This window comes from Polaromonas sp. C04 (genome assembly GCF_002002705.1).
Lineage (GTDB): Bacteria > Pseudomonadota > Gammaproteobacteria > Burkholderiales > Burkholderiaceae_C > Rhodoferax_A.
Genome location: NZ_MUNS01000041.1, coordinates 167,861 through 396,539 on the forward strand (window position 1 = coordinate 167,861; position 228,679 = coordinate 396,539).

Genomic DNA, 228,679 nt, shown 5'->3' on the forward strand with positions numbered 1-228,679 from the left:
CCTTGCCAAAGGGTGAGTCGTGGTAGACCAGGGCAATCTTCTTGCCCTTGAGCTTGTCGAAGCCGCCCTCGCGCTTGGCGATGGCCTGGATGATGATGTCGGCGCCGGTCCAGTAGCTGCCCATCAGCGGGAAGTTCCACTTGAACGCCATGCCGTCCTGCGCCACGGACAGGCCGTAGCCGAGCGTGATCAGCGGGATCTTGTCGGTCGTGACTTTCTCGGTGAGTGCAAAGGTGATGCCGGTGGCCTGCGGATCGAACAGGGCTACACCCGGATGGCTCTTGAGCCGCTCGTAGCATTCCACGCCGCGGTCGGTGGCGTAGCCGGTTTCGCACTCCTCGTAGGTCAACTTGACACCGTTGATGCCGCCGTCGCGCGCGTTGATCATCTTGAGGTAATCCTGCTTGCCGTTGGCCCAGGGCGTGCCGTTGGGCGCGTAGGGGCCGGTGCGGTACGAGAGCAGCGGGAAGAACTGCTCCTTGGCCTGGGCCATCGCCGACGGCGCAGACACGGCGGCGGCGGCGAGCGCCAGCGCCCCGGCGATGAGTTGAATTCGAAGTTTCATGGCATGGTCTCCTGGGTTGAAATGAACGGACACGGGAACAAACTCAATGCGGGAACGGCCAAAGGCGAAGCTTCTGCTTGCCAATCGACCAGAGCCTGGCCAGGCCATGCGGCTCGACGATCAGGAACCAGACGATCAGGCCGCCAAACACCATCAGCTCGGCGTGCGAGATGCCCGCCGTCGAGATGCTGACGCCGAGCAGCCGGGCCAGCACGGGCAGGGACAGGCTCAGGGCAATCGGCAGGATCACGATGAAGCCGGCGCCGAAGAAGCTGCCCATGATGGAGCCCATGCCGCCGATGATCACCATGAACAGCAGGCGGAACGACTGGTCCACCGAGAACGCGGCGGGCTCCCAGGTTCCAAGATAAACAAAGGCCCAGAGCGCCCCGGCCACGCCGATGATGAAAGAGCTCACGGCAAAGGCGCTGAGCTTGGCGTAGACCGGGCGAATGCCGATCACGGCGGCGGCCACGTCCATGTCGCGAATCGCCATCCACTCGCGGCCTACTGAGCCGCGCACCAGGTTTTTGGCGAGCAGTGCAATCACGACCAGCAGCGACAGGCAAAAGAAGTATTTGCCCAGCGAGCTGTCCAGGGGCAGCCCGAACACCTGCAGGTTCGAGACCGAGACCGAACCTGAGGCCGAGTCGTTGGTCAGCCAGCTGATGCGCAGGAACATCCAGTCGCTGAAAAACTGCGCGGCCAGCGTGGTCACGGCCAGGTACAGCCCTTTCACGCGCAGGCTGGGCAGGCCGAACAGGATGCCGAACAGCGTGGCGCACAGCCCCCCCAGAATCAGCGCGAGCAGCAGCGGCATGCCGGGCACGCGCACCATGAAGTTGTAGGCGCCATAGGCGCCCACCGCCATGAAGGCGCCCGAGCCCAGCGAAATCTGGCCGCAGTAGCCCACCAGAATGTTCACGCCGACCGCGGCGAGTGAAAAAATCAGGAACGGAATCAGGATGGCGTTGAAAAAGTAATCGGTGGCGAGCCAGGGCACGGCGGCGAACGCCACCACCAGCAGCGCGCCAATGAACAGGCGGTCCTGGGTGACCGGGAAGATCTGCTGATCGGCCCGGTAGGTGGTTTTGAATTGACCGTTTTCGCGGTAAAGCATGAGGGTGTTCCGGTTCTTCTTGTGAGGTCAGACGCGGTCGATGATCTTCTCGCCGAACAGGCCTTGCGGACGAAACAGCAGGAACACCAGCGCCAGCACGTACGCAAACCAGATCTCGATGCCACCGCCAACGAACGGGCCCAGATAGACCTCGGACAGCTTCTCGCCCACGCCGATGATCAATCCGCCGACGATGGCGCCGGGCACGGACGTCAGGCCCCCCAGAATCACCACCGGCAGGGCGCGCAGCGCGACCGTGGACAGCGAGAACTGCACGCCCAGCTTGCTGCCCCAGATCATGCCGGCCACCAGCGCCACCACACCGGCCACGCACCAGACGATGACCCAGATGCGGTTCAGCGGAATACCGATGGACTGCGCTGCCTGGTGGTCATCGGCGACCGCGCGCAGCGCGCGGCCGGTCGTGGTTTTCTGGAAGAACAGGCTGAGCAGCGCGACCAGCGTCGCCGCGATAGCCGCGGCGATCAGGTCTTCCTTGTTCACCAGCAGGCCGCCCGGAAACACCTTGTCGAGGATGAATACCGGATCCTTGGGCATGCCGATATCGATCTTGTAGATGCTGTCGCCAAAAATGCTCTGGCCCAGGCCCTCCATGAAGTACGCAATGCCCAGCGTGGCCATCAGCAGCGTCGTGGCCTCCTGATTGACCAGATGGCGCAGTGCGAGCCGCTCGATCAGCCAGGCGACGACAAACATGATCAAGGCGGCCACGATGAAGGCCAGCAGGTCGGTCAGCGGTTTGTAGGGCAGTCCGGTCCAGGCCGGAATCCACTCGGAGAACCGCGCCATGGCCAGGGCCGCAAACAGCACCATGGCGCCTTGCGCAAAGTTGAACACGCCCGAGGCCTTGAAGATCAGCACAAAGCCGAGCGCGACCAGCGAATACAGCATGCCGGCCATCAGGCCGCCCAGCAATGTTTCAAAGAAGAATGCCATCTTGTGAGTTCCTTGCGGTCAGTGGCTGGTGCCCAGATAGGCGCTGATCACGTCTTCGTTGCGGCGCACTTCATCCGGCGTGCCGTCGCCGATCTTTTTGCCGTAATCGAGCACCACGACGCGATCGGAAATGTCCATCACCACACTCATGTCGTGTTCGATCAGCACCACCGTGGTGCCGAACTCGTCGTTCACGTCGAGCACGAAGCGGCACATGTCCTGCTTTTCCTCCACGTTCATGCCGGCCATGGGCTCGTCGAGCAGGAGCACCTGCGGCTCCATGGCCAGCGCGCGTCCCAGGTCCACGCGCTTTTGCAGGCCATAGGGCAGCTGGCCCACGGGGGTTTTGCGCCAGGCCTGGATTTCGAGGAAGTCGATGATGCGCTCCACCGCTTCGCGGTGCTGGATCTCTTCGCGCTCGGCCGGGCCCAGGCGCAGCGCCTGCCACAGCAGGTTGCTTTTGATCTTGAGGTTGCGCCCGGTCATGATGTTGTCGAGCACGCTCATGCCCTTGAACAGCGCCAGGTTCTGGAAGGTGCGCGCCACGCCCATTTCGGCCACTTCGCGCGAGTTCATGTGCGCGAAGGTCTTGCCCCGAAAGCTGATGGTGCCCTGCTGCGGCGTGTAGACGCCGTTGATGCAGTTCAGCATCGAGCTCTTGCCGGCGCCGTTGGGACCGATGATGGCGCGGATCTCGTGCTCTTTGACGTTGAACGAGATGTCGGTCAGCGCCTTCACGCCGCCGAAGCTCAAACTGATGTTGTGCACGTCGAGAATGACGTCGCCTATTTTCTTGTTCATGCGGCTGCCTTCACGGGCGCGAAGGTTTTGGCGTCGCTGATCTTCAGGGTCGCGCTGACGCTGCCGCTGCGCCCGTCCTCGAACTTCACCACGGTTTCAATGAACTGCTCGGCCCGCCCGCCGTACAGCGCGTCCACCAGCGGCTGGTATTTTTCCGCGATGAAGCCGCGTCGCACCTTGTTGGTGCGCGTCAGCTCGCCGTCATCGGCATCGAGTTCCTTGTGCAGCACCAGAAAACGGCTGACCTGCGAGCCCGCCAGCAGGGTGTCGGCGCTGAGGTCGGCGTTGACCTTTTCCACGCATTCCTTGATGAGCTGGTACACCTCGGGCTTTTGCGCCAGGTCGGTGTAGCCGGCATAGGGCAGGTTGCGCCGCTCGGCCCAGTTGCCCACGGCGTCGAAGTCGATGTTGACCATCACGCAGACCTTGTCGCGGCCGTCGCCATAGGCCACCACTTCCTTGATGTGCGGGAAGAACTTGAGCTTGTTCTCCACATATTTGGGCGCGAACATCGCGCCGTCGAAGGCGCCGCCCTTCAGGCGCCCCACGTCCTTCACGCGGTCGATGATCTTGAGGTGCCCGCTGGCGTCCAGAAAGCCGGCGTCGCTGGTGTGGTACCAGCCGTCGGCGCTCAAGACCTCGGCCGTGGCGCTGGGGTTTTTGTAGTATTCCTTGAGCAGGCCGGCCGACTTGACCAGCAGCTCGCCGTTCTCCGCCACCCTGATCTGCACGCCCTGGATGGGCACGCCCACCGTATCGGCGCGCGCCTGGTTGTCGGGCTGCAGGCACACGAACACGGCCGTCTCGGTGGAGCCGTACAGCTGCTTGAGGTTGATGCCGATCGAGCGGTAAAAGGTGAACAGGTCGGGGCCAATGGCCTCGCCGGCCGTGTAGGCCACGCGCACGCGGGAAAAGCCCAGGTTGTTGCGCAGCGGGCCGTACACCAGGACGTTGCCCAGCTTGTAGAGCAGCGCGTCCACGAAACCCACCGGTTTGCCGTCCATCAGCGCGGGGCCGACGCGCCGGGCCACGCCCATGAAGCTGTGGAACATCGCGCGCTTGAGGCGGCTGGCGTCTTCCATGCGGATCATCACGCCGGTCAGCAGGCCCTCGAAGATGCGCGGCGGCGCAAAGTAATAGGTGGGGCCGACTTCCTTGAGGTCGATCGTGACGGTGCTGGCGCTTTCGGGGCAGTTGACCACGTAGCCGCAGCACAGCCACTGCGCGTAGCTGAAGATGTTCTGCCCAATCCAGGCCGGCGGCAGGTAGGCCAGCACTTCTTCCTTGTTGGTGAGGTGGTCGAATTCGGCGCCGGCCCGCGCGCGATCCAGCAGCGAGTGGTGCGTGTGCACCACGCCCTTGGGGTTGCCCGTGGTGCCCGAGGTGTAGAACATGCCCGCCACATCGTCCGGGCCGATCTGCTCCACCGCGGATTTGAAGAACCCCGGGTTGGCGGCGGCGAAGGCCTTGCCGGATTCGATCAAGGCGTCCAGCGCCAGCAGGCCTGGCTCGGCGTAATGGCGCAGGCCGCGCGGGTCCTCGTAAAAGATGTTCGAGAGTTGCAGGCACCTGCCTCGAATTTCCAGCAGCTTGTCGACCTGCTCCTGGTCCTCGGCAAAAGCGAAGCGCACCTCGGCGTTGGTGATGGGGAACACGCATTCAGCCGCCACCGCGTCCTGGTACAGCGGCACCGGAATGGCGCCGAGTGACTGGATCGCCAGCATCGTGGCGTACAGCTGCGGGCGGTTCGAGCCGATCACCACCATGTGCTCGCCGCGCTGCAGTCCCATCTCGTGCAGGCCGCAGGCCAACTGCTCGACAAGCAGGGCCATGTCGGCCCAGCTGCGGGCCTGCCAGATGCCGTATTCCTTCTCGCGCATGGCGGGCGCAGCGGGCCGCTCGGCGGCGTGTTTCAGCAGCAGTCGGGGAAACGTGGTCGGCATGGCGGTGTCTTGTCTCCAGAATGTCGAGATCTCACGCAGCCCAGGCAGGACGCAAGATCGTTGTCATGGCCGGATACTAGGGTCGAGTTTGACGTTTTGTTGTCGTTCCGACGACAATTTAAGGGTGAACACTCCCCGGACTTTCCCGCACTATGGTTGTGGCGCGCCATGTCGACCGACCTGACCCTGCACCAGCGCCGGCGCATGCCCGCTGTTGCCGAACTGGAGGGCGTTCCCTGGCTGCGTGCGCTGGCGCCGGCCGAGCGTGAGCGGGCACTGGCCGAACTCCAGGTGGGCGACGCCCGCGTCGGCGACTACGTATGCCGTGTGGGGCGGCCGGTGACCTACTGGTTCGGCGTGGTCGAGGGCCTGCTCAAGATGAGCAGCGACAACGCGCAGGGCCAGACCATGACCTTCACCGGCATCCCGCCCGGCGGCTGGTTCGGCGAGGGCACGGCGCTCAAGCGCGAGCCCTACCGCTACAACATTCAGGCCTTGCGCAAGAGCGTGGTGGCCGGCCTGCCGGTGGACACCTTCCACTGGCTGCTGGACCACTCCATCGGCTTCAACCGCTTTGTCATGAACCAGCTCAACGAGCGGCTCGGCCAGTTCATCGCGGCGCGCGAGATCGACCGCATGACCAATGCCGACCTGCGCGTGGCGCGCAACCTGGCCGCGCTGTTCAACCCGACGCTGTTTCCCGGCGTGGGCGAGGTGCTGCGCATCACGCAGCAGGAACTGGCGTACCTGGTGGGCCTGTCGCGCCAGCGCGTCAACGAGGCGCTGACCGCGCTGCAGGCGCAGGGCATGATCCGGGTCGAATACGGCGGGCTGCGCGTGCTGGATCTGCAGGCACTGCGTTCCAGTATGGTTTGAATGAAATCGGGCTCTAGCCCTTTATCCACATGAACTTATAGCTATTAAATTAATAGTCGTGCGGGTCTCTGCGTGACCGATCAGCAACGCGCCGGCGGGGCCGCGCGCCACGGGTTTTTTACGCATTTTTGACAAAGCCCCTCGAAGTTTCATCCCTGTTTTTACGCACCAAAACATAGGCTTACCCCATCGTTTTGATCGGGAGAAGTCGCGTGGACATTGTCTTTGTGGTTGCCGTCGCCGTGTTTTGGGGCGCGCTGGCGGGGCTGGTGTGGGGCTTTCAGAAGCTCGAAACCGGCACGGGAGGCCGGCCATGATCGGCCTGGGTGCTCTGTACGTGCTGGGCGGCCTGTGCGCCGTCGCGTTGCTGGCCTACCTGGTCTATGCGCTGATCCGCGCGGAGGAGTTCTGATGAGCGCCTTAGCCTGGGGCCAGCTGGCCCTTTATCTGATCGTGCTGCTGGTGCTGGCCTGGCCCGTGGGGCGCTGGCTGGCGGCGCTGTGCGCGGGCCGGTTGCCCGGCTGGATGCTGCGCTTGGAGGCGCCGCTGTACCGGCTCGCCGGCACCTCGGCGCAGCGCTCCATGAACTGGGTGCAGTACGCGCTGGCGCTGCTGGCCTTCAATGCCCTGGGCGCGCTGGTCGTCTATGCGCTGCAGCGCCTGCAACTGTGGCTGCCGCTGAATCCGCAGCACATGGCGGCCGTCACGCCCGACTCGTCGTTCAACACCGCCGTGGCGTTCGCGACCAACACCGACTGGCAGGGCTATGCCGGCGAAGCCACCATGAGCTACCTGACGCAAATGCTGGCGCTCGCGGTGCAGAACTTCTTCTCGGCCGCTACCGGCATCGCCGTGGTGTTCGCGCTGATCCGTGGGTTCGCCGCGCGCTCCAGCGGCGTGCTCGGCAACTTCTGGGTCGATGTGACGCGCGTCACGACCTGGCTGCTGCTGCCGCTGGCGCTGGTGTTTGCCGTGTTCCTGGTGAGTCAGGGCGCGATCCAGAATTTCGACGCCTACAAGGACGTGACCCTGCTGGAGACCACCAGCTACCAGCAGCCTAAAAACGGCCCCGACGGCCAGCCTTTGAAGGACGCCAAGGGCAACCCGGTGATGGAAGACGCGAAGACTTCCACGCAGACGCTGGCCATGGGGCCGGTGGCGTCGCAGGAGGCCATCAAGATGCTGGGCACCAATGGCGGCGGCTTCTTCAACGCCAATTCGGCGCATCCGTATGAGAACCCGACCGCGCTGGCCAACTTCTTCCAGATGCTGTCCATCTTCCTGATTCCGGCCGCGCTGTGCTTTGCCTTCGGCCGCGAGGTCGGCGACCTGCGCCAGGGCTGGGCGGTGCTGGCGGCCATGACCATTTTGTTCGTCGTTGCCGTGATCGCCATCACACCGGCCGAGCAGGCCGGCAACCCGCTGCTCACACCGCTGGGGGTGGACCAGGGGATGAGCGCGCTGCAATCCGGTGGCAACATGGAGGGCAAGGAAGTGCGCTTCGGCATCAACGCCTCCAGCCTGTTCGCGGTGATTACCACCTCGGCCTCGTGCGGCGCCGTGAACGCCATGCACGACTCGTTCACGCCACTGGGCGGCATGGTGCCGATGGTGATGATGCATCTGGGCGAAGTGGTGTTCGGCGGTGTCGGCTCCGGCTTGTACGGCATGCTGGTGTTCGCCATCCTCGCGGTCTTCATCGCCGGACTGATGATCGGCCGCACCCCGGAATACCTGGGCAAGAAGATCGAGTCCTACGAGATGAAGATGACCTCGATCGCGATCCTGGTGACGCCGATCCTGGTGCTCGCGGGCACCGCGGTGGCGGTGCTGGCCGGCGCCGGCAAGGCGGGCATCGCCAATCCGGGCGCGCATGGCTTCTCGGAGATTCTGTACGCCTTCACGTCGGCTGCCAACAACAACGGCAGCGCCTTTGCCGGCCTGTCGGCCAACACGCCGTTCTACAACGTCCTGCTGGCGGTGGCGATGTGGTTCGGCCGCTTCGGCGTCGTGGTGCCGGTGCTGGCCATTGCCGGCGGCCTGGCACGCAAGAAACGTCTCGCGGTGACGGCCGGCACCATGCCGACGCACGGGCCGCTGTTCGTCACGCTGCTGATCGGCACGGTGCTGCTGGTGGGCCTGCTGAACTACGTGCCGGCGCTGGCGCTCGGGCCCGTGGTTGAACACTACATGCTGTGGGGGGCTCACTGAGAATCATCATGACCCAACAAAAATCCTTTTCACTGTTTGACCCGGAGCTGCTCAGGCCCGCGATCACCCAGTCCTTTGCCAAGCTGAACCCGCGCGTGCAGTGGCACAACCCGGTGATGTTTGTCGTGTATATCGGCAGCATCCTGACCACGCTGCTGGGCATCCAGGCGCTGCAGGGCCACGGCGAGGCGCCGGCCGGTTTCATCTTCGCCGTGGCCGTGTGGCTGTGGTTCACCGTGCTGTTCGCCAATTTCGCGGAAGCCATGGCCGAAGGCCGCGCCCAGGCGCAGGCGTCCTCGCTGCGCGGCATCAAGAAGGCGGCCTGGGCCAAGAAGTTCGGCGAGCCGCGGGACGGCGTGTTCCACGGCACTACCTGGATTCCCGAGCAGGCCGAGAACCTGCGCCGCGGCGACGCGGTGCTGGTGGAGGCGCACGACATGATCCCGCTCGACGGCGAGGTCATCGAAGGCGTGGCCTCGGTGGACGAATCGGCCATCACCGGTGAATCGGCGCCCGTGATCCGGGAGTCGGGCGGCGACTTTTCGGCGGTGACCGGCGGCACCCGCGTGCTGTCGGACTGGCTGGTGGTGCGCATCACGGTGAATCCCGGCGAGAGCTTCATCGACCGCATGATCAGCATGGTGGAGGGTGCCCGCCGCCAGAAGACCCCCAATGAGATCGCGCTGACGATTCTGCTGGTGGCGCTGACCATCGTGTTCCTGGTGGTCACCGTGACGCTGCTGCCGTACTCGGTGTTCAGCGTGGAGGTCACCCAGGCCGGCACCGCCGTGACGATCACGGCGCTCATCGCGCTGCTGGTGTGCCTGATTCCCACCACCATCGGCGGCCTGCTGTCGGCCATCGGCGTGGCCGGCATGAGCCGCATGATGCAGGCCAATGTAATCGCCACTTCCGGGCGCGCGGTGGAGGCCGCCGGCGACGTGGACGTGCTGCTGCTCGACAAGACCGGCACCATCACGCACGGCAACCGCCAGGCGTCGGCGTTCCTGCCGGCCCCCGGCGTCACGGAACTCGCGCTGGCCCGAGCCGCCATGCAGGCCTCGCTGGCGGATGAAACCCCCGAGGGCCGCAGCATCGTGGCGCTGGCCCAGCGCCTGAGCGGCGCCACGGCACTGTCCACCAGCGTGGGCGCCATGAGCGCCGTGCAGTCGCAGGCAGAGACTGGCGAAGCGACAAGCGTGGGGGCGGTTCCAGTGCCTTTTACCGCGCAGACCCGCATGAGTGGCGTCGACGTGCAGCGGGGGGGCGGTGGTGTGCGCATGCTGCGCAAGGGCGCGGTGGATGCAATTCGCCGGCATGTCGAGGCGCATGGCGGAAGCCTGCCGGCCGAGGTGCTGCGCGCCGCCGACGACGTGGCGCGCCGCGGCAGCACGCCACTGGCGGTGGCCGACGGCAACGCTGTGCTGGGCGTGGTGGAACTCAAGGACATCGTCAAGGCCGGCATCAAGGAGCGTTTCGGCGAGCTGCGCCGCATGGGCATCAAGACCGTGATGATCACCGGTGACAACAAGCTCACCGCCGCGGCGATTGCGGCCGAGGCCGGTGTGGACGACTTCCTGGCCGAGGCCACGCCCGAGGCCAAGCTCCGGCTGATCCGCGAATACCAGGCCGAGGGCCGCCTGGTGGCCATGACCGGCGACGGCACCAACGACGCCCCGGCGCTGGCCCAGGCCGACGTGGCGGTCGCGATGAACAGCGGCACCCAGGCCGCCAAGGAGGCCGGCAACATGGTGGACCTGGACTCGAATCCAACCAAGCTGCTGGAGGTGGTGGAAACCGGCAAGGCGCTCTTGATGACGCGCGGCTCGCTCACCACGTTCTCGATTGCCAACGACGTGGCCAAGTACTTCGCCATCATTCCGGCGATTTTTGTGACCACCTATCCGCAGCTCGCGGTGCTCAATGTGATGCGGCTCGGCAGCCCGTCGTCGGCCATCCTGTCGGCGGTGATCTTCAACGCGCTCATCATCGTTTTCCTGATCCCGCTGGCGCTCAAGGGCGTGAAGTACCGCGCGGTCGGCGCCGCCGTGCTGTTGCGCCGCAATCTGCTGATCTACGGGCTCGGCGGGCTGATCGTGCCCTTCATCGGCATCAAGCTCATCGACCTGCTGGTGACCGCGTTCCACCTTGTCTGAAGAGGCCACCGTGAAAAACCTTCTCATACCTTTACGCCCGCTGCTGGTTCTGTTCGTGGCCCTGAGCCTGCTCACCGGCCTGGCGTACCCGCTGGTGGTCACCGGCCTGGCCCGCTCGCTGTTTCCCTGGCAGGCCGGCGGCAGCCTGATCCTGCAGGGCGGCAAGCCGGTGGGCTCGGCACTGATCGGCCAGAACTTTGCCGACCCCGGGCATTTCTGGGGCCGCCTGTCGGCCACCACGCCGATGCCCTACAACGCCACGTCCTCTGGCGGTTCGAATTTGGGGCCGCTGAACCCGGCGCTGCTTGATGCGGTCAAGGCCAGGGTCGAGGCGCTGCACGCGGCCGACCCCGGCAACCCGTTGCCGGTGCCGGTGGACCTGGTCACGGCCTCGGGCAGCGGGCTCGATCCGGACATCAGTCCGGCCGCTGCCGACTACCAGGTGGCGCGGGTGGCGCGGGCACGCGGGCTCGACGCGGGCCGCGTGCAGGCGCTGGTGGCCGCGAACACCCAGGGCGCCCTGTGGGGCTTCATCGGCGAGCCGCGCGTCAATGTGCTGCGCCTGAACCTGGCGCTGGACGCCCAGAAATAGATGCAAACCATGGGCAAATGGCGACGATGAAGTAACCTAGGCTCCATGGTGGAATCACCGAACCAGCGCCCCGACCCCGACGAACTGCTGCAGCGCCTGCAGCAGCAGGAGGCGCAGAGCCAGCGCGGCAAGCTGCGCATCTACTTCGGCGCCAGCGCGGGCGTGGGCAAGACCTACGCCATGCTGAGCGCGGCCCAGCGCGAGCGCCAGGCGGGGCGCGACGTGCTGGTCGGCGTGATCGAAACCCATGGCCGCAGCGAAACCGCGGAGCTGCTGGCGGGGCTGGAGCAACTGCCCCTGCGCGAGGTGGCGTACCGCGGCCGCACGCTGCGCGAGTTCGACCTCGACGCGGCCCTGCGCGCCGGCGCGTCGCGCAAGCCGCTGCTATTGCTCGTGGACGAATTGGCGCACACCAACGTGGAGGGCTCGCGTCACCCCAAACGCTGGCAGGACGTGCAGGAGCTGCTGGAGGCGGGCATCGATGTCTGGAGTGCGCTCAATGTGCAGCACCTCGAGAGCCTGAACGGCACGGTGGGCGCCATCACCGGCATCCGCGTGCACGAAACCGTGCCCGACACCGTGCTCGATGGCGCCGACGAAGTCATCCTGGTCGATATCACGCCCGACGAACTGATGACCCGCCTGAAGGCCGGCAAGGTGTACCTGCCGCAGCAGGCCGAACGCGCGGCGCAAAACTTCTTTCGCAAGGGCAATCTGATCGCGCTGCGCGAGATCGCGCTGCGGCGCACGGCCGAGCATGTCGAAGACGACGTGCGCAGCTACCGGGTGGCGCAATCCATTGCGCCGGTCTGGAACACGGAGGGCTCGATCCTGGTGTGCATCGGCCCGCACCCCGGCGCCGAACAGACGGTGCGCAGTGCCGCGCGGCTGGCCGGGCAGCTTGGCGTGCGCTGGCATGCGGCCTATGTGGAGACGCCGGCGCTGCAGCGCCAGGGCGCGGCCGAGCGCGACCGCATTCTGGCGGTGCTCAAGCTGGCGCAGGAACTGGGTGCCGAAACGGCGGTGCTGGCCGGCAGCGACGCGGTGGCCGAGCTCGTGCGCCAGGCCCAGACCCTGAACTGCGCGACGCTGGTGGTGGGGCGGCCCCGCGTGCCGGCCTGGCAGGCGAGGTGGCGCCTCGGCCCGCCGACCATGACGCGCCGCCTGGCGATGCTGGCGCCCACGCTCGACATCATCGAAGTCGCCCAGGCCGACAGCGCGCGCAGGCTGGCCCGGGCCGTGCACCGCACGCATGACGAGGAAGAGGCCGCGCCCTGGCGCGAAGCCTGGCCGCGCTATGCCTGGGCCGTCGCCACCTGCCTGCTGACCACCGCGCTGTCCTTGCCGCTGCTGCGCTTGCTGGACCTCGCCAACATCGTCATGCTGTTCCTGCTCGGCGTGGTGCTGGTGGCGGTGCGCTGGGGCCGCGGCCCGGCTGCGCTGGCCGCAGTGTTAAACGTTGCCGCATTCGATTTCTTTTTTGTCCCGCCGCGCCTGTCCATGGCCATCAGCGACGCCCAGTACCTGGTGACCTTTGCGGTCATGCTGGGGGTGGGACTGCTGACCGGGCAGCTCACCGCGAACCTGCGTTTTTCCGCGCGCATCGCCGCGGGCCGCGAGCGGCGCGCCCAGGCGCTGTTCGAGCTGACGCGCGATTTGTCGGGCGCCTTGCTGACCCGCCAGGTCGCCGAACTGGGCGAGGCCGCGGTGCAGCGCACCTTTGGCGGCCAGGCCCGCGTGCTGGTCACCGATGCCGCCGACCGGCTGGTGGTGGACGGCTCGGCGCCGGACGGGCTCGATGCCAGCATCGCCGACTGGGCCTTTCACAACGAGCAGCCGGCCGGACTCGCAACCTCCACGCTGCCGTCCCATGCCTGGCACTACGTGCCGCTGAAGGCGCCGATGCGGGTGCGCGGCGTGCTCGCGTTGCAGCCCGCGCAGCCGCGCTGGCTCCTGATTCCCGAGCAGGTGCAGCAGCTGGAGACGCTGGCGCGCCAGATCGCGATTGCGCTCGAGCGCGTGCACTACGTGGACGTGGCGCAGGAGGCCCTGGTGCAAATGGAATCCGAGCGGCTGCGCAACGCCTTGCTGTCCGCCATCTCGCACGACGTGCGCACGCCGCTCACGGCACTCATCGGGCTGGCCGAGTCGCTGCAGCAGTCGCTATCAAAGTCCGCATCGGCGCTCGGCCCGCAGCAGGCCGAGACGGCGCAGGCGATCACCGGGCAGGCGCGTCAACTCAATGCGCTGGTGAACAACCTGCTCGACATGGCGCGCCTGCAAAGCGGTGCGGTGAACCTGCGCAGCGAGTGGCAGTCGGTCGAGGAGGTGGTCGGGTCCGCCATCCGCGCGGCGGCGCACGCGCTGGGCGGGCAGGCCGTGCAGACCGAGATCCCGGCGGATCTGCCGCTGGTGGAGTTCGACGCGGCGCTGATCGAGCGCGTGCTGGTGAACCTGCTGGAAAACGCCGCCAAATATGGGCGGCCACCGATCGTGATCAAGGCCGGCGTGACGCCGCAGGCGCTGGTCTTGAGCGTGCGCGACCATGGGCCGGGGCTGCCCGCCGCGCTCAAGGGGCGCGAGTCCGAACTGTTCGAGAAATTCACGCGCGGCGCCGCGGAGTCGGCTCAGCCGGGGGTCGGTCTGGGGCTGGCAATCTGCAAGGCGGTGGTGGACGCGCACCGCGGGCAGATCGTGGCCGCCAATGCCTTGGGCGGTGGCGCAGAATTCACCCTCACGCTGCCGCGCCGTCCACCGCCCGAACCTGTCGAGTAAACCGCCCCATCATGCCCCCTCCGATCGCCGTCGTCATTGAAGACGAGCCGCAAATTCGCCGCTTCGTGCGGGCCGCGCTCGAGGCCGAGGGCTGGCAGGTGCATGAGGCCGGGACGGCCCGGCGCGGCTTGAGCGAGGCCGGCACGCGCAAGCCCGACCTGCTGGTGCTCGACCTGGGCCTGCCCGACGGCGACGGGCTGGACGTGATCCGCGACGTGCGTGGCTGGTCGGGCGTGCCCATCATCGTGCTGTCGGCACGGCAGGGCGAGGCCGACAAGGTGGCCGCGCTCGATGCCGGTGCCGACGACTACCTGAGCAAGCCGTTTGGCGTCGGCGAGCTGATGGCGCGGGTGCGTGCCAACCTGCGCCGCCCGCGTGCATCCGGCGCGGACGGCGCCGTGGAGAGTGATCCGCAGTTCCGCTTTGGCGACGTGGTGGTGGACCGGCAGGCCCGCGTGGTGACGCGCGCCGGGGTGGAGGTACACCTCACGCCGATCGAATACCGCCTGCTGCTGGTGCTGGTGGCCAACGTGGGCCGCGTGCTGACGCACCGCCAGCTCCTGCGCGAAGTCTGGGGTCCGTCGCATGCCGAACAGAGCCACTACCTGCGCATTTACATGGGGCATTTGCGGCAAAAGCTGGAGCTTGACCCGGCGCAGCCCCGGCACCTGCTGACGGAAACGGCGGTGGGCTACCGGCTGGTTGCGGGGGATGCCTGAGAATTTGAGAGAAAATGGCGTATAGCCCATGCCGCTATTGCGCAAGTAGCTACAAAATATATAGCACATGACCGATTCCAGACCCACTCCCGCGTTCCGCCGGGCGCCGCCCCCCGACAACAAGCCGCGGCCGAGTGGCCCGCCGCCCGCGCTGAAGGCTACCGGCCCGGGCGTGCGGGTGGCGGCGTCGGGCGCCCCCACGACCCGGCTGAACAAGCGCATGGCCGAGCTCGGCCTGTGTTCGCGCCGCGAGGCCGACGACTGGATCGACAAGGGCTGGGTCAAGGTCAACGGCGAAGTCGCGCCCATGGGCCTGCAGGTCAAGCACAGCGACCGCATCGAGATCGACAAAAAGGCCCAGGGCCAGCAGGCCACCCAGGTCACCATCCTGCTCAACAAGCCCATGGGCTATGTGAGCGGCCAGGCCGAAGACGGGCATCAGCCGGCCGTGACCCTGGTGACCGCGCAGAACCGCTGGCCGGACGACAATGCGCGCTTTTTCTTCCATCCCTCGCAGTTGCGCGGCCTGGCGCCGGCCGGGCGGCTCGACATCGACTCGATCGGCCTACTGGTGCTGACGCAGGACGGCCGCGTGGCGCGCCAGCTGATCGGCGAGGACTCGCAGATGGACAAGGAATATCTGGTGCGCGTCAGCCTGGGCGAGACCGTCACCAACGTGCAGGCCGCGTTCCCGGCCGAACAGCTGGCGCGCCTGCGCCACGGCCTCGCCCTGGACGGCCAGCCGCTGAAGCCCGCGCAGGTCGAGTGGCAGAACCCCGAGCAGCTGCGCTTTGTGCTGACCGAGGGCAAAAAGCGCCAGATCCGGCGCATGTGCGAACAGGTCGGGCTCAAGGTGGTGGGCCTCAAGCGCATCCGCATCGGGCGCGTGGTGCTCGGCCATCTGCCGGTCGGGCAGTGGCGTTACCTGGCACCGCACGAGCGGTTCTGACGGCTCAGCGTGCTCATTCAGAACTAAGTCTGCATTGCCAGACTCCAATTGGTCAGTTGCGTTCGCTGGAATTACGGGAGTCGAGGGGTCGCAATGCGCGTGCTGCTGGTAGAAGACGACGACATGATCAGGCACAGCCTGCAGGCTGCGCTGGAGGCTGCGGGCTGGTCGGTCGATGGCGTGCGCGACGGCGAGCTGGCGCAAAGTGCGCTGGCCGATGGCGACTATGCCTGCATGCTGCTCGACCTCGGGCTGCCCAAGCGGGACGGTACCGAGGTGCTGCGCCGTGCGCGCGAGCGCGGCGATACCACGCCGGTGCTGGTGCTGACGGCGCGCGACGCGCTGGACGATCGCGTGTACAGCCTGGACCTCGGCGCCGACGACTACCTGCTCAAGCCGTTCCAGTTCCCCGAGCTGCTGGCGCGCATGCGCGCGGTGATCCGGCGCCGCTCGGGGAGCGCGCATTCGCGCATTGGCACGGCCGCGCTGCAGCTCGACCTGACCACGCGCGAGGTGTGGGTCAACGGCACGAGCGAGGCCCTGACGGCGCGCGAATTCGCACTCCTGCATGCCCTGCTGGAACGCCCGGGCGCGATTCTTTCGCGCGAACAGCTGGAGAGCCGCATCTACGGCTGGGGCGAGGAAGTGACCAGCAATGCCGTGGATGTGCTGATCCACGGCATGCGGCGCAAGCTGGGTGCACAGGCCATCCGCAACGTGCGCGGCCTGGGCTGGCGGGTGGCTGCGCCGTGAGCGCCGCGGCCAGGCCATGGTATCGCCCGCGCTCGCTGCGCGCGCAGTTGCTCTTGTGGCTGGTGACGCTGCACGTCGTGGCGGCGGGCGCGACGGCCTGGTTTTCGTATGGCGCCTATGGGCGCCTGGTGAATACCTTCATGGACGAGCAGATGCGCCTGGTGGCCGAGTCGCATCCCGCCCATCATGGGGTGCCGGCGTTGTCGCCGCTGGCCAATGAGAAGGCACTGGCCCTGGGCGCCGTTGCGGTACAGGTATGGAGCGCCGACGGCGGCCAGCTGCTGGCCACGTCGTGGAGCCCGCTGGCGGTGCCGCTGCAGCCCGTGCCCGGCTTCAATGACGTGCGCACCGGCCCCGCGGCCGCCGACCTCTGGCGCGTCTACACCGCCGCGCCCGGCCCGCATGCCGGCCAGCCCCGGGTCCAGGTGCTGCAAAGCGAGGCATTTCGCCACCGGCGCATCGTGCGTCGTACCCTGCTCGAAGGGTTGCCGATCGCGCTGATGCTGCCCGCTGTCCTGCTGAGTCTGTGGCTGATCGTCTCGGCGGCGCTGCGTCCCATGCGCGCGGCGGCGCGCGAGGTGGCCGCACAGGACGAGCGCAGCATCGCCGAAATCTCGCTCGCACGGGTTCCCGACGAAATCGCGCCATTGGTGGCCGCCTTCAACAACCTGCTGGGCCGCCTGAACGATGCCTTCGCGGCACAGCGCCAGTTCGTGCAGGACGCCGCGCACGAGCTGCGCACGCCGATGGCGGCCATCGGCCTGCAGATCGAGAACCTGCGCAGCCATGTGCCGCCAGGGGAGGCGGCCGAGCGTTTTGCCTTGCTCGAGGCTGGCGTGACGCGCGCGCAGCACCTGCTGGAGCAGCTGTTGAACCTGTCGCGCCAGAGCGCGCCCAGGCCAGGGCCCATTGATGTTGTGGATGTGGCGGCGCTGCTGCGCGAGAGCATCAGCCAGCTGATGGTGCTGGCCGACCAGCGCCGCATCGATGTGGGCTACGAGGGGCAGTGCGCGGCGCGGGTTGCTGCGCCGGCGGCCGAGCTGCACAGCGTGTTCGACAACCTGATCGACAACGCGCTGCGCTACAGCCCCGAGGGCGGCGTGGTCGACGTGCGGCTGCACGAGTTTGAAGGGCATCCGGTGGTCGACGTGGTGGACAACGGTCCGGGTATTGCGCCGCAGTGGAGCGGGCGGGTGTTCGACCGGTTTTTCCGGGTGCCCGGTTCCGTGGCCGGCGGCAGCGGGCTCGGCCTGGCGATTGCGCAGGCTGCGGCGCAGCGTTTTGGCGCGCGCATCGAGCTGCGCAACCGCAGCGCCGGGGATGGCGGCGGCGGACTGCTGGCGCGTGTGCACCTGCCCGCACAGTGACGTTCGTGCATCCGCGCTAATTCCAGGCTCATTTTTTGCTCATCGCCGGCTCACACAAGCGGCCTAGAGTCCGTTACAGGCTGCGCCGCTGGCATGTCGCTGGTGGCGCGAGACCCGAAACCCAATCACCCACGGAGGTTTTCATGCGTACATCCACAAAAATCCTGAGCGCCATGGCCGTCCTGGCCGCCTTTGGCTCGACCGCGAGCTTTGCCCAGAAGGAGGCCCCCGGTCAATCGACGTCCATGCCGATCATGTCCACGATGTCCCGGGCTGACGTTCAGGCGGCGGTGCTCCGGGGGGGCAGCGGGGCGGGTCAGGAAGCACCGGGTCAGTCGGAGGCGGTGCCAGTCCAGTCCACGCTGTCTAACGACGATGCGCATCAACAGGCGATGACGGCAAGCCATGGCGGCGCCGGCAAGGAGGCGCCGGGGCAATCCACCGCCATGCCGAACCATAGCTGAGTACGGCCCGGCTTTGCGAATTGCGCGGCACTCCCGTGCCGCGCAGCGAGATGCGGCGCATCCGCGCCTGCTGTGGCGGGCGCTGACATGCGCTGATGCGGTCTTGCTCTTGACCCGGCATGCCGGCAGGCTTGAATCCGGGAAGTTCACCCATAATTGAAGTTTGCCCGTTGCGCGCCTGTTTCCGGCGCCCGGGTGTCTGTCGTCAAAAACTTCAATGTCCGTATGAGCAAACAAACCCTTTCCTTCCAGGCCGAAGTGGCCCAGTTGCTGCACCTTGTCACGCATTCGCTGTACTCCAACAAGGAAATCTTCCTGCGCGAGCTGATCTCCAACGCCTCCGACGCCTGCGACAAGCTGCGCTACGAGGCGCTGAACAACCCGGCCCTGCTGGAGGACGCACCCAACCTGGAAGTGCGCGTGAGCGTGGACAAGGCGGCCCGCACGCTGACCATCACCGACAACGGCATCGGCCTGTCGCAGCAGGAGGCCATCGACAACCTTGGCACCATCGCCAAGAGCGGCACGCGTGACTTTGTCAGCAAGCTCAGCGGCGACCAGAAGGCCCAGGCGGACGAGCAGGGCCAGCTGATCGGCCAGTTCGGCGTGGGCTTTTACTCGGGCTTCATCGTGGCCGACAAGATCACGGTGGAATCGCGCCGCGCCGGCCTGCCGGCGGAGCAGGGCGTGCGCTGGGTCAGCGACGGCGGCGCCAGCGGCGGCGGCGCCTTCGAGGTGGAAAACATCACGCGCGCGCCGCGCGGCACCAGCGTGACCCTGCACCTGCGCGAGGACGCGCAGGATTACCTCGGCGCCTGGAAGCTCAAGGGCATCATCAACAAGTACTCCGATCACATCAGCCTGCCCATCCTCATGCAGAAGGAGGAGTGGAAGGAAGGCGAAGAAGGCAAGGGCGGCGAGATGGTCACCACCGACGAGTGGGAAACCGTGAACCAGGCCAGTGCACTATGGACGCGCCCCAAGAAGGACATCACGCCCGAGCACTATGCCGAGTTCTACAAACAGATCAGTCACGACCACGAGGCGCCGCTCGCCTACACGCACAACCGCGTCGAGGGCAGCACCGAATACACGCAGCTGCTGTACATCCCGTCCAAGGCGCCGCTGGACCTGTTCAACCGCGACAAGGCCGCCGGCATCAAGCTCTATGTCAAGCGCGTGTTCATCATGGACGACGCCGAGGCGCTGATGCCGGTGTACCTGCGCTTCGTCAAGGGCGTGGTCGATTCCAGCGACCTGCCGCTCAACGTGAGCCGCGAACTGCTGCAGGAAAGCCGCGACGTGCGGGCCATCCGCGAGGGCAACACCCGGCGCGTCCTGTCGATGCTGGAAGACCTGGCGAAAAACAACCGGCCGGCGGACGATGCCAGCGAGGAAGACAAGGCCGGCGCCGGCAAGTACGACAAGTTCTACGCCGAGTTCGGCGCCGTGCTCAAGGAAGGCCTGGGCGAGGACTTTGCCAACCGCGAGCGCCTGGCCAAGCTGCTGCGCTACGCCTCCACCAGTTCCGACACGGCCAGCGTGAGCCTGCTTGAGTACAAGGCGCGCATGAAGGAGGGCCAGGAGGCGATCTACTACATCACCGCCGACACCCTGGCCGGCGCCAGGAACAGCCCGCAGCTCGAAGTGTTCAAGAAAAAGGGCATCGAGGTGCTCTTGATGACGGATCGCGTGGACGAGTGGGCGCTGAGCCACCTGCACGAGTTCGACGGCACGCCACTGCAGTCCGTGGCGCGGGGGGCGGTCGATCTGGGCAAGCTGCAGGACGACGCCGAGAAGAAGGCGGCAGATGTTGCTGCCGAGACCTTCAAGCCGGTGCTGGCCAAGCTGAAAGAGGCACTCAAGGACAAGGCCGAGGACGTACGCGTGACCAGCCGCCTGGTCGATAGCCCGGCTTGCCTGGTGGTGCAGGAACACGGCATGAGCACCCAGCTCGCGCGCATGCTCAAGCAGGCCGGCCAGACGATGCCCGACGTCAAGCCCGTGCTCGAAGTCAACCCCGAGCACCCGCTGGTGAAGAAGCTGGCGGCCGGCGACGACGCCTCGGTGCACTTCCACGACCTGGCAAACATCCTGTTCGACCAGGCGCTGCTGGCCGAAGGCGGCCTGCCCGACGATCCGGCGGCTTATGTGAAGCGGGTCAACGCGCTGCTGGTTTGAGCGTTTTTACGCACAGTGCGTCGCGGACCGCCGCGCGAACGTCGGAGGCTTGAAAGCCATAGACCCCGAGCGGCACGAAAAAGTGGGGTTTAATGAAAACTGGGGACCGTGCCCAGACCCGCTTGCCGCCGCCCTGGCCGTGCGGCTCTGACGCATGCGCTTGAACAGCCACGAGGAATCGCCATGCTTCATGACCACCATTCACGCTCAATCGGGTCGGCGCAAAGCGCCCTTGCCGTTCAAGGGTACAGCCCGGTGGCGAAATGGCTGCACTGGCTGGTCGTGCTTTTGGTATTGACGCAATTCCTGACAGCGATCCTGATGCCAGAGATCGGGCCCGACACCGTGCCAGCAACGCTGATCAGCCTGCACTTTTCGTTCGGAGTTCTGATCCTCGTCGTGATGGCGATCCGCTTCATTTACCGACGGCTCTATCCGGTGCCGCTGGACATGCCCGGTTCGCCCGCGTGGGAGCGCCGGGCTGCCCGTGCAACCCATCTGGCTTTTTATTTCATTTTGCTGGTCGGGCCGTTCCTGGGCTGGGCCTCGGCATCCGCCCACAAGCTTGCCGTGAATGTGTTCGGCATCATTTCCCTGCCCGCCATCGCGGCCCCCAAGGCACGCTGGGCACTGACCGCGGGCGATATCCATGCCTCCATGATGTGGGTGTTGCTGGCGCTGATCGCGCTGCACGCGGCGGCGGCGTTTTATCACTACCTGTTCGTGCACGATGGCGTGCTGCAGCGCATGCTGCCCGCTCCCCGGGAGTGAATTCCGAAGCGTCCGCGCCCGGGCTGGCCGGATGAGGGCGATATTCATCGGGAGGACGCTGAGCGGCACCGTTCTGCACTTCAAGGCGCGCGGGTGGCCTGATCCGGCCAACCCAGCCGCATCATGGCGATTTCTCGCAGGTAATCGTCGCGTTCTCGCGAGACAGGCCTCCGACGGGCGCGTACGATTCAGGGGCCGTTTTCCCTCCCATCCGCAGAACCCAGAGCACCGCCCATGAGCAACAGTATCGCGACCCGCGCCGCACCGCCGGGCACGAAGGCCCCCACCCGCTTTCGGGTGCTGGGGGCGATCAGCTTTTCGCACTTCCTCAACGACATGATCCAGTCGCTGATCCTGGCGATCTATCCCCTGCTCAAGGGCGAGTTCAGCCTGAGCTTCACGCAGATCGGCCTGATCACGCTGACCTACCAGATCACCGCCTCGCTGTTGCAGCCGGTGGTGGGCCTGTATACCGACAAGCATCCCAAGCCCTATTCCCTGGCGTTCGGCATGGGCGCCACGCTGATCGGCCTGCTGCTGCTGTCCGTCGCGCCGAACTTTGGCATGGTGCTGCTGGCGGCCGCGCTGGTGGGGACGGGCTCCTCCATCTTCCACCCCGAATCCTCGCGCATCGCGCGCATGGCGTCGGGCGGCCAGCATGGCCTGGCGCAATCGATCTTCCAGGTCGGCGGCAACATGGGCAGCGCCGTCGGCCCGCTGCTGGCGGCGGTGATCATCATTCCGCGCGGTCAGTACGCGGTGGCGTGGTTCGGGCTGGCCGCGCTGATGGCGATCATCGTGCTGTGGAAAATCGGGGGCTGGTACAGGCAGCAGCAATTGGCGGGCGTGGGGCGCAAGAAGAAGGCCGCCGTGGCCGTGCACGATCCGCTGCCGCGGCGCACCGTGGCGTGGGCCTTCCTGGTCCTGATGGTGCTGGTCTTCTCCAAGTATTTCTACCTGACCAGCATCACCAGCTACTACATTTTCTATTTGATGAGCAAATTCCACTTGTCCGTGCAGTCGGCGCAAGTGCATCTGTTCGTGTTCCTGTTTGCGGTGGCGGCCGGCACCATGCTCGGCGGCCCGATCGGCGACCGCATCGGCCGCAAGCTGGTGATCTGGGTGTCCATTCTCGGCGTGGCGCCGTTCACGCTGCTGCTGCCCCACGTCAACCTGATGTGGACGGGCGTGCTGACCTTCGTGATCGGCCTGATCCTGGCCTCCGCCTTCTCGGCGATCCTGGTGTTTGCGCAGGAACTGGTGCCCGGCAAGGTCGGCGCCGTCTCGGGCATGTTCTTCGGCTTTGCGTTCGGCATGGGCGGCATCGGTGCCGCCGTGCTCGGCAGTCTGGCGGACACGCACGGCATCGAATATGTCTATCGCCTGTGCGCGTATTTGCCGCTGCTGGGCATGATGGCAGTGTTTCTGCCCAACGTCGAACGCCACCGCGTCAAGTAATCATCTGCCGCGCCGCCGCCACAGATGCTGCGCCAGCAGGCCGACGACGAAGACGTTGCCGGCCAGCACGCCCGCGCTGATGATCGACGGCTGGTGCAGCAGATGGCGCAGTTCCAGCGGGATATACAAGCCGCCCGACAACGCGCCCAGCCATTCGGCCCAGACCCGGTCATTCCATAGCCCATAGGCTTCGGCGAAGCGCAGCGCGACGTAGGCCACGGCCAGCATCACGAGCAGGTGCAGGTTGGCGCCGGGCAACAGCCCTGCGTAGTGCAGAAGAATCGATGGATAGTGCTCGTCCGGCTGCAACCCGAAGCGGCCGATCAAGTCAATCACCAAGTGCTTCACATCGCGATGCTCCAGGTTGATCACACCGATCATCGCAATCAGCGCGGCGAAGCCCTTGAGGGCCTCGAACAGGGCGACCGCGCGCAGCGCGCGACGTTGCGCGATGAGGTGTTTCGGAGCGGTGCGGGCGACGGGCAACGGCTGGCTCATCAGGAATTTTTTGCCGGCACTACGGCAGGATCCCCAGCACGGTATCCGGCGGGCGGCACAGCCGCGCGCCGCGCGGCGTGACCACGATCGGCCGGTTCATCAGGATCGGGTGCGCCACCATGGCGTCGATCAGCGCGTCGTCGGGCAGTGCGGGGTTGTCGAGCCCGAGTTCAACGCACAAGGCCTCCTTGCTGCGCAGCACCTCGCGCACCGGCAGCTTCAACTGCGCGATGAGTTCGACCAGCTTCTCGCGGCCGGGCGGGTGCTTCAGGTAGTCGATGACCTCGGGCTCGATGCCGTGCTCGCGAATCAGGCCCAGCACGGTGCGCGAGGTGCCGCACTTCGGGTTGTGGTAGATCGTGACGGGGTTCATGGGCATTCTCCGGAAGAAATGAAACAGGGGGCGGGATGATTCTTCAGACCACCAGCGGCGGCTCCTGCATGGCCTCGATCTGTTCGTGCAGCATGTCGACCTGGCCCTTCCAGTAGTCGCTCGAGCCGAACCACGGGAAGTTGATCGGAAAGATCGGATCGGCCCAGCGCCGCGCGAGCCAGGCGCTGTAGTGGATCAGGCGCAGCGTGCGCAGCGGCTCGATCAGGGCCAGCTCGCGCCGGTCGAACGCGCGGAACTGTTCGTAGCCGTCGAGCAGCCCGCTGAGCTGCGCCGTGCGCTGGCGTCGGTCGCCGCTGAGCAACATCCACAGGTCCTGCACTGCCGGCCCGCTGCGCGCGTCGTCCAGGTCGACGAAGTGCGGGCCGCCGCCGGGCCGCTCGGTCGGCGTCCACAGGATGTTGCCGGGGTGGCAGTCGCCGTGCAGCCGGATGAATTGCAGCGGTTCGGTGTCAAATGAGCCGGTAGCCCTTGTCTCCATTGCGCTGGCAGCTATTAAATCAAGAGCATCGGTGCAAGCCGCCTGCCACGTGCCCTGCACGTCGAGCGGGATCTTGTCATGCGCCAGCAGCCAGTCGCGCGAGGCGGTGCCAAAGCTTTGCAGGTCCAGCGCCGGGCGGTGTACGAACGGCCGCGCCGCGCCCACGGTGTGGATGCGCGCCAGGAAACGCCCGATCCACTCCAGCACCTCGAAGTCGTCGAGCTCGGGCGCTCGCCCGCCGCGGCTCGGGCTCACGCTGAAGGCGAAGCCGGCGAACGCGTGCAGCGTACGATCGGCCAGCACCAGCGGCCCAACGACCGGGATTTCCGCCGCCATCAGCTCGGCCGCGAAGGCGTGTTCTTCGAGTATTTGCGCCTCGCTCCAGCGCCCGGGCCGGTAGAACTTGGCGACCACGGCGCTGCCGTCTTCGAGGTGGATCTGGTAGACGCGGTTCTCGTACGAACTCAGCGCCATCAGGCGGCCGTCGCCGTACAGGCCGACGCTGGCCAGGGCATCCATCACCACGTCGGGCGTCAGCGCCTCGTAGGGATGGGACGGAGAAGTCGCGGTGGAGGAAGGGGGCATGCCTTGATTGTCGCTCGTGGCCTGCGGCCCCCATCCCAGCCTTCCCCCAGAGGGGGAAGGGGCAAGACGAAGCAGCGCTTGAGGGAAGGTCGGGTTCGACTCCCTCCCCTTTCGGGGGAGGGTGGGGGTGGGACCAGCGGCGCGACACAACCCCAAGGCCGCCTCCGCTTTTCATATCATTGAATGCAAAGTCGCATATCAGTCGGCTCCCGCGTGCATCGACAGCATGTGCCCGACGCGCGGGTCGCCGCGCCCGGCCAGCAGCTGCGCGTAGGCGGCCTGCACCGCTGCGGGGCCGCGGTGCTGCGCCACCGTGAGCCAGGGCGCGGCCGGGTTGCTGACCTGGCGGATAAAGCCCTGCCAGGCCTGCAGCAGCCGCTGGCCCAGGCCCTCGGCGCCCGAGTCCGCCTGCCGCTTCTTGATTTGCGCGGGGGCAAAGAACAGCGTGGCGCGCGGCCCCGGCAAATCCTTGGCACCGCCGAGTTGCTCGACGTGCGTGCCGCCGATCGAGCTGCTGAACTTGAGGTGGGCGAAGCGTGTGTGGACAGCGCGGCGCAACTCCGCGCTGCCGGCAAAGTCGATATAGACACAGGGCGTCTCGGCGGCGATCTGGTCGAGCTGCTCGTACGTCAGCACCCGGCTATAGCAGCCCAGGCTCTCGCAAAACGCCTGGTTGGAGGCCGAGGTCAGGCCCACCACCTCGATGCCCGTCCTCTGCCTGAGCTGGAATGCCGTGCCGTAGGCGGTTTTGCTCGACGCGCTGGACAGCAGCATCACGTGGGCCTGGAAAAAATCGTTATCGGCCAGAAAATCATCGATCAGCCACGAGGTGATGAACAGCGGCCGCAGCAGCGCCTGCAGGTCTTCGGTATCGAGGCTATAGAACGGGTCGGCGGCGCAGCGCATGACCTGGTTGTAGACCGCATGCAGCGGCGCACGGTGCACAGCGCCGTCCACAAAACTGCCTGGTGAGAGCCGGGTGGGCGACAGCACCGCGCTGCTCGCCATCGGCCAGTAGCCGTACAGCCGCTCGCACACCGCGACGCCGGCGTGCAGCGACTGCGCCACCGTGCCGAAGCCCCACACCGGCACGATGCCCCAGCCGTCTTTGCCCGTGGGATAGAACTGCCAATAACTCATGGCGTCACCGAACGCGGCGTAGGTGATGTTGTTGGAGGTCAGCGCGAACTTGTCTACCTGCACGCGAATCTGGTCGGGTGCGAGCGCGATATCCGGCGCGCTGGTCAACCGCGTGGTGCCGAGCTGATTTTTCTGGACGAGCAGGGTGGTGTTCATGGGGCATCCTAACGCAGCGAAGGGTCGCCCCGAGCAAGTTCGGCCCCCTCGGGGGGCAGCGCAGTACGCGCAGCGACAAGCGTGGGGGCCAGTGAGCGAAACGGCCCGCCGGTTCAACACCGGCGGGCCGCCTGGGTGACAGCGGATGCGCTTAGACGACCGTGATGGTCACGTCGATGTTGCCGCGCGTGGCATTCGAATACGGGCAGACCTGGTGCGCAGCGTCCACCAGCGCCTGGGCGGCGGCGCGCTCCATGCCGGGCAGGCTGACCTTCAGGCGCGCGGCGATGCCGTAGGCGTTCGGGATCGGGCCGAGATCCACCTCGGCATCCACCGCCACGTCGGCCGGCACGGTGACTTTCATCTTGCCGGCCACCGCCTTGATGGCGCCGATGAAGCAGGCCGAGTAGCCGGCCGCGAACATCTGCTCGGGGTTGGTACCGGTGCCGGACGTGCCCGGGGAGGACAGCTTGACGTCCAGGCGGCCATCGTCTGAGCGCGCGGCGCCATTGTCGCGCCCGCCGGTGGTGTGGGTGTGGGCGGTATACAGGACTTTTTCGAGTTTCGTAGGCATGGTGACTCCTTCGGGAAGTAGTGCTTCGGGCATGAAGCGGGTTGAGAAATCGTCAGGCGACCAGCTTCTTGCGCAGGGCTTGCACCTGCTGGGTGAGGCTGACCAGCTCGGAGAGCGAGCATTGGCTGGCATCGAGAATGCAGTCCGGAATCTTCGCGGCGCGGGCCTTGAGCCGGCGCCCCGCCGCGGTCAGCGTGAGATGCACGCGGCGCTCGTCTTCCACGGCACGCAGGCGCGCAATCAGGCCCGCGGCCTCCAGCCGCTTGAGCAGCGGCGTGAGCGTGCCCGAGTCGAGGTACAGGCGCTCGCCGAGCTCGGAGACCGTCAACCCGTCCTGCTCCCACAGCACCAGCATGGCCAGATATTGCGGGTAGGTCAGCCCGAGCCCATCGAGCAGCGGTTTGTACAGTTTGGTCATCGCCAGCGAGGTGGAATACAGCGCGAAGCACAGCTGGTTGTCCAGCCGCAGGGCCTGGTCGGAATCGAGTTTTCGCGTTGTCATGGTTAAATTATATCGAGCAATTAAATTTCGTACAACTTAATTTTGTAAATGAGTTTAGCCGAACCGGCAATTCGCCGGATCAGCGGCCCGAAAAGCGTGCGGGCCGCTTCTCGACGAACGAGCGCACGCCCTCGGCTGCGTCAATGCTGTTGGCCAGTCGCCGCTGCACCGGTATGAATTCATGCATCGCGACCAGCGGGCCGTGCTCGACGGCCTTGAGCGCGTTCAGCCGGGTTGCCACCACGGCCAGCGGCGCCTGCGCGGCAATCACCTGGGCCAGGCGCAGCGCCTCGTCCAGTTCCCGGCCCGCGGGCACGACCTTTTGCACGAAGTTCAGCCGCAGCGCCTCGGCGCTGCCGAACTCGTCACCGGTCAGCAAATGCAGCAGCGCATTGCCCAGGCCCGCGCGCTCGGCCATGCGCAGCGTGGCGCCGCCCGTGGCCATGATGCCGCGCCTGACTTCGAGCTGCGAGAAGCGGCAGTTGTCGGCCGCCACCACGATATCGGCGGCCAGCATCAACTCGATGCCCAGCGTGTAGGTGATGCCCTTGACCGCGACCAGCATCGGCTTGGTGCGGCGCCGGTAGCCCTCCATGCCGAGATTCAAGGGGTCGACCAGGCCCAGCGGCACGGCCTTCTCGCCGCGCTGCATCAGCGGCGCGATGGTCGGCAGATCCAGTCCCGCGGTGAAGTGCTCGCCCATGGCGTGCAGCACCCCCACGCGCAGTGCTGGGTCGTCGTCCAGCCGCGTATAGGCCTCGCCGAGCTCGCGGAACATCTTCGGGGTAAAGCCGTTGCGCTTGGCCGGGCGGTTGATGCTGATCAGCAGTACGTGCTCCAGCACCTCGCAGTCGATGTTGCCTTCGGGATGGGTTTCAGGCATAGGGGAGAGTGTCATGCGATGTGTCCTGTTGGGCTGTGGATGAAGGTGTCATGCAATCCGTCGGGCCAGAGCGAGCAATTTTGGCGCGATTTCCTCGCGCAGCCAACTCTCGTTCAATGCCTTGCCCTGGAATGAGCAATTAAGCGCGGCCGTTTCACCGCGGTCAATTTTCCCGAGCGGAACGGCCACCGCCTGCACGTCGGGATAGACCTCGCCCACCGAAACGCAACTTCCCCATCGCGCGTATTGCGCCAGGTTGCGCATCACCTCGGTGCCATGCCGTTCCCACTCATCGGGCGTCTTGACGCGTAACTGGTTGAGCAGGGCCTCGCGCTCCCTGGGTGGACAGGCCATCAGGCAGGCGCGCCCGATGGCCGTACCCGCCAGTGAGTGGGTGGTGCCGACGTCCAGCGGATAGACGGAGTTGGCGCTATGCCGGATGGCTTCGATGTACACGATGCTCAATCGGTCCCGGATGCCAATCGACACCGCGCCGCCGGTCTCTGCGGCCAGCTCGAACATCAACGGTCTTGCCTGCCGTCGCACCGTGAAGAGCTCCAGCAGGGGATAGCCCAGCGACAGTACCGCGGAGCCCAGGCGGTATTTCCCGTAGCTGTCGGTTTGCGCTAGGTAGCCCATGCACATCAGGGTGTAGGTCAGGCGCGAAATGGTGGCCGCCGGCAAACTCAAACGCTGCGCCAGCTCCTTATTGCCCAGCACGGGCTCGCGCGGGGTGAAGCAATGCAGCAACTCCAGCCCGCGTGCCAGCGTCGTGGCGAACTGACGGTCTCCTTCGTATTCCTGAAATCCGGCCGGCACGCGGGAGCGGCGGGGGATGGGTAGTGTGTTTTCAGTTTTTGACATATCGAAATACTTTCAATATATCGGAATTGGCCGATGGTAATTGTGGCCGCATTCCTAAACTGGCGCACGCTCCAAAAGCGCATCCCCACGTAAACACCGAAGGCGACCGCATGAAACTCAATGATTTGCCGGCTCACGAGATTCCAGCACTCAACGGCAACAACGCGCCGATTGGGGACGAGACTGTTTTCGACAACATGACCATTCTGGGTGAAGTGCCCAAGGATCTGAACGGCCTGTATGTGCGCAACGGCCCGAATCCGTTTTTCCCGCCCGACTGGCGCTACCACGCCTATGACGGCGATGGCATGGTGCATGCCATCCAGTTTCAAAACGGCAAGGTGGTTTACCGCAATCGCTGGATCCAGACCCGGGCCTTGCAGGAAGAGCGTGCCGCCGGCCGCGCCCTCTGGAAGGGCCTGAAGGAGCCGATGCGCGCGGACCGCCAGGACGAGCCGCTCAAAAACACCTCGAATACCGATGTCAAGTACCACGCCGGGCGGCTGATCACCATGTGGTACCGCTCCGGCATGCCCTATGCCGTTGATCCCTATACCCTGGAAACCCTGGGTGCGGCCGACTATGACGGAGCGCTGACAAAAATCTCGGCGCACTCGCGGCCAGACGAGCACACGGGTGAGTTGCTGTTTTTTGACTACAGCATGACCGCCCCGTACATGGAGTACGGCGTCATCGGAGCGGACCGCAAGCTGAAGCACAAAATCGAGGTGCCTTTGCCCGGACCGCGTTTGCCGCACGACATGGCGGTGACCGAAAACTACACCATCCTGCACGACTTTCCGCTGTGGCCCGATGCCGAGGCCTTAAAGGCCGGACGCTACAAAGTCCGCTTCCATGCTGACCAGCCCACGCGTTTCGGTGTGGTGCCGCGCTACGGATCCTCGAAGGACATCCGCTGGTTCGAAGCCAAGCCTGCCTACATGCTGCACGTGGTGAACGCCTGGGAAGAGGGTCACGAAGTGGTGATGGTGGGCACGCCGTACCGGCTTCACGCCACGGCCGACGGGCAGCCGGATGCCCGCCGCCTGGAGCACACCATCAATCAGCGCCAGCGCGACTTCATGCTGTATGAGTGGCGCTTCGACCTCAAGACCGGCAAGACTCGCGAACGCGTCATTGATGACGTGCTCAACACCGAATTCCCGGTCATCAACAGCCTGTACCAGGGCCGCAAGAACCGTTATTCCTATAACGTGCTGTTTCCCCAGGGTGGGCGTGAGGAGCCCCGCTTTCCCGGGCTGGTGAAGTACGACCTGAGCACGGGCGGCTACGTGGCTTACAGCGCGGGGCCGCACTACTTTTACAACGAGCCCGGCTTCGCCCCGCGCGACAACAGCCAGAGCGAAGACGATGGCTACCTTGTGATGCCGGTCTGGAACCCCGCCGACCAGCGCTCGGAGATCCAGGTGTTCGATTGCAAAGGGGCTCGCCTGGCCGAGGGCCCGGTGGCCCGGATCGTTATGCCGCGACGCATTCCGCATGGCTTTCATGCGACCTTTATCAGTCAGCAGACGCTGACGCGCTGGAAGTAAACCGTGATCCTGGTTCCGAAAACGAAAATCGACGATTACACAGCCCGTGGCTGGTGGGGCAGCACCACTTTGTGGAATCTGTTTGCGACGCATGTGCGCGAGCGCCCGGACGCCGAGGCCGCGGTGGATGCGTGCAATCGCCCCGACTTTGCGCATGGCGCGCCCAGGCGCCTGACCTGGGCACAGCTGGCGGATGAGGTGGACCGGTTCTGCGGCGTGCTTCTCCAAAGCGGCATCCGCCGTGACGACATACTGTTGATGCAGTTGCCCAATTGCGTCGAGCAGTTCGTGGTGTACCTGTCCTGCGCCAGACTGGGCATCGTGATCACGCCGGTCCCGGTGCAATACCGTGAGCATGAGCTGGCGCACATTCTGTCGATAACGAAAGCGGTCGCGGCGGTCACGTTTGCGCGGATCGGCAAACCCGGTGGCGGGCACCAGAGTGTCGAGATGTTTGCCGGACTCCAGCAGTCGCATCCCTGTTTGAAGAACATTTTTGCGTGGGGCGAACAGGTGCCGTTGATGGCCACCAACCTCGCGGCGGCGATGGCCGTGACCGACGCCGACCGTGAGCGCCTGGCGCGGGCCGAGCGCGAAGCCGCCGTCACCGCCAATGACGTGTTCACGATCTGCTGGACATCCGGCACCGAGGCGCAGCCCAAGGGCGTTCCACGCAGCCACAACGAATGGCTGGTGGTGGCGCCCTCCGTGATCGAGGCAGGAGAGCTCAAGCCCCAAACCCGAATACTCAATCCGTTTCCGCTGGTCAACATGGCGGGGGTCTCCAGCGCCTTCGTGACCTGGTTGTCGCTGGGCGCGACCGTGGTGCAACACCACCCCTTTTCCTTGCCGGTCTTTCTGCGCCAGCTCAAAGAGGAGTGCATCAACTACACCATCGCGCCGCCGGCCATTCTCAACACACTGCTGCAAAATGAAGCCTTGCTGGCGGACATCGACTTCGCCAGGTTGACGCGCATTGGCTCCGGCTCGGCGCCCTTGTCGGAGTGGATGGTGCGCGGCTTTGCCGAAAAGCATGGCGTGCAGATCGTCAATTACTTCGGCTCCAATGAAGGCGCCGCGCTGTCCGGCACATACAGGGACATGCCCGACCCCACCGCGCGCGCCCAGTTCTTTCCGCGCGCCGGCGTCGAGGGTTTTGAGTGGCATCTTTCGACTACGCGCAAGATCAGGACCCGACTGGTCGACATGGAAACCGGTGAAGACATCAACGAGGCCGGCCGGCCGGGCGAAATCCGTTTTGTGGGTCCGACGATTTTCAGCGGGTACTTTCGCGCGCCCGAGCTCACGGACCGCGCCTTCGATGACCAGGGCTTCTACAAAACCGGCGATTTGTTTGAGATTGCCGGGGACCGATTGCAGTACTACCGCTATGTCGGGCGATCCAAGGACCTGGTGATCCGCGGCGGCATGAACATCTCATCCGAAGAGATCGAGAACCTGCTGCTGGCCTGTCCCGGCGTGCAGGAAGCCGCTGTGGTTGGCGTGCCGGACGCCATTCTGGGCGAGAAGGTCTGCGCCTGCGTGGTTGCGGCCGAGGGCCGGACGGTCAACCTGGAAGCCATCACCACCTTCCTGCGCGAGCACAAGCGCGTGGCGGTCTACAAGCTGCCTGAATATCTGCTGCCGCTGCCCATCCTGCCGCGCAATCCGGTGGGCAAGATCCTCAAGCGCGAACTGCGCGAACAGGCGAAGTCGCTGGCTCCGCAAAGCGCGATGTTGGTTGCATGAAGCCGGTCCTGTTGCTGATTCCCGGCATGCTCAACGATGCCCGTGTCTGGGAGCAGGTGACGCCGTATCTGCAGAATGACGCGGATATTTGCATTGCCAATGTCCTGAGTCAGGGCGGCATCGTGGAGATGGCACGCGACGCCTGGGCGCAGGTGGCGAATGTGCCGCCAGACACGCCGTTGGTGCTTTGCGGGTTTTCGATGGGGGGTTACGTTGCTATCGAAATGATGGCTAACAATGCCCGTCCTGTGATGGCTCTGGGGCTGCTGGATACTTCAGCACGTCCTGAATCCAGGGAGGGCGAGATGGTGCGGGAGAAAACCATCGCGGCCATCGAGCGCGATTTCCCCAAAGTGGTGGAGGGCATCCTGCAGTTTGGCACGCACGCGGGCAGCCATGCCGATGCCGTGCTGATGGAGCGCATGCGCCAGATGATGCTGGGTGTCGGACCGCAGGCTGCCATTCGGCAGAACCGCGCCATTGCGAGCCGGGGCGACCACCGGGGGAGGCTCGCGATGCTGGACATTGCCGCGCTTGTGATGTGTGGCCGCGACGACAGGATCACGCCGCCCGCGCTCTCGCAAGAACTGGCTGCACTGATTCCCGGTGCCCGGCTTGAATGGATCGAGCAGGCCGGTCATATGACGCCAATGGAACAGCCGGCCAGCGTAGCCGCACTGCTCAAGACCCTGCTCTAACCCCCCTACATCATCAGGAGACAAAATCATGAAACGACGCAACGCCCTGCAAACGCTTGGCGCCCTGCCGCTGGCTGCGGCCCTGCCCGCTGCCCGGGCCCAGACCTACCCCAGTAAACCGGTATGGATCGATGTTGCGTTTGCCGCCGGCAACACGCTGGACACGGCGCTGCGCCAGGTGGCCGAGATGTTCAGCAAGAACACCGGTCAGACCCTGCTGATCAACAACAAGCCCGGCGGCTCGGGCATTATCGCGGCACAAACCGTGATGGCGGCGCCACCCGACGGCTACACGCTGCTGCTGGCCAGCACCAGCATGTTCGCCATCAACCCGCATACCTTCTCGAAGCTGCCCTACGATCCCGAAAAGAGCTTTCGCCCGGTGACGAACTTCCTGGGTGCGTCGCTGGTCATGGCGGTCAACAACAACGTGCCCGCCAGCAACATCAAGGAATTCGTTGCCTGGGCGAAATCGCGCCCGGGCAGGGTGTCTTTCGCCTCGTTCACCGCGGGCAATTCATCGCACTTCGCGGGAGTGATCCTGAACGAGCGCGCCGGCATCGACATGCTCCACGTGCCGTTCAACGGCACGCCACCGGCCGTGACCGCCCTGCTGGGTGACCAGGTGGATGTGGCCTTCCTGCCGCTGCAGGCCGTGAAGTCGTACGTGAGTGCAGGCAGGGTCAAGGTGCTGGCCGTCACAAGCCCGCAGCGCTCGCCGCTCATGCCGCAGATCGCGACCTTTCGCGAGCAGGGCTATCCGGACCTCGAGATCTACATCTGGTCCGCGATCGTGGCGCCGGCCGGCACGCCCGACGCGGTGATCGGCAAGCTGAACACCGAGTTCGTGAAGATCCTTCGATCCGCCGAGATCAAGGAGAAATGGAAGGCCTTCGATTTTGAGCCACTGCCTTCCACGCCGCAGGAGTTCAACAGGTTCTGGCAAGCGGATTCGAAGCGCTGGGCCGAGGCCGTGAAGATCTCTGGTTTCAAGGCGACCGAGTAAACATGAATCGATATCCCTTTGCGCTGCGGCTGCCGGTGTTCGCGGCCCCCATGTTCCTCATCTCCGGCCCGGAGCTGGTGCTCGCGGCCTGCAAGGCCGGCATCATCGGCGCCTTCCCCACGCCCAATGCCCGGCCGATCGACACGCTCGACGTCTGGATGAAGCAAATCACCGAAGGCCTGGCGCGCGCGCGCGACGAGCAGCCGGCGGCCACCATCGGGCCGTGGTGTGCCAACCTCGTCACGCACTCGTCCAACACGCGATTGCCGCAGGATCTGGAACTGGTCGCCAAATACAAACCGCCGGTCGTGGTGACCGCGCTGGGCAGTCCGAAGCCGGCGATTGAAGTGGTGCAGGGCTACGGCGGACTGGTGTTTGCCGATGTCACCAGCATCACGCTCGCGAAAAAGGCCGTGGCAGCGGGTGCGGACGGCCTGGCCTGTGTTTCGAGCGGCGCGGGCGGGCACACGGGCTCGCTTTCACCGTTCGCGTTTGTCAGCGCGGTGCGCGAGTTCTTTGACGGTCATGTGGTCGTTGGCGGCGGCATCAGCGACGGCTGGGGCGTGGCGGGTGCCATCGCCAGCGGGGCCAACTACGTCTACATGGGCACGCGCTTCATCCCGGTGACCGAGAGCCTCGCGCAGGCGCAATACAAGCAGATGCTGGTGGACAGCACCGTGGACGATTTGGTCGTGAGCGCCGGCATCACCGGTACCCCGGCGAGCTGGCTCAAGCCCTCGCTGCGCGCCAACGGGCTGGACCCCGACAACATGCCGGCCGCGCCGGCGCGCCAGTACGACAGCAACCAGTCCATCGGTGCCAAAAAGTGGAAAGACGTGTGGGCAGCCGGGCAGGGCGTGGGCGCCATCAAGGCCGTGGAGTCGGTGGCCGAGGTGGTGCAGCGTCTGGAAGCGGAGTACCGCGCAGCCTGCAGCCGGCTGGCCTCGCTGTCGCAGCCGGTCGGTCATCGTGATTCGAGGAGATTGAGCCGTGCAGCTTGAAATTGTCAACAAGGTACAGCCGACCTTGGTGCCCAACGGGCACCCCTTCATGACCGGTGTGTTCGAGCCGAATTATGTGGAATGCAATGCGCGCGATCTGACGGTGATCGGCGAAATTCCCAAGTCGTTGAACGGCGTGTATTTGCGCAATACGCAAAACCCGGTGCATCAACCGCTGGGTCGCTACCACGCGTTTGATGGCGATGCCATGCTGCACCTCATGAGCTTTCGGAGCGGTAAGTGCGAGTACCGCAACCGCTTCATTCCGACCAAGGCGTTCATCGAGGAGCAGCAGGCGGGGCGCGCCCTGTATGCCGGGTTGATCGACAACCCGCGTCTGGCCGAGCGTCCCGGCTGGGGTGCTCGCGGCGGGCTGCGTGATACGGCCGCCACGGATGTGATCGTGCACGCGGGCTCCGCGCTTGCCACCTTCTACCAGTGCGGCGAGCCATACCGGCTGGATGCACGCACGCTGGCGTTCAAAGGCGCCGACGCATGGGGCGATCGCATCCTGCCAGACGGGGGCATTTCGGCGCACCCAAAAGTTGATCCCCGCACCGGCGAACTGCTGTTCTTCAATTATTCCAAGCAGGCGCCCTATATGCACTTCGGCGTGGTCGACCAGAACAACCGGCTCGTTCACTACGTGCCGGTGGAACTGCCCGGCCCGCGCCTGCCGCATGACATGGCGTTCACCGAAAATTACGCCATCCTCAATGACTTCCCGCTGTTTTGGGATCCGCAGCTGTTGCAGCAGGGCAAGCACAAGGTGGGGTACCACCCGGAACTGCCGTCGCGCTTTGGCATTGTCCCGCGGCGCGGCAAGCCGGGGGAGGTGCGCTGGTTCGAGGCCAGTCCCACCTATGTGCTGCACTGGCTCAATGCCTGGGAAGAAGGCGACGAGATCGTGCTGCATGGCTACCACCAGCGCACGCCACTGCCCACACGCGGCGACGGCGCTGCCGGCTTCGACAACTCCGGCGCGACCCTGGGCCCCGACCGCTACGGCCCTACGCTGTACTGCTGGCGCTTCAACCTGCGCACGGGGGAAACGCGCGAGCAGCGTCTGTTGGATCAATCGCTGGAGTTCGGCATGATCAACACCCGCTACTGGGGCCAGCCGTACCGATATTCGTACAACATGGTGGCGCATCCCAACTCCTTCCTGTTCGACGGCATCACCCGCTTCGACCATGTCAGCGGCCATTCCGAAAGCTACTCTTTCGGTGCGGGGCGTTTTGGCAGCGAGTCACCGATGGCACCCAACACCAACCCCAGGGGCGAGGACGATGGCTATGTGGTGAGCTTCGTCACCGACATGAATACCAATACTTCCGAGTGTGTGGTACTGGATGCCAGGAACATCGCTGCCGGGCCGGTCGCACGCATCATTTTGCCGCACCGGATCAGCAGCGGCACCCACTCGTACTGGGCCGATGCCAGCGAAATCCGCTCCGACTGGGCGGGGTTTTAACCATCCATGAAAGGCAACACCATGAATCCGTCCACCTACATTCTCGGCGGCTACCAGACCGACTTTGCCAAAGTCTGGGCGCGCCAGGGGCAGGACATCTCCGACATGATGCGCGAGGCCACGCTGGGCGCACTGGCGGCCTGCGAGCTCGACGCCTGCGCCATTGAAAGCATCCACGTCGGCAACGCCTTTGGCGAGCTGCAGCGCCAGCAGGCCCACCTCGGGGCCATGGTGGCCCAGGTGGTGCCGGAGCTGTGGGGCGTGCCCGCCATGCGCCACGAAGGGGCCTGTGCTTCCTCGTCGCTGGCTGTGCTGAGCGCCATGGCCGAAATCGAAGCGGGCCGCTATGACTGCGTGCTGGTCCTGGGTGCCGAGGAACTCAAGAACCTGCCTGGCGATGCAGCCTCGCAAAACCAGAACGCCGCGGCCTGGCAGGGACATGAAGACATCGACTGCAAGTTCATGTGGCCCGCCGGCTTCGGCCTGGTGGCGCAGGAGTATGAGCGCCGCTATGGACTCGACCGCAAATACCTGAACCGGATTGCCGAACTCAACTACGGCAACGCCAAGCGCAACCCGCTGGCACAGACCCGGAAATGGGAGTTCGACGCCCTGAGCTTCACGGACGACGACGAGGCGAATCCGATGATCGAGCCTGGCAGCCGGCGCCAGGACTGCGGGCAGATTACCGACGGTGCCTGCGCCGTGGTGCTGGCCTCGGCGCGCTTTGCGCAGGCGCACGCCACGCGGCGTGGTTCAAGCCTGAATGCCCTGCCGCATATTGCCGGCTGGGGGCACCGCACGGCGGGTCTGCGCCTGCGCGACAAACTCGAGCGCAGCCGCGATCACGCGTATGTGTTTCCGCATCTGCGCCAGACCATCGAGGACGCCTGGCGACGCGCCGGCGTGTCAGGCATCGAGGCAATGAGCGGAGTGGAAACGCACGACTGCTTCACCACGACCGAGTATGTGGCGATTGACCATTTGGGACTGACCTCACCCGGGCAGAGCTGGCAGGCGGTGGAAAACGGTCGCATAGAGCGCGGCGGGAGTTGCCCGGTCAACATGAGTGGCGGCCTGATCGGCTGCGGCCACCCGGTAGGCGCCACCGGTACGCGCATGCTGTTCGATGCGGCGCGGCAGGTCACCAACACGGCGGGCGCCTGCCAAATCGAGAATGCGCAGCGCATCCAGACACTCAATATTGGCGGCTCATGCGCCACCGTGGTCAGCTTTGTGGTGGCGCGCGACGATCGATAGGTCAAACGCTGTCGAATGGCCGCTCGGCGACGCAGTGCTTCAGCCGGGTGTATCGAACAGTGCCGACAGCGCCGCCACGGGCAGCCGGCCGCGCAAGCCAATCGCCACCAGCGCCGGGCCCGCTGCGGGGGCCGGGGCCGTGCGCAGCGTGCCGTGGCGACCGGCGAACTGCAGCTCCGACCATGTGCTGTCGCTGTCTTGTGCTCCGGTGCGCAGCACGCCTTTCAGCCGCAGGATGCCGGGCGGTGGCTCGGCCAGCCAGGCGCGCAGCGCCGTGCTCGAGAACACCCGCGCGGGGCGGCACGACCAGGTGTCGAACAACGCGCCATGAGCCGGGTCGCCGTGTTCGTGCGCACCATCGGCGTGCTCGTGCGGATCACGGTGCGCCGATGCAGGCGTTGCTGCCTGCTGCATGTCGGGCAGCGCCAGGCCGCTGAGCATCGGCAGCGGCACCTGCGCCTGGGTGGTCTCGAACTGGGGCGTGGCGCCGGCGACCGAGGTGATCCAGTCGCGCACGCGGGCTCGCTCGTCGTTCGCCGCGCGGTCGCAATGGTTGACGACGATCAGGTCGGCCGCCTTCAGCTGACGCTCCAGCGTGTCGGCCAGCAAGGGGTCGCGCGACTGCGCCAGCGCAGCGCTCGCATCCACCAGCACGATCACGCCGTCCAGGCTCAGCCCGGGGTCGGCGCGGCCCATCTGCGCAATGCGCCACGGATCGGAGACACCGCTGGCTTCGACCACGACCGCGTCGAACGGCGGTGTCGTGTCGAGCACGCGGATCAAGGCGCTCGTCAGGTCGTCGCCGATCTGGCAGCAGACGCAGCCATTGGTCAGTGCCACCGTGTCACCCGACGAGGCTTCGATCAACCCTGCATCGATATTGATGGCGCCGAAGTCGTTCACCAGCACCGCCATGCGCACCCCCCTGGCGTCGTGCAGCCAGCGGTTCAGCAAGGTCGTCTTGCCGGCGCCGAGAAAGCCGCCGATCACCGTCAGCGGCAGGCGCTTCTTCGTCATTTGGGCCTCAGTCCTTGCGCGCTTCGAACACCCGCCCGGACAGCACGGTGCCCCACACGCGTACGTCCTTCAGCGCCATCGGCTCCACCGCGAGCGGATCGTCCTCGAGTACGCAGAAGTCGGCTCGCTTGCCGCATTCGATGCTGCCGATCTCGTGGTCCAGCTTGAGCGTCCAGGCCGGGCCCAGCGTGATGGCATGCAGTGCCTGCGGCACGCTGATGCGTTCGGCCTCGCCGAGCACGCGCCCCGACGGGGTGACGCGGTTCACCGCGCACCAAGCCGTGAACAAGGGGCCCAGCGGCGTGACCGGCGCGTCGGAATGGATCGCCAGCGGCACGCCAGCCGCCAGCGCGCTGGCGCAGGCATCGAGCCGGTTGGCGCGATCCGGCCCCATGGTCATTTCGTAGTGCTGGTCGCCCCAGTACCAGAGGTGGTTGGTGAACAGGTTGGCGCACAGGCCGAGCGCGGCCATGCGGCGAAACAGCGGCGCATCGATCATCTGGCCGTGCTGCAAGGTGTGGCGGTGGTCGGGCCGCGGCGCGCGCGTCAGCACCCGCTCGATCGCATCGATCGCGACCTCGCTGGCCTCGTCGGCATTCGTGTGAGTGTGGATCAACAGGCCCGCGCGGTGGTAGGTTTCGAAGTCGGCCTCGTATTGCGCCGGCGCAGTGACCCAGATGCCGTTCGGTGCCCCGTTGAAATAGCCGGGCCAGCGCAGCCGCGCCGAGAAACCCTGGATCGAGCCGTCGAGCATCATCTTGACCAGGCCGTAGCGCAGCCGGTCGGTATTGCGTGGCAGCAGGCTTTTAACGTGCTCGGCACCGAGGGCCGCACCGTGCGTGCCATGAAAGGCCTGGAACGCTGGCAGGATGCGGATGCTGTAGGCGTCATCGGCAAGCGCCGACTCGAGCACCTTGCAATCCGTGTCGGTGAGCTTGTTGACGAGGTCGGTGGCAGTCGTCACCCCCTGCATGCAGGCGAGTGCGGCAAACGAGCGCACGCCGGCTTCGGTCATCGGCGCGAGCACCCCGGCGTCGCCGATCTTGCGAATCACCAGGAACTTCGCGGCCGGCTCCTGCAGCTCCCCAGTGGGCTCGCCTGCGTTTGCCCCTGAGCGGAACTTGACCACGCCTTCGACTTCGTTGTCGCGCGTGATGTCGGCCAGCCGCAGCATCGCCGAGTTCACGTTCATTATGTGGCCGTTGGAGTGCGTGATGACGATGGACCGCGTGGTGCTCGCGCGGTCGAGATGCTCGACCGTCATGCGTTCTCCGCCGAAGTAGATCGGATCGAACCCCCACGCGATCAGCGGTTCCGCATCCCCCTTGCCGGCCGAGCGCATTTGCGCGTCGATCTCGGCGAGCCGCGCGACCACCGCCTCCATGGAGCGCAGGCCGCTCCAGACCTTGCCCTGCGGATCGCGCCGGTCGAACCAGCCGAGGTAGTGCATGTCCCACACGCTGCCTTCCTTGAGGTGGCAGTGGCCTTCGACCAGGCCGGGCATCAGCACCTTGTCGGCGAAGCGTTCGTCCAGTGTGTAGTCGCCCCAGGCCTGCATGCGCGCCAGGTCTCCGACCGCGAGGATGCGCCCGTCACGCACGGCGACATGCGTGGCCTCGGGCTGCATCGGGTTCATGGTGATGATCTTGCGGGCGGGGTATACGGTCGTTTGGGTCATGGTGCAGCACTATTTGATATAGACGTTGTCGTAGGGCGACAGCGGACCCCAGATCGTTGTCGGTACGTTCGCGAGCTTCTTGCTCGTAGCCGTGTAATAGGGCGACACGTTGATGAACCCGATGGGCAGATCATCGGTGACGATCTTCTGGAAGGCTGCATAGTAGGCCTTGCGTTTGACCGGGTCGAGGGTCTGGCCGGCCTCGTTCAGCAGGTCGTCCACCTTGGGGTTGTTGTACGACTGGGTGTTGGTCCAGACGATGGGCTTGATGTTGGTTGACAGGTAGGTGCGGGCCACACCGATGACCGGGTCGCCCCAGTTGAAGACTGCGTCCATCGACATGTCGAAATCGTGCGCGGCCATGCGCTTGGCCCAGAAGGGGAAGTCGGCCGAGGTGCGGACCTCGACCGAGATACCCACCTTCTTCAGCTGGCCGCGGATGTATTCCGCCACTGTTCTCTGCCCGTCGCCGCCCGGCAGGTAGTCGATCGTCAATTTGAAGCGCTCGCCGTTCGCATCCACCGTGTAGCCGGCGGCGTCGAGCATGGCGGCGGCCTTCTTCAGGTCATACGGATATTTGACGACGTCGGTGATCGCGAACGGGCTGCCCGGCACGATCGGCCCATCGGACACCTGGGCGAAGCCGCCCATCAGGGCCTTGGTGATGAAGTTCTTGTCGATCGAGGTCGCAATCGCCTTGCGCACGCGCACGTCGGAGAGCGGCTTCTTCGCGGTGTTGAACGCGAGCCAGTTCAGTGCGCCGACGCCTTCGTAGCCCTTCGACGTCAGTGTGACCTTCGGGTTGTCCGTCAGCCGTCGCAGATCGGTCGGGCCTGAGACGAACGTCAACATCTGAAAGTCGCCGCGCTCAAGGCCGATCGTCAGGCTCGAGTTGTCTGGCGTGATGCTGATGATCACCTTTTCGAGGTAAGGCTGGCCCGGCAAAAAGAACTTGTCGAAGCGCTCCATCACGATGCGCTGGCCGGTCGTGAACTCAACCAGCTTGAACGGCCCTGACCCAACCACGTCTTTGGAGTTGCGCGGATGGGTCTTCAGGTCCTTGCCATCGTCGTAGATGTGCTTGGGCAGGATCGGGCACAAGGCCGGGCTCATCGCCAGCACGATCGCCGGGTGCGGCGTGCTCATGCGGATGATCGCGGTGTAGGGGTCGGGTGTGTCGACCCGCTCGACCGGCCCCAGCATGGTCTTGAACGGGTGGTTGGCCTTGATCGCCATGATCGTGAACGCGACGTCGGCCGACGTGACAGGCTTGCCGTCGTGGAACAACGCGTTCTTGCGCAGGTTCAGGGTTAGCGACTTGCCATCCTCGGCAAGCTTCCAGGATTCGGCCAGGTACGGCTGCGGGTTCCACTTGTCGTCGAAGCGCAGGGGGCTCGCAAAGATCTGCGTTGAGGGCATTGCAGTCGCAGCGCCGGATTGCACTGCGCCATTGACGTGGCGCGGAACCTGCGTGGTGCCGAGCACCAGGGTGCCGCCGCGTTTGGGTTCCTGTGCCGAGGCGGGCAGCGAAAACAGCGCCCCCGCAGCGATGAGTCCAGCCGACAACACCGTGGCGCGACGGGTGAGCGGGAGATTCGGCATGGCCGAACCGCGTGAATTTGGTTCCGTCGCAATAGGCGGGTGTTGGTTGGTCACTCCGGTAGTCAGCATAAGTACCCTTTTTCGTGTGATGAATGAGTCAAGAGCGGTGGGCTGTGAACTCCGAGCCAAAGTAGACTTGTGCAAATCTTATTTTTCAACTGAAATATCAATATTTTCCCAATGGGTGAGATTTCAAATGCAAGCCCCGGCCCGCAAAGCGCATGCGAGACAGTTGCGTCGTTGAAGTTCGTCGCAGCAAACCATGCAAATGGCGCATCTTGATCTGCTCGTCAAGGAGGGTGAAAGCTCGGGCGCTACCGTGGCAGCTTTGTGGTGGCACGCGGAGACTGCCTGTCCGTTGGCTATCTATTTTTTGAGGCCCGGTGCCCAGGCAAACGGCTGCAGTTCCTGTTGGAGTAGCGTGCCCAACTCCCGCTTGCGCTGGGCCGGCATTCTGGAACTGATGGCCGCGATGCTGATGCCGGCATAGCTGTTGCTGGAAAGGCGGAAGGCGCAGCCCACGCCGCCGGCCCCCTCGGGGCCGAAATCGGTCATCCCCGAAAACCCGTTCTTGCGCGTCTCCCGGACGATTCGGCGCAGTTTCTCCAGTGGCATGCCACGACGTTCGTACTCGCGTGCCTGCCGTGCGTGTATGGCCACTATCTCCGCATCAGGCAGGCCGGCCAGAATGCCTACGCCGACAGAACTGGTTCCGAGCGGACGGCGTGTGCCCGGCTCGACAACGAAAACCTTGATCGGATAGGCTCCTTCTTCACGGTGCAGGCAAAGCGCGTAGTCGCCACTGCGCACGATCAGGAACACCGTGTCGCCGGTCTGGCGTGCGATTTTTTTCATGACCGGGCGGAACCGGTCTACCACGGGCACCATCCCCGCCGACACCAGCCCGAGCTGCATGGCTTCGATGCCCAGTCGATAAACCTTGGCCGGCGCAGCACGTTCAACAAAGCCCTCGTCGACGAGGCACGCCAGCAGGCGATGGGCGGTGGACCGATCCTGTCCAGTCAGTTCGATAAGTTCCTTCAGCCGGACGCCCTTCTCATGGTGAAAGCCCACTTGTTTGAGGAGTGCCAGCACTTTGCTGGCACTTTGAGAGCCAGCAATTTTGTTTTTATTCTCATCCATTGGGATATTAATTAAATATAAATTGAACCGTAAGATTTTTTCTATTTTAATTCAATCGCCCAAGCAAGCAACCTGATAAGCGTGCGGGCCCTGGTGGAAGCACGGCACAAGCCCTCGGACTTCACCCGCAGAAATTAGCAACACCGGAACCCCCGAAACCTAGGAGATAGAGTATGAAACAGCAACATCGCCGGACCTTTCTGGCCCATATTTTGGCCGCTTCGTGCCTGCTGCCTGCCGGTGGCGCGGTGCTGGCGCAGCCAAATGATTACCCGAACAGAACCATCAAGGTTGTCGTTCCGTTTGCAGCTGGTGGCGGCGGCGACGTGATTGGGCGGGTATACGCCCAGAAGCTCGCCGAGGCCTTAAAGGTGGCCGTCATTGTGGAAAACAAACCAGGCGCCAGCACCATGATTGGCTCCGACTATGTGGCCAAGTCCGCACCGGACGGCTACACCATCCTTCTGAATGTACCCCTGCTGGTGCAAACGCCCTATCTTTTCAACAAGATGGCGTATGACCCGCTGGTCGATCTGACACCCGTCACCGATCTGGCCGCCTCACCGCTGTGGTTCGCGGTCAGCACCTCAAAAACAAATACGCACACGCTCAAGGACTTCGTTGCGCAGGCCAAATTGCACCCGCAGGACTATAACTTTGCGTCGATCGGCGCCGGCTCTTCGGGTCACTTGTTGGGCTATGCGCTGAACGAAGCCAACGGCCTGAACATGATGCACGTCCCCTACAAGGGGAGCTCGCAGGCGACGCTGGCCCTGATGGCGGGCGAGGTTTCTGCGGTGTTCCTCGACTATGTCACGCTGAAACCCCAGCTGGCGTCTGGCAAGGTGCGGCTCCTGGCCGTGACCGGAACGCGTCGTTCGGCGCTGACCCCCGACGTGCCCACGCTGGCCGAGCTCGGCTACCCGGGCTTTGAGTCCACCGTGTGGGCGGCGTTGTTTGTGTCCAGCAAGACGCCTGCCGAAATCGTGAGCCGGCTGGAAACGGAGACGCGCAAGATATTGGCGTTGCCCGATGTCCTGGCCAAGTGGCGCGAGTTGGGCTACGAGCCCGGCGGTATGCCACGGGCCCAGTTCGCCGCGCAGCTGCGTACAGATTCTGTGCGCTGGGGCGCGCTCATCAAGAAGACGGGCGTCAAGCTGGATTGACGTTCTCCATCAATCGTTAACAAGTACAAGGACGCTCCCAATGACATCGACTCTCACTGACGCGCAAAAGATGGCCGTATTTCACGAAATGGCCGAAGCGTGGGAAAGCAAGCAATGGCGCAGGTGCGCGGACCTCTTTGCTCCGAACGGCGTCCTGCATTCCGTGATGCTGGAGCCGGTGGTCGGGCGCGAGGTCTTCTATGAGCGATTGTTGAAACTTTCAAGCCCCAACAAGCAGGTCAGGCAGCATATCCATCGATTGGGTGTGATCGATGGTGCGCTGGTCGTAGAGCGAACCGACGAAATCATCATCGACGGGGTCAGTCGATCTGTTCCCGTAGTTGGCGTCATGGAGTTCGATGGTCCCCTGATTTCGCTATGGCGCGAATACTATGACCGCGCGTCACTCCTTCGGGCGCAGGGGAAAGCTGCATAGCGCGACACTGACGCAAAGACTCGCTGCATCACGTCACTGCGTGGTCGGATGCGTCAAAGCATGCGCAGCGGCGTTCCCCATTTCATCAAACGATTCAGAAGGACACGAACTCATGGCAAATGCGCCGTTAAAAAAAATCATCACCTTTTATTGCCGCTTTACGCCCAGCTACAGCGCCATCGGGTTTTATGCGCGACGACTGTTCTGGCGGCGCACCGGCACCGATTTCGCCGGTCAAACCTGGCTCGTTACGGGTGGGTCCGAAGGCATTGGTGGGTCAGCAGCCCGGCAAGCCGTCGCCGGGGGCGCCACCGTGATTTCGGTGGCACGCGATCTCGGCAAGCTGAAAGCCTTTGCCGCATCGGTGAAGGGGTCGGGCAAGGTTCTCTTCGAGGTGGCAGACTTGTCCCTGCAGGAGGACATCCGTTCGCTCCTGACTCGCCTGGAAGAGCGCAAAGTCCGCATCGACGTCCTGGTGAACAATGTGGGCATCCAGAAACGGGACCAGATTCTCACAAAGGAAGGGCTGGAAACCTCTTTCTCGACGAATATCCTCGGGCATTACCACCTGACGCGCGAGTTGCTTGCACGCAAAATGCTCAGCGAGAATGCGGCGGTAATCGAGGTGTCATCTGGCGGCATGTACAACCATGCCCTGGCAGTCAAGGATCTGAACATCACCGGCTCGGGCTACCTGGGTGTTCGAGCCTATGGCCTGGCCAAGCGTGCGCAAGTGGTACTGACGGGCTACTGGCGTCAAAAATACGCCGCAACGGGCAAGTCCTTCTACGCCATGCATCCGGGCTGGGTCGATACCGCCAGCGTCGGCCGCTCAATGCCGCGCTTTCGCGCGATGCTCAAATCCGTGCTGCGCGACCACTCGCAGGGTGCCGACACCATCGTCTGGTTGGCAGCCAAACGTCCGAAGCAAGCAGGTGGTGAATCCATCTGGTTCGACCGCAAAGAGCGGTCGGTGCATATCTTCCCCCACACTCCGAAAACTTCCGATACGGCCGCAGACCTGATCGCGACCCTCGACAGTTTTTTGCAGCCAGGCCTGGGGCGGGCGATGAGCGCCGAACGCGATGCCGATAGCAGACAGGGTGATGCGAAGCTTCGCGCCGCGACGGCTTGAGTCTGCGCCAGGCGATTGACAAAAATCGTTTTTTGAGAGCATGCGTGTGATCGAGATTGCACGCCTTGCGCACGGATATGTCTTCGCGCGCGCACCGAGTGCAGGCTTTGAATCTTGCTCTGCATTTGATGGCCCGATCGCTCGGTGAACCGTTTCCCAACCCTCGCCGCATTCGTCCAGCAACAACTTCTGCACCTCCTCGCGTTCTGTGAGAGGAGTCGCCGCGAGGCAGTCCATGTCCGAGCGGGTCGCCCCCCAGGGTCGGATCAAAGAACCATGGTTCCAGATACCGCCGCGCGGAATGGCGGGTTGTCCAGAAACGCCGAGTCGACCGGACCTTATGCGGATGGCCGCAAGAGGTGTCTGTGGCTCGGCAGGTTGAATTGGCCTCGTTGCATTTGCACGCCTCGACTGCGGTGAGGTGAACATATTCTTGAGGAATGAGAAAAAATGAAATTAATTATTGGCGGACAAGAAATGAATACCTAGAATCGGCGCGCCTCAGTGCACAAACAGGCACGGAGCATCAACCCCTCTGGCTTGCGTCTTATGTTTAAACCCAGGAGAAAGTGACAATGAAAAGATCCCTGATTGCTTTGGCGGTATTGGCCGCTTCCGGTGCCGCCTTGGCGCAGTCTTCCGTGACCTTGTTTGGCGTGATGGACGCAACCATGGCGGTTGGCCATGGCTCCATCGCCAACAAAACCCAGTTGACCAACTCTGGCAACACCACCACCCGTCTCGGTTTCAAGGGTACTGAAGACCTTGGCGGCGGCTTGAATGCCAGCTTTTGGATTGAAACAGGCATCAACAACGACGATGGCAGCGGTCAAGCCACCAATTTGAATAACACAGCCGCTGGCGCCACACCGGCAACGGGGGGGATTACTTTCAATCGTCGCTCGACCGTCAGTCTGAGCAGCCAGCTTGGCGAGATCCGCATCGGTCGTGACTACACGCCGCATTTCTGGAACTATGTCTGGTTTGATCCATTCACCTACAACGGTGTGGGTGGCATCGCGACCGTTCACGGCACCATCGCCGGCGCAACCAAGGTTCGCGCGTCCAATAGCATTTCCTATTTCACGCCAGCGACCTTGGGCGGCTTCTACGGCCAGCTCATGCATTACTTTGGCGAACAATCCAGCGGAACAGCGACGTCCAGCGACGGTAACGGCACCAGCCTGCGCGTGGGCTATGCCAAGGGCCCTGTCAATGTGGCCATCGCCACGTCGCAAACCAACTACCTCGCCCCTGGCAACACCAAGACCACCAATGTGGGTGCCAGCTACGACTTTGGCGCGGCCAAGCTGTTTGGTTTATATGATCAGGACAAGATCAGCGGTGGTACCAAGGGCAGCGGCTGGCTCGTGGGCGTTAGCGCGCCAGTGGGGGTGGGTGAGTTCCGCGCTTCTTACTCGGGCTACAAGGGAACATTGACCAGCAATGATCCTCGACTCACCAAGCTGGCAGTGGGGTATGTGTACAACTTGTCCAAGAGGACGGCGCTATACGCCACCATTGCCCACCTGAACAACAAGGACGGTTCCGCTGTGACCCTGAACGGCGCAACGACGGCCGCCAATTCCGGCTCCTCGGGCCTTGACCTGGGCTTGCGCACCAGCTTCTGAGTGCGCGGGACTTCAGATAAGGCTGTTAAAACGCCGCCAGCCGACCGGCTGGCGGCGTTCCTTATTGGTACGCACCGACACGACGTTTGGCCCCGGACGACGATCAATACCGATACACGCCTTGCCCGGTCTTGCGGCCCAGCCGGCCCGCGGCCACCATCTCCTTGAGCAGCGGGCAGGGACGGTACTTGCTGTCGCCGAACTCGGCGAGGTAAACGTCCATCACCGCCAGGCACACGTCCAGGCCGATCATGTCGGCCAGCGCCAGCGGGCCGATCGGCTGGTTGCAGCCCAGCTTCATGCCGGCGTCGATGTCCTCGGGCGTGGCCAGGCCTTCGGCCAGCACGAAGAAGGCCTCGTTGATCATCGGCACCAGAATGCGATTCACGACGAAGCCGGGCGCGTTCTTCACGGTGATCGGCGACTTGCCCAGCGCGGTGGCCATGGCGTGCACCGCATCGTGGGTGGCGTCCGAGGTCTGCAGGCCGCGGATGATTTCCACCAGCGCCATCATCGGCACCGGGTTGAAGAAATGCATGCCGATAAAGCGGTCAGGGCGCGAGGTGGCGGCGGCCAGTTTGGTGATGGAGATCGATGAGGTGTTGGAGGCGATGATGACCTCGGGCGCGAGCAGCGCGTCGGCCTGCTTCAGGATCTTGAGCTTGAGCTCGTAGTTCTCGGTGGCGGCCTCGATCACCAGCTGCGCGGATTTCAGGTCTTCATAGCGGGCCGAGCCCTTGATGCGCGCCAGCGCCGCGGCCTTCTCAAGCGCGCTGATCTTGTCCTTCTTGATCAGGCGGTCCAGGCTGGCGGCGACCGTGGCGATGCCTTTGGCGACGGCCGTATCGGAGATATCCACCATCACCACGTCGATGCCCGAGACGGCACACGCCTGCGCAATGCCGTTGCCCATGGTGCCCGCGCCGATGATGCCCACTGTCCGAATGTCCATGTTGATCCTTTTCCAGGGTTGAAATGTGTCAGCTGTCTATGTTATCGGCTCGTCGCGGCATTTGTTGTAACGTACGGACTGGCCAGAAAAACAAACCAGATCAGCGGAGTCCCATGGAAACAAGCATGTTCGACTACATCATCATCGGCGGCGGTTCCGCCGGCTGCGTGCTGGCGGCGCGCCTGAGCGAGAACCCGGCCACCCGGGTCTGCCTGCTGGAGGCCGGCCCGGTCGACAAGAGCGTGCTGATCCACTGCCCGGCCGGGCTCGCGCTGCTGGCCAAGAACGGGCAGGCCAACTGGGCGTTCGAGACCGTGCCGCAGCCCGGCCTGAACGGGCGGCGCGGCTACCAGCCGCGCGGCAAGGTGCTGGGCGGCTCCAGCTCGATCAACGCCATGATCTACAGCCGCGGCCACCCTAGCGACTACGACTATTGGGCCGCGCAGGGCAATCCGGGCTGGAGCTTTGACGAAGTGCTGCCGTATTTCAGGCGCTCCGAGCACAACGAGCGCGGGGCCGATGCCTGGCACGGCGCGGGCGGCCCGCTGAATGTGGCGGACCTGCGCAGTCCGAACCGTTTCGGCCCGGTGTTTGTGCGTGCCGGAAGGGAGGCGGGCTTCGCTGTGAACCACGACTTCAACGGCGCCGAGCAGGAAGGCGTGGGCATGTACCAGGTCACGCACAAAAACGGCGAACGCTTCAGCGCCGCCAAGGCCTACCTCACGCCGAACCTGTCGCGGCCCAACCTGCAGGTCATCACCGGCGCCCACACCACACGCATCCTGACCGAGGGCCGGCGCGCCGTCGGCGTGGAATACCGCCGTGGCGGCCAGCTCGAACAGATCAAGGCCACGCGCGAGGTGCTGCTGTGCGCCGGCTCGCTGCAGTCGCCGCAGCTGCTGTTGCTGTCGGGCATCGGCCCCGGCGCACAGTTGCAGCAGCACGGCATTGCCACCGTGCACGACCTGCCGGGCGTGGGCGAGAACCTGCACGACCACGTGGACGTGGTGCAAGTGGTGGACGCGCCGCACCTGAAGGACCTGTTCGGTATTTCCCCGGTCGGCCTGCTGCGCGTCCTCAAGGGCATTTTTGAATGGCACCGCCACCGCCGCGGCATGCTCACCACCAATTTTGCCGAGGCGGGCGGCTTCATCAAGAGCCAGCCGGGCGAGCCGATTCCGGATTTGCAGCTGCACTTTGTGATCGGCAAGCTGGTGAACCACGGCCGCACGACCAGCTTCGGCCACGGCTATTCATGCCATGTGTGCCTGCTGCGCCCGAAGAGCCGCGGCAGCGTGAAGCTGGCCAGCGCCGACCCGCTGGCGGTGCCGCTGATCGACCCGAACTTTCTGGGCGAGCCGGACGACCTGAGCCGCCTGCTGCGCGGCTTCAGGCTGATGCGCCACATCCTGTCGCAGCCGGTGCTGGCCGGCTATCGCGGCGCCGAGCTGCCGGCCTCCGCCGGCGCGCACACCGACGAGCAGATCGAGCAGTTCATCCGCGACCATTCCGACACGATTTACCACCCCGTCGGCACCTGCCGCATGGGCAACGATGCGCTGGCCGTGGTGGACGCCGAGTTGTGTGTGCACGGCATGGCCGGCCTGCGCGTGGTGGACGCCTCCATCATGCCGCGCGTGGTGGGCGGCAACACGAATGCGCCGACCATCATGATTGCCGAGAAGGCGGCCGACCTGATCAAGGCCGCGGCGCAGGTTGCATGAGCACTTTATAAGAAAAAATGGCCTGTAGCCCTGATCGACCGTGCGCTGACAGCTATCAAAACGATAGTCACCGACTCAGCCCTGAAAGCGCCGGCGCGTGAGTGCGAGCGCGATCCAGAACGTCACCAGCGTGTAGGCGGCCAGCACGCCCGCATGCAACAGCGGCTGCGCCGGCCACTGGCCCATGAACAGCGGACGCACCAGCTCCACCGCATGCGTCAGCGGCAGCAGGCTGGAGAGCGTGTGCACCAGGCCGGGCAGCTGCTCGCGCGGAAAGAACACGCCGCTGAGAAACATCATGGGCGTGAGGAACAGCGTGAAGTAGTAGGTGAAGAAGTCGTAGCCCTGCGCCAGCGCATTGAAGATCAGCGCGATGCAGCTGAAGGTGATGCCCGTGCCCAGCAGCACCGGCCAGGCCACCAGCAGCTTGGGGCTGTGGCTGATGTTCAGGGCCAGGATCACGAGCAGGATGGCCGTCACGCTGAACAGCGCCTTGAAGGCGGCCCACAGCATCTCGGCCAGCACGATGTTGTCCAGGTTCACCGGCGCATTCATGATGCCGTCCCAGGTCCTTTGCACATGCATGCGCGAGAACGCCGAGTACAGCGCCTCGAAGCTGGCGGCGTTCATGGCGCTCATGCAGACCGAGCCGCTGGCCAGGAACAGGATGTAGGGAATCTGCGCGCCGGCCACGGTCACGTGCCCCACGAGTGCGCCCATGCCGTAGCCAAAGGCTACCAGCCACATCAGCGGCTCGGCGATGTTGCCGACCAGGCTGGGAATGGCCAGCTTGCGCCACACCAGCAGGTTGCGCAGGAACACCGGCCACCAGCGCGCCGACAGGTCGGGCACGCGCCAAATGCTCAGGTTCGCCATCAGCCATCCTCCCTGATTTGCCGGCCGGTGAGCTTGAGGAACAGGTCCTCCAGGTTCGCCGGGCGGTGCAGCGTGCGCAGCTGCGGCCACGCGGCCAGCGCGGCCAGCAGCGGCTGCGCATCGTGCGTGTAGAAAAACACGGTCTCGCCACTGAGCTCGACGCGTGCCGCCAGCGCCTTCAGCGGCGCATCGAGCAGGGCCGCGGCGCCCACGCCATAGACCTCGACCACGTCCGGCTCCAGATACTCGGCGATCAGCTCGCGCGGCCGGCCTTCGGCGATCTTCCGGCCGTGGTCCAGTACCAGCAGGCGCGAACACAGGCGCTCGGCCTCGTCCATGAAATGCGTGGTCAGCAGGATCGATTTGCCCTGTTGCAGCAGCACCTGCAGCCGCTCCCACATCAGGTGGCGCGCCTGCGGATCCAGCCCGGTGGTGGGCTCGTCGAGCAGCAGCAGGCGCGGGTCGTTGACCAGGGCCCGGGCCAGGCTCAGGCGCCGGCGCATGCCGCCCGACAGCTCGCCCGGTTTGCTGTCGGCCTTGTGCGCCAGCGCGGCAAAGTCCAGCAGTGCCGGAATGCGCGGGCGAATCTCGGCCGCGCGCATGCCGAAATAGCGGCCATACACCAGCAGATTCTCGAAGCAGCTGAAGTCCGGGTCCAGCGTGTCGGACTGGCTCACCACGCCCAGCTGCGCCTTGATGGCGAGCGCATCGCGCGGCATCTGCAGGCCCGGCGCCGTGGCGCCATCGGGGAAATAGCGCACGGTGCCGGCGTCGTGCGCCGTCAGCCCCAGGCACATGCGGATGGTGGTGGTCTTGCCGGCGCCATTCGGCCCGATCACGCCCAGGCATTCGCCCGGCGCGATCTCAAAGGACAGGTCATCGACCACCACGGCGCTGCCGTAGCGTTTGGTCAGGCCCCGGACGGCAACGAGAGGATGGCTCATGCGACTATTATCCCGGCATGACTTTCCCTGAACTGGGCGCGCTGGCCGCCTGGGCCAACGATTCCTCGCTGCGCCTCGTGCTGGTCGCGCTGCTGGCCGTGCTGCTGGCCCTGCTGGTGCATGGCGTGGGCGCGGCCCTGGTGCTGCGCCTGACGCGGACCATGCCGGTGGCCTTCGCGGCGGCGGGGCAATGCAAGGCACCCACCCGCGTGCTGCTGCCCTTGATTGCGCTGCAGGCGGTCTGGCAGATTGCGCCCGATGATTTTCCGCTGATCGATGCCGTGCGCCATGGCAACGGCCTGCTGCTGCTGATGGTCCTGACCTGGCTGGGCCTGCGCGGTGTGCGCGGCGTGGTGCAGGGCGTCGTCGGCCTGCACCCGCTCGATGTCGAAGACAACCTGAACGCGCGCCGCATCCACACCCAGACCCACATGCTGGCGCGTATCGCCATGTTCACGGTGCTGCTGGCCGGTTTGGCCCTGATGCTGATGACCTTTCCGGGCGCGCGCCAGTTCGGCGCCGGCCTGCTGGCCTCGGCCGGTGTGGTCGGCCTGGTGGCGGGGATTGCGGCGCGCCCGATTTTCAGCAACCTGATCGCCGGGCTGCAGATTGCGCTGGCGCAGCCCATCCGCCTGGACGACGTGCTGGTGGTGCAGGGGGACTTCGGCCGCGTCGAGGAAATTACCGGCACCTACGTGGTGCTCAAGCTCTGGGATGAGCGCCGGCTGATCATTCCGCTGCAGTGGTTCATCGAAAACCCGTTTCACAACTGGACGCGCAAGAGCGCCGGCATCATCGGCACGGTCTTCCTGTGGGTGGACTACCGCATGCCACTGGAGCCGCTGCGCAGGCAGGCGCAGCGGGTCTGCGACGACGCACCCGAATGGGACCGGCGCCTGTGCAAATTGCAGGTGGTGGACGCCGGCGAGCGCAGCATGCAGTTGCGCGTACTGGTGAGCTCCGCCAGCTCGGGCCAGAACTGGGACCTGCGCTGCCGTGTGCGCGAGGCGCTGGTGGATTTCATGCAGCGCGAGTATCCGCAGCATCTGCCTTTGATGCGTGCCGAACTGGCGGAGACGGTTATTTCAGAAAAACAGGCTGTAGCCCAATAGGGTTGTTCGCAGGTAGCTACTTAATTGATAGCAATCGAGGGCGGGCTGCGCGTGCCCGCTACTGGAACGCCACTTCGGAAAAACTGCGCAGCTTGCGGCTGTGCAACTGGTCGATGCGCTGCTCGCGCAGCAGCTCGACGGCGCGGATGCCGATGCGCAGGTGCTGGTCCACGCGCTCGCGGTAGAAGTGGTTCGCCATGCCGGGCAGCTTGATCTCGCCGTGCAGCGGCTTGTCGGACACGCACAGGAGCGTGCCGTAGGGCACACGGAAGCGAAAGCCGTTCGCCGCGATGGTGGCGCTCTCCATGTCCAGCGCCACCGCGCGGCTCTGGCTGAAGCGGCGCTGCGGCGTGTTGTGCGGCAGCAGCTCCCAGTTACGGTTGTCGGTGCTGGCCACGGTGCCGGTGCGCAGGATGCCCTTGAGCGCGGCGCCGCGCAGTTGCGTCACGTCGGCCACCGCATCCTGCAGCGCCACCTGGATCTCGGCCAGCGCCGGGATCGGCACCCACAGCGGCAGCTCCTCGTCGAGCACGTGGTCCTCGCGCACATAGCCGTGCGCCAGCACGTAGTCGCCCAGCTGCTGGCTGTTGCGCAGGCCGGCGCAATGGCCCAGCATGAGCCAGGCGTGCGGGCGCAGCACCGCGATGTGGTCGGTGATGGTCTTGGCATTGGCCGGGCCGACGCCGATGTTGCTCATGGTGATGCCGGAGCGGTCGGCGCGCAGCAGGTGGTAGGACGGCATCTGCGGCAGGCGCGGCGGCGCGGCGCCCAGCGCGTCGCCCGCTTCGGCGCTGAGTCCCACGCGGCGCGTGACCACGTTGCCCGGCTCCACGAACGCGATGTAGTCGCTGTTCGGGTCGGCCATGGCCTCGTGCCCGAGGCGCACGAACTCGTCGATGTAGAACTGGTAGTTGGTGAACAGCACGAAGTTCTGGAAATGCTCGGGCGCCGTGCCGGTGTAGTGGCGCAGGCGCTGCAGCGAGTAGTCCACGCGCGGCGCGGTGAACAGCGACAGCGGCTGCGGCTCGCCGGGGCGCGGCTCATAGGTGCCATTGGCGATGCCGTCGTCCATGGCGGCCAGGTCGGGCAGGTCGAACACGTCGCGCATCAGCAGGCGGCGCCCGGGCGTCATGCTGCCTTCCACATGGTCGTGCTCGGCGAACGAGAAGTGCACCGGGATCGGCTGCGTGCTGGTGCCCACCTCCAGCTCCACCTCGTGGTTTTGCAGCAGCAGGCGGAACTGCTCCAGGTAGTACCGGCTGTACAGGTCGGGGCGCGTGAGCGTGGTCTCGAAGCGGCCCGGGCCGGCGACGAAGCCGTAGCTCAGACGTGTGCTCTCGGCCGGGTCGGGGGCGGCGCGCGCCACCGTGTGGGTGTGGATGCGCACGAACGGGTAGCAGGCGCGCACGTGTCCGGGCAGCGACTCGCCCGCCACGAAGCGCTGCATGGCCTGGCGCAAATGGTCGATCTGCTGGCTGTAGATGGCCTGCACCTGGGCCAGCGCGGCCGCGGCGTCAGTGTGGCGCGTGGGCGCGATGAAGGGGGGCAGGTAGGGCATGGCGCTATTGTCCCTATTTCCGTCAGACTGCTGCGGCCGCCGGCTCCCGAACCGGTTCGCGCATCGCCACAAATTCTTCCGCCAGCGTGGGGTGGATGCCGATGGTGCTGTCGAACACGGCCTTGGTCGCGCCGGCCTTGAGCGCCACGGCAAAGCCCTGCACCACCTCGCCGGCGTCGGGCCCGACCATGTGCAGGCCGACCACGCGGTCGCTCGCGTCGTCTACCAGCAGCTTCATCAGCGTGCGCTCAACGCTGCCGCTCAGCGTGTGCTTGAGCGGCTTGAAGTCGGAGCGGTACACCGTGATGCGGCCGAACCTGGCGCGCGCCTGCGCCTCGGTGTAACCCACGGTGCCAATATTGGGGTGCGTGAACACGGCAGTGGGAACAAAGTCGTAGCTCATGTCGCGCGCTGCCTTGCCATCCGCCGGCCCCAGCAGATGATCGACCAGCGCCATGGCCTCGCCCAGCGCCACCGGCGTGAGCTGCAGGCGCGCCGTCACGTCGCCCAGCGCGTAGATGGAGGGCACCGAGCTCTGGTAGTGCGCGTCCACCACGATCGCGCCATCCTTGCCCAGCGCCACGCCCGCGGCCTCCAGCCCCATGCCGTGCACGTTCGGTACCCGGCCGGTGGCGTAGAGCACCGCGTCCACGGTGGCGCTGTCGCCACCGGCCAGCCGGACCACCAGGCCTTCCGCCGTGCGCTCGATGGCCGCCACCTCGGCCTGGAGGCGCAGGTCCACGCCGGCCTTGCCCATCTCGGCGGCGATGAAGCCGCGCACCTCGTCGTCAAAGCCGCGCAGCACCTGCGCGCCGCGGTACAGCTGCGTGACCTGCGCCCCCAGCCCGTTGAAGATGGAGGCGAATTCGCAGGCGATGTAGCCGCCGCCCACCACCAGCAGCCGGGCCGGGAACGGTTCAAGGTCGAAAATCTCGTTGGAGGTGATCGCATGCTCGCGGCCCGCAACGGCGGGCACACTGGGCGTGCCGCCGGTGGCGATCAGGATGTGGCGGGCGCTGTAGCTGCGCTCGCCGAGCTGCACCGTGTGCGCATCCGCCAGTTGCGCGTGTTCGCTGAACAATTGCACGCCCGCGCCGGTGAGCAGCTGCAGGTACACGCCATTGAGACGTGTGATCTCGCGCGCGCGATTCGCCTTGAGGCGGCCCCAGTCGAGCCGGGGCGCTTCCAGGTCCCAGCCAAAGCCATGCGCTTCCTCGAAGGCTTCGGCATAGTGCGCGGCGTAGCTGTACAGCTTCTTGGGGATGCAGCCGACATTCACGCAGGTGCCGCCGAGTCCGGCGACGCCGCCCGACTCCGCCAGCGCCACCCGCGCACCGCGCTGCGCCGCCATGCGCGCGGCGCGCACACCGCCGCTGCCGCCGCCAATCACGAACAGATCAAAGTCAAAGGTTTTCATCTTGGGTGTATTCCGGTTTTTGAAGGTCACGGACACCCAAGCATGCCTGCACCGGCGCGCGCCTGCAACCGCGGGACGTCAGGGCCGGAGCGGGCAGTCCTTGAATAAATGGAGAACAATCACCAACTTGACTGTGACACCCGCAAATCATCAAGGCACATCATGACCACCCAACTCAAAATCGACTTTGTCTCCGACGTTTCCTGCCCCTGGTGCGTGATTGGCCTGAAATCACTGGACGAGGCGCTGGCGCGCGTCGGCAAGGATGTCACCGCCGAACTGCATTTCCAGCCGTTCGAGCTCAATCCCCAGATGGCGCCCGAGGGCCAGGAGATTACCGAACACATCACCGAAAAGTACGGCATCACGCCTGCGCAGGCGCTGGCCAACCGCGAAAACATCCGTGCGCGCGGCGCGCAGGTGGGCTTCAAGTTCAGCATGGCGGATGAGCCCGGCGGCGGCCGCCACCGCATCTACAACACCTTTGACGCGCATCGGCTCTTACATTGGGCCGAGCTGGAAGGCCTGGACAAGCAAAAAGCGCTGAAAGAAGCGCTGTTCAAGGCCTACTTCACCGACGGCCAGAGCCCCGCCTCGCACGAGGTGCTGGCGCGGGTGGCGGGCGAGGCCGGCCTGGACGCCGCGCGTGCGCGCGAGATCCTGGCTTCAGGCGCGTATGCCGATGAAGTGCGCGCGCGCGAGCAGTTTTATCTCAACAATGGCATTCATTCGGTGCCGGCCATCATCATCAACGAGCGCCATTTGATCTCGGGCGGGCAGCCCGCCGAGGTGTTCGAGCAGGCGCTGCGCCAGATCGCTGCCGAAGGCTGACGGCAGCGGCGGCACAGCGCCGCGCCGATCACCGGTAGGGTTTGCTGGTTTCGTGGCCGATCACGCCGCCCACAGCGGCGCCACCGACGGTCCCGAGGGCGCTGCCGCCCGTCAAAACGGCACCCCCGACGGCACCGATGCCGGCGCCCACAGCGGTGTTTTGATCCTGCCTTGACATGCCGGCGCAGCCACCCAGACCGAGGACCAGGACTGCGGTTGCCGCACTCAGTGCAAAATTTTGTATGGTTTTCATGGAGCTACCTCTTTCTCAAACAAGGTGAGCGGCGACATGGCCGTCCACGTCTTCAATATAGAAGAGGCCCGGCGGCCGCGCTGTCGGGGCAGTTCGCCAGCCTGTGTAGGAGAGCGATGACAGTCAGACTGCGCGCGAGGCGGCCATGCGCAGCGAGTCCGCCACCGCCAGCATCGGCTGCAGCACGCTGGCGCCAAGCTTTCTGGAGCGTTCGCCGCTCCAGCCGTAGAGCTCGTCGGGCAGGTCGGCGTTGTCCTTGAACGGCATCTCGATGGTGAAGGCCAGGCAATCGAAGTGCTGGCTCACCCAATTGGTGGCGAGCGTGAGGTTGGCGCTGCCGGGCGCGGCCTGGCCGTAGCCCTGCCCGGTCTGAAAATCGGGGCTGGCGGCCAGCCACGCGGCCTTGAACGCCGCCTCCAGCGCCGCCAGCCGCGGCGTGTAGCCAGGGTTGCCCTCGGCACCGGCCACGAAGTTGTACGGCAGGCTCTCGTCGCCATGCGCGTCCAGGCACAGGTCCACGCCGGTCTGCTGCATCGCCTGGCGCACCAGAAACACCTCGGGCGACTTTTCCAGGCTTGGCGTCTGCCATTCGCGGTTCAGGTTCGCGCCGGCGGCATTGGTGCGCAGGTTGCCGCGCACCGCGCCGTCGGGGTTCATGTTTGGCACCACGTAGAACACGCAATGGTCCAGCAGCACGCGGCTGACCGGGTCGTCGCCGTCGAGCAGCCGCTCCAGGAATCCTTCGACAAACCACTCGGCCATGGTCTCGCCCGGGTGCTGGCGCGCGATCAGCCAGACCTTCTTTTTGGCGGCGAACGCGGTGGCGCTTCGCGCATCGGTGATGCGCAACAGCGTCATGTCGCGCCCATCCAGTGTGGTGCCGAGGGGCCGCACCTCGACATGGTCGGATTGCCCGCTTGACCCGATCAGGTCGAGGTGGCGCTCGTACGAATAGGGCTCGAAGTAGGCGAAATAAACGCTGTGCGTATCGGGCGTGAGCCGGGCCGTCATGACCTGGCCGTCGAAGCTCGTGGCTATGCGCAGCCAGTGCTGGCGGTCGTGGCTGGCCAGCACGCGGTAGTCATCCCAGCCCTTGGGGAACGCGCACTGGCCCGCGTTCAGAAAGCGCAGCGTTACCGGCAGGCCGGCCGCGCCCTGCAGCCGGAAGTGAAACCACTGCGCAAAGCCGGCCGCGTTGTCGCTGCGGATCCTGAGCTGGATGTCGTTCGGGTCGGCCAGGCTCACGACCTCAATGGCACCGGCATCAAACGAGGTGGAAATGCTCAGTGGCGGCATGAGACGGGTTTTGATGGTGGATTCAGACGGCTGCATAGCGCTCGCGCAGTTCGCGCTTGAGCACCTTGCCGATTGCGCTGCGCGGCAACTCGTCGATGAACTGCAGCGCGGCCAGCCGCTGCGTCTTGCCGACACGGCCATTGAACCACTGCAGCAGAGCGTCCGCCGTGGTGTCGTTGCCCGGCCGCCCGACCACGAAGGCTACGGGCGTCTCGCCCCAGGCCTGGGACGGTACACCGACCACCGCCGCCTCCGCCACCGCGGGATGCTCGCGCAGCACGGCTTCGAGGTCGCTCGGGTAGATGTTGAAGCCGCCCGAGATGATCATGTCCTTCTTGCGGTCGAACAGTGTGAGAAAGCCGTCGGCGTCGAAGCGGCCGACGTCGCCGGTGCGGATGAAGCGCTTGCCGGCCGGGTCGAACCATTCGGCCTCGCGCGTCTTGCCGGGCTGGCCGTGGTAGCCGGTCATCATGCCGGGCGAATGGCCGACCACTTCGCCGGCCTCGCCTGGCGCGACTTCATGACCTTCGTCGTCGATCAGCCGGATGTCGCTGGTGGCCGCCGGCTGGCCGACCGTGTGCAGTTTGTGCGGGTACAGGTGCGCCTGCAGGATGCAGGTGCCGCCGCCCTCGGTCATGCCGTAGTACTCGATCAGGCCGCCGGGCCAGCGCCCCAGCACATCGGCCTTGAGCGCGGCCGAGAACGGCGCGCTGGTGGAGAACTTGAAGACGAAGCTGGACAGATCAAAACGGTCAAACTCGGGCCTCGCCATGATGCGCTGGTACTGCACCGGCACCAGCATGGTGTGCGTGGCGCGCTGTGTCTGCGCGAGTTGCAGGTAGCCGAGTGCGTCGAATTTCGGCATCAGCACCACGGTGCCACCGAAGGCCAGCGTCGGGAAGAACATCACCAGCGTGGTATTCGAGTACAGCGGGGTGGCCAGCACGGTCACGGTGCCCGGGCCGTAGCTGAACTGGTCGCCGCGCTGCACATGGGCCCAGCGCATGCCGTGGCCCTGCACGATGCCCTTGGGCTCGCCCGTGGTGCCGGACGAATAGATGATGTTGAAGGGTGTCTCGGGGCGGATGTCGGCGTGCGCCGGTGTTGCGCCTTCAGGCGCCAGCCAGTCGTGCAGGGCACGCCCCGCGCTCGAGCCGTCGAGCGCGATGCGCGGCCCCGGTGGGGTGCTGGCTGGCGTGGTTGCCGCGTCCAGCGCCGCGGCCACGCCGGCATCCAGGAAGAACAGCCTGGCCTGCGCGTCCGCCGCCATGCGCAGCAGGCTCTCGGGCATCGAGCTCGGCGCCAGCGGAGCCACCGCGACGCCAGCGCGCAGCGCGCCGAGAAACACCGCGGCGTATTCGATCGACGGGCTGGCGCAGATCGCAATCGCGTCGCCCACCTGCACACCATCGCGTTGCAGCGCCGCGGCCGTGCGGTCCATCAACGCATCGAGCGCACCGTAGGTTAGCGTGCGCTCGCCCTCGACCAGCGCGCGCCGTGTCGGCGCCTGCGCGGCATGCCCGCGGATCAGCTCGGTGATGAGGCCAAAGTCTTGCTGCGAAAGGTCGTGCATGGTGAAGGTATCCGGAAGGCTGTGGCCATCATAATGAATCAGGGGTGCGCGGCGTACCGATAATCGACGCATGACCACCTCTTCTTTCAGCACCTTGCCACTCAGCCCCGCCGTGCTCGCCAACCTGCAGCAGCTGGGCTACCACGGCATGACGCCGATCCAGGCCGCCAGCCTGCCCGTGGCGCTGCTCGGCCAGGATCTGATCGCGCAGGCCCAGACCGGCAGCGGAAAGACGGCAGCCTTTGCACTGGCCCTGCTGGCGAATCTGAATCCGCGCCGCTTTGCCGTGCAGGCGCTGGTGCTGTGCCCCACGCGCGAGCTGGCCGACCAGGTCACGCAGGAGATCCGCCGTCTCGCACGCGCCGAGGAGAACATCAAGATCGTGACCCTGTGCGGCGGCGTGCCGATGCGCATGCAAAACGCCAGCCTGGAGCATGGCGCCCACATCGTGGTGGGCACGCCCGGGCGCATCATGGACCACTTGCAGCGCGGCACCTTGAATCTGGACGCGCTCAATACGCTGGTGCTGGACGAGGCCGACCGCATGCTCGACATGGGCTTTTTCGACGACATTGCCACCGTGGCGCGCCAGTGCCCGAAGGAGCGCCAGACGCTGCTGTTCTCGGCCACCTACCCCGAAGGGATTGAAAAAATCGCGCGGCAATTCATGCGCGAGCCCCGCCAGATCAAGGTGGAGGCGCAGCATACTGCCGATGTCATCGAGCAGCGCTTCTACCAGGTTACGCGCGCCAGCCGGTTACCCACGGTGGCGCTGCTGCTGAACCACTTTCGCCCGGTCAGCACGCTGGCCTTTTGCAACACCAAGCAGCAGTGCCGCGAGCTGGTGGCGCTGTTACAGGCGCAGGGCTTCAGCGCGCTGGCCCTGTTTGGCGAACTCGAGCAGCGCGAGCGCGACCAGGTGCTGGCGCAGTTTGCGAACCGCAGCTGCTCTGTGCTGGTCGCCACCGACGTGGCCTCGCGCGGGCTTGACATCGAGCAGCTGGAGGCGGTGATCAACGTCGACATCACGCCCGACGCCGAGGTCCACGTGCACCGTATCGGCCGCACCGGACGCGCCGGCGAATCGGGGCTGGCGCTGAGCCTGGCGAGCATGGACGAGATGGGCTTTGTCGGCAAGATCGAGCAGTACCAGAAGCGCGAATCCATCTGGCACAAAGTCGAAGAGCTCACGCCCGCCAGCGCCGAGTCGCTGCTGCCGCCCATGGTGACGCTGCAGATCCTGGGTGGCCGCAAGGAAAAGATCCGCCCCGGCGACGTGCTGGGCGCGCTCACGGGGGAGGCCGGGTTCAGCCGCGAGCAGGTCGGCAAGATCAACGTCACCGAGTTCTCCACCTTTGTCGCGGTGCGGCGCGACATCGCGCAGGACGCCCTGCGCAAACTCAATGCCGGCAAAGTCAAGGGCAAGAGCGTCAAGGTGCGGCTGATGCACGTCGATCAACCTTGATTGACAAGAGAATTGACCTGTAGCCCTTGCCGTATATGCGCTATCAGCTATTGAAAAAGTAGCGTCACGGACCGGACCTTGAACCTCATGCGGCCGTCCGACGGGTACGGGCAGGACGCGATGGTTTGGGTTGACCCGCCACCACCTGGAGCGCCACGGGTGCTTTTCGGGCCGTCGTTTTGGGGCTGGGCCTGGTTTTGGCCGCGGGCTTCCTGGCGACTGCCTTTTTGGGCGTCGCCGGCTTGGCGCGGGCGGGCGTGCGGACTTTGTGGGCTGGCGCGCGGTGCCGCGCCGCAACGGCCTCGGTGGACGCGGCGTGCCTCGCAGGCTCGGCCACCGCGGCGGGCGTGAGCTTCAGCAACTCCTCGTGCGTCGCCTGCATGTACCTGGCCAGCTCCGGCAGGTCAGGCATGGCCTTGCGGCAAGCGGTCAGGCCGAAGTCGAGCGAGCCGTTGTAGCTCTGCACGGTCACGTTCAGCGCCATGCTGTGCCCCACGATGGACACCGGGTAGTAGGTCAGCATCTTCGCGCCCGCCATGTACAGCGCGAACTTCGGCCCCGGCACGTTGGAGATGGCGACGTTGACGACCGGCGGCATGCGGTTTGCCAGCCTGGAGCGGCCATACAGCGACACCAGACCGCCGATCAGCCAGGGCGCGCCCAGCGAGGGAAAGTCCATAGTCATTACCGACTTCATGCTGGCCGTCATGGCCTTGGCTGCCAGGCTCGATTGCCGGATCGCCTGCAGCCGCTCTAGCGGGTCGGCAACGGTGCTGGCCAGGCTCACGCGCATCATCGAGGCCTGCGTGTTCATCTCGGTGTTGCCCTTTTCGCGCAGGCTCACCGGAACGCCGGCCAGCAGCGGCTCGGTCGGCACGCAGCCCAGGTCGGCCAGGTAGTGGCGCAGCGCGCCCGAGCAAATCGCCATCACCACATCGTTCAGGGTCACGCCCTGGCCCTTGGCGATGTGCTTGATCTCGGCCAGTGGAATCGAAAAACTCGAAAAAATCCGCTGATTGGTGACGCTCACATTGATCGGCGTCTTGGGGCCGAACCACTGGTTGCCGATGGCGCCCTTGACGCCTTTGGCGGGGGCGGGCGCGCCGGCTTCGGCGCCGGGCGTCTCGCTGGGCGCCGGGCGCAGCATCTGCACCGTGCTGCGCAGCATCGCCGGCAGCGCCCGGGCCAGCCTGGCCGCCTGCACCAGCGAGTTCTTCAGGCCGGCGCCCGTCAGCTCGGCAATGCCGTAGGTGTCGTGGTCCATGGGGCGGCGCGGCGGCGCCGGGCGCACTGTGCGCGGCACCGGGCCGAGGTCCATGATGGACTGGGCCAGCACGGCGCCGCCTTCGCCGTCCAGCGCGGCGTGGTGCACCTTGGAGTAGAACGCCACGCGGCGCGTGCCCTTGGGGGCATCGGGCGGGGTCTCGACGCCCTCGATCACATAGAACTCCCACAACGGGCGGCTGCGGTCGAGCTGGCTCGAATGCAGCCGGCCCACCAGATTGTCCAGCTGGGCGCGGTTGCCCGGCTTGGGCAGCACCGTGCTGCGGATGTGGTATTCCAGATCGAGGTCGTCATCGGCGACCCAGACCGGATTGGCCAGCTCGAACGGCATGTTCAGCAGCTTGCGCTGGAACACGGGCGCCAGGTGCATGCGGCGCTCGATGTGCCGGCGCACGTCCTGCACGAATTCGCCCTTGTAGCCGGGCGGCAGCTCGAAGATGTTGAGCCCGCCCACGTGCATGGGCATTTCGGGTGTTTCAAGGTACAGGAACGAAGCGTCGATGCCGCCGAGGTGGTCCATTGCAGTCTCCAGGGGTTTGGGTGCCGGGCTGCGATCTTGAACCATTTGCGGCAAAAGCGGTAGCACCTGGGCGTCACCGTCAGGCGCCCAGACATTTCCCTACCTGGCACCGCCGGCCGCCACCCTTGCCCTCCCCCAAAAGGGGAGGGAATCAAGTCCGAACCTTGTGTCAAACAGCGTCAGTTGACCTGCGCCGGCCGCGGCTCTTCGCGACGCGGCGGCTGCCGCTCGCCTTCGGGTTTGGGCCTGGCCCGGTTTTCGGGCGCCTGAACCGCGCGCTGCTCTTGCGGCGGCCTCGCACGCTGGGCTGGGGCTTGGCCCGGCGCTTGCCGCATTGGCTGCTCCTGCTGGGCGCGCTGGGCCTGGGCCTGACGCGCCTGCTGCTGCGCACGCTGCGCCTGCATCTGCTGCTCCTGCTGCATGCGCTGCGCCTGGACCTGGCGCATCTGCTGTTCCTGTTGCGCGCGCTGGGATTCTTGTGCCTTCTGCTGCGCCTGCATCTGCGCGGCGCGGGCTGCCTGTTCGTTTTGCGCCTGCTCGCGCTGGGCATTTTGCTGGCGCAGTCCTTGTTCGCGCTGCGTCTGTTCGCGCTGCATTGGCTCTTGCTGCACCGCTGGCTGGTGCGGCACGGCTTGCGGCGGCTGCACCGGTGCTGCCGCGGGGTGTGGCACCACGATGGCCTCGTCGCGCGGGGGCCTTGAAGGCTCGGGCTGTCCGCGCGGCACCAGCGGCACGCCGGCCAGCGGCGGTCGCACCGTCGGCGTGGCCGGTGCTGCCGGATTGGCGGCGCCGGGGGTCAAGCCGTGCGGCATGCCGCCTTGTGCGTTGCGCGCCGGCTCGGGGCGCAGTTGCGGGTTTGGCAGCGCCTCACGCGCCGGCGCGGTACCGGCCCGGCCCCGGTTGAAGGCGGGGTTGGAGACGACGCGCCGGTCGATCACCGCGGCCGGCGGCGCGGGGTGCGCCTGCGTCAGCCTTGATGCGCCGAACACGCTGCGCGGGTCGCGCGTCGGCGCCGGCGGCGCCACCACGCGGGCGCGCTCCAGCTCGGCCGCGGCCACCGGGCGCGCGTTGCCGCGCACGTGCTGGCCCTGCGCGAACGCGGCCACCGTCACCGCCGTCACGGCGGCCGGCAGGTGCTGGTAGCGGTAGACGTTGGTGACATTCGTGATGTTCGTGACCTTGTGGTTGATCACCATCCGGTTCACGTTGTTGACATAGGCCGGGCTGGCCCGGTAGCTCGGGTGCCAGGCCTCGCCCGGCGCCAGCGGGAACCAGGCCACGCCGGGCTGCGCGGCGCCGCCCACCGAGAGGTTGAAACTGATGCCGCCGGCACTGCCGCCGACAAAGCCCACCAATGCGGGCGCATACACCGGGCGGACGTTGCGGGCACCGGGCACCCAGCACCAGCGCGAGCCCAACCGGGCCCAGCGGCCGTAGTGGAACGGCGCGAAGCCCCAGGGCTCGTCGTCGATCCAGGTCCAGCCCCAGGGCGCGATCGAGGCCCAATGGCCGACACGGTAGGGCGCCCAGTCGGCCACTGTCACGCGCGGCACCCAGACGGCGCCGTAGCTCGGGTCGTTTTCCCAGTCGCCGTAGTTGTCCAGCTGCTGGTAGCCGATGACGTCGCGCGAGACATAGCGCGCCGAGATGGAGCGGTCTTCGTCCTGGTCGCGCGCCTGCGCCCAGCGGTCGAACGGGTCCAGCGCCGGCGCGGTCTGCGCGGCAACCTGGTCCAGGCCGGCGCCCGAGAAAGTGATCTGCTCGCGCGCATTGATGCCCGCCGAGGCGCCGTCGCTGCCGTACACCACGGCGCTGCCCGACTGCACCGTGACCCGCGTGGTGCCGCTGGCGGGGTCCACGTCGACGCGATAGTCGCCCGGCTGCGACGCCGTGAACGCCAGGTTCGGCGTGTCGATCTCGAAGCGCTGGCCGGGCGGCAGGCTGCGCACGCGCGCAATCAGGCTGCCCTGGGTCAGGGCGAGCTGCACGGTCTGGTCGTCGAGCGTGGAAAAACTCAGGCTGGTGGCGCCGTCCAGGCGTACGGCGGTGGAGTCGATGTGCAGCTCGGAGCGCGCGCCCGCGTCGTTCCAGAGCCGGTCGCCCTGGGTCAGCGGCCGGTTCAGTACCGCGCCGGCCCACTGGTCGAATCCGGCGGGCGCGAAGCTCACCGGCCCGTCGAAGTAGTTGAGTTGCGCCACGCGATCGGGCGGGTCGCCCGGCGTTTGCGCGAACGCGCCGGGGCCGGCGCCCAGGGCGGCCATCAGCACCAGGAGGGGCACGAGCATCCGCCGCGCGAGCCGCCCGCGGCGTGAAAAAAATGCGTTTGAAGTCACGTTGTTGTCTCCCGCGGCCTGTGGTCAGGGCGGCCGCGATGGTTCACCCTGCTACTTAGAACGCGCCAGCGTGGATAAAGACCACCCGCGCCGGGCTGGCAAAAGCAAAATCCCGTCGCCGATTGCAACGGGGTGTAAGGCGGCAGGGCGCCGAGCGGCCTTCAACGCGCGTGTGTGACACCGCCATCGACCACCAGCGTCGAGCCCACCACATAGTCGCCCGCGGTTGAGGCCAGGTAGATCGCGGCGCCAGCCATGTCCTCGTCGCGCCCGATGCGCCCGGCCGGAATGTGCTTGATGACTTCGTCGGCCTGGTCGCGCGCGGTCCGGTTCATCTCGGAGGCAAAGGCACCGGGCGCGATGGCGCTCACCACGATGTTGTCCTTCACGAGGCGCAGTGCCATGCGGCGCGTGAGCTGGATCAGGCCGGCCTTGCTGGCGGCGTAGGAGTAGGTCTCCTGCGGGTTCACCGAGATGCCATCGATGGACGCGATGTTGATGACCTTGGCCGGCCGGGTCCGGGCTGCGAGCCGCAACTGTGCGCTGAGCGCCTGCGTCAAAAAGAAGGGCGTCTTCAGGTTCAGGTCCACCACCTTGTCCCAGCCGCTTTCGGGAAATTCGTCGAACGGCGCGCCCCACGCGGCGCCGGCGTTGTTGACCAGGATGTCGAGCTTTTCCTCGCGCGCCGCGAAGGCGGCCGCCAGCGCCTGCGCGCCCGCCACGGTCGACACATCAGCCGGCAGCGAGACACAGGGGCCGATACTGGAGAGCTCGCGCGCCGTCTCGTCGCAGGCGGCTGCCTTGCGCGCCGAGATGTAGACGCGCGCGCCCTGCGCCAGAAAACCGGCCGCAATCATGCGGCCGATGCCGCGCGAGCCGCCCGTGACGAGCGCCACGCGCCCCTGCAGTGAGAAAAGATCGTTCATGTTCATCGTGCGGCTCCTGAAAATAATGAGGCCGAGGTTACCGCCAAGCCGTGCGATGGGCCGTCACCTGGGCGCCAGCGCAGTTCTTTGCCATGGTGGAAATTTCTCGTCAAATCAGGCTGTAACCATTGTTGGATATGCGCATAACGCTATTAAAACAAGAGCAGCCGGAGTTGCTTAAACTGGGGCTCAATCCCTGCTCCAAATCCCTCCATGCAAAATTTCTGGCCCTCCAGCGGCTTTGACCAGCTCCGGCGCGATGCGCGCGGCTGGCTGGTGCCCACCGACGACTACCTGCGCCTGTTCCTGGCGCGTCCCGAGCTGGCGCTGGTGCCCGAGTCCTGTGATGTGGAGCGGGCCCTGCATGCCGCGCTGGTCCTGCAGCCATCGCGGGCCGTGACGCCACGCGAACTGGCGGCCCTCGCCGACCCGGATGCGCGCGCCAACTACGCGCTGTTTGTGCGCTTTCGCGACGCACTGCTGTCGGCCGGCACGCTCGAGGGCTACTACCTCGGCCTGTTCCGCGGCGGCCACGTGGACATACCGCCGCTGTTCGTGGACCTGCTGGCGCAGGCCATCGTGCGCAACGTGCTCGATGACGCGACCGACGTTTACGAGCTGCGTGCCGGCGAAATGCTGTTTCGCGCCCAGCGCATCTCGACCCAGGGCGGGCAGATCCTCGCGGCCGACCGCGACGTGGTGGATCTGCTGAGCGAGACGGGCGGTCTCGGCGAGATCGGCCGCCTGCTGACGCAGGCCAATGCGCCGATGCGCGCGCTGGAGATGGCGGTGCTGGCCGAGCACAACGCACCGCGCTACTGGCAGGACGGCGAGCGCCACCGCTTCTTGCTGGACCTGACGCACGAGGTCCGCAATGACCTCAGCCACGGCTTGACGCTCACCATGACGCGCGCGCGCTCGGGCCTGGGTGCGCTGGCGCGCGTGCTGGAAAAATGGATCGCGCACTTTCTGGGCGTGGCCGTGCGCATCCGGCCCGAGCCCAGAATCGACGATCCGGCGTGGCGCTGGCACATCGGGCTCGACACCGAAGCCACGGCGCTGCTCAATGACCTGTATGAAGGCAACGCGGTCGAGGCCGAACGCCAGCAAAGGCTGCTCAGCCTGTTCCGGCTCGACTTTGCCGATCCCCAGGAGATGCGTGCCGATGTGGCGGGCAAACCGGTCTATCTGGGCCTGGCAACGAGCGCCGACCAGGGGGTCAAACTGAAACCGCAAAACCTGCTGGTGAATTTGCCGTTGCGCGCCGCGCGTCCACAATAGGGGTCCTCCACCCCATAGCCTGCCTTGCCCCGGCGCCCCGCGACGATGACCGACATCCTGACCGTCACCATGAACCCGGCCGTCGACGTGTCCACCTCCGTCGACAAGGTGCTGGACACGCACAAGCTCAGGTGCAGCCCCGCGCAGCGCCACGCGGGCGGCGGCGGCGTCAACGTGGCGCGCGTCGTGCAGCGCCTGGGCGGCGACTGCGTGGCGTTCTACCCGGCCGGCGGCGCCACTGGTGCGCTGCTGCGGCAGCTGCTCGACGCGGAAGGGGTGCGCAGCCGGTGCCTCGCGCTCGACGAGGCCACGCGCGAGAACTTCACGGTCGGCGAGACCTCGAGCGGGCGCGAGTTCCGCTTCGTGCTGCCCGGCCCGACGCTGGCGCCGGCGCAGTGGCAGGCCTGCCTGGCACAGATCGATGCACCCGAGGCGGCGCCGCGCTACCTGGTGCTCAGCGGCAGCCTGCCGCCCGGCGTGCCGGTGGATTTCTACGCCCGGCTCGCGGGGCCGGCACGCGCACGCGGCGCGTGCGTGGTGCTGGACAGCTCGGGGCCGGCGCTGGCGGCGGCGCTGCACGCCGGGGTCGATATTGTCAAGCCCAGCCTGCGCGAGCTGCGCGAACTCACGGGCCAGCCGCTGGCGGGCGAGTCCGAGTGGCGCGCGGCGGCGCAGCAGATCGTTGATCAGGGCCAGGCCCGGATGGTGGCGCTGTCGCTCGGGGCCGAAGGCGCACTGCTCGTGACGGCCGATGCGAACTGGCGCGCGCCGGGCCTGGCGGTGCCGGTATGCGGCGCCACTGGCGCGGGCGACAGCTTCGTCGGCGCCATGGTCTGGGCGCTGGCGTGCGGGGCCGACCTGCCGCAGGCCCTGTGCTACGGCGTGGCCGGCGGCTCCGCCGCGCTGCTGTCGAGTGGCACCGCGCTGTGCCAGAAGGCGGACGTGGAGCGGCTCTGCCGGGAGGTCCGGCTCGTCAAGGCTTGAAGGCCTTGTCGTCATAGGCCTGGCTGTAGGTCTGCCAGTCCTGCCAGACCTGCGCGGCGCAGTCTTTCGAGACGTCGAGCAGTTGTTTGCGCCACTTCTTGCGCTGCCCGAAGGCGATCAGCTCGTCGGCCGTGGCCGAGCCCTCGCGCCCGGCGCTGCGCAACTGGTCCCAGGCCGTCAGGCGGCCCATCACGCCCAGCACGCGCTCAAGCTCCTTCATGGTCTGGCTGGAGCGGTCCAGCGTGACCCGGTCCTCGCTGGGCTGCAGGGCGCGCAGCACGTAGCTTTGCTTGCCAATGCGCAGCGGCTGCAAAAAGGCCATGGACACCGCCTGCACGCGCCGCTGCAGAGCCACGACCCGGTGCGCCTCGCTCTTCCACTTGGGTTGCGGCACGGTGAGGTAGGGCAGCAGCGCGGACGGCTTCGCGTGCTTGAGGTCGAGCAGGTAGTTGCGGTCCGGCGAGCCTTTTCCCTTGACCAGAATCGCGTAGCGATCTAACCCCAGACTGCCGGTGCCGGCGATGCGGCGCGCCACGTCCAGCACCTTGTAGAAGGCCGGGTCGGGCTGCCGTTCGGCGAACTGGCGGACGATCTGCGTGACCTGCTCGCGTTGCTTGTCGGACACTGGCAGCGCCTTTTTGCCGTCCAGGCGCAGGGTCCGGCGCCGGCCCTTCTCGTCGAGGTCGGTGCGCCGGTTCAGAAAGTCGGCACGCAGGCGGCCCTGCAGGTCGGTCAGCAGCCTGCCGACCAGGCCTTGCGCGGTATCGCGCTCGACCCAGCGCATTTCACCCTGCGCCAGCGCGCCGGCGTAGCTGTCGAGGAAATGCCCGCACAGCACTTGGGCCTCCGCGGCGCTGGCCGAGATGCTCTCGGCGCCGACCCGCACGCTGGTGAGCATGCGTACCAGATCCCAGTCCACCGGGGCCAGCACGGCCTCGTCGAAATCGTTGATGTCGAAGTAGGCAAGGCGGTTGTCGCCCTTGTAGCTGCCGAAATTTTCCAGGTGCAGATCGCCGCAGAGCCAGCCCGGCGGCGCCGACTCGACCATGGCGCCCCGCGGCAGCTGCTGGTAGAAAAGGTGGCAGGTGCCGCGCAGGAAAACGAACGGGCTGGTGCGCATATTGCGGTACTTCATCTGCAGGCGCTCGGGGTCGCGGCCCGCATTGAAGTCCTGGAGGCATCGCACGATATCCATGGCCAGTCCTTCGCTGTTATTCGGTGAACAGGCGCAGCAGGCCGCGCGCCGTGAACAGGTCGCCCGGGTTGCGGGTTTCGTCGAGCACGCCGGCCAGGCGCTGCAGCAGCCGCGCACTGCGCCGCGCACGCCAGATCACCAGGTCGGCCAGCCAGGGATGGCGGTTCGCCCGATTCGCCTGGGCATAGAGGTCGAAACGCGGCTTCAGCGCCGACAGGCGGGCTTCGTAGTCGGCGCGCACCGCGGCGTCGCCTTGGCGCGTGCCGGCCAGCAGCGCCTGCGCCGCATGGATGCCGGTCTCCAGCGCCTTGCCGATGCCCTCGCCGGTGAACGAGTAGGTGCTGCCGGCCGCCTCGCCGGTCACCAGAAGCCCGGGCCGTGACAGCCGCGCGCCCTCCAGCGTGCAGCGCAGCGGCGCGCCCTTCAGGGGGCCGAGCAGCGTGCCGCCGGCCAGCAGCTCGCGCGCGGGGGCGTGCAGCCGCGTGAAATCGTCGAACACCCGGCGCAGATTCGGCTCGCCGCCCGGCTCCCGGCTGGGGCGGTCAAGCGTGCCCACGCCGATGTTGAACACGCCGCCCGGGCACGGAAAGATCCAGCCGTAGCCGGGCGCGAGCGCGCGGTGCCAGACCACTTCGAGCGCGTCGAGCGGCGCGGCCAGGGCCTCGTGCTTCACGTAGCCGCGCAGCGCCACGCCGCTGGGCGTGTGGCGCAGGGCCATGCCGGCCGCCAGCAGCGCCTGCGGTACGGCGCCGGTGGCCAGCACGACCCAGCGCGCGCGCAGCTCGCGCGTGAACTCGCCGTGCTGCAGCCGGGCGCCGACCACGGCGTCGCCGTCCTCCAGCGGTTGAATGAAGCGCAGCGGCGCGAACATGCGCGCGCCGGCTGCTGCCGCGGCGCGGCACACGATCTCGTCGAGCCGGCGGCGCGGCAGCACCGCCAGCATGGCGGGCACGTCGATGCGCCCGCCGCGCGGGCCGACGCAGCGCACGAAGCGGGCCGGCTGTGCCTCGCCCATCACGGCGTCCCACACGCCGAGCCGGCGCAGCGCCTCGTGGGCATCGGGAATCAGGCCGTCGCCGCAGGCCTTGTCGCGCGGAAAGGCGTGCTGGTCGACCAGCACCACGTCCAGCCCGCCGCGCGCGAGCAACTGCGCCGCCGCGCTGCCGGCCGGGCCGGCGCCGACGACGAGCACGTCGCAGGCGGCCGGGAGCTGTTCGATGTCAAGATTCATGACGGGGCAGGGGCGCAAGGCGCCGCGGGCGATCGGAGTCTGGATTCCAGCAGTCTGCCACGCGGGCAAGTGCGGGGATAATCGAGCCTTTCCTGAAACCCACCGGAGTTATTGCATGGCCAAGAAAATCAGAACCGAGAGCGACATTTGCGCGCCCAAACCCATTCCCGCACCGGGCTACACCACCACGGCCGGACGCGGGCAAAAACGCAGCCTGGAGCGCGGCACCGCCACCAACAACAAGAAAAACCCGGGCAAGCGGCCGAAAAAGGGCGGCTGATTACATATTGCGCCGGTACTGCCCGCCGACCTCGAACAGCGCATTCGTGATCTGGCCGAGCGAGCACACGCGCACGGCCTGCATCAGCACCTCGAACACGTTTTTGTTCTCGATCACGGCGAGCTGCAGTGTCTTGAGCATCGCGGGGGATTCCTTGGCGTGGCGCTGGTGGAAGTCGGCCAGCCGTTTCAGCTGACCCTGCTTTTCCTCGTCGGTGGATCGCGCCAGCTCCAGCTTGTCCTGCACGGCATCGCCATGCGGGTTGCGGAAGGTGTTGACGCCCACGATCGGCAGTTCGCCGGTGTGCTTGAGCATCTCGTAGTGCATCGACTCGTCCTGGATGCGCCCGCGCTGGTAGCCGGTTTCCATGGCCCCCAGCACGCCGCCGCGCTCGGCGATGCGTTCGAACTCCAGCAGCACGGCTTCCTCGACCAGCTCGGTCAGCTCCTCGATGATGAAGCTGCCCTGGTTCGGGTTCTCGTTCTTGGCCAGGCCCCATTCGCGGTTGATGATGAGCTGGATCGCCATCGCGCGGCGCACCGAGTCCTCGGTCGGCGTGGTGATGGCCTCGTCGAAGGCGTTGGTGTGCAGCGAGTTGCAGTTGTCGTAGATCGCGATCAGCGCCTGCAGCGTGGTGCGGATGTCGTTGAACTGGATCTCCTGCGCGTGCAGGCTGCGCCCCGAGGTCTGGATGTGGTACTTGAGCTTCTGGCTGCGTTCGTTGGCGCCGTATTTCTCCTTCATCGCCACCGCCCAGATGCGCCGCGCCACGCGCCCCATCACGGTGTACTCGGGGTCCATGCCGTTGCTGAAGAAAAAGCTCAGGTTCGGCGCGAAGTCGTCGATGTGCATGCCGCGCGCCAGGTAGGCCTCGACAAAAGTGAAGCCGTTCGATAGCGTGAAGGCGAGCTGGCTGATCGGGTTCGCGCCGGCCTCGGCGATGTGGTAGCCGCTGATCGACACGCTGTAGAAGTTGCGCACCCGGTGGTGCACGAAGTACTCGGCGATGTCGCCCATCACCTTGAGGCTGAACTCGGTGGAGAAGATGCAGGTGTTCTGGCCCTGGTCTTCCTTGAGGATGTCGGCCTGCACCGTGCCGCGCACGTTCTCCTGCACCCATTCCTTGATCTTGGCGGTTTCGGTCTCGGTCGGCTCGCGCCCGTTGTCGAGCTTGAACTTGTCGATGTTCTGGTCGATCGCGGTGTTCATGAACATCGCCAGGATGGTCGGCGCCGGGCCGTTGATGGTCATGGAAACCGAGGTGCTGGGGCTGCACAAATCAAAACCGCCGTACAGCACCTTCATGTCGTCCAGCGTGGCGATCGACACGCCCGAGTTGCCGACCTTGCCGTAGATGTCGGGGCGCGGATCGGGGTCGTTGCCGTACAGGGTCACGGAATCAAACGCGGTCGAGAGCCGCTTGGCCGCCATGCCCGAACTCAGCAGCTTGAAGCGGGTGTTGGTGCGAAACGCGTCGCCTTCGCCCGCGAACATGCGGGTCGGGTCCTCGCCCTCGCGTTTGAAGGCGAAGGTGCCGGCGGTGTAGGGGTAGCTGCCGGGCACGTTGTCCAGCATCAGCCACTGCAGGATCTCGCCGTGGTCCTGGTATTGCGGCAACGCCACCTTGCGGATGGTGGTGCCCGACAGCGATTTGGTGGTCAGCGCGGTGCGGATCTCCTTGTCGCGGATCTTCACCACGTACTCGTCGCCGGCATAGGCCTTTTGCATTTCGGGCCACTGGGCCAGCAGCTTTTTGGCGGGCGGCTCCTGCACCTGCTCGCGCGCCACGGCCAGGTCGATGGCGGCCTCGGCGGCGCGCGCCTTGTCGGGCTTGGCCACGGTCAGCATCGCGGCGGCGGCGCGCAGCTGCTGGATCTCGCGTGCCAGCTGGGCCTGTTCGCGCGCGCGCTTTTTGTAGCCGCGCACGGTATCGCTGATCTCGGCCAGATAGCGCGTGCGCGCCGCCGGCACCACCGGGGTCTGGTTCGTGCTGTGGCGCACGCTCACATGCGGCAGGCTGGACTTGCCGAGCTTGAGGCCGAGTTCGGCCAGGCGCGCGCTGAGGGCCTGGTACAGCGCGGTCACGCCGTCGTCGTTGAAGCGCGCGGCCATGGTGCCGAACACCGGCATCTGGTCGGGCGGCGTGGTCCAGGCCTCCTTGTTGCGCTGCACCTGTTTGGAGACGTCGCGCAGCGCGTCGAGCGCGCCCTTGCGGTCGAACTTGTTGATGGCCACGAACTCGGCGAAGTCCAGCATGTCGATTTTTTCCAGCTGGCTGGCGGCGCCGAATTCGGGCGTCATCACGTACATCGGCACGTCCACGTGCGGCACGATGGCGGCGTCACCCTGGCCGATGCCCGAGGTTTCCACCACGATCAGATCAAAGCCCGCCACCTTGCAGGCGGCGATCACATCGGGCAGCGCGGCGCTGATTTCGGAGCCGAAGTCGCGCGTGGCCAGGCTGCGCATGAACACGCGCTGGCCGTTGTCGGTGGCGGCCGCGGCCGGCTTGCCGGCCACCTTGGTCGGCGGCTTGCGCCACGGGCCAATCGCATTCATGCGGATGCGGTCACCCAAGAGCGCGCCGCCGCTCTTGCGCCGTGACGGGTCGATGGAAATCACCGCCACGCGCAGGCTGTCGTTCTGGTCGAGGCGCAGGCGCCGGATCAGCTCGTCCGTGAGCGATGACTTGCCCGCGCCGCCGGTGCCGGTGATGCCGAGCACGGGTACCTTCTTCGTCGCCGCCTGGGTGCGCAGGGTTTGGACCAGTGCCGCCAGTGGGGTGTCGGCACTCTGGCCGGTCGCCGGGGCCGCGGCGTTCTCAAGCGCCGTGATGAGCTGGGCCAGTGCGCGCCAGGCCATCTCGCCGTGGCCCTGGATGGCGCCAATGTCCCTGGGCGCGAAGCCGCTGAGGTCCTTGTCGCAGCGCATCACCATCTCGCCGATCATGCCGGCCAGGCCCATCTTCTGGCCGTCTTCGGGGCTGAAGATGCGCGCCACGCCGTAGGCCTGCAGCTCGCGGATCTCGGGCGGCACGATCACGCCCCCGCCGCCGCCGAAGACCTGGATGTGCTCGCCGCCGCGGCTCTTGAGCAGGTCCACCATGTACTTGAAGTACTCGACGTGCCCGCCCTGGTAGGAACTGATGGCGATGCCCTGTGCGTCTTCCTGCAGCGCGGCCGTCACGACCTCGTCCACGCTGCGGTTGTGGCCCAGGTGGATGACCTCGGCGCCCATGCCCTGCAGGATGCGCCGCATGATGTTGATGGCCGCGTCGTGCCCGTCGAACAGGCTGGCGGCCGTGACGAAACGCACCTTGTGCGTGGGGCGGTAGTTGGCAAGGGCCTTGTAGTCAGCGGACAGGTCGGTCATGGTGTCTCCACGCGGTGCAGCGTTGGTGGTCGATCGGATCGGGGGTGGCACGATACTAATTGACGTTTACGTAAACGTCAATTAGAAGCGAGACCCTCAGGCACTCTTTTTAGCACCTGGGAATTCGGGGTTTACCCGCGAATTCACCCTATTCACCCGGCATGTCCGGGTCCAACGGGCCATCTGCAAGTCCCGTGCAAGGTTCGCGTCAGATAGTGGTACTGCCTTCCCAAAAAAAGGGATGGGTGAAGGGCTCACATGCAGCGTTGGCGCCCAGCTTGCGCTGGCGCTTCAAGGCGAGGCACTTCACACGGGATTCGTTTATCAACCTGGAGACAGAATGAAATTTAGTTTTGCAAAGCTGGCCATTGCGTCGGCCGTCCTGACCGTTGCCGGCGTCGCGACTGCCGCGGAGCCCATCAAGATCGGGGTGGACGGACCCTTCACGGGCGGCTCGTCGTCGATGGGGGTCAGCATGCGCGATGGCGTGCGTCTGGCGATCGATGAAATCAACAAGTCCGGCGGCGTGCTGGGGCGCAAGCTGCAGGCGGTGGAGCGTGACGACGAGGCGAAAAACGAGCGCGGCTCGCAAATTGCCCAGGAATTGATCAACAAGGAAAAAGTGACGGCGGTGGTGGGCTACATCAACACTGGCGTGGCACTGGCGTCGCAGCGTTTCTTCCAGGACGCCAAGATCCCGGTCATGAGCAACGTGGCCACCGGCAGCGTGATCACCAAGCAGTTCAAGGACCAGCCCGACAACTACGTTTTCCGCAACTCGGCGCATGACAGCATCCAGGCGCCGATGATCGTGGAAGAGGCCATCACGCGCCGCGGCTTCAAGAAGGTCGCCATCCTGGCCGACTCCACCAACTACGGCCAGCTGGGCCGCGAGGATCTGGAGGCCGCGCTCGCGGCCAAAGGCGTCAAGCCGGTGGCGGTCGAGAAGTTCAATATCAAGGACGTCGACATGACGCCCCAGCTGCTCAAGGCCAAGGAGGCCGGCGCCGACGTCGTGCTTACCTATGGCATCGGCCCCGAGCTGGCCCAGATCGCCAACGGCATGACCAAGCTGGGCTGGAAAGTCCCCCTGGTGGGCAGCTGGACCCTGTCGATGGCCAACTACATCGACAATGCGGGCCCCGGCGGCGAGGGCGCGCGCATGCCGCAGACCTTCATCCAGGAGCCCAACACACCCAAGCGCAAGGCCTTCATCGATGCGTACCTGAAGGCCTTCAAGCCCAAGAACAACCGCATCGATTCGGCCGTGTCGGCGGCGCAGGGTTATGACTCCGTGTACCTGCTGGCGGCCGCCATCAAGCAGGCCAACAGCACGGACGGCCCGAAGATTCGGGAGGCGCTGGAAAACCTGCACACCAAGGTGGACGGTGTCGTGACGGTGTATGACAAGCCGTTCACCCATGACGACCATGACGCCATCACGGCCAACATTCCGGTGATGGGCGAGGTGAAGGCCGGCCGCGTGGTCTACGCCTACGCCGACGACCTGAAAAAAGGCGCGGACCTGCGCATGAAAGACGCCAAGGCCAAGGCCGCACCGGCTGCCAGGAAGTAATCGGATCCTTGCCGTTATCGTGCTTCAAGACAAACACTGCGCGGACCTTTGCGGCCCGCGCGGTGTTTTTTTATAGCCTTTTCGTCGTTGGCATTTTCGCGGAACGCAACTTATGGAAATCCTGCTTCAACTGATCTACAGCGGTGTCTCGCTTGGCATGATCTATGCCGTGATCGCGTTTGGTTATCAACTGACCTTCCAGACCTCGGACACCCTCAATTTCGGCCAGGGCGATGCACTGATGCTGGGCGCCATGGTCGGGCTCACGCTGGTCAATCTGGGCGTCAACTACTGGCTGATGATTCCGCTGGTGATCGTGTTCGGGCTGTTGCAGGGGGCGCTGGTGGAGCGCGTCGGCGTGCGTCCCGCCATCAAGATCAAGAGCGAGTTCGGCTGGATCATGTCGACCATCGCGCTGGGGATCATTTTCAAGAACGTGGCCGAGAACGTCTGGGGCCGCGACGACCTGCGGTTTCCCTCCCCGTTGCCCGAATCACCGCTGAAGGTGTTCGGCGCCAACGTGCTGCCGATGGAAATCCTGGTGGTCGTGGGCGCCGTGCTGATGATGCTGGCCGTCGAGTTCTTCAACCGCAAGACCATCTATGGCAAGGCCGTGGTGGCGACCTTCAACGACCGGGACGCGGCCAAGCTGATGGGCATCAACACCGGCCTGGTGATCACATTCTCCTACGCGCTGTCTTCCGCCACGGCCGCTTTTGCCGGTGTGCTGATCGCACCGCTGACGTTGACAGGCGCCACCATGGGGGCCGTGCTCGGTCTCAAGGCCTTCGCCGTCGCCATCATCGGCGGGCTGACCAGCGGCATGGGCATCATCGTGGGCGGCATCATTTTGGGCATTGCCGAAACGACCACCGGTTTTTATATCTCGACCGGCTACAAGGATGTCCCCGGCCTGGTGCTGCTGCTGGCCGTGCTGGCCATCAAGCCGGCCGGCCTGTTTGGCAAAACCGCCATCAAGAAAGTTTGACGATGAACCGGAAGTTTCTTTTGGTGTCGGTGTTGTGCCTGGCCGCGCTGGGTGCCGTTCCGTGGTTTCTGCCCAACCCGTACTACATCCACCTGATCGCCACCATCATGATCTACGCGATCCTGCTGTTCGGCCTGGACATCGTGGTGGGCTACACCGGCCAGGTGTCGCTCGGGCATGCCGGCCTGTTCGGCATCGGCGCCTACGCGACCGGCGTGCTGTTCATGAAGCTGGGAGCGTCCCTGTGGCTGACCATTCCGGCCAGCGTCCTGGTGACCGCGGGCTTTGGCGCGCTGCTGGCGCTGCCGGCGTTGCGCGTGACGGGCCCTTACCTGGCCATGGTGACGCTGGCGTTCGGCACCATCATCCAGATCCTGATCAACGAGATGGACTTCCTCACCGAAGGCCCGCTCGGCATCAAGATCCCCAAGCCCAGCGTGGCGGGCTACACGTTCGACGAGCGTGCCTTTTACTGGCTGGTGTTTGGGCTGATGCTGCTGTCGCTGATCGTGGTGCACCGGATTTTGAAGTCCCAACTCGGGCGCGCCTTCGAGGCGCTGCGTGGCAGCCCGGTGGCGTCCGACTGCATGGGCGTGTCGGTGTACCGCTACAAGGTCTACGCGTTCGTGATCAGCGCCGGCTTTGCCGGACTGGCGGGCAGCCTGTACGCGTATTCGGAGCAATACATTTCGCCCAATACCTACAACTTCGAGCTGACGGTGCTGTTCCTGCTGGCCGTCATCATGGGCGGGCGCAAGACCCGCACGGGGGTCCTGCTGGGAGCCGCCATCATCGTGATGCTGCCCAAGCTGCTCGACGACCTGGACACGTTTCGCATCGTTGCCTCGGGGCTGGCCCTCCTGATCGCGGTGGGTGCGGGCGTGGGCATAGCCAAAAAGATGACGTCGCCGAAGATCATCTGGATTCCGGTGGTCGGGGCCATCGCGCTGGCCGGTTTTTCGTTCTGGCTGGATTCCATCACGGACTGGCGCCTGTCGATTTTCGGCTTGATGATCCTGTTCGTGGTGTATTACCTGCCCGATGGCATCGTGGGTTTCGTGCGCAACCTGCTGGCCTTCCGCAAGGGCGGCCGCGTCGCCAGGAGCGCATCCGCCGGCCCCGATTCCGGCAAGGACGCCCTGGGGCTGGCCGCGTCGGCCGGCGAAGGTACGTTGCTGGTGGCCAAGGACGTGCTGATGCAGTTTGGCGGCCTGAAGGCGATCAATGAGGTGGACCTGCTGATCCGGCGCGGCACGATTCATGGCCTGATCGGCCCCAATGGTTCGGGCAAGAGCACCATGATGAACGTGCTGACCGGCATTTACGTGCCCACCGCGGGCAGCATCGAGTTCGCCGGCCGCTCGGTGGTCGGGCGCACCTCGTCCGATATCGCCCTGTCGGGCATTGCGCGCACCTTCCAGAACGTGCAGCTGTTCGGCGAAATGACGGCCCTGCAAAACATCCAGGTGGGCCTGCACCACACGTTTGACAGCCACATCGTCGACGTGTCGCTGAACACGCCGCGCTACCGGCGCGAGGAGGCGGCTGCGATCGAGCGTGGCCTGGGCCTGCTGCGCTTTGTCGGGCTGGAGGACATGGCCTTCGAGGAGGCGCGCAACCTGCCCTATGGCAAGCAGCGCCTGCTGGAGATCGCGCGTGCGCTGGCGCTCGATCCGCAACTGCTGCTGCTGGACGAGCCGGCCGCCGGCCTGACGGCGCCGGACATCAAGGAGCTGATCTCCATCATTCGCAAGATCCGCGACCACGGCATGACCGTGATCCTGATCGAGCACCACATGGACGTGGTCATGAGCATCTGCGACACCGTCTCGGTACTGGATTTTGGCCAGAAGATTGCCGAGGGCCGGCCGGCCGAAGTGCAGGCCGACCCGAAGGTCATCGAAGCCTATCTGGGTGGCCAGGCGGCGTAGACCCAACAAGGAGCAGGCAAGTCATCACTATGTTGAGCATCAAAAATCTCGAAGCGGGTTACGGCAAGATCCAGGTCCTGCACGGCATTTCCATTGACGTGCCCAGGGGTAAAGTAGTGACGCTGATCGGCTCCAACGGCGCCGGCAAGACGACCACCATGCGGGCGGTCTCGGGCATGATCAAACCGACCGCGGGCAGCATCACGCTGCAGGGCAAGCGCGTCGATGGCCTGGAGTCCTACACCATTGCCAAGCTGGGCCTGGCGCATTCGCCCGAGGGCCGGCGTGTGTTTGCGACCATGAGCGTAACCGACAACCTGACCCTGGGGGCTTTTCCGCGCCTGACCGGCAGCCGTCCCAGGGGCGATGTGGCGGGGGACCTGGAACGCGCGATGGAGCTGTTTCCGCGCCTGAAGGAGCGCCGCAACCAGCTGGCCGGCACGCTGTCGGGCGGCGAGCAGCAAATGCTGGCGATGGCCCGCGCCGTCATGCTGAACCCGGAGATCGTGCTGCTCGACGAGCCCTCGATGGGGCTCGCGCCGATTCTGGTCGAGGAAGTCTTTCGCATCATTGCCAACCTCAAGGCGCGCGGCGTCACCATGCTGCTGGTGGAGCAGTTTGCTGCCGCGGCGCTGCAAGTGGCGGACTACGGCTACGTACTGGAAAACGGCCGCATCTCCGTGCATGGCGAGGCCGAGCGCCTGCGCGACGACCCGGCCGTCAAGGCCGCCTACCTGGGCGCCGGGCACTGAATCCGTTGCCGCGGCAGGCTACTTGACCTTCAGCCCGGCCAGCTTCGGGTCGCTCGGCGGGTAGCGCAGATCCAGCTCGCGCAAGGTGTCGCGCACCACGGTGGCGATCATCAGGTTGCGGTGCGTCTTGGAGTCGGCCGGCACCACGGTCCAGGGCGCCCAGGCCGTGCTGGTGGCGCCCAGCAGCGCCTCGTAGGCCTGCTGGTACGCGGGCCATTGCTTGCGCACTTCCAGGTCCCCCAGGCTGAATTTCCAGTGTTTGGTGGGGTCGTCCACGCGCTCCTGCAGGCGCACGCGCTGCTCCTCATAGCTGATGTGCAGCATGAACTTGAGCAGCACCGTGCCGGTCTCCACCAGCAGGCGCTCGAACTCGTTGATGTGCCGATAGCGCTGATGCGTCTGCTCGGGCGTGATCCAGCCGTTGACCACCGGCACCAGCACCTCTTCGTAGTGGCTGCGGTTGAAAATCATCACCTGGCCCGCGCCGGGCATTTTCTGGTGGATGCGCCACAGGTAGTCGTGCGCGCGTTCTTCCTCGGACGGCACCTTCCAGCCGATGGTGTCGACGCCCAGCGGACTGAGCTGGCCGAACACGCCGCGGATGGTGCCATCCTTGCCTGCGGCGTCGATGCCTTGCAGCACCACCAGCAGCTTGTAGCGCCGGTCGGCGTAAAACAGTTCCTGCAGCGTGTCCAGCTCCAGCGCCAGGGCCTCGACGCGGGCCTTGTCCTGGGCCTTGTCGCCGTCGGAAAAGGGCTGGGCCCTGGGGTCGAAGTCGGAGAGCTTGCAGGGTTTGCCGCTCGCATCAATGCGCGGTTGCCATGGCGCCAGAAGTTTGCCGGCTTTCATGAGGTCAATCGCACCGCAGCCCACATGCCGGCTGTCAGGGGCGCTACAAAAACAAGAGCGTCGGGGGCGCCGGCCAGCGATTGCCAATAAGAATGCATGAATTGCTCCTCAACGTTCTAAACTTATGCTGTAAATCAGGATACCTCCCTGGAGATTGCCATGAAACCCCTGCAGCTTTTCGATCCCGCCTCCAGCACCTACACCTATGTGCTGTTTGACGAGGCCACGCGCGATGCGCTCATCATCGATCCGGTGGACGAGCAGGTCGAGCGCGATCTGGCCGTGCTCAAGCAGTACGGCCTCAAGCTGGTCTGGACGGTGGAGACCCATGCGCATGCCGACCACATCACCAGCGCCGGGCTGCTGGCCGAGCATGCCGGCGCGAAAACGGCCGCGCCGGCGGGCTGCGGCATCCGCACGGCGTCGGTGCAACTGGGGCACGGCGAGGTGCTGCGTTTCGGCGGCGAGGCGATCACCGCACTGCATACGCCCGGCCATACGGCGGGCAGCATGAGCTATCTGTGGAAGACGCCGGGCGGCGACCATGTGTTCACCGGCGACACGCTGCTCATCAACGGCTGCGGGCGCACCGACTTCCAGTCCGGCAGCGCCGCGGATCTGTACCGCAGCCTGACCGAAGTGCTGTTCGCGCTGCCCGATGCCACCACCGTCTGGCCGGCGCACGACTACCAGGGCCGCACGCATTCGACCATTGGCGCCGAGAAGGCCGGCAACGCGCGCGTGGCCGGCAAGACGCTGGCCGAGTTTGTCGCCACCATGGACGCACTGGGCCTGCCCAAACCCAAGCGCATGGACGAGGCCGTGCCGGCGAATCTGAGCTCGGGCCTGCGCCACGACGCCGGTGCGGCGACCCTGGCCCAGCCGGACGCGCCGGACGCGCCGCGTCCCGCGCAAGGCTACGCCGGCGATGTATCGCCGCAGTTGGCCTGCCGCTGGTGGCAGGCGGGCGAGGCCGTGCTGGTGGACGTGCGCACCGATGCCGAACGCGAATGGGTCGGCTTCGTGCCCGGCGCGGTGCCGCTGGCCTGGAAGCAGTGGCCCGGCATGGCCATGAACCCGGCGTTCGATGTCGGCCTCAAGGAAGCCGTGCCGCCGGGCAAGAAGGTGGTGCTCTTGTGCCGCAGCGGCGTGCGCTCGATTGCGGCGGCCAGGCGCGCGACCGAACTGGGCCTGCAGGCCTACAACATTCTGGAAGGCTTCGAGGGCGACCCGGATGAGCAGGCGCACCGCGGCCGCAAGGGCGGCTGGCGCCTGCGCGGCCTGCCGTGGCGGCAGGGCTGATCCTGGTTGCTCCACCGCATCGCGCGCGAACCGCGACGCACGAAACCAGCGCGGCAGATACCAGGGATACCGCGGAACCGGCTTCGCCGGGCCGCTGATATCGCCCCCTTGAGGGGGAAGCGCCGCAGGCGCTTCGGGGGTGTTCTATTTCATTCCTGCACGAAGCGCTTCGGCTGAGCGGCCAGCCAGCGGTGGTAGCAGGTGCTGGCGTGCGGGCTGTGCTCGATGCCGACGGCAAACAGCGCACCCAGCAGCGATTCTTCGCGTCCGATCGGCAGCGCCGGGCCTAGCTCGGGAGCGGTGGTGCGCCCCAGCGCCTGCCCCAGCTCCAGGTCGGCCAGTTTTTTGCCCTTTTGAATCTCGGCGACACCCTGCGAGCTGACCCCGGCGCTGCCCGCGAGCTCGGCCAGTTCGCCCAGGCCGCTGACGGGCTCCAGCTGGAGCCAGCCGACGCGGCCATTGGCATCGCGCCCCAGAATGCCGAACGGCCGGCCGATCACCACGTATTCGACCCAGTGGCTGGCGACGAACTCGGACAGGTCCTGCGCGATCGACGGCACCCGCAGCAGCGCATTCTGGCTCTGCGTCAGCGTGCTGCGCCAGATCTGCGAGTGGCGCCCGCTGGCCGTGGCCTGCATGCGCCTGAGCGTGTCGATCAGGCGGCGCGAGATGTCCGGGGTTTGCTTGGGGATGAATTGTTCGATCAGGCCGCGGTTGAAGGCGTCCACCGCAATCTGCTCGTCCGCCTGGCCGGTCAGCAGCACGCGCAGACCGGGCCAGTCCACCAGCTCACTGAGCGCCTGCAGTCCGTCCATGCCGGGCATGGAGTAGTCGACCACGCACACCTGGGTGAGTGCGTAACGCCGGCTGTGCTCGCCCCAATAACGCAGGATTTGCGAAATCAGGGGTGCCCCGCCCGCGCGCGACTCTTCGATCATCTCCTGCTGCGCCCAGGCGTCGGCTTCCCACAGCGGCGGCTCTTGCTGCAGGTAGTTGATGCAGGTCTGCGGCCGCCGGAACAGGCGCACGTGCCAGTCCTCCGGCATCACCAGCGCCAGCATGTCGAGATAGTCGGGGTCGTCGTCGAGGAACACGATGGTTCCGGGCGATTGGTAGAGGGGAAAGCTCATCGTGATTGGAATGGGCGGTGATTTTTGACAGGTGACATTTTGACGTGTGCCGGTTGTAGCATGGCTGCCTCAGGTCAGCAAGGGCCACTGGCCCGCGCTCGCGGCTCCTCAGCCGCTGGGTACTCGCCGCAGCACGTCCTGCGCCACCTGCTCGTAGGCGCCGGCCAGTTGCAGCACGGCAAAGTCGGCCTGCGGTCTGCCGATAATTTGCAGCCCCATCGGCAGACCCGCGGCGTTGAAACCGGCCGGCACGCTGATGCAGGGAAGGCCCGCGAAGGTCGCGTAGATCACCACCTCCATCCAGCGGTGGTAGGTGTCCATGGCGCCGCTGGCCCCGCCGCTGGCGATGTTTTGCGGCCAGCGCTGGCTCGCCTCGAACGGCCAGACCTGGGCCGTCGGCAGCGCCAGGTAGTCATAGTGTTCGAACAAACCCAGCATCTGCTGGTAAAAAACCGTGCGCTGCACGCTGGCGCCGAGCAGTTGCGAGCCGCTCAGGCCCTGCGCCTGGTCGTATTCCCACAGCGCCTCGGGCTTGATGTGCGCGCGGTTTTTCGCATTCAGCAGGAACGGCGCGATGCGCGAGGCCACCAGCGCGCGCCGCCACACCAGCCAGGCCTGCCACACGGCATCTGGCGGCATGCCCAGCGCCGCGGGCTCAATCTCGCAGCCCACGCCTTTCAGGCGATCCAGCGCCTGTTCGCACAGGGGCAGAATGCCATCCTCCATGGGCAGGTAGCCGCCCAGGTCGGCGAGCCAGCCAATTCTCAAGCCTTGAGGGTCAAAATCAAGCGCAGCCCTGAACTGGTGGCCATTCTGCGCTATTGAAAGAGGAGCGACGGCATCGTAACCGGCCTGCACCGACAGCAGCGGCGCCACGTCACGCACGGTGCGTCCCATGGGTCCTTCGGTGCCGAGCTGCGACACCCAGACGTCCTGCGTCGGCGCCATCGGCACGCGCCCCTGCGAGGGGCGCAGGCCGAATACGTTGGCCCAGGCCGCGGGGTTGCGCAGGCTGCCCATGAAGTCGGAGCCGTCCGCCACCGGCAGCAGGCGCTGTGCCAGCGCCACCGCCGCGCCGCCACTGCTGCCACCGGCCGAGAAACGCGGGTCGTAGGCATTGCGCGTCACGCCGAAGACCTCGTTGAAGGTGTGTGAGCCCAGGCCGAACTCGGGCGTGTTGGTCTTGCCGATCACGATGCAGCCGGCCGCCTTCATGCGCCGCGCCAGCAGGCCGTCTTCCTTCGGCACGAAGTGGCGCATCAGCGGCGAGCCCAGCGTGGTCGGGATGCCGGCCGTGTTGGCCAGATCCTTGATGGCCTGCGGCATGCCATGCATCCAGCCCATGGATTCGCCGCGTGCGAGTTGCAAGTCGCGCGCGTCGGCCTGGCGCAACAGCCCATCGCCATCCTGCAGGCTGACGATGGCGTTGAAGGCCGGATTCACGGCGTCGATGCGCGCCAGGTAGGCCTGCATCACCTCGCGGCACGACACCTGGCGCGCGTGGATGGCCCTGGAGAGCGCGTCGGCCGTGAGCTCGGTGATGTTCATGGCGGGCTTCCAAATAAATCAAAATGAACGAAGCCGCACTTTAGCCGCAAACCCCTTGCGCAATGGGCGTCACCGGTTTGGTGATAATGCGCAAAACACTGGGGACAGCATGACGTTTCTCGCCATCGACGTAGGCAACACGCGGCTCAAGTGGGCACAGTACGACGCTCCGCGTCCCGGCGCCACGCTGCTCGCCCACGGGGCGGAGTTTCTGGAAAACATCGAAAAACTGGCGGAGGGCGCCTGGCGCGACCTGCCCGCGCCGCAGGCCATGCTCGGCTGCATCGTGGCCGGGGACGCCATCAAGCGCAGCGTGCAGGAGCAGATGGAGCTCTGGGACGTGGCGCCGCAATGGGTCGTCTCCAGCAGTTCGGAGGCGGGCCTGATCAACGGCTACGACCATCCCGCGCGGCTCGGCGCCGACCGCTGGGTCGCCATGATCGGCGCACGCCATCGCATGCTGGCGCAGGCCGCATTGCACGCCAGCGCACCGCGGCCGATGGTGGTCGCCATGGTCGGCACGGCCGTGACCGTGGAGGCCATCGACGCCGGCGGCAAGTTTCTGGGCGGGCTGATCCTGCCCGGCCACGGCATCATGCTGCGCGCGCTCGAATCCGGCACTGCCGGGCTGCATGTGCCGACCGGCGAGGTGTGCGAATTTCCCACCAACACCAGCGACGCCCTGACCAGCGGCGGCACCTACGCGATCGCCGGTGCGGTCGAACGCATGATGCAGCACGTACGCCGGCATTGCGGCGCCGAGCCGATGTGTGTGATGACGGGCGGTGCGGGCTGGAAGATGGCACCGAGCATGCAGGGGCCGGTCGAGCTGGTGGATAACCTGATTTTTGACGGTTTGCTGGAAATTGCGGTGAGACGGTTCCCGGCGTCCCTGACAAACCCTGACGCTGCGGTTATTCCCGGGTCCTGATTTGTCATTCCCGGTTCGGCTGTCGTCATTCCCGGCCCCGTGCTTGCCATTCCCGGCTTGACCGGGAATCCACGGTGGTTGGTCGTTGGCGGCCGCCATGGGCGCAGAGCGGCTCGCCCCGGCGGGAGGGAGTCGGGATGTGCGCCCGACGGCGCAGTAACTTTTCTTTGAGTGCCCAAAGAAAAGTCACCAAAAGAAAGGGCAGCCACAGGCACGGCCCCTTCGGGGTGCCTTGCGCTGCTCGGGGCCGGCGGGAAGCGCGCAAACTCGCCCTGCGGGCTCAGACAGCGCGCGCTTCTTGATCCGCTTGCCCCTGCGCTGCTCAGCCGTGCCTGAATGGCGGGGAGCCGAATACCAGTACCGATGCAAATGCGATACCAAATTCAAAGCCGAATTCAAAACCCCACAAGGACGCGCCATGCCGCGTCCTTGTGGGCTTGGATATTCGGTTCTCTGGCCGTCCTCCCGCCGTCATGAGGAGGCGAGTAGCGCAGAGTCGGGCGGATCAGGGGCGCAGATGTTTGAGCGCAGCGAGTTTCTGCGCACCCCGCCCAGCGCGAGCAACGCAGCGTGCCCGCTTCGCGGGCCGACGAATCCGGCTCGCCTTTCTTTTGCTTACTTTGCTTTGGCGAAGCAAAGAAAAGTAAGGCGCCTGCCGGGGCGCCACCCGGCCAGCGGCCCTTGCAAAGGCTATCGCTTCACTATTGTGGATTCCCGGTCAAGCCGGGAATGACAAGAGGATTTGCTACTGATTCAATAGCTGATGGCGTAGACCCCGTAAGGGCTAAAGACAAAAACCATCAAGAACTCAACCCATCCACTGCCCGGAACATCGCCTGCCTCGCCTGGCTGATGATCTGCCCTTTCCACGCATCGGTGTCGGTGTAGAACGCGTCCATCATCTGCTGCTTGATCTGCCGGGCCAACTCGGGCGGCGCATCGCGGTGGACGTTGAGCCAGTGCTCGGCGCGCATGGCGTGCATCACGTCGAGCATGGGCACCGTGCCGTACTCCATGGCGATGCCGGTGTATTCGGCCTGCGGGCATTCCTCGTAGAGGGCGGCCCACATCAGGCCGGTCAGGAACGCCGAAGTGGACGAGCCGTCGTAGATGGACGTCACGTGGGAGGCACCGTCGCTGCCCCACCAGGCGCGCGCGCGCGCGAGCGCCGCTGCATCGTCCTTGCAGGCAAAGATGCGCTCGCCCACGCCGTTCGGGCCCAGGCCGGTGTGGATGTCGATCCAGGCGATGCGCCGGGCCTTTTGGCCATGCGTTTGCAGCACGCGGCGAAAGGTCTGGTTGCTCCAGGTCGGCGCGGTGCCGCCGAAGAACAGGCCGTTGGGGAATTCATGCTGGCCGCCCGAGATGGCGGCCTGGAACGCGTCCATCCCGCGTGTGGCGATGAACTGGCCGATGGCGGCCGCGTTCTCGGGGGACGGCGGCCACTGCTCGGGCAGCAGCAGCGGCGCCAGTTCGCGGTAGCCGGGGTTCGCGGGCAGCGGTTTGCTGAAGTCGTGGAAGTTGCGGTTCAGGTCCACGTTCTCGTGGGTGGCGCGGCGCACGTGCGAAAAGCCGTAGGGGTTGAGCGCGTGCACGTAAAGCACCGCCACGCCCCGGGCCTTGGCCTTGGCGCGCCACTCGGCGTCGTGCAGCGTGAACACCTGCACGCCGCTGCCGCAGTAGCCTTCCACGCCGTGGCAGGCGCTGGTGACGATCAGCAGCTTGTCGGCATCCGCCGGGCCATCGAGCGCCACGTCCATCGCCAGCACCTCGCCATCGCGCCCGGGCAGCGGGTGCCTGTGCGACTCGTTGGGCAGCCCGGCCGTGGCGGCGGCCTCCAGGAACTTGACGCGGGCGGCGGCATAACTGGGCGAGAACGCCTGCACCAGGCCGATCATGCGCCGGCTCCCGTGCGCGGGGTCCCCAGCCATTCTTCGGCGAGCCGCACCCAGTAGGTGGCGCCCAGCGGGATCAGGTCGTCGTTGAAGTCGTAGCTCGGGTTGTGCAGCATGCACGGACCGGCGCCGTGGCCCATCTCGCGGTGCGTGCCATCGCCGTTGGCGATGAAGCAGTAGGCGCCCGGCTTGGCCTGCAGCATGTAGGCGAAATCTTCCGCGCCCATGGTCGGTTCCTGCCCGATCACGTTGTCGGCGCCGACGATGTCCTGCATCACCTTGCGCGCAAATGCGGCCTCGGCGGCGGAGTTGATGGTGGGCGGGTAGTTGCGCACGAACTCGAAGGTGCACGTTGCCTCGTGCGCGGCGCAGGTGTGCTCGGCCACCTGCTTCATGCGCGTCTCGATCAGGTCCAGCACCTCATGGGAGAAGGTGCGCACCGTGCCCTGCAGCTCGCAGCTGTCGGGCACCACGTTGGTGGCCTCGCCGGCGTGAATCATGGTGACCGACAGCACGCCGGCCTCGACCGGCTTCTTGTTGCGGCTGATGATGCTCTGCAAGCCCAGCACCATCTGGCAGGCGATCGGCACCGGGTCGATGCCCATGTACGGCAGTCCGGCGTGGCTGCCCTTGCCGTGGATGGTAATCTTGAACTCGTTGCTCGACGCCATCACCGGCCCGGCGCTCACGGCGAACTTGCCGACGTCGGTGCCCGGCCAGTTGTGCATGCCGAACACCGCCTCCATCGGGAATTTCTCGAACAGGCCGTCCTTGATCATCTCGCGCGCGCCGCCGCCGCCTTCCTCGGCCGGCTGGAAGATCACGTAGACCGTGCCATCGAAGTTGCGGTTTTTCGCAAAATGCTGGGTCGCCGCCAGCAGCATGGCGGTGTGGCCGTCGTGGCCGCAGGCGTGCATCTTGCCGGCGTTCTGGCTGGCGTGGGCGAAGGTGTTGAACTCCTGCATCGGCAGCGCATCCATGTCGGCGCGCAGGCCCACAGATCGATGGCTGGTGCCGTTCTTGATGATGCCGACAATCCCCGTGGTGCCCATGCCGCGGTGCATCGGAATGCCCCACCCGGTCAGTTTCTGCGCCACCACGTCGGCGGTGCGGACCTCCTTGAAGCAGAGTTCGGGGTGCGCGTGGATGTCGCGGCGGATGGCGGCAATGCCGGCCGCCTGCGTAACGATGGAATCGATGATTTTCATGAGAGCTCCTTGTGCTGCGGCTAGTTTAGGCCAGGCCTGCGTCCCGCGCCACCGCGGAAAATCCCGCACAATGGGGCGATGATTTCAACCCACGCCCTGGCACTTGCGCAAACGCTGGTGCGCATGAACACCGTCAGCCGCAACTCGAATCTGGAGCTGATTCATTTCATCCGCGATCAGCTGCTGCAGCTGGGCGTGAAAAGCCGCCTGACCTACAACGCCGACAAAACCAAGGCCAATTTGTTCGCGACCCTGGGCGAGGGCAAGCCGGCTGGCGTGATCCTGTCCGGCCATACCGACACCGTGCCGTGGGACGGGCAGGACTGGACGCTCGATCCGCTGGGCGCCGTCGTCAAAGACGGGCGGCTGTACGGGCGCGGCAGCGCCGACATGAAAAGTTTCATCGCCATCGCGCTGGCCCATGCCCAGGCGTTCCTGGAGAGTGCGGCGCCGTTTGCGATTCACTTTGCGTTCAGTTACGACGAGGAAGTGGGCTGCTTCGGCGTGCGCGAACTGATCGCCGACATGAAGGACGCCGGCGTCAAGCCGCTGGCCTGCATCATCGGCGAGCCCACCGGCATGGTGCCGGCCATCGCGCACAAGGGCGTGTACCGCTACAAATGCTGCGTGCGCGGCAAGGAGGCGCATTCGTCGCTGACGCCGCAGTCGGTGAACGCGATCGAGATGGCGGCGCGCCTGGTCGGCAAGCTGCGCAACATGGCCGAGGGCTTCGAGCGCCACGAGCCGCGCTACGAGGGCTTCGATGTGCCGTTCAGTACCGCCAGCGTGGGCCAGTTCCACGGCGGCATCGCCGACAACGTGGTGCCGCGCGACGCCGAGTTCCGCTACGAATTCCGCGACCTGCCCACCGCCGATGCGACTGTCATGCAAAAAGAGGTGCTAGCCCATGCCCTGTCTCTGCAGTCTGCTATGAAAAGCATAGCTCCCGAGGCGGGCTTCAGCTTCGAGACGATTTGCGAAGTCCCGAGCTTCCTGGGCTCGGCGCAGGACCCCGTGACGCGGCTCGCGCTGCGCCTGTCGGGCGAGCCGCGCACCACGCTGGTGGCGTTCGGCACGGAAGCGGGCATTTTCAAGAACTCGGGCATTCCCACCGTGGTGTGCGGCCCGGGCAGCATTGTCCAGGCGCATCAGAGCGACGAATACGTGAGCCTGGAGCAGCTGGCGCGCTGCGAGGCCTTCATGCAGGGGTTGGCCGCCTCGCCCGCGCTGGCCTGACGGCGCGGCATCGGGCGCAGGCGGTTCAGGTCCGCACGTGGCCGTCGCCGGTCAGCATGGAGAGCTCGACAAAATGGGACGCCGCATGGTCGCTGGCGTCGAACATCACATCGAAGCCCCCATAGGAGCGCCCGCCCAGCGACTCCAGGCCGGCGATCAGCGCCTCACGGCTCGGGCCGCGCGCATTGCGCAGGCCATCGCTGAACACGCGCGCGGCCAGATAGCCTTCCATGCTGGAGAAGTTGGCCTGCACCTTGCCGCCGCCCTTTCTGATCGCCTCCGCAAATTCCCGCGAGATCGGGCGCGATGCGGTGTACGGCGACGGCACCACCTGGGACACGACCACGCCGGCGCCGTCCTTGCCGAGCTCATCGGCCAGCGCCTGGGTGCCGACGAACGACACGTTGTAGAAGGTACCGCCGTAGCCCGCCTTGCGCGCGGCCCGGATAAAGGCCGCGCAGCCCTTGTAGGCACCGATCTGCACGATGGCATTGGGCGCTGCGGCCACCAGGGTTTTCACGGCGGCGGCCACGTCGACCGAGTTGCGCTCCACCGTGGCGCGCGCTACCGGCTGCAGCTGCTGGCTGGCCAGCGCCAGCGTCACGCCGCTCAGCCCGGCCTGGCCGTAGGCATCGTTCTGGTAGAACACCCCGATCTTCTTGAGCCCGAGGTAGGTGAGCTGCTTGACGATCAGCGCGGTCTCGTCGTTGTACGAAGCGCGCACGTGAAATGCGTAGCGGTTGAACGGCTGGCGCAGGCCCATCGAGCCGCTGAACGGCGCAAAGAACGGCATCCTGGCCTTGGTGAACAGCGGCAGCGCGGCCAGGCTGGTGGGCGTGCCGACGTAGCCGAACAGGGCCAGCACGTCGTCGTCGATCAGCTTGCGCGTATTCGCCACGCAGCGGTCGGGCTCGTAGCCATCGTCGAGCGTGCGGATCTCGATCTGGCGGTTGGCCACACCGCCCTGCGCGTTGAGCTGGTCGAAATGCAGCTTGGCGCCCTGGTAGAACTGGATGCCCAACTGGGCCGCCGGCCCGGTGAAGGCGGCCGACTGGCCCAGGATGATCTTGTCGCCCTGCGCGCGTGCGCTATTGAAGTTGGCCAGCAAGGCCGCGCCGGACAGCACCGAAAAGTGCCGGCGATTGAGTTTTGGATGGGTCATGATGAAATGGAGGGCGCTGCTTGTGGGGTTGAATGGCGCCCCCGCATATTGGAGGCTTGTCTCATGAATGGTGCCACCGGCATTTACCCTAAAACTTTCGTCGCCATGCCTTCGCGACAGCGGGGCCGCGCGCCCTGCACGCGTGGCATGGCGGCGTGAGGCGAGGGATCGTCATGGCAGGGATTGCGGGGCTTGTGGCCATCGTGGCGGCCACGCTGAGCCTCTCGGGTTGCGCCGACCTGGGCTACTACTGGCAGTCGGTCAGCGGCCATGTCAGCCTGATGGAGGCGGCGCGCCCGGTGAACGACTGGCTGGCCGACAGCCACACGCCGGAAAAGCTCAAGGAGCGGCTGGAACTCAGCCAGCGCATCCGCCGCTTTGCCGTGACCGAGCTGGACGAGCCCGACAACGCCAGCTACCACCGCTATGCCGACCTGCACCGCAGCGCGGCGGTCTGGAACGTGGTGGCCGCGCCCGAGTTCTCGCTCACGCTCAAGACCTGGTGCTTCCCGGTCGCGGGCTGTGTCGGCTACCGCGGCTACTTCAACGAGGCCGCGGCGCGGCGCGAGGCGGCGCGGCTCAAGGCGCAGGGGCTGGAGGTCAGCGTGTACGGCGTGCCCGCGTATTCCACGCTGGGCTGGATGAACTGGGCCGGCGGCGATCCGCTGCTGAGCACCTTCATCAACTACCCCGAAGGCGAGCTGGCCCGCATCATCTTTCACGAACTGGCGCACCAGGTGCTGTACGTCCCGGGGGACACCGTCTTCAACGAGTCGTATGCGACGGCGGTCGAGCGGCTGGGCAGCGCGCGCTGGCTGGCGGAAAAAGCCTCGCCCGCGGCGCGCGACGAGTACGCCCGCTTCGATGCGCGGCGCCGGCAGTTTCGTGCGCTGACGCAGGCCACGCGCCGCCAGCTCGCCGCCATTTATAAGGAAAATGAGGCCACAGCCCTTGACAGATCTGCACTGTTAGCTATGAAAAATAGAGCGCTGCAGGAATTCCGGGATAGCTATGCAAAGCTCAAGGCGTCGTGGGGCGGCTACGCGGGCTACGACGCGTGGGTGGCCGGCGCCAACAACGCCTCGTTCGGTGCCCTGGCCGCCTACGACGAGCTGGTGCCCGCCTTCGAGGCGCTGTTCAAACGCGAGGGCGGCAACTGGCCGCGGTTTTATGATGCGGTCAAACGGCTCGCGGCGCTGCCAAAAGACGAACGAATCAAGGCCCTGGAACCCAACGGGCCGCTTCATGGGGAGAGCAACGGTGGCTGACATTCATATTCAACGAGAGCATGTCCTCGGGCTGCCCGCCGCGCGCAAGATCGCGTTCAGATGGGCCGAGCAGGTTGAACAGGAATTCGGCATGGCGTGCACCTACGAGGAAGGCAAGACCAGCGATGAAGTGTGCTTTACCCGCAGCGGGGTCAACGGCACGCTCAAGGTCAGCCGGGACCGCTTCGAACTCGAGGCCCGACTGGGTTTCCTGCTGGGCACCTTCAAGGACACGATCGAGCGCGAGATCGTGAAGAACCTCGATGCGCTGCTGGTCGTCAAGCCGGCCGCCAAAAAAACGGCCAGGAAGAAATGACGACCACCGGCGGTTCCTCGAGCGCGGCAGCGCCTGCTGCCTCAGCTGGGCCGCTGGCCGGCTTGAAGGTGATCGAGCTGGGCCAGCTGATCGCGGGCCCGTTCGCCGCCAAAACCCTGGCCGACTTTGGCGCCGACGTCATCAAGATCGAGCCGCCCGCCGACCCGAAGCGTCCGCAGGCTGGCGGGGGCGATCCGCTGCGCCGCTGGCGGCTGCTCAAGGACGGCACCTCGGTCTGGTGGCAGGTGCAGTCGCGCAACAAGCGCTCGCTCGCGCTGGACCTCAAAGACCCGCGGGCGCAGGCCCTTGTGCGCCAGCTGGTCCAGGATGCCGACGTGCTGGTCGAGAACTTCCGCCCCGGTGCCATGGAAGGCTGGGGCCTGGGGCCCGACGCGCTGCTCGCGCTGAATCCGCGCCTGGTCATGCTGCGCATCAGCGGCTACGGCCAGAGCGGTCCCTACCGCGACAAGCCCGGCTTTGGCGTGGTGGCCGAGGCCATGGGCGGCCTGCGCCACCTGAGCGCCGAGCCGGGCCGCGTGCCGGTGCGCGTCGGGGTCAGCATCGGCGACACGCTGGCCGCGCTGCATGGCGTGATCGGCGTCCTGCTCGCGCTGCACGAGCGCCACGTCTCGGGCCAGGGGCAGGTGATCGACGTGGCGCTGTACGAGGCGGTGTTCAACTGCATGGAAAGCCTGCTGCCCGAGTACAGCGCGTTCGGCGCCGTGCGCGGGCCCGGCGGCAGCGCGTTGCCGGGCATTGCGCCGAGCAATGCCTACCGTTGCAAGGATGAAGCCGCGTCGGCCGCCAGCGCCGGGCCGCCCCAAGCAAGGCCAGTCCCCTCGGGGGGCAGCGAACCACGCGAAGCGGGGAGCGTCGGGGCCTACGTCCTGATCGCGGGCAACGGCGACAGCATCTTCAGGCGCCTGATGACGGCCATCGGGCGCGCCGACCTCGGTGCCGATCCGGCGCTGGCCGACAACGTGGGCCGCGTGGCGCGAGTGCAGGAGATCGATGCCGCCATCGGCGCCTGGACGGCGCAGCATTCGGTGGCCGAGGTGCTGGCCGCGCTCGACCAGGCCCAGGTGCCGGCCGGGCGCATCTACACCGTGGCCGACATTGCGGCCGATCCGCATTACCGCGCGCGCGGCATGCTGGAGGAGGTGCGCATGGACGATGGCAGCCTGCTGGCGCTGCCCGGCATCGTGCCCAAGCTCTCGCGCACGCCGGGTGCGCACCGCCGCAACGCGCCCGCGCTGGGGCAGGACACAGACGCGGTGCTGCGCAGCATGGGCTTGTCAACCGCGCAGATCCAGGCGCTCAAGGACCAGGGCATCGTGGCCGGCTCGGCGTAGCTCACAAAAACACGAGCCGCTATTGATTCAATAGCGGCTCGTGCGGATGCATTAAGGGCTACAGCCCGTTTTCATTGAAATTCAGCTGAGCGACCCGATCAGGTCGATGTACTGCTGCATGGCGTCGTTGGGGGCCGTGCCCTTGAGGCCGTTCCACGCATCCCATTTGGCGCGGCCCACCATGTCGCCGAAGCCGGGCTTCTTCTCGCTGTTGTCGCCCACGCTGGCCTGCTTGTACAGCGCGTAGAGCTTGAGCAGCGTGGCGTTGTCGGGGCGCTCGGTCAATTTCCTGGAATTGGCAACAGCGGCTTCGAATGCGGCTTTCAGGTCGGCCATGGCATGCTCCTTCGGGTCGTGGGGTGGGGTAAAACATCTACCGCTGGGGGTTACTGCGCGGTATCTTACGGGCAACCATAACCCAAAGAACGGTGGAGATCCCATGGTCACCCGCATCGTCAATACTGAGGCGGCGAAAAAAGCCACGCGCAAGACCGCCCGCGTCGTGCAGAAAAACGTGGGCCGGGCCGCCAGCGGCATGCTGGGCCTGTCGGGCGAGCGCATGAGCAAGGTCGACACCGCCTGGCTGCGCATGGACTCGCCCAGCAACCTGATGATGATCGTGGGCATCTGGGTGCTGCGCCCCGGCATCACGCATGACGCACTGTGTGCGCGCATCGAGGAGCGGCTCTTGAAGTACCCCCGTTTCACCCAGCGCGTCGTCGAAGACGCGGCCGGCGCCACCTGGGTCGTGGACCGCGACTTCGACATGGCCCATCACGTGGTGCTCGAACAACTGCCCAAAAAGCCCAGGGGGCATGAGCAGGAGGCGCTGCAGGATCGGGTCGCAGAGCTGGCCATGCAGCCACTGGACCACAAACATCCGCTATGGCAGTTTCATCTGGTGCCACATTACCAGGGCGGCTCGGCGCTGGTGGTGCGCATCCACCATTGCATTGCCGACGGCATTGCGCTGATCTCGGTGACCCAGTCGCTGGTCGACGGCGGCGCGGCGCCGCCCGGGCACAAGGCCAAAGCCACCCCACGCAGCGGACTGGAAGGCGCCGAGGACTGGCTCACCGACCACCTGATCAAGCCGTTCACCAGCCTGGCCGTGCAGGCGCTGGGCCGCGCCGGCGACGGTGCGGTCCGATCCATGGAGCTGCTGCGCGAGCCGCAAAAAGGCCTGAGCGACACGCTGGACGCGGCCAGGATGGCCTGCCAGGTGGCCAGCGACCTGGCGGCGCTGGCGCTCATGCCCGACGATTCCAGGACCCGGCTCAAGGGCCAGCCCGGCACCACCAAACGCGTGGCCTGGTGCGCGCCGATTCCGCTGGAGGAGGTCAAGGCCGTCGGCAAGGCCCTCAACTGTTCCATCAACGATGTGCTGCTGAGCTGCGTGGCCGGCGCCATCGGCGAATACCTCAGGGCCAAGGGCGACGACGTCGCGGGCCAGGAGATCCGCGCCATGGTGCCGGTCAACCTGCGTCCGATCGAGCAGGCCTACAAGCTGGGCAACCGCTTCGGGCTGGCGCCGCTGGTGCTGCCGATCGGTTTGGACAATCCCGTCGAGCGCATCTACGAAGTGCGCCGGCGCATGGGCCAGATGAAGGGCAGCTACCAGCCGCTGCTGGCGTTCGGCATGCTGGCGGTCGCAGGGCTGCTGGTCAAACCGGCCCAGGACGCCCTGCTCAACCTGTTCGGCAAGAAGACCACGGCCGTCATGACCAATGTGCCGGGCCCGAAAGACAAGCTCAAGTTCTGCGGCGCCACCATCGAGCAGAACATGTTCTGGGTGCCGCAGTCGGGCTCGGTCGGGCTCGGCGTGTCGATTCTGAGCTACGGCGGCGGTGTGCAGTTCGGCGTCATCACCGACGCCACCCTGTGCCCCGACCCGCAGGCCATCATCGACGAGTTCGAGCCCGAATTCGCCAAGCTCTCGATGGTGACGCTGATGCTGCCTTGGGAGGAGTGAATTCTTGTCATTCCCGGCTTGACCGGTAATCCACCGTGGTGATCGGCGGAGAGTGGATTCCCGCCTTTCGCGGGAATGACGGGGCTTTGCGGGAATGGCATAGGCTCCGTCAATCCTCCAGCTCGGCCTTCGCCATCTCCACGTCCAGCCGCTCCATCGCATCCAGCGGCTTGCTGGCAGCCGCCTGCTCATACAGCCTGGTGGCTTCCTTCATCTTCTTGTCGCCCTCCAACATGACCATGCCGTTGGCGTACTCGATCATCGCAATGGCCGAGCCCGGGTTCAGCTTGAGCGCTTCCTGGAACAGCTTCAGGCCGGTGTCCTTTTTCGCGCCATAGGTCATGCCGCCGATCAGCGAGCCGACCTTGTCGATCACCTCGGCGTGGAACGAGCCCAGCGCAATGTGGGCGTCGGCGTGTTTGGGCTGCAGCTTGATGGTCTGTTCCAGCGCCGCCTTGACCTTGCCGCCCAGGCCTTGTGCCAGCGCCTTCGCCACGCTGATGCCCTGGCTGTAGCGGCCCAGCGCGTAGGCCTGCCAGTACCAGGCGTTGGCGTTCTTGGGCTCGGCGGCGGCCTGGGCCTCGGCCCGCCCGGCGACTTCCATGAACAGGTCCAGTTTGGTTTTTTCTTTTTTCTCGAGGTAGTTGGCGTAGATGCAGGTGGCCTTGTTCGCCACGGTGATGCCGGCGCCTCCGGCCTTCAGGCCGGCTTCGGCGGCCTTCTGGAATTCGCCGTTGTGGAACAGGACCCAGGCGGCCAGCACCTTGGCGTCCGGGGGCAGCGGCTCGCTGTCGCCAGCATGCAGGCGCGCCCAGTTCTTCTTGACGCTGGCGGCGTCGAAGTCATAGTCGCCCGCGTGGGGGAATGCAGTCCATTTGGCCATCATCATCTCCTTGTCAATTGTCGTTCTTGTCATACGCCCCGACCAGGCTCAGCAGGTGCATGCGCTGCCCCGGCTCCAGGTAGGGGACCAGCAAATTCAGCACGTGGTGCGCGCCACGCAGCAGCGCCATCTGCGCATGCTCGGGCTCCAGCGCCTTGCGCGGGTCGCGCACGTATTCGAAGCTCAGCCAGTAGGTCAGCACCACCACCATGCTGGTGGCCGTGGCCTCCACCTCACGTGAATCGATGCTGACCACACCGGCGCGGCTCATGCCGTCCAGCATGGTGGTGACGGCCCGGGTCTTGTTTTTCAGCACCCACTGGAAGTGGGTCTCCAGCCGGCGGTTCTTGCTCAGCAGGTCGTTCAGGTCGCGGTACAGGAAACGGTACTGCCAGATCAGCTCGAACAGCGTGTGCATGAAGAACCAGGCGTCCTCCACGTCGCGCACGCCGTCGCTGGCGTTCAGCAGTTCGCCCAGTGCCCGCTCGTAGCGATCGAACAGCGAGTTGATCAGCTCGTCCTTGGCCGGGTAGTGGTAGTACAGGTTGCCGGGGCTGATGTTCAACTCGGCCGAGATCAGCGTGGTCGAGACATTGGGTTCGCCGAACCGGTTGAACAGCTCGAGCGTGACCTCCAGAATGCGCTCTGCGGTGCGGCGTGGCGCCTTTTTCGCCATGAATGTCTATCCCTTTTTTGTGCTTTTACTCTAACTGGGTCCCTTCAATGGAGTCCTGAAGAAGGGCAGAGTCAATCAGTGTAGGGCGCCGACGGGCAGGAAAATGTTGCATTGCAGCAGAGCAGCAGGATGCAAAAAGGGCGCCGAGCGCCCTTTGCAGAAGGTCCCGGGGTGGCCCGGGATGATGCACCGAGGTGCCAATCAGCGCGCAACAGTCTTGCGCGATGGGGTGCGTTTGGCGGCCGGCTTGGCGGCGCTTTCAGCGGGGGCCTTGGGGGCGGCGCTCTTGCGGGAGAGCTTTTGCACGTTCTCGTTGAGCTCGTCAATGCGGGCCATCAGCGCATCGATGTCCTTGGCAGACGGCACACCCAGCGCGTTCAGGGCCTTGGCCACCCGGTCTTCAAAGATGTTTTCCAGCTTGTCCCACTTGCCCGTGGCCTTGGCCGAAATGTCGTTGGCCAGGCTGGTCATGCGGTTCGTGGCCTCGGAAATTTTTTCTTCGGCTGCCGATTGCGTCTTGCGCTGGATGCTCAGGCCTTCCTTGACGAGGGTTTCAAAGACCTTGCCACCCTCTTCCTGGGCCTTGGCGAAGGCGCCCAGACCGGCCAGCCAGATTTGCTGGGCCGAATCCTTCACGGTACCCGCGAGTTGGGTTCCGGTGTTTTTGTCGGCGCTCAGTTTTTGCAGTTTCTTGACCATGGGGGTCCTCCAGACACATCGGGTGAATCAAAGCGCCGGCGCGGAATTGCAATCCGGTACATCAAAGAACTTTAGCCGCTGCGGGCGCCTTGGGTCTAGGGGCGGCAGACTAAAACCTTGGGGGCCGATGCTCAGGGTTTCCACGGGTTTGTGCTGAACCGGCCGTGCCATGCTTTCGGCAAGAATGCAGCATTTCCCTCTGGAGGTTTCCATGCAGTATTTCGTCACCGGCGCGACCGGCTTCATTGGCAAACGCCTCGTCAGGAAACTGCTGGAGCGCAAGGGCTCGGTGGTCTACTTTCTGATCCGCAAGGAGAGCGAGACCAAGGTCGCGGGGCTGCGTGAATTCTGGGGCGCCAGCGCAGCCCGGGTGATTCCGGTGTTTGGCGACCTCACCAGCAAGAAGCTGGGCGTCCCGGCCGACGCCGTGAAAAAGCTCAAGGGCCAGATCGACCACTTCTACCATCTGGCCGCGGTTTACGACCTGGGCGCCGACGAGGCCAGCCAGATCGCCGTCAACATCGAAGGCACGCGCAACACCGTCGAGTTTGCCAAGGCGATTGACGCCGGACATTTTCATCATGTGTCGTCCATCGCGGCCGCCGGCCTGTACGAGGGCGTGTTCCGCGAGGACATGTTCGACGAGGCCGAGAACGTCGACCATCCGTATTTCATGACGAAGCACGAGAGCGAAAAAATCGTGCGCAAGGAATGCAAGGTGCCCTGGAGCGTGTACCGGCCCGCGATGGTGGTGGGCGACAGCACCACGGGCGAGATGGACAAGATCGACGGGCCGTACTACTTCTTCAAGCTGATCCAGCGCCTGCGCCAGCTGCTGCCGCCCTGGATGCCGATGGTCGGTCTGGAAGGCGGACGCATCAACATCGTGCCGGTGGATTTTGTGGTGGATGCGCTGGACCACATCAGCCACAAGGCCGCCATCGCCAAAAAGTGTTTTCACCTGGTCGACCCGCAGGGCTACCGCGTGGGCGACGTGCTCGACATCTTCAGCCGCGCCGCGCATGCACCCAAGATGAACCTGTTCGTGAATGCGGCGCTGCTCGGCTTCATTCCGCGCGGCGTCAAAAAGAGCCTGATGGCGCTGGCGCCGGTGCGCCGCATCCGTAACGCCGTCATGAAAGATCTGGGCCTGCCCGAGGACATGTTCACCTTCGTGAACTACCCCACGCGCTTCGACTGCCGCGATACCCTGGCCGCGCTGAAGGGCTCGGGCATAGCATGCCCACATCTCAAGGACTACTCGTGGCGGCTGTGGGATTACTGGGAGCGTCACCTCGACCCGGACCTGCACATCGACCACTCGCTCAGAGGCACGGTGGGCGGCAAGGTGGTGCTGGTCACGGGCGGCTCCTCGGGCATCGGGCTGGCCGCCGCGCACAAGTTTGCCGAGGCGGGCGCCATCACCGTCATTTGCGGGCGCGACCAGGACAAGCTCGACGAAGCCTGCAAGGAAGCCCGAGCTCAGGGACACGAGTTCGTGGCCTACGCGGCCGATATCGCCGATATGGCGGACTGCGACCGCTTCGTGCAACTGTTGATCGACAACCACGGCGGCGTGGACTTCCTCATCAACAATGCCGGCCGTTCGATCCGCCGCGCCATCGAGGCCAGCTACGACCGCTTTCACGATTACGAGCGCACCATGCAGCTCAACTACTTTGGCTGCCTGCGCATCACCATGGGCCTGCTGCCTGGCATGGTGGCCAAACACAAAGGCCATGTGGTCAACATCAGCTCGATCGGCGTGCTGACCAATGCGCCGCGCTTTTCGGCCTATGTGGCCTCCAAATCGGCGCTGGACGCGTGGACGCGCTGCGCCTCCAGCGAGTTTGCCGATCAGGGCATCACCTTCACCACCATCAACATGCCGCTGGTGCGCACGCCCATGATCGCGCCCACGAATCTGTACAACAACGTGCCCACGCTCAGCCCCGAAGAGGCCGCCGACCTGGTGGCGCAGGCCTGCATCTTCAAGCCGGTGCGCGTGGCGACCCGCCTGGGCATCGCAGGCCAGGTGCTGCACGCGCTGGTGCCGCGCGTGGCCCAGATCGCCATGAATACCAGCTTTCGCATGTTCCCCGATTCATCGGCCGCCAAGGGCGAGAAGGGCGCCAGGCCGCAGCTGTCGGCCGAGGCGGTGGCGATGCAGCAGATGATGCGCGGGATTCATTTCTAAAGCCATTCGTAACGGATGCTTGCGAGCGGGCACCTGTGGGTGCCCTTTTTTTGGGCATGGAGGGTGGGATAATGGGGCCAAACAAACGGCGATGAGTATTCGCCGTGATGACAAGGGACCCTCATGATTCTGGTTACCGGCGGCGCCGGCTTTATCGGCGCCAATTTTGTTCTGGACTGGCTGGCAACGCACGATGAGCCGGTCCTCAATCTCGACAAACTCACCTACGCCGGCAATCGCGAAAACCTGGCCTCGCTGCAGGGCGATGCGCGCCATGTCTTTGTGCAGGGCGACATTGGCGATGCGGCGCTGACCGCCAGCCTGCTGCAGCAGCACCGGCCGCGCGCCATCGTCAACTTCGCCGCCGAGTCGCATGTGGACCGCTCCATCCACGGCCCGGCGGAATTCATCCAGACCAACATCGTCGGCACCTTCGCATTGCTGGAATCCGTGCGCGCCTGGTGGAATGGCCTGGCGGGCGACGCCAAAGCAGACTTTCGCTTTCTGCATGTCTCGACCGACGAGGTCTACGGCAGCCTGGCCGCCACCGACCCGGCCTTCACCGAGACGCATCCCTACGAGCCCAACAGCCCGTACAGCGCCAGCAAGGCCGCCAGCGACCATCTGGTGCGCGCCTACCACCACACCTACGGCCTGCCGGTGCTCACCACCAACTGCTCCAACAACTACGGCCCGTATCACTTCCCCGAAAAGCTCATCCCCTTGATGATCGTCAACGCGCTGGCCGGCAAACCCTTGCCGGTGTACGGTGACGGCCAGCAGGTGCGCGACTGGCTCTACGTCAAGGACCACTGCAGCGCCATCCGCCGCGTGCTGGAGGCGGGCCGACCGGGCGAAACCTACAACGTGGGCGGCTGGAACGAAAAGCCCAACCTGGAGATCGTGCACACCGTGTGCGCCCTGCTCGATGAGCTGCGGCCCGCAGTTCACGGCAAAAGCTACCGCGAGCAAATCGCCTACGTCCGGGACCGCCCCGGCCACGACCGCCGCTACGCCATCGATGCCAGCAAGATTGAACGCGAACTCGCCTGGCGCCCGGCCGAAACCTTCGAGACCGGTATCCGCAAGACCGTGCAGTGGTATCTGGCCAGCCCCGACTGGGTGACCCATGTGCAAAGCGGCGCTTACCGGGAGTGGGTGCAAACCCAGTACGCCGGCGATACGCCCGTGTAGACGGTTATTCGATTCTGATGTAGTATGCCAATGTGATATTACATCTGGAGACCAGCAGTGAGCACCATCGCAAAACTTTTTATGAGCGGCCGCAGCCAGGCTATTCGGCTGCCAGCCAAATTGCGCCTGGATGCCAAGGAAGTGCGCATCGAACAGATCGGCAACGCACTATGGGTGCAGCCCGAAGACTCTCCCGGGCGGAGCATGGCCGACTGGCTCGCGGGCTTCTACCAGGCTAGCGAGCCGCTGCCCGATACTTTTCTTGCGGATCGCAGCGACAGCCTGCCGCAAGCGCGCGACTGGACCTGAGTCGGGTCATGCGCCGTACGCTGGACACCAATATCTGCAGCTATATCCTGCGCCGGCACCCGGCCTCGATGATCGAGCGGTTTGCCGGATTGGACCGTGGCGAGCTCTGGCTGTCGGCCATGGTGGCTGCGGAGTTGCGCTTCGGGGCGGCCAAGCTGGGCTCGGCCCGCTTTTCCGCCGCGGTCGAAGCCTGGTTGGCCGGATTCGAGGTGCGCCCCTGGCCCCTTGATGCGACCTTGCATTACGCGAGCCTACGCGTGGCGCTGGAGCAGGCGGGCAAGAGCATCGGCGGTATGGACTTGCTGATTGCCGCACACGCCATGGCCGAGGACTCCGTTGTGGTGACCAACAACGCCCGTGAATTTTTGCGTGTGCCCGGCTTGGCCGTGGAAGAGTGGGCCTTATGACCCTCAGGATTTTGCTGCTCGGCAAGAACGGCCAGGTCGGCTGGGAACTGCAGCGTTCCCTGAGCGTGTTGGGTGAGCTGATTGCGCTGGACCGCCACAGCCCGGATCTGTGCGGCGACCTCGCCAACCTGCGGGGCCTGGCCCAAACCGTGCGGACCGTGCGCCCGCACGTCATCGTCAATGCCGCCGCCCACACCGCCGTCGACAAGGCCGAGAGCGAGCCCGAACTTGCCCGCACGCTCAACGCCCTGGCACCCGACGTGCTGGCGCAAGAGGCGGCCAAATTGGGCGCCTTGCTGGTGCACTACAGCACCGACTACGTGTTCGACGGCAGCGGCACCCGTCCATGGATCGAAACCGACACTCCGGCGCCGCTCAATGTCTACGGCCGGACCAAGCTGGAAGGCGAGCGGCTCATCGCGGCCGCATGCCCGCGCCACCTCATTTTTCGTACCAGTTGGGTTTACGGCGCGCGCGGCGGCAACTTTGCCAAAACCATGCTGCGCCTGGCCCAGGAGCGCGAGCGCCTGACGGTGATCGACGACCAGATCGGCGCGCCCACCGGCGCCGATCTGCTGGCCGACGTTACGGCGCATGCCATCCGCAGCGTTTTGCGGCAGCCGCAGCAGGCCGGCCTGTACCATCTGGCGGCGGGCGGTGAAACCAGTTGGCATGGGTATGCAAAATACGTTCTGGCTCAGACCCAGACTGCGCAGTCAACTATCAAATTAATAGCGACCGTCGTGGACCCTGTCCCCACCAACGCCTTCCCCACGCCCGCCCGGCGCCCCCTTAACTCCCGGCTCGACACCACCAAACTACAAGATGCGTTCGGCCTGAGTCTGCAGCCTTGGCAGCAGGGCGTGGCGCGTATGCTGGGTGAGGTGTTGAGGGGGGCTGCATGAAGTCGTCATCCCCGCGAAGGCGGGGATCCATTCATCCTTGCAGATCAATCGTTTACATGGGCAGGGCACTGGATTCCCGCCTTCGCGGGAATGACAGCGTGATGGACGTTTAGAACTTCACTCGAAAAACATGGTGAGAAAGATTCTTTGATGATATAAAATCACTGCATCAACGAATCACTACATCAAACAGCCCATGCGAACCACCATTGACCTCGCTGACGACGTCTTGGCTGCCGCCAAGGAGATTGCCCGGCTCGAAAACAGCACTGCCGGTGCCGTGCTGTCGCGCCTGGCGCGGCAGGCGCTTACACAAACCGGGGGCACGGAGACAGGCCGTTCCGTGGCCGGTTTCCGGACCATTCCCCGGGGTGGTCACGTGGTCACCAACGATCACGTCAATGCGATCCGGGAAATCGAGGGCATTTGATGCGCGCGTTGCTCGATGTCAGTGTACTGATCGCCTTGTTCGATTCGGAGCACATTCACCATGCTGCGGCGACGCAGTGGTTTGCCGAACAGGCGCAGCACGGCTGGGCGTCTTGCCCCCTTACGCAAAACGGCTGCATCCGGATTCTGTCGCAGCCCGCATATGCCAACCATGCACCAGCGCCCCTGGTGGCCGAAATTCTGGCCGAGGCGACGGCCGATCCGCGGCACGAGTTCTGGCCCGATTCGTTCAGCTTGTTGACTGCGGGCGCCTTGCGCTGGGACAGGCTGCTGACCGGACGGCACCTCACCGACGTGTATCTCCTGTCATTGGCCCAGCGCAACGCGGGGCGATTGGTAACCTTGGACCAAGGCATCCCGGTGGCGGCCGTGCCGGATGCGCGCGCCGAGAACCTGACCGTATTGCCGAACACAACTCACTGATTGCCCACCCCATGACTCAACGCAAAGGCATCATCCTCGCCGGTGGCTCCGGCACGCGGCTGCACCCGGCCACGCTGGCCCTGAGCAAGCAACTGCTGCCGGTGTACGACAAGCCCATGATCTACTATCCGCTCAGCACCCTCATGCTGGCCGGCATCCGCGACGTGCTGGTCATCAGCACGCCGCAAGACACGCCGCGCTTCCAGCAACTGCTGGGCGACGGCGGCCAATGGGGCATCAACATTCAATATGCGGTGCAACCCAGCCCCGACGGCTTGGCGCAAGCCTTCATCATCGGCGACCAGTTTGTCGGCAACGCGCCCAGCGCGCTGGTGCTGGGCGACAACATCTTCCATGGTCACGACTTCGTGCAGCTGCTCGGCGAAGCCGATCAACAAACCAGCGGCGCCACCGTATTTGCCTACCACGTGCAAGACCCCGAACGCTACGGCGTGGTGGCGTTCGACCCAAACGGCAACGCCAGCAGCATTGAAGAAAAACCCAAACAGCCCAAAAGCAACTACGCCGTCACCGGCCTGTATTTCTACGACAACCAGGTGGTCGACATCGCCAAGTCCGTCAAGCCCAGCGCGCGCGGCGAGCTCGAGATCACCGCCGTCAACCAGGCCTACCTGGAGCGCGGTCAGCTCAAGGTGCAGATCATGCAGCGTGGCTACGCCTGGTTAGACACCGGTACGCACGAGAGCCTGCTGCAGGCCAGCCAGTTCATCGCCACGCTGGAGCAGCGCCAGGGCCTGAAGATCGCCTGCCCTGAAGAAATCGCCTGGCGCAACGGCTTCATTGGCATCGAGCAGTTCGAAAAGCTGGCGCAACCGTTGGCCAAGAACGGCTACGGCCAATACATGCTGCGGCTGCTGAGAGAAGGGGTGGGCAAATGACGTTCAACCCTGGCGCCACGGCAGACGTGCTGTGTGGCGTGCATAACAGGCTCGCCTCATGATTCATCCTGTCATTCTTTGCGGCGGCTCGGGCACCCGGCTGTGGCCGCTGTCGCGCAAGAGCTTTCCCAAGCAGTTCGTCCCGCTGGTCGATAACAAAAGCCTGCTACAGCTCACGCTGGAGCGGGTCGCACAAATCAACGGCAGCGGCGCCAGCGCCGAGGTCATTTGCGTTGCCGCCGAAGAGCACCGCTTTCTGGTCGCCGAAGCCATGCAGGCGGCCAAAGCCACGGGCCGCATCGTGCTGGAGCCGGTGGCGCGCAACACCGCACCCGCCATGGCGCTGGCCGCGCTGCAAGCCCAGCCGCAAGACCTGCTGCTGTTTTGCCCGTCGGACCACCACATCCCCGACGTGCAGGCGTTTGCCTCCATGGTGCAACGGGGCATCCTCGCCGCAGGGCAGGGCGCCATCGTGACTTTTGGCGTGGTACCCAGCTTTCCCAGCACCGCCTATGGCTATATCGAGCAGGGCAGCGCCAGCGCAGACGGCAGCTTTGCCGTCGCCCGCTTCATCGAAAAGCCCGGCGCCGACCAGGCCCAGGCGCTGCTGCTGCAAGGCAACGTGCTCTGGAACGCCGGCATTTTCCTGGTGCAGGCCAGCACCCTGCTGCAAGCATTGCAGCAGCACGCGCCCGATATCCTGCAGAGCTGCCGGCAGGCCATGGCCCAAGCCACGCAAGACCAGCAGTTCGTGCGTCCCGAGCCCGAAGCTTTCGCTGCCTGCCGCGCCGACAGCATCGACTACGCGGTGCTGGAGCGGCATCCACAGGTGGCCGTGGTGCCGTTTGCCGGCGCCTGGAGCGACGTGGGCAGCTGGAACGCCGTGGCAGATCTGAGCCCGGCCGATGAGCAGGGCAACCGCATCGACGGCCGCGGCCTGGCGGTGCAAAGTGAGCGCACCTATATCCACGCACCGCATCGCGTGGTGGTGACGCTGGGCACGCAGGACCTGCTGGTGATCGACACGCCGGACGCGTTACTGGTGGCCGCCAGCAGCCACGCCGAGCAGGTCAAGGGCGTGGTGGCGCAACTGGACGCCCGACACAGCCCCGAAGCCAGCCTGCACCGCAAGGTGGCGCGCCCTTGGGGCTGCTACGACAGCATCGACCACGGCGCGCGCTTTCAGGTCAAGCGCATCACCGTGCGCCCCGGCGCCAAGCTCAGCCTGCAAAAGCACCACCACCGGGCCGAGCACTGGATCGTGGTGTACGGCACGGCGCTGGTTACCAAGGGTACCGAGCAATTCCTGCTCACCGAAAACCAGTCCACCTACATTCCGATAGGCGAAACCCACCGCCTGGAAAACCCGGGCAAGACCGATCTGGAAATGATCGAGGTACAAACCGGCAGCTACCTGGGAGAAGATGACATCGTGCGGCTGGAAGACACTTATGGCCGTCTGGCGCCGCCGCCGGAAATATCAAAATGACCGCCTACGAACAACTCCAAATCCGTCTCGCCCAGGAACCGGCCACCTGGCTCATCACCGGCGTGGCCGGCTTCATCGGCTCCAACCTGCTGGAGGCCCTGCTCAAACTGAACCAGCGCGTCGTCGGCCTGGACAACTTTGCCACCGGCCATCAGTGCAACCTCGATGAAGTGCAAACCCTCGTCACCCCCGCCCAATGGGCCCACTTCCAATTCATCGAAGGCGACATCCGCCACCTGGCCGACTGCCAGCAAGCCATGATTTACTGTCATTCCCGCGAAGGCGGGAATCCACCCCTGCCTAACCACCCTGTTGACTACGTCCTGCACCAAGCCGCCCTCGGCAGCGTCCCCCGCAGCATCGCGGACCCTCTCGCCACCAACGCCACCAACATCACCGGCTTCCTCAACATGCTGGTCGCCGCGCGCGACGCCCAGGTCAAACGCTTCGTCTATGCCGCCAGCAGCTCCACCTACGGCGACCACCCCGACCTGCCCAAGGTGGAGGACGTCATCGGCAAGCCCTTGAGCCCCTACGCCGTCACCAAATACGTCAACGAGCTGTACGCCGACGTGTTTGCCCGCACCTACGGCCTGCCAGGCATCGGCCTGCGCTACTTCAACGTGTTCGGCCCCCGGCAAGACCCCGAAGGCGCCTACGCCGCCGTCATCCCCAAGTGGATCGCCAGCCTGATCCAGGGCGAACCCGTGTACATCAACGGCGACGGTGAAACCAGCCGCGACTTCTGCTTTATCGAGAACGTCGTGCAGGCCAACCTGCTGGCCGCCACCGCGCCAAACCCCGAGGCCGTCAACCAGGTCTACAACGTCGCCGTGGGCGAGCGCACCACGCTCAACGACTTGTATGCCCAGCTACAGCGCCACCTGCTGCCGCGCTACCCGCACCTGGCGGGCGCCCAACCCGTGCACCGCGACTTCCGCGCCGGCGACGTGCGCCACAGCCTGGCCGACATCGGCAAGGCCCAGCGCCTGCTGGGCTACGCGCCCACGCAACGCATCGGCGAGGGGCTGGCGCTGGCAATGCCTTGGTACATTGGCCAGGAATCCCGTGACGATCACCGAACTTCTTGAGCGCATCGCCGCCGGCGAATCGCAAACGCTGGAATTCAAAACCTCGTTCGACAAAGCCAGCATCGAATCCCTGGTTGCCTTTGCCAACACGCAGGGCGGTACGGTTTTGGTGGGCGTGACCGATGCAGCCGTCGTCCAGGGTGTGACGGTAGGCAAAGAAACCCTCAATGAATGGCTTGGCCAAATCAAGTCGGCCACCAGTCCGTCGCTCATTCCTGACCTGGCCGCTCACCAGTTAAATGGCAAAACCGTGGTGTCCATCCAGGTGGCCGAATTCCCGGTCAAACCCGTCAGTACCCGAGGCCGCTACTACAAGCGCCTTGCCAGCTCCAACCATGCACTGGCCCTGAACGAAATTGCCGATCTTTATCTTCAGTCCCTGCAAATCTCATGGGACGCTCACCCCGCGCCCCAAGCCAGCGTTGCCGACCTGTCGTCCGCCAAAATCGAGCGCTTCATTCAGCGCGTCAACGACAACGGGCGCTTTGCCCTCGAAGCCGGCACGCCGCTGGCGGCTCTTGAAAAACTCAACTACCTGGTCAAAGGCCAGCCCACCTGGGCCGCCATGCTGTTGTTTGCCAACGAGCCACTGCGCCACCATGTTCACATCGGGCGGTTCAAAACCCCCAGCATGATCATTGACGACCGGCAATTCACCGACACCCTGTTCGAAGTGGTCGAGCGGTCAATGACATTCATCGTCTCGCACATCAGCGTCGCCTTTGAATTTGATGGCAGCATCCAGCGCAAGGAACGCTTTGCCTACCCGCTGCCCGCGCTGCGTGAGGCGTTGCTCAATGCCGTCGTTCACCGCAGCTACACCGACCCCAGCGATATTCAGATCAAAATCTTTGACGACAAGATCACCCTCTTCAGCCCTGGCACCTTTTACGGCGGCATCAGCATTGCCGACATCCAGGCCGACAATTACCGCTCCAGCCTGCGCAACAAGCTGGTGGCTGAGGGGTTCTACCTCATCAACGCGATAGAAAAATACGGCAGCGGCTTCATTCGCATCCGCAAAGCACTGGAGGATTACCCCGAGATCGATTTCGAGGTCAAGGAATTCGCCGGTGGCGTGATGGTGACCTTTGCGCAAAAGCAGCCAGAGTCGCAGCCAGAGTCGCAGCCAGAGTCGCAGCCAGAGTCGCAGCCAGAGTCTGCCTTGCCAATTGAGGCTCGTGTGTTACGGCTACTCGCCATGGCCCCCATGGGCAAACGCGATATCTCTGCCGCGCTAGGGCAAAAAGAAGTATCGGGGCAACTGAACAAGGTTATCCGCATCTTGTTGGCCAAGGGCCTGATCGAGCCAACCATTGCCGATAAACCCAACAGTCGGTTACAGAAGTACCGACTCACCTTGTGAGAAACTGACATGGCAACTCAAGTCTCCAACTTCTTTCATCGAAAACGGCTGCAGGGTCCGCGTTGGGCTGGCCACCAAAGACGGTCATTGGGAAGTTTTCGAATGAAATCAACCTCTAGTCACCGTCTAATATGCAAAGATTGCTATTGAAACTATAGTAAAACGATTCCCTATAATCTACCCCAAACCCGCCTGCAAGCTGGGCCGAAAACCTGGCCCCGCCATTGGTCAAGAACGGCTGTGGCCAATACATGCTCAGTCTCCTGTTATCCCCGCACCCCTTTCTGCCATCCCGGAACCTCTTTCTGTCATCCCGGGCTTGACCCGGGATCCATACCTCCGTACCCCGCATGAACATCATCCCCACCGCCATCCCCGACGTGCTGATCATCGAGCCCAAGGTGTTCGGCGACGCCCGCGGCTTCTTCTTTGAAAGCTTCAACCAGAAAGCCTTCAACCAGGCCACGGGTCTGGACGTTCATTTTGTGCAAGACAACCACTCGCGCTCGGTCAAAGGCGTGCTGCGCGGCCTGCATTACCAGATCCAGCAACCGCAGGGCAAGCTGGTGCGCGTGGTCCGCGGTGCGGTGTTTGATGTGGCCGTGGATATCCGCAAAGGCTCGCCCACCTTTGGCAAATGGGCGGGTGTGGAGTTGACCGAAGACAACCACAGGCAGCTGTGGGTGCCGCCGGGGTTTGCGCACGGTTTTCTGGTGACTAGCGAGTCGGCGGACTTCCTGTACAAGACCACAGACTACTATGCACCCGAGCATGAGCGCTGCGTTCAGTGGAATGATCCCGATCTGGCCATTGCGTGGCCTTCCAACGTACTGCCACGTCTTTCCGCCAAGGATGGCAACGCCCCCTCGCTGCATTCTTGCGAGCTACCGCACTGAGAGCGGTTCTTGCAAGCCGGTTGGGCTGTAACCAAGTCGTGTTAGCATACGCGTTCATCGATTGAACGGGCTGAATTTCCCGCCTCCCAAGACCCATTAAGGCCCCCAGCATCACAGCTGCATCGGGACCCAACAGATTAAAGCCGAGTCAAAGCGCTTGTTAAGCCCATCCCCTCAAGAAGACAACCACCTCAAGGTTTTGCGCCTTTTGGAAGCCAACCCGCAGATGAGCCAGCGCGACCTGGCCGATGCGCTGGGCGTGAGTCTGGGCAAAACCAACTATTGCCTCAAGGCCTTGCTGGACAAGGGTTTTATCAAGATGCAGAGCTTTCGCAAGAGCCAGAACAAGCTGGCTTATGCCTATCTGCTCACGCCTGTCGGCATCACCGAAAAAGCGGGCCTCACGGTTCGTTTTCTGGAGCGCAAGGTGGCCGAGTTTGAGAGCTTGACGCTGGAAATCGAAACGCTGAAATCCGAAATGAACACAGCTCAAAGCAAATCAGCACCCATTCATGACTAACGCCAAAATCATCCCCGTCATTCTTTGCGGCGGCTCCGGCACCCGGCTGTGGCCGCTGTCGCGCAAGAGCTTTCCCAAGCAGTTCGTTCCGCTGGTGGATAACAAAAGTCTGCTGCAGCTCACGCTGGAGCGGGTCGCACGAATCAACGGCAGCGGCGCCAATGCCGAGGTCATTTGCGTTGCCGCCGAAGAGCACCGCTTTCTGGTCGCCGAAGCCATGCAGGCGGCCAAAGTCGCGGGCCACATCATGCTGGAGCCTGTGGCACGCAACACCGCGCCTGCCATGGCGCTGGCCGCCTTGCAAGCCCAACCGCAAGACCTGCTGCTGTTTTGCCCCTCGGACCACCACATCCCCGATGCGCAGGCGTTTGCCGCCATGGTGCAACTGGGCATCACAGCCGCCGGGCAGGGCGCCATCGTGACCTTTGGCGTGGTGCCCAGCTTTCCCAGCACCGCCTATGGCTACATCGAGCAAGGCAGCGCCCGCGCAGATGGCAGCTTTGCCGTCGCCCGCTTCATCGAAAAGCCCGGCGCCGACCAGGCCCAGGCGCTGCTTCTGCAAGGCAACGTGCTCTGGAACGCGGGCATTTTCCTGGTGCAGGCCAGCACCCTGCTGCAAGCCTTGCAACAGCATGCGCCCGATATCCTGCAGAGCTGCCAGCAGGCCATGGCCAAAGCCACGCAAGACCAGCAGTTCGTTCGTCCTGAATCCGAAGCTTTCGCCGCCTGCCGCGCCGACAGCATCGACTACGCGGTGATGGAGCGCCACCCACAGGTGGCCGTGGTGCCGTTTGCCGGCGCCTGGAGCGACGTGGGCAGCTGGAACGCCGTGGCAGATCTGAGCCCGGCAGATGAGCACGGCAACCGTATTGACGGCCATGGCCTGGCGGTGCAAAGCGAGCGCACCTACATCCACGCACCGCATCGCGTGGTAGTGACGCTGGGCACGCAGGACCTGCTGGTGATCGACACGCCGGACGCGCTGCTGGTGGCGGCCAGCAGCCACGCTGAGCAGGTCAAGGGCGTGGTGGCGCAGCTGGAGGCCAGGCAAAGCCCCGAAGCCAGCCTGCACCGCAAGGTGGCGCGCCCTTGGGGCTGCTACGACAGCATCGACCACGGCGAGCGCTTTCAGGTCAAGCGCATCACGGTACGCCCCGGCGCCAAGCTCAGCCTGCAAAAACATCACCACCGCGCCGAGCACTGGATCGTGGTGTACGGCACGGCGCTGGTCACCAAAGGCACCGAGCAATTCCTGCTCACCGAAAACCAGTCCACCTACATTCCGATAGGCGAAACCCACCGCCTCGAAAACCCGGGCAAGACCGATCTGGAGATGATAGAAGTGCAGACCGGCAGCTACCTGGGTGAGGACGACATCGTGCGGCTGGAGGACACTTATGGCCGCTTGGCGCCGCTGCCGATAGAGGCCTGAAGAGATATGGCAAACACCTCATCCAAGATATACGTTGCAGGCCATCGCGGCATGGTCGGCTCCGCCATCGTCCGCCAGCTGCTGGGTGCTGGCCACGCCCCCGGAAGCATCATTACCCGTACCCACTCCGAACTCGACCTGACCAACCAGGCTGCCGTGCGTGCGTTTTTTCAATCCGAAAAACCTGACCAGGTCTACCTGGCCGCAGCCAAGGTAGGCGGCATTCATGCCAACAACACCTACCCGGCCGAATTCATCTACCAAAACCTGATGATGCAGGCCAATGTAATTGACGCAGCCTTTCAAAGCGGTGTCAAAAAGCTGCTGTTTTTGGGTTCCAGCTGCATCTACCCTCGCCAAGCCCCGCAGCCCATGGCCGAAAATGCACTGCTTACCGGCCCGCTGGAGCCGACCAACGAGCCCTATGCGATTGCGAAGATCGCTGGCATCAAGCTTTGCGAAAGCTACAACCGCCAATACGGCGCCAGCCACGGCGTGGACTACCGTAGCGTTATGCCCACCAACCTGTATGGCCCGGGCGACAACTACCACCCCGAAAACAGCCATGTCATTCCCGCACTAATCCGCCGCTTTCATGAAGCCAAAACCAGCCTAGCGCCCAAGGTCACCATCTGGGGCACCGGCACTCCGTTGCGTGAGTTTTTGTACGTAGATGACATGGCTTCAGCCAGCGTGCATGTCATGAACCTGCCCAAGGCCACTCACGAGCAGCACACCAGCCCCATGCAAAGCCATATCAACGTAGGCTATGGCAGCGACATTACGATTGCCGAGCTGGCGCACACCGTGGGCCAAGTCGTGGGTTACGAGGGCGAAATCGATTTTGACACCACCAAACCCGACGGCGCACCCCGCAAGCTGATGGACAGCAGCCGCCTCAAGTCGCTGGGCTGGCAGGCAAAAGTGAATCTGCAAGAGGGCCTGACGCGCGCCTATCAAGATTTTCTGAAGAACACAGCATGAGCAACACCAACACCAACACCAACACCAACACCAACACACAACCCAAAGTCGCCCTCATCACAGGCATTACCGGCCAAGACGGCAGCTACCTTGCCGAATTCCTGCTTGAAAAAGGCTATACCGTGCACGGCATCAAGCGCCGCGCCTCCAGCTTCAACACTGCCCGTGTGGACCACATCTACCAGGACCCTCACATTGAAAATGCGCGCTTCAAGCTGCACTACGGCGACTTAAGTGACAGCAGCAACCTGACGCGCATCATCCAGCAAACCCAGCCCGACGAAATCTACAACCTGGGCGCTCAAAGCCATGTGGCCGTGAGCTTTGAGAGTCCCGAATACACCGCCGACGTGGACGCCATGGGCACGCTGCGTCTACTGGAGGCCATCCGCATCCTGGGGTTGGAGAAGAAAACCCGCTTCTACCAGGCCAGTACCAGCGAACTCTATGGCCTGGTGCAGGAAACCCCGCAAAAAGAAACCACTCCCTTCTACCCGCGCAGCCCCTACGCCGTCGCCAAGCTCTATGCCTACTGGATCACGGTGAACTACCGCGAGGCATACGGCATGTATGCCTGCAACGGTATCCTGTTCAACCACGAAAGCCCGCGTCGCGGCGAAACCTTTGTCACCCGCAAAATTACCCGGGGCCTGGCCAACATCCACCAAGGCTTGGAACACTGCCTGTACATGGGGAACATAGACGCCCTGCGCGACTGGGGCCACGCCAAAGACTATGTGCGCATGCAGTGGATGATGCTGCAACAAGATCAACCCGAAGACTTTGTGATTGCCACAGGCGTGCAATACAGCGTGCGCCAGTTCATCGAGAAAACAGCAGCAGGCCTAGGCATGCAACTCTGCTGGGAAGGCGCGGGCGTCAATGAGGTGGGCTATTGGGGCAAGCAACCCGTGATCAAAATCGACCCACGCTACTTCCGCCCCACTGAAGTCGATACCCTGCTCGGCGACCCCACTAAAGCCAAAGAGAAACTCGGCTGGGTGCCGGAAATCACGCTCGACCAGATGGTAAAAGAAATGGTTGCATTCGATTTGGCCGAAGCAAAAAAACACGCTCTACTCAAACAACATGGCTACCAAATTGCTGTGAGCGTGGAATAGGTGGTGTATCTAAATTTGAGTTGCGGCGATCGAAAAATATGACATTCCAATCAACTAACTAATTGACAAGCTGTGTTGTTCGCTACGCTATTAATAGTTAGATTAATTGGGAGAAATATTAATCCGTGAGATTTTGTAATTCTCAATTAAAACTTAATTCGCCAATTGGAAATAATGATTGATTCAGTGAATCCCCACAAGTAGAACAGCAGCGTGAATGGAGAACTGAGTTTCATATGTTCGACGTTATTAGAAAAGTGGTCAAAGAGGAATCTAATTCATGACTAGTCGCAACATGGCCGTTACGCTTGATGGGATAGTGTTCGGACTTCAAACTTATGGCGGCATAGCAAACTACTGGGGTCGTCTAGTGCAGCACGTGGCTGCCTTACCGAACGTCAACAGCCACATGGTACTTCCGAAGCGAATCCAGTACGCAGATTACGATGCCAATTGGCACCTTAAATCAAGTACTCGCAAGGAGATCTTACCAACTTCGGTCTCACGATATCTCGATGTGAGAAATGATCGACGTTGTGATGTTTTCCACTCATCGTATTATCGTTCGCCAACAAATACATCGACTAGATGCGTCGTCACTGTCCACGACTTCATTTACGAGCGCTATCGACGCGGCCCGGCGCGCTGGGTGCACTCATGGCAAAAGCTGCGTAGCATCAGGCGAGCGGACGCTGTGATTTGCATCTCGCACGCAACGCGCGACGATGTTCTTCGCTATGTGCCCGATGTAGATCCATCTCGATTGCACGTTGTATATCATGGGGTCGACCAAAGTACTTTTTTTCCAATATACGCGGGCAATATCGCTGAGATGGAAAATGTTGTTCTTTATGTTGGTCAGCGCAGCGGGCACAAACGTTTTGATCTCGCTGTCGAGGCGGTAGCCCAGTGTCGCGATCTTTCGCTCGGCATTGTTGGTCCAGCACCATCACGCCATGAGGGTGAACTGCTTGAGTCCCGCCTGCGTGGACGCTGGCATTCGTTCGGGCCGGTTTCTATCCATCGGCTAAGGGAACTCTATTCAACAGCCTTCGCTTTCATCTTTCCATCCGACTATGAGGGATTCGGCTTACCGATATTGGAAGCCATGGCCTGTGGCTGTCCCGTCGTGGCGGCACATACCTCATCACTGCCTGAGGTGGGTGGTCAAGCCGCGCTGTATGCCCGTGAACAGCGTCCGGAAATGTTTGCTGCCGCTTTGACCCAGTTGCAGATTTCGGTGAAGAGTCGTCAGAGTGTGATTGACGCTGGCTTGCAGCATGCGAAGAGATTTTCATGGGATCGCACTTTCAATGACACTGTTGCGATTTATCAAGGCGGTCCCTTGGTTGATCACCGTGTTTGAGAAAAGTACCGTTGGGGTATTGCAATGACAAAGAACGTCGTTTTCGGTTCCGCCGTCGGCGCTACGATGCCCATGCGAGCGATGGTCCATTCCAGCTGTGTTGAACGTGGGCAGGCGGTGTGCCGTTTTGCGATTTTCAGCGTGGCCTATCGAGGGACTTTGATATTGGGGAGGAGCGTTCTCCGCTTGCGACTGTACCTTGAGTACGCACTGAGCACTCCTTCACAGCACATCAGCCGCAGCGCGGTAGTAGGTTTGAGCGCAGTAGTCACGCAAAATGTGGTGCCCCGCGCCGCGATGGCGAGTGAGCCTGAGCGGGTGATAGCGCGCCAACCTATAAACTGACCAGTATGGAATTCCAATGGTGAGCAAGGCGTTTTCTGTGTGGCTCCACTTCATCACAGAGGAGTGTCGACGTACTATTCCAAGCCCCGCGCATTTTTGGCTTTTTGAATGCGACTCTAGTTTTGGCCTGTGGACAAGCCCTGACTGTTCGCTGGATGGGCTGACATGCTGAAAAGAATCATTGGAATCGCTCATCAGAGGCTAGCTGCCCCACTCTCATTCAGCCGACCAGTAAAAAACGTCCTATGGAACCTGCTCGGTGGGGCTTGGGCTGGAGTGCTGATCGTTCTCGCCACACCATGGTATGTCTCACGTCTGGGCCTTGAGGGTTACGGTATTCTGGGCCTATGGTTAATGATGCAGGTCATGATGGGGCTCTTGGACGCTGGGATGGGTGCCACCTTGGTCAGGGAGTTCGCCGATTCCCGGCGAGACCGCAACGGTCTTGAATTTAAGCGCGATCTACTGAGAACCCTGGAGCTTGTTTATTGGGTAGTCGCGGCATTATTGGCCATGGTACTTGTGTTGGCAGCTGGATGGGTCGCCGACCATTGGCTCAAATCCGTCACGTTACCGAATGCTTCTATAACCAGTGCTCTCCGGTTAATGGCGATCGCCCTGGGGCTACAGTTTCCCTATGCCCTTTATTCGAACGGTTTGATAGGTCTCCAGGAGCACGGGCGAATGAACGCCCTGCAAATCATGTGGAGCAGTCTTCGTTACGGCAGCGGTATCGCCGTGCTGTTTTGGCGAGCCGACCTAGTCTGGTTCTTCGCCGCTCAGGCGCTGGTCGCGGCGATCCAGACCTTCGCTACTCGGTGGGTGGTGTGGGGGATGGTCTCCGAGTCGGCTGGCCGGCCGCCAGCCTTTCGATTGGAGATGTTTCAACGGTTGTGGCGTTTTTCCGCAGGCATGGCGCTGACAGCCGCTGCGTCTGTACTACTGGCAAATGCCGATCGAATTGCGCTCAGCAAAATGGTTTCGACGGAAGAGCTCGGAAAGTACGCTGTGGCATTCACTGCCACAGGACTTCTACAAATGGGAATTCAACCGTTCTACCGTGCATTTTTCCCACGATACTCTGAGCTCGTGTCGTCGGGAAATACTAAACGGTTACGGGATGAGTACTTCCGAAGTTGTCGGTTAATGGCCCTCGTCATTGTTCCCTTGGGAATCATTGGGTGGCTGTTTGCCCCCTATATTTTTCTCGCTTGGCTTGGAAAATACGACAAAACAATTGTCGATGTGTTTAGATGGCTCCTGATTGGAGTAACTTGTTCAGGTCTTGTGTGGCTACCCGCCGCCTTTCAGCAAGCTCATGGCTGGACTCGCCTTCATGCTGCGATGATTACGGGCGCCCTGGTGATGGGTGCTCCCATCATGGTTTGGGGCATAAACGTATTTGGGACCGTCGGGGCGACGGCGGTCTGGGTTCTGCATGGGGTCTCTGATATCACATTGGGGTTGTGGCTCATGCACAGACGCCTATTGATTGAAGATCTGCTTGACTGGTATCGCACAGTCCTGTTGCCACCACTGTTGGTTGGCCTTCCCTTGATCGGACTCTCTTGGTGGCTGATGCCGCATAACATGAACAAGTGGGTTAGTCTGTGCTGGATCGGAGCTACCGGATTGGTCGTGATTTCCGCAAACCTGCTCTTTAATTTTAGCCGTCACCATAGGGATACCCAACCGGCCTCAGATAATATTCTCCGAAAGTAATTATGGTAAATCAAGATAAGAATCCTTTGTTTACAGTCATTATTCCCGTCAAAGACCGGGCGGAATACCTTCATCACACCCTTAGGACCTGTTCATTGCAGGACTATGAGAACCTTGAAATCATCGTTTCCGATGATGGCAGCACGGACAGAACTCGCGAAGTTGTCGAGGAGGCCGCCCGCAAGGATTCAAGAATTCGCTACGTCTCACCAAGCACTTATGCCGGCATGCGAGATAACTTCGAGTTTGCTCTAAATCAGGTCAAACCTGGGTACGTCATCGCCTTGGGAGGGGATGACGGACTCTTGCCCTATGGTATCAGTGGAATGCGGGATGTTCTTCAAGAGACTGGTCAGGAAATGCTCGCCTGGCCAGCCCCGGTGTTCTCCTACGCCAATGCCAAGACAGAAGCAGGCCAGTTGATGTTAAACAGAGAGCGTGGTGGACGAATCATCCAGTCGAAGGACTTCTTGGAAAAACAAGCCAAGAATCTAAATTATCTTAGCGATCTTGAATCGCCTATGTTCTATGTAAAAGGTGTGACTTCGACTCGATTAGTCGAAAAGGTGCGGAGCCGGTCCGTGGATCGACGGTTCTATTCCTGTCCGACCCCGGATGGATATTCCGGAATCGTATTGGCGGGTGAGATTTCGAGTTATGCATTTTCGGGGAAACCCTTCTCAATATACGGTGTTTCCCCCACCTCACAGGGGATGGGTTACCTTGCAAGTGGCGATAAGGCAACGAAGCAGTCGGAAGCCTTCTTTAGGGACACGTCCCGCACACCTATGCATGCGGAACTTGCTGCCCAACCATACTCACCGCTCATTTCCCTGATGACCGCCGATTATCTTCTCACTGCTAGGGATCTGCCGGGTTGGCCGGGGAATTTTCCACCCATCGATTACCGTGACTTGTTACTGAAAAGCTTGGATGAACTTGCGCATGGTCTGTATGCGGAGAGTCGACTCGCTCGCGAGCTGACGATTCTTAACCAGATCGCAGAACAGCACGGACAAGGCGAATTCTTCCGCAAACGCGTAAGTCAAACGCGGCGCTATCTGAAAAAGGAACCATTTGAAGGCAACGGTATCAGTCCAAGGATGATCTTCCTAGACTGCAACCACTACGGGATTAAAAATATATTCGACGCAGCGTACGTGGCTCATTACATGCATCAAATAATACCCAAGGTTACTCTTTCGTCCATCTGGGGCATGCTAACCAACTCCCTGGCATATCGGCTGATTTCCCTGCGCAAAGGTGGACGGTTTCCGCCAGATTCAGCTTGGCCGGATGTGAAACCAGCTCAACCTCCAGTATCGTAACGCAAAGCGGGCAATGAATGCGCGATGATGACGGGGGGGGCAGCGGAGGGTATAGTAAAAAACCCGGAGTAAACCTCAAAAGTTCTACATTCTGGATTCGTTGGTCAGATCGCTCACCAAGGATGAATGATGTTCTTAGTAATATCTTCATTCAGAAAGCCATAACACGGTGGAGATTATCAAGTTCGAAGAATGGTCACGCTCTTATGCTCATTGGATTAAACTTATTTCAGTGATCACTCCAATGGCTCAATGAAATTATCCAATAATATTGATAACTTATTCGATAACGGAATTCGCTCCATGAAATCATCGCCTCATTTCGCCATAATCACTAAAAAACAACTCGTCACGATCATGTCGATTCTATTAACATCGGCATGCATCATTTGTATTTCATTAATCTCGACACTGCCAGAAAAGACCTTAGATATCCTACTGCCAACTTTGGCTACGGTTGTCATCTTTTTTCTATTTTCTATGATCTTAAAATGGAGAACTCGCAGCAACTTAACAGGTGAGCTTGGGTTTCTTTATATAGCTATAGTGGTTGCATATACTATTCTTCCCGCATTCACTTTCCTCACGGTTGACCTAAATCTCGCCCCAGGTTGGGAGAAACTTGGACGACTGGCGCCATCATCCTCCAAATTAGGAATACACCTGTGGCGACATGCTCTGTTTATGTTCGGGGTCGCAACTGGATATCTCCTTGTACGCGGTCGAAGGACGTCTGGGCCGATTTCGATCGAGGATCGGGATGGAAAAAGTGGTCTTACAATTGTTTTCACTTGCGGCGTGATCGCCTTTTGTATTTTGGCTATTACCTTGCTATCTGCACCGGTTTCTACTTATTACGAAAACTACGCCCGATTTGATCACCTTTCTTGGTTTTATTTAAGATTTGTCTATATATGCTTGGTACTTAAAGCCGGAGGATATTTTATACTTATCACTTTCTTATTCAGAGATTATAAGAAATATAAATTCCTTATTATTATAATCACCCCGACTATTTGCCTTTACGAAATGATTTATTCTTTCGGATCAAGAATAGAGGCGTTTACTATTCTGATTGGTGTGGTGTGTCTGTATCATTTCCTAGTGAAACCAATAACGTTAAAAAAAGGGCTGATTTCCTTTATTGCCATTGCCATGCTGTTTTCGGCGGTGGAGTTATTCCGCGCGTCGGGCTTTAGTTTGACTGCAGCTCAAAACACTGTATCGGAGAGAGGCGCCATGCCGGCGTCCGAGCTCGGAGCGGTTTATTTCACCGGCTTTCATCTATATGAAGAACGGGCGCAAAGGTCACTGCCACCAAGGGAATGGCCAATGTTCTTCGATGACTTCCTTCCCCTTATTCCGTTCATAGATCACACGCGATGGAACCCGCAGTATTGGTACGCCCGGAACTACTTCCCGGGCGCCGTTGTTCCTCCAGAAACCTTGGGCCCAATCGCGGACAGCGCGATCTGGGGCGGAGAAATTGATTTGTTAGCTCGCAGCCTGATTAATGGTGCATTTTTCGCCTACCTAGTTCGCTGGTTTTTACGCCGGAAAGACAAATGGTGGGGGATGGTTATTTATGCCTATTGTTACGCAACATGTATTTTGACATTGAAATATTCCGTGCTATACCTCTTGACGCCGTTGCTAAAGATTCTTTTACCGACCCTGCTGGTAGTTGAGTTGGCGAGGAGATTTATTCCATTGAGGCGGCAATCTAAGTTAACAAATCCGTCTTGAGATAACTGCCTTGGTTGCTCCTCGTTGTTCATCGTCATCGAAAAACGCTCGAACTCTTTGACATCTTCCTTAAGATTCAAATCTTTGTTTTATTTCTTAAATCATTAATTAACACACAACTATCCAGACATCATCATGTTTAACAATAAAACACTGCTCATCACTGGCGGCACCGGATCTTTCGGTAATGCCGTTCTACGGCGATTTCTTCATACTAACATTAAAGAAATACGTGTCTTTAGTCGTGACGAGAAGAAACAAGAAGACATGCGTATTGAGTTAAATAATAGTAAAGTCAAGTTTTATATTGGGGATGTCCGCAATTACGAAAGCGTATGTTCCGCTTCAGATGGCGCTGATTTTATATTTCATGCGGCGGCCTTGAAACAGGTTCCATCCTGCGAGTTCTACCCTATGGAGGCCGTGCGTACCAATGTTCTGGGCGCGGAAAACGTTTTAAATGCTGCATTAGCCAACAATGTAAAGAAAATCATATGTCTTAGTACGGACAAAGCGGTTTACCCGATCAATGCCATGGGAATATCCAAGGCAATGATGGAGAAATTAATGGTTGCAAAAGCTCGCATGACCAGTGAAGACAGAACAATCTATACGGGAACACGATATGGCAACGTTATGGCATCCCGTGGCTCCGTTATTCCATTATTCATCAAGCAAATTCGTGAGGGAAAACCACTTACAGTTACTGATCCGAATATGACGCGCTTTCTTATGTCCCTTGATGACGCCGTGGACCTGGTGTTGTATGCTTTTTGCAATGCCCGTCAAGGTGACATCTTTGTTCAAAAGGCGCCGGCTTCCACCATCATGGACTTGGCGTTGGCCGTAAGAGAATTATTTAGTGCAAATAATAATATAAATGTCATAGGAACGCGCCATGGTGAGAAATTATATGAAACCTTGTTGACGCGCGAGGAATTATCTAAGGCGGAAGATATGGGTGATTATTATCGAATTATGCCGGATGATCGTGATTTGAATTATGGAAAGTATTTCACTGAAGGAGAAGAGAAGATTTCGAATCTCGATGATTATAACTCCCATAACACTCAGCGGCTGACTGTGCCGGAAATTAAAGAGAAGCTCTTGCAGTTGGAATTTGTTCGACAAGAACTTTGAGGGGCGTAGTATGCGTATATTGATTTTGGGCGGCGATGGTATGCTTGGGCACCAATTATTGAAACATTTGCGGCCCCGACATAAAGTAAAGGTAACGCTACGTCAAGATTTTAGTGCTTATATTCGATTTGGCATGTTTAACAAGGAAGACGTGTATGATGCTATTGATATTCGCTCCTTGGGGAGGATTACGGAAGTAATGGCTGATTTTAGGCCGCAGGCTGTTATTAATGCTGTTGGAATTGTCAAGCAAAGGCCGGCTGCTAAGGATTGCATAACCAGCTTAGAGGTCAATGCCCTTTTGCCACATCGGCTGGCAGTCCTTTGCAAAGGTATCGGTGCACGGTTAATTCATCTGAGTACCGATTGCATTTTTTCGGGGAAGAAAGGTTCATATGTTGAAAGTGACCCTTCTGACGCTGAAGATCTTTACGGAAGGACGAAATATCTTGGCGAGATTCACGAAGTCAACAGCTTGACCTTGCGCACGTCAATTATTGGTCGAGAGCTTTCGCGACACACAAGCCTTTTGGATTGGTTTCTTAGCCAATCTGGAGCAGTAAAGGGTTTTACCAAAGCAATTTATACCGGTTTTACGACCTTGGAGATGAGTCGGATTATTGAAATGATGCTTGAAAGTTTCCCGGACGCCTCAGGTATCTATCAAGTATCAAGCGACCCAATCAGTAAGTATGAATTACTGCTTTTGATAAAAAAAATACTTAAACATCAAATCGAAGTAATTCCGGAAGATGGATTTTTCTGTGACCGAAGTCTAGATTCATCGCGCTTCCGGGCTGAATTTAACTACATTCCTCCAACTTGGCCCGCCATGGTTGAGGAGTTAAGGATATGACTATGAAGGTAATGAGTATTGTTGGGACACGACCGGAGCTCATCAAGCTAAGCAGAGTTATTGATGAACTTGATCGACATGTGACGCATATTCTGGTGCATTCTGGTCAGAACTACGACTATGAGCTAAATGGTATATTTTTCAATGAACTTGGAATAAGGAAGCCGGATTATTTTTTGGAAGCTGCCGGTGAGAACGTAGCTCAAACCATCGGAAATATCATAGCGAAATCCGACAATGTGCTTGCAGTGGAACAGCCGGATGCTCTGCTTCTGCTAGGAGACACTAATAGCTGCCTTGCCGCAATAGCGGCAAAACGTCGCAAAATACCAATTTTCCATATGGAAGCCGGCAACCGCTGCTTCGACTTACGGGTTCCGGAAGAGATTAACCGTAAAATAGTTGACCATATCAGTGATATCAACATAACCTATACGGAACATGCCCGTCGCTATTTGTTGGCGGAGGGATTGCATCCGGAAATGATTATAAAAACAGGCTCACCGATGAAGGAGGTTCTTTCACATTACGCAAAATTAATAGCTGCCTCGGGTGTTTTACAACGTCTGGAGTTGGAACAAGGGGAGTATTTTGTAGTTAGCGCGCACCGGGAGGAGAATGTTGACAGTGAATTGAATTTCAACAATTTGTTGAAATCCCTTTCTGCCGTTGCTGAGCGGTTTGATAAACATGTGATTGTCTCTACTCATCCACGCACTAGAAAGCGACTCGAGGAAAGAGGTCTGTTGAACTTGGACAGGCGTGTTAAATTTCTTAAACCGCTTGGCTTTCCAGACTACATTAGACTACAAGAGAATGCATTCTGCGTTATCTCCGATAGTGGAACAATAACGGAGGAGTCATCTATACTTAATTTCCCGGCTGTAACCATCCGACAGGCCCATGAGCGGCCGGAAGGGATGGATGATGGAACTCTTATTATGTGTGGCTTAGAGGCGGAATCCGTCATAAAATCTATAGAAGTTGTGGTGGCTCAATTTAACGAGCGCCGTGATTGTTTCAAAATAGTGAGTGATTATGATGTTGAAAACGTTTCTCAGAAAGTTCTTCGAATAATTCTCAGCTATTCTGATTATGTAAATAGGAATGTTTGGAAGAAATCGCTATGAGTATGAAAATCTCCCTCATCACGGTTTGCTTCAATGGCGAAAAAACCATAGAAGACACGATCAAGTCGGTCATCTCGCAGACCCATGAATCTATCGAATACATCATCATCGATGGCGGCTCACGAGACGGCACTGCCGGGATTGTGAGCAAGTACGAAGCGCACGTCGCGCAATTCGTTTCGGAGCCCGACCAAGGGATATACGACGCGATGAACAAAGGCATTCACCTTGCGACGGGCGACGTCATAGGGTTTATCAACGCCGACGACTTTTACGCCGATCCCGGGGTGGTTGAGCGGGTGGCGCGCACGTTCGAGGACTCAACGATTGATGCCTGCTATGGTGATCTTTGCTATGTCAAGCAGGACGATACCGACAGTGTTGTGCGTTACTGGAAGTCATCGGAATTCAAACCGGAACTTTTCCTGCGTGGCTGGTGTCCGCCCCACCCCACCTTTTTTGCACGCCGCAGTGTGTACGAACGCTTTGGTGGTTTTGACCTGGACTTCAGGATCGCGGCGGATATGGAGTTGATGTTGCGCTTTCTCGTCGCGCATGATGTCCCGGCGGCGTACCTGCCCCATGTGCTTGTGAAGATGCGCATGGGAGGAACGACCAACCGGAGTTTCGAAAATATAGTCAATCAAAATCGCGAAATATGGCGGGCGTTCAAGAAGCATGGCGTGCAACCGTCCTTGCTTTCATTCCTCGGCGGCAAAATGATTTCGCGCGGTCGGCAGTTTTTTTCGCGCCCAGGGGAAGCGGTGAATTGAAAATTCTTGTCACTGGCGCATCGGGCTTTATCGGCAGCGCACTTGTGCGGCGCCTCCAGCTCGACAGAAGAAATGCTTTGTCTGGCACCGCAAGGGATGGTTTTAGCGGGGCTGCCCCCGGTGCAGTGCCGCTTTTTGCCGGTGACTTGGCACCGACAGCGGACTGGCGAGGGGCCGTGGCGGGCATGGATGTCATTGTCCACACTGCGGCCCGGGTGCATCTGACACGCGATACCGCGACCAACGCGTTGATGGAACATCGCTACGTCAATACCGCTGGAACCCTAAATTTGGCTCGGCAAGCTGCCGCAGCCCATGTGCGCCGCTTCATCTTTCTCAGTTCGATCGGCGTGAACGGTGCCGAGACCTTTACTCGGCCCTTCGTCGCAGACGGCACTGTCGTACCCCATAGCCCCTACGCGGTCTCCAAGCACGAAGCCGAACTGGGCTTGCGGGCTCTGACCGCCGAAACCGGCATGGAAGTGGTGATTATTCGTCCGCCGCTTGTTTATGGACCGGGTGCGCCGGGGAATTTCAGTACCTTGATACGCTGGTTGCGCCGCGGCGTGCCGCTGCCTCTTGGGGCCATCCATAATCAGCGCAGCTTCGTCGGACTGGACAACCTGCTGCACCTAATCGAGATCTGTCTGTGCCACCCCGCAGCCGAAAATCAGACGTTTCTGGTTTCCGATGGCGAAGATCTGTCAACGACGCAATTGCTGCAGCGTATGGGGCAGGCCTTGGGCAAGCCGGCACGTTTGATTCCTGTTCCGCCGATGTTGATCAAACTCGGTGCGGCATTGGTGGGCAAGCCCGATGTGGCGCAGCGCTTGTGCGACTCTTTGCAAGTGGACATATCCAAGACGCGACAGCTGCTGGGGTGGAGCCCGCCTGTGTCTGTCGATGAGGGGCTGAAGAAGGCGGCGCAGGGGTATCTGGCGTGAAGCGTCTATTTGATTTGGCGCTGGCGTTGTGCGCTGGCGCAATCTTGCTGGTGCCGGTCGCGGTAGTGGCCATGGCAGTGCGCCTGACTTCGAAAGGGCCTGCCCTGTATTGGTCCGACCGGGTAGGCCGGGGCAACAAGATTTTCAAGATGCCCAAGTTCCGCAGCATGCGCATCGGCACACCGGCCGTCGCTACCCACTTGCTGCCGGACCCCACGGCGTATCTGACACCCATAGGCTCCTTTTTGCGCAAGAGCAGTCTGGACGAGCTGCCGCAGTTGTGGAGCATTCTGGTGGGCGACATGAGCTTTGTGGGGCCCCGCCCCGCCTTGTTCAATCAGCAGGATCTGATTGCCCTGCGCACGCAGCATGGGGTGCATGAGCTGGTGCCCGGGCTCACGGGATGGGCGCAGGTGAATGGGCGCGATGAACTGCCCATTCCTGACAAGGTCAAGCTGGATGTGGAATACCTGCAGCGTCAATCGCTGGGGTTTGACGTGCGCATTCTGTGGATGACGTTTGTGAAGGTGTTGCGCCGGGATGGAGTTTCCCACTGATGAAAAGCTTGCTGATTGTGGGGGCTGGGGGGCATGGCCGTTCGGTAGCGGAGGCCGTACTTGCGGCTGGCCAGTACAGATTGGTGGGCTTTGTGGACGATGCGGCCCCGGGCTTGCGCCAGGTATGGGAGTGGCCGGTTTTCGGGACGACGGTGAACCTGGCCCGTTACCGGCAGCAGGCGGATGCCGCCATTGTTGCCGTTGGCAACAACCGCCTTCGCGAGGAGTTGTACACCAGGCTTGACGCGGCAGGCTTTGAATTGGCGACCACTATTCACCCCAAAGCCGTGGTCTCGCCCCGGGCTGTCATTGGCGCCGGGAGTGCCATCATGGCAGGGGCCATCGTTGGCACCGAGGCGCAATTGAGGGCAGGTGTGATCGTCAATTGCGGGGCGGTGGTGGACCACCACTGCCGGGTCGAAGATTTCGGCCATTTGGGCGTGAACGCCGGCATGGCGGGGGGTTCGGTCTTGGGGCGCGGCGCCTGGATGCAGGCGGGATCGGTCCTGGGTTATGGCGTGAAGGTGGAGGCCGGTTTTGTACTGGCGCCCGGGCAAGCCTTGAGTAAGAAATGAAAAGTTTATGTGCCAATAATTGGCATGATCGTGCTAAAATTTGATCATGTCGATCGCTGAAGCCTTCTTTTCGGAGAGCCAGTCCAGGGTTTATCCATGGCTGTTTGGGCAGCCTGAGCGCAGCTACCACCTGAGCGAATTGCGGCGTCTCACCGGCTTGGGCAGTGCTTCCCTGCAGCGGGAGCTCAATCGCTTGACCGATGCGGGGCTGGTGCATTCAGAGCGGGTCGGCAACCTGCGGCGTTTCAGCGCCAATCCGCAAAGCCCCGTTTTTGCTGAATTGGTCGCATTGACGCGCAAGGCGCTTGGCGCGGTGCCCCTGTTGCGGGATGCATTGATGCCTTTGACGCCGCATCTGCAAGCTGCGTGGCTTTATGGTTCGGTGGCCAGACAAACCGACACCGCGCAAAGCGATATTGATGTGATGCTGGTTGGGACCGATCTCTTGCTGGGCGACGTTCTGGAGCGGCTTGTACCGGTAGAGGCGCTATTGGGCCGAAAAATCAATCCAAGCTGCTATACGCCCCAGGAGTTTGAGCGACGCCGAGCCGAGCCCGATTCGTTCGTCAATCGTGTCTTTTCGCAGCCGACCGTTGCGTTAATTGGAGATGCCCATGAGCCAGGAGCTGTGCACTTTGGTGCCCAGCCTGATCGCTGATGTGCAGGCATTGGTGGAACAGTAAATGCACGCGAAATAAGAAGTTGAAAAGAAATCCAGATGCCATTTCAAAAATCAGCGGCCCCTTTGCTGGCGCTGCCGCGCCCCGCCAAACGCCTGGTGGTCATGCTGCTGGATATCTGTCTGGCGCTGTTCTCGGTCTGGGCGGCCTTTTACTTGCGGGTGGACCAGGTCGGCTGGCCGCGGGATCAGCAAAAATATGTCTACGTCCTGGCGCCGTTGCTCGCGGTGCCGGTCTTTGTCCGGTTCGGGCTGTACCGCGCGATCTTTCGCTACACCGGCATGGCGGCCATGGCCAGCACAGCCAAGGCAATCGCCCTTTACGCGGCCCTGTTTTTTGGCTCGCTGCTGTATTTCAAATGGCAGGGCGTGCCGCGCACCGTCGGGCTGATCCAGCCGCTGTTGTTCCTGCTACTGGTGGGCAGCAGCCGTGCCATGGCGCGTTTCTGGCTGGCCGGGGTGGGAGGAAAAAAGCGCCAGGCCGAGGGGCGCATGCTGATCTACGGTGCGGGCGAGGCGGGGGTGCAAACCGCACTGGCGCTGGGCGTGGCCCGGCAGTTTGTGCTGCTCGGGTTTATTGACGACGATGTGTCCAAGGCCGGGCAAAGCATCAACGGGGTCGACATCATGACGCCGGCCGAGGTGCCCGGCGCCGTCGAGCGCATGGGAGTGACCGATATCCTGCTGGCCATGCCCGTGGTGGGCCGCGCGCGGCGCAACGAGATCATCGACAGCCTGCGTAGCCTGCCGGTGCACGTGCGCACCTTGCCCGGCATGGGCGACCTGGCGGCGGGGCGGGTCACCATGCAGGACTTCCAGGAGCTGGACGTGGAAGACCTGCTGGGGCGCGCCCCGGTGCCGCCGAATCCGGCCCTGCTGGCGCGCCACCTGGCCGGCAAGACGGTGCTGGTCACCGGGGCGGGTGGCAGTATCGGGGGGGAACTGTGCCGCCAGATCATTCTGGAAAAGCCGCGCCAACTGGTGCTCGTGGATCACAATGAATTTGGCCTCTATGCCATTCACGGCGAGCTGCTGGGCCTGTGCGCCGAAGCTGCACTGCCCGTGCAGTTGACGCCGCTGCTGGGCAGCGTGCGCAATTACGAGCGTATGAAGGACATATGCCGGCACTACCAGCCGGCCACCGTCTACCACGCCGCAGCCTACAAGCACGTGCCCATGGTCGAGAGCAACCCGACAGAAGGCGTGCTGAACAACGTGCTGGGCACCTTGAACATTGCGCGCGTTGCGATTGAGACGGCGGTAGAAAATTTTGTACTGATCTCGACCGACAAGGCCGTGCGGCCCACCAACGTCATGGGCGCCACCAAGCGCATGGCCGAGCTGGTGTTGCAGGCGCTCGCGGCCAGCCCCCGCGTGCGCTTCTGTGCGCTGGATGGCCAGGCCGGCCCGGAGGTGCCAAACCAGACGCGCTTTTCGATGGTGCGTTTCGGCAATGTGCTGGGCAGCAGCGGCAGCGTGGTCCCGCTGTTTCGCAAGCAGTTGATGGCGGGTGGCCCGGTCACCGTCACGCACGAAGAGGTGACGCGCTATTTCATGACCATTCCCGAGGCGGCGCAACTGGTGCTGCAGGCCGGCGCCATGGCGGAAGGCGGTGATGTGTTTGTGCTGGACATGGGCCAGCCCGTCAAGATCATGGACCTGGCGCGGCGCATGGTTCAGTTGTCGGGCTTATCGTTGCGTGATGCGGAGCATCCGGATGGCGATATCGAGATCCAGGTGGTCGGCCTGCGCCCCGGTGAAAAGCTGTACGAGGAACTGCTGATCGGCGACGACCCGGCGCCCACGGCGCACGAGCGGATCATGAAGGCGCATGAAGATTTTGTCGCCTGGGGCGAGCTCGAGAAATCGCTGGCGGTCTTGCGTCGTGCCGCCAACGGCAACGATGCCGCGACGATCAGAAACATATTTATGCAATTGGTAAGCGGCTACGCGCCGGAGCAGGAAAATCGCGTGGCATGATGGCCCGCAAATTTTGGAGTGTCTATGAACAGGAAGATAGGGTTGGTCGTCATTGCCGCCGTGCTGGGCGCGGTGCTCGGCGGCGTTTTGGGTTACGGCCCGCTGTTGCGCTACAAGTCCGAGGGCGTGCTCGGCATGGAGTTGGCCCCGGCCGAGTACAAGCGGTTTACCGAGCTGGCGAACACGCCGGCCAGCCTGCGCCAGATGGCTGGCGTAGTGCCGCTGCCGGGGCTGACTGCCAATGAGATGCAGCAACTGGAAACGGTCGTGGGTCAGGGCCAGTGGCACACCCCGATTCCAAAAATCAGCAAGGCGGACACCAAGGACGTGCCGGATGCCCTGTTGCAGCTAGATCAGTACAACAAAGACGACAGCCCTCAGGAGCAAGAGCGCAAGCTGAGGGTGTATCTCGGCTTGAGATTGAGCTATACCGCCCATGACCCGGCGCAGGCCGCGCAAGTGGCGATGTGGATGGGTTCGTATTTCAAGGAAGTGGCGACGCGCGAGGCCTTGCGCGACCAGGTTTATCGCTGGGCTGCCGACAGCCGGCGGTTTGCCGACCGGGCGGCCGAACGCAAGCTCAAGTACGCGTTTGACATCGATCAGGCGCAGACCCGCGCCAAGGCGCTCAAGGTGATTGTGGCCAGCTATCCCGAGGCGGCACGGCGCGAGAGCCAGCAGGTGGTGGACGTGCGCAAGGACAACGAAAAGTTCATGACGCCGATGGCGCAACTGGTCGGCGCGGAGTCCGAAGTGATTGGCATCAAGGAAAATCTGCAAAGGCTGGACCGCGAGATCGAACAGCAAGCCTTCGCCAAAGCCCTGATTGCCGAAGCCGAGGCGGCCGTGGGGAAGGCGCAAAGTGGCAGCGACAGCGTGACCCGGGTTTCCGGCGTGATTACCCAGTTGGCCAAAACAGCAAAAACGGATGCCGAAAAAGAAAAGCTGTCGTCGATGGCGGCCGATGTGTCGCAGATCAGTGCGCGCTTCCTCTCGCAGGCCCAGTTTGTGGCCACGCCATCGGTACCCAGCCGCCCCGAGCGCCCCAGCCCGCGCATGGTGATCGCCCTGGGCGCCTTGCTGGCGGCCTTGCTGGCCGCCGCGTTTGCCTGGCGCGGCCTGCTGCGCCAGATGCTGTGGGAAGAGGGCAATAGCAAGGAGGCAACATGACCGACCCCGCACTGATCGCGCCGCGCGACAAGGCCGAAATCCTGGCCCAGGCGCTGCCGTACATCCGCAAGTTCCATGGCAAGACCATGGTCATCAAGTACGGCGGCAACGCCATGACCGACCCGGCGCTGCAGGCCGACTTTGCCGAGGACGTGGTGCTGCTCAAGCTGGTCGGCATGAACCCGGTGGTGGTGCATGGCGGCGGCCCGCAGATCGAGACGGCGCTGAACCGGCTCGGCAAGAAGGGCGAGTTCATCCAGGGCATGCGCGTGACCGACGCCGAAACCATGGAAGTGGTCGAATGGGTGTTGGCCGGCGAGGTGCAGCAGGATATCGTGGGCCTGATCAACCAGGCCGGCGGCAAGGCCGTGGGGCTGACGGGGCGCGACGGTGGCCTGATCCGCGCGCAAAAACTCAAGATGGTCGACAACCAGGACCCCAGCAAGGAGCACGACGTGGGCCAGGTCGGCGACATCGTGAGCATCGACCCGAGCGTGGTGAAGGCGCTGCAGGACGACGCCTTCATTCCCGTGATCAGCCCGATTGGTTTTGGCGAGCACAACGAGAGCTACAACATCAACGCCGACGTGGTGGCGGGCAAGCTGGCCATCGTGCTCAAGGCCGAGAAGCTGGTGCTGCTGACCAACACGCCCGGCGTGCTCGACAAGTCCGGCAAGCTGCTGACCGACCTGACCGCGCGCGAGATCGATGCGCTGTTTGCCGACGGCACGATTTCCGGCGGCATGCTGCCCAAGATTGCCGGTGCGCTCGACGCGGCCAAGAGCGGCGTGAACTCGGTGCACATCATCGACGGCCGCGTGCCGCACGCGATGCTGCTGGAGATCCTGACCGAGCAGGCCTACGGGACCATGATTCGCTCGCATTGAGGGGGTGAGGGCGGGGCCCGGTACCGGAGAAACCCTTGGTACCGCTGTGCGAGAATCATTCGACTACACCTTGTTGCAAACATGTCCGACGTCGATCTCACCACCCCCTCCGCCAGCCCCGCCAGCGAAGCTGCCGTGCCCGCGCGCAAGCGGCCCAAGCCGGGCGAGCGGCGGGTGCAGATTCTGCAGGCGCTGGCCACCATGCTGGAGCAGCCGGGGGCCGAGCGTATCACCACGGCGGCGCTCGCAGCGCGGCTCGAGGTGAGCGAGGCCGCGCTGTACCGCCACTTTGCGAGCAAGGCGCAGATGTTCGAGGGGCTGATCGAGTTCATCGAGCAGACGGTGTTTTCGCTGGTGAACCAGATCACCGAGCGCGAGACGGACGGCGCCGATGCCGGTATCCGCCAGGCCGGCAAGGTCGTTCACATGCTGCTGCAGTTTGCCGAGAAAAATCCCGGCATGACGCGCGTGATGGTGGGCGACGCGCTGGTGTTCGAGAACGAGCGCCTGCAGCAGCGCATGAACCAGTTTTTCGACAAGATCGAATCGACCCTCAAACAAAGCCTGCGCGGTGCGGCCGACGCCAACGGTTCGGCCACGCCCAGTGTCGATGCGCAGGTGCGGGCGTCCGCACTCACCGCCTTCGTGGTGGGCCGGCTGCAGCGCTTTGCGCGCTCGGGTTTCAAGCGTGCACCCTCGGAGTATCTGGAAGCCAGCCTCGCGTTGATGCTATAGAAAAAGAAGCTGCCTGCCTAGGCAGGGCAAGGGCTACTGCCGCTTTCCCCTTATAAATTCACGCCCACCCTGGCGCCCGCCGCCAGCATCTCGGCCCAAGTCTGATCGTCAAGCGTAATGCCATCCACCGCGCGCATGCGCCGCGCTTCGCGCTCGGGCTCGCCGGCTACGCGCACCGTGTCAAAACCCGGCGCCACCGGGCCCTGTTTCAACCAGTCGATAAATGCTGCGGCTTCCTGTTCGAACGCGGCCTGGGTGCCGAGTTTGGCGGGGTCGATGAGCACGGTCAGCATGCCGTTGACGACGGCGCGTGCGCTGTCGGGGGCGCGGTGCCAGGTGCCGCCGCCGCTCAAGGCGCCGCCCAGCAGCTCGCACGCCACGGCCATGCCGTAGCCCTTGTATTCGCCGAACGCCATCAGCGCGCCGAACAGGCCATTGCTTTGCGGCACCACGACGACGCCGGGGTCGGTGGTGGGGTGGCCGTGCTCGTCTATCAGCGTGCCGGGTTCAACCTGGACGCCCTTGTTGTAGGCCACGCGCATCTTGCCCTGCGCCACGCGGCTGGTCGCAAAGTCCAGCAGGAAAGGTTCCCGGCCGGCCAGCGGAATGCCGATGCAGCACGGGTTGGTGCCGTAGCGGCCGTCGGCGCCGCCCCAGGGCGCGACCACCGGGCGCGACAGCACGTTGACGAAGTGCAGCGACACTAGATCCTGCGCCACCGCCATCTCGGCAAAGTGGCCGATGCGCCCCAGATGGTGCGCATTGCGCAGGGTCATGATGCAGCTGCCCGATGCCCTGGCGCGCGCGATGCCGAGCTGCATGGCCTGCTCGCCCACCACCTGGCCGTAGCCGCGCTGGCCGTCGAGCGTGAGCAGGCTGCCGGCGTCGAGCACGGTCTGCACCGCCGCGTTGGGCGTGAGGCCGCCCTCCAGCACCGCGTCCACATAGCGCGGCAGCATGCCCACACCGTGCGAGTCGTGGCCGCTGAGGTTGGCCAGCACCAGGTTGTCGGCGACCTTGGCGGCCTCGGTGGCGGAACTGCCGGATGCTATTAGAACGGTAGCTACTTGCGCGCGCAGGTCATGGGCTTGGAGGGTTTTTGGCATGGATTATTGGCGGTGAAGGTGTGTGGGGGCGGCGATGGATTCCCGCCTGCGCGGGAATGACGGGGAAGGGCGCGGGAACGACGGGGATAGTTACATCACCGCGCCCACTTGCCACGGCACGAACTCGTTCTGGCCGTAGCCGTGCGTCTCGCTTTTGCTGCGCGCACCCGAGGCGGTGGCCAGCACCAGTTCGAAGATGCGCTGGCCCATCTCGGGGACAGAACTGGTGCCGTCGATGATCTCGCCGCAGTTGATGTCCATGTCGTCTTCCTGCTTGCGCCACAGCGCCGAGTTGGTCGCCAGCTTGAGGCTGGGCGAGGGCGCGCAGCCGTAGGCCGAGCCGCGCCCGGTGGTGAAGCAGATCAGATTCGCGCCGCCCGCGACCTGGCCGGTGGCGCTGACCGGGTCGTAGCCGGGCGTGTCCATGTAGACGAAGCCGTGGGTGTCGACCGGCTCGGCGTATTCGTATACGGCCTGCAGGTTGCTGGTGCCGCCCTTGGCGACGGCGCCGAGCGATTTTTCGAGGATGGTGGTCAGGCCGCCGGCCTTGTTGCCGGGCGAGGGGTTGTTGTTCATTTCGCCGCTGTTGATCGCGGTGTAGTGCTCCCACCACTTGATGCGCGCGATCAGCTTCTCGCCGACCTCGCGATTCACGGCGCGGCGCGTCAGCAGGTGCTCGGCGCCGTAGATCTCGGGCGTCTCGCTCAGAATCGCGCTGCCGCCATGTGCCACCAGCAAATCCACAGCGGCGCCCAACGCCGGATTCGCGCTGATGCCCGAATAGCCGTCGGAGCCGCCGCACTGCAGCCCGATGGTGATGTGCTCTGCGCTGCACGGTTCGCGCCGCACGTTATTCACTTGGGGCAGCATCCCGTTGATCAGCGCCACGCCCTTGGCTACCGTCTTGGTGGTGCCGCCGGTGTCCTGGATGTTGAACACCTTGAAGGTGTCGCCCTCACGCAGGCTGCTGCGCGCCAGCCAGGCGTTGATCTGATTCGCCTCGCAGCCCAGGCCCACCACCAGCACGGCGGCGAAGTTGGCGTGCGTGGCGTAGCCGGCCAGCACGCGCTGCAGGATTTGCATGCCCATGCCCTCGGTGTCCATGCCGCAGCCGGTGCCGTGCGTCAGCGCCACCACGCCGTCCACGTTGGGAAAGTCAGCCAGTGCCCCCGGATTGGTCTGGCGCGAGAAATGGTCGGCAATGGCGCGCGCGGCTGTGGCCGAGCAGTTCACGCTGGTCAGCACGCCGATGTAGTTGCGCGTGGCGACCCGGCCGTCAGCGCGCCGGATGCCCATGAAGCTGGCCTCGCGCCGCGCGGGCTCCGGTTTGACGTCGGCGCCGAACGCATAGTCGCGCGCAAAGTCGCCCTTGCTTGGTCCCATGTCGAGGTTGTGCGTGTGCACGTGCTCGCCAGCAGCGATCGGCTTGCTCGCAAAACCGATGATCTGGTTGTAGCGGCGCACCGGCTCACCGGTCGCAATGGCGTGCGTGGCGATCTTGTGGCCGGGCGGGATCAGGCCGTGCACGGCAATGCCTTCGACGGTGGTGCCACCGAGCAGTTGGGAGCGCGCGATCAGCACGTCGTCGTGGGGGTGCAGGCGGATGAAGGGATTCATGATGTATGTGTATGTAGACGTAAAAAAAAGAATGAGCCTCAGGCGCTTTTGGCGCGGCGCCAACTCGCACTGAAGCGGGCGTGGGATTTGTCCATGTGCGCGTGCATGGCCGCGCGGGCGCCCGCGCCGTCGTGCACGCGGATCGCCTCCACGATGGCTTCGTGCTCGGCAATGGCGCAACGCCACGATTGCGGGGTTTCAAAATGGCCACCCAGGCGCTCGAACAGCGGGCCGCGGCGCGAATCCCAGAAGTTTTGCACCGTCTCGGTCAGCACCACGTTGCCGCAGGCTTCGGCAACCGCGGTGTGAAAGGCGCGGTCGCCCTCCAGCGGCAGCACGCCTTGCGCGGCGGCGCTTTTCATGGCGGCGATGGCGCCGTCCATGGCCGCCATGTCCTTGCGGCGGGCCTGCGTGGCGGCGATCGAGGCGATCTCTCCCTCCACCACGCGGCGCGCACGAATGAGCTCCAGCGGCCCCCATTCGGCGGGCGAGACTTCCACGCGCCCGTTGGGGTTTGCCGCGCCGGTGCGGTCCAGCACATACACGCCCGAGCCGGTGCGGATCTCGACCCAGTCCTCGACCTCCAGCGCAATCAGCGCCTCGCGCACCGAAGGCCGGCTCACGCCCAGTTGTTTGGCCAGGTCGCGCTCGGCCGGCAGGCGCGCGCCCACCGCAAACTCGCCCGCTTGGATGAGCGCGCGCAACTGCCCCGCGATCTGGCGGTACAGGCGCTGCGGTTCGACGGCTTGCAAGGGCATGAATGAAAGTGCCAGAGGCTGGGTTAAGGGTTAGCCATAATTGGCCAAGTGGTCAGGCCAATTAATAATCCCACGATTATCGCGCCGCAGCATCGGGCGAAACCCTGAAACACACGAAACCTCACCCACAGGATGGACACACCATGAGACTCAAAGGCAAAATCGCACTGGTGACGGCGGCCGGGCAAGGGATCGGCCGGGCCAGCGCGCTGGCCATGGCTGCCGAGGGCGCCCAGGTCTGGGTCACCGACGTCAACGCCAGGCTGCTGGAGAGCTACGCGGGCGTGGCCAACGTCACCGCGCTGGCGCTGGACGTGCTCGACAAGGCCGCCATCCACAAGGTCGCCGCCGATTTGCCGGCGCTCGACATCCTGTTCAACTGCGCCGGCTTTGTGCACAACGGCACCATCCTGCAGGCCACGGATGAAGAGTGGGACTTCGCCTTCAACCTGAACGTGCGCTCGCAGTACTGGATGATCCAGGCCGCGCTGCCCAAAATGCTGGCCCATGGTGGGGGCAGCATCATCAACATGTCCAGTGTGGCCAGCAGCGTGAAGGGCTTGCCCAACCGTTTTGTGTATGGCGCCAGCAAGGCCGCCGTGGTGGGGCTGACGAAAGCGGTCGCCGCCGATTTTGTCGGCCAGGGCATTCGCTGCAACGCGATTGCCCCGGGCACGGTGGATACGCCCTCGCTGGGCGAGCGCATCAGCAGCTACGCCGATCCGGTGCAGGCGCGCAAGAACTTCATCGCGCGCCAGCCCATGGGGCGGCTGGCCCAGGCCCACGAGATTGCCCCCATCGTGGTGTACCTGGCCAGTGACGAATCGCAGTTCGCCACCGGGCAATTGTTCTCGGTGGACGGCGGCATGACGATATGAACCAGCTCGACCTGAGCGGCCGCCATGCGGTCATCACCGGTGGCGCGGCCGGCCTGGGCCTGGCCATCGCGCAGCGCATGCTCGCGTCGGGCGCGCAGGTCACGCTGTGGGATCTCGACCCCGCGGCGCTGGGCCGGGCCGCGCAGGCACTCGGCGCCGGCGTTCACACCGTGGTGGTGGACGTGGGCGAGCACGCCAGCGTGGTGCAGGCCGCGCGCCAGACGGTGGCGCAGCAGCCCCAGATCGACGCACTGGTCAACTGCGCGGGCATCACCGGCCCGAACGTGAAGGTCTGGGACTACCCGCCCGAGCAGTGGCTGCAGGTCATGCAGGTCAACCTGAACGGCCTGTTCTACTGCTGCCGCGAACTGGTGCCGCACATGCGCGAGCGCAACTACGGACGCATCGTCAACATCGCCTCGGTGGCCGGCAAGGACGGCAACCCGAATGCCAGCGCCTACAGCGCGAGCAAGGCCGCCGTGATCGCGCTGACCAAGTCGCTCGGCAAGGAGCTGGCCGACACCGGCGTGCGCGTGAACTGCGTGACGCCGGCGGCCGTGAAGACCGCAATTTTCGAGCAGATGACGCCCGAGCACATCGCGTTCATGCTCTCCAAAATCCCCATGGGGCGCTTTGGCACGCCGCAGGAGGTAGCGGCCATGGTTGCGTGGCTGTGCACCGAAGAGTGCTCATTCTCCACCGGCGCCGTGTTCGACCTGTCGGGCGGCCGCTCCACTTACTGACGTACAGTCCACGCTTCAAACTGAAAGGAACCCGATGAAACTCGTTCGTTATGGCAACCCCGGCAAAGAGAAACCCGGCCTGATCGATGACGATGGCCAGCTGCGCGACCTGAGCACGGTGCTGAAGGACATCACCCCCGACCAGCTGGGTGACAAGGCGCTGGCCCGGCTGCGCAAGCTCAAGGTGGACAAGCTGGCGCGCGTCAGGGGCGCGCCGCGCCTGGGCTGCCCGGTGGCGGGCGTCGGCAAGTTCATTGCGATCGGCCTGAACTACTCCGACCATGCGGCCGAGACCGGCGCCGAGATTCCAAAGGAGCCGATCGTCTTCACCAAGGCGATCTCGTGTATTCAGGGGCCAAACGATCCGGTGATGCTGCCCAAGGGCTCGGTCAAGTCGGACTGGGAAGTCGAGCTCGGCGTGGTCATCGGCACACGTGCACGCTACGTCTCGCAAAAGGATGCGCTCAATTTCGTGGCGGGTTACTGCACCGTCAACGACGTGAGCGAGCGTGAATTCCAGCTCGAGCGTGGATCGCAGTGGGACAAGGGCAAGGGCTGCGACACCTTCGGCCCGATCGGCCCCTGGCTGGTGACGCGCGACGAACTGCCGAACCCGCAGAAACTTGCCATGTGGCTCGACCTGAACGGCGAGCGCCGGCAGACCGGCAACACGAAGACCATGATTTTTGGCGTGGCCAAAATCGTCAGCTACGTGAGCCAGTTCATGACCTTGATGCCCGGCGACGTGATCACCACGGGCACGCCACCCGGTGTCGGCATGGGCATGAAGCCGCCGATGTTCCTGAAGAAGGGCGACGTCATGACGCTGGGCATCGAAGGGCTGGGCGAGCAACGCCAGCTCGTGGTGCCCTTCAAGCTGTAGGATTTGTTCAAGGGTTTCCCCGGTACCTGCCTAGACGGCTGCCTCTAGAAGCCCTCTGGCGGCGGCGGGGCATTCAAAAGTCCTGCAAAATAGAACGATCGTTCGTTTTATTTTGTCTGGACCCCATGCCTGTCACCGAACACCCCCGCAAGACCGTCCGCGCCGGTCAGCGAAAAAACCACCGGCCCGCCGGCGAGGCCGGCCCCGCCCTGCACAAGGGCCAGCAGACCAAGGCGGCCATCGTGGATGCGGCCCTGGGCCTAGCTACCCAGATCGGGCTGGAGGGTCTGTCCATCGGCGCGCTGGCCGAGGTCACGCACATGAGCAAGTCGGGCGTGTTCGCCCACTTCGGCTCGCGCGAGGAACTGCAGATCTCGGTTATCCGCGAGTACCACGACCGCTTCGAGGACGAGGTGTTTGGCCCGGCCCTGCGCGAGCCGCGCGGCTTGCCGCGGCTGCGTGCGCTGTTCGCCAACTGGATGAAGCGCACCTCGGCTGAAATCGACTCGGGGTGTCTGTACATCAGCGGCGCGGTCGAGTTTGACGACAGGCCCGGTCCGGTGCGCGACGCGCTCGCCAGTTCGGTCGGGACCTGGCTGGCGGCCATGTACCGCGCGGTAGTGCAGGCCAAGGAAGAAGGCCATTTGCGCCTTGATGCCGACGAGCGGCAGATGGCGTTCGAGATTCACGGCCTGATCCTGGCGCTGCACTACGAGGCGCGCTTCCTGAAAAACCCCGGCTCGATCGCACGCGCCAACTCCGGCTTCGACCACATCCTGGACCGCTACGGCATTGACGCCGTTGCTCAGCCGCTCGGCCGATCCACCCCATCCACCAAAACCGCCCCCAGCATCAAGGAGTAACCACTATGCCTACCTACACGCCGCCCCTGCGCGACATGCACTTCGTGATGCACGAGGTGCTCAAGGTCACCGATGAATTCAAGGCCATGCCCCGGCACGCCGATGTCGATGTGGACACCATCAGCGCCATCCTGGAAGAAGGCGGCAAGTTCGCGCAGGAGATCACGTTCCCGCTCAACATCAGCGGAGACACTGAGGGCTGTGTGCTGGACCAGAGCACGCACGAAGTCACCACGCCCAAGGGCTTCAAGGCGGCCTATGCCAAATACGTGGAAGGCGGCTGGCCCGCGCTCAGCGGCGATCCGGCGTATGGCGGCCAGGGCCTGCCGATTGTGGTGAACCAGTGCTTCTACGAGATGCTCAACAGCGCGAACCAGGCCTGGACCATGTACCCGGGCCTGACGCACGGCGCCTACGAATGCCTGCACACGCATGGCACCGACGCGCAAAAGCAGACCTACCTGCCCAAGCTGACCAGCGGCGAGTGGACCGGCACCATGTGCCTGACCGAGCCGCATTGCGGCACCGATCTGGGGCTGCTGCGCACCAAGGCCGAACCACAGGCGGACGGCAGCTACAAGATCACCGGCAACAAGATCTTCATCAGCGCCGGCGAGCACGACATGGTGAGCAACATCATCCACCTGGTGCTGGCCCGGTTGCCCGATGCGCCGCAGGGCAGCAAGGGCATCTCCTTGTTCATCGTGCCCAAGTTCCTGGTGAACAAGGACGGCACGCTGGGCGCGCGCAACGGCATCTACTGCGCCGGCCTGGAACACAAGATGGGCATCCACGGCAACGCTACCGCGCAAATCGTGCTCGAGGGCGCGCAGGGCTGGCTGGTCGGCCAGCCGAACAAGGGCCTCGCCGCGATGTTCGTGATGATGAATGCCGCGCGCATCGGCGTGGGCATGCAGTCGCTGGGCCTGACCGAGGTGGCCTACCAGAACGCGCTGGCCTATGCCAAGGACCGCATCCAGGGCCGCTCGTTGACGGGTCCGAAGAACAAGGACCAGCCCGCCGATGGCATCCTGGTGCACCCCGACGTGCGCAAGATGCTGCTGACGGCCAAGGCCTATGCCGAAGGCGGCCGCGCGCTGAGCCTGTACTGCGCGCTCTTGATCGACAAGGAGCTGAGCCACCCCGACGAGAAGGTGCGCCAGGACGCGGCTGAGCTGGTGGCCCTGCTCACGCCCATCGTGAAAGCCTTCATCACCGACAACGGCTGGACCGCGACCTCGGCCTGCCAGCAGGTGTTCGGCGGCCATGGCTACATCAAGGAATGGGGTATGGAGCAGTTCGTGCGCGATGCCCGCATCAACATGATCTACGAGGGCACCAACACCATCCAGTCGCTCGATCTGCTCGGGCGCAAGGTGCTGGGCAACAACGGCGCCACGCTCAGGAAGTTCGGCAAACTGGTGGGCGCGCTGGTGGAGGAGGAAGGCGTGAACGAGAAGATGGCCGAGTTCATCAACCCGCTGGCGGTCCTGGGCGAGCAGATGACCAAGTTCACCACCGAGCTGGGTTTCAAGGCGTTCCAGAACGCCGACGAAGTGGGCGCCGCCGCAGTGGACTATCTGCGCGTGGCCGGCCACCTGGTGTTCGGCTATTTCTGGGCGCGCATGGCGCAGGTGGCGCTGAAGGAAATCGCGGCCGCGCAATCACAAGGCAAGCCGGCGGACCCGTTCTACCAGGCCAAGCTGCAGACGGCGCGCTTCTACTTTGCCCGGCTGTTTCCCGAGACGGCGACGCTGATGCGTACCGCGCGCTCGGGCAGCAAGGTGCTGATGGAGACGGATGCCGTGTTTGCCTGATCGGGCGCCGGATCGCTGCCCGCTCAGTATCCGCTCGGTGCCCGTTTTTCAACTATTTTTGCCTGGAGTTCTTATGTTTAAAGCACTGATTGCTATTGGTTTTGTAGCGTGTGGCGCCTCTGCGATGGCGCAGATGAGCCCGGTCGGTGTGTGGAAAACCATTGACGACGACACCAAGGCGGAGAAATCGCTGGTGCGCATCAAGGACAACGCGGGCGTGTACAGCGGCAGCATCGAGAAGCTGCTGGACCCTGCCGCCGCCAAGCCGGACGCCGTGTGCGACAAGTGCACCGACGATCGCAAGGACAAGCCGCTGATCGGGCTGACCATCCTGCGCCACCTCAAGCAAAGCGCCGACGACAAGACCGTGTGGGACGGCGGCGACATCGTCGATCCGAACAACGGCAAGGTCTACCGCACCCGCCTCAAGCCCGTGGACGGCGGCAAGAAGCTCGAGGTGCGTGGCTACATCGGCCCGTTCTACCGCACCCAGGTCTGGCTGCGCGTCGAGTGACGGCGCATCGCAAACTCTTTTCTGGAAAACTCATGAACCGATTTCAAGTTCGCAAAGTCGCCGTGCTCGGTGCCGGCGTGATGGGCGCGCAGATCGCGGCGCACCTGGTCAATGTCCGCGTGCCGGTGGTGCTGTTCGATCTTCCCGCCAAAGACGGTCCGAAAAACGGCATCGTCACCCGCGCCATCGAAGGCCTCAAGAAGCTCAAGCCGTCGCCGCTGGGCGTGGCGGATGACGCCGTGCTGATCCAGCAGGCCAATTACGAAGAGCACATGGACGTGCTCAAGGAGTGCGATCTGGTGATCGAGGCCATCGCCGAGCGCATGGACTGGAAGCTCGACCTGTACAGCAAGATCGCGCCGTTTCTTGCGCCCCATGCGATCGTGGCATCCAACACCTCGGGCCTGAGCATCACCAAGCTCAGCGAGGCGCTGCCCGAAGAAATCAAGCCGCGCTTTTGCGGCATCCACTTCTTCAACCCGCCGCGCTACATGGTCCTGGTGGAGCTGATCAACACGCCGACCACCGAGCCGCGCATCCTCGACGACCTGGAGACCTTCGTCACCAGCGGCCTGGGCAAGGGCGTGGTGCGCGCCCACGACACGCCCAACTTCATCGCCAACCGCGTCGGCATCGCCGGCATGCTGGCCACCATGAAGGAGGTGGACAACTTCGGCCTGACGTTCGACGTGGTGGACGACCTCACGGGCCGGAAACTGGGCCGCGCGAGCTCGGGCACCTTCCGCACCGCCGACGTGGTGGGGCTGGACACCATGGCCCACGTGATCGAGACGCTGCAGAACAACCTGAACGAACAGAGCGACCCGTTCTACGCGAGCTTTGGCACGCCCGAGGTGCTCAAGACCCTGCTGGCGCTGGGCAACCTGGGCCAGAAGACCAAGGCGGGTTTCTACAAGAAGGTCGGCCGCGATGTGCTGCGCTTCGACCTCGCGAGCAAGGATTACGTATCCGCCGGCGCGAAGGCCGACGAGGTCTACGCCCGCATGCTCAAGAAACCCGCGGGCGCGCGACTGAAGCTGCTGCGGGACAGCGAGGGCGCACAAGGGCGCTTTCTGTGGGCGATCCTGCGCAACAGTTTTCACTATGCGGCCGTGCATCTGGCCACCATCGCCGAGACGGCGCGCGATGTAGATCAGGCCATGCGCTGGGGCTTCGGTATGAATCAAGGCCCGTTCGAGCTCTGGCAGGAAGCGGGCTGGCTCGAGGTGGCGAAGATGGTGCAGGAGGACATCGATGCCGGCAAGGCGCTCTCCAGGGCGCCGCTGCCCGATTGGGTGTTCAACGGTCCCGTGCCAGAGGCCGGTGGCGTGCACACGGCGGCCGGTTCGTGGAGTGCCTCTGCTCAGAAATTCATAGCGCGACGTGCGCTTCCTGTTTACGCCAGGCAGCATTTTCCTGAAAAATTGCGGGGTGAATCGCTGCCCGATTTCAGGACCGCCGGAACGACGCTGCATGAGGGCGCCGCGATCCGCCTGTGGACGCTGGATGAGGACCAGGATGGGCCCTCCGGTGGCCAGGTGCTGATTGCCAGCATCAAGACCAAGATGCACGCCATCAGCCCCGACGTGGCCGAAGGCCTGGCGCTGGCGGTGGACCTGGCCGAGAAGGACTATCAGGGCGTGGTGATCTGGTCGGGCGACGAGCCCTTCAGCGCGGGCGCCGACCTGCAGGCCATGCTGCCGGGCTTCATGGTCGGCGGCGTCGCGGCCATCGACGAGACCGAGCATGAACTGCAGCGCATCATGCTCAAGCTGCGCTACGCCAGCGTGCCGGTGGTGTCCGCCGTGCGTGGTCTGGCGCTGGGCGGCGGCTGCGAGATGGCCGTGTACTCGGCGCGCCGCGTGGTCCACATGGAAAGCTACATCGGCCTGGTCGAAGTGGGCGTGGGCCTGGTGCCCGGCGCCGGCGGCCTGACCTATATCGCCCGCCGCGCCGCCGAGAACGCTGCCACCAGCACGGGCAAGGATCTGTTGCCGTTTTTGACTGAAGGCTTCACCGCGGCCGCCATGGCCAAGGTCGGCACCAGCGCGCTCGAATCGCGCAAGCTCGGCTATCTGCTGGACAGCGACCTGATCGTGCCGAACAAGGACGAGCTGCTGTTCGTGGCGCTCAACGAAGCGAAGGCGATGGCGCTGGGCGGCTACCGCGCGCCGCACAAACGCCTGTTCCCGGTGGCCGGCCGCAGCGGCAAGGCCACGATCCAGGGGCAGCTCGTGAACATGCGCGACGGCGGCTTCATCAGCCAGCACGACTTTCACATCGCCAGCCTGATCGCCGGCGTGGTCACCGGCGGCGACGTGGATGCCGGCACGCTGGTGACGGAAGAGTATCTGATGACGCTGGAGCGCCGCGCCTTCGGCGCGCTGCTGGCGCACCCCAAGACCCAGGAACGCATCATGGGCATGCTCAGCACAGGAAAGCCCATACGCAACTGACCCTTTGCCTTCCTCCTTCCCCCTCTGGGGGAAGGCAGGATGGGGGCGATACCCAATGCAAAACCAGTCCACTTCAACCGCACGGACCAATGCCCGCACCTTGCGTCGCGAGATGACCGATTCCGAGCGCAAACTTTGGATCGCTTTGCGCAGCGAGCAGCTCGGCGTCAAGTTTCGGCGACAGCATCCCTTGGGGAATTACATCGCAGACTTTGCCTGCCTCGGTCCGAAGCTCATCGTTGAGCTCGACGGATCGCAGCATCAGGATCAACAAGCCTACGACGCGATGCGCGATGCGTTTTTTCGCGCACAAGGGTTCGAAGTGCTGCGCTTTCCGACGAATACACCGTTTCTCAATCTCGATGGGGTGCTTCAGGTGATTGCTGATCGCCTGGCTGCGCTGGCGGTGCCGGCCCCCATCCCAGCCTTCCCCCAGAGGGGGAAGGAGCAAAACTACCCAGGAGCTTCATCATGAGCAAACAAATTCAAGACGCCTACATCGTTGCCGCTACGCGCACCCCGATCGGCCGATCGCACCGCGGGTTCTTTCGCAACACCCGCCCGGACGACCTGCTGGCGACGGCGCTGCGTGCGGCGCTGGCGCAGGTGCCGGGGCTGGACCCGAAGGCCATTGAAGACGTGATCTGCGGCTGTGCGATCCCCGAGGCCCAGCAGGGCCTGAACGTGGCGCGCATCGGCGCCATCCTCGCGGGCCTGCCCAAGAGCGTGGGTGGCATCACCGTGAACCGCTTTTGCGCGTCGGGCCTGTCGGCCGTGCAGATGGCGGCCGACCGCATCTGCGTGGGCGAGGCCGACGTGATGATCGCCGCCGGCACCGAGAGCATGAGCATGGTGCCGATGATGGGCAACTCGCCTTCGCTCTCGCCCACGATCTTCAGCAACACCGACGATGTCGAGAGCTATGGCATCGCCTACGGCATGGGCCTGACGGCCGAGAAGGTCGCGCAGCAGTGGAAGGTGAGTCGTAAGGCGCAGGACGAGTTCGCGTATCGGTCGCACATGAAGGCCGTCGCTGCGATGAAGGCGGGCGAGTTTACCGACGAGATCACGCCGGTGGACGTGGCCGAGCGCTCGGTGGACCTGGATTCGGCCGAAGTCAGCGTCATCAAGCGCACCGTTAGCCTCGACGAAGGCGCGCGCCCCGACACCACCTTGGAGGACCTGGCCAGACTCAAAACCGTGTTTGCCGCGCGCGGCTCGGTCACGGCCGGCAACAGTTCGCAAACCTCGGACGGTGCGGGCGCGCTGATCCTGGCCAGCGACGCCGCCGTCAAGCGTTTCGGCCTCACGCCGCTGGCGCGCTTTGTCAGTTACGCCAGCCGCGGCGTGCCGCCGCACCTCATGGGCATCGGCCCGATCGAGGCGATTCCGGCGGCGCTGCGCTACGCCGGCCTCAAGCTCGATGACCTGGACTGGATCGAGCTCAACGAAGCCTTTGCCGCGCAGTCGCTGGCCGTCATCAACACGCTGGGCCTCGACCCGGCCCGGGTCAATCCCATGGGCGGCGCCATCGCGCTCGGCCATCCCCTGGGGGCCACCGGGGCTATCCGTTCCGCGACAGTGGTGCATGCGCTCAAACGGCACAATAAGAAATACGGGATGGTCACCATGTGCGTGGGTATGGGGCAGGGCGCGGCCGGCATTTTCGAGCGCGTCTGAACGCCCGGTGCCACCGCCAAGTGGCCTCTTTTTGATTCAGCAGGAGACGAGCATGAGCCGCCACGCTTTCGATGACGCCATTGCCCTGACAGCGCAGAGCGACGGCACCTGGCTCGGCCACACCAGCCCTGCCTATGCCAACATGGTCGGGCCGTTTGGCGGCATCATGGCGGCGCAGATGCTGCAGGCGGTGCTGCAGCATCCGCAGCGCCTGGGCGATCCGGTTGCGCTCACCGTGAATTTCGCGGCAGCGCTGGCGGATGGCTCCTTCACCGTGCAGGCGCGGCCCGCACGCACGAATCGCTCGACCCAGCACTGGATGATCGAGGTCCTGCAGCAGGGTCAGACCGTGCTCACGGCCACGGCCTTCACCGCACTGCGCCGCGACACCTGGGGCGCCGACGAGCACACCATGCCCGCCGTGCCGCGGCCGCTGGATGCGCCGCTCCCGGAGCGTGCTGGCCGCGTGGAGTGGATCAACCGCTATGAGATGCGCTTTGTGGAAGGCGACTTTCCCGCCGCCTGGGACGGCCGCGACCACGGCATCAGCCGCACCCGGCTCTGGGTTCGCGACAACCCGCCACGGCCACTGGACTTTGCGTCGCTCACCGCACTGTCGGATGTATTTTTTCCGCGCATCTGGCGCCGGCGTGCCAGCCCGGTGCCGATCGGCACCGTGTCGATGACGGTGTATTTCCATGCCGATGTGGCCAGGCTGCGGGACGTGGGCGCCGGTTACCTGCTCGGCCAGGCGCAAGCCCAGGCGTTCCACCGCGGTTACTTCGACCAGACCGCGCAACTGTGGAGCGAAGCTGGCGCATTGTTGGTCACCACGCATCAAATCGTCTACTACAAGGAGTGAATATGGATAACAAAGTCGCCTTGATCATCGGCGCCGGCGACGCCACCGGCGGCGCCATTGCGCGGCGCTTTGCGCGCGAGGGCTACACCGCCTGCGTGACGCGGCGCAGCCTGGACAAGCTGCAACCGCTGCTCGAACAGATCCGCGCCGGGGGCGGCACGGCGCACGGCTTTGCCTCGGACGCACGCCGCGAAGAAGAGGTCGTGGCGCTGGTCGAGCAGATCGAGTCGACCATCGGGCCGATTGAGGTGCTGGTGTTCAATATCGGCGCCAATGTGCCCTGCAGCATCCTCGATGAGACTGCGCGCAAGTATTTCAAGATCTGGGAGCTGGCCTGCCTGGGCGGCTTTCTCAGTGGGCGCGAGGTGGCCAAGCGCATGGTGGCGCGCGAGGGGCGTGCGCACAAGGGCACCATCATCTTCACCGGCGCCACCGCCGGGCTGCGCGGGGGCGCCAACTTCGCGGCGTTCGCGGGTGCCAAGCATGCCCTGCGCGCGCTGGCCCAGAGCATGGCGCGCGAACTCGGGCCGCGTGGCATCCATGTGGCGCATGTGGTGGTGGACGGTGCCATCGACACCGCCTTCATCCGCGATACTTTCCCGCAGCGCTACGCGCTGAAGGATCAGGACGGTATCCTGAACCCGGACCACATTGCAGACAACTACTGGATGCTGCACAGCCAGCCGCGCGATGCCTGGACGCACGAGCTCGATCTGCGGCCGTGGATGGAAACCTTCTGATGAAAAACCTCGAGTTCTATTTCGATTTCGGCAGCCCGGCGTCCTACCTGGCGTACACGCAATTGCCGGCCTTGTGTCGCGAGACGGGCGCCGCATTGGTGTGGAAGCCGATGCTGCTGGGCGGCGTGTTCCAGGCCACGGGCAATCATTCGCCGGCGACGATTCCAGCCAAGGGCGCCTACACCTTTACCGACCTCGACCGCTTCGCGAGGCGCTATGGTGTGCCGCTGAAGCAAAACCCTTATTTCCCGATCAACACCTTGACTCTCATGCGCGGTGCGGCCGGCCTGCAGTTGCGCGAACCCGCCCGCTTCGAGCCCTATATGGCGGCAGTGTTCCGCGCCATCTGGGTCGATGCGCAGAACCTGAACGACCCGGCCACCGTCGCCGCCGTGCTGCAGGCTGCGGGCTTCGACGCCGCCGCGCTGCTGGCGTTGACGCAGGAGCCCGAGGTCAAGGACCGGCTCAAGGCCCTGACGCAGGAAGCGATCGACCGCGGCGTATTCGGCGCCCCCACTTTTTTTGCCGGCGGCCAGATGTTCTGGGGCCAGGACCGGCTCGATTTTGTAAAGGAAGCACTCCTATGAGCGACATACTCACCCACATCGACGCCGGTGTGATGACCCTCACCCTGAACCGGGTGGAGAAAAAGAACTCCATCACCGCCGCCATGTACGGCGCGATGGCCGATGCGCTGGCGCAGGCCGAAGGCGATGCGGCCATCCGCGTCGTGGTGTTGCAGGGCCATGAGACCATCTTCAGCGCGGGCAACGACATTGGCGACTTCCTCAACGCGCCGCCGTCCACGCCCGAGTCGCCGGTGTTCCGCTTTCTGCGCGGCATCGCCACCTTCCCCAAGCCCCTGCTTGCTGCGGTGTGCGGTCCGGCCGTGGGCATCGGCACCACCATGCTGTTCCACTGCGACCTGGTCTGCGCGGGCGACAACGCCGCGTTCTCGATGCCGTTCGTGAACCTGGGCCTGTGTCCCGAGGCCGCGTCGAGCCTGCTGGCGCCCCAGATGCTGGGCTACCACCGCGCGGCAGAAGCCCTGCTGCTGGGCGAGCCCTTTTATGCCGAAGCCGCACTCGACGTCGGCCTGGTGAATCGCGTGGTGCCGCCGACCGAAGCCAACACCGTGGCGCAGGCGCAGGCGCGCAAGCTCGCGGCCAAGCCGATCACGGCGCTGATCGAAACCAAGCGGCTCATGAAGAAGGGCCAGCCCGCCATTTTGATGGAGCGCATGGTGGAAGAGGGTGCGAGTTTTGGCCGCATGCTGCGCGAGCCCGCAGCGCGCGAGGCCTTCACCGCCTTCATGGAAAAGCGCAAGCCGGACTTTTCCAAAGTTTGAGGAAAATCAGCTCGTAGCCCTTGCCAGTCCTTCGCAGTCAGCTATTGATTTAGTAGTAACCAGGAGTCATCATGAGCCAGCCCGGCAGCCTCAAAGGCAAAACCCTGTTCATCACCGGCGCCTCGCGCGGCATTGGCCTGGCGATCGCGAAACGCGCGGCGCATGACGGCGCCAACATCGTCGTCATCGCCAAGACCACCGACGCGAACCCCAAGCTGCCGGGCACGATCTACAGCGCGGCCGAGGAGATCAAGGCCGCCGGCGGCCAGGCGCTGCCGCTGGCCGTGGACATCCGCGAGGAGGATGCGGTGCTGGCTGCCGTGGCGAAGGCGGTAGAGGCCTTTGGCGGCATCGACATCCTGGTCAACAACGCCAGCGCCATCAGCCTGACCGACACCGAACACACGCCCATGAAGCGCTACGACCTGATGAACGGCATCAACGCGCGCGGCACCTACCTGTGCACCCAGGCCTGTCTGCCCGAGCTCAAGAAATCCGCCGCTGCCGGCCGCAACCCGCAGGTGCTCACGATGTCGCCGCCGTTGAGCATGAAGCCGCACTGGTTCGAGCACCACACGGCCTACACCATGGCCAAGTACGGCATGAGCATGTGCACGCTGGGCCATGCGGGCGAGTTCAAGAAGTACGGCATCGCCGTCAACAGCCTGTGGCCGCGCACCGCCATCGCCACCGCCGCGCTGCAGATGATTCCGGGGGTCGACACCAAACTGTGCCGCAAGCCCGAGATCCTGTCGGATGCGGCCTACCTGATCCTCACGAGTCCGAGCTCGGGCACCGGCAACTTCTTCATCGACGACGTGCTGCTGGCCGCGCATGGCGTGACCGACCTGGAGAAATATTCGGTAACGCCCGGCACGAAGAATTTCATCCCCGACTTTTTTGTGGATTGATTTGCACCTTCCCCCTCTGGGGGAAGGCGGGGATGGGGGCCGCATGCCACGGGCGCCGGCTCTGCGCGCTGGTGTAGCCTGGCAACCATGAGCGAAACCCTGGAGCAGGCGCGGCAATTCTTTCAGGACGGCCTCGCGCATTCCGAGGCGGGCCGGCTGGAGCAGGCCGAACGCTGTTTTGCGGCGGCGCTGTCGCTGGCGCCCGGGCGGCCTTCGGTGCTGACGAACCTGGGCGCCACACGTGTGCGGCGCGGCCATTGGGCCGACGCGCTGCCGCTGCTGGAGGAAGCATTGGTGGCCGAGCCCGACAACCTGGAGGCCTGGTCTCATCTGGGCATGGCGCACGCCGAGTTGGGCCAGATGACACCGGCCCTGCAGGCGTTCGAGCGTGCGCTGGCCATCGACCCCCGGCAGACCGGCCTGTGGAGCCGGCGTGGCAGCCTGCTGCGCGAACTGGGGCGCCTGAGCGAGGCGGCCGAATGTTTTGAGCAGGCGCTGGCGCTGGGCGCCGACCCGCAGTTGCACGGCTACTACCTGGCATCGGTGCGCGACGGGGCCGCTCCCGGCGTTGCGCCGCGCGCCTATGTGGAGTCGCTGTTCGACCGCTACGCGGATGAATTCCAGACCCATCTGGTGGGGGCGCTGCGCTATCGGGCGCACGAGGTGCTGGTGCGTGGGCTGGCGCCGCTGGGGCCGCAGCGATTTCGCTCCGTGCTCGATCTGGGTTGCGGCACGGGCCTGATCGGGCCGCTGATCAAGCCCATGGCGGACCGCGTGGACGGCGTCGACCTGTCGTCGGGCATGCTGGAACAAGCGCGTGCGTGCGGCAGCTACACCGGGCTGGTCCATGCCGATGCGGTGGATTACCTGCAGTCTGCCGGCCGCCAATACGACCTGGTGCTGGCGGCCGACGTCTTCATCTACGTGGGCGCGCTGGACGCCGTGTTTGCCGGCGCGGCGCGTGTGCTGGCGCCCGGCGGGCTGTTCGGCTTCAGCGTCGAGCTGACGGCCGACGCGCACGACCTGCGGCTGCTGCCCAGCCTGCGCTATGCGCACTCGCAGGCCTATGTGCGCCGTCTCGCGCAAGAGCATGGCTTCGAGGTGCGCGCGGCGTTCCGCGCGCCGTTGCGCGAGGAGCAGCAGCGGCCCGTCGAGGGCCTTTACGTTTACTTGCAAGGTCGTTGAACGGCGCGCGCCGGCTCGCTATGATGGCTACGCGACCGGGCCGCGCCCGGGCAAAAACATGAACCGGACCGCCATGACCCACATGCTCCTGATTCTTGAGCCCACCGGCCAGCGGCAAACCCGCACCGAAGCCGAGGGCCGTGCCGCGTATGACAGCATGGTCCGCTTTGCGGGAAGTCTCAAGGCGCGTGGCGTGCTGCGGGCCACCGAGTCGCTGGCCTCGCATGCCGCGGCCGCCCGGGTGCAGGCGAGTGGCGGCAAGCTGCAGGTGCTGGACGGCCCGTTTGCCGAGGCCAAGGAAATGATCGGCGGCTTTTTTCTGATCGACTGCAGCAGTTTCGACGAGGCGGTCGCCATCGCGCGCGAATGCCCGGCGGCGCAGTGGGCCACGGTGGAGGTCCGTGCCCTGGCCCCTTGTTACGACGACAGTGCGGCCCGCCCGGCGCAGGTGGCGCGCGCGGCCACTTAGCGCCATTATTTAACCGCGGGTTGTCGAGATCGCGGGGCGCCGTTCGTCGTGCATAAAGAGAGAGGCCGAAGGCGGCCTCGGCGCCAGGCCGGCATGGTGCGCGGGCCGGCGCGACCACAGGAGAAATGAGCGATGCAAAAAATCACCCCTCGCCTCTGGTTCGGCGGCCGGTAGCGGCAAGGGAGAAACCGGATGCATTCGGCCACGCATCAGGCCATAGACGCGGTCTGGCGCATCGAGTCGGCGAAGATCGTGGCCGGCACCCTGCGTCTGGTGCGCGACGTCGGGCTGGCCGAAGAACTGGCGCAGGACGCGCTGGTGGCGGCGCTCGAGCATTGGCCTGCTGCAGGCGTGCCCGACAACCCCGGTGCCTGGCTCATGGCCACCGCGAAAAACAAGGCGCTCGACCGCCTGCGCCGCAACAAGGCGCTGGATGCCAGGCTCGAACAGATCGGCCGGGATCTCGAAGCGCAGCAGGCGCTGGTCGTGCCGGACTTTGTCGATGCCCTGGATGCCGCGCGCGCCGACGGGATCGGCGATGACCTGCTGCGGCTGATCTTCACGGCCTGCCACCCCGTCCTTTCGACCGAGGCGCGTGTGGCGCTGACCCTCAGGCTGCTCGGCGGCCTGACCACGCACGAGATTGCGCGTGCCTTTCTGGTGCCCGAGCCGACTATCGCGCAGCGCATCGTGCGCGCCAAGCGCACCTTGAGCGTGGCGCGCGTGCCGTTTGAGCTGCCGCGCGGCGCTGCCGTGGGCGAGCGGCTGGCCTCGGTGCTCGAAGTGGTCTACCTGATCTTCAACGAAGGCTACACCGCCACCGCGGGCGAGGACTGGATACGCCCCGAGCTCACCGATGAGGCGCTGCGTCTGGGCCGCATGCTGGCCGAGCTCGCGTCCGGCGAGTCCGAGGTGCACGGTCTGATCGCGCTGATGGAGCTGCAGGCCTCGCGCAGCGCCGCGCGCGTGGATGCGAGCGGTCGCCCGGTGCTGCTGCCTGAGCAGAACCGGGCCCGCTGGGACCGGGTTCTGATCCGGCGCGGCCTGGTGGCGCTCGAGCGCGCCGAATCACTGGGAGCATCGCTCGGCCATCCACTCGGCCCGTATGCGCTGCAGGCGGCGATCGCGGCCTGCCATGCGCGAGCCCACACCGCCGCGCAGACTGATTGGGCGCGCATCGTCGCGCTGTACGACGCACTCGCGCAGGTCGCGCCCTCGCCCGTGGTGGAACTCAATCGCGCCGTGGCGGTGAGCATGGCCTTCGGGCCGGCCGCCGGGCTTGAGATCATCGACACGTTGCGCCGCGAAAAGTCCCTGCAAGGCTACCAATGGCTGCCCAGCGTGCGCGGCGACCTGCTGGCCAGACTGGGTCGCGTCGACGAGGCGCGCGCCGAGTTCGAGTGCGCGGCAGCGCTGGCGCGCAATGTGCGCGAGCGCGAACTGCTGCTGGAGCGTGCCGGGGGGCTGGCCCCGCCAGGGCGCCGGCCGTTACCGTCATGACAGCTGCAACGGTCTCCGTGGAATTTGCCGCCAGCCTGCGCCGGCATGTGAACTGCGCGCCGCAGTCGGTCGCACCTGGCCGCCTGCGCGCGGTGCTGGAGGCCGCGCTGGCTGCAAAGCCCGAGCTCGCGCACTACGTGTTCGACGACCAGCGCGCCGTGCGCAAACATGTGGCCGTATTCGTGAACCAGCAGATGGTGCTTGACCGCACCCACCTCGATCAACTCTTGAACCCGGGCGACCGGGTGTTGGTGATTCAAGCCCTGACCGGCGGTTGATCTCCATTCCCTGCGCATCGAAAGGAAACGTCATGAACACATTGCTGACAGGCACCCGCAAGGGCCTGTTCGTGATCCACGGCAAAGGCGCCAGCTGGCGCATCGCCTCGCACCACTTCGCCGGCGACCCGGTGACGCAGCTGCTGGCCGACCCGCGCGACGGCGCCTGGTATGCCGCGCTGCGCCTGGGGCACTTCGGCGTCAAGCTGCGCAAGAGCACGGATCAGGGGACGAGCTGGCAGGAGATCGCGGCGCCGGCCTTTCCACCCAAGCCCGCGAACGGACCGTGGGCCGATGACGCTACGCCCTGGAACGTGGACCTGATCTGGGCGCTGGCGGCCGGCGGCGCGGACCAGCCCGGCACGCTGTGGGCCGGCTGCATGCCGGCGGGCCTGTTCAAGTCCGAAGACGGCGGTGCGAGCTGGGTGCTGAACACCGCGCTGTGGGAAGAGCCGAAACGCCGGGGCTGGTTTGGCGGCGGCTACGACCATCCGGGCATTCACTCGGTGCTGGTGGACCCGCGCGACGCCCGTCACCTGACCGTGGCCGTCTCCTCGGGCGGCGTCTGGCAAACGCGCGATGGCGGCGCCCGCTGGGCTTTGAGTGCGTCCGGCATGCGGGCCGACTACATGCCACAGGAAAGCGCGTTCGACGAAAACATCCAGGACGTGCACTGCATGGTGCAGTGCGCGGCCCAGCCCGACGCGCTATGGGTGCAGCACCACTGCGGCATCTACCGCTCCGCCGACGGCGCGCAGAGCTGGCAGGCCATTGCTGCGCCAGCGCCCTCCGGTTTTGGGTTCGCCGTGGCTTGCGACCCGCGCGACCCGCAGCGCGCCTGGTTCGTGCCGGCGCAAGCCGACGTCTGCCGTATTCCGGTGGACGGCCGGATGGTCGTGACGCGCACGGATGACGGCGGCGCCACGTTCAGGGTGCTGGCGCAGGGCCTGCCGCAAAGCCATGCCTATCACCTGGTCTACCGCCACGCGCTGGACGTTGCGGGCGACGGCCAGACGCTCGCGATGGCCTCCACCACGGGCGGGCTGTGGGTCAGTGCCGATGCGGGCGAGACCTGGCAAGCCCTGTCACGCGACCTGCCGCCGGTGGCGGTGCTGCGGTTTGCGGGATAGCGCAGCGCCGGCCCTGTCTCAAGCCGCCACGATCACCATCCAGCCCACGCCAAAGCGGTCGGCCACCATGCCGAAGCGTGGCGAGAAAAAGGTCTTGGCCAGCGGCATCTGCACCTGCCCGCCGTCGCCCAGGGCCGCGAACAGCCGGTCGGCCTCGGCCTCGTCGCGCGCGTCCAGCGACAGCGAAAAGCCCTGGAACACCGGCTTGCCCAGGCAGCGGCCGTCAGACGCCATCAGCGTGGCCTCGCCAATGCGAAAGCTCGCGTGCATCACCTTGTTCCCGGAGCCGGGCGGGTACATGTCGGGTGGCAGCGGATCCGGGCACTCCTTGACGCGCATGAGCATCGTGATCTCGGCGCCGAGCGCCTTGCGGTAGAACTCGAGCGCTTCTTCGCAGCGGCCATCGAAAAACAGGTAGGGTTGGACTTGCATGACGTTCTCCTTTTCAAGGGGTGGGGAATTTCGCAAACTACGGCCTGGCGGCATTCTGCGTACGCAATCGCGCCTCCTGTTCGCGCAGCTCGGGCGTGAATTCGGCGCCGAAGTCCTCGGCCTCGGAATCCCTGGTGGCCCTGACGATGATCATGAATCGCATGGTTGTAACTCCTTGTGTTTTCCAATGAGGAGCGGGGTCTGTGGAAAGAGGGGATTGCCCCCTGCTCCGACTTGACGACGAACGGCGTTTGCGGGAATCGACACGCCAGGTGTTTTTTTAGTCGTGAATCGACCGGAAAACCAGGACTTCGGCGCTCCGGCAGACCATCGGTTGCTTTCGGTTGCTATAAAAAGAAGAGCTATCTTCGAAGAACCCGTATGGGCCAGGAGCCGATTTTGTTCGAAATCACCTCGACGTGCTGCCAGGCCAGCCTAGCCGCGCGCGGCCGCACCAAGCGCCTTCAGAAACGTCATGCGCCACCAGTGCACATCCTGCTCGCGGATGTTCTTCAGCAGCGTCTGGTGCCGTGCCTGCCGTTCCTGCAGCGGCATCTGCAGTGCGCGCTGGATGGTGTCTGCCATTCCGTCGGTGTCATACGGATTGACCAGCAGGGCATCCTTGAGCTGTTCGGCGGCACCCGCAAAGCGCGACAGCATCAGCACGCCCGGATCTGCCGGGTCCTGCGCGGCGATGAACTCCTTGGCCACCAGGTTCATGCCGTCGCGCAGCGGCGTGACGAGCGCCACGCGGGCCACCCGGTACAGTCCCGGCAGGCGTTTGCGCGCCACGTTGCGGTGCATGTAGCGCACCGGCATCCAGTCCAGTTCTCCAAAATCGCCGTTGATGGCACCGCACAGGCTCTCCAGCTCCTGCAGCAGGTCGGTGTAGGTGTCCATGGCCTCGCGACTCGGTGAGGCGATCTGGATCAGCGTGGCGCTGCGCAGGTTGTCCGGATATTTCTTGAGCAAGGCCTTGAACGCGCGCAGACGCTGCGGCAGGCCTTTGGAGTAGTCGAGCCGCTCCACGCCCAGCAGCAGTTGGCGCCGCGAGTATTCGTCCTTCATGCGCTCGTACATTTCGCGCGCGTCCTTGCCGTGCGTGAGTGCAGCGAACTCATCGACGTCGATGCCGATCGGGAAGGCCCCCGCCTGCACCGTGCGGCCAAAGGCCTTGTAATAGTTGTCGCCCAGATCCTCGGCGCCGGCCTCGGCCTGCACATAGCGCGAGAAGTTTTGCAGGTCGGCCTCGCTCTGGAAGCCCACCAGGTCGTAGGCAAACAGGGCGTGCATCAGCCATTCGTGTTGGGGAATGGCCGCCAGCAACTGTTGCGGCGGCAGCGGCACGTGCAGGAAAAAGCCGATGCGCTGGGTCGCGCCCAGGGCGCGCAACTCGTCCGCCAGGGGGATCAGGTGGTAGTCGTGCACCCAGATGATGTCGTCGGGCAAAAGCCGCGTCAGCAACTGGCGCGCAAACAGCCGGTTCACACGCCGATACGCGCCAAAGTAGCCAGCGTCAAAGCGTGCCAGATCGAGCCGGTAATGAAACACAGGCCACAGCACACTGTTGCTGTAGCCCAGGTAGTAATCGGCGTGGTCTTCGGCGCATAAATCCACCGTGGCCAGCGTGACGGTGCCGGCCTTTTGCAGGTGCAGTTCGCCTTCGCCGGGCGTGCCGCCTGCAATCACCGTGCCGCTCCAGCCGAACCAGAGTCCGCCCGCGGTATTCAGGGCGTCGCCCAGTGCGACGGCGAGGCCGCCGGCTGCCGCCTTGCGCGGGTCGGCGACGCGGTTGGAAACAACAACAAGACGGCTCATGACGCGGTCCTCATATCTGGGAGTCCCAGGGCGCCGACAGGCGCACCGCTGCGTTGATGATGCCGACCATCGAGTAGGTCTGCGGAAAGTTGCCCCACATTTCACCCGTGACCGGGTGCGTGTCTTCAGACAGCAGTCCCAGGTGGTTGCGTGCGGCCAGCATGGTTGAAAAAATTTCGCGCGCCTGCTCTTTGCGGCCAATGCGCGCCAGTGCATCGACGCGCCAGAAGGTGCAGATGTTGAAGGCCGTCTCCGGCTTGCCGAAATCGTCAGGGGCTTCGTAGCGGCGCATGTAGGGGCCGTCGCACAAATGGGTTTCCAGCGCATCGACCGTGGCGATGAAGCGCGGGTCTTTCGGATCGATGAAGCCGACCTCGGTCATCAACAGCACACTGGCGTCCAGGCTGCGCCCGCCAAAACTCTCCGCAAAGGCCTGGCGCTCTTCGCTCCACGCCTCGCGCAAGATGCGCTCTCGCATGCGCCGTGCGTGACCCCGCCAGTGGGTTGCCCGCCTCTTTTGCGCCAGCACCTCGGCAATTTTTGCGAGCCGGTCGCAGGCGGCCCAGCACATCAGCGCGGAGGAGGTGTGGACGCGGGCGCGCGAGCGCAGCTCCCACATGCCGGCGTCGGGTTTGTCGTAGGTGCGTATCGCCTGCTCGCCGACTTCTTCGAGCCGCTTGAACTGGGCCAGTCCCGCGCGGTGCAGCAGCCGATGGTCATGAAAGGCCTGCGCTGCGCCCAGCACCACGTTGCCGTAAACGTCATGCTGAAAGTGCTGCTGCGCCTGGTTGCCCACGCGTACCGGCCCCATGCCGCGGTAGCCGGCCAGATGCTCCATCACGACTTCAGGCAGCTCGCGCTCCAGGCCAATGCCGTACAGCGGCTGGATGTGGCCGCCCCGGGCCTGCACCACCACGTTGCCGAGCCAGCCCAGGTAGTCTTCCATGGTGCCGACTTCCGACAGGCTGTTCAGGGCGCGCACCACGAAGAAGGCATCGCGCAGCCAGCAGTAGCGGTAGTCCCAGTTGCGCTGGCTGTCGGGCGCCTCGGGAATACTGGTGGTCATGGCGGCCACGATGGCGCCCGTGTCCTCGAACAACGACAGCTTGAGCGTGATCGCCGCGCGGATCACCGCCTCCTGCCACTCCAGTGGAATGCTCAGGCGCTGGCTCCACTGGCGCCAGTAAGCCAGCGTCTCCAGCTCGAACAGCCGTGCGGTGTCGGCGATGCCGTCGCTCAAAGATTCGTCGGCGCCGAGCAGAAAATTGTATTCGCGTGCCAGCACAAAGGGCTGCCGGGACAGAACGTGGGACAGCGGCGCGTCGGTGTTCAGGCGCAGCGTCAACTCATGGCCCACATAGCGCAGATGGTTGCTGCCCTGGGTGATCAGGGGTTCGCGCCGGCCCCAGTCGAAACGCACGTCCAGCACAACGCGAATGCGCGGCGCACCCTGAATCGGTCGCACCCGGCGCACCAGCGTCATGGGCCGGAAAACGCGCGCCCGGCTGTGAAAGCGTGGCGCAAAGTCGGTGACCTCGATGCCATGCCCGCTCTTGTCGAACAACTGGGTGCGCAGCACTGCGGTGTTGGGGTCGTAGAACTGCCTGGATTCGGCAAAATCCTCGATCTCGATCGCAAAGGCGCCGGGTGAAGCGCCGGCCGGCGAGGTGTCCTTGGCGATGCCTGGTTGCAGCAGCGCGTTGAACACCGGGTCGCCATCGAAACGCGGCAGACAGCACCAGACGATGCGGGCCCTGGCATCAATCAGGGCGCTGAAGGCGCAGTTGCCGATCACCCCCATGGAGAGCGAGGGTTCGGCGGGCGGCGCAAAGCGCGCGGCGTCGGGCGGGGCCGTCATGGGCTGATCCTCTCAAGGGGTTCTTGCGCTGCGCGCTGCAGCCATTGCCGCAGTGCGGCCGGCGACGGGCAGCGGTAGCGGGCTCGCGTTGCGCCTTCGCCTACCTTGATGCCGCAGCCCCCCATCCGTTGCACCGCCGAAAACCCGTCTTCGTCGGTGATATCGTCGCCGGCAAAAAGCGGCAGGCGGCCCGCGAACGGCGCTTGCGCCATGAAGTCTTCGATGGCGGTGCCCTTGCTGATACCCGCCAGCTTGATTTCAAGGACATATTTACCGCGCAGCAATTCCAGGCCGGGGGCGTTGCGGGCGGCCTCACCCATGGCTTGCAGGCAGCTCGCTTCCAGTTCGGGCGCGTGACGATAGTGCAGCGCGACGGCGGCGTCCTTGACCTCGACACGCAGGCCGCTGTGACGCTGTGCCAGCGCGGTGACCCGGCGGATCACGGCCTGCAGGTCGGGGGGCGCCACGCGGATGATCTCGCCGGAGACAAGGCGGCGCTGCGCGCCGTGCTCGGCAGCCGTGGGTAGCTGCAGGGGCGCGAGAAAGCCATCCAGGTCGATGAGCCTGCGCCCCGACACCATAGCCAGCGCCCCATTCAGCCGGGCCGCAAGCTGCACCAGGAGGGACACCAGGTCCGGGGCGATCTGCACCGCCTCGGGCTGCGGCGCGAGCTCGGCCAGCGTGCCGTCGAAGTCGAGAAAAAGCGCGTTCCGTGCGCCGATGGGCGGCAACGGACCAGAGCATTCCAGCGGGGAAGAACTCGAAGGCTGCATCACGTCACCATAGCAGACCCCTGCGCAAACCTGTGTAGGCCGGTTGCCCGTTTTGCCGGCGGGAGGCGCCGTTCAGGCAGCTCGGGGGGGCGTCACCGGGACACTGAAGCCGATGGTGGTGATGCCTTCCGCGCACGAGGCCGTCACGCTGCCGCCATGCATGCTCGCGACCGCCTTGACGATGGCCAGGCCCAGGCCGTGTCCATGGTGTTCTCCCTGGGGCTGGCGCGCCGCGTCGACCCGGTAGAAACGGTCGAACAGGCGCAGCAAATGGGCCGGCGCAATGGGCTCGCCAGGATTCGAGACCGTGACCCAGATCGACGACAGTTGTTGCCGGATGGTCACGAGCAGGCGCGCGCCGGCGCTGGAGTGTTCGATCGCGTTTTGCAGCAGATTCGACATGGCGCGTCGGAACAGCGCGGTTTCGATCATGGCCTCGGCCGCCACATCGCCCTCGATGCTGACGGTCGCGCCCATGTCGTCGAGCACGAACTCGAAGAACTCGGTGGTCTTGCGCACTTCCTGCGCGATCGGGGTGCGCACCAGGCCGGTGGCCGCCTCGCCCTGGTCGGCGCGCGCCAGGAACAGCATGTCGTTGATGATCGAGCGCACCCGCTCGAGCTCCTCGAGGTTCGATTGCAGCACTTCCTGGAACTGCCCCGCCGTGCGCTGGCGCGACAGGGCGACCTGGGTGCCGCCGATCAGGTTGGTCAGCGGCGTGCGCAGTTCGTGGGCCACGTCGGCATTGAAGGACTCGAGCTGCCGATACGCATCCTGCTGGCGGCTCAGCGCGCCGTTGAAGGCCGCGGCCAGCTGCGACAACTCGGCCGGCAACTGCGACACATTCAGCCGTTGCGAGAGCGGCTTCGGGCGCAGCGCCTGGGCCTCCCTGGACAGCTGCACCAGCGGCTGCAGCCCGACCCGTGCGATCCAGTAGCCGATCAGCATGACCCCCAGCACCGCGCTCAGCGAGAGCACGGCCAGCGCGGCCAGAAAAGTGTCCAGCGTACGTGCGTAGGAGGCCGAGTCGACGCCCACGATCAGCCGCACGGCCGGGCGGTCCTGCAGGGCGGCGATGCTGGCCGACAAGGTGTGTATCGGGTGCACCTGGTGCGGCATCAGGATGCTGCCGCGGCCATCGGGCTCGCGGTTCATGTGCTCGATCTCGGCCAGGCCGCGGCCGTACTGGTAGCGCGGGTCGTCGCTCAGCACCCAGAAGCGCACGCTGCCGTCGGCCGGCGTCAGGGTGTCCATCTTGGCGCGCACGCGCGCCCAGCGATCCATGTCCCCGGTGCGCTCGATGGAGTACTGCAGGTTTTGCAGGTTGGTCTTGAGTTCGTCCTGCTCGTGGCGCGCCAGTTCGCTCTCGAGCACGCCATACAGGGCCGCACCGATCAGCGCAAAGGTGACCAGCGCCGCGAACGCGAACATGGCGATCAGCCGCACGGTGATGGAGCGCCGCATCACACCACGTCCTCCTCCCGCGGTTCGAGCACATAGCCCATGCCGCGGATGGTGTGCAGCAGCTTGGGCGAGAACGGCGCGTCGATCTTGGCGCGCAGGCGCTTGATGGCGACCTCGACCACATTCGTGTTGCTGTCGAAATTCATGTCCCACACCAGTTCGGCAATCGCGGTCTTGGACAGGATCTCGCCCTGGCGCCGCGCCAGTACGGCGAGCAGCGCAAATTCCTTGGCGGTCAGGTTGATGCGCACATGGCCGCGCCAGGCCTTGCGTGCCATCAGGTCGATCTGCAGGTCGGCGATCTTCAGCAGCGCCGGCTCCTGCGCGCGGCCGCGCCGCGTGAGGGCCTGCAGCCGGGCCAGCAACTCCAGGAACGAGAACGGTTTGACGAGATAGTCGTCGGCCCCGTCGTGCAGCCCCTTGATGCGGTCTTCCACCTGGTCGCGTGCGGTCAGCATGATGACCGGTGTCTGCTTGAGCGCGCGCACGGTGCGCAGCACCGAGAAGCCGTCGAGGCCGGGCAGCATCACATCGAGCACGATGACGTCGTAGTCGTGTGCCAGCGCCAGGTGCTGGCCGTCGATGCCGTTGTAGGCCAGATCGACGGTGCAGCCCTGTTCGGCCAGACCCTTTTGCAGGTAGTCGGCAGTCTTGGGCTCGTCTTCGACGATCAGGATCTTCATGGTCAATGCGTGCCTACGACCACCGGCGGCTTGGGCTCGCCCCCAAGGGCCGCCTTGCGCGCCTTGCGCGCTTCCTTGCGGCGTGTATACCAGTAGTGGGCGCGGTCCAGGTACAGGTAGATCACGGGCGTCGTGAACAGGGTCATGGCCTGCGACAGGATCAGCCCGCCGACCATCGCATAGCCCAGCGGGCGGCGCAGCTCGGAGCCGGCGCCGGTACCCAGCATCAGGGGCAGGCCGGCGAACAGCGTGCACATGGTGGTCATCATGATCGGCCGAAAGCGCAGCAGGCAGGCCTGGTAGATCGCCTCTTGCGGCTCCAGCCCCTGCTCACGCTCGGCGTTCAAAGCAAAGTCGACCATCATGATGCCGTTCTTCTTGACGATCCCGATCAACAGGATGATGCCGATCAGCGCGATCACGCTCAGGTCATAGCCGCCCGCCATCAGGATCAAGAGCGCCCCGACGCCGGCCGACGGCAGGGTCGACAGGATCGTCAGCGGATGGATGTAGCTCTCGTACAGCAGGCCCAGCACGATGTACACGGCGATCAGCGCCGCCGCAATCAGGTACGGCTGCGTCGACAGCGAATCGCGAAAGGCCTGGGCCGTGCCCTGGAACCCGCCGCTCACGGTCTGCGGTACCCCCATGGTGGCCTGCGCCTTCTGGATCGCCGTCACCGCCTGGCCCAGCGCCACCCCCGGCGCCAGGTTGAACGAGATCGTCACGGCCGGGAACTGGCTCTGGTGGCTGATCGACAGGTAGCCCGTCTTGTTGGTGTCGACGCTGACGAAGCTGGACAGCGGCACCTGCTCCTTGGTCAGCGGCGAGGTCAGGTACAGCTTGCTGAACAGATCGGGGTCCTCCTGCAGCTTGGGCGTGACTTCGAGAATCACGTGGTAGCTGTTGATCTGCGTGAAGTACTGCGCCACCTGGCGCTGGCCGATCGCGTCGTAGATGGTGTTGTCGATCTGGGCCGGCGTAATGCCGAAGCTCGAAGCCCGGGCGCGATCGATCGTGATCGTGGCCGTGGCCGCCGCATTTTGCTGGTCGGAGGCCAGGTCGGTGAGTTCGGGCAGCTTGCGAAAGCGCTCCAGCAGCTTCGGCGCCCACTCGTTGAGCTCGTCCAGGTTGGCATCGGTCAGCGTGTACTGGTACTGCGTGCGCGACAGCCGCCCGCCCACGTTGATGTCCTGCCCCGCCTGCATGAACAGCTTGACGCCCTCGACTTTCTCCACTTGCGGGCGCAGCCGCGCAATCACCTCATCCGCGTTTGCCGTGCGGCCCTCGTCCTTGGGCCGCAGGCTGATGAAGTAGACGCCGGTATTGAAGGTGGACTGCCCGCTCATGCCGAATCCGGAAACGTCGGGGTCCTGGCGAATCACGTCGGCGAGCTGGAGCATGCGCTGGTTCATCGACACGAACGAAGTGTCCTGCGCCGATTCGGCAAAGCCAAAGATAAAGCCGGTGTCCTGCTGCGGGAAAAATCCCTTGGGAATCACGATGAACAGCGCCACCGTTGCGACCAGCGTTGCCAGAAAGACGCACAGCGTGGCGAACTGGTGCCGCAGCACCAGGTGCAAACCGCGCCGGTAGCCGTTCAGCATGGCGTCGAAGCCGCGCTCGAACAACTGGTACAGCCGGCCATGCGACTCTGGTTGGTGGGGTTTGAGGAAACGCGAACACAGCATGGGCGTGAGCGTGAGCGAGATCAGCACCGAAATGCCAATGGTCAGCGTCACCGTCACGGCGAACTCACGAAACAGCCGCCCGACGATGCCGCCCATCAGCAGCAGCGGAATGAACACCGCAACGAGCGAGACCGAAATCGAGATGATGGTGAAGCCGATTTCACCGGCCCCCTTGTAGGCGGCCTCCATCGGCGTCATGCCGGCCTCGACGTGGCGGTAGATGTTCTCCAGCATGACGATGGCGTCGTCCACCACGAAACCGACCGCGATGGTCAGCGCCATCAGCGACAGGTTGTCCAGGCTGAAGCCCACCAGGTACATGATGGCGGCCGTTCCCAGCAGCGCCAGCGGCACCGTCACGCTCGGGATCAGGGTGGCCGGCACATTGCGCAGGAACAGGAAGATCACCATCACCACCAGCGAGATGGTCAGCAGCAGCGTCATCTCGACATCGAGCACCGAGGCGCGGATGTTCTGGGTCCGGTCGATCAGCGTGCTGACGTGGATGGTGGGCGGAATGGCCGCCTCCAGCCGCGGCAGCGCGGCCTTGATGCGCGCCACCGTGTCGATCACATTGGCGCCGGGCTCCTTGGTGATCCCCACCACGAGCGAGCGCCCGTTGCTGGGCGAGTTTTCGGACGCTGCCGCGCCCTTGCCGGAAAATGCCCACGCGGCCTGCTTCATGTCCTCCGGCCCCGCCACCGCCACGCCGACATCGCGCACGCGAATCGGTGCGCCGTTCTTGTAGGCCAGCACCATGTCATTCCAGGGGTCGGCGCTCAGGATCTGGTCGTTCGTGTAGACCGTGAAGCTCTGCCTGGGCCCATCGACCGTGCCCGTGGGCTGGCTCACCGTGGTGCTGGCAATGACGCCCCGAATATCCTCCAGGCTCAGGCCGAGCGCCGTCAGCTTGGTCGGGTCGACCTGGATGCGCACGGCGGGCTTGTTCTGGCCAAAAATGTTCACCAGCCCCACGCCCTGAATCTGGGAAATCTGCTGCGCCAGGATGTTGTCGGCGTAATCGTTGACCGTGGTCAGCGGCAGGGTGTCGGACTGCACGGACAGGATCAGGATCGAGAAATCCGCCGGGTTGATCTTGCGAAAGGTCGGCGGGCTGGGTAAATTTGCCGGCAGCTGGCCCGAGGCCGCATTGATGGCGGTCTGCACGTCCAGTGCGGCGCCGTCGATGTTGCGGTTCAGGTCGAACTGCAAGGTGATCTGCGTCGAGCCCAGCGCGCTGAGCGAGGTCATCTGCGACAGGCCGGGAATCAGCGAGAACTGGCGCTCCAGCGGCTGCGCCACGCTCGACGCCATGGTCTCGGGGTTGCCGCCGGGCAGCTTGGCGGTCACCTGGATGGTCGGGAAGTCGACCTGCGGCAGGGGTGCCACCGGCAGCAGCGGCCAGACCGCGGCGCCCACCAGAAAAAGCGCGATCGCCAGCAGCGAGGTGCCGATGGGCCGTTTGATGAAGGTGGCGGAGACGCTCACTGGCTTGCTCCGCCGGCAGCTTTTGCGTTGCCGGGGTTGGTCTCGACAATCTTGACGCCGGACTTGAGCTTGTACTGCCCGTCCACCACCACGCGCTGCCCGGCGGACAGCCCCTTGTCAATGATGGCAATGCCATCCTGGATCTGCGCCACGTCGATCGGCTGGTTTTGCACCGTGTTGTCGGCGCCCACGGTGTAGGCATAGGTGCCATTCTGGCTGCGCTGGACCGCCGCCGCCGGTATGGTGAGCGCCTGCGCGCGCGTGCCCAGCACCAGCCGCACGTTCACGTATTGGCCCGGCCACAGGGCGTGCGCCGCATTCTCGAAGCTGCCCTTGAGCTGCACCGTGCCGGTGCTGGTGTCGATCTGGTTGTTCAGCAGGATCAGTTTGCCCCGGCCCAGCACCTGGGTGCTGCCGCGCGGGTAGACCAGCACGGCCAGTGGCTGGCGACTGGCATGCAGCGCGCGATTGATGGCCTGAAAGCCCTCTTCGGGCAAGCTGAACACGACCGCGATCGGGTCGATCTGGTTGATCACGACCAGTCCGTTGGCGTCTGCGGCGTGCACGATGTTGCCCGGGTCCACCAGCCGCGCCCCGACCCGCCCGCTGATCGGCGCCGTGATGTTGGTAAAGCTGAGCTGCACCTGGGCGTAGTTGATCTGCGCGTCGTCGGTTTTCACCGCCGCATCGAGCTGTGCCACCAGCGCCTTTTGCGTATCGAGCTGCTGCTGCGTCGCGGCGTCCTGGGTGATGAGGGTGCTGTAGCGCTGCAGATCCAGCCGGGCGTTGCCGAGTTGCGCCTGGTCCCTGGCCTTTTGCGCCTGCGCCTGCTGTAACTGCGCCTGCAGGGTTCGCGGGTCCAGCCGCGCCAGCATCTGGCCGGCCTTGACGTCCTGCCCCTCGATAAAACCGACCTGATCGAGCTGGCCATCGATGCGCGCCTTGACCGTCACGCTGGCCAGGGCCGTGACGGTGCCGACGCCCGCCTGGTAGATCGGCATGTCCTGCTGCTTGACCAGCGCCGTGGTGGCTTGCACCGATGGCGCGGCCGGCGCTGGCGGCTTGGCGGAGAAGGCCTTGTGATCCAGGCTCAGCGCGGCGGCGCCGGCCAGCACCAGCAGGGCGGCGGCAGCCAGCAGCGTCCTGGGACGTTGAAAAAACGCAGAGTTCATGGCATCAGCTTCCGGGGCTGGGAGGTAAGGGGGTGGGCGCTTGCGACGGCGCGGAAACCAGGGAGGAGGCCAGGGGCGCACCGTTCGCGGGCGTGCTATCCCAGCCGCCCCCTGTGGCGGTAATCAGGGCCACGCTGGAGGCCAGCTGGCGGCCCAGCAACTGCACCGCGGTGCGCTGGTTCGCCAGCGACAGCGTCTGCGCCGTGACCACGGCCAGATAAGTGGCGGTGCCGGCGCGGTACTGGGCCAGCGCCAGCCGTTCGGCCAACTGGGAGGCCTTGACGGCCTGGTCCTGCAAACCGATTTCGTGGTCCAGCACGCGCAACAGGGCCAGGTTGTCTTCGACCTGCTGCAAGCCATTCAGCACCGTCTGCTTGTACTGGGCCACCGAGACGTCGTAGGCCGCCACGGCCTGATCGCTGTGGGCGCGCCGCAGGCCGCCGTCGAACAGGGTCTGCGCCAGCACCGCGCCGAGCGACCAGACCCGGCTCGGCGTGTCGAACAGCGTGGCGAAGCTGGCGCCGTTGTAGCCACCGCTGGCGCTCAGCATCAGCGACGGAAAGTAGGCGGCCTTGGCCACACCGATGTTGGCATTCGCCAGCGCGACCCGGCGTTCGGCCCCGGCGATGTCGGGGCGGCGCTCCAGCAGCTCGGAGGGCAGGCCCGTCGGGATCGCCGGCAAGCGCGCGCCCAGCTGGTCCATGGTGGCCGCCGTTGCCGGCAGCGCAAAGGCGGCCGGCGGCTTGCCGGTCAGGATCGCGATGGCGTGCTCGAGCTGGCTGCGCTGCGCCTGCAGATCGACGCCCTGGGCCTGCGCCGTCTTGAGCTGGCTCTGGGCCAGCGCCACATCGGAGCGCAGCGCCACGCCCACCGCGTACTGGCTTTGCGTCAGCTGCAGTGCGCGCGTGTAGGCCTCGGTCGTGACGGCATACAAATCGATCAGCAGGTCGGTGACGCGCAGCTGCAGGTAGTCCTGCGCCAGCGCGGCCTGGATGCTCAGGCGCGCCGCCGCGAGGTCGTCGGCGCTGGCCTGGACGCCGGCATTGCCCGCTTCCACGGCGCGCCGCACGCTGCCCCATACATCGGGTTCCCAGCTCGCGCCCACGCCGATGCTGGGAAAGGTGCCTTCCTTGATGCCGTTGGTATTGCTCAGGGCCCGGGTGACCCCCGCATTCACGCCTACGGTAGGCCAGAAGCCGGCGCGCGCGGCATCGGCCAGCGCACGCGCCTGCCGGTACTGGGCCTCGGCCTGGGCGATGTTCTGGTTCGCCTGGTTGGCCTGCTGCATCAGACGGTTCAGGGTGTCGTCGCGATACGCCTGCCACCACGGGTGCCGGCTGTCGATGGCTTGCGGCTCGGCCGTCTTCCAGGGGCCGCTCTCTTTGTAAGCGGCCGGGATGTCGATGGCGGGGCGCACGTAGTCGGGGCCGACGGCGGAGCAGCTGGCCAGCAGTGCCGCCAGCGCGGCAACCGCCAGCCGGCTGGGGAGCCGTGCCGCGGGTCGGGGGGATCGTCTGTCAGAAGGGGTCATGGCCTCTGGGGATTCGTGCGGTGGGTCGGGTGTGCGTGCGGGCAACGCCAAAAGCCGGGCGCGCATGACAACTTTCCTACTCTAAGCGCTGGCACCGTCTGCAGGCTGTCGTGAATATGACTGTTTTGTCAGTTTCGGCGGTGGGGCGCCACCCGCCACCGCATGCGGGACAATCGGACTCATGATCAAAAGCATAGTTCCCGCCGGCGAGTTTGAACCCGAATTCATCACCGGCCTGAAAGCCATCTTTGAAGAGAAGATTCCCTTCAACCAGGTCCTCGGGCTGAAGATCACCTCGCTGCGGCCCGAACAGGTCACCGCCCGCATCGACATGAAGCCCGAGCTCGTGGGCCACTACGCCCACAGCCGCCTGCACGGCGGGGTGATCAGCGCCGGGCTCGACGCCATGGGCGGTCTGGCCGTGATGGCGGCCATCGGCGCGCGCCACATGGACGAGTCGCCCGCGCAGCGGCTGCAGCGCTTTGGCAAGCTCGGCACCATCGACTTGCGCGTCGACTACCTGCGCCCCGGCATCGGCGATCACTTCGAGTTGCGCGCGCAGGTGATGCGCCTGGGCTCGCGCGTGGCGTCCACGCGCATGGAATTCCTGACGGCCGACGGCAAGCTGCTGTCCAGCGGCGCAGGCGCCTATATTGTGTCGTGACATAAAAAACCGCCCGAAGGCGGTTTTCACGGGGCGTGAGCGGATTCAGGGCTTCACGTAGTCCGAGACCACTTTCCACTTGCCGTCCTGGATCTGCGACAGGCGCGACAGATCGCTGCCCAGGCGCTTGGTCGGGCTGAACGTGGCCTCGTCGCTGCCGAACATGTCGGGCGGAATCTTCATGGTGTCCATGGCCTTGATGAAGCTGTCGGTCGTCAGGTTCGGGCCGGCCTTGTCCGCGGCGCGCGCGAGCGCGTCGATGATGTCGTAGCCATAGACCGAGAACACGGTTGGGTCTTCATTGAACTTGGTCTTGTACTTGGTGGCCCAGAAGCGGATCGGCTGCGAGGCTTCGTCGAGGTACGGATGCTGCACCGTCATGGTCGCGTACAGGCCGTCCATGGCCTTGCCGCCGAGCTTGTGGATCAGGTCGGTGTAGACCGCGCTGGAGCCCAGGAAGGTCGGGTTGAAACCGGTCTTGCGCGACTCGCCGATGGTGCCGATGGTCTCGCGGATGATGGTGCCCAGCACCACCAGGTCGCAGCCCGCGGCCTTCATCTTGGCCACCTGCGAGGAGAAGTCGGTCGCGCCGCGCTTGTAGGTGGTCTTCTCGGTCAGGGGCATGTTCAGGGTCTTGAGGGCCGCCTCGGCGCCGCGTTCGACCTCGATGCCGAAGTCGTCATCCTGGTAGATCGTGCAGACTTTTTTCGCATTCTTTTCCTTCACCAGCTTGGGCAGCGCCAGGCGAATCTGGTCATAGTAGGTAGCGGCGAACGAGTACTTGAGGCGGTTGAAGGGCTCGTACATTTCGCGCGCCGCTGTGATCGGGAAGAAGTTGATCACGTTCTTCTCGAACTGTACCGGCATGGCGGCCAGGTTCTGGGCCGTGCCCAGGTGGCCCGCCATGATGAAAATCTTGTCCTGGTTCACCAGTTTTTGCGCGGCCAGCACGGCCTTCTTGGGATCGTAGCCGTCGTCTTCGGAGACCAGCTTGAGTTTGCGGCCGTGGATGCCGCCCTGCTCGTTGACCTCGTCGATGCGCAGCAGCATGCCGTTGCGCGCCTGCTTGCCGTAGCCCGCCAGCGGGCCCGACATGTCCTGGATGGTGCCGATCAGGATCTCGTTCTTGCTGACACCTTGCTGCTGCGCCAGCGCCAGCGTGGTGCCCAGTGCCAGAATGGCCAGGACCAGGGTGGACTTCAATTTCATGCTATCTCCTTGATTGACGTGAGTGGGAATTTTTGACCGGGCCGCCTGAAACTCAAATTGGCGTTAACGCGCAAGGGAAACTACTTAACCAGCGGGCGCGTCAGCCGTACATGGCTTCGATCTGGGGCGCGTATTTTTTCTCGACCAGCTTGCGCTTGAGCTTCATGGTGGGGGTCAGCTCCTCGTCCTCGGCCGTGAGCTGGGTCTCCAGCAGGAAGAACTTCTTGATCTGCTCGACCCGCGCAAACTTCTGGTTGATCTTGTCGATCTCCGACTGGATCAGGTCCTGTATCTGCGCGGCGCGCGTCAGGCTCGCGTAGTTGCTGAATGGCACATCGGCGTCCTGCGCGTATTTCTCGACGTTCTCCTGGTCGATCATGATGATCACGCTCAGGTACGCACGCTTGTCGCCGATCACCACCGCGTCGGTGATGTAAGGCGAGAACTTGAGTTCGTTCTCGAGTTCGCTGGGCGTGATGTTCTTGCCGCCGGCCGTGATGATGATGTCCTTCATGCGGTCGGTGATGCGGAAGTAGCCGTCGGCGTCCACCGTGCCGACGTCGCCGGTGTGCAGCCAGCCGTCCGCGTCGATCGTCTCGGCGGTCTTCTCGGGCAGGTTCAGGTAACCCATGAACACATTCGTGCCGCGCACCAGGATTTCGCCGGTGGCCGGGTCGAGCCTGACCTCGTTGTAGTCGGCCGCCGGTCCGATGGAGCCGGGCTTGATGCGGCTGGCGGGCACGCCGGTGGAGGCGCCGCAGGTCTCGGTCATGCCCCACACCTCCAGCATGGGCACGCCCAGCGCCAGATACCACTTGACCAGTTCGGGCGAGATCGGCGCCGCGCCGGTGACGCAAAAGCGCGCGCGGTGGATGCCGATGAGCTTGCGCGCGTTATTCAGGGCAATCCAGCGCGCCACGGTGAACTTCACCTTGAGCCAGCCATTCACGGGCTCGCCGGCCAGCACCCTGTCGGCAATCGCGGTGCCCACGCCGATACCCCAGGCATAGGCGGCCTGCTGCAGTGCGCTGGCTTCCTTGAGCGCTATCATCACGCCGGAGTAGAACTTCTCCCACACGCGCGGCACCGCCGTGAACACGGTCGGTGCAATCTCGCGCACGTTCTCGGGAATCGTCTCGGGGTTCTCGACAAAATTGAGTTTGGAGCCGGTGTACAGCGAGAAATACTCGCCGCCCATGCGCTCGGCAATGTGGCACAGCGGCAGAAAGCACATGCGCTCATCGGTCTCGTCCTGCGCCACCAGCGTGTTGTAGCCGCGTGCGCTGAACACCAGGCCCCGGTGGCTGTGCATCGCGCCTTTGGGTTTGCCCGTGGTGCCCGAGGTGTAGACCAGGATCGCCAGGTCTTGCGGCTGGCAGGCCTGCACGCGTTCCTCTACGGCTTTCGGCTGGCGCGCCAGATGCTCGCGGCCCAGCGCACGCAGGGCGTCCAGGCTCAGCACGTCGGGGTCCGCCAGATCGCGCAGGCCTTCCATGTCGAACACCACCACCTTGCGCAGGCCGGGCAGCTGCGGGCGCACCTGCAGCGCCTTGTCGAGCTGTTCGTCGTCTTCCACGAACAGGATGGTGGTGCGCGAGTCCTCGCACAGGTAATGCACCTGGCTGGCCGCGTCGGTGGGGTAGATGCCGTTGGCCACGCCGGCGCAGCTGAGCACCGCCAGGTCGGTCAGCACCCATTCGATCACGGTGTTGGACAGGATGGACGCGCACTCGCCGCGCGCGAAGCCCAGGCTGATCAGCCCCGCAGCAATCTCGCGCACCGCCTGCCCGGTCTCGGTCCAGCTCCAGGCGCGCCAGAGACCGAGTTTTTTCTGCCGCATCCAGACCTGGCCGGCGCGCTGATCCACCGCGTTCCAGAACATCTCGGGAATGGTGTCGCCGGGCATCACGATGGCGTGATTCGGCTGCAGGCGGCTGAGATCCCAAAGATTGCTCATGTGGCCCCCACGCTTGTCACTGCGTGTACTGCGCTGGGCTCGCGTAGCGTCCGTGCGCGCAGTTGTACAGTGGAGCGAGCCCACGCCGGGCCTACGCTATGCACGTGCCGAGGCATGACGCTGCGGCCCGGCCCCGAGGGGGCGCGATCTTGCTTGAAGCGGTTCTGCGCGGCGCTCATCCCTATCTCCAGGTTTTCTTTTTCTTCCAGCGCCGCTCGCCGCGCACGCCGTCTTCCTTCATGCCGAGATAGAACTCCTTGATGTCGTCCTTCTCGCGCAGCCGGGCGCAGCTGTCTTCCATCACGATGCGGCCGTTCTCCAGCACGTAGCCATAGTCGGACGCGTTCAGCGCCATGTTGGCGTTCTGCTCGACCAGCAGGATGGTGGTGCCGCGCTCGCGGTTGATGCGCACCACGATCTCGAAGATTTCCTTGGTCAGTTTCGGGCTCAGGCCCAGGCTCGGCTCGTCGAGCAGGATCAGGTCGGGCGCGGCCATCAAGGCGCGCGAGATCGCCAGCATCTGCTGCTGCCCGCCCGAGAGCAGCCCGGCGTCCTGCGTGGCGCGCTCGCGCAGGATGGGGAAGTAGCCGAACACGATTTCGATGTCCCGCGCCACGCCATCGCGGTCACGGCGGGTGTACGCGCCCATCAGCAGGTTGTCGCGCACGCTGAGCAGCGGGAACACCTCGCGCCCCTCCGGCACATGCGACAGGCCATGCTGCACGATGAAGGCCGGGTCCTGCGCCGTGATGTTCTCGCCCTTGAATTCGATCGAACCCTTGCGCGGGTCGATGATGCCCGAGATGGTCTTGAGAATCGTGGTTTTGCCCGCGCCGTTCGAGCCCAGCACGGTGGCGATCTCGCCGCGGCGCACCTGCAGGCTGACGCCGCGAATCGCCTTGATCGGGCCGTAGGCGCTCTCGACGTTGAGCAGCGTGAGCACAGGCTGGTCGCTCACAGGCGGCGGTACAGCATTCATGCTCGCCTCCGCAACGACGACACGTCGTCCACCGAGCCCAGGTACGCCTCGATCACGCCGGGGTCGGTCTGCACCTCGCGCGGCGTACCCATGGCCAGCACCTCGCCCTGGTTCATCGCCAGCACGCGGTCGGAGACCTTGGAGACCAGCGTCATGTCGTGCTCCACCATCAGCACCGTGATGCCGAGCTCGTTCTTGATGTCGGCAATCCAGAAAGCCATGTCGTCGGTTTCTTCCACGTTCAGCCCCGAGGAGGGTTCGTCCAGCAGCAGCAGCCTGGGTTCGGTGCACAGCGCGCGGGCCAGCTCGACCACCTTGCGCACACCGTAGGGCAGGCCGGCGACGATCGAGTCGCGGTGGTGCTGCAGGTCGAGGAAGTCGATGACCTGCTCGACCTTTGCGCGCGCCTCGATTTCGGCCTCGCGCGTGCGGCCGGTGAAAAACAGCTCGCTCCACAAGCCGGTCTTGCGGTGCGTGTGGCGTCCGATCAAGAGGTTGTTGAGCACGGTCGCGTGCTCGAACAGCTCGATGTTCTGAAAGGTGCGAGCGATCCCGAGCGCGGCGATCTTGTAGGGCGGCTGGTCCGTCAGTCTGCGGCCGAGGTACTCGATCTCGCCCGTGGTCGGGGTGTAGATGCGGCTGATCAGGTTGAACACGGTGGTCTTGCCGGCGCCGTTCGGCCCGATCAGCGTGAAGACCTCGCCGGGCTTCACATCGAAGCTCACGTTGTTGACGGCCAGCACGCCGCCGAAGCGCACGCTCAGATTCTTGGCTGAAAGAAGGGGCGCGTTCATCTGAGTCGGTCCGATTTCTGGAAGCTCTTTTGCCGCTTGAACGTGCCCTTGCGGTAGAACGGGAAGGTCTGCAGGTAGGTGCGGATCTTCAGCCAGCGGCCGTACAGGCCGAGCGGCTCGAACAGCACGAAGCCGATCAGGACCGCACCGTACACCACTGCCTGCAAGCCGGGGGCCTGGCCGATCACGTCGGGCAGGTAGCCCTTGGACAGCGAGATCAGCTGCGGCATGGAAATCAGGAAGATCGCGCCCAGGAATGCACCATGCACCGAGCCCAGGCCGCCGATGACCACCAGAAGGAGCAGGTCGATGGACTGCAGAATGTCGAACTGGTCGGGCGAGATGAAGCGCAGCTTGTGCGCATACAGCGCACCGGCCACGCCGGCGAGCGCGGCCGACAGCGCGAACGACAGCGTCTTGTAGCGCGCCAGCTGGATGCCCATGCTCTGTGCGGAAATCTCCGAATCGCGAATCGCCACAAAGGCGCGGCCGGTCGGCGAGCGCAGCAGGTTCAGGATGGCCAGCGTGGCCACGACGGCGACGACCAGGCACAGGAAATAAAACGAGGTGCCGGAGCCCAGGGTCCAGCCGAACATCTCGGGGGGCTTGACCTGGATGCCCGAGTTGCCGCCCGTGACCGAATCCCAGCGCGCCAGAATCTCTTCGACGATGAAGCCGAACGCCAGCGTGGCAATGCCAAGGTAAATGCCCTTCACGCGCAGGGCCGGCAGGCCCACGATGACCCCGACCACGGCCGACAGCAGCCCGGCCGCCACCAGTGCGATCGGGAACGGCCAGCCCATGTTGGTCAGCACGGCCTGGGTGTATGCACCCGCGCCCAGAAACGCCGCATGGCCAATGGAGAACTGGCCCGTGAAGCCCGCCAGCAGCATCAGGCCGAGGCCGGCGATGCCGTAGATCAGCACAAAGGTCAGCTGCGCCAGCCAGTACTCGGCAAACAGCCAGGGTGCGGCGAGCAGCAGCAGCATCAGCGCGCTGTACCAGAACACGTGTCCGCCGTGCTTGGCAAGGCGGATGTCCTGCGCGTAATCGGTCTTGAATATGAACCTCATACCTTTTTCCGCAGTTTTTCGCCAAACAGTCCGTTGGGCTTGATGACCAGCATCACCAGCACCACGATGTAGGCGGCCGTGTCCTTGAAGCCGTCGGGCAGGTAAAAGCCCGACAGCGATTCCACGATGCCCACGATCAGGCCGCCCACGATCGCGCCCGGCAGGCTGCCAAAGCCGCCCACCACCGCGGCCGGGAACGCCTTCAGGCCGATAAAACCCATGTTGGCGTGCACGAAGGTGATGGGCGCCAGCAGCAGCCCCGCGATGGCCGCCACCGCGGCGGCCAGCCCCCAGACCAGGCCGTTGATGCGCTTCACCGGAATGCCCATGTAATAGGCGGCGAGCTGGTTTTGCGAGGACGCCTGCATGGCGATGCCGAGCTTGCTATACCTGAACATGGCAAACAGCAGCACGCACAGCACGCCGGTGGCGCCGATCACCACCATCTGCTCGACGTTGAGCACCAGCGTGCCGACGTTCCAGATCTGATCCTTGTAGGGCACGGGCAGCACGCGGGTTTCGGTGCCGATGTTCGGAATCATGGTGATCAGTCCGCGCGCCACGTAGCCGATGCCGATGGTCAGCATGACGATGGAAAACTGCGGCTGACCCAGAATGGGGCGAATCACCACGCGCTCGAGCACCACGCCGAAAGCGGCCATCGCCACGATGGCACTGATCACCGCCAGCCAGTACGGAAAGCCCAGCAGCGTCATGCCCGCCAGGCCGGCAAACGCGCCCAGCATCATGAGCTCGCCCTGCGCGAAGCTCACGGTCTCGGTGGCCTTGTAGATGAGCACGAAGCCCAGAGCGATCAGCCCGTAGATGCATCCTTGCGAGATGCCGCTGATCACCAGTTGAAGAACCTGCACTGAGCCTCCCAAATCGTTGCGTGGTTTATAGCTGCATGCGCCACAACTGTCCTCAGGGTTGATACGCATAGCCTGTCGCGCAGATATCAGGCGTTATCACGAACGTGGGGCCGGCGCGCTTCGCCGCGGGCCCGGGTTGGCCCGGGAAATTTAAGAGAAAAAGCCTTGTAGCCCTTGCCGGTCAATGGCAATCAGCTATAAAAAACGAAGCAATCAGGCGACTGGCTGGGGCAGTGGCCGCGGCCGCCCCTGGTCGTCGATCGCCACATACGTCACCGACGCTTCCGTGACCTTGAGGTAACGGCCCTGGGTGCGAATGCGCTCGGCATAGACCTCGACGTTCACGGTGATCGAGGTGCGGCCCACGTGCGTGACCTCGGAGTAGAACGACAACAGGTCGCCCACGCGCACCGGCTGCTTGAAGACGAACTGGTTCACCGCCACCGTGGCCATGCGGCCTTGCGCGCGGCGTGCCGGCAGCACCGAGCCGGCCAGGTCCACGTGGGCCATGACCCAGCCGCCAAAGATGTCGCCGTTGGCGTTGCAGTCGGCCGGCAGGGGAATGACCTTGAGCACCAGTTCCTTGTCGGCCGGCAGCTCGACATGGAGCGCGCCGGTTGCGCTGGTGGCTGTACTGGCGGTCGAACTTGAATTGTCAGACATGGGCACAATCTCTTGTCATCAACAGCCCCCGATTGTCTCCCATGCGCCGATCCGGCGAACTCGCCCGCCCCTCTTTTGCGCCTGCCTCGCCCGCCGGCACCGCCGCGCCGCGCTCCGACTGGAGCACGCTGGCCCGGCTGTTCCCCTACCTGTGGCAGTACAAATGGCGCGCCATCGCGGCCTTGCTGTTCATGGTCGGCGCCAAGATGGCCAACGTCGGCGTGCCGCTGCTGCTCAAGCGCCTGGTCGACGCGATGAGCTTCAAGCCCGGCGAAGTGCAGGCCGTGCTGGTGGTGCCGCTGGCGCTGCTGATCGCGTACGGGCTCTTGCGCCTGTCCACCTCGCTGTTCACCGAACTGCGCGAACTGGTCTTTGCCAAGGCCACCGAGGGCGCGGCGCGCACCATCTCGCTCGAAGTGTTCCGCCATCTGCATGCCCTGAGCCTGCGCTTTCACCTGGAGCGCCAGACCGGCGGCATGTCGCGCGACATCGAGCGCGGCTCGCGCGGCGTGCACTCGCTGATCTCGTATTCGCTGTACAGCATCATCCCGACCCTGATCGAGGTGACCATGGTGCTGACCTTGCTGGCCGTCAAGTTCGACATCTGGTTTGCCTGGATCACCGCCATTGCGCTGGTGTTTTATATCGGCTTCACCGTCACGGTGACCGAGTGGCGAACCCAGTTCCGCAAGGAGATGAACGAGCTCGACTCGCGCGCGAACAGCCGCGCCATCGACTCGCTCCTGAATTACGAAACCGTCAAGTACTTCAACAACGAAGAGTTCGAGGCCCGGCGCTATGACGAAAACCTGCGCCGCTACCGCCTGGCCGCGCTCAAGAGCCAGCGCACCCTGAGCCTGCTCAATGCCGGCCAGCAGACGATCATCGCCATCGGCCTGGTGGTCATGCTGTGGCGCGCCACCGAGGGCGTGGTCGCCGGGCACCTCACGCTGGGCGACCTGGTCATGATCAACGCCTTCATGATCCAGCTCTACATTCCGCTGGGTTTCCTGGGCGTGCTGTACCGCGAGATCAAGCAGAGCCTGACCGACCTGGAGCGCATGTTCCATCTGATGGAGAAGGAGCGCGAGATCGCCGACGTGCCCGGTGCGCAGCCCCTCCGCATCGAGGGCACGCCCGAGGTGCGCTTCGAGGACGTGAGCTTTGCCTACGAGGCCGCGCGCCCCATCCTGCACCACATCAGCTTCGTGATTCCGGCCGGCAAGACGGTGGCCGTAGTTGGCCCCTCGGGCGCCGGCAAGTCCACCCTGTCGCGTCTGCTGTACCGCTTTTACGATGTGCAGCAGGGCCGCATCACCATCGCCGGGCAGGACATCAAGCAGGTCACGCAGGCCAGCGTGCGCCAGGCCATCGGCATCGTGCCGCAGGACACCGTGCTGTTCAACGACACCATCGAATACAACATCGCCTACGGCAACCCGGGCGCCAGCCGCGCGGTGGTCGAGGCCGCGGCCCGCGCCGCCCACATCCACAACTTCATCAGCATCACGCCCGCCGGCTACGACACCATGGTGGGCGAGCGCGGCCTCAAGCTGTCGGGTGGCGAGAAACAGCGCGTGGCGATCGCCCGCACCCTGCTGAAGAACCCGCCGGTGCTGATCTTCGACGAGGCCACCTCGGCGCTCGACTCCGCCAACGAGCGCGCCATCCAGGCCGAGCTGCAAAGTGTCGCGCAAAACAAGACCACGCTGGTGATTGCGCACCGCCTCTCCACCGTGGTGGACGCGCATGAAATTCTGGTGATGGAGGCGGGGCGCATCATCGAGCGCGGCTCTCATGCCGAGCTGTTGGCGGCGAATGGGCGCTATGCGCAGATGTGGGCGTTGCAGCAGAGTTCGGAGTAGTTTGACATCGCTTTTGGTGTGAAATTGATAGCGCAACGTGTAGGTAAAGTATGGGCTGCAGGCCGAAAATGCTTGAGGTTCGCAGATTCAGCAAGACCGGGGACCTGCGCAACGATTGAGCCATGTGTCGTGGATGCTTCGCCAGTTAAACTGGATTTGCATTCCGTAGAACGTGAGAAGTCTTTTGAACTCAAGGCTCTGTGCCAAGAAGGTGCGGCGATAAGAGGTGTTCTGTTGGCCGGTTAAGTTCCGGAATTGATCACTAGATCACGTTCGACCACAAATTTCCTCTGGAGCGAGCATATGAACATCCTTTTTCTAGGGCCGGCAATAGCGGGTTGCAACGGACTCTATCTAGTTATCGCCGCACTTCTGCCTCTGGATTACGTGGTCTACTTTGGGCGATATGGAACAAAGATTGATTGGCTAGATACGCGTGCGGCTCGCCGAAGTGCTCTTCTTTCCGGGCTAGGTTGGCTGTTTGCCTCTCTCGTTGTTGGAGTACTTGTATGGGCACACAAGTAAGCGGCTTGAGTAGCTTCACTCAATGACTCCTTCCGCCCGCTCACAGCGTCCGAGTCCACTCACGCTCTCCGTGTCATGGCGGCGTCTAACCCGTCGTATATGGACACCCCCGAACGGCAAGAAACTGATCGATAGTTGAGCTTTGGGAGAAGCGCAGCATGTATGGTGGACGCCGCGCGCCAGAAGCTGATGACCATCGACCTGAACCTGCGAGACGAAACCTGAGCATGCCAGTAAAAACGCTGACGCTAAAGATCAAGGTCAAGCCAGGTGCGAAGGCTGAAAGTCTCGTCGCCACGGAAGATGGCACCTGGATAGCATCGGTGAAGGCGCAGCCGGTGGATGGCAAGGCCAACGCAGCGCTGGTGGCCCTCGTCGCGAGGCACTTTGCGGTCGCCCGCAGCGCAGTTCAGCTCAAGTCGGGCGCCGGCTCCCGGCTCAAGCTGGTCCAGGTGCAGGGGGTGCAAGACGGCGGTACGGAGGCGGCAAGCTCCGGCCGCCACTGACCCATGGCCCGGGGGGCACGCGCCCGACAGGCCTCTGCGGTTCGTGCGCGAGTATGAAACTGATAGCGCACTGCGAACGTCCTGTATGGGCTACAGGCCGAAAAGGCTTGAGATTTGCTGGCCCGGTCAGGCCTGACCCTTCTGCGGCGATCGGGTTGCCCCGTGGATGCCTGGCCGCGTAAACTGGTTTTTCTCGGAAAGGTGGGACGTTATGGATTTGAAACTCACGAACAAACTCGCGCTGGTGTCCGGCAGCACGGCCGGCATCGGCTACGCCATCGCCGCCGCCCTGGCGGGCGAAGGCGCCCAGGTGATTGTCAATGGGCGCTCGCAGGCGTCAGTGGATGGCGCCGTGTCGAAAATCAAGTCGGCCACGGGCGGCACGGTGCACGGATTTGCCGGCGATCTCGGCACGGCCGCCGCTGCCGAGGAGCTCGTGCGGCAGTACCCGAACATCGAAATCCTGGTCAACAACCTTGGCATTTTCGAGGCCACGCCTTTCGAAAAAATTCCCGATGCCGATTGGGTCCGGTTCTTCGAGGTCAATGTATTGAGTGGCGTGCGCCTGGCTCGTCTGTGCCTGCCCGCCATGCGGCGCGCGAACTGGGGGCGGATCATTTTTATTTCGAGCGAGAGCGCGGTGCAGATTCCCGTCGAGATGATTCACTACGGCATGACCAAGACCGCGCAACTGGCCGTCTCGCGCGGCCTGGCCGAATCGCTCGCCGGCACGGGCATCACGGTCAACAGCGTTCTGCCCGGCCCGACCCGGTCGCGCGGGGTTGGGGATTTTGTGGAAGCGCTGGCCAAGTCGGAGGGCAAGTCTTTCAGCGAGTTCGAGAAGGAGTTCTTCGACAAGGTGCGCCCGACCTCGCTCATCAAGCGTTTCGCGTCTCCGGACGAGGTCGCTTCTCTGGTGACCTACGTCGCGAGCCCGCTGGCATCGGCCACCACGGGCGCCGCCTTGCGCGTGGATGGCGGCGTGCTGAAGAGCGCGTTCTGAGCGGTGGACGGTTGCTGCCGATGTCCGGCTTCGATCGACCCCGCGCCGCATAATCCGCGCCATGGAAACCAAATGGCTTGAAGACTTTGTCAGCCTGGCCGAGACGCACAGTTTCAGCCGCTCCGCGCAATTGCGCCATGTCACGCAGCCGGCGTTTTCGCGCCGCATCCAGGCGCTCGAGGCCTGGGCCGGCACCGATCTGGTGGACCGCAGCTCGTACCCCACGCGCCTGACGCCGGCGGGCGAGACGCTGTACGACCAGGCGATGGAGATGCTGCAGGCGCTGCAAAGCACGCGCGCCATGCTGCGCGGGCACACCTCGGCGGGGCAGGACGTGATCGAGTTCGCCGTCCCGCACACGCTGGCCTTCACCTTTTTTCCGGCCTGGGTCACCAGCCTGCGCGAGAAGTTCGGTCCCATCAAGAGCCGGCTGATCGCGCTCAACGTGCACGATGCGGTGATGCGCCTGGTCGAGGGCAGCTGCGATGTGCTGATTGCCTACTACCACAGCTCGCAGCCGTTTCAGTTAGATGCCGCGCGCTACGAAATGGTGAGCCTGGGGCAGGAGGTGCTGTCGCCCTATGCCAAGCCCGATGCCGACGGCAGTGCGATGTTCAAGCTGCCGGGCCGCCCCAACCAGCCGCTGCCGTACCTGGGCTATGCGCCCGGCGCTTACCTTGGGCGGGTGGTGGACCTGATCCTCAAGCAGTCGGCCACCGCGGTGCACCTGGACCGGGTCTACGAAACCGACATGGCCGAGGGTCTCAAGGCGATGGCGGTGGAAGGGCACGGCATCGCCTTTTTGCCGCACAGCGCGGTCAAGAAAGAGGTGCGCGCGCGCAAGCTGGTGCCGGCCGTGATGCCGGGCGCGCAGGCGCTGGAGATGACCATGGACGTTCGGGCCTACCGGGAAAAGCCCGTGGGCAAGGAGGCGCCCAAGGGGACGGCGCAGGCCTTGTGGGCTTATCTGGCGTCGCAGGCAGCCGCCAAGTAGCATCTGGCTTATGTATAAAATTTTTGCATAACACCGCCCGCATTTAACATGGGCGTTTTTCCTGGATTTCCGCGTTTCAGGAGGGATTTACGGGTTATCCCGCAAGCCCGACTCTCTAGAATCTCGTCATATTCAGTTACCCGTTAACGCTTTTACCTCCAGGAGAGTTTTGTATGAAGAAGCATTTATTGGCCTTTGCCGTTGCGGCTGCTGCGGCCGTGGCCACCGGTGGCGCCTTCGCGCAGGCGACCGACACGCTGGCCAAGATCAAGGATCGAGGCGCCGTCAACCTGGGCGTGCGCGATTCCTCGGGCCTGGCCTACACGCTGGGCGGTGGCAAGTACGTGGGCTTTCACACTGAGATGGCCGAGCGCATCGTCGGCGACCTGAGCAAGGACCTGGGCAAGCCGCTGACGATCAACTATCAGGTCATCACGTCGCAGAACCGCATTCCGCTGATCCAGAACGGCACCATCGACTTCGAATGCGGCTCGACCACCAACAGCGCTGCACGCCAGAAGGATGTGGACTTTGCCTACACCACCTACGTCGAGGAAGTGCGCATGGCGGTCAACAAGAAGTCTGGCATCAAGTCGATCAAGGATCTGAACGGCAAGACCATCGCCACCACCACCGGCACCACCTCGGTCCAGACCTTGCGCAAGAACGAGCGCGCCCACGACATCGACTTCAAGACCGTGCAGGGCAAGGATCACGCCGACAGCTTCCTGCTGCTGGAGGCGGGCCGCGCCGACGCCTTCGTCATGGACGGCTCGATCCTGGCCGCCAACATCGCCAAGTCCAAGAACCCGAAGGACTTCGAGATCGTGGGCGAGGTGTTGTCGACCGAGCCGATTGCCTGCATGCTGCCCAAGGGCGATGCCAAGCTGAAGAAGGCCGTCGACGACAGCATCGTGCGCCAGATCAAGGACGGCTCGCTGGCCAAGCTGTACGACAAGTGGTTCATGCAGCCGATCCCGCCCAACAACGTGTCGCTGAACATGCCGGCTTCGGAGAGCACCAAGAACGCCTGGGCGCACCCCAACGACAAACCGATGGAAGACTACGGCAACAAGTAATCCCGTGTGTTGCTGAGTCCCGCAGCGCCCACTTGGCCTCCAGGTGGGCGTTATTGTTCGGTATAAAGCGAAAGCGTCAAGGCGCTTTTCCGCAGGAGGAGTCGAATGGCTATGGACTGGGTGGTGTTCTGCAAGGACACCCTGAGTGGCGATGTGGTGTCGGGCTGCCTCGGCCATGGCCGGGACATCACCTACCTCAACTGGCTGTTTACGGCTTGGGGCTGGACCGTGGCGGTGTCGCTCGCGGCGCTGACGGTGGCGCTGGTGGTGGGTTCCGCCATCGGCATGATCCGCACCTTGCCCGACAAACCCTGGCTGGTGCGGCTGGGCAACGCCTGGGTCGAGCTGTTTCGCAACATCCCGCTGCTGGTGCAGATCTTCCTGTGGTATTTCGTGGTCCCGGCGCTGATACCGCCCATGAAGGCGTTCCCGCCCTTCATCCTGGTGGTGCTGGCGCTGGGGCTCTTCACTTCGGCGCGCATTGCCGAGCAGGTTCGCGCCGGCATCCAGGCGCTGCCCAAGGGCCAGCGCTACGCGGGCATGGCGCTGGGCTTTACCACGCCGCAGACCTACCGCTACGTGCTGCTGCCCATGGCCTACCGCATCATCATTCCGCCGCTCACCAGCGAATCGATGAACATTTTCAAGAATTCGGCAGTGGCATTCGCGGTCTCCATCCCTGAACTGACGCAGTATGCCTTGCAGGTGGGCGAGGAGACGGCGCGCCCGATCGAGGTCTACATCGCGGTGACGGTGCTCTATGCGATTTCGGCGCTGGTCATCAACCGTGTCTTCGCCCATATCGAGAGGCGGGCGCGGGTGCCGGGCTTCGTGAGCTCCGGCACCGGAGCGGGGGGCCACTGAGATGAATCTGGACTTCTCGATCTTCAACTGGAACCTGATCCAGAACTTCATCCTCAAGGGTCTCTGGTTCAGTGTCATGCTGACGGTGCTTGCCACCGCTGGCGGCGTATTCTTCGGCACCGTGCTGGCGCTGATGCGCCTGTCGGGCCAGAAGTGGCTGGACGCGCCCGCCGCGCTGTACGTCAACGTCATGCGCTCGGTGCCGCTGGTGATGGTGATCCTGTGGTTCTTCCTGCTGGTGCCGCTGGTCATCGGGCGGCCCATCGGCGCGGAATACTCGGCCGTCGTGACCTTTACCGCCTTCGAGGCGGCCTACTTCAGCGAGATCATGCGCGCGGGCATCCAGTCAATCCCGCGCGGGCAGGTGTTTGCCGGCCAGGCGGTGGGCATGACCTACGGCCAGAACATGAAGCTGGTGATCCTGCCGCAAGCCATCCGCAACATGCTGCCGGTACTGCTCACGCAGACCATCATCCTGTTCCAGGACACCTCGCTGGTCTACGCCATCGGCGCCTACGATCTGCTCAAGGGCTTCGAGACCGCGGGCAAGACCTTCGGCCGCCCGATGGAAACCTACCTGATGGCCGCGGTGGTGTATTTCGTCATCTGCTTCTCGCTGTCGGCCATCGTCAAGCGCCTGCACAAGAAGATCGCCATCATTCGCTAATTTTTTGCCAGGACGCCGGAGAAGAAGATGATTGAACTCAAACATGTATCCAAGTGGTATGGCCCGGTGCAGGTGCTGACCGATTGCTCCATCAGCATCCAGAAGGGCGAGGTGGTGGTGGTGTGCGGCCCGTCGGGCTCGGGCAAGTCCACCCTGATCAAGACCATCAATGCGCTCGAGCCGTTCCAGAAAGGCGAGATCACGGTCGACGGCGTGGCCGTGCACGACCCCAAGACCAACCTGCCCAAGCTGCGTTCGCGCGTGGGCATGGTGTTCCAGCACTTCGAGCTGTTTCCGCACCTGTCGGTGACCGAGAACCTGACCATTGCGCAAATCAAGGTGATGGGGCGCAGCGCCGAGGAAGCCAAGGTGCGCGGCCTGAAGATGCTCGACCGCGTGGGCCTGATGGTGCACAAGGACAAGTTTCCGGGCCAGCTCTCGGGCGGCCAGCAGCAGCGCGTGGCGATCGCGCGCGCGCTCAGCATGGACCCGATCGTGATGCTGTTCGACGAGCCCACTTCGGCGCTCGACCCCGAGATGGTCGGTGAGGTGCTCGATGTGATGGTGGGCCTGGCCAACGAGGGCATGACCATGATGTGCGTGACGCACGAGATGGGTTTTGCGCGCAAGGTCAGCCACCGCGTGATCTTCATGGACGTGGGCGGCAAGATCCTGGAGGACTGCTCGAAGGACGAGTTCTTCAACCACCCCGAGAACCGCGCCCCGCGCACGCGCGATTTCCTCAATAAAATCCTTGCACACTGAACGGCATTGCCGCCTGGGCTAAGATGGCAAGATGCACGCCGCAATGACCTCCTGCCCCTGCGCTCCCGTTCGCCGGCGCCCTGCCTTGATGGCAGCGGCGGCGCAGGCGCGCGCCTTTGCGGCAACCCCGGTCGGCGAAATGCCCCAACCGGTTGCACACTCCCAAGCCCGGCGATCCCCCAGTATTTCATAGCGCTTCTCTGATCGTCCGGGCCCCGCCTCCAGCGCGGCTTGCCCGGATGCCTTGTTCCGGGTCTTAACGATTCAGGAGTGCAACATGTCTTCTCTCAAAACCGAATTCCGTACCGTGACCGAGCTCGATCACGTGCGTATCCACAGCCTGGTGCGCCGCCAGGGCGGTGTGCTGACCGGCGACATCGCCGAAGTCATTGACAACGCGGACCTGGTCCGCTCCCAGGAGATCCCCGCCAACGTGGTGACGATGTACTCGCAGGTGCTGGTGGCCGATGTGCACAGCGGCGAGCAGCGCACGTTGACGCTGTGCTACCCGGCCGACACCGACCCGACCGCGGGCTTCATCTCGGTGCTGTCGCCCGTGGGCAGCAGCCTGTTGGGCCTGCCAATCGGTGCGATTGCGAGCTGGACGGCGCCCGATGGCACGCGCGTGGCCGCCCAGGTGCTGGACATCCTGTTCCAGCCCGAGGCCAGCGGCGACTACGTGCTGTAAGGCGCGGCAGGCCGCGCGGGCGCGCGCAGGGATGCGAAAATCAGGCCCATGACCGACAACTTCATCAGCCTGACCCGCCCCGACGACTGGCACCTGCACGTGCGCGATGGCGATGCGCTGCGCACCGTGGTGCCGCACACGGCAAGGCAGTTTGGCCGGGCCATCATCATGCCCAACCTCAAGCCGCCGGTGACCACGGCGGCGCAGGCGCTGGCGTATCGCGAACGCATCCGCGCGGCCGTGCCGCAGGGTGTGCGCTTCGAGCCCCTGATGACGCTGTACCTGACCGACAAGCTGCCGCCCGACGAGATCGCGCGCGCGAAGGACGCCGGCGTGGTGGCCGTCAAGCTGTACCCGGCCGGCGCCACCACCAATAGCGACGCCGGTGTGACCGATGTGCGCAAGACCTACAAGACGCTGGAAGCCATGCAGCGCGCCGGCCTGCTGCTGCTGGTGCACGGCGAAGTCACGGCGCCCGAGATCGACCTGTTCGACCGCGAGGCCGTGTTCATCGAGCAGCAGCTGATTCCGCTGCGCCGCGATTTCCCCGAGCTCAAGATCGTGTTCGAGCACATCACCACGAAGGAAGCCGCGCAGTATGTGAACGAGGCGGACCGCTTCACCGGCGCCACCATCACGGCGCACCACCTGCTGTACAACCGCAACGCCCTCTTCACCGGCGGCATCCGCCCGCACTACTACTGCCTGCCGGTGCTCAAGCGCGAAACGCACCGCCAGGCGCTGCTGGCCGCGGCCACCTCGGGCAGTCCGAAGTTTTTTCTCGGCACCGACAGCGCGCCGCACCCGGCGCACCTGAAGGAACATGCCAGCGGCTGCGCCGGCTGCTACACCGCGCACGCGGCGATCGAGATGTATGCCGAAGCGTTTGATGGCGCGGGCGCGCTCGACAGGCTCGAAGGCTTCGCCAGCTTCCACGGCGCGGATTTCTATGGCCTGCCGCGCAACACGGACACGATCACACTGCGCCGCGAGTCGTGGACCCCGCCCGAGAGCTTTCCCTTTGGCGAGGCGCAGCTCAAGCCGCTGCGCTCGGGCGAAGCATTGCCGTGGCGCATGGTCTAGAGCCCCCACGCTTGCCACTGCGTGTGCTGCGCTGCCCCCCGAGGGGGCCGAACTTGCTCGGGGCGGCCCTTCGCGGCGTTCACGAGCCGCTCGATTGGCAGGCGCCCTGGCTCGACGTCTGGCGCGTGCCAGGGGAACGCGTGGCGCAGCGGGTTGCCGGTGGCATGGCGCTGCACGAAGCGCTCAATCGCGAGCCGGATAACGCCATTGCGTTTGTGCCGCAAGCCGATCTGCCGCCCGGTGAATCCTACGAACGCTATATTTTCAATAGCAAACAGTGTCCGACCCGCGAGGGCCTGCACGACTTTTTCAATGGGCTTTGCTGGATTCGCTTGCCGCAGACCAAGACGAAGCTGAACCAGTTGCAGGCGCTGGAGATTGAAAGGGCGGGCGTGCAGGCCGTGCGCGGGCCGGTGCGCGATGCGCTCACCCTGTTTGACGAGAACGCCGCATTTTTGCAGGCGCCGCCCGCGCTGTGGCAGGCCCTGATCGACAGGGACTGGCATCGCCTGTTCGTGCAGTTGCGGCCGCTGTGGGCGCAGGCCCGGCTGGTGCTGTTCGGCCACGCCTTGCTGGAAAAACTGGTTCAACCACGAAAAGCGGTGACAGCCCATGTCTACCTTGCACAGACAGCTATTCATTCAATAGCAGAGCTCGATGCCTGGGTGGCGGCCGACTTGAATGCGCCGAAGCTCGCGGCCAAACCCTTTGCGCCGCTGCCCGTGCTGGGCGTGCCCGGCTGGTGGCCGCCCAACGAAACGCCGGCCTTTTACGATGATCCCGAGGCCTTCCGTCCGCCCAGGTCTGCGGCACATTCGCCCGAATATCCGCAACTTTAGCGGGCATTGCGCGAGTGGGGCTTGATTTCTGCCCGCTCGCCCCTACCATTTGCGCCACCAGTCCCTTGTGACGGGCTGCATTTGAAGGACTTCATGAAGCGTATCTTTTTATTTGTATTGACCAATGTGGCCGTGGTCGCGGTGCTGGGCATCGTGGCCAGCCTGCTTGGCGTGAACCGCTACCTCACGGCCAACGGGCTGAATCTGGGCGCGCTGCTGGGCTTCGCGCTGGTCATGGGTTTTGGCGGCGCCATCATCTCGCTCTTGATCAGCAAGCCGGTGGCCAAGTGGAGCGCCGGCGTGCGCGTGATCGGGCAGCCGCAGTCGGCCGACGAGGCCTGGATCGTGGAGACCGTGCGCAAGCTCGCCACCCAGGCCGGCGTCGGCATGCCCGAAGTCGGCATCTTCGAGGGCGAGCCGAATGCGTTCGCCACCGGCGCCTTCAAGAACTCGGCGCTGGTCGCCGTCTCCACCGGCTTGCTTGCCGGCATGACGCGTGAAGAAATCGAGGCCGTGATCGGGCACGAGATATCGCACGTGGCCAACGGCGACATGGTGACGATGACGCTGATCCAGGGCGTGATGAACACCTTCGTGGTGTTCCTGAGCCGCGTCATCGGCTACGCGGTGGACAGCTTTTTGCGCAAGGGCGACGACCGCAATTCCGGTCCCGGCATCGGCTACTACATCTCCACCGTGGTGCTCGACATCGTGCTGGGTTTCGCGGCCGCCATCATCGTGGCCTGGTTCAGTCGCCAGCGCGAGTTTCGCGCCGATGCGGGCTCGGCCCGGCTGCTGGGCCGCCAGCCGATGATCAATGCGCTGGCACGGCTCGGCGGCATGCAGCCGGGTGCACTGCCCAAGAGCGTGGCGGCCATGGGCATTGCGGGCGGCGTGGGCCAGCTGTTCGCGACACATCCGCCGATCGAGGAACGCATTGCGGCGCTGCAAACCGCCGCTCAGGGCTGAACCACGGCACGCCGCGTGTCGCCGCGCGCCGCGCCGGCTTTACCGTCGGGACACAGTTTTTCGGTCAACGCTGCCTCGCTGCAGCCGTTGTTAGAGCATGAAGCAACCGGAGAACACCATGCCCTTGAATCAAATTTTCCGCGGCCAGCCGCGTGCCATGCCCGCACTGCTGGCGGCCGTCGCCGCCAGCTTGTGCCTGTCGGCCTGCGTCGTCGCGCCGCTGCCGGGACCGCCGCCGGCTCAGTACCAGGGTTACCAGGGCGAGCCCGAGGTGGTGGCGCCCGTGGCGCCGCCCGCACCGTATGCCGAGGCGATTACCGTAGCGCCGGCGCCCGGCTATATCTGGATTGGCGGCTTCTGGAGCTGGGGTGGCGGGCGCTACGCCTGGAATGCGGGACATTGGGAAAGGCCGCGCCCCGGCTATCGCTGGGCTCCGCGCAGCTGGGCCCAGGGGCCACACGGCTGGCACCAGCGCGGCGGCCGCTGGGAGCGTTGATGCGCCGCGCGGACGGGCCGTTCAGGTTTGTTCCGTGATGGCTCTGGCCACGGCCTCCGCCACCTTGATGCCATCTACGCCCGCCGACAGGATGCCGCCGGCATAGCTCGCGCCTTCGCCGGCCGGGTACAGGCCGCGCACGTTGAGGCTTTGCAGGTCCTCGCCCCGGCCCATCTTGAGCGGTGACGAGGTGCGGGTTTCGACGCCTGTGAGCACGGCGTCCGGCCGGTCGAAGCCCTTGAGCTTGCGGCCGAAGGCGGGCAGCGCTTCGCGGATCGCCTCGATGGCGTAAGCGGGCAGCGCGCCCGCCAAATCGCCCAGCTTCACCCCCGGTTTGTAGGACGGCACCACGTCGCCCAGTTGCGTGGATGGCCGGCCCGCGATGAAGTCGCCGACCAGCTGGCCCGGCGCTTCATAGCTGCTGCCGCCCAGCACATAGGCCTGCGATTCGAGCTGGCGCTGCAGCACGATGCCGGCCAGCGGATGAGGCGCATCGCCGTGCAGGCTTTGCGTGTCGAACGCGGATCCCAATGTGGCCGCAAAGGCGGCCGGGTCGCTCGGGTAGTCGCGCGGATCGATGCCCACCACGATGCCCGCGTTGGCGTTGCGCTCGTTGCGCGAATACTGGCTCATGCCGTTGGTCACCACGCGTCCGGGCTCGGAGGTGGCGGCTACCACCGTGCCGCCGGGGCACATGCAAAAACTGTAGACCGAGCGGCCGTTGCTGGCGTGGTGCACCAGCTTATAGTCGGCCGCGCCCAGCAGCGGGTGGCCGGCGTGGCGGCCCCAGCGCGCGCGGTCGATCAGGCCCTGCGGGTGCTCGATGCGAAAGCCGATGGAGAACGGCTTGGCCTGCATGTGCACGCCGCGCGCCTGCAGCATGGTGAAGGTGTCGCGCGAGCTGTGGCCCAGCGCCAACACCACCTGGTCGGCCGCGAGCTCGAAGCTTTGTCCGCTGGCCTGGTTCAGCACCGTGAGGCCGCGCAGATGACCGTCCTCGATCAGCACATCGGTCACGCGCTGCTCGAAGCGGATCTCGCCGCCCAGCGCGGTGATCTGCTCGCGCATGTTCTCCACCACCTTGACCAGCTTGAAGGTGCCGATGTGCGGGTGCGCCTCATACAGGATCTCGGGCGGCGCGCCGGCCTTGACAAACTCGTGCATGACCTTGCGGCCGAGGTGGCGTGGGTCCTTGATCTGGCTGTAGAGCTTGCCATCGGAAAAGGTGCCGGCGCCGCCCTCGCCGAACTGCACGTTGGACTCGGGGTTGAGCACCTTCTTGCGCCACAGGCCCCAGGTGTCCCGGGTGCGCTCGCGCACGGTCTTGCCGCGTTCCAGCACGATGGGCTTGAAGCCCATTTGCGCCAGCGCCAGCGCCGCAAAAATCCCGCAGGGGCCGAAGCCGACCACCACGGGGCGCCGCGGTAGCTGGGCTGGGGCCTGCACCGGCGCGCGCCAGCTCATGTCGGGCGTGGGCTGGATGTGCGGGTTGCCGGCAAATTTCGCGAGCAACGTGGCCTCGAGCGTGGGAATTGGCGAACGCAGCGAAGGGCCGCCCCGAGCAAGTTCAGCCCCCTCGGGGGGCAGCGCAGCACACGCAGTGGCAAGCGTGGGGGCCACTTCCACGTCGATGATGTAGACGGCCATCAGGTCAGCCTTGCGCGCGTCGAAGCTGCGTTTGAAGACATCGACGCGCAAGACGTCGGCCGGTGTGAGATGCAGGATGCCGGCGGCGGCGGCCTGCAGCGGCGTGGCGGGGTTTTCCGCCTCGGACAGCGAAAGTTTGATTTCGGACAGGCGAATCATGGAGGCTCGTGTTGATCAAGCAGAGGGCGGATAATACGCCCCGTGAAGCCCGCCAGACCGCCGCTGGTGCATGTCTCGAAAGAGCGCACTGGAGGAACGTCCGGACTGCACAGGGCAGCGTAGCAGGTAACTCCTGTCCACCGTGAGGTGAGGATCAGAGCAACAGAGACGAGCCGGTTAAGTCCGGGTGAAACGGGCAATCTCTACGCGCAGCAATACCAAGTAGGCCAGCGTTGATGTGGCTCTGCAGAGCTGGCGGGTAGGTAGCATCGAGCCGGGTGGGCGACCCCCGGCCCAGAGTAATGGCGGTCACGCCGGGGTTTTCGCAAGAAAGCGCCGGCGCACAGAATCCGGCTTATCGGCGGGCTTCACATTTTTTTCGCAGGCGGCCGGTTGGGTCGCCTTAGCGGCTGGGCAATAGAGTGCTGCCCAGCGCAAACACCGAGTTCGGCGCCGTCGTGCGCAATGGCTTGGGCTTGGTGTACACGCCGCGGCGCGCCGGTCGGGACTCGACCTGCACACCCTTGGCGCGTTGTTCGCTGACCAGCGAACGCAGGCTGATGGACTGCATGTGCGCCGTCATCTGCGCGCTCAACGTGGCCCAGAGCTCGGCCGTCATGGCCGCGGCAGCGGCAGGGTGTGGTGTGCCCGCCTGGGCGCCATTGCCACCGCGCCAGCCTTCCACGGCGCCAATGATGTCGGCCACGCTGATGGCGTCGGCGCCGCGCGCCAGCGAATAGCCACCGCCGGGCCCGCGCGTGCTCTCCACCAGCTTGCACTGGCGCAGCCGGCTGAATACCTGCTCCAGGTAAGACAGCGAGATCTGGTGGCGCATCGCGATGTCGGCCAGCGAAACCGGGCCGGCATTCTCGCGCAGGCCCAGATCGATCAGGGCGGTGACGGCAAATCGGCCTTTGGTGCTTAAACGCATGGCGGTACTCCTTGGAACGTCATGAAGAGAATGACAAGACTCACTGTAGGTGAAAAATTACTTCGTGTAAATTCGTATTTATTGTGATAAAACTTCGAAAAAAACGAATAATACGGATGCTTTCAATCTGTTTCTGGAGGAGGGCCGCGTGAACTTCAAGCATCTGCACTATTTCTGGGTCACCGCCCGGGCCGGCGGCATCATGCGCGCGGGCGAACAACTGCACACCACGCCGCAAACCCTGTCCGGCCAGATCAAGCTGCTCGAGGAGTGGCTGGGGCGCAAACTGTTCCGCAAGAGCGGTCGCCAGCTCGCGCTGACCGACGAGGGGCGGCTCGCGCTCGGCTACGCCGACCAGATCTTCGCGCTGGGCGCCGAGCTGGAGGACGCCCTGCGCCAGGCCCGCAGCGGCCAGCGGGTGCTCGAGTTTCGCGTCGGCGTGGCCGACTCGGTGGCCAAGTCGGTGGCGTACCGGCTACTGGAGCCGGCGCTGTCCGTGGCCGAGCCGGTGCGGCTGATCGGCAGCGAGGGCAAGTTTCCCGATCTGCTGGCGCAACTGGCGCTGCACCGCCTCGACCTGGTGATTGCCGACGAGCCGCTGTCCCGGCGCATGAGCGTGAAGGCGTTCAACCATGCGCTGGGCACCACGACCATGAGTTTTTTCTGCGCGCCCGCGCTCAAGGCCCAACTCAAGGGGCCGTTTCCGCAGTGCCTGAACGATGCGCCCATGCTGATCCAGGGCGTGGCCTCGTCGGTGCGCCAGCAGCTCGAAGGCTGGCTCACGCAGCACCAGATCCGCCCGCGCGTGGTGGGTGAGTTTGACGACGGCGCGCTGATGACCGCGTTCGGTCGCGAAGGGCGCGGCGTCTTCATGTCGCCCGCCGTGCTGGAGCAGGAGACGGTGGCGCAGTACGGCGTCGAGGTGATCGGTCGCTCGAGCGAACTGGTGGAGGAGTTTTTTGCGGTGTCGGTGGAGCGGCGCATCACGCACCCCTGCGTGGCCGCCATCACGCAGGCGGCGCGCGGCCGGTTGTTTGGTGCCTGATACGTTTTGCAGTTCAAAAATATCAACCGTTCGCCCTGAGCTTGTCGAAGGGCCATTCCCGGCTTCGACAAGCTCAGCCCGAACGGTTCTTGTCGAACGAATGCAAGCTGATATGAAGGCCAGCGCTCAAAACCGCTCGTGCGGCAGCAGGTAGCGCCACTGCCCCGGCGCCAGCGCGGCCAGCGGCACGCGGCCGATGCGGATGCGCTTCATCGCGGTGATTCTCAGTCCGACGCGCTCGCACAAAAGCGCAATCAGCCCCGGATGCGCGCCCTTGACCGCAAAGCGCAGCCGCGTGGCACCCTCGCCGGTGCTGCCCACGCTGACCTTGACCGGCGGCAGCGGGCGTCCGTCCGTGTGCAGGCCGTGATTCAGGCGCTCGAGCAGGCCCGGTGCGACCTCGCCCGAGACTTCCACCATGAACTCCTGCTCGATGAAGTCGGCGTCCTCGGTCAGCTTGCGCAGGACGCGCCAGTCCTGCGTGAACACCACCAGGCCGCTGGCGGCGCTCTCCAGCGGCACGCCCAGGGTCTGCTGCGCGAAATGCTTCTTGAGCGGGCGAATGCTGCTCCGGTCATCCGCCGCGTGCGAGGCCGGCGTGATCAGCGCGAGCGCGGGCCGCACGCCCTTGCCGATGCCCTTGATGTCCACCGGCACGCCGGTGCCCGCGTCATAGCCGGGCGGCTTGTGCAGCAGCAGCGTGACCGGCGTGAGCGCCAGCAGGCTCGCGTGCGCGTCAATCCCGACGCGATGGACCGCCTGGACGCGGAACTGCGGCTCTTCCACCACCTGGCCATCGACCGTGACCCAGCCGCCCTCGATGTACTGCTCGGCCTCGCGCCGCGAGCAGGCCTTGAGTTCGGCCACGCGCTTGGCCAGGCGTATGCCCTGCTCGGGCTCGGGACGGTCGGGTTCGGCCATGGCTCAATTGTTTCCGGGCGGCAGCGAGCGCAGGCGTTCCACATGCGCCAGCAGCGAACGCGCCGCCACCGGCCACATGCGCGTGGGCACGTCGTCATAGGCCAGCGCGACCCAGTCGTCCAGCGTGCCGTCCGGGCGCGCCTGCATCGCGGCCATGATCCGGGCTTCGCGCTTCAGGCGGTGCGCCTTCAGGTGGGCGATGGCGTCCCGCGCCGCGCCCAGCACGTAGCCGTGCGCCGGCAGGATGAATTCGACGCCGTGCGCATCGCAGGCGGCGCTCAGGATGTCGAGCGAATCGAGGTAGGCCGTCATGTCGCCGTCGGGCGGATCGACCACCGTGGTGCTGCCGTTGAGCACATGGTCGCCGGAGAACAGCAGGCCGTCTTCCAGCAGCACCAGGCACAGGTGGTTGGCGGCGTGGCCGGGCGTGAAGATCACCTGCAGGGTATGGGTGATTTCGCCCTCCAGCCCTTTCCCCGTCAGCACGAGAAGCTCCTGATCTTGTAGCGCCCGATCGGGCGTGAAGGCACTGGCCGCGCGCGCCGTCGGTGCCGACGGCAGGCCCAGAATCGGCGGAGTGTTCTGGCACAGCGCCTGCAGCGGCTTTGCGCCGGGCGAATGGTCCGGGTGCGAATGGGTGCAGACGATCAGGCGGATGCGGCCGTCCGCCGCGCGCCACAGCCGCTCGAGATGTTCGGCATCGGCTGGCCCGGGGTCGATCGCGATGTAGCCGGTGGCCGGGTCGCCGACCAGGTAGCTGTTGGTGCCGGGGCCGGTCATGGCGCCGGGATTCGGCGCCGTCAGGCGCATCACGTTCTTGAGCAGGGCCACCGGATGGTCACTCTGCCAGTCCAGCGCGTGCACGATCTGCCCGTCGGGGCAGACCATGGCGAGCTCGCCGTAGGGATGCTCATGCTCCATGTAGCGCGCCTCCTTGCCCGCCAGCAGGCCCGCGCGCGGGCACGAGGTCCACAGCGGCTGCTCGGTCGCCGCGCAGGCCGTGAGCACCGCGTCCACGGTGGCAAAGGCCTGCAGCCGCTGCAGCGTGCGGATGGTCGGGAAGATGATGAAGAAGCTGCCCGCCTGGTGCCGCGCCAGCGCGTCGGCCGGACGCACCCAGACCGGCTCGAACTGCTCGGTCTCGTCGGCCACCGGGGTCTGGCCGGTGGGCATGCGCGTCACCAGAAACGGCACGTCGAAGCGGCGCGGCAGGTCGCGGTCGGTGATCCAGTGCGCCAGCACGAACACCTCGTCGGCCGCCAATCTCAGGCCGCGTGCCGCGCACTGGGCCGCGAACGGCGCCTTGCGGTCGAGCGCGGCAATGTCGCCGGCATTCGCCAGGGCGCCGTCGCCGCGGCGCGCCAGCAGGATGCCGAGCTCTTCAAAACTCTCGCGGATGGCGGCAATCGCCTGCGTCAGGTGCAGCTCGCTCTGGCCGGCGCGGCGCGCGGCCTGCGCGTGCGCCGCAGCGTCCAGCGCGTCCACGCCGCCGCCCGGGAACACATAGGCGCCGGGCGCGAAGCTGGCCGTCATGGCGCGGCGCGTCATCAGCACCTCGATGCCCTGGGGGCTGTCGCGCAGCAGCAGCACGGTGGCAGCGGGGCGCAGCAGCGCGGGTTCGCGCTGCGGATACAGGAGTTGGGTGGGTCGGACCATGGCAGCATTATCCGCACATGACATGGCCTCTGGCCCCCACGCTTGTCGCTGCGCGTACTGCGCTGCCCCCCGAGGGGGCTGAACTTGCTCGGGGCGGCCCGTCGCCGCGTCCGCACCGCTGCGTCGATAATGCAGCCCATGCGAATTCGCTTCACCAAGATGCAGGGGGCGGGCAATGACTTTGTCGTGCTCGACGAGACGCGCGCCCGGCTGGGACTGACGCGCGAGCACTACCGCTTTCTGGCGGATCGCCACTTTGGCGTGGGGGCCGACCAGATCCTGTCGGTACGCGCTAGCCCGGCGCCCGGCATCGACTTCGAGTACGTGATCCACAACGCCGACGGCGGCGAGGTCGAGCAGTGCGGCAACGGCGCGCGCTGCTTCGTGCGCTATGTGCGCGACCACGGCCTGGCCACCCGGGACGCGCTGCGGGTGCAGACCCTGGGCGGGGTGATCGAGCCGCGCCTGGGCTTGGATGGCCGCGTGACGGTGAACATGGGCGCGCCCGTGTTCGACCTGCCGCGCGTTCCGTTCGACGCCGCCGGCCTGCAGCCACAAGCCGTGGGTGCATGGCAAAAATGGCCTCTAGCCCTTGATGGTTCTTCGCAGGATGCTATAAAATATGTAGCAATCCTGTCCATGGGTAATCCGCATGCGGTGCAGCTGGTGGATGACGTGGAGACGGCGCCCGTGCTCTACGAGGGCCCGCTGATTGAACACCACCCGCGCTTTCCGAACCGGGTCAACGCGGGTTTCATGCAGGTGCTGAGCCGCTCGCAGATCCGGCTGCGCGTGTACGAGCGCGGTGCCGGCGAAACGCTGGCCTGCGGCACCGGCGCCTGCGCGGCCGTGGTTGCGGGCATCCGGCTCGGCCTGCTCGATGGCCGGGTCGAGGTGGCCACGCGCGGCGGAGCCTTGACCATCGAATGGGCCGGCGGCGATGCCCCGGTGCTGATGACCGGCCCGGCGACCACCGTCTTTGAAGGCGACATTGAAATTCCGGACACGCTATGAACATCAACACCATGAACCCGATCACCGAAGACGACATCGCCAACTACCTGGCCAACACGCCCGACTTTTTCGAGCGCCACGCCCAGCTGCTGGCAGCGGTGCAGCTCACCAGCCCGCACGGCAGCCGCGCCGTGAGCCTGCAGGAGCGCCAGGCCGAAATGCTGCGCGACAAAATCCGGGCACTCGAGCAGCGCATCATGGAGATGATCCGCAACGGCAGCGAGAACGTGGTGATCGCCGACAAGCTGCAGCGCTGGACCCGCGAGCTGTTTCTCGCGCCCAGCGCGCGCGATCTGCCGCAGCGCATCGTGGATGAGCTGCAGGCGCAGTTCGTGGTGCCGCAGGCGGCGATCCGGGTCTGGGATGTGGCGCCCGCCTTTGCTGCCGAGGCGTTCGCCAAGGGGGTGAGCGAGGATGCAAAAATCTTTGCTTCCTCGCTGACCACGTCCTACTGCGGTGTGAATGCCGGCTTCGAGGCCGTGAGCTGGCTGCCGGATCCGGTCACGGCGCAGTCGCTGGTGCTGATCCCGCTGCGCGCGGGGCTGGCCCCGCAGGCCTTCGGGCTGATCGTGCTGGCCTCGCCCGATTCGCAGCGTTTCAACAGCGGCATGGGCACCGATTTCCTCGAGCGCATCGCCGAGCTGGCCAGCGCCGCCCTGTCCCGGCTGCGCCACCCGGACGCCTGACGCGCCAAGTCATGAGCCAGGAACTGGTCGAGCGCTACCTGGAGCACGTCCGGGTCGAAAAGCGCCTCGCCCAGCGCACGGTGGAGCTGTATGCGCTCGACCTGCAAAAGCTGGCCGCCTATGCCTTTGAGGCCAAGGTCGAACTGACGCAGGTGCAAAACGCCCACATTCGCCGCTGGGTGGCGCAGATGCACGGTGGCGGGCGCAGCGGGCGCGGCATTGCGCTGATCCTGTCGGGCTGGCGCGGGTTCTACGCCTGGCTGGGGCGCGAAGGCCGTGTCGCCAGCAACCCGGTGCAGGATGTGCGCTCACCCAAGGCGCCCAAGCCGCTGCCCAAGGCGCTGAGCGTGGACGATGCCATGCAACTGGCCGGCTACCACAGCGAAGCCGGCGATCCCTGGCTGGAGGCGCGCGACGCCGCCATGGTGGAGCTGCTCTACGGCTGCGGCCTGCGCGTGGGCGAGCTGGTCGGGCTCGATGCGGCGGCCAGCGCCTCGGCACGCGGCTGGATCGACCTGGAAGGCGCCGAGGCCCATGTGCTGGGCAAGGGCAGCAAGCGCCGCAGCACGCCGGTCGGCGCCAAGGCCCTGGAGGCGCTGCAGCGCTGGCTGGCGCTGCGCAGCCAGGCGGTGGGCGTGCCCGGGGATGCGCCGGCCCTGTTCGTGGGCCGCAACGGCACGCGCCTGAGCGCGCAGTCGATCTGGCAGCGTCTGCGCCGGCGCAGCCTGCAGGCGGGCCTCGCCACGCCGGTACATCCGCACATGCTGCGCCACTCGTTCGCCAGCCACCTGCTGCAGTCCAGCAGCGACCTGCGCGCGGTGCAGGAAATGCTGGGCCACGCCAACATCACCACCACGCAGGTCTATACCCGGCTCGATTTCCAGCACCTGGCCCGCGCCTACGACGCGGCGCATCCCCGAGCCAAGCTGAGCCGCAGCAAGCCCTGATGGCGCGGCGCCGGCGGGTTGATCGGCCGACGCACCGGACAGCCCTCCGGTTTCGGGTTTCCCCGGGAGAAATACCCGAAAAGATGGGTGGTTATCCGGGAATGGCCCTTATTGAAAGGGCCGCTAAACTTCCCACCTGCAAAAGATGGACCCAACCCCGCGGCAGCGACCGCGGAGCGCACCGCAGACTGGTCCCTGCCCTCACCCGATTGGAGCGCCATGAGCCTTATTCCTGCAACCATCATTACCGGCTTTCTGGGCTCCGGCAAAACCACGCTGCTCAAGCGCGTTCTGAGCGAGGCCCACGGCCAGAAAATCGCCGTGATCGAGAATGAATTCGGCGAAGAAAACATCGACAGCGATATTTTGGTGTCGGACACCACCGAGCAGATCATCCAGATGAGCAATGGCTGCATCTGCTGCACCATCCGCGAAGACCTGCGCGCCACGCTGCGGGATCTGGCCGAGAAAAAGCGCAAGGGAGAGCTGGACTTCGACCGGGTGGTGATCGAGACCACCGGCATGGCCGACCCCGGCCCGGTGGCGCAAACCTTCTTCATGGACGACGAAATTGCCGAGAGCTACCTGCTCGACTCCATCCTGACGCTAGTCGATGCAAAGCACGCGGCAGGCCAGCTCAACGAGCGCCAGGAGGCGCGGCGCCAGATCGGGTTTGCCGACCAGATCTTCATCAGCAAGACCGATCTGGTTGCGAAAGACGAGGTGGATGCGTTGATCCACCGCATCAAGCACATGAACCCGCGCGCGCCGCAGCGCGCCGTGAACTTCGGCGACGTGCCGATCTCGGAAGTGTTCGACCTGCGCGGCTTCAATCTCAATGCCAAGCTGGACATCGACCCGGACTTCCTCAAGGAAGAGGAGCACGACCACGATCATCACGACCATGATCACGCGCACGGTGAGCACTGCGACCATCCATCGCACCAGCACGAACACGGCGAGGAGGGCGGCCACCTGCATCACCATCACGACGACGATGATGTGAAAAGCTTTGCCTTCAAGTCCGATCGCATGCTCGATCCGGCCAAGCTCGAAGATTTTCTGGGCGCCATCGTCAACATCTACGGGCCGCGCATGCTGCGCTACAAGGGCGTGCTCAACATGAAGGGCACCGATCGCAAGGTGATCTTCCAGGGTGTGCACCAGTTGATGGGCAGCGATCTCGGTCCGGCATGGGCGCAGGGCGAGCAACGCACCAGCAAAATGGTCTTCATCGGTATCGAATTGCCCAAAGACATCCTGCTGCAGGGACTTGAGCAGTGTCTGGTGTGAATTTGTTGCCTAAAGCCTGATTTGGAGTGAAATGTTTGTCTCGATTCTGCAACGCATGGCAATGGGCTGGCTTGAGCCGATACAATCGCGCGCCGGTGAAAACCCGCAAAACAAGCCCTCGAAGGTCAACAATAAGGGTATAACTCACGTGATTAAAGACCACAAATCACCTGGGGAGGCTGGTTCAGGCGACGTGCAGCAGGCGCACGCGCCGGCCAGTACGGTGAGGAGACAAGAAGTGAAAGTGCAACCTAAAACCCCCAAGACTGCAGTCAAATTGCAGAAACCGGCTCCCAAGGCCGGGCCAGTGTCCAAGGCGGCCGCGAAGCCGGCCGCCAAGGTCGCCAAGCCTGCGGCCAAAAAGGCAGCGAGACCAAAGGTCGCGGCCCGCAAACCTGTCGCAGCAGGGGCTGCAAAAACGGCCGCGCCAGTTGAAAAGGCCTCGCCCCCTAGTCCGAAGAAGGCGGCTGCTGTTGCGAAACCCGTCAGGGCTTCGTCGGCAGTCCCCGTCACATCCATTACCAAGCCAAGCTCCAAAGTGGCCAAGCCGGTTGAAAAACCGGTGGCCAAAGCGGTGGCGGCTCCCAAACCGGTCAAATCCTCCATGTCTACTCTCACTGCAACCCCCGCGCCGGCGCCCAAGCGCTCGTCCAGGCTGGCCCAACTGACCGTGCCCTCGATGGCGCCTGCGGTTGCTTCAACGGCGGCCAAATCGAGCTATTCACAAACAACGTCGGTGCCCGTGTTTGCGCCGGCACCTCACGTGGCCGCCCGCAAGGACCCCAAGCTGGCCGGCAACTGGAAAACCAAGACGGCAGAGCAACTCAGTGACGCCGAAATCATTGCCATGCCCGACTCGGAATACATGAACGAGAAGCAGATGGCTTTTTTCCGTCTCAAGCTGCTGCAACTCAAGATGGATATCCTCAATAGTGCGGGCGAGACGACCGAGCATTTGCGTGCGGACACCGTGGTGGTGCCGGACCCTGCCGACCGCGCCACCATCGAGGAAGAGCATGCGCTGGAGCTGCGCACGCGCGATCGCGAACGCAAACTGCTCAAGAAGATCGAGCAGTCGATCCAGCGCATCGATGCGGGCGACTATGGTTATTGCGATGAAACCGGCGAGCCCATCGGTGTCCCGCGCCTGCTGGCCCGGCCGACGGCGACCTTGTCGCTGGAGGCGCAGCAGCGCCGCGAACTCAAGCAGAAAATGTTTGGCGACTGACGTTTTCCGCAGCCAACTGTATTCATCACCCCAGTAGCCATATGCTCAAAGACGACAACGGCGGTTTGCTGTCCAAGGTGGTGAAGTTCGTGCGCAATCCGACGACGAACTGGGCTGATCTCGACCACCAGGAAACGGACCGCGAGAGCACCTACAGCAAGCAGGTGCTCAAGGAGATGATCGAGCGCAAGCGGCGCAACGATTTTGTGCGCAAGCGCGAGTTCGACATGCTGCGCAAAATTCGCCGCCGGGAATCCCTGGTGGGTCATGATTTTGCCGCACCCCCCTCTTTTTTCCAGAGCAGCATTCCCTCCAAGCCGGATGATCGCGCCTCGACGCTGAAAAAGATCGACGAGATCGAGGCGCAGATGTCGATGCAGTGGTGGAAGACCAAGAGCGGCAACTCGTCCTCGCACGGCAGCAGTGCCTCGGGCGCCGACAGCACTGGCGGCATCAACGCGGCGCCCGTCTTGTCGCCGGCCGCCCGGGCCGCCCACTATGCCGTGACGGATCCGGCGCCGCTGGCGACGCCGCACTACGCGGAACCGACCTTGCCATCCCCCCTTGCCGCTGACTTTGTCATGGCGCCGGGCGGCGCAGGCGGCCACCCGGTGAGCGGATTTGACAATGCAGGCCCGCTGGCGGTCGAGGTGCAGGCGTTTGCCCACGATCCCGAGCTGGAGGAAGCCTCCATCCGTTTTGCCAATGGGGACGATGCGGGTGCCGAGGCGGGTTTGCTGGAAGCTTTGGGCCCCCAGGGCACGCGCGGCAAGCATGAAGAAACCTGGATGACCCTGTTCGACTTGTACCGGGCCATCGGGGAGCAGGGCCGCTTCGAGTCGGCGGCGATCGACTTCGCGCGGCAGTTCGAGCGCTCCGCGCCAGTGTGGTTCTCGATGCCCGACAGCGTGGGGCATATGGCCGCACCCGTCCTGCCCGCCAAGCCGGCAGCGCGGGCCGTGAACTGGACCAGCCCTGCCAGCGTAGGGGTGCAGACCGTGGCGGCGCTCAATGCGGCCCTTGCCGGCGCGCCTCCCCCCTGGCGGCTGGATTGGACCCGGCTCTCAAACGTGGAAGATGCGGCCGTGGCGCCGCTGCGCCAGCTGTTTGCGTTCTGGAGTGCGCAGCCGGTGCAATTGCAATTCGTCGGGGCGCATCAGCTTGACGAAGTGCTCAGGAAAGCCACCCCCCAAGGCGACAAGTCCGTCACCCAGGAGTTGTGGCGCCTGCGCATGGAGGTGCTGCGCCTGACGAACCAGCCCGATGAGTTCGAGATGGTTGCGCTGACCTACTGCGTGACCTACGAGGTCTCCCCGCCTTCCTGGGAGCAGGCGCGCTGCAGTTACGAGCCGCTCGACGCGGACGGCGCCGATATGGCCGGCCACGCGATCATTGGCGAGGTGACGCAGGACGACGCGCCTGTATCCACATTGCCGGGCGAGTTGGGGGATTCGGGCCTGACGGCGAGCCAGCCTGCGCCATTGCGCACACGCACACTGGCACTGGCCGGGGAGATCACGGGCGACGCCACGAGCGTGCTCGATGAGCTGGACGCCAAACTGTCGGGCGCCGATATCATGGTGATCTCCTGCGACAAGTTGATCCGCGTCGATTTTTCGGCCGCAGGCACACTGCTGAATTGGGCTTCCGCCCAGCACACGCAGGGTCATCAGGCCCAGTTCAACGATGTGCACCGGCTGGTGGCGGCTTTTTTCAACGTCATCGGTATCAACGAAGTTGCCCGGGTGATTCCCCGGGCGGACTGAGCCGGTCGCCGGCCCGCAGCGCGCATCCGCGCGCATTCTTGCATTCGCATCGATCAGCCTCAACTAAGCGCCATGGAACAATTTCACGGAACCACCATCGTCAGCGTGCGCCGCGTCACGGCCAACGGTGTTGAGGTGGCTATCGGCGGTGACGGACAAGTCACGCTGGGCAACATCGTCGTCAAGGGCACGGCGCGCAAGGTGCGCAAGCTGTACCACGACCAGGTACTGGCCGGTTTCGCCGGGGCGACGGCCGACGCCTTTACCCTGTTCGAACGCTTCGAGGCCAAGCTTGAAAAACACCAGGGCCAGCTGGTGCGCGCCGCCATCGAGCTGACCAAGGACTGGCGCACCGATCGTGTGCTGCGCCGGCTGGAGGCGATGCTCGCCGTCGCCGACAAGGATGCGTCGCTCATCATCACCGGCAACGGCGATGTGCTGGAGCCCGAGCACGGCATCATCTCCATCGGCTCGGGCGGCGCCTATGCCCAGGCGGCGGCCAGGGCGCTGCTCGACAACACCGATCTGCCGGCCCGCGACATCGTCAAAAAGTCGCTTGCCATTGCCGGTGAGCTGTGCATCTACACCAACATGCACCACACCATCGAAACCCTGAATTGAAAAAATGTCCTCCATGACCCCGCAGGAGATCGTCTCCGAACTCGACAACCACATCGTTGGGCAAAACCAGGCCAAGCGTGCCGTGGCGATTGCGCTGCGCAACCGCTGGCGGCGCCAGCAGGTGGATGAAAAGCTGCGCAGCGAGATCACCCCGAAAAATATTCTGATGATTGGTCCCACGGGTGTGGGCAAGACCGAGATCGCGCGCCGCCTGGCGCGGCTGGCCGACGCGCCGTTCATCAAGGTCGAGGCCACCAAGTTCACCGAAGTGGGTTATGTCGGCAAGGACGTGGACTCCATCATTCGCGATCTGGCCGATGTGGCGGTCAAGCAGATGCGCGAGACCGAGATGCGCAAATTTCGCACACGCGCGCAGGACGCGGCGGAGGACCGCATTCTCGACATCCTGATTCCGCCGGCTCGGGCGCTGGCCAGCGTTGATGCGGGCGCCTGGCAGGGCGCCCTGGCGGCGCCCGACAGCACGGCACGTCAGGTGTTTCGCAAGAAGTTGCGCGAAGGCCAGCTCGACGACAAGGAGATCGAGATCGAACTGGCCGATGCCCGGCCGCAGCTCGAGATCATGGGGCCGGCCGGCACCGAAGAGATGACCGAGCAGCTGCGCGGCCTGTTCAGCCAGTTTGGCAGCCCCAAGCGCAAGACCCGCAAGCTCAAGATCCTTGATGCGATGAAGCTGCTGGTCGATGAAGAAGCCGCCAAGCTGGTGAACGACGACGACATTAAGTCGCAGGCCCTGCACATGGCCGAGCAAAACGGCATCGTGTTCATCGACGAGATCGACAAGGTGACCTCGCGCAGCGACGCTGGCGGTGCCGAGGTGTCCCGCCAGGGGGTGCAGCGCGACCTGCTGCCGCTGGTCGAAGGCACGACGGTGTCCACCAAATACGGAGTGGTCAAGACCGACCACATCCTGTTCATTGCGTCCGGCGCATTCCACCTGAGCAAGCCGAGCGACCTGATTCCCGAACTGCAGGGGCGCTTTCCGATCCGCGTGGAGCTGCAGTCGCTCTCGGTGCAGGATTTTGAAGCCATCCTGACGCAGACCCATGCCTCGCTGGTCAAGCAATACCAGGCGCTGCTGGCGACGGAAAACGTCAGCATCGAGTTTTCACCCGAAGGCATCACGCGGCTGGCGAATATCGCATTCGAAGTCAACGAACGCACGGAAAACATCGGTGCGCGGCGGCTCTCGACGGTGATGGAGCGGTTGCTTGATGAGGTCAGTTTTGATGCGACCCGGCTCGGTGGGCAGACCATCACGATCGACGCCGCCTACGTCGATGCGCGGCTCAAGGAACTCAGCGCCAACGAGGATTTGTCCCGCTACATTCTCTGAGGACGCCCGGCAGCACCGGCCTGCCTTCAAGCATTACTTTCATAGCTGGCGCTAAGTGCTTAATTTAGAATGATTTTTTGGCATTTCTTGCTTGCAAAATCGTGTCTAAGTCTTTGATTTCATTACAAAATTTTGTTGTAACCCCTCTTGCGGCGGGCCTTTTTCCTGCTACAGTGCAAAAAAGTGCAATTAAGTGGTGAAAAGTGTCTTTACGGCACTCACTTAAGGGCTGATTAACCTAGCGAGGGTGTGCTGTCGTGTTTCAAGGGGCTTCGTCTCTCAGTCTGGATGCCAAAGGGCGCCTGTCGGTGCCGACGCGGCACCGCGACGTGCTGAGCGCCACCGCCTCGGGCCAGCTCACCATCACCAAGCATCCGCACGGTTGCCTGATGGTTTTCCCGCGACCCGAATGGGAGAAGTTTCGCGAGCGTATTGCCGCGCTGCCCATGTCGGCCCAGTGGTGGAAGCGTATTTTTCTGGGTAACGCGATGGACGTCGACATGGACGCCACCGGCCGCGTGCTGGTGTCACCCGAGTTGCGCGAGGCGGCCGGCATTGCCCGGGACACCATGCTGCTGGGCATGGGCAATCATTTTGAGCTCTGGGACAAGGCGACCTACGACGCCCAGGAAGCGAAGGCGATGCAGGGTGACATGCCCGACGTCTTCAAGGACTTCTCCTTCTGAAGGCCGGCGGTGGACACCTCATGGAAACACACCACCGTCTTGTTGACCGAAGCAGTCGAAGCTCTTCTCAGCAACCCGGATGCCTGCTACATCGACGCCACTTTCGGGCGCGGTGGCCACTCGCGCCTGATCCTGTCCCGGCTCTCGCCGCAAGGACGGCTGGTGGCCTTCGACAAGGACCTCGATGCGGTGGCCGAGGCGGCGACCATCGGCGATCCGCGCTTTTCGATTCGCCACGAGAGCTTTCGCCGGCTTGCGGACTTGCCGCCGGCCAGCGTGGCCGGCGTGCTGCTGGACCTGGGGGTCAGCTCGCCACAGATCGACAATCCGGTGCGCGGCTTCAGTTTCAGGTTCGATGCCCCGCTGGACATGCGCATGGACACCACGCGCGGCGAGAGCGTGGCCGAGTGGCTGGCCACGGCGCCCATTCAACAGATCACGGAGGTGATACGTGACTACGGTGAAGAACGGTTTGCTGGCGCCATTGCAAAGGCGATTGTTGCTCGCCGACAGGAACGGGGCCCAGTTTCAACCACCGCCGAGCTGGCCGAACTCGTGGCTGGCGCGGTCAAAACCCGCGAGCCGGGCCAGAACCCTGCAACGCGCACATTTCAGGCTTTTCGGATTTTCATCAACGCCGAGCTTGAAGAGCTGCAACAGGCGCTAGAGGCCAGTCTTCATGTACTGCAACCCGGAGGTCGACTGGTGGTGATCAGTTTCCATTCGCTGGAAGACCGCATCGTCAAGCAATTCATCGCGAGGCATGCGCGTGAGACGTTCGATCGCCGGGTTCCCTTTGCGCCGCCCCAGGCCATGAAGCTCAAGGCGCTGGGCCGCATCAAACCGGGTGCTGCCGAAGTAGCGGAGAATCCTAGGGCGCGCAGCGCGGTGATGCGTGTGGCCGAAAGAACCGGGGTGATGGCATGACGCGCTTGAACCTGGTCCTGCTGCTCGCCGTGCTGGTCAGTGCGCTGTACCTCGTGAATACCCAGTACGAGTCGCGCCGGCTGTTCACGGCGCTCGACAAGGCCAACTCCGAGGCGCAGAAACTGGCGCAGGACAACGACCGGCTGCAGGTGGAAAAACGCACCCAGGCCACGCCGGGGCGGGTGGAGCAGCTGGCCAGGGCCAAGCTGCAAATGCGCCCGGCGTCGCCAGCCATCACGCAATACGTGACCTACAGCGCCGCGGCCGCCAGCGCGCCTTCAAATGGGGGCGCGCCGTGAGCAAAAGCGTTCTCTATACCTCCAGCCCGCTGCTCGCGAGCAAGACCCCCGTCTGGCGCAGCAAGTTCATTGTGGCGGCCATTGCCATGGGGTTTGTCGTGCTCGCCGCGCGCGCGGCCTACGTGCAGGTGATCGACAACGATTTTTTCCAGAAGCAGGGTGAGGTGCGTTTCGCGCGCACCCTGGCGCTGCCCGCCTACCGCGGCCGCATTCTGGACCGCAACGGCCAGATCCTGGCCTCCAGCGTGCCGGCGCCCAGCATCTGGGCCATTCCCGAAGACATCGAGCGCGATGACCCGGCGGTGCAAGCCAAGCTCCGCCAGGTTGCCAGTTTGCTCGGCATGCCGCAGAAAGACTTCGACAAGAAGCTCAAGGACGAGGACAAGACCTTCGTCTGGATCAAGCGCCAGGTCGATGAGCCGATCGCCAAAGCCATCGCGGCCCTCGGCATCAAGGGCATTTACCAGCGCAAGGAATACAAGCGCCAGTACCCCGAAGGGGAGTCTGCGGCGCATGTGGTGGGTTTCACCAACGTCGAGGACACCGGGCAGGAGGGGATCGAGCTCGAGTTCAACAAGGATCTGGCGGGCAAGGCCGGTTCGCGCCGCGTGATCAAGGACCGGCTCGGGCGGGTGGTCGAAGACGTCGGCGAGCAGGTGGCGCCGGTCGAAGGCAAGGACATTCAACTCAGCATCGACAGCAAGGTGCAGTTTTTCGCCTACCAGAAGCTGCGCGATGCGGTGGTCGCCAACAAGGCCAAGGCGGGCAGCGTCGTGGTGCTCGACGCCATCACGGGCGAGCTGCTGGCGATGGCCAATTACCCGAGCTTTGACCCCAACAACCGGCAGAACCTGACCGGCGAGCAGTTGCGCAATCGGGCCATGACCGACGTGTTCGAACCCGGCTCGACGATGAAGCCCATCACCGTGGCGACGGCGCTGGAGCTCGGGCGCATCACGCCGCAGACGGTGATCGATACCTCGCCCGGCCGCATCACGGTGGCGGGGGCAACCATCCACGACGACAGCAACTTCGGCGTGCTCACGGTGGAAGGGGTGATCCAGAAGTCCAGCAACGTGGGCGCGACCAAAATATCGCAGCGCATGTCGGCGCAGGAGATGTGGAACGCCTTCACCGCCGTCGGTTTTGGCCAGAAACCCCAGGTCACCTTTCCCGGCGCCGTCACGGGCCGTCTGCGGCCCTGGAAGACATGGCGGCCGATCGAGCAGGCCACGATGTCGTATGGCTACGGCCTGTCGGCCTCCCTGCTCCAGATTGCGCACGCGTACACGGCATTTGCGCACGATGGCGGCATCATCCCGGTGACCCTGCTGAAAAGCGACACGCCGGCGGTCGGTGTGCCGGTGTTCACGCCCAAGGTGGTGGGCGAGGTGCGCAAGATGCTCCATATGGCCGCCGGCCCCGGGGGCACCGCGCCGCTGGCGCAGACCATGGGGTATTCGGTGGGCGGCAAGACCGGCACGGCGCACAAGCAGGTCGGCAAAGGCTATGCCAGCAACAAATACCGCGCCTGGTATACCGGCATGTCGCCCATCGACAAACCCCGCATCATCGTGGCCGTGATGATCGATGAGCCCAGTGGCGGCCAGTACTTTGGCGGTCTGGTGGCCGCGCCGGTGTTCAGCCAGGTGGTGCAGCAGACGCTGCGGATCATGAACGTGCCTCCCGATCTGGCGGTCAAGCCCGAAATCGTGGCGAACAGCGTCAAAGAGAGCTTCTAAAGCATGAAGACCCTGTGCACTCCCGTTGAAGCCTCGCGCTGGCTGCACGCCCGCGTGCGTGGCACGCTGCAGGCCGACAGCCGGTCCGTGGGCCCGGGCGACGGTTTTGTCGCCTGGCCGGGGGCGGCCACGGACGGCCGCCGCTACGTTGCGGCGGCATTGGCACAGGGCGCCGGCGCCTGTCTGGTCGAACAGGCGGGCGTCGAGGCCTTTGGCTTCGAAGGCGACGCGATCGCGAGCTATGCCGGCCTCAAGGCCGCGACCGGGCCGATTGCGGCGGCGTACTTCGAGGCGCCGACGCTCAAGCTCGACGTGCTCGCGGTCACGGGCACCAACGGCAAGACCTCGATCGCCTGGTGGTTGGCGCAGGCGCTATCAAATGTGAAGCAACCCGCGCTTATTCCATGCGGGTTAATAGGCACTTTGGGCATTGGCCGGCCGCCGCAGGTGGAATTCAACGGACTGACCACGCCGGACCCTGTGCTGCTGCAAAAGCACTTCCGCCGCTTCGTGGACGAAGGCTTGCGCGCCTGCGCCATCGAAGCCTCGTCCATCGGCCTGGCGGAGCGGCGCCTGGACGGCACCCGCATCCGGGTCGCCCTCTTCAGCAATCTGACACAGGACCACCTGGACTACCACGGCTCCATGCAGGCTTACTGGCAGGCCAAGGCCGGGCTGTTTCGCTGGCCCGGCCTGCAGGCCGCCGTGATCAACGTGGACGACACCCACGGCGCGGCACTGGCCGCGTCGCTGGCGGGCCGCGAGATCGACGTGTGGACTGTGTCCTGTGCCGTGGACACGCCGGCGCGGCTGCAGGCTCACTGCATCGGCTATGCAACGCAAGGTCCCTTGCAGGGCCTGTGCTTTTCGGTGGTGGAGGGCGAGGAGCGTCATGAGCTCGCCACGCCGTTGATCGGCCAGTACAACGTCTCCAATCTGCTGTGCGTGATCGGGGGCCTGCGTGCCATGGGCGTGGCGTTGCAAGATGCCGTGCAAGCCTGCCAGAACCTGCTGCCGGTGCCGGGGCGCATGGACTGCGTCGCCGGGCCGGAGCAGCCGCTGGTGGCGATCGACTACGCCCACACGCCCGATGCGCTCGACAAGGCCCTGCTAGCCCTGCGGCCGCTGGCGCAGCAACGTGGCGGGCGACTCTGGTGCGTGTTCGGCTGCGGCGGCGACCGCGACGCCGGCAAGCGTCCGCTGATGGCCGCCATCGCGCAGAGAAACGCCGACCACGTGGTGGTGACCAGCGATAACCCGCGCAGCGAAAACCCCGATGCCATCATCGGCCAGATTCTGCGCGGCCTGAGCCGGCAGGATGCGGCGCATGTGCAGCCCGACCGGGCGCTGGCCATCGCCGAGACCGTGGCGCAGGCCGGCGCACAGGACGTGGTGCTGATCGCCGGCAAGGGGCACGAAGACTACCAGGAGGTCGCGGGCGTGCGGCACGCGTTCTCCGACAAGACCCACGCCCGCCAGGCGCTGCAACGCAGGGAGGTGGAAGCATGAGCGATGCCCCCATGATGACCTTGCAGCAGGCGCTGGCCTGGATTCCCGGCGGCCGGCTCGTGGGCGACGGCGCGACGCCCGTGCAGCGCGTGCACAGCGACACGCGCACGCTGCAGGCCGGCGACCTGTTCGTGGCGCTCAAGGGTGAGCATTTCGACGCCAACGATTTTCTGGCAGACGCCAGGGCTCGCGGCGCCGCGGCCGCCATCGCGCAGCGCGGTCTGGCCGAGGCGGGTCTGGCCGGCATTGAAGTGGCCGACAGCAAGCGCGCCCTTGGCGCGCTCGCGGCCGGCTGGCGCGCGCAGTTCAAGCTGCCGCTGATTGCGGTCACGGGCAGCAACGGCAAGACCACGGTGACGCAGATGATCGCCGCCATCCTGCGCGCCTGGAAGGGGGATGCCGCGTTCGCCACCCAGGGCAACCTCAACAACGACATCGGCGTGCCGCTCACGCTTTTGCGCCTGCGCGCCGCGCACGAGGTCGCGGTGATCGAGCTGGGCATGAACCACCCCGGCGAGATCGCTTGTCTGGCCGACATCGCCCGGCCCACCGTGGCGCTGGTCAACAACGCGCAGCGCGAGCACCAGGAGTTCATGGCCACGGTGCAGGCCGTGGCGTATGAAAACGGCGCGGTGATCGAGTCGCTGGCGGCCAGCGGCGTCGCCGTGTTTCCGGCAGACGACGCCTACACCCCGATCTGGACGGCGCTCGCTGGCGCGCGTGCCTGCATGAGTTTCGGCACCGCTGCTGGCGCCGATGTCAGTTTGGCCGGTACCGAGTGGACGCAGGGGCATTGGCTGGTGAGCGTGCAAACGCCCGCTGGGCCGCTGGCTTACGAGCTCCACATCGCCGGCCGCCACAACGTGCGCAACTCGCTGGCTGCCGTGGCCTGCACGCTGGCCGCCGGTGTGCCGCTGGCCGCGATCGTGCAGGGTCTGGGCAGCTTCGAGCCGGTCAAGGGCCGCTCGCGCGCGCTCGGCCTCACGCTGGCGGGCCGCGCCATCACCGTGGTGGACGATACCTACAACGCCAACCCCGATTCGGTGCGCGCCGCCATCGAGGTGCTGGCGGAACTGCCGGGGCCGCGCCTGCTGGTGCTCGGCGACATGGGCGAGGTGGGCGACCAGGGTCCGCAGTTCCACGCCGAGGTCGGTGCCCATGCGCGGGCGTTGGGCGTGGAGGCGCTGTTCACGCTCGGCGCGCAGTCGGCCCAGGCGGGCGCAAGTTTCGGCGCCGGCCGGCATTTCGACGATATTGCGGCGCTGAACGCTGCCGTGCTGGCCGAACTGCCGCGCCGCGCCAGCGTGCTGGTCAAGGGCTCGCGCTTCATGAAGATGGAACGCGTGGTGCAGGCCATCACCGCTCACGCACAACAACAAAATCAGGAAGAAGGCCATGCTGCTTAGCCTCGCCCAGTGGCTGCAAACCCTGTCCCCGGAATTCGGCGGCTTTCGGGTGTTCCAGTACCTGACCTTTCGCGCCGTGATGGCGGCCATGACGGCGCTGCTGATCGGCCTCGCGGCCGGCCCCGCCGTGATCCGCCGCCTGACCGAACTCAAGATCGGCCAGCCCATCCGCGGCTATGGCATGGAATCGCACCTGAGCAAAAGCGGCACGCCGACCATGGGCGGCGTGCTGATCCTGCTGTCGATCGCCGTCTCGACCCTGCTCTGGTTCGATCTCTCGAATCGCTTCGTCTGGATCGTGCTGCTGGTCACGCTGGGCTTCGGCGCCATCGGCTGGGTCGACGACTGGCGCAAGGTGGTGAACAAGGACCCCGAGGGCATGCGCTCGCGCGAGAAGTACTTCTGGCAGTCCGTGATCGGCCTGCTGGCGGCGTTGTACCTGGTGTTCAGCATTTCCGAAAACTCCAACCTGCGGGTGCTGGAGCTGTTCTTCGATTGGGTCCGCTCGGGCTTCGATGTGAGCCTGCCGCCCAAGGCCGGCCTGCAACTGCCGTTTTTCAAGGAGACCAGCTACCCGCTGGGCGTGTTCGGATTCGTGTTCCTGTCCTATCTGGTCATCGTGGGCGCCAGCAACGCGGTGAACCTCACGGACGGGCTGGACGGACTGGCCATCATGCCGGTGGTGATGGTGGGCTCGGCGCTGGGCGTGTTCGCCTATGTGACCGGCAGTGCGGTGTACTCCAAATACCTGTTCTTTCCCCACATTCCGGGCTCCGGCGAGCTGCTGATCTTCTGCTCGGCCATGGCCGGCGCCGGTCTGGCCTTTTTATGGTTCAACACCTACCCGGCACAGGTCTTCATGGGCGACGTCGGCGCGCTGGCGCTGGGCGCGGCGCTCGGCACCATCGCGGTGATCGTGCGCCAGGAAATCGTGCTGGCCATCATGGGCGGCATTTTCGTCGTCGAGGCGATCTCGGTGATGGCGCAGGTGATGTATTTCAAGTACACCAAAAAGAGGTTTGGCGAAGGCCGCCGCATCCTCAAGATGGCGCCGCTGCACCATCACTTCGAGAAGAGCGGCTGGAAGGAAACGCAGATTGTGGTGCGCTTCTGGATCATCACCATGCTGCTGTGCCTGCTCGGCCTGTCCACCCTGAAGCTGAGGTAAGACGTGCACCCGCTTGCAAACCAACACGTTCTGATCCTGGGCCTGGGGCATTCCGGCCTGGCGATGGCGCGCTGGTGCGCGCGCTGCGGCGCGCAGGTCACGGTGGCGGACACCCGCGAGTCGCCGCCCCAGCGCGAGGCGCTCCAGCGCGATGTGCCGGCCGCGCATTTTGTCAGTGGCGCGTTCGATGCGGCACTGGTGGAAGGCTCATCCGTGCGCGCCGTGTTCAAGAGTCCGGGCCTGGCGCCGGCCGTGGTTGCTACGGTTTCAGGAGCGGCTCGCGCACAAGGGTTGTGGGTTGGCGGCGAATTGGATCTCTTTTCTCAGGCGCTGGCGGAGTTGAAGCAAAGCCAGGATTACGCGCCCAAGGTGCTGGCCATTACCGGCACCAACGGCAAAACCACCGTCACCTCGCTCTCCGGCCAGTTGATCGAGCGGGCCGGAAAATCGGTCGTCACCGCGGGCAACATCGGCCCGACGCTGCTGGGCACACTGACCGAGAAAATGGACGCGGGCAGCCTGCCCGAGGTCTGGGTGCTGGAGCTCTCCAGCTTCCAGCTCGACGGCGTGGCCGACTTCGAGCCCACGGCCGCCACGGTGCTCAACCTGAGCCAGGACCACCTCGACTGGCACGGCACGATGCAAGCCTATGCGGATGCCAAGTCACGGATTTTCGGGCAGCACGCGCTGATGTTGCTGAACCGCGAAGACCCGCAGGTGATGGCCATGCTGCCCGCACCGATCAAGGTGAAAGGTGGCAAGACGACGCAGCGCGACTACCTCACGTTCGGCGGCGACATGCCGCAGCGCCCCGGCGATTTCGGCATCGAACTGGTCAACGGCATGGCGTGGCTGGTGCGCGCGCTGGAGGCCGACGAAACCATCAGGAAACGCAAGGGTGACGAGCCGGAGATCCACATCCAGCGCCTGATGCCGGCCGATGCGCTGCGCATCCGCGGCCGTCACAACGCGGTCAACGCGCTGGCCGCGCTGGCGCTGGCTGGTGCCGCCGGCTGCGCGCTCGGTCCGCTGTTGTACGGGCTGCGGGAATACCGCGGCGAGGCGCACCGCGTGGAGCCGATCGGCATCGTGCACGACGTGGAATATTTCGACGACAGCAAGGGCACCAATGTCGGCGCCACCGTTGCGGCGCTGTACGGTCTGGGCGCCGAGCGCCGCGTGGTGGTGATTCTGGGCGGCGACGGCAAGGGGCAGGACTTCGCGCCGCTGGCCGCGCCGGTGGCGCGCCATGCACGGGCAGCCGTTCTGATCGGGCGCGACGGCCCGAAAATTCGCGCCGCGCTCGAGACCACCGGCGTGCCGCTGATCGAGGCGGACACGATGCAAGAGGCCGTGCTGCAGGCCAGCCGGCAGGCCCGCTCCGGCGATGCCGTGCTGATGTCGCCGGCCTGCGCCAGCTTCGACATGTTCGACAACTACGGGCACCGCGCCCAGGTGTTCCGCGACGCGGTGGCGGCGCTGGGCGCACAGGCCGGTATGCCACTGGAGGGCGCCGCATGAAGGCCGTCCTGCAGCAGATTTCGGGCTGGTTCGGCGGCCTGCCCAACGTCACGGCGCAAGCGCTGCCGGTGCGCATTGGCGGGGCTGACTTCGGCCGAAAAAGCCGCGCGCGCGCGAGCATGGCCGGCTTCGACCAGACTTTGCTGTGGGTCACGGTGGCGCTGCTGGCCTGGGGCCTGGTGATGGTGTACTCGGCCACCATTGCGATGCCCGACAACCCCCGGTTTGCGCGCTACGCACCGACGCATTTCCTGATGATGCATGTGCTCTCGCTCGCGGTGGGATTCGTGGCCGCCCTGATCACGTTCCAGATTCCGCTCGCCACCTGGGAAAAGGTGGCGCCCTGGCTGTTTGTGGCGTCCCTGCTGCTGCTCGTTGCCGTGCTGATTCCGCACATGAGCCACAGCGTCAACGGCGCACGCCGCTGGATTCCCCTGGGCTTCATGAACTTTCAGCCCTCCGAGCTGGCCAAGCTGGCCATGGTGATCTATGCCGCCGACTACATGGTGCGCAAGATGGAAGTGAAGGAAAAATTCTTCCGCGCCGTGCTGCCGATGGCGGTTGCCGTGGCGGTGGTCGGTGTGCTGTTGCTGGCCGAGCCCGACATGGGCGCCTTCATGGTGATTGCCATCATTGCCATGGGCATCCTGTTCCTGGGCGGCGTGAACGCGCGCATGTTCTTCCTGATCGCGACCCTGCTCGTGGTGGCGTTCAGCCTGATGATTGCCACCTCCGAATTCCGCCGCGAGCGCATCTTTGCCTACCTGGATCCGTGGACCGAACACAACGCGCTGGGCAAGGGCTACCAACTGTCGCACTCCCTGATCGCGATCGGCCGCGGCGAGATCTTTGGCGTGGGGCTGGGCGGCAGCGTCGAAAAACTCCACTGGCTGCCCGAGGCGCATACCGACTTCCTGCTGGCGGTGATCGGCGAGGAGTTCGGCCTGGTCGGCGTGCTGTGCGTGCTCGGCCTGTTTTTCTGGCTGATCCGGCGCATCATGCACATCGGTCGCCAGTCGATCGCGCTGGACCGGGTGTTCGCAGGGCTGGTGGCCCAGGGCGTGGGCATCTGGATCGGCTTTCAGGCCTTCATCAACATCGGAGTGAACCTGGGCGCGCTGCCGACCAAGGGCCTGACCCTGCCGCTGATGAGCTATGGCGGCTCGGCCATCCTGATGAACCTGGTGAGCATCGCCCTGGTGCTGCGCATCGACTACGAGAACCGGCAGTTGATGCGGGGAGGGCGGCGCGCATGAACCAGAAATGCGCCCTGGTCATGGCCGGCGGCACCGGCGGCCACATTTTCCCGGGTCTGGCAGTGGCGCAGGCCCTGCGCGAGCGCGGCTGGCGCGTGCACTGGCTTGGCGGTCGCGGCCGTCCCGGCCAGCCGAGCATGGAAAGCCAGTTGGTGCCGCCGCGTGGTTTTGCCTTCGAGAGCATCGATTTCTCGGGCGTGCGCGGCAAGGGCCTGGCCACGCTGGCCCTGCTGCCGCTGCGCCTGCTCAAGGCGTTCTGGCAAAGCCTGCAGGTGCTGCGCCGCGTCAAGCCCGATGTGGTGGTGGGGCTGGGCGGCTACATCACCTTCCCCGCAGGCCTGATGAGCGCGCTGCTGCGCAAGCCGCTGGTGCTGCACGAGCAGAACTCGGTGGCCGGCATGGCCAACCGGCTGCTCGCCAGCGTGGCCGCGCGCGTGTTCACGGCCTTCCCCGACGTGCTGAAAAAGGCCCGGTGGGTGGGCAACCCCCTGCGCACGGCGTTCACCTGCCAGGCCGATCCGCAAACGCGCTTTGCCGGGCGCAGCGGCCCGCTGCGCCTGCTGGTGGTGGGCGGCAGCCTCGGCGCGCGCGCGCTCAACGAAGTCGTGCCGCAGGCGCTGGCCCTGATTCCGCAGGCGCAGCGCCCCGTGGTCACGCACCAAAGCGGCGCCGCGCAAATCGACGCGTTGCGCGCCAATTACGCGCGTGCCGGCGTGACTGCCGAGCTCACGCCCTTCATCGACGACACGGCGCAGGCCTTTGCCGACGCCGACCTGATCGTCTGCCGCGCCGGCGCCAGCACCGTGACCGAGATCGCCGCGGTCGGTGCGGCTGCCGTCTTTGTACCGTTCCCCTCGGCGGTGGACGACCACCAGACGGGCAACGCCAACTTCCTGGTGGCGCAGGGCGGCGGCTGGCTCGTGCCGCAAAGCGAGCTGAGCCCCGAGCGGCTGGCGCAGATGCTACAGAAAACGGAGCGGCCTGCGCTGCTGGCGCGTGCGCTACAGGCCAAAAAGATGCAAAAAATACATGCCACGCGCGACGTGGTCACCGCCTGCGAGGAGCTGACCTCATGAAGCACGCCATCAAACATATTCACTTCGTCGGCATTGGCGGCGCGGGCATGAGCGGCATTGCCGAAGTGCTGCTGAACCTGGGCTACACCATCTCGGGCTCCGACCTGTCCGACAGTGTCACGCTCAAACGGCTGGGTGGGCTGGGGATCAAGACCTTTGTCGGCCATGCGGCCGAGCATGTGGTGGGCGCGGACGCTGTCGTCACCTCTACCGCCGTGCGGCAGGACAACCCCGAGGTGATCGCCGCGCGCGGGAAGAAGATCCCGGTGGTGCCGCGCGCCCTCATGCTGGCCGAGCTGATGCGCCTGAAGCAGGGCGTTGCGATTGCCGGCACGCACGGCAAGACCACCACCACCAGCCTGGTCGCCAGCGTGCTGGCCGAGGCCGGGCTGGATCCGACCTTCGTGATCGGCGGGCGCCTGAACAGTGCCGGCGCGAACGCCCGGCTGGGCAGTGGCGACTACATCGTGGTGGAGGCGGACGAGTCGGACGCCTCCTTCCTGAACCTGCTGCCCGTGATGGCCGTCGTGACGAACATCGACGCGGATCACATGGAAACCTATGGCCACGACTTCGGCAAACTCAAGGCCGCGTTCGTCGATTTCCTGGCGCGCATGCCCTTCTATGGCACCGCCATTTTGTGCACCGACGATGCCGCCGTGCGCGAGATCGCGCCCGAGGTCACCCGCCCGATCACCAGCTATGGCATGAACGAGGACGCGCAGGTGCGGGCGCTCGACGTGCGTGCGGTCGGCGGACAGATGCACTTCAGGGTGCAGCGGCGCAACGGCGTCACGCTGCCCGACCTGGACATCGTGCTGAACCTGGCCGGCGAGCACAACGTGCGCAACGCGCTGGCGGCGATCGCAGTGGCGGTGGAGTTGAATGTGCCCGATGCGGCGGTGCTGAAGGCGCTCGCGGAGTTCCGCGGCGTCGGGCGCCGCTTCCAGCGCTATGGCGAGGTGCCGGCCAAAACGGGTGCTGGTACCTTCACGCTGATCGACGACTACGGCCACCATCCGGTCGAGATGGCGGCCACGCTGGCCGCCGCGCGCGGTGCCTTTCCGGGCCGGCGCCTGGTGCTGGCGTTCCAGCCGCACCGCTATACCCGCACGCGCGACTGCTTCGAGGATTTCATCAAGGTCATCGGCCAGGCCGACGCCGTGCTGCTGGCCGAGGTGTATGCCGCCGGCGAAGCGCCGATCGTGGCCGCCGACGGCCGCACGCTGGCGCGCGCGCTGCGCGTCGCCGGCAAGGTCGAGCCGGTGTTCGTGGACGACATCGCCGCCATGCCGCAGGCCATCCTGGACAACGCGCTGGAGGGCGACGTGGTGCTGTGCATGGGCGCCGGCACGATCGGCACGGTGCCGGCCAAGGTTCTCGAGTTGCTACAAAAACGAGAGCTGATTGTGCAGACAGGACAGGGGTTATGAGCCAGATTCTTTCAAATTTTGGCAAGATCGACGGGATCAGCCTGGGCAAGGTCGCCGTGCTGCTGGGCGGCCAGTCGGCCGAGCGCGAAGTCTCGCTGATGTCGGGCCACGGCGTGCTGCAGGCGCTGCGCACGCGCGGTGTCGACGCGCACGCCTTCGATCCGGCCGAGCGCGACCTGGGTGATCTGAAGCGCGAAGGTTTTGCGCGCTGCTTTATCGCGCTGCACGGCCGCTATGGCGAAGACGGCACGGTGCAGGGCGCGCTCGAGCTGCTCGGCATTCCCTACACCGGGCCGGGCGTGATGGCATCGAGCATCGCGATGGACAAGGTCATGACCAAGCGGGTCTGGAGTGCCGAGGGCCTGCCCACGCCCAGGTATGTGTGCCTGGCACCGGACCACCAGACGCATCAGCAGGTGCTCGCCGTGCCCGATGAGCTGGGCCTGCCGCTGATCGTCAAGCCGCCGCGCGAGGGCTCCTCGATCGGCGTCACCAAGGTCAAGGGCTATTCACAGATGCAGGACGCGGTGCGCCTGTCGGCCAGCTACGACCCGGACGTGCTGTGCGAGGAATTCATCGAGGGTGAAGAGGTGACCTGCCCGGTGCTGGGCCGCGGCGCCGGGGCACGCGCGCTGCCGGTGATCCGCATCAATGCGCCCGACGGTGCCTACGACTACCAGAACAAGTACTTCACCGACACGGTCCAGTACCAGTGCCCGAGCGGCCTGCCCGCGGCCGAGGAGCGCGAGATCCAGCGCCTCGTGCTGGCGTCGTACCGCACCCTCGATTGCCGCGGCTGGGGCCGTGCCGACCTGATGATCCGCGCCAGCGACCGCAAGCCGTTCCTGCTGGAGATGAACACCTCGCCCGGCATGACGGGCCACTCGCTGGTGCCGATGTCGGCCCGGGCCGCGGGCATCAGCTACGAAGACCTGTGCGTCGGGGTGCTCGCGCTGGCGACGCTGGACTACAAGCCAAAGGCCACCCCATGACCGAATCGCTGCCCGTGCCGTTCGACGTCAAGATCATGAACCTGACCGCCTCGGTCCTGTTCCTGGTCTGCGGCGCCATGGTGCTGGCGGCGGCGGCCTGGTGGGCCGTGCGCAACCCGGTGTTCGCGATCGGCCGCATCACGGTGCAGGGCGACCTGGTGCACAACAATGTCGTGACCTTGCGTGCCAACGTCACGTCCCGGCTCAGCGGCAACTTCTTCACGGTGGATCTGGCGCGCGCGCGCAGCGCCTTCGAAGCCGTTCCCTGGGTGCGCCGCGCCGTGGTGCGCCGCGAGTTTCCGAACCGCTTGCAGGTGCTGCTGCAGGAGCAGCAGCCCGTGGCGTACTGGGGCGCGGACAGCGAATCCACCCTGCTCAACAACTTCGGCGAAGTCTTCGAGGCGAATACCGATGACATCGACCAGGACGATCTGCCGCACCTGAGCGGCCCGCTCGATCAGGCCGCGGACGTGCTGGCGATGTACCAGACGCTCGCCCCCCTGTTCGCGCCGCTGGACGCGACGCTGGAACAGTTGAGCCTGTCGGCGCATGGCGGCTGGCGCGCGCAGCTCGACAGTGGCGCCGTGATCGAGCTCGGGCATGGCACGCCCGATGAATTGACGGCGCGCGTGCAGCGCTTCGTGCACACGCTGACCCAGGTGACCTCGCGCTATGGCCGCACGGCGGCGGCGGTGGAGTCGGCGGATTTGCGCCACCCCGACGGTTACGCGCTCAGGCTGGCCGGTGTGACCACGGTCAGCCTGGATCCCAAGAAAAAGTAGCGGCAACAGAGAAAACGGAATTCATATGGCAAAAGAATACAAGGACCTGGTCGTTGGACTGGACATCGGAACCGCCAAGGTCATGGTGGTGGTGGCCGAGGTGCTGCCCGGCGGCGAGCTCAAGCTCGCGGGGCTCGGCATTGCGCACAGCAATGGTCTCAAGCGCGGCGTAGTGGTCAACATCGACGCCACGGTGGCGAGCATCCAGCAGGCCCTGCGCGAGGCCGAGCTGATGGCCGACTGCAAGATCACGCGGGTCTACACCGGCATCACCGGCAGCCATATCCGCGGCATGAATTCCAGCGGGATGGTGGCGGTGAAGGACAAGGAAGTCACGCCGGCCGACGTGGCGCGCGTGATGGAAACCGCCAAGGCCATCAACATCTCCAGCGACCAGCGCCTGCTGCTGGTGGAGCCGCAGGAGTTCGTGATCGACGGGCAGGAGGTCAAGGAGCCGATCGGCATGAGCGGCATCCGGCTGGAAGCCAAGATCCATATCGTGACCGGGGCGCAGAGCGCGGCCGAGAACATCATCAAGTGCGTGCGCCGCTGCGGGCTCGACGTGGACCAGCTGATGCTGAACGCGCTGGCCTCCAGCCAGGCCGTGCTGACCGAGGACGAGCGCGAACTGGGCGTGGCGCTGGTGGATATCGGTGCGGGCACGACCGATGTGGCGATCTTCACGAACGGCGCGATTCGCCACACCGCGGTGATCCCGATTGCCGGCGACCTGATCACCAGCGACATCGCGATGGCGCTGCGTACGCCCACCAAGGACGCGGAAGACATCAAGGTGGAGAGCGGTTATGCCAAACAGTTGCTGGCCGATCCCGACACGCAGGTGGAGGTGCCCGGCCTGGGCGACCGCGGCCCGCGCATGCTGAGCCGCCAGGCGCTGGCCGGCGTGATCGAGCCGCGGGTCGAAGAAATATTCTCGCTGGTGCAGCAGGTGGTGCGCGAGTCGGGCTTCGAGGAAGTGCTGTCCTCGGGCATCGTGCTCACGGGCGGCAGCTGCGTCATGCCCGGCATGGTCGAGCTGGGCGAGGACATCTTCCTGAAGCCGGTGCGCCGCGGCAACCCCAAATATTCCAGCGCGCTGGCCGACATGGTGGCGCAGCCGCGCGCCGCCACCGTCATGGGCCTGATGGAAGAGGCCCGGCTGGCGCGCCTGCGCGGCTTCAAGGTGGCACAAAAAAATGGTTCCATGAAGACCGCGTTCGGGCGCTTCAAGGACTTCGTGGTGGGGAATTTCTGATCATGCAAAAAACCTCTTCCCTGGCCCGTGGCCGGCCGCGATGGCGATGGCGACGCACCGGCCCGCCCTCGTGAATTCATTGACACGCATTGAAAAAATTTTTGGCAACTGCAACGTATCTGGAATATTAAGGAGAAATATATGAGCATCGAAATGATTGAAGTGGAAGAGTTCAACCTGGGCACGCAGATCAAGGTGATCGGCGTGGGTGGTGGTGGTGGCAACGCGGTCGACCACATGATCCTGCGCAATGTGCAGGGCGTTGAGTTCATTTGCGCCAATACCGATGCGCAGGCGCTGAGCCGCTCCGCCGTGCACAAAACCATCCAGCTCGGGCAGACCGGCCTGGGTGCCGGCAGCAAGCCCGAGAAGGGCCGCGAGGCCGCCGAAGCCGCGCTGGACGAAATCCGCGCGGCCATCGACGGCGCGCACATGCTGTTCATCACGGCCGGCATGGGGGGGGGCACCGGCACCGGCGCCGCACCCGTGATTGCGCGCGTGGCCAAGGAAATGGGCATCCTCACTGTCGGCGTGGTGACCAAGCCGTTCGACTTCGAGGGCGGGCGCCGCATGACGAATGCGGACCAGGGCCTGGCCGAGTTGGAGGCCAATGTCGATTCGCTGATCGTGGTGCTGAACGAGAAGCTGCTCGAAGTGCTGGGCGACGACGTGACCCAGGACGAAGCCTTTGGCCACGCCAATGACGTGCTGAAGAATGCCGTGGGCGGGATTGCCGAAATCATCAATGTGCCGGGCCACCTGAACGTCGACTTCGAAGACGTGCGCACCGTGATGAGTGAACCCGGCAAGGCCATGATGGGCACCGCCGTGGCCGGCGGCCCGGACCGCGCGCGCATCGCGGCCGAGCAGGCGGTGGCCTGCCCGCTGCTCGAGGGCATCGACCTGTCCGGCGCCAAGGGCGTGCTGGTGCTGGTGACGGCGACCAAGGGCTCGCTCAAGCTGAGCGAATCCAAGCTCGCCATGAACACCATCCGCGCCTACGCCGCGCCCGACGCCCACGTGATCTACGGCGCCGCCTACGACGACAACCTGGGCGACGAGATTCGCGTCACGGTGGTGGCCACGGGCCTGAGCCGCCAGGGCATGCGCCGCACCGCGCCGCCGCTGCAGGTGCTGCGCACCGGTACCGACAACATTCCGTTCAATGTGCCGAACCTGAACTCGGCCCTGGCGGGCGTTGGCGGCGCCGGCGCGATGCACGCGGGCAACGCCCAGCCTGACTACGGCAATATGACGGTGCCGAGCGTGTGGCGTACCAACCGCACACAGGCGGCGGCCAAGGTCGACGCACTGTCTTCCGGCGGCATGGATGACTTCGAGATTCCGGCTTTCCTGCGCAAACAGGCCGATTGATGGGGCGCTGGTGCAGCCGTCAATTAAAATCGCGGCATGCTCCAGCAACGAACCCTCAAGACGTTGACCAGCGCGGTCGGCGTCGGCGTGCACAGCGGCCAGCGGGTCGAGCTCACGCTGCGGCCCGCGCAGCCCGATACCGGCATCGTGTTTCGCCGCGTGGATTTGCCGGTGCCGGTGGACATTCCCATGTTGGCCACTGCCGTGACCGATACCCGCATGGCCACCACCGTGTCGCACGGTGCGGGCAAGGTTGCCACGGTGGAGCACCTGATGTCGGCCTGCGCCGGCCTGGGCATCGATAACCTTTACGTGGACATCACCGCCGAAGAAGTCCCCATCATGGACGGCTCGGCGGCATCGTTCGTGTTCCTGCTGCAAAGCGCCGGCATCGCGCTGCAGAACGCGCCCAAGCGCTTTATCCGCGTGACCCAGCCGGTCGAAGTGCGTGAAGGCGAGGGCGCAACGCTGAAGTGGGCCCGGCTCGAGCCCTTCAACGGCTACAAGCTCAGCTTTGAGATCGACTTTAACCATCCGGCGGTCGATTCGTCCGGCCAGCGCGTCGTGTTCGACCTGAGCACCGGCTCGTACAGCCGCGACATTGCGCGCGCGCGCACCTTCGGCTTCACGAAAGACGTGGAGATGCTGCGCACCCACGGCCTGGCGCTGGGCGGCGGGCTCGACAACGCCATCGTGATCGACGATTACAAGGTGCTGAACGCCGACGGCCTGCGCTACGACGACGAGTTCGTCAAGCACAAGATCCTCGACGCCATGGGCGACATGTACATGCTGGGCAAGCCGCTGCTGGCCAGCTACAGCGCCTTCAAGTCCGGCCACGCGCTGAACAACAAGCTGCTGCGCGAACTGCTGTCGCGCCCCGACGCCTACGAGGTCGTCACGTTCGACGACGAGAAACTCGCGCCCAGCGGCTTTTCCCAGCTGGCGCGGGCCTGGTAGCCGCCCGCCGCCATGGCGCTGTTTCGCGGGCTCTTCTTCGTGCTGCTGCTGGGTGCAGCGATCTCCTTCGCGCTCTACGCGGTCACCGGGCAGTCCAAATACAGGAAATTCGGGCTGCGCATCGTCATCGGCACCCTGCTTGCCGCCTTCGGCTTCTTCGCGGTGCTGATTGTCCAGCGCATCGCCTAGTGCTGCGTTCGCTGGCCGGGCCTCAGCGGCTGCGTCCCGCTTTGTACATCCCGCTGCTCTTGCGCTGCAGCTCTGTGGCCTGCCCCAGCCGGTGCATGGACTGGCCCACATGCGCGTGCGTGATGGCCAGGCCGAGCGCGTCGGCCGCGTCGGTGCCGGGCAGGCCGGGCAATTGCAGCAGGCGCTGCACCATGGCCTGCACCTGCGCCTTGGCAGCCTTGCCGTGGCCCGCGACCGCCTGCTTCATCTGCAGCGCGGTGTACTCCGCCACTGGCAGGGCGCCGCAGACCAGCGCCGTCACACAGGCGCCGCGCGCCTGACCCAGCAGCAGCGTGGCCTGCGGGTTGACGTTGACGAAGACGATCTCGACCGAGGCCGCATCGGGCTGGTAGCGCGCCACCACCTCGGTGATGCCGTCGAACAGCACCTTGAGTCGGCCCGGTAGGTCGCCGCGCTCCAGATGCGTGGTCCGGATGGTGCCGCTGGCCACATAGCTGAGCGCCGAGCCCGCCACGTCCACCACGCCGAAGCCGGTGGTTTGCAGGCCGGGGTCGATGCCGAGAATTCTCATGGTGCGAAGCTGACGCTCACGGCAGTTCGGCGTCGCGCATGCGCGCCACGATGGTCGAGGCGCGGCTGGACAGGTAGCCCGAGCGCGGCACCTTCTCGAAATACTTGGGCCGCGGCAGCATCACGGCCAGCCGTGCGGCCTCGTAGGCCGTGAGTCGGGACGCGGGTTTGCGGTAATAGTGCTGGGCCGCGGCTTCGGCGCCGAACACGCCCTCGCCCCATTCCACGCTGTTCAGGTAAATCTCCAGGATGCGCTGCTTGCCCAGGATGTGTTCGAGCAGCATGGTCAGCACAAATTCCTGGCCCTTGCGAAGCAGCGTGCGCTCGCCCGAGAGAAACAGGTTTTTCGCCAGTTGCTGGCTGATGGTGGAGCCGCCGACGATCTTTGGCGGTTTCTTGCTGGGGCGGGCCTGCAGGGCGCGCCGCGCCGCGAGCTCTTCGGCCTTGGCATTTTTCTGCCAGGCCTTCTCGATGGCCTCCCACTCGACGCCGTCGTGATTCACGAAATCGTCGTCTTCCGAGGCGATCACGGCGCGCTTGAGGTTGTCCGAGATCTGCGCATACGGCACCCACTGCTGGCGCCAGCGCAGCTCGCCGTGCTCGCGCGCCAGGCGCCACGCCTCGGAGCGCTGGAACGTGGTGGACTCGGGGTGCACCACCAGCATCAGCGCAATGCGCGCCACAAAAAACAGTTGCAGGGCGAGGAAGGCGGCGATGAGCAGGCCGATCCAGCGCAGCAGGGGTTTCATGCGCGCTTCATTCCATGACGGCGCGCAACTCGGCGAGCACCTGGGCCGAAGGGGGGCGCACGCCGCGCCAGATCAAAAAGGCCTCGGCCGCCTGCTCCACCAGCATGCCCAGCCCGTCGCGCGGCACGGCGCCATGTTCGAGTGCCCAGGCCATGAAGCCGCGCGCGGCCGGGCCGTACATCATGTCGTAGGCCAGCGCGCCGGGCCTCAAGACACTGGCGGGAACCGGCACGCCGGCGCCGCTGAGGCTGCTCGCCGTGGCGTTGATGATCACGTCGAAATTGCCCTCCAGCCCTTGCAGGTCGGGAGTCAGAAGCTCTGTTTTTTGTAGCAATGCCAGCGCCTGGTGGCGCTCGGCCAGGGCCACGGCTTTCGCGTGGGTGCGGTTCGCAATCGCGATGCGCGCCGGCCGCGCCTCGATCAAGGGGCCCAGCACGCCGGCCGCGGCGCCGCCCGCGCCGATCAAGAGCACGTCACGGCCCGCCAGCGCCACGCCCGCGTTGCGCTGAATGTCGTCCACCAGGCCGATGCCGTCGGTGTTGTCGGCGTGGATGCCGTCGGCTTCGAAGCTCAGGATATTGGCCGCGCGCGCCAGCTCCGCGCGCGCGCTGACCTGGCTGGCCACGGCCGCAGCCTCGAACTTGAACGGCACCGTGATATTGCAGCCCCGGGCCGTGCCGGCGGCGTCAACCATGAACTCGCGCAGCGACGCGGCAAAGTTGGCCAGCGGGATCAGCCGCTTGCCGTAGTGCAGGCGCTGCCCGGTGAGTTCGGCAAAGCGCGCGTGAATCCACGGCGACTTGCTGTGCTCCACCGGGTTGCCCATGACGCAGTAAAGATCCATGTTCATTCGTTGCGCGCGCCGGTTCACTGGCCGGTCAGCTTGGTCTCGAGCGTTTCGTCGCGCGTGAAGCGAAAGCGCGAGACCACCACGATCTGGTCGGCCTGGCGCCGCATGGCGTCGCTGAAACGACCGAACGGCCCGGCGCTGCGCGCAATCGCCTCGGCGCGGCGGTCCAGCGCGGGACTGCCCGAAGGATCCACCACTTCGGTGGACACCACGCGCCCGTCAAAGTTGACGGTCAGGATCATGGTCAGCTCGCCGTACAGCTTCTTGCCGCTCATTTCCGGAAAATGCTCGGTGCCGCGGTCCTCGATCTTGTGGCGCAAGCCGTCGTAATACACCGCATAGACCTCCTCGCGCGTGGCCGGGCTGATGTAGCGTTTTTTGGGGCGCGCGTTTTCTTCGTTGACGCGCCGTTCGATCTCGGCCAGCAGCTTGACCAGCTGGCGCCGCTTGTCCTCCCGGGCCTGGGCTTCGGGGTTGTCGCTGGCCTCCTTGGGATCCGCCGGCGGCAGCGCGGCGAGCAGCCTTTTGACTTGCGCCAGCATCAGGCTTTGCTGCTGCTGCAGCGCCTCGACCTTGCGCTGCGCATCTTCGGCGGCATCGCCCATTTCGGTCAGCGCCGAGGGCGGCAGCGGCGTGGTCGCGCGCCCCTTGTCGGCCTCGCCCCCGCCGGCCAGCGAGGCCTGCGCGATGGCCGTGGCCTTGTCGGGGCGATCGTTCGACTTGGCGTTGACCAGGATGACTTCCAGCGGCGTGTCCTGGAACACGCGGTTGAAGCCCTCCGGGTCCACGAAGCGCACGGTCAGCAGCCCCGCGTGGACCGCGATGGACGCGCCAAGCGCCAGCTGGAGGGTGCTGAAGGACCGCAGTTTCACGGGGATGGATTATCGCTGGTGGCCGCCCCGGTTTTGGCCTCGGCCTCGGCCTCGGCCTCGGCTTCGCTCACGTCCACGGCAATGGCGATCGGGCCGGCCACGGCGTCGTCCTCGTCGCCTTCGTCCTCCTGCGAGGCCGCCTCGGGTGCCTGATCCAGCCGCTCGATCACCGTGCCGTTCACATCCAGCGTGATCTCGTCGATCGCCCCTAACCGCACACGCACGCGGGCGCCGCGCGGCAGGCTTTGCGTGCCGAGCACGGGCAGCACCAGCGGCAGATCGTCGGCGCGCACCAGGCCTTCCTTGAAGACGGTGCCGGTCAGCTCGGTCATGCCCTGCTGCTGCACGTACTTGAGCGTCCAGAAGCGCTCCATGCCGCGCTGGTAGTCGTTGTAGGCGGCGTAGGTCGCATCAAAGCTGGAAATGATGGAGAACAGCTCGGCATCCTTGGGCTTGAACGGCGCGGCCAGCGCCGCCGTTTTGCCGTGGCGCGCGCAGGCAATGATTTGCCACTGGTTCACCAGATCCGTGTAACGGCGCAGCGGCGAGGTGCTCCAGGCGTAGCTCTTCACGCCAATGCCGGCGTGCGGCAGGGCCTTGGTGCCCATGCGCACCTTGACGCCGGGCAGCAGGCTGGCCTGGCTGCGGTAGATGCCGGGCACGCCCAGTTCGGCCAGCCAGTTGCCCCACGTGCTGTTGGCGACGATCGCGGCCTCGGCCACGATCAAGTCCAGCGGCGCGCCGCGCTGGCGCGTGCCGATCTGCACCTGCTCGCTGCCGTTCGGCTCGGCGCCGATGTTGCCGACCAGTCTGAAGTTGTAGTCGGGCCGGTTGAAGGTCTCGGGCTTGCCGCGCACCACTTCGCGCCGGGCTTTCAGGCTCTTGGCGAGGCGGTGCAAAAATGAGAGCTGTTCGCGCAAGTCCAGCAAGGGCTGCGGCGTGTTTTCAGCATGAATCGACGGATCGGCCAGCCAGGCCTCGGTGACGATGTGGTCGAGCTGGTCGTGGCGCAGGTTCACGCTGACGGGCACGCGCTCCAACCGGGTTTCGGTGGCGGTGATGGCCAGCGTGGCTTCGTCGATCGTCACGTACAGCGACACGGCGGGGTTGGCGCGGCCTTCGTCGAGCGTGTAGATCTGCACCACCTCGTCGGGCAGCATGGTGATCTTGTAGCCCGGCATGTAGACCGTCGAGAGCCGATGGCGGCCGAGCTGGTCGAGCGCGCTGCCGGGCGTGATGGCCAGGCCCGGCGCGGCGATGTGGATGCCCAGCACCACGGTGCCCGTGCCCAGGCCCTGCACCGACAGCGCATCGTCGATTTCGGTGGTGTGCGAGTCATCGATCGAGTACGCCTGCACGCTCGCCAGCGGCAGCTCGTCCGGTGGCTGCGGTGCCGTGACGGCGGGAAAGCCCGTGCCCTTGGGGAAGTTCTCGAACAAAAAGCGCTTCCAGTGGAACTGGTAGGGCGAATCGATCGCGCCGGCCTGCTGCAGCAGGGCCAGCGGCGCGGTATGGGTGGCGCGCGACGCCTCGACCACGGCCTTGTACTCGGGCGCGTTCTTGTCGGGGCGGAACAAAATCTTGTAGAGCTGCTCGCGGATCGGCGCCGGGCACTGGCCCTGGCCCAGCTCGGCGGCCCAGGCGGCAATCTGCGCCTGCAGCTGTTTTTTCTTCTCGATGCCGGCCAGCGCCTGCTGCAGGATCTCGGCCGGCGCCTTCCGGAAGCGGCCCTTGCCGGCGCGGCGAAAGTAATGCGGCGCCTCGAACAGGCGAAACAGCGCGGCGGCCTGCTCGACCAGCGTCGCCTGCTCGCTGAAATAGTCGCGCGCCAGTTCGGCAAAGCCGAATTCCTCCTCGGGCGCAAATTCCCAGGCCAGCTCCAGCTCGATGGTCTCGCTCAGGGCCTGCGCCTGGCGCACCAGTTCGGCCGGCGCGGGCTTGTCGAACTTCAGCAGCAGGTTGGCGGCCTTGACCTTGACGCGCTTGCCGCTGTCCAGCTCCACCTGCGCGGACGATTCCGCCTCGGACAGCACGCGCCCGGCGTGGAATTTGCCGGCTTCTTCAAACAATACAAACATGGGCCGGATTGTCCCATGCGCGCCGGCACCAGGATATTCTGGTCATGGGCCTTCCTGGTCACCGAGGACCCTCGCACAGCGCCACAATTCAGGCAGCCTTGGCATTCTCCCTGGCAATCGTCGTCCAACCGCCCCTCCAGTGCTGCGCAATGGCGTTGTCCTGCGGGTCGATGCAGAAAAGGTGCAACCAACCGTTTCCTGCCACTTGCTGCACGATCGCGTTTTCGGCCATCACCCGGTCGATGGCACTGCGGGGCGCTTCGATGAACACGCTCAGGCGCAAGGGGTTGTGGCGCAGAACTTGACCGTCATGCAGCGACTGCAGCGCCAGGCCAATGCGCAGATCGCCGCCATTGCCCTCGAACACGCCAATATCACCCCCCACCACGTTGTGCAGCAACTTGTTGCCGCTCCCGAAGCGCAGGTTATCCACGGTCGACGCGTGATACTGCATGTTGATCCAGTTCGTGACCAGCATCGGGGCCGTCATGAGCAGGGTCAGGATCTTCAGATCAGGGTCCAGCCGGTAGTCGTAGTCATGCAGGAAGCTGCGACCTGCCAGATTCATATGCCGTGTGCGTGCGCGCGGCGCCACGATAAACGCGGCATTGTTCACCAGGCCCCACTCCGGCCGAACCTGGGACCAGTCGTTTCCGCGCTGCCGCAAGGACTGCAGCAAAGCTTCGGGCTGAGGGCTCAGCGCCGCCAGTCCCAGGCTGCTCGCGCGTTCCGCGCGCGAGTGCTCGCCGGCGACAGCGAGCCAGCGCCGCAGCTCGTCCATTCGGGCGCTCAGGGCCTGCGGGACGGCTTCAGTGTCGTAGAGCGTCATCTCGTCCGTGGTCGTGTTGTGCAGCGCGGGCACAAAGTGCGTGTCGTCCGGGATACTGATGCCGCGCTCGCGCAAGCACTTCCGTACGGACGCGAGGTTGAGTGCGTCGGCCAACGCCCGTGCGTTCACATCGCCACTTTGCCCGCCACAGGCGCCACAGTTCAGCCCCGCGGCCTGCGGGTTGTTGGCGCTCTGGCTGCCATGGCCTGCAATCAGCACCAGCGGCGCAAATCCATCGACCAGCCCCATGGCGGTGAGGATGCCATGAAGCATCGCAGCGGTGGCTGCCGGGTCGGTGGCCGCCCGGGGCAGGCGCGGACGCAGTGCCGAGGTGCCCTTGACCGGCAAACCCGTGTCTTCCCAACGTGCGGGCACCGCGCCCGAGGGCAGGCTCTGTGACAGCAGTTTGCCGCCATACAACAGTCCCAGTGACTCGACAAAGCTGAACCCCGATGCAGGCGACATCCGCAGGTTTGCCCAGCGCTGGCGCCACTGCAGTGCCTGGCGGCGCCGTTTTGTGAGCACTGTCGCCAGATGGGGCTCGTCCGCGCTCTCGGTCACACGTTGCGCCGGCGCCAACAGGCCCGGCACCTGAGGTCGAACCAGCACGCTGCCCAGGGGCGAGTATTCAACCGGCAGTCCGAAGAAGCCGGCAAATGCGCGGGTTTCGATGCCTGGATTGACCGACTCGAGCGCGCGCCGGAACACCTCAGACCTCACATCAATGCAGAACACCGCCTGGACAGCAGCCCGCGTGGGAGAAGGTCCAGGCATGGGTGCGGCCTGTATCAAACCGTCAGCCAGCGGTTGTTGATAGGCGATCTCGACGGCATGCTGCAGCAGCCAGTCCGTGCGCTGGACGTCCTGCAGCCGCCGAGCCGCATCCTGTGCGTTGGCCCACTGGTCCACCCAGCCAAACGGCACGTCGCCGGATTCAGCGTCCCCGTGCAGCAGCCACTCCCACGCCAGCCGTATTGCCAGCAACTGCTCGATCTGGTCGTCGTCCCGTCCTCCCAGGCGAGCCTGCCAGCGCAAGTACGCGCACCAGGCGCCCCAGCCGCCTATCGCCAACAGCACGGCGGTCAGGTAAGCCTCGCGGCCCTTTTCGGGGATGGCCATGCCGTCCAGGGCGAAGCCAATGGCCGCGCGGGGTGTGGTGGGCAAATCGCCCAGTTGGCGCAGGAATGCCGCGCGCCCCTGACGCCAAGGCAAGTCGTGATCTGCCACCAGTTGCTGCCGCCAGGTGCCGTATAAACCCTGTGCCACATTCATCGTCCAGGTGGCCTGGCCGCGATCGAAAAACGCGGCACAGTGCTGGCTGACCTGATGGGTCACGAGTGCAGTCCAGCTCAGGCCCGGACGCGGCGCCGTCCCCCTGTCGCGCAGATCGGTCACCAGCGAAAGGCGATGCACCGGCGCATTGTCAGTTTGCAACGCCGCCACCAGCTTGTTGACCGTGTCTTCGGTGTCAGGCGGGCGGGTGCCGGACACGGTGCCAGTGAGTGCGTCACGCTGTGCCGCCATCGCCAGATGTTCGCGCCGTAACGTGCCTGCAGCCCACTGTGCCCGAAACCATGCGCGCGGCAGGGTGAGCGGGGAACCTGCCAGGGTGCCCAGTTCGGCCGCGACGTGTGAAATGGGGCGGTCTACCCATCCCCAATAGGGGTTGACGGCGATGCTCTGGTCCAGCGGCCAGGTGGGCGCCACG

General features: G+C 64.7%; 203 protein-coding genes, 1 other RNA gene and 3 pseudogenes (2 of these 207 cut by a window edge). 136 read left to right on the forward strand and 71 right to left on the reverse strand.

Annotation, left to right across the window (positions count from 1 at the left end):
• The 5 genes in view from B0E49_RS17250 to B0E49_RS17270 are tightly spaced (at most 43 nt apart) and all read right to left on the reverse strand, a layout consistent with a single transcriptional unit that may run on beyond the window.
• A protein-coding gene (locus tag B0E49_RS17250) for an ABC transporter substrate-binding protein (RefSeq protein ID WP_077563656.1) crosses the window boundary here: on the reverse strand, nt 1-565 show its 5' end (the start). The gene continues 764 nt to the left of window position 1, outside the view; only the first 565 of its 1,329 coding nucleotides appear in the window; the start codon lies at nt 563-565; its stop codon lies beyond the left edge, outside the window.
• A 43-nt stretch (nt 566-608) separates the two neighbouring features.
• On the reverse strand, nt 609-1,685 hold the full coding sequence (locus tag B0E49_RS17255) for a branched-chain amino acid ABC transporter permease (RefSeq protein WP_077563658.1): 1,077 nt from the start codon (nt 1,683-1,685) through the stop codon (nt 609-611).
• A gap of 27 nt (nt 1,686-1,712) precedes the next feature.
• Nucleotides 1,713-2,642: a branched-chain amino acid ABC transporter permease gene (locus B0E49_RS17260; protein WP_077563660.1), complete on the reverse strand. Its 930-nt coding sequence runs from the start codon at nt 2,640-2,642 to the stop codon at nt 1,713-1,715.
• 18 nt (nt 2,643-2,660) lie between these two features.
• Entirely contained in the window at nt 2,661-3,443 is a 783-nt protein-coding gene (locus tag B0E49_RS17265) for an ABC transporter ATP-binding protein (protein ID WP_077563661.1), read from the reverse strand.
• On the reverse strand, nt 3,440-5,386 hold the full coding sequence (locus B0E49_RS17270) for an AMP-dependent synthetase/ligase (protein ID WP_077563663.1): 1,947 nt from the start codon (nt 5,384-5,386) through the stop codon (nt 3,440-3,442). The genes B0E49_RS17265 and B0E49_RS17270 overlap by 4 nt, the downstream gene beginning before the upstream one ends.
• Nucleotides 5,387-5,554: 168 nt before the next feature.
• On the opposite strand from B0E49_RS17270, the gene B0E49_RS17275 reads away from it, so the two are divergent.
• The 14 genes from B0E49_RS17275 (at nt 5,555) to B0E49_RS17340 (ending at nt 22,658) form a co-directional block, all read left to right on the forward strand.
• Entirely contained in the window at nt 5,555-6,262 is a 708-nt protein-coding gene (locus B0E49_RS17275; protein WP_077563664.1) for a Crp/Fnr family transcriptional regulator, read from the forward strand.
• A 313-nt stretch (nt 6,263-6,575) separates the two neighbouring features.
• Nucleotides 6,576-6,674, forward strand: a complete 99-nt coding sequence (gene kdpF, locus B0E49_RS17280) for a K(+)-transporting ATPase subunit F (RefSeq protein ID WP_077563666.1) — start codon at nt 6,576-6,578, stop codon at nt 6,672-6,674.
• A complete protein-coding gene (gene kdpA, locus B0E49_RS17285) occupies nt 6,674-8,473 on the forward strand; it encodes a potassium-transporting ATPase subunit KdpA (protein ID WP_077563668.1) in 1,800 nt (599 codons plus the stop codon). Before kdpF ends, kdpA begins: the two co-directional genes overlap by 1 nt.
• 8 nt (nt 8,474-8,481) lie before the next feature.
• Nucleotides 8,482-10,629, forward strand: coding sequence for a potassium-transporting ATPase subunit KdpB (kdpB, locus tag B0E49_RS17290; RefSeq protein ID WP_077563670.1), 2,148 nt, complete (start codon nt 8,482-8,484; stop codon nt 10,627-10,629).
• Between the two features lie 10 nt (nt 10,630-10,639).
• A complete protein-coding gene (kdpC, locus tag B0E49_RS17295) occupies nt 10,640-11,221 on the forward strand; it encodes a potassium-transporting ATPase subunit KdpC (protein WP_077564182.1) in 582 nt (193 codons plus the stop codon).
• Nucleotides 11,222-11,266: 45 nt separating this feature from the next.
• A complete protein-coding gene (locus B0E49_RS17300; RefSeq protein ID WP_077563672.1) occupies nt 11,267-13,996 on the forward strand; it encodes a DUF4118 domain-containing protein in 2,730 nt (909 codons plus the stop codon).
• An 11-nt stretch (nt 13,997-14,007) separates the two neighbouring features.
• Nucleotides 14,008-14,715 carry a two-component system response regulator KdpE gene (gene kdpE, locus B0E49_RS17305; RefSeq protein WP_077563674.1) on the forward strand — a complete coding sequence of 236 codons (708 nt, stop codon included), beginning with the start codon at nt 14,008-14,010 and terminating at the stop codon, nt 14,713-14,715.
• A 67-nt stretch (nt 14,716-14,782) separates the two neighbouring features.
• On the forward strand, nt 14,783-15,664 hold the full coding sequence (locus tag B0E49_RS17310; protein WP_077563675.1) for a pseudouridine synthase: 882 nt from the start codon (nt 14,783-14,785) through the stop codon (nt 15,662-15,664).
• A gap of 93 nt (nt 15,665-15,757) precedes the next feature.
• On the forward strand, nt 15,758-16,417 hold the full coding sequence (locus tag B0E49_RS17315; protein WP_077563677.1) for a response regulator: 660 nt from the start codon (nt 15,758-15,760) through the stop codon (nt 16,415-16,417).
• Nucleotides 16,414-17,784, forward strand: a complete 1,371-nt coding sequence (locus tag B0E49_RS17320) for a sensor histidine kinase (protein WP_077563679.1) — start codon at nt 16,414-16,416, stop codon at nt 17,782-17,784. Before B0E49_RS17315 ends, B0E49_RS17320 begins: the two co-directional genes overlap by 4 nt.
• Nucleotides 17,785-17,927: 143 nt before the next feature.
• Nucleotides 17,928-18,248, forward strand: coding sequence for a hypothetical protein (locus B0E49_RS17325; RefSeq protein ID WP_144264611.1), 321 nt, complete (start codon nt 17,928-17,930; stop codon nt 18,246-18,248).
• Nucleotides 18,249-18,473: 225 nt separating this feature from the next.
• The gene (gene htpG / locus B0E49_RS17330) at nt 18,474-20,429 is read left to right on the forward strand and encodes a molecular chaperone HtpG (protein WP_077563682.1); all 1,956 of its coding nucleotides are present in this window, start codon (nt 18,474-18,476) and stop codon (nt 20,427-20,429) included.
• A 183-nt stretch (nt 20,430-20,612) separates the two neighbouring features.
• Nucleotides 20,613-21,200 carry a cytochrome b gene (locus B0E49_RS17335; protein ID WP_077563684.1) on the forward strand — a complete coding sequence of 196 codons (588 nt, stop codon included), beginning with the start codon at nt 20,613-20,615 and terminating at the stop codon, nt 21,198-21,200.
• A gap of 234 nt (nt 21,201-21,434) precedes the next feature.
• Complete coding sequence (locus B0E49_RS17340; RefSeq protein WP_077563685.1) at nt 21,435-22,658, forward strand: MFS transporter; 1,224 nt, start codon at nt 21,435-21,437, stop codon at nt 22,656-22,658.
• Here B0E49_RS17340 and B0E49_RS17345 read toward each other — a convergent pair whose 3' ends face one another.
• The 8 genes and pseudogenes from B0E49_RS17345 to B0E49_RS17380 form a co-directional block, all read right to left on the reverse strand.
• Nucleotides 22,659-23,156: a DUF2127 domain-containing protein gene (locus B0E49_RS17345; RefSeq protein WP_077563687.1), complete on the reverse strand. Its 498-nt coding sequence runs from the start codon at nt 23,154-23,156 to the stop codon at nt 22,659-22,661.
• 22 nt (nt 23,157-23,178) lie between these two features.
• Nucleotides 23,179-23,529 (reverse strand): annotated as a pseudogene (gene arsC / locus B0E49_RS17350) (arsenate reductase (glutaredoxin)); the annotation flags it as partial.
• Nucleotides 23,530-23,572: 43 nt separating this feature from the next.
• Nucleotides 23,573-24,613 carry a serine/threonine protein kinase gene (locus tag B0E49_RS17355; RefSeq protein WP_077563691.1) on the reverse strand — a complete coding sequence of 347 codons (1,041 nt, stop codon included), beginning with the start codon at nt 24,611-24,613 and terminating at the stop codon, nt 23,573-23,575.
• A gap of 198 nt (nt 24,614-24,811) precedes the next feature.
• On the reverse strand, nt 24,812-25,909 hold the full coding sequence (locus B0E49_RS17360) for a DUF2855 family protein (protein ID WP_077563693.1): 1,098 nt from the start codon (nt 25,907-25,909) through the stop codon (nt 24,812-24,814).
• Between the two features lie 151 nt (nt 25,910-26,060).
• On the reverse strand, nt 26,061-26,483 hold the full coding sequence (locus B0E49_RS17365; protein ID WP_077563695.1) for an organic hydroperoxide resistance protein: 423 nt from the start codon (nt 26,481-26,483) through the stop codon (nt 26,061-26,063).
• Nucleotides 26,484-26,535: 52 nt separating this feature from the next.
• Entirely contained in the window at nt 26,536-26,985 is a 450-nt protein-coding gene (locus B0E49_RS17370) for a MarR family winged helix-turn-helix transcriptional regulator (protein WP_077563697.1), read from the reverse strand.
• 79 nt (nt 26,986-27,064) lie between these two features.
• A complete protein-coding gene (locus tag B0E49_RS17375; protein ID WP_077563699.1) occupies nt 27,065-27,883 on the reverse strand; it encodes a crotonase/enoyl-CoA hydratase family protein in 819 nt (272 codons plus the stop codon).
• A gap of 33 nt (nt 27,884-27,916) precedes the next feature.
• On the reverse strand, nt 27,917-28,732 hold the full coding sequence (locus tag B0E49_RS17380; RefSeq protein WP_077563701.1) for an IclR family transcriptional regulator: 816 nt from the start codon (nt 28,730-28,732) through the stop codon (nt 27,917-27,919).
• A 110-nt stretch (nt 28,733-28,842) separates the two neighbouring features.
• Between B0E49_RS17380 and B0E49_RS17385 the strand changes: the two genes are divergently transcribed.
• Genes B0E49_RS17385 through B0E49_RS17415 form a run of 7 tightly spaced genes read left to right on the forward strand, consistent with a single transcriptional unit; the run spans nt 28,843 to nt 37,473 of the window.
• Nucleotides 28,843-30,285 carry a carotenoid oxygenase family protein gene (locus B0E49_RS17385; RefSeq protein WP_077563704.1) on the forward strand — a complete coding sequence of 481 codons (1,443 nt, stop codon included), beginning with the start codon at nt 28,843-28,845 and terminating at the stop codon, nt 30,283-30,285.
• A 3-nt stretch (nt 30,286-30,288) separates the two neighbouring features.
• A complete protein-coding gene (locus B0E49_RS17390) occupies nt 30,289-32,034 on the forward strand; it encodes a class I adenylate-forming enzyme family protein (protein WP_077563706.1) in 1,746 nt (581 codons plus the stop codon).
• Nucleotides 32,031-32,732, forward strand: coding sequence for an alpha/beta fold hydrolase (locus B0E49_RS17395; RefSeq protein WP_077563708.1), 702 nt, complete (start codon nt 32,031-32,033; stop codon nt 32,730-32,732). Before B0E49_RS17390 ends, B0E49_RS17395 begins: the two co-directional genes overlap by 4 nt.
• A gap of 28 nt (nt 32,733-32,760) precedes the next feature.
• Nucleotides 32,761-33,738 carry a Bug family tripartite tricarboxylate transporter substrate binding protein gene (locus B0E49_RS17400; RefSeq protein WP_077563710.1) on the forward strand — a complete coding sequence of 326 codons (978 nt, stop codon included), beginning with the start codon at nt 32,761-32,763 and terminating at the stop codon, nt 33,736-33,738.
• A 2-nt stretch (nt 33,739-33,740) separates the two neighbouring features.
• On the forward strand, nt 33,741-34,739 hold the full coding sequence (locus B0E49_RS17405; RefSeq protein WP_077563712.1) for an NAD(P)H-dependent flavin oxidoreductase: 999 nt from the start codon (nt 33,741-33,743) through the stop codon (nt 34,737-34,739).
• The gene (locus tag B0E49_RS17410; protein WP_144264612.1) at nt 34,729-36,213 is read left to right on the forward strand and encodes a carotenoid oxygenase family protein; all 1,485 of its coding nucleotides are present in this window, start codon (nt 34,729-34,731) and stop codon (nt 36,211-36,213) included. The genes B0E49_RS17405 and B0E49_RS17410 overlap by 11 nt, the downstream gene beginning before the upstream one ends.
• A 21-nt stretch (nt 36,214-36,234) precedes the next feature.
• Entirely contained in the window at nt 36,235-37,473 is a 1,239-nt protein-coding gene (locus B0E49_RS17415; protein ID WP_077563713.1) for an acetyl-CoA acetyltransferase, read from the forward strand.
• A gap of 39 nt (nt 37,474-37,512) precedes the next feature.
• Here B0E49_RS17415 and B0E49_RS17420 read toward each other — a convergent pair whose 3' ends face one another.
• The 4 genes from B0E49_RS17420 to B0E49_RS17435 form a co-directional block, all read right to left on the reverse strand.
• Complete coding sequence (locus B0E49_RS17420) at nt 37,513-38,490, reverse strand: CobW family GTP-binding protein (protein ID WP_077563715.1); 978 nt, start codon at nt 38,488-38,490, stop codon at nt 37,513-37,515.
• A gap of 7 nt (nt 38,491-38,497) precedes the next feature.
• Nucleotides 38,498-40,168, reverse strand: a complete 1,671-nt coding sequence (locus B0E49_RS17425; RefSeq protein ID WP_077563716.1) for an amidohydrolase — start codon at nt 40,166-40,168, stop codon at nt 38,498-38,500.
• A gap of 9 nt (nt 40,169-40,177) precedes the next feature.
• On the reverse strand, nt 40,178-41,770 hold the full coding sequence (locus B0E49_RS17430) for an ABC transporter substrate-binding protein (RefSeq protein WP_077563718.1): 1,593 nt from the start codon (nt 41,768-41,770) through the stop codon (nt 40,178-40,180).
• 366 nt (nt 41,771-42,136) lie between these two features.
• Nucleotides 42,137-42,913: an IclR family transcriptional regulator gene (locus tag B0E49_RS17435; RefSeq protein WP_077563719.1), complete on the reverse strand. Its 777-nt coding sequence runs from the start codon at nt 42,911-42,913 to the stop codon at nt 42,137-42,139.
• Nucleotides 42,914-43,086: 173 nt separating this feature from the next.
• Here B0E49_RS17435 and B0E49_RS17440 point away from each other — a divergent pair, with 173 nt between their 5' ends.
• From B0E49_RS17440 to B0E49_RS17455, 4 genes are all read left to right on the forward strand, one after another.
• On the forward strand, nt 43,087-44,079 hold the full coding sequence (locus B0E49_RS17440) for a Bug family tripartite tricarboxylate transporter substrate binding protein (RefSeq protein ID WP_077563721.1): 993 nt from the start codon (nt 43,087-43,089) through the stop codon (nt 44,077-44,079).
• Between the two features lie 40 nt (nt 44,080-44,119).
• Entirely contained in the window at nt 44,120-44,515 is a 396-nt protein-coding gene (locus B0E49_RS17445; protein ID WP_077563722.1) for a limonene-1,2-epoxide hydrolase family protein, read from the forward strand.
• Between the two features lie 112 nt (nt 44,516-44,627).
• On the forward strand, nt 44,628-45,650 hold the full coding sequence (locus B0E49_RS17450; RefSeq protein WP_077563724.1) for an SDR family NAD(P)-dependent oxidoreductase: 1,023 nt from the start codon (nt 44,628-44,630) through the stop codon (nt 45,648-45,650).
• A 575-nt stretch (nt 45,651-46,225) separates the two neighbouring features.
• On the forward strand, nt 46,226-47,281 hold the full coding sequence (locus B0E49_RS17455) for a porin (RefSeq protein WP_077563726.1): 1,056 nt from the start codon (nt 46,226-46,228) through the stop codon (nt 47,279-47,281).
• Between the two features lie 103 nt (nt 47,282-47,384).
• On the opposite strand, the gene B0E49_RS17460 is transcribed toward B0E49_RS17455, so the two are convergent.
• Nucleotides 47,385-48,233, reverse strand: coding sequence for a 3-hydroxybutyryl-CoA dehydrogenase (locus B0E49_RS17460; protein WP_077563728.1), 849 nt, complete (start codon nt 48,231-48,233; stop codon nt 47,385-47,387).
• Between the two features lie 125 nt (nt 48,234-48,358).
• Between B0E49_RS17460 and B0E49_RS17465 the strand changes: the two genes are divergently transcribed.
• Entirely contained in the window at nt 48,359-49,957 is a 1,599-nt protein-coding gene (locus B0E49_RS17465; protein ID WP_077563730.1) for a GMC family oxidoreductase, read from the forward strand.
• 75 nt (nt 49,958-50,032) lie between these two features.
• On the opposite strand, the gene B0E49_RS17470 is transcribed toward B0E49_RS17465, so the two are convergent.
• Both B0E49_RS17470 and B0E49_RS17475 read right to left on the reverse strand, forming a co-directional pair.
• Nucleotides 50,033-50,833: an ABC transporter permease gene (locus tag B0E49_RS17470; protein WP_077563732.1), complete on the reverse strand. Its 801-nt coding sequence runs from the start codon at nt 50,831-50,833 to the stop codon at nt 50,033-50,035.
• Nucleotides 50,833-51,777 carry an ATP-binding cassette domain-containing protein gene (locus B0E49_RS17475; protein ID WP_077563733.1) on the reverse strand — a complete coding sequence of 315 codons (945 nt, stop codon included), beginning with the start codon at nt 51,775-51,777 and terminating at the stop codon, nt 50,833-50,835. The genes B0E49_RS17470 and B0E49_RS17475 overlap by 1 nt, the downstream gene beginning before the upstream one ends.
• A 17-nt stretch (nt 51,778-51,794) precedes the next feature.
• Here B0E49_RS17475 and B0E49_RS17480 point away from each other — a divergent pair, with 17 nt between their 5' ends.
• Entirely contained in the window at nt 51,795-52,889 is a 1,095-nt protein-coding gene (locus B0E49_RS17480) for a mechanosensitive ion channel family protein (RefSeq protein WP_077563735.1), read from the forward strand.
• Between the two features lie 58 nt (nt 52,890-52,947).
• On the opposite strand, the gene B0E49_RS17485 is transcribed toward B0E49_RS17480, so the two are convergent.
• Nucleotides 52,948-54,447 (reverse strand): AMP nucleosidase, encoded by a 1,500-nt coding sequence (locus tag B0E49_RS17485; protein ID WP_077563736.1) that lies wholly within the window; start codon nt 54,445-54,447, stop codon nt 52,948-52,950.
• A 22-nt stretch (nt 54,448-54,469) separates the two neighbouring features.
• On the reverse strand, nt 54,470-55,864 hold the full coding sequence (gene gorA, locus B0E49_RS17490) for a glutathione-disulfide reductase (RefSeq protein ID WP_077563738.1): 1,395 nt from the start codon (nt 55,862-55,864) through the stop codon (nt 54,470-54,472).
• Between the two features lie 162 nt (nt 55,865-56,026).
• Between gorA and B0E49_RS17495 the strand changes: the two genes are divergently transcribed.
• A complete protein-coding gene (locus tag B0E49_RS17495) occupies nt 56,027-56,695 on the forward strand; it encodes a DsbA family oxidoreductase (RefSeq protein WP_077563740.1) in 669 nt (222 codons plus the stop codon).
• Between the two features lie 28 nt (nt 56,696-56,723).
• On the opposite strand, the gene B0E49_RS17500 is transcribed toward B0E49_RS17495, so the two are convergent.
• From B0E49_RS17500 to B0E49_RS17510, 3 genes are all read right to left on the reverse strand, one after another.
• The gene (locus tag B0E49_RS17500; RefSeq protein ID WP_077563742.1) at nt 56,724-56,948 is read right to left on the reverse strand and encodes a YMGG-like glycine zipper-containing protein; all 225 of its coding nucleotides are present in this window, start codon (nt 56,946-56,948) and stop codon (nt 56,724-56,726) included.
• A gap of 123 nt (nt 56,949-57,071) precedes the next feature.
• Nucleotides 57,072-58,244: a M14 family metallopeptidase gene (locus B0E49_RS17505; protein WP_077563743.1), complete on the reverse strand. Its 1,173-nt coding sequence runs from the start codon at nt 58,242-58,244 to the stop codon at nt 57,072-57,074.
• Between the two features lie 22 nt (nt 58,245-58,266).
• On the reverse strand, nt 58,267-59,817 hold the full coding sequence (locus B0E49_RS17510) for a class I adenylate-forming enzyme family protein (protein WP_077563745.1): 1,551 nt from the start codon (nt 59,815-59,817) through the stop codon (nt 58,267-58,269).
• A gap of 70 nt (nt 59,818-59,887) precedes the next feature.
• Between B0E49_RS17510 and dbpA the strand changes: the two genes are divergently transcribed.
• Nucleotides 59,888-61,282 carry an ATP-dependent RNA helicase DbpA gene (dbpA, locus tag B0E49_RS17515; RefSeq protein ID WP_077563747.1) on the forward strand — a complete coding sequence of 465 codons (1,395 nt, stop codon included), beginning with the start codon at nt 59,888-59,890 and terminating at the stop codon, nt 61,280-61,282.
• An 85-nt stretch (nt 61,283-61,367) separates the two neighbouring features.
• Here the strand turns inward: dbpA and B0E49_RS17520 are convergent, their stop codons facing one another.
• The 3 genes from B0E49_RS17520 to B0E49_RS17530 all read right to left on the reverse strand — a co-directional run bounded on the left by B0E49_RS17520 (nt 61,368) and on the right by B0E49_RS17530 (nt 66,351).
• Complete coding sequence (locus B0E49_RS17520) at nt 61,368-63,086, reverse strand: WS/DGAT/MGAT family O-acyltransferase (protein ID WP_077563749.1); 1,719 nt, start codon at nt 63,084-63,086, stop codon at nt 61,368-61,370.
• Between the two features lie 179 nt (nt 63,087-63,265).
• Entirely contained in the window at nt 63,266-65,371 is a 2,106-nt protein-coding gene (locus tag B0E49_RS17525) for a DUF6600 domain-containing protein (RefSeq protein ID WP_077563750.1), read from the reverse strand.
• 209 nt (nt 65,372-65,580) lie between these two features.
• Nucleotides 65,581-66,351, reverse strand: coding sequence for an SDR family oxidoreductase (locus tag B0E49_RS17530; RefSeq protein ID WP_077563752.1), 771 nt, complete (start codon nt 66,349-66,351; stop codon nt 65,581-65,583).
• A 207-nt stretch (nt 66,352-66,558) separates the two neighbouring features.
• On the opposite strand from B0E49_RS17530, the gene B0E49_RS17535 reads away from it, so the two are divergent.
• A complete protein-coding gene (locus B0E49_RS17535; RefSeq protein ID WP_077563754.1) occupies nt 66,559-67,626 on the forward strand; it encodes a DUF6352 family protein in 1,068 nt (355 codons plus the stop codon).
• Nucleotides 67,627-67,671: 45 nt separating this feature from the next.
• Nucleotides 67,672-68,610, forward strand: a complete 939-nt coding sequence (locus B0E49_RS17540; RefSeq protein WP_077563756.1) for a 1-phosphofructokinase family hexose kinase — start codon at nt 67,672-67,674, stop codon at nt 68,608-68,610.
• Here the strand turns inward: B0E49_RS17540 and B0E49_RS17545 are convergent.
• Both B0E49_RS17545 and B0E49_RS17550 read right to left on the reverse strand, forming a co-directional pair.
• Entirely contained in the window at nt 68,600-69,805 is a 1,206-nt protein-coding gene (locus B0E49_RS17545; RefSeq protein ID WP_077563757.1) for a DUF2252 domain-containing protein, read from the reverse strand. The two genes, B0E49_RS17540 and B0E49_RS17545, sit on opposite strands and share 11 nt — an antisense overlap.
• Before the next feature lie 16 nt (nt 69,806-69,821).
• A complete protein-coding gene (locus tag B0E49_RS17550; RefSeq protein WP_077563759.1) occupies nt 69,822-71,036 on the reverse strand; it encodes an NAD(P)/FAD-dependent oxidoreductase in 1,215 nt (404 codons plus the stop codon).
• A 115-nt stretch (nt 71,037-71,151) separates the two neighbouring features.
• Here B0E49_RS17550 and B0E49_RS20565 point away from each other — a divergent pair, with 115 nt between their 5' ends.
• Nucleotides 71,152-71,316 (forward strand): hypothetical protein, encoded by a 165-nt coding sequence (locus B0E49_RS20565; protein WP_168175083.1) that lies wholly within the window; start codon nt 71,152-71,154, stop codon nt 71,314-71,316.
• Here B0E49_RS20565 and icmF read toward each other — a convergent pair whose 3' ends face one another.
• Nucleotides 71,317-74,688 carry a fused isobutyryl-CoA mutase/GTPase IcmF gene (gene icmF / locus B0E49_RS17555; RefSeq protein ID WP_077563761.1) on the reverse strand — a complete coding sequence of 1,124 codons (3,372 nt, stop codon included), beginning with the start codon at nt 74,686-74,688 and terminating at the stop codon, nt 71,317-71,319. It abuts the gene before it with no gap.
• Between the two features lie 340 nt (nt 74,689-75,028).
• On the opposite strand from icmF, the gene B0E49_RS17560 reads away from it, so the two are divergent.
• The 4 genes from B0E49_RS17560 (at nt 75,029) to B0E49_RS17575 (ending at nt 79,935) form a co-directional block, all read left to right on the forward strand.
• On the forward strand, nt 75,029-76,264 hold the full coding sequence (locus B0E49_RS17560) for an ABC transporter substrate-binding protein (RefSeq protein ID WP_077563763.1): 1,236 nt from the start codon (nt 75,029-75,031) through the stop codon (nt 76,262-76,264).
• Between the two features lie 112 nt (nt 76,265-76,376).
• Entirely contained in the window at nt 76,377-77,252 is an 876-nt protein-coding gene (locus B0E49_RS17565) for a branched-chain amino acid ABC transporter permease (protein WP_077563765.1), read from the forward strand.
• A 2-nt stretch (nt 77,253-77,254) separates the two neighbouring features.
• Entirely contained in the window at nt 77,255-79,183 is a 1,929-nt protein-coding gene (locus tag B0E49_RS17570; RefSeq protein WP_077563767.1) for a branched-chain amino acid ABC transporter ATP-binding protein/permease, read from the forward strand.
• 29 nt (nt 79,184-79,212) lie between these two features.
• A complete protein-coding gene (locus tag B0E49_RS17575) occupies nt 79,213-79,935 on the forward strand; it encodes an ABC transporter ATP-binding protein (RefSeq protein WP_077563769.1) in 723 nt (240 codons plus the stop codon).
• 18 nt (nt 79,936-79,953) lie between these two features.
• Here B0E49_RS17575 and B0E49_RS17580 read toward each other — a convergent pair whose 3' ends face one another.
• Nucleotides 79,954-80,784 (reverse strand): PPK2 family polyphosphate kinase, encoded by an 831-nt coding sequence (locus tag B0E49_RS17580; RefSeq protein WP_077564185.1) that lies wholly within the window; start codon nt 80,782-80,784, stop codon nt 79,954-79,956.
• 159 nt (nt 80,785-80,943) lie between these two features.
• Between B0E49_RS17580 and B0E49_RS20965 the strand changes: the two are divergent.
• Nucleotides 80,944-81,456, forward strand: a pseudogene (locus B0E49_RS20965) (MBL fold metallo-hydrolase); the annotation flags it as partial.
• Nucleotides 81,457-81,657: 201 nt separating this feature from the next.
• The gene (locus B0E49_RS20970) at nt 81,658-82,086 is read left to right on the forward strand and encodes a rhodanese-like domain-containing protein (RefSeq protein WP_286138131.1); all 429 of its coding nucleotides are present in this window, start codon (nt 81,658-81,660) and stop codon (nt 82,084-82,086) included.
• Nucleotides 82,087-82,235: 149 nt separating this feature from the next.
• Here the strand turns inward: B0E49_RS20970 and B0E49_RS17590 are convergent, their stop codons facing one another.
• On the reverse strand, nt 82,236-83,216 hold the full coding sequence (locus B0E49_RS17590) for a response regulator (protein WP_077563773.1): 981 nt from the start codon (nt 83,214-83,216) through the stop codon (nt 82,236-82,238).
• A gap of 108 nt (nt 83,217-83,324) precedes the next feature.
• The gene (locus tag B0E49_RS17595; RefSeq protein ID WP_077563775.1) at nt 83,325-84,764 is read right to left on the reverse strand and encodes an amidase; all 1,440 of its coding nucleotides are present in this window, start codon (nt 84,762-84,764) and stop codon (nt 83,325-83,327) included.
• A gap of 109 nt (nt 84,765-84,873) precedes the next feature.
• On the opposite strand from B0E49_RS17595, the gene B0E49_RS17600 reads away from it, so the two are divergent.
• Entirely contained in the window at nt 84,874-85,695 is an 822-nt protein-coding gene (locus B0E49_RS17600) for a type III pantothenate kinase (protein ID WP_077563777.1), read from the forward strand.
• Nucleotides 85,696-86,495: 800 nt separating this feature from the next.
• On the opposite strand, the gene B0E49_RS17605 is transcribed toward B0E49_RS17600, so the two are convergent.
• Both B0E49_RS17605 and B0E49_RS17610 read right to left on the reverse strand, forming a co-directional pair.
• Complete coding sequence (locus tag B0E49_RS17605; protein ID WP_077563779.1) at nt 86,496-87,593, reverse strand: M14 family metallopeptidase; 1,098 nt, start codon at nt 87,591-87,593, stop codon at nt 86,496-86,498.
• Nucleotides 87,590-88,798 (reverse strand): M20 aminoacylase family protein, encoded by a 1,209-nt coding sequence (locus B0E49_RS17610; RefSeq protein WP_077563781.1) that lies wholly within the window; start codon nt 88,796-88,798, stop codon nt 87,590-87,592. Before B0E49_RS17610 ends, B0E49_RS17605 begins: the two co-directional genes overlap by 4 nt.
• Nucleotides 88,799-88,876: 78 nt before the next feature.
• Between B0E49_RS17610 and argE the strand changes: the two genes are divergently transcribed.
• Nucleotides 88,877-90,034, forward strand: coding sequence for an acetylornithine deacetylase (argE, locus tag B0E49_RS17615; protein ID WP_077563783.1), 1,158 nt, complete (start codon nt 88,877-88,879; stop codon nt 90,032-90,034).
• Between the two features lie 25 nt (nt 90,035-90,059).
• On the opposite strand, the gene B0E49_RS17620 is transcribed toward argE, so the two are convergent.
• Entirely contained in the window at nt 90,060-91,196 is a 1,137-nt protein-coding gene (locus B0E49_RS17620) for an ABC transporter substrate-binding protein (protein ID WP_077563785.1), read from the reverse strand.
• Between the two features lie 173 nt (nt 91,197-91,369).
• Here B0E49_RS17620 and B0E49_RS17625 point away from each other — a divergent pair, with 173 nt between their 5' ends.
• Genes B0E49_RS17625 through B0E49_RS17635 form a run of 3 tightly spaced genes read left to right on the forward strand, consistent with a single transcriptional unit; the run spans nt 91,370 to nt 94,132 of the window.
• Entirely contained in the window at nt 91,370-92,464 is a 1,095-nt protein-coding gene (locus B0E49_RS17625; protein WP_077563787.1) for an aminopeptidase, read from the forward strand.
• Nucleotides 92,457-92,780, forward strand: coding sequence for a polyhydroxyalkanoic acid system family protein (locus tag B0E49_RS17630; protein ID WP_077563788.1), 324 nt, complete (start codon nt 92,457-92,459; stop codon nt 92,778-92,780). Before B0E49_RS17625 ends, B0E49_RS17630 begins: the two co-directional genes overlap by 8 nt.
• Nucleotides 92,777-94,132: a CaiB/BaiF CoA transferase family protein gene (locus B0E49_RS17635; RefSeq protein WP_077563790.1), complete on the forward strand. Its 1,356-nt coding sequence runs from the start codon at nt 92,777-92,779 to the stop codon at nt 94,130-94,132. The genes B0E49_RS17630 and B0E49_RS17635 overlap by 4 nt, the downstream gene beginning before the upstream one ends.
• Nucleotides 94,133-94,213: 81 nt before the next feature.
• On the opposite strand, the gene B0E49_RS17640 is transcribed toward B0E49_RS17635, so the two are convergent.
• Nucleotides 94,214-94,468 (reverse strand): acyl-CoA-binding protein, encoded by a 255-nt coding sequence (locus B0E49_RS17640; RefSeq protein WP_077563792.1) that lies wholly within the window; start codon nt 94,466-94,468, stop codon nt 94,214-94,216.
• 103 nt (nt 94,469-94,571) lie between these two features.
• On the opposite strand from B0E49_RS17640, the gene B0E49_RS17645 reads away from it, so the two are divergent.
• A complete protein-coding gene (locus B0E49_RS17645; RefSeq protein ID WP_077563794.1) occupies nt 94,572-96,104 on the forward strand; it encodes a wax ester/triacylglycerol synthase family O-acyltransferase in 1,533 nt (510 codons plus the stop codon).
• Between the two features lie 109 nt (nt 96,105-96,213).
• On the opposite strand, the gene B0E49_RS17650 is transcribed toward B0E49_RS17645, so the two are convergent.
• The 3 genes from B0E49_RS17650 to B0E49_RS17660 all read right to left on the reverse strand — a co-directional run bounded on the left by B0E49_RS17650 (nt 96,214) and on the right by B0E49_RS17660 (nt 98,362).
• Nucleotides 96,214-96,987 carry a tetratricopeptide repeat protein gene (locus B0E49_RS17650; RefSeq protein WP_077564187.1) on the reverse strand — a complete coding sequence of 258 codons (774 nt, stop codon included), beginning with the start codon at nt 96,985-96,987 and terminating at the stop codon, nt 96,214-96,216.
• 13 nt (nt 96,988-97,000) lie between these two features.
• Nucleotides 97,001-97,663 carry a TetR/AcrR family transcriptional regulator gene (locus tag B0E49_RS17655; protein ID WP_077563796.1) on the reverse strand — a complete coding sequence of 221 codons (663 nt, stop codon included), beginning with the start codon at nt 97,661-97,663 and terminating at the stop codon, nt 97,001-97,003.
• 201 nt (nt 97,664-97,864) lie between these two features.
• Nucleotides 97,865-98,362: a phasin family protein gene (locus B0E49_RS17660; RefSeq protein WP_077563798.1), complete on the reverse strand. Its 498-nt coding sequence runs from the start codon at nt 98,360-98,362 to the stop codon at nt 97,865-97,867.
• A 211-nt stretch (nt 98,363-98,573) separates the two neighbouring features.
• On the opposite strand from B0E49_RS17660, the gene B0E49_RS17665 reads away from it, so the two are divergent.
• The 32 genes from B0E49_RS17665 (at nt 98,574) to slmA (ending at nt 131,978) form a co-directional block, all read left to right on the forward strand.
• Complete coding sequence (locus B0E49_RS17665) at nt 98,574-100,559, forward strand: SDR family oxidoreductase (RefSeq protein WP_077563800.1); 1,986 nt, start codon at nt 98,574-98,576, stop codon at nt 100,557-100,559.
• A gap of 123 nt (nt 100,560-100,682) precedes the next feature.
• Entirely contained in the window at nt 100,683-101,753 is a 1,071-nt protein-coding gene (gene rfbB, locus B0E49_RS17670; protein WP_077563802.1) for a dTDP-glucose 4,6-dehydratase, read from the forward strand.
• A 57-nt stretch (nt 101,754-101,810) separates the two neighbouring features.
• Nucleotides 101,811-102,062 carry an antitoxin gene (locus B0E49_RS17675; RefSeq protein WP_077563804.1) on the forward strand — a complete coding sequence of 84 codons (252 nt, stop codon included), beginning with the start codon at nt 101,811-101,813 and terminating at the stop codon, nt 102,060-102,062.
• Between the two features lie 8 nt (nt 102,063-102,070).
• Nucleotides 102,071-102,469, forward strand: coding sequence for a type II toxin-antitoxin system VapC family toxin (locus B0E49_RS17680; RefSeq protein ID WP_077563806.1), 399 nt, complete (start codon nt 102,071-102,073; stop codon nt 102,467-102,469).
• A complete protein-coding gene (gene rfbD / locus B0E49_RS17685) occupies nt 102,466-103,374 on the forward strand; it encodes a dTDP-4-dehydrorhamnose reductase (protein ID WP_077563808.1) in 909 nt (302 codons plus the stop codon). The genes B0E49_RS17680 and rfbD overlap by 4 nt, the downstream gene beginning before the upstream one ends.
• 196 nt (nt 103,375-103,570) lie before the next feature.
• Nucleotides 103,571-103,804, forward strand: coding sequence for a hypothetical protein (locus B0E49_RS17690; RefSeq protein ID WP_077563810.1), 234 nt, complete (start codon nt 103,571-103,573; stop codon nt 103,802-103,804).
• Nucleotides 103,804-104,247 (forward strand): TA system VapC family ribonuclease toxin, encoded by a 444-nt coding sequence (locus B0E49_RS17695; RefSeq protein WP_077563812.1) that lies wholly within the window; start codon nt 103,804-103,806, stop codon nt 104,245-104,247. The genes B0E49_RS17690 and B0E49_RS17695 overlap by 1 nt, the downstream gene beginning before the upstream one ends.
• 11 nt (nt 104,248-104,258) lie before the next feature.
• Nucleotides 104,259-105,146 carry a glucose-1-phosphate thymidylyltransferase RfbA gene (gene rfbA, locus B0E49_RS17700; RefSeq protein ID WP_077563814.1) on the forward strand — a complete coding sequence of 296 codons (888 nt, stop codon included), beginning with the start codon at nt 104,259-104,261 and terminating at the stop codon, nt 105,144-105,146.
• Nucleotides 105,147-105,204: 58 nt separating this feature from the next.
• Nucleotides 105,205-106,635 (forward strand): mannose-1-phosphate guanylyltransferase/mannose-6-phosphate isomerase, encoded by a 1,431-nt coding sequence (locus tag B0E49_RS17705; RefSeq protein WP_077563816.1) that lies wholly within the window; start codon nt 105,205-105,207, stop codon nt 106,633-106,635.
• Nucleotides 106,632-107,726: an NAD-dependent epimerase/dehydratase family protein gene (locus B0E49_RS17710; protein WP_077563818.1), complete on the forward strand. Its 1,095-nt coding sequence runs from the start codon at nt 106,632-106,634 to the stop codon at nt 107,724-107,726. Before B0E49_RS17705 ends, B0E49_RS17710 begins: the two co-directional genes overlap by 4 nt.
• Nucleotides 107,704-109,092 (forward strand): RNA-binding domain-containing protein, encoded by a 1,389-nt coding sequence (locus B0E49_RS17715; RefSeq protein ID WP_077563820.1) that lies wholly within the window; start codon nt 107,704-107,706, stop codon nt 109,090-109,092. Before B0E49_RS17710 ends, B0E49_RS17715 begins: the two co-directional genes overlap by 23 nt.
• 350 nt (nt 109,093-109,442) lie before the next feature.
• On the forward strand, nt 109,443-109,988 hold the full coding sequence (gene rfbC / locus B0E49_RS17720; protein ID WP_077563822.1) for a dTDP-4-dehydrorhamnose 3,5-epimerase: 546 nt from the start codon (nt 109,443-109,445) through the stop codon (nt 109,986-109,988).
• A gap of 157 nt (nt 109,989-110,145) precedes the next feature.
• Nucleotides 110,146-110,508, forward strand: coding sequence for a MarR family EPS-associated transcriptional regulator (locus B0E49_RS17725; RefSeq protein ID WP_077563824.1), 363 nt, complete (start codon nt 110,146-110,148; stop codon nt 110,506-110,508).
• On the forward strand, nt 110,501-111,940 hold the full coding sequence (locus B0E49_RS17730) for a mannose-1-phosphate guanylyltransferase/mannose-6-phosphate isomerase (protein ID WP_077563826.1): 1,440 nt from the start codon (nt 110,501-110,503) through the stop codon (nt 111,938-111,940). The genes B0E49_RS17725 and B0E49_RS17730 overlap by 8 nt, the downstream gene beginning before the upstream one ends.
• Before the next feature lie 6 nt (nt 111,941-111,946).
• A complete protein-coding gene (fcl, locus tag B0E49_RS17735) occupies nt 111,947-112,924 on the forward strand; it encodes a GDP-L-fucose synthase (protein ID WP_077563828.1) in 978 nt (325 codons plus the stop codon).
• On the forward strand, nt 112,921-114,045 hold the full coding sequence (gene gmd, locus B0E49_RS17740) for a GDP-mannose 4,6-dehydratase (RefSeq protein WP_077563830.1): 1,125 nt from the start codon (nt 112,921-112,923) through the stop codon (nt 114,043-114,045). The genes fcl and gmd overlap by 4 nt, the downstream gene beginning before the upstream one ends.
• A gap of 280 nt (nt 114,046-114,325) precedes the next feature.
• Nucleotides 114,326-115,411 carry a glycosyltransferase family 4 protein gene (locus B0E49_RS17745; protein WP_077563832.1) on the forward strand — a complete coding sequence of 362 codons (1,086 nt, stop codon included), beginning with the start codon at nt 114,326-114,328 and terminating at the stop codon, nt 115,409-115,411.
• 510 nt (nt 115,412-115,921) lie between these two features.
• A complete protein-coding gene (locus tag B0E49_RS17755) occupies nt 115,922-117,478 on the forward strand; it encodes a lipopolysaccharide biosynthesis protein (protein WP_077563836.1) in 1,557 nt (518 codons plus the stop codon).
• A 26-nt stretch (nt 117,479-117,504) separates the two neighbouring features.
• Nucleotides 117,505-118,806: a glycosyltransferase family 2 protein gene (locus B0E49_RS17760; protein WP_217349262.1), complete on the forward strand. Its 1,302-nt coding sequence runs from the start codon at nt 117,505-117,507 to the stop codon at nt 118,804-118,806.
• A gap of 303 nt (nt 118,807-119,109) precedes the next feature.
• Nucleotides 119,110-120,552 carry a hypothetical protein gene (locus B0E49_RS20355; RefSeq protein ID WP_168175084.1) on the forward strand — a complete coding sequence of 481 codons (1,443 nt, stop codon included), beginning with the start codon at nt 119,110-119,112 and terminating at the stop codon, nt 120,550-120,552.
• A 135-nt stretch (nt 120,553-120,687) separates the two neighbouring features.
• Nucleotides 120,688-121,692 (forward strand): polysaccharide biosynthesis protein, encoded by a 1,005-nt coding sequence (locus B0E49_RS17770; protein WP_077563842.1) that lies wholly within the window; start codon nt 120,688-120,690, stop codon nt 121,690-121,692.
• A gap of 10 nt (nt 121,693-121,702) precedes the next feature.
• Nucleotides 121,703-122,548 carry a dTDP-4-dehydrorhamnose reductase family protein gene (locus tag B0E49_RS17775; protein ID WP_077563844.1) on the forward strand — a complete coding sequence of 282 codons (846 nt, stop codon included), beginning with the start codon at nt 121,703-121,705 and terminating at the stop codon, nt 122,546-122,548.
• Nucleotides 122,545-123,678 (forward strand): non-hydrolyzing UDP-N-acetylglucosamine 2-epimerase, encoded by a 1,134-nt coding sequence (gene wecB / locus B0E49_RS17780; protein WP_077563846.1) that lies wholly within the window; start codon nt 122,545-122,547, stop codon nt 123,676-123,678. The genes B0E49_RS17775 and wecB overlap by 4 nt, the downstream gene beginning before the upstream one ends.
• A gap of 2 nt (nt 123,679-123,680) precedes the next feature.
• The gene (locus B0E49_RS17785; RefSeq protein ID WP_077563847.1) at nt 123,681-124,451 is read left to right on the forward strand and encodes a glycosyltransferase family 2 protein; all 771 of its coding nucleotides are present in this window, start codon (nt 123,681-123,683) and stop codon (nt 124,449-124,451) included.
• Nucleotides 124,448-125,395 carry a UDP-glucose 4-epimerase family protein gene (locus tag B0E49_RS17790; RefSeq protein ID WP_286138095.1) on the forward strand — a complete coding sequence of 316 codons (948 nt, stop codon included), beginning with the start codon at nt 124,448-124,450 and terminating at the stop codon, nt 125,393-125,395. Before B0E49_RS17785 ends, B0E49_RS17790 begins: the two co-directional genes overlap by 4 nt.
• Nucleotides 125,392-125,952 (forward strand): sugar transferase, encoded by a 561-nt coding sequence (locus tag B0E49_RS17795; protein ID WP_077563851.1) that lies wholly within the window; start codon nt 125,392-125,394, stop codon nt 125,950-125,952. Before B0E49_RS17790 ends, B0E49_RS17795 begins: the two co-directional genes overlap by 4 nt.
• Nucleotides 125,952-126,527 (forward strand): NeuD/PglB/VioB family sugar acetyltransferase, encoded by a 576-nt coding sequence (locus B0E49_RS17800; RefSeq protein ID WP_077563853.1) that lies wholly within the window; start codon nt 125,952-125,954, stop codon nt 126,525-126,527. The genes B0E49_RS17795 and B0E49_RS17800 overlap by 1 nt, the downstream gene beginning before the upstream one ends.
• Nucleotides 126,528-126,573: 46 nt before the next feature.
• Nucleotides 126,574-127,185: a transcriptional regulator gene (locus B0E49_RS17805; RefSeq protein ID WP_144264615.1), complete on the forward strand. Its 612-nt coding sequence runs from the start codon at nt 126,574-126,576 to the stop codon at nt 127,183-127,185.
• A 60-nt stretch (nt 127,186-127,245) separates the two neighbouring features.
• Nucleotides 127,246-129,186, forward strand: coding sequence for a polysaccharide biosynthesis protein (locus tag B0E49_RS17810; protein WP_077563857.1), 1,941 nt, complete (start codon nt 127,246-127,248; stop codon nt 129,184-129,186).
• Nucleotides 129,187-129,210: 24 nt separating this feature from the next.
• Complete coding sequence (locus B0E49_RS17815) at nt 129,211-130,356, forward strand: hypothetical protein (protein ID WP_077563859.1); 1,146 nt, start codon at nt 129,211-129,213, stop codon at nt 130,354-130,356.
• Nucleotides 130,353-131,243 (forward strand): acetylglutamate kinase, encoded by an 891-nt coding sequence (gene argB / locus B0E49_RS17820; protein WP_077563861.1) that lies wholly within the window; start codon nt 130,353-130,355, stop codon nt 131,241-131,243. The genes B0E49_RS17815 and argB overlap by 4 nt, the downstream gene beginning before the upstream one ends.
• An 81-nt stretch (nt 131,244-131,324) precedes the next feature.
• Complete coding sequence (slmA, locus tag B0E49_RS17825) at nt 131,325-131,978, forward strand: nucleoid occlusion factor SlmA (protein WP_077563862.1); 654 nt, start codon at nt 131,325-131,327, stop codon at nt 131,976-131,978.
• A 50-nt stretch (nt 131,979-132,028) separates the two neighbouring features.
• On the opposite strand, the gene B0E49_RS17830 is transcribed toward slmA, so the two are convergent.
• From B0E49_RS17830 to B0E49_RS17840, 3 genes are all read right to left on the reverse strand, one after another.
• Nucleotides 132,029-133,084, reverse strand: a complete 1,056-nt coding sequence (locus tag B0E49_RS17830) for a malate/lactate/ureidoglycolate dehydrogenase (protein WP_077563863.1) — start codon at nt 133,082-133,084, stop codon at nt 132,029-132,031.
• A gap of 90 nt (nt 133,085-133,174) precedes the next feature.
• Nucleotides 133,175-134,701, reverse strand: coding sequence for a UxaA family hydrolase (locus B0E49_RS17835; protein WP_077564189.1), 1,527 nt, complete (start codon nt 134,699-134,701; stop codon nt 133,175-133,177).
• 38 nt (nt 134,702-134,739) lie between these two features.
• The gene (locus tag B0E49_RS17840; protein ID WP_077563864.1) at nt 134,740-135,459 is read right to left on the reverse strand and encodes a FadR/GntR family transcriptional regulator; all 720 of its coding nucleotides are present in this window, start codon (nt 135,457-135,459) and stop codon (nt 134,740-134,742) included.
• 143 nt (nt 135,460-135,602) lie between these two features.
• Here B0E49_RS17840 and B0E49_RS17845 point away from each other — a divergent pair, with 143 nt between their 5' ends.
• The 19 genes from B0E49_RS17845 (at nt 135,603) to B0E49_RS17935 (ending at nt 153,716) form a co-directional block, all read left to right on the forward strand.
• Nucleotides 135,603-136,337 (forward strand): SDR family oxidoreductase, encoded by a 735-nt coding sequence (locus tag B0E49_RS17845; protein WP_077563865.1) that lies wholly within the window; start codon nt 135,603-135,605, stop codon nt 136,335-136,337.
• Nucleotides 136,334-137,080 (forward strand): SDR family NAD(P)-dependent oxidoreductase, encoded by a 747-nt coding sequence (locus B0E49_RS17850; RefSeq protein WP_077563867.1) that lies wholly within the window; start codon nt 136,334-136,336, stop codon nt 137,078-137,080. Before B0E49_RS17845 ends, B0E49_RS17850 begins: the two co-directional genes overlap by 4 nt.
• Before the next feature lie 34 nt (nt 137,081-137,114).
• Nucleotides 137,115-137,963, forward strand: a complete 849-nt coding sequence (locus B0E49_RS17855; protein ID WP_077563869.1) for a fumarylacetoacetate hydrolase family protein — start codon at nt 137,115-137,117, stop codon at nt 137,961-137,963.
• Nucleotides 137,964-138,088: 125 nt separating this feature from the next.
• Nucleotides 138,089-138,826 carry a TetR/AcrR family transcriptional regulator gene (locus B0E49_RS17860; RefSeq protein ID WP_077563871.1) on the forward strand — a complete coding sequence of 246 codons (738 nt, stop codon included), beginning with the start codon at nt 138,089-138,091 and terminating at the stop codon, nt 138,824-138,826.
• A gap of 5 nt (nt 138,827-138,831) precedes the next feature.
• A complete protein-coding gene (locus B0E49_RS17865) occupies nt 138,832-140,643 on the forward strand; it encodes an acyl-CoA dehydrogenase C-terminal domain-containing protein (protein WP_077563873.1) in 1,812 nt (603 codons plus the stop codon).
• A 73-nt stretch (nt 140,644-140,716) separates the two neighbouring features.
• Nucleotides 140,717-141,157, forward strand: coding sequence for a DUF2147 domain-containing protein (locus B0E49_RS17870; protein WP_077563875.1), 441 nt, complete (start codon nt 140,717-140,719; stop codon nt 141,155-141,157).
• 32 nt (nt 141,158-141,189) lie between these two features.
• Nucleotides 141,190-143,613 (forward strand): 3-hydroxyacyl-CoA dehydrogenase/enoyl-CoA hydratase family protein, encoded by a 2,424-nt coding sequence (locus B0E49_RS17875; protein ID WP_077563877.1) that lies wholly within the window; start codon nt 141,190-141,192, stop codon nt 143,611-143,613.
• Nucleotides 143,614-143,668: 55 nt separating this feature from the next.
• A complete protein-coding gene (locus B0E49_RS17880) occupies nt 143,669-144,088 on the forward strand; it encodes an endonuclease domain-containing protein (RefSeq protein ID WP_077563878.1) in 420 nt (139 codons plus the stop codon).
• Nucleotides 144,085-145,293 (forward strand): acetyl-CoA C-acyltransferase, encoded by a 1,209-nt coding sequence (locus tag B0E49_RS17885; protein ID WP_077563880.1) that lies wholly within the window; start codon nt 144,085-144,087, stop codon nt 145,291-145,293. The genes B0E49_RS17880 and B0E49_RS17885 overlap by 4 nt, the downstream gene beginning before the upstream one ends.
• A gap of 52 nt (nt 145,294-145,345) precedes the next feature.
• Nucleotides 145,346-146,155, forward strand: coding sequence for an acyl-CoA thioesterase (locus B0E49_RS17890; protein ID WP_077563881.1), 810 nt, complete (start codon nt 145,346-145,348; stop codon nt 146,153-146,155).
• A gap of 2 nt (nt 146,156-146,157) precedes the next feature.
• Nucleotides 146,158-146,895, forward strand: coding sequence for an SDR family oxidoreductase (locus tag B0E49_RS17895; protein ID WP_077563884.1), 738 nt, complete (start codon nt 146,158-146,160; stop codon nt 146,893-146,895).
• On the forward strand, nt 146,892-147,482 hold the full coding sequence (locus B0E49_RS17900; RefSeq protein WP_077564191.1) for a 2-hydroxychromene-2-carboxylate isomerase: 591 nt from the start codon (nt 146,892-146,894) through the stop codon (nt 147,480-147,482). Before B0E49_RS17895 ends, B0E49_RS17900 begins: the two co-directional genes overlap by 4 nt.
• On the forward strand, nt 147,479-148,243 hold the full coding sequence (locus tag B0E49_RS17905) for an enoyl-CoA hydratase (protein ID WP_077563885.1): 765 nt from the start codon (nt 147,479-147,481) through the stop codon (nt 148,241-148,243). Before B0E49_RS17900 ends, B0E49_RS17905 begins: the two co-directional genes overlap by 4 nt.
• Before the next feature lie 71 nt (nt 148,244-148,314).
• Nucleotides 148,315-149,154: an SDR family oxidoreductase gene (locus B0E49_RS17910; protein ID WP_077563887.1), complete on the forward strand. Its 840-nt coding sequence runs from the start codon at nt 148,315-148,317 to the stop codon at nt 149,152-149,154.
• An 87-nt stretch (nt 149,155-149,241) separates the two neighbouring features.
• Entirely contained in the window at nt 149,242-150,339 is a 1,098-nt protein-coding gene (locus B0E49_RS17915; protein ID WP_077563888.1) for a tetratricopeptide repeat protein, read from the forward strand.
• A gap of 73 nt (nt 150,340-150,412) precedes the next feature.
• Nucleotides 150,413-150,808 carry a YciI family protein gene (locus tag B0E49_RS17920; RefSeq protein WP_077563890.1) on the forward strand — a complete coding sequence of 132 codons (396 nt, stop codon included), beginning with the start codon at nt 150,413-150,415 and terminating at the stop codon, nt 150,806-150,808.
• A 192-nt stretch (nt 150,809-151,000) separates the two neighbouring features.
• Complete coding sequence (locus tag B0E49_RS17925; protein WP_077563892.1) at nt 151,001-152,308, forward strand: RNA polymerase sigma factor; 1,308 nt, start codon at nt 151,001-151,003, stop codon at nt 152,306-152,308.
• Nucleotides 152,305-152,586 carry a MoaD/ThiS family protein gene (locus tag B0E49_RS17930; RefSeq protein WP_077563894.1) on the forward strand — a complete coding sequence of 94 codons (282 nt, stop codon included), beginning with the start codon at nt 152,305-152,307 and terminating at the stop codon, nt 152,584-152,586. Before B0E49_RS17925 ends, B0E49_RS17930 begins: the two co-directional genes overlap by 4 nt.
• 32 nt (nt 152,587-152,618) lie before the next feature.
• Nucleotides 152,619-153,716 carry a WD40/YVTN/BNR-like repeat-containing protein gene (locus tag B0E49_RS17935; RefSeq protein ID WP_077563896.1) on the forward strand — a complete coding sequence of 366 codons (1,098 nt, stop codon included), beginning with the start codon at nt 152,619-152,621 and terminating at the stop codon, nt 153,714-153,716.
• Nucleotides 153,717-153,734: 18 nt separating this feature from the next.
• Here B0E49_RS17935 and B0E49_RS17940 read toward each other — a convergent pair whose 3' ends face one another.
• The 10 genes and pseudogenes from B0E49_RS17940 to B0E49_RS17980 all read right to left on the reverse strand — a co-directional run bounded on the left by B0E49_RS17940 (nt 153,735) and on the right by B0E49_RS17980 (nt 166,626).
• Nucleotides 153,735-154,148 carry a VOC family protein gene (locus B0E49_RS17940; RefSeq protein WP_077563898.1) on the reverse strand — a complete coding sequence of 138 codons (414 nt, stop codon included), beginning with the start codon at nt 154,146-154,148 and terminating at the stop codon, nt 153,735-153,737.
• Between the two features lie 37 nt (nt 154,149-154,185).
• Nucleotides 154,186-154,272 (reverse strand): annotated as a pseudogene (locus tag B0E49_RS20360) (YciI family protein); the annotation flags it as partial.
• A gap of 311 nt (nt 154,273-154,583) precedes the next feature.
• Nucleotides 154,584-155,966 carry an alpha,alpha-trehalose-phosphate synthase (UDP-forming) gene (gene otsA, locus B0E49_RS17945; RefSeq protein WP_077563900.1) on the reverse strand — a complete coding sequence of 461 codons (1,383 nt, stop codon included), beginning with the start codon at nt 155,964-155,966 and terminating at the stop codon, nt 154,584-154,586.
• Nucleotides 155,967-155,976: 10 nt separating this feature from the next.
• Complete coding sequence (locus tag B0E49_RS17950; protein ID WP_077563902.1) at nt 155,977-157,824, reverse strand: glycoside hydrolase family 15 protein; 1,848 nt, start codon at nt 157,822-157,824, stop codon at nt 155,977-155,979.
• On the reverse strand, nt 157,821-158,597 hold the full coding sequence (gene otsB / locus B0E49_RS17955; RefSeq protein ID WP_077563904.1) for a trehalose-phosphatase: 777 nt from the start codon (nt 158,595-158,597) through the stop codon (nt 157,821-157,823). The genes B0E49_RS17950 and otsB overlap by 4 nt, the downstream gene beginning before the upstream one ends.
• Before the next feature lie 72 nt (nt 158,598-158,669).
• Nucleotides 158,670-160,061 carry a heavy metal sensor histidine kinase gene (locus B0E49_RS17960; protein ID WP_077563906.1) on the reverse strand — a complete coding sequence of 464 codons (1,392 nt, stop codon included), beginning with the start codon at nt 160,059-160,061 and terminating at the stop codon, nt 158,670-158,672.
• Nucleotides 160,061-160,744 carry a heavy metal response regulator transcription factor gene (locus B0E49_RS17965; protein WP_077563908.1) on the reverse strand — a complete coding sequence of 228 codons (684 nt, stop codon included), beginning with the start codon at nt 160,742-160,744 and terminating at the stop codon, nt 160,061-160,063. The genes B0E49_RS17960 and B0E49_RS17965 overlap by 1 nt, the downstream gene beginning before the upstream one ends.
• 2 nt (nt 160,745-160,746) lie before the next feature.
• Nucleotides 160,747-163,923, reverse strand: coding sequence for an efflux RND transporter permease subunit (locus tag B0E49_RS17970; protein ID WP_077563910.1), 3,177 nt, complete (start codon nt 163,921-163,923; stop codon nt 160,747-160,749).
• On the reverse strand, nt 163,920-165,095 hold the full coding sequence (locus B0E49_RS17975; RefSeq protein WP_077563912.1) for an efflux RND transporter periplasmic adaptor subunit: 1,176 nt from the start codon (nt 165,093-165,095) through the stop codon (nt 163,920-163,922). The genes B0E49_RS17970 and B0E49_RS17975 overlap by 4 nt, the downstream gene beginning before the upstream one ends.
• 4 nt (nt 165,096-165,099) lie before the next feature.
• Entirely contained in the window at nt 165,100-166,626 is a 1,527-nt protein-coding gene (locus B0E49_RS17980) for an efflux transporter outer membrane subunit (protein ID WP_144264616.1), read from the reverse strand.
• 181 nt (nt 166,627-166,807) lie between these two features.
• On the opposite strand from B0E49_RS17980, the gene B0E49_RS17985 reads away from it, so the two are divergent.
• On the forward strand, nt 166,808-167,290 hold the full coding sequence (locus B0E49_RS17985; RefSeq protein WP_077563914.1) for a thioesterase family protein: 483 nt from the start codon (nt 166,808-166,810) through the stop codon (nt 167,288-167,290).
• 45 nt (nt 167,291-167,335) lie between these two features.
• Here B0E49_RS17985 and B0E49_RS17990 read toward each other — a convergent pair whose 3' ends face one another.
• The 7 genes from B0E49_RS17990 to B0E49_RS18020 all read right to left on the reverse strand — a co-directional run bounded on the left by B0E49_RS17990 (nt 167,336) and on the right by B0E49_RS18020 (nt 174,837).
• Nucleotides 167,336-168,499: an ABC transporter substrate-binding protein gene (locus tag B0E49_RS17990; protein WP_077563916.1), complete on the reverse strand. Its 1,164-nt coding sequence runs from the start codon at nt 168,497-168,499 to the stop codon at nt 167,336-167,338.
• A 100-nt stretch (nt 168,500-168,599) separates the two neighbouring features.
• Nucleotides 168,600-170,456, reverse strand: coding sequence for an AMP-dependent synthetase/ligase (locus B0E49_RS17995; RefSeq protein WP_077563918.1), 1,857 nt, complete (start codon nt 170,454-170,456; stop codon nt 168,600-168,602).
• A 181-nt stretch (nt 170,457-170,637) separates the two neighbouring features.
• Entirely contained in the window at nt 170,638-171,435 is a 798-nt protein-coding gene (locus B0E49_RS18000; protein WP_077563920.1) for an ABC transporter ATP-binding protein, read from the reverse strand.
• Nucleotides 171,432-172,229: an ABC transporter ATP-binding protein gene (locus B0E49_RS18005; RefSeq protein WP_077563922.1), complete on the reverse strand. Its 798-nt coding sequence runs from the start codon at nt 172,227-172,229 to the stop codon at nt 171,432-171,434. The genes B0E49_RS18000 and B0E49_RS18005 overlap by 4 nt, the downstream gene beginning before the upstream one ends.
• Complete coding sequence (locus B0E49_RS18010; protein WP_077563924.1) at nt 172,226-173,302, reverse strand: branched-chain amino acid ABC transporter permease; 1,077 nt, start codon at nt 173,300-173,302, stop codon at nt 172,226-172,228. Before B0E49_RS18010 ends, B0E49_RS18005 begins: the two co-directional genes overlap by 4 nt.
• The gene (locus B0E49_RS18015; RefSeq protein ID WP_077563926.1) at nt 173,299-174,174 is read right to left on the reverse strand and encodes a branched-chain amino acid ABC transporter permease; all 876 of its coding nucleotides are present in this window, start codon (nt 174,172-174,174) and stop codon (nt 173,299-173,301) included. The genes B0E49_RS18010 and B0E49_RS18015 overlap by 4 nt, the downstream gene beginning before the upstream one ends.
• 213 nt (nt 174,175-174,387) lie before the next feature.
• Nucleotides 174,388-174,837 (reverse strand): acyl-CoA thioesterase, encoded by a 450-nt coding sequence (locus tag B0E49_RS18020; RefSeq protein ID WP_077563928.1) that lies wholly within the window; start codon nt 174,835-174,837, stop codon nt 174,388-174,390.
• Nucleotides 174,838-174,878: 41 nt separating this feature from the next.
• Between B0E49_RS18020 and B0E49_RS18025 the strand changes: the two genes are divergently transcribed.
• The 13 genes from B0E49_RS18025 to B0E49_RS18090 all read left to right on the forward strand — a co-directional run bounded on the left by B0E49_RS18025 (nt 174,879) and on the right by B0E49_RS18090 (nt 187,180).
• Nucleotides 174,879-176,702: an ABCB family ABC transporter ATP-binding protein/permease gene (locus tag B0E49_RS18025; protein ID WP_077563930.1), complete on the forward strand. Its 1,824-nt coding sequence runs from the start codon at nt 174,879-174,881 to the stop codon at nt 176,700-176,702.
• Between the two features lie 752 nt (nt 176,703-177,454).
• Nucleotides 177,455-177,733: a DUF167 domain-containing protein gene (locus tag B0E49_RS18030; RefSeq protein WP_077563932.1), complete on the forward strand. Its 279-nt coding sequence runs from the start codon at nt 177,455-177,457 to the stop codon at nt 177,731-177,733.
• A gap of 211 nt (nt 177,734-177,944) precedes the next feature.
• A complete protein-coding gene (locus B0E49_RS18035; protein ID WP_077563934.1) occupies nt 177,945-178,736 on the forward strand; it encodes an SDR family NAD(P)-dependent oxidoreductase in 792 nt (263 codons plus the stop codon).
• 61 nt (nt 178,737-178,797) lie between these two features.
• Nucleotides 178,798-179,730 (forward strand): LysR family transcriptional regulator, encoded by a 933-nt coding sequence (locus B0E49_RS18040; RefSeq protein ID WP_077563936.1) that lies wholly within the window; start codon nt 178,798-178,800, stop codon nt 179,728-179,730.
• A 173-nt stretch (nt 179,731-179,903) separates the two neighbouring features.
• On the forward strand, nt 179,904-180,809 hold the full coding sequence (locus B0E49_RS18045) for an amino acid ABC transporter substrate-binding protein (RefSeq protein WP_077563938.1): 906 nt from the start codon (nt 179,904-179,906) through the stop codon (nt 180,807-180,809).
• A 105-nt stretch (nt 180,810-180,914) separates the two neighbouring features.
• Nucleotides 180,915-181,673, forward strand: a complete 759-nt coding sequence (locus tag B0E49_RS18050; RefSeq protein WP_077563940.1) for an amino acid ABC transporter permease — start codon at nt 180,915-180,917, stop codon at nt 181,671-181,673.
• A gap of 1 nt (nt 181,674) precedes the next feature.
• Nucleotides 181,675-182,340, forward strand: a complete 666-nt coding sequence (locus B0E49_RS18055) for an amino acid ABC transporter permease (RefSeq protein ID WP_077563942.1) — start codon at nt 181,675-181,677, stop codon at nt 182,338-182,340.
• 27 nt (nt 182,341-182,367) lie between these two features.
• Nucleotides 182,368-183,105 carry an amino acid ABC transporter ATP-binding protein gene (locus tag B0E49_RS18060; RefSeq protein ID WP_077563944.1) on the forward strand — a complete coding sequence of 246 codons (738 nt, stop codon included), beginning with the start codon at nt 182,368-182,370 and terminating at the stop codon, nt 183,103-183,105.
• Nucleotides 183,106-183,382: 277 nt separating this feature from the next.
• Complete coding sequence (locus tag B0E49_RS18065; protein ID WP_077563946.1) at nt 183,383-183,793, forward strand: GreA/GreB family elongation factor; 411 nt, start codon at nt 183,383-183,385, stop codon at nt 183,791-183,793.
• Nucleotides 183,794-183,841: 48 nt separating this feature from the next.
• Entirely contained in the window at nt 183,842-184,876 is a 1,035-nt protein-coding gene (pyrC, locus tag B0E49_RS18070) for a dihydroorotase (protein ID WP_077563948.1), read from the forward strand.
• Between the two features lie 53 nt (nt 184,877-184,929).
• On the forward strand, nt 184,930-185,715 hold the full coding sequence (locus B0E49_RS18080; protein ID WP_286138103.1) for a DUF3025 domain-containing protein: 786 nt from the start codon (nt 184,930-184,932) through the stop codon (nt 185,713-185,715).
• 93 nt (nt 185,716-185,808) lie between these two features.
• Nucleotides 185,809-186,684 carry a protease HtpX gene (gene htpX / locus B0E49_RS18085; protein ID WP_077563954.1) on the forward strand — a complete coding sequence of 292 codons (876 nt, stop codon included), beginning with the start codon at nt 185,809-185,811 and terminating at the stop codon, nt 186,682-186,684.
• A gap of 118 nt (nt 186,685-186,802) precedes the next feature.
• Nucleotides 186,803-187,180 carry a YXWGXW repeat-containing protein gene (locus B0E49_RS18090; RefSeq protein ID WP_077564195.1) on the forward strand — a complete coding sequence of 126 codons (378 nt, stop codon included), beginning with the start codon at nt 186,803-186,805 and terminating at the stop codon, nt 187,178-187,180.
• 21 nt (nt 187,181-187,201) lie between these two features.
• Here B0E49_RS18090 and B0E49_RS18095 read toward each other — a convergent pair whose 3' ends face one another.
• Nucleotides 187,202-188,986 (reverse strand): NAD(P)/FAD-dependent oxidoreductase, encoded by a 1,785-nt coding sequence (locus tag B0E49_RS18095; protein ID WP_077563956.1) that lies wholly within the window; start codon nt 188,984-188,986, stop codon nt 187,202-187,204.
• A 44-nt stretch (nt 188,987-189,030) separates the two neighbouring features.
• Between B0E49_RS18095 and rnpB the strand changes: the two genes are divergently transcribed.
• Nucleotides 189,031-189,360, forward strand: an RNA gene (rnpB, locus tag B0E49_RS18100) — RNase P RNA component class A.
• A 29-nt stretch (nt 189,361-189,389) separates the two neighbouring features.
• Here rnpB and B0E49_RS18105 read toward each other — a convergent pair.
• Nucleotides 189,390-189,917 (reverse strand): Rrf2 family transcriptional regulator, encoded by a 528-nt coding sequence (locus B0E49_RS18105; RefSeq protein WP_077563958.1) that lies wholly within the window; start codon nt 189,915-189,917, stop codon nt 189,390-189,392.
• 148 nt (nt 189,918-190,065) lie between these two features.
• Between B0E49_RS18105 and nhaR the strand changes: the two genes are divergently transcribed.
• Nucleotides 190,066-190,962 (forward strand): transcriptional activator NhaR, encoded by an 897-nt coding sequence (gene nhaR / locus B0E49_RS18110; RefSeq protein ID WP_077563960.1) that lies wholly within the window; start codon nt 190,066-190,068, stop codon nt 190,960-190,962.
• Between the two features lie 126 nt (nt 190,963-191,088).
• Here nhaR and B0E49_RS18115 read toward each other — a convergent pair whose 3' ends face one another.
• The gene (locus B0E49_RS18115; protein ID WP_077563962.1) at nt 191,089-191,883 is read right to left on the reverse strand and encodes an rRNA pseudouridine synthase; all 795 of its coding nucleotides are present in this window, start codon (nt 191,881-191,883) and stop codon (nt 191,089-191,091) included.
• 3 nt (nt 191,884-191,886) lie between these two features.
• A complete protein-coding gene (locus tag B0E49_RS18120; RefSeq protein ID WP_077563963.1) occupies nt 191,887-193,539 on the reverse strand; it encodes an MBL fold metallo-hydrolase in 1,653 nt (550 codons plus the stop codon).
• A 138-nt stretch (nt 193,540-193,677) separates the two neighbouring features.
• Between B0E49_RS18120 and dapF the strand changes: the two genes are divergently transcribed.
• From dapF to B0E49_RS20570, 25 genes are all read left to right on the forward strand, one after another.
• Complete coding sequence (dapF, locus tag B0E49_RS18125; protein WP_077563965.1) at nt 193,678-194,553, forward strand: diaminopimelate epimerase; 876 nt, start codon at nt 193,678-193,680, stop codon at nt 194,551-194,553.
• Complete coding sequence (locus B0E49_RS18130; RefSeq protein WP_077563967.1) at nt 194,550-195,239, forward strand: DUF484 family protein; 690 nt, start codon at nt 194,550-194,552, stop codon at nt 195,237-195,239. The genes dapF and B0E49_RS18130 overlap by 4 nt, the downstream gene beginning before the upstream one ends.
• An 11-nt stretch (nt 195,240-195,250) precedes the next feature.
• A complete protein-coding gene (locus tag B0E49_RS18135; protein WP_077563969.1) occupies nt 195,251-196,186 on the forward strand; it encodes a tyrosine recombinase XerC in 936 nt (311 codons plus the stop codon).
• A gap of 219 nt (nt 196,187-196,405) precedes the next feature.
• Complete coding sequence (locus B0E49_RS18140) at nt 196,406-197,479, forward strand: CobW family GTP-binding protein (RefSeq protein ID WP_077563971.1); 1,074 nt, start codon at nt 196,406-196,408, stop codon at nt 197,477-197,479.
• Between the two features lie 238 nt (nt 197,480-197,717).
• On the forward strand, nt 197,718-198,707 hold the full coding sequence (gene dksA, locus B0E49_RS21065; RefSeq protein ID WP_502688713.1) for an RNA polymerase-binding protein DksA: 990 nt from the start codon (nt 197,718-197,720) through the stop codon (nt 198,705-198,707).
• Between the two features lie 41 nt (nt 198,708-198,748).
• On the forward strand, nt 198,749-200,473 hold the full coding sequence (locus tag B0E49_RS18155; RefSeq protein ID WP_077563974.1) for a type IV pilus assembly protein FimV: 1,725 nt from the start codon (nt 198,749-198,751) through the stop codon (nt 200,471-200,473).
• Between the two features lie 72 nt (nt 200,474-200,545).
• Nucleotides 200,546-201,094: an ATP-dependent protease subunit HslV gene (gene hslV / locus B0E49_RS18160; RefSeq protein ID WP_077563976.1), complete on the forward strand. Its 549-nt coding sequence runs from the start codon at nt 200,546-200,548 to the stop codon at nt 201,092-201,094.
• 4 nt (nt 201,095-201,098) lie between these two features.
• A complete protein-coding gene (gene hslU, locus B0E49_RS18165) occupies nt 201,099-202,448 on the forward strand; it encodes an ATP-dependent protease ATPase subunit HslU (protein WP_077563978.1) in 1,350 nt (449 codons plus the stop codon).
• A 257-nt stretch (nt 202,449-202,705) separates the two neighbouring features.
• Nucleotides 202,706-203,134 carry a division/cell wall cluster transcriptional repressor MraZ gene (mraZ, locus tag B0E49_RS18170; protein ID WP_077563980.1) on the forward strand — a complete coding sequence of 143 codons (429 nt, stop codon included), beginning with the start codon at nt 202,706-202,708 and terminating at the stop codon, nt 203,132-203,134.
• Between the two features lie 9 nt (nt 203,135-203,143).
• Nucleotides 203,144-204,061, forward strand: coding sequence for a 16S rRNA (cytosine(1402)-N(4))-methyltransferase RsmH (gene rsmH / locus B0E49_RS18175; RefSeq protein WP_077563981.1), 918 nt, complete (start codon nt 203,144-203,146; stop codon nt 204,059-204,061).
• Complete coding sequence (gene ftsL / locus B0E49_RS18180; protein WP_077563984.1) at nt 204,058-204,360, forward strand: cell division protein FtsL; 303 nt, start codon at nt 204,058-204,060, stop codon at nt 204,358-204,360. The genes rsmH and ftsL overlap by 4 nt, the downstream gene beginning before the upstream one ends.
• Nucleotides 204,357-206,102 carry a peptidoglycan D,D-transpeptidase FtsI family protein gene (locus B0E49_RS18185; RefSeq protein WP_077563986.1) on the forward strand — a complete coding sequence of 582 codons (1,746 nt, stop codon included), beginning with the start codon at nt 204,357-204,359 and terminating at the stop codon, nt 206,100-206,102. Before ftsL ends, B0E49_RS18185 begins: the two co-directional genes overlap by 4 nt.
• Before the next feature lie 3 nt (nt 206,103-206,105).
• Nucleotides 206,106-207,611, forward strand: coding sequence for a UDP-N-acetylmuramoyl-L-alanyl-D-glutamate--2,6-diaminopimelate ligase (locus B0E49_RS18190; RefSeq protein ID WP_077563987.1), 1,506 nt, complete (start codon nt 206,106-206,108; stop codon nt 207,609-207,611).
• A complete protein-coding gene (locus B0E49_RS18195) occupies nt 207,608-209,017 on the forward strand; it encodes a UDP-N-acetylmuramoyl-tripeptide--D-alanyl-D-alanine ligase (protein ID WP_286138104.1) in 1,410 nt (469 codons plus the stop codon). The genes B0E49_RS18190 and B0E49_RS18195 overlap by 4 nt, the downstream gene beginning before the upstream one ends.
• Nucleotides 209,007-210,185: a phospho-N-acetylmuramoyl-pentapeptide-transferase gene (gene mraY / locus B0E49_RS18200; protein WP_077563988.1), complete on the forward strand. Its 1,179-nt coding sequence runs from the start codon at nt 209,007-209,009 to the stop codon at nt 210,183-210,185. The genes B0E49_RS18195 and mraY overlap by 11 nt, the downstream gene beginning before the upstream one ends.
• A gap of 3 nt (nt 210,186-210,188) precedes the next feature.
• Entirely contained in the window at nt 210,189-211,706 is a 1,518-nt protein-coding gene (gene murD, locus B0E49_RS18205) for a UDP-N-acetylmuramoyl-L-alanine--D-glutamate ligase (RefSeq protein ID WP_077563989.1), read from the forward strand.
• Nucleotides 211,703-212,962: a putative lipid II flippase FtsW gene (gene ftsW / locus B0E49_RS18210; RefSeq protein ID WP_077563990.1), complete on the forward strand. Its 1,260-nt coding sequence runs from the start codon at nt 211,703-211,705 to the stop codon at nt 212,960-212,962. The genes murD and ftsW overlap by 4 nt, the downstream gene beginning before the upstream one ends.
• The gene (gene murG, locus B0E49_RS18215) at nt 212,959-214,038 is read left to right on the forward strand and encodes an undecaprenyldiphospho-muramoylpentapeptide beta-N-acetylglucosaminyltransferase (protein WP_077563991.1); all 1,080 of its coding nucleotides are present in this window, start codon (nt 212,959-212,961) and stop codon (nt 214,036-214,038) included. Before ftsW ends, murG begins: the two co-directional genes overlap by 4 nt.
• Nucleotides 214,035-215,471 (forward strand): UDP-N-acetylmuramate--L-alanine ligase, encoded by a 1,437-nt coding sequence (gene murC, locus B0E49_RS18220; RefSeq protein ID WP_077563992.1) that lies wholly within the window; start codon nt 214,035-214,037, stop codon nt 215,469-215,471. The genes murG and murC overlap by 4 nt, the downstream gene beginning before the upstream one ends.
• A complete protein-coding gene (locus B0E49_RS18225; RefSeq protein WP_077563993.1) occupies nt 215,468-216,463 on the forward strand; it encodes a D-alanine--D-alanine ligase in 996 nt (331 codons plus the stop codon). Before murC ends, B0E49_RS18225 begins: the two co-directional genes overlap by 4 nt.
• Nucleotides 216,460-217,245, forward strand: a complete 786-nt coding sequence (locus B0E49_RS18230) for a cell division protein FtsQ/DivIB (protein WP_077563994.1) — start codon at nt 216,460-216,462, stop codon at nt 217,243-217,245. The genes B0E49_RS18225 and B0E49_RS18230 overlap by 4 nt, the downstream gene beginning before the upstream one ends.
• A 25-nt stretch (nt 217,246-217,270) precedes the next feature.
• The gene (gene ftsA / locus B0E49_RS18235; protein ID WP_077563995.1) at nt 217,271-218,500 is read left to right on the forward strand and encodes a cell division protein FtsA; all 1,230 of its coding nucleotides are present in this window, start codon (nt 217,271-217,273) and stop codon (nt 218,498-218,500) included.
• 141 nt (nt 218,501-218,641) lie between these two features.
• Nucleotides 218,642-219,874, forward strand: a complete 1,233-nt coding sequence (ftsZ, locus tag B0E49_RS18240; protein WP_077563996.1) for a cell division protein FtsZ — start codon at nt 218,642-218,644, stop codon at nt 219,872-219,874.
• A 36-nt stretch (nt 219,875-219,910) separates the two neighbouring features.
• A complete protein-coding gene (gene lpxC, locus B0E49_RS18245; protein WP_077563997.1) occupies nt 219,911-220,834 on the forward strand; it encodes a UDP-3-O-acyl-N-acetylglucosamine deacetylase in 924 nt (307 codons plus the stop codon).
• A gap of 12 nt (nt 220,835-220,846) precedes the next feature.
• Nucleotides 220,847-221,023, forward strand: a complete 177-nt coding sequence (locus tag B0E49_RS20570) for a hypothetical protein (protein ID WP_168175085.1) — start codon at nt 220,847-220,849, stop codon at nt 221,021-221,023.
• Nucleotides 221,024-221,045: 22 nt separating this feature from the next.
• Here B0E49_RS20570 and ruvC read toward each other — a convergent pair whose 3' ends face one another.
• From ruvC to B0E49_RS18275, 6 genes are all read right to left on the reverse strand, one after another.
• A complete protein-coding gene (ruvC, locus tag B0E49_RS18250; RefSeq protein ID WP_077563998.1) occupies nt 221,046-221,594 on the reverse strand; it encodes a crossover junction endodeoxyribonuclease RuvC in 549 nt (182 codons plus the stop codon).
• Nucleotides 221,595-221,610: 16 nt separating this feature from the next.
• On the reverse strand, nt 221,611-222,342 hold the full coding sequence (mtgA, locus tag B0E49_RS18255) for a monofunctional biosynthetic peptidoglycan transglycosylase (RefSeq protein ID WP_077563999.1): 732 nt from the start codon (nt 222,340-222,342) through the stop codon (nt 221,611-221,613).
• A 7-nt stretch (nt 222,343-222,349) separates the two neighbouring features.
• Entirely contained in the window at nt 222,350-223,186 is an 837-nt protein-coding gene (gene aroE / locus B0E49_RS18260; protein ID WP_077564000.1) for a shikimate dehydrogenase, read from the reverse strand.
• Nucleotides 223,187-223,209: 23 nt separating this feature from the next.
• A complete protein-coding gene (locus B0E49_RS18265; protein WP_077564200.1) occupies nt 223,210-224,058 on the reverse strand; it encodes an energy transducer TonB in 849 nt (282 codons plus the stop codon).
• Nucleotides 224,059-224,060: 2 nt separating this feature from the next.
• A complete protein-coding gene (locus tag B0E49_RS18270) occupies nt 224,061-226,142 on the reverse strand; it encodes a ribonuclease catalytic domain-containing protein (protein WP_077564001.1) in 2,082 nt (693 codons plus the stop codon).
• 88 nt (nt 226,143-226,230) lie between these two features.
• A protein-coding gene (locus tag B0E49_RS18275) for a YbcC family protein (RefSeq protein WP_077564002.1) crosses the window boundary here: on the reverse strand, nt 226,231-228,679 show its 3' portion. Its footprint extends 74 nt past the window's final position; only the last 2,449 of its 2,523 coding nucleotides appear in the window; its start codon lies beyond the right edge, outside the window; the stop codon is at nt 226,231-226,233.

Excerpts from the sequence above, each read along its gene's own strand:
- B0E49_RS17255 (WP_077563658.1), bottom strand. The coding sequence starts at position 1,685 with ATGCTTTACCGCGAAAACGGTCAATTCAAAACCACCTACCGGGCCGAT.
- B0E49_RS17260 (WP_077563660.1), bottom strand. The coding sequence starts at position 2,642 with ATGGCATTCTTCTTTGAAACATTGCTGGGCGGCCTGATGGCCGGCATG.
- B0E49_RS17265 (WP_077563661.1), bottom strand. The coding sequence starts at position 3,443 with ATGAACAAGAAAATAGGCGACGTCATTCTCGACGTGCACAACATCAGT.
- B0E49_RS17270 (WP_077563663.1), bottom strand. The coding sequence starts at position 5,386 with ATGCCGACCACGTTTCCCCGACTGCTGCTGAAACACGCCGCCGAGCGG.
- B0E49_RS17275 (WP_077563664.1), top strand. The coding sequence starts at position 5,555 with ATGTCGACCGACCTGACCCTGCACCAGCGCCGGCGCATGCCCGCTGTT.
- kdpF (WP_077563666.1), top strand. The coding sequence starts at position 6,576 with ATGATCGGCCTGGGTGCTCTGTACGTGCTGGGCGGCCTGTGCGCCGTC.
- kdpA (WP_077563668.1), top strand. The coding sequence starts at position 6,674 with ATGAGCGCCTTAGCCTGGGGCCAGCTGGCCCTTTATCTGATCGTGCTG.
- kdpB (WP_077563670.1), top strand. The coding sequence starts at position 8,482 with ATGACCCAACAAAAATCCTTTTCACTGTTTGACCCGGAGCTGCTCAGG.
- B0E49_RS17300 (WP_077563672.1), top strand. The coding sequence starts at position 11,267 with ATGGTGGAATCACCGAACCAGCGCCCCGACCCCGACGAACTGCTGCAG.
- kdpE (WP_077563674.1), top strand. The coding sequence starts at position 14,008 with ATGCCCCCTCCGATCGCCGTCGTCATTGAAGACGAGCCGCAAATTCGC.
- B0E49_RS17310 (WP_077563675.1), top strand. The coding sequence starts at position 14,783 with ATGACCGATTCCAGACCCACTCCCGCGTTCCGCCGGGCGCCGCCCCCC.
- B0E49_RS17315 (WP_077563677.1), top strand. The coding sequence starts at position 15,758 with ATGCGCGTGCTGCTGGTAGAAGACGACGACATGATCAGGCACAGCCTG.
- B0E49_RS17325 (WP_144264611.1), top strand. The coding sequence starts at position 17,928 with ATGCGTACATCCACAAAAATCCTGAGCGCCATGGCCGTCCTGGCCGCC.
- htpG (WP_077563682.1), top strand. The coding sequence starts at position 18,474 with ATGAGCAAACAAACCCTTTCCTTCCAGGCCGAAGTGGCCCAGTTGCTG.
- B0E49_RS17335 (WP_077563684.1), top strand. The coding sequence starts at position 20,613 with ATGCTTCATGACCACCATTCACGCTCAATCGGGTCGGCGCAAAGCGCC.
- B0E49_RS17340 (WP_077563685.1), top strand. The coding sequence starts at position 21,435 with ATGAGCAACAGTATCGCGACCCGCGCCGCACCGCCGGGCACGAAGGCC.
- B0E49_RS17345 (WP_077563687.1), bottom strand. The coding sequence starts at position 23,156 with ATGAGCCAGCCGTTGCCCGTCGCCCGCACCGCTCCGAAACACCTCATC.
- B0E49_RS17355 (WP_077563691.1), bottom strand. The coding sequence starts at position 24,613 with ATGCCCCCTTCCTCCACCGCGACTTCTCCGTCCCATCCCTACGAGGCG.
- B0E49_RS17360 (WP_077563693.1), bottom strand. The coding sequence starts at position 25,909 with ATGAACACCACCCTGCTCGTCCAGAAAAATCAGCTCGGCACCACGCGG.
- B0E49_RS17365 (WP_077563695.1), bottom strand. The coding sequence starts at position 26,483 with ATGCCTACGAAACTCGAAAAAGTCCTGTATACCGCCCACACCCACACC.
- B0E49_RS17370 (WP_077563697.1), bottom strand. The coding sequence starts at position 26,985 with ATGACAACGCGAAAACTCGATTCCGACCAGGCCCTGCGGCTGGACAAC.
- B0E49_RS17375 (WP_077563699.1), bottom strand. The coding sequence starts at position 27,883 with ATGACACTCTCCCCTATGCCTGAAACCCATCCCGAAGGCAACATCGAC.
- B0E49_RS17380 (WP_077563701.1), bottom strand. The coding sequence starts at position 28,732 with ATGTCAAAAACTGAAAACACACTACCCATCCCCCGCCGCTCCCGCGTG.
- B0E49_RS17385 (WP_077563704.1), top strand. The coding sequence starts at position 28,843 with ATGAAACTCAATGATTTGCCGGCTCACGAGATTCCAGCACTCAACGGC.
- B0E49_RS17395 (WP_077563708.1), top strand. The coding sequence starts at position 32,031 with ATGAAGCCGGTCCTGTTGCTGATTCCCGGCATGCTCAACGATGCCCGT.
- B0E49_RS17400 (WP_077563710.1), top strand. The coding sequence starts at position 32,761 with ATGAAACGACGCAACGCCCTGCAAACGCTTGGCGCCCTGCCGCTGGCT.
- B0E49_RS17405 (WP_077563712.1), top strand. The coding sequence starts at position 33,741 with ATGAATCGATATCCCTTTGCGCTGCGGCTGCCGGTGTTCGCGGCCCCC.
- B0E49_RS17415 (WP_077563713.1), top strand. The coding sequence starts at position 36,235 with ATGAATCCGTCCACCTACATTCTCGGCGGCTACCAGACCGACTTTGCC.
- B0E49_RS17420 (WP_077563715.1), bottom strand. The coding sequence starts at position 38,490 with ATGACGAAGAAGCGCCTGCCGCTGACGGTGATCGGCGGCTTTCTCGGC.
- B0E49_RS17425 (WP_077563716.1), bottom strand. The coding sequence starts at position 40,168 with ATGACCCAAACGACCGTATACCCCGCCCGCAAGATCATCACCATGAAC.
- B0E49_RS17430 (WP_077563718.1), bottom strand. The coding sequence starts at position 41,770 with ATGCCGAATCTCCCGCTCACCCGTCGCGCCACGGTGTTGTCGGCTGGA.
- B0E49_RS17435 (WP_077563719.1), bottom strand. The coding sequence starts at position 42,913 with ATGGATGAGAATAAAAACAAAATTGCTGGCTCTCAAAGTGCCAGCAAA.
- B0E49_RS17440 (WP_077563721.1), top strand. The coding sequence starts at position 43,087 with ATGAAACAGCAACATCGCCGGACCTTTCTGGCCCATATTTTGGCCGCT.
- B0E49_RS17445 (WP_077563722.1), top strand. The coding sequence starts at position 44,120 with ATGACATCGACTCTCACTGACGCGCAAAAGATGGCCGTATTTCACGAA.
- B0E49_RS17450 (WP_077563724.1), top strand. The coding sequence starts at position 44,628 with ATGGCAAATGCGCCGTTAAAAAAAATCATCACCTTTTATTGCCGCTTT.
- B0E49_RS17455 (WP_077563726.1), top strand. The coding sequence starts at position 46,226 with ATGAAAAGATCCCTGATTGCTTTGGCGGTATTGGCCGCTTCCGGTGCC.
- B0E49_RS17460 (WP_077563728.1), bottom strand. The coding sequence starts at position 48,233 with ATGGACATTCGGACAGTGGGCATCATCGGCGCGGGCACCATGGGCAAC.
- B0E49_RS17465 (WP_077563730.1), top strand. The coding sequence starts at position 48,359 with ATGTTCGACTACATCATCATCGGCGGCGGTTCCGCCGGCTGCGTGCTG.
- B0E49_RS17470 (WP_077563732.1), bottom strand. The coding sequence starts at position 50,833 with ATGGCGAACCTGAGCATTTGGCGCGTGCCCGACCTGTCGGCGCGCTGG.
- B0E49_RS17475 (WP_077563733.1), bottom strand. The coding sequence starts at position 51,777 with ATGAGCCATCCTCTCGTTGCCGTCCGGGGCCTGACCAAACGCTACGGC.
- B0E49_RS17480 (WP_077563735.1), top strand. The coding sequence starts at position 51,795 with ATGACTTTCCCTGAACTGGGCGCGCTGGCCGCCTGGGCCAACGATTCC.
- B0E49_RS17485 (WP_077563736.1), bottom strand. The coding sequence starts at position 54,447 with ATGCCCTACCTGCCCCCCTTCATCGCGCCCACGCGCCACACTGACGCC.
- gorA (WP_077563738.1), bottom strand. The coding sequence starts at position 55,864 with ATGAAAACCTTTGACTTTGATCTGTTCGTGATTGGCGGCGGCAGCGGC.
- B0E49_RS17495 (WP_077563740.1), top strand. The coding sequence starts at position 56,027 with ATGACCACCCAACTCAAAATCGACTTTGTCTCCGACGTTTCCTGCCCC.
- B0E49_RS17500 (WP_077563742.1), bottom strand. The coding sequence starts at position 56,948 with ATGAAAACCATACAAAATTTTGCACTGAGTGCGGCAACCGCAGTCCTG.
- B0E49_RS17505 (WP_077563743.1), bottom strand. The coding sequence starts at position 58,244 with ATGCCGCCACTGAGCATTTCCACCTCGTTTGATGCCGGTGCCATTGAG.
- B0E49_RS17510 (WP_077563745.1), bottom strand. The coding sequence starts at position 59,817 with ATGCACGACCTTTCGCAGCAAGACTTTGGCCTCATCACCGAGCTGATC.
- dbpA (WP_077563747.1), top strand. The coding sequence starts at position 59,888 with ATGACCACCTCTTCTTTCAGCACCTTGCCACTCAGCCCCGCCGTGCTC.
- B0E49_RS17520 (WP_077563749.1), bottom strand. The coding sequence starts at position 63,086 with ATGGACCACCTCGGCGGCATCGACGCTTCGTTCCTGTACCTTGAAACA.
- B0E49_RS17525 (WP_077563750.1), bottom strand. The coding sequence starts at position 65,371 with ATGCTCGTGCCCCTCCTGGTGCTGATGGCCGCCCTGGGCGCCGGCCCC.
- B0E49_RS17530 (WP_077563752.1), bottom strand. The coding sequence starts at position 66,351 with ATGAACATGAACGATCTTTTCTCACTGCAGGGGCGCGTGGCGCTCGTC.
- B0E49_RS17535 (WP_077563754.1), top strand. The coding sequence starts at position 66,559 with ATGCAAAATTTCTGGCCCTCCAGCGGCTTTGACCAGCTCCGGCGCGAT.
- B0E49_RS17540 (WP_077563756.1), top strand. The coding sequence starts at position 67,672 with ATGACCGACATCCTGACCGTCACCATGAACCCGGCCGTCGACGTGTCC.
- B0E49_RS17545 (WP_077563757.1), bottom strand. The coding sequence starts at position 69,805 with ATGGATATCGTGCGATGCCTCCAGGACTTCAATGCGGGCCGCGACCCC.
- B0E49_RS17550 (WP_077563759.1), bottom strand. The coding sequence starts at position 71,036 with ATGAATCTTGACATCGAACAGCTCCCGGCCGCCTGCGACGTGCTCGTC.
- B0E49_RS20565 (WP_168175083.1), top strand. The coding sequence starts at position 71,152 with ATGGCCAAGAAAATCAGAACCGAGAGCGACATTTGCGCGCCCAAACCC.
- icmF (WP_077563761.1), bottom strand. The coding sequence starts at position 74,688 with ATGACCGACCTGTCCGCTGACTACAAGGCCCTTGCCAACTACCGCCCC.
- B0E49_RS17560 (WP_077563763.1), top strand. The coding sequence starts at position 75,029 with ATGAAATTTAGTTTTGCAAAGCTGGCCATTGCGTCGGCCGTCCTGACC.
- B0E49_RS17565 (WP_077563765.1), top strand. The coding sequence starts at position 76,377 with ATGGAAATCCTGCTTCAACTGATCTACAGCGGTGTCTCGCTTGGCATG.
- B0E49_RS17570 (WP_077563767.1), top strand. The coding sequence starts at position 77,255 with ATGAACCGGAAGTTTCTTTTGGTGTCGGTGTTGTGCCTGGCCGCGCTG.
- B0E49_RS17575 (WP_077563769.1), top strand. The coding sequence starts at position 79,213 with ATGTTGAGCATCAAAAATCTCGAAGCGGGTTACGGCAAGATCCAGGTC.
- B0E49_RS17580 (WP_077564185.1), bottom strand. The coding sequence starts at position 80,784 with ATGAAAGCCGGCAAACTTCTGGCGCCATGGCAACCGCGCATTGATGCG.
- B0E49_RS17590 (WP_077563773.1), bottom strand. The coding sequence starts at position 83,216 with ATGAGCTTTCCCCTCTACCAATCGCCCGGAACCATCGTGTTCCTCGAC.
- B0E49_RS17595 (WP_077563775.1), bottom strand. The coding sequence starts at position 84,764 with ATGAACATCACCGAGCTCACGGCCGACGCGCTCTCCAGGGCCATCCAC.
- B0E49_RS17600 (WP_077563777.1), top strand. The coding sequence starts at position 84,874 with ATGACGTTTCTCGCCATCGACGTAGGCAACACGCGGCTCAAGTGGGCA.
- B0E49_RS17605 (WP_077563779.1), bottom strand. The coding sequence starts at position 87,593 with ATGATCGGCCTGGTGCAGGCGTTCTCGCCCAGTTATGCCGCCGCCCGC.
- B0E49_RS17610 (WP_077563781.1), bottom strand. The coding sequence starts at position 88,798 with ATGAAAATCATCGATTCCATCGTTACGCAGGCGGCCGGCATTGCCGCC.
- argE (WP_077563783.1), top strand. The coding sequence starts at position 88,877 with ATGATTTCAACCCACGCCCTGGCACTTGCGCAAACGCTGGTGCGCATG.
- B0E49_RS17620 (WP_077563785.1), bottom strand. The coding sequence starts at position 91,196 with ATGACCCATCCAAAACTCAATCGCCGGCACTTTTCGGTGCTGTCCGGC.
- B0E49_RS17625 (WP_077563787.1), top strand. The coding sequence starts at position 91,370 with ATGGCAGGGATTGCGGGGCTTGTGGCCATCGTGGCGGCCACGCTGAGC.
- B0E49_RS17635 (WP_077563790.1), top strand. The coding sequence starts at position 92,777 with ATGACGACCACCGGCGGTTCCTCGAGCGCGGCAGCGCCTGCTGCCTCA.
- B0E49_RS17640 (WP_077563792.1), bottom strand. The coding sequence starts at position 94,468 with ATGGCCGACCTGAAAGCCGCATTCGAAGCCGCTGTTGCCAATTCCAGG.
- B0E49_RS17645 (WP_077563794.1), top strand. The coding sequence starts at position 94,572 with ATGGTCACCCGCATCGTCAATACTGAGGCGGCGAAAAAAGCCACGCGC.
- B0E49_RS17650 (WP_077564187.1), bottom strand. The coding sequence starts at position 96,987 with ATGGCCAAATGGACTGCATTCCCCCACGCGGGCGACTATGACTTCGAC.
- B0E49_RS17655 (WP_077563796.1), bottom strand. The coding sequence starts at position 97,663 with ATGGCGAAAAAGGCGCCACGCCGCACCGCAGAGCGCATTCTGGAGGTC.
- B0E49_RS17660 (WP_077563798.1), bottom strand. The coding sequence starts at position 98,362 with ATGGTCAAGAAACTGCAAAAACTGAGCGCCGACAAAAACACCGGAACC.
- B0E49_RS17665 (WP_077563800.1), top strand. The coding sequence starts at position 98,574 with ATGCAGTATTTCGTCACCGGCGCGACCGGCTTCATTGGCAAACGCCTC.
- rfbB (WP_077563802.1), top strand. The coding sequence starts at position 100,683 with ATGATTCTGGTTACCGGCGGCGCCGGCTTTATCGGCGCCAATTTTGTT.
- B0E49_RS17680 (WP_077563806.1), top strand. The coding sequence starts at position 102,071 with ATGCGCCGTACGCTGGACACCAATATCTGCAGCTATATCCTGCGCCGG.
- rfbD (WP_077563808.1), top strand. The coding sequence starts at position 102,466 with ATGACCCTCAGGATTTTGCTGCTCGGCAAGAACGGCCAGGTCGGCTGG.
- B0E49_RS17690 (WP_077563810.1), top strand. The coding sequence starts at position 103,571 with ATGCGAACCACCATTGACCTCGCTGACGACGTCTTGGCTGCCGCCAAG.
- B0E49_RS17695 (WP_077563812.1), top strand. The coding sequence starts at position 103,804 with ATGCGCGCGTTGCTCGATGTCAGTGTACTGATCGCCTTGTTCGATTCG.
- rfbA (WP_077563814.1), top strand. The coding sequence starts at position 104,259 with ATGACTCAACGCAAAGGCATCATCCTCGCCGGTGGCTCCGGCACGCGG.
- B0E49_RS17705 (WP_077563816.1), top strand. The coding sequence starts at position 105,205 with ATGATTCATCCTGTCATTCTTTGCGGCGGCTCGGGCACCCGGCTGTGG.
- B0E49_RS17710 (WP_077563818.1), top strand. The coding sequence starts at position 106,632 with ATGACCGCCTACGAACAACTCCAAATCCGTCTCGCCCAGGAACCGGCC.
- rfbC (WP_077563822.1), top strand. The coding sequence starts at position 109,443 with ATGAACATCATCCCCACCGCCATCCCCGACGTGCTGATCATCGAGCCC.
- B0E49_RS17730 (WP_077563826.1), top strand. The coding sequence starts at position 110,501 with ATGACTAACGCCAAAATCATCCCCGTCATTCTTTGCGGCGGCTCCGGC.
- fcl (WP_077563828.1), top strand. The coding sequence starts at position 111,947 with ATGGCAAACACCTCATCCAAGATATACGTTGCAGGCCATCGCGGCATG.
- gmd (WP_077563830.1), top strand. The coding sequence starts at position 112,921 with ATGAGCAACACCAACACCAACACCAACACCAACACCAACACACAACCC.
- B0E49_RS17745 (WP_077563832.1), top strand. The coding sequence starts at position 114,326 with ATGACTAGTCGCAACATGGCCGTTACGCTTGATGGGATAGTGTTCGGA.
- B0E49_RS17755 (WP_077563836.1), top strand. The coding sequence starts at position 115,922 with ATGCTGAAAAGAATCATTGGAATCGCTCATCAGAGGCTAGCTGCCCCA.
- B0E49_RS20355 (WP_168175084.1), top strand. The coding sequence starts at position 119,110 with ATGAAATCATCGCCTCATTTCGCCATAATCACTAAAAAACAACTCGTC.
- B0E49_RS17770 (WP_077563842.1), top strand. The coding sequence starts at position 120,688 with ATGTTTAACAATAAAACACTGCTCATCACTGGCGGCACCGGATCTTTC.
- B0E49_RS17775 (WP_077563844.1), top strand. The coding sequence starts at position 121,703 with ATGCGTATATTGATTTTGGGCGGCGATGGTATGCTTGGGCACCAATTA.
- wecB (WP_077563846.1), top strand. The coding sequence starts at position 122,545 with ATGACTATGAAGGTAATGAGTATTGTTGGGACACGACCGGAGCTCATC.
- B0E49_RS17785 (WP_077563847.1), top strand. The coding sequence starts at position 123,681 with ATGAAAATCTCCCTCATCACGGTTTGCTTCAATGGCGAAAAAACCATA.
- B0E49_RS17800 (WP_077563853.1), top strand. The coding sequence starts at position 125,952 with ATGAAAAGCTTGCTGATTGTGGGGGCTGGGGGGCATGGCCGTTCGGTA.
- B0E49_RS17805 (WP_144264615.1), top strand. The coding sequence starts at position 126,574 with ATGTCGATCGCTGAAGCCTTCTTTTCGGAGAGCCAGTCCAGGGTTTAT.
- B0E49_RS17810 (WP_077563857.1), top strand. The coding sequence starts at position 127,246 with ATGCCATTTCAAAAATCAGCGGCCCCTTTGCTGGCGCTGCCGCGCCCC.
- B0E49_RS17815 (WP_077563859.1), top strand. The coding sequence starts at position 129,211 with ATGAACAGGAAGATAGGGTTGGTCGTCATTGCCGCCGTGCTGGGCGCG.
- argB (WP_077563861.1), top strand. The coding sequence starts at position 130,353 with ATGACCGACCCCGCACTGATCGCGCCGCGCGACAAGGCCGAAATCCTG.
- slmA (WP_077563862.1), top strand. The coding sequence starts at position 131,325 with ATGTCCGACGTCGATCTCACCACCCCCTCCGCCAGCCCCGCCAGCGAA.
- B0E49_RS17830 (WP_077563863.1), bottom strand. The coding sequence starts at position 133,084 with ATGCCAAAAACCCTCCAAGCCCATGACCTGCGCGCGCAAGTAGCTACC.
- B0E49_RS17835 (WP_077564189.1), bottom strand. The coding sequence starts at position 134,701 with ATGAATCCCTTCATCCGCCTGCACCCCCACGACGACGTGCTGATCGCG.
- B0E49_RS17840 (WP_077563864.1), bottom strand. The coding sequence starts at position 135,459 with ATGCCCTTGCAAGCCGTCGAACCGCAGCGCCTGTACCGCCAGATCGCG.
- B0E49_RS17845 (WP_077563865.1), top strand. The coding sequence starts at position 135,603 with ATGAGACTCAAAGGCAAAATCGCACTGGTGACGGCGGCCGGGCAAGGG.
- B0E49_RS17850 (WP_077563867.1), top strand. The coding sequence starts at position 136,334 with ATGAACCAGCTCGACCTGAGCGGCCGCCATGCGGTCATCACCGGTGGC.
- B0E49_RS17855 (WP_077563869.1), top strand. The coding sequence starts at position 137,115 with ATGAAACTCGTTCGTTATGGCAACCCCGGCAAAGAGAAACCCGGCCTG.
- B0E49_RS17860 (WP_077563871.1), top strand. The coding sequence starts at position 138,089 with ATGCCTGTCACCGAACACCCCCGCAAGACCGTCCGCGCCGGTCAGCGA.
- B0E49_RS17865 (WP_077563873.1), top strand. The coding sequence starts at position 138,832 with ATGCCTACCTACACGCCGCCCCTGCGCGACATGCACTTCGTGATGCAC.
- B0E49_RS17870 (WP_077563875.1), top strand. The coding sequence starts at position 140,717 with ATGTTTAAAGCACTGATTGCTATTGGTTTTGTAGCGTGTGGCGCCTCT.
- B0E49_RS17875 (WP_077563877.1), top strand. The coding sequence starts at position 141,190 with ATGAACCGATTTCAAGTTCGCAAAGTCGCCGTGCTCGGTGCCGGCGTG.
- B0E49_RS17880 (WP_077563878.1), top strand. The coding sequence starts at position 143,669 with ATGCAAAACCAGTCCACTTCAACCGCACGGACCAATGCCCGCACCTTG.
- B0E49_RS17885 (WP_077563880.1), top strand. The coding sequence starts at position 144,085 with ATGAGCAAACAAATTCAAGACGCCTACATCGTTGCCGCTACGCGCACC.
- B0E49_RS17890 (WP_077563881.1), top strand. The coding sequence starts at position 145,346 with ATGAGCCGCCACGCTTTCGATGACGCCATTGCCCTGACAGCGCAGAGC.
- B0E49_RS17895 (WP_077563884.1), top strand. The coding sequence starts at position 146,158 with ATGGATAACAAAGTCGCCTTGATCATCGGCGCCGGCGACGCCACCGGC.
- B0E49_RS17905 (WP_077563885.1), top strand. The coding sequence starts at position 147,479 with ATGAGCGACATACTCACCCACATCGACGCCGGTGTGATGACCCTCACC.
- B0E49_RS17910 (WP_077563887.1), top strand. The coding sequence starts at position 148,315 with ATGAGCCAGCCCGGCAGCCTCAAAGGCAAAACCCTGTTCATCACCGGC.
- B0E49_RS17915 (WP_077563888.1), top strand. The coding sequence starts at position 149,242 with ATGAGCGAAACCCTGGAGCAGGCGCGGCAATTCTTTCAGGACGGCCTC.
- B0E49_RS17920 (WP_077563890.1), top strand. The coding sequence starts at position 150,413 with ATGACCCACATGCTCCTGATTCTTGAGCCCACCGGCCAGCGGCAAACC.
- B0E49_RS17925 (WP_077563892.1), top strand. The coding sequence starts at position 151,001 with ATGCATTCGGCCACGCATCAGGCCATAGACGCGGTCTGGCGCATCGAG.
- B0E49_RS17930 (WP_077563894.1), top strand. The coding sequence starts at position 152,305 with ATGACAGCTGCAACGGTCTCCGTGGAATTTGCCGCCAGCCTGCGCCGG.
- B0E49_RS17935 (WP_077563896.1), top strand. The coding sequence starts at position 152,619 with ATGAACACATTGCTGACAGGCACCCGCAAGGGCCTGTTCGTGATCCAC.
- B0E49_RS17940 (WP_077563898.1), bottom strand. The coding sequence starts at position 154,148 with ATGCAAGTCCAACCCTACCTGTTTTTCGATGGCCGCTGCGAAGAAGCG.
- otsA (WP_077563900.1), bottom strand. The coding sequence starts at position 155,966 with ATGAGCCGTCTTGTTGTTGTTTCCAACCGCGTCGCCGACCCGCGCAAG.
- B0E49_RS17950 (WP_077563902.1), bottom strand. The coding sequence starts at position 157,824 with ATGACGGCCCCGCCCGACGCCGCGCGCTTTGCGCCGCCCGCCGAACCC.
- otsB (WP_077563904.1), bottom strand. The coding sequence starts at position 158,597 with ATGCAGCCTTCGAGTTCTTCCCCGCTGGAATGCTCTGGTCCGTTGCCG.
- B0E49_RS17960 (WP_077563906.1), bottom strand. The coding sequence starts at position 160,061 with ATGCGGCGCTCCATCACCGTGCGGCTGATCGCCATGTTCGCGTTCGCG.
- B0E49_RS17965 (WP_077563908.1), bottom strand. The coding sequence starts at position 160,744 with ATGAAGATCCTGATCGTCGAAGACGAGCCCAAGACTGCCGACTACCTG.
- B0E49_RS17975 (WP_077563912.1), bottom strand. The coding sequence starts at position 165,095 with ATGAACTCTGCGTTTTTTCAACGTCCCAGGACGCTGCTGGCTGCCGCC.
- B0E49_RS17980 (WP_144264616.1), bottom strand. The coding sequence starts at position 166,626 with ATGACCCCTTCTGACAGACGATCCCCCCGACCCGCGGCACGGCTCCCC.
- B0E49_RS17985 (WP_077563914.1), top strand. The coding sequence starts at position 166,808 with ATGATCAAAAGCATAGTTCCCGCCGGCGAGTTTGAACCCGAATTCATC.
- B0E49_RS17990 (WP_077563916.1), bottom strand. The coding sequence starts at position 168,499 with ATGAAATTGAAGTCCACCCTGGTCCTGGCCATTCTGGCACTGGGCACC.
- B0E49_RS17995 (WP_077563918.1), bottom strand. The coding sequence starts at position 170,456 with ATGAGCAATCTTTGGGATCTCAGCCGCCTGCAGCCGAATCACGCCATC.
- B0E49_RS18000 (WP_077563920.1), bottom strand. The coding sequence starts at position 171,435 with ATGAATGCTGTACCGCCGCCTGTGAGCGACCAGCCTGTGCTCACGCTG.
- B0E49_RS18005 (WP_077563922.1), bottom strand. The coding sequence starts at position 172,229 with ATGAACGCGCCCCTTCTTTCAGCCAAGAATCTGAGCGTGCGCTTCGGC.
- B0E49_RS18010 (WP_077563924.1), bottom strand. The coding sequence starts at position 173,302 with ATGAGGTTCATATTCAAGACCGATTACGCGCAGGACATCCGCCTTGCC.
- B0E49_RS18020 (WP_077563928.1), bottom strand. The coding sequence starts at position 174,837 with ATGTCTGACAATTCAAGTTCGACCGCCAGTACAGCCACCAGCGCAACC.
- B0E49_RS18025 (WP_077563930.1), top strand. The coding sequence starts at position 174,879 with ATGCGCCGATCCGGCGAACTCGCCCGCCCCTCTTTTGCGCCTGCCTCG.
- B0E49_RS18030 (WP_077563932.1), top strand. The coding sequence starts at position 177,455 with ATGCCAGTAAAAACGCTGACGCTAAAGATCAAGGTCAAGCCAGGTGCG.
- B0E49_RS18035 (WP_077563934.1), top strand. The coding sequence starts at position 177,945 with ATGGATTTGAAACTCACGAACAAACTCGCGCTGGTGTCCGGCAGCACG.
- B0E49_RS18040 (WP_077563936.1), top strand. The coding sequence starts at position 178,798 with ATGGAAACCAAATGGCTTGAAGACTTTGTCAGCCTGGCCGAGACGCAC.
- B0E49_RS18045 (WP_077563938.1), top strand. The coding sequence starts at position 179,904 with ATGAAGAAGCATTTATTGGCCTTTGCCGTTGCGGCTGCTGCGGCCGTG.
- B0E49_RS18050 (WP_077563940.1), top strand. The coding sequence starts at position 180,915 with ATGGCTATGGACTGGGTGGTGTTCTGCAAGGACACCCTGAGTGGCGAT.
- B0E49_RS18055 (WP_077563942.1), top strand. The coding sequence starts at position 181,675 with ATGAATCTGGACTTCTCGATCTTCAACTGGAACCTGATCCAGAACTTC.
- B0E49_RS18060 (WP_077563944.1), top strand. The coding sequence starts at position 182,368 with ATGATTGAACTCAAACATGTATCCAAGTGGTATGGCCCGGTGCAGGTG.
- B0E49_RS18065 (WP_077563946.1), top strand. The coding sequence starts at position 183,383 with ATGTCTTCTCTCAAAACCGAATTCCGTACCGTGACCGAGCTCGATCAC.
- pyrC (WP_077563948.1), top strand. The coding sequence starts at position 183,842 with ATGACCGACAACTTCATCAGCCTGACCCGCCCCGACGACTGGCACCTG.
- htpX (WP_077563954.1), top strand. The coding sequence starts at position 185,809 with ATGAAGCGTATCTTTTTATTTGTATTGACCAATGTGGCCGTGGTCGCG.
- B0E49_RS18090 (WP_077564195.1), top strand. The coding sequence starts at position 186,803 with ATGCCCTTGAATCAAATTTTCCGCGGCCAGCCGCGTGCCATGCCCGCA.
- B0E49_RS18095 (WP_077563956.1), bottom strand. The coding sequence starts at position 188,986 with ATGATTCGCCTGTCCGAAATCAAACTTTCGCTGTCCGAGGCGGAAAAC.
- B0E49_RS18105 (WP_077563958.1), bottom strand. The coding sequence starts at position 189,917 with ATGCGTTTAAGCACCAAAGGCCGATTTGCCGTCACCGCCCTGATCGAT.
- B0E49_RS18115 (WP_077563962.1), bottom strand. The coding sequence starts at position 191,883 with ATGGCCGAACCCGACCGTCCCGAGCCCGAGCAGGGCATACGCCTGGCC.
- B0E49_RS18120 (WP_077563963.1), bottom strand. The coding sequence starts at position 193,539 with ATGGTCCGACCCACCCAACTCCTGTATCCGCAGCGCGAACCCGCGCTG.
- dapF (WP_077563965.1), top strand. The coding sequence starts at position 193,678 with ATGCGAATTCGCTTCACCAAGATGCAGGGGGCGGGCAATGACTTTGTC.
- B0E49_RS18130 (WP_077563967.1), top strand. The coding sequence starts at position 194,550 with ATGAACATCAACACCATGAACCCGATCACCGAAGACGACATCGCCAAC.
- B0E49_RS18135 (WP_077563969.1), top strand. The coding sequence starts at position 195,251 with ATGAGCCAGGAACTGGTCGAGCGCTACCTGGAGCACGTCCGGGTCGAA.
- B0E49_RS18140 (WP_077563971.1), top strand. The coding sequence starts at position 196,406 with ATGAGCCTTATTCCTGCAACCATCATTACCGGCTTTCTGGGCTCCGGC.
- B0E49_RS18155 (WP_077563974.1), top strand. The coding sequence starts at position 198,749 with ATGCTCAAAGACGACAACGGCGGTTTGCTGTCCAAGGTGGTGAAGTTC.
- hslV (WP_077563976.1), top strand. The coding sequence starts at position 200,546 with ATGGAACAATTTCACGGAACCACCATCGTCAGCGTGCGCCGCGTCACG.
- hslU (WP_077563978.1), top strand. The coding sequence starts at position 201,099 with ATGTCCTCCATGACCCCGCAGGAGATCGTCTCCGAACTCGACAACCAC.
- ftsL (WP_077563984.1), top strand. The coding sequence starts at position 204,058 with ATGACGCGCTTGAACCTGGTCCTGCTGCTCGCCGTGCTGGTCAGTGCG.
- B0E49_RS18190 (WP_077563987.1), top strand. The coding sequence starts at position 206,106 with ATGAAGACCCTGTGCACTCCCGTTGAAGCCTCGCGCTGGCTGCACGCC.
- B0E49_RS18195 (WP_286138104.1), top strand. The coding sequence starts at position 207,608 with ATGAGCGATGCCCCCATGATGACCTTGCAGCAGGCGCTGGCCTGGATT.
- mraY (WP_077563988.1), top strand. The coding sequence starts at position 209,007 with ATGCTGCTTAGCCTCGCCCAGTGGCTGCAAACCCTGTCCCCGGAATTC.
- ftsW (WP_077563990.1), top strand. The coding sequence starts at position 211,703 with ATGAAGGCCGTCCTGCAGCAGATTTCGGGCTGGTTCGGCGGCCTGCCC.
- murG (WP_077563991.1), top strand. The coding sequence starts at position 212,959 with ATGAACCAGAAATGCGCCCTGGTCATGGCCGGCGGCACCGGCGGCCAC.
- murC (WP_077563992.1), top strand. The coding sequence starts at position 214,035 with ATGAAGCACGCCATCAAACATATTCACTTCGTCGGCATTGGCGGCGCG.
- B0E49_RS18225 (WP_077563993.1), top strand. The coding sequence starts at position 215,468 with ATGAGCCAGATTCTTTCAAATTTTGGCAAGATCGACGGGATCAGCCTG.
- B0E49_RS18230 (WP_077563994.1), top strand. The coding sequence starts at position 216,460 with ATGACCGAATCGCTGCCCGTGCCGTTCGACGTCAAGATCATGAACCTG.
- ftsA (WP_077563995.1), top strand. The coding sequence starts at position 217,271 with ATGGCAAAAGAATACAAGGACCTGGTCGTTGGACTGGACATCGGAACC.
- ftsZ (WP_077563996.1), top strand. The coding sequence starts at position 218,642 with ATGAGCATCGAAATGATTGAAGTGGAAGAGTTCAACCTGGGCACGCAG.
- lpxC (WP_077563997.1), top strand. The coding sequence starts at position 219,911 with ATGCTCCAGCAACGAACCCTCAAGACGTTGACCAGCGCGGTCGGCGTC.
- B0E49_RS20570 (WP_168175085.1), top strand. The coding sequence starts at position 220,847 with ATGGCGCTGTTTCGCGGGCTCTTCTTCGTGCTGCTGCTGGGTGCAGCG.
- ruvC (WP_077563998.1), bottom strand. The coding sequence starts at position 221,594 with ATGAGAATTCTCGGCATCGACCCCGGCCTGCAAACCACCGGCTTCGGC.
- mtgA (WP_077563999.1), bottom strand. The coding sequence starts at position 222,342 with ATGAAACCCCTGCTGCGCTGGATCGGCCTGCTCATCGCCGCCTTCCTC.
- aroE (WP_077564000.1), bottom strand. The coding sequence starts at position 223,186 with ATGGATCTTTACTGCGTCATGGGCAACCCGGTGGAGCACAGCAAGTCG.
- B0E49_RS18270 (WP_077564001.1), bottom strand. The coding sequence starts at position 226,142 with ATGTTTGTATTGTTTGAAGAAGCCGGCAAATTCCACGCCGGGCGCGTG.